Source organism: Sphingobium sp. KKT206, from assembly GCF_055640555.1.
Map to the genome: position 1 here is coordinate 3,064,771 of NZ_CM145764.1, position 225,701 is coordinate 3,290,471.

212 protein-coding genes, 2 tRNA genes, 4 pseudogenes and 1 riboswitch (2 of these 219 only partly in view) are annotated in these 225,701 nt (G+C 63.7%); of the genes and pseudogenes, 110 read left to right on the top strand and 108 right to left on the bottom strand.

Annotated features, from left to right (window positions below; genetic code table 11):
* The 4 genes in view from ACZ2HM_RS14875 to ACZ2HM_RS14890 are tightly spaced (at most 4 nt apart) and all read left to right on the top strand, a layout consistent with a single transcriptional unit that may run on beyond the window.
* Positions 1-897, top strand: partial view of an efflux RND transporter periplasmic adaptor subunit gene (locus ACZ2HM_RS14875; protein ID WP_470425565.1) — the 3' portion only. The gene continues 96 nt to the left of window position 1, outside the view; only the last 897 of its 993 coding nucleotides appear in the window; its start codon lies off the left edge, out of view; it ends in the stop codon at positions 895-897.
* Entirely contained in the window at positions 897-3,998 is a 3,102-nt protein-coding gene (locus ACZ2HM_RS14880) for an efflux RND transporter permease subunit (RefSeq protein ID WP_470425566.1), read from the top strand. Before ACZ2HM_RS14875 ends, ACZ2HM_RS14880 begins: the two co-directional genes overlap by 1 nt.
* Complete coding sequence (locus ACZ2HM_RS14885; protein WP_470425567.1) at positions 3,995-5,371, top strand: efflux transporter outer membrane subunit; 1,377 nt, start codon at positions 3,995-3,997, stop codon at positions 5,369-5,371. Before ACZ2HM_RS14880 ends, ACZ2HM_RS14885 begins: the two co-directional genes overlap by 4 nt.
* A 4-nt stretch (positions 5,372-5,375) precedes the next feature.
* On the top strand, positions 5,376-6,050 hold the full coding sequence (locus ACZ2HM_RS14890) for a response regulator transcription factor (RefSeq protein ID WP_470425568.1): 675 nt from the start codon (positions 5,376-5,378) through the stop codon (positions 6,048-6,050).
* A 44-nt stretch (positions 6,051-6,094) separates the two neighbouring features.
* Here ACZ2HM_RS14890 and ACZ2HM_RS14895 read toward each other — a convergent pair whose 3' ends face one another.
* Positions 6,095-6,430: a hypothetical protein gene (locus ACZ2HM_RS14895; RefSeq protein WP_470425569.1), complete on the bottom strand. Its 336-nt coding sequence runs from the start codon at positions 6,428-6,430 to the stop codon at positions 6,095-6,097.
* 81 nt (positions 6,431-6,511) lie between these two features.
* Between ACZ2HM_RS14895 and ACZ2HM_RS14900 the strand changes: the two genes are divergently transcribed.
* Positions 6,512-7,399 carry a sensor histidine kinase gene (locus ACZ2HM_RS14900; protein WP_470425570.1) on the top strand — a complete coding sequence of 296 codons (888 nt, stop codon included), beginning with the start codon at positions 6,512-6,514 and terminating at the stop codon, positions 7,397-7,399.
* A gap of 78 nt (positions 7,400-7,477) precedes the next feature.
* On the opposite strand, the gene ACZ2HM_RS14905 is transcribed toward ACZ2HM_RS14900, so the two are convergent.
* Entirely contained in the window at positions 7,478-8,902 is a 1,425-nt protein-coding gene (locus tag ACZ2HM_RS14905) for a competence protein CoiA family protein (RefSeq protein WP_470425571.1), read from the bottom strand.
* A gap of 41 nt (positions 8,903-8,943) precedes the next feature.
* Entirely contained in the window at positions 8,944-9,246 is a 303-nt protein-coding gene (locus tag ACZ2HM_RS14910) for a hypothetical protein (protein ID WP_470425572.1), read from the bottom strand.
* Between the two features lie 107 nt (positions 9,247-9,353).
* On the opposite strand from ACZ2HM_RS14910, the gene ACZ2HM_RS14915 reads away from it, so the two are divergent.
* The 3 genes from ACZ2HM_RS14915 to ACZ2HM_RS14925 all read left to right on the top strand — a co-directional run bounded on the left by ACZ2HM_RS14915 (position 9,354) and on the right by ACZ2HM_RS14925 (position 10,955).
* Complete coding sequence (locus tag ACZ2HM_RS14915; RefSeq protein WP_470425573.1) at positions 9,354-9,701, top strand: hypothetical protein; 348 nt, start codon at positions 9,354-9,356, stop codon at positions 9,699-9,701.
* 25 nt (positions 9,702-9,726) lie between these two features.
* Complete coding sequence (locus ACZ2HM_RS14920; protein ID WP_470425574.1) at positions 9,727-10,101, top strand: hypothetical protein; 375 nt, start codon at positions 9,727-9,729, stop codon at positions 10,099-10,101.
* A gap of 72 nt (positions 10,102-10,173) precedes the next feature.
* Positions 10,174-10,955, top strand: a protein-coding gene (locus ACZ2HM_RS14925) for an IS5 family transposase (RefSeq protein WP_470426865.1) whose coding sequence is annotated in 2 segments (ribosomal slippage) — positions 10,174-10,498 and positions 10,498-10,955 — 783 coding nt in all. Because the reading frame shifts where the segments join, the coding sequence is not laid out codon by codon here.
* A 308-nt stretch (positions 10,956-11,263) separates the two neighbouring features.
* On the opposite strand, the pseudogene ACZ2HM_RS14930 reads toward ACZ2HM_RS14925, so the two are convergent.
* Positions 11,264-11,593 (bottom strand): annotated as a pseudogene (locus tag ACZ2HM_RS14930) (ATP-binding protein); the annotation flags it as partial.
* Positions 11,578-12,360 carry a DUF4158 domain-containing protein gene (locus tag ACZ2HM_RS14935; protein ID WP_470425575.1) on the bottom strand — a complete coding sequence of 261 codons (783 nt, stop codon included), beginning with the start codon at positions 12,358-12,360 and terminating at the stop codon, positions 11,578-11,580. The gene ACZ2HM_RS14935 and the pseudogene ACZ2HM_RS14930, both read right to left, overlap by 16 nt.
* Positions 12,361-12,497: 137 nt before the next feature.
* Between ACZ2HM_RS14935 and istB (ACZ2HM_RS14940) the strand changes: the two genes are divergently transcribed.
* Both istB (ACZ2HM_RS14940) and ACZ2HM_RS14945 read left to right on the top strand, forming a co-directional pair.
* Positions 12,498-13,238 carry an IS21-like element helper ATPase IstB gene (istB, locus tag ACZ2HM_RS14940; RefSeq protein ID WP_062093922.1) on the top strand — a complete coding sequence of 247 codons (741 nt, stop codon included), beginning with the start codon at positions 12,498-12,500 and terminating at the stop codon, positions 13,236-13,238.
* 533 nt (positions 13,239-13,771) lie between these two features.
* Positions 13,772-14,087, top strand: a pseudogene (locus ACZ2HM_RS14945) (hypothetical protein); the annotation flags it as partial.
* Between the two features lie 185 nt (positions 14,088-14,272).
* On the opposite strand, the pseudogene ACZ2HM_RS14950 reads toward ACZ2HM_RS14945, so the two are convergent.
* From ACZ2HM_RS14950 to ACZ2HM_RS14965, 4 genes and pseudogenes are all read right to left on the bottom strand, one after another.
* A pseudogene (locus tag ACZ2HM_RS14950) lies at positions 14,273-14,533 on the bottom strand (transposase); the annotation flags it as partial.
* 42 nt (positions 14,534-14,575) lie between these two features.
* Positions 14,576-15,157: a UPF0149 family protein gene (locus tag ACZ2HM_RS14955; RefSeq protein WP_066282962.1), complete on the bottom strand. Its 582-nt coding sequence runs from the start codon at positions 15,155-15,157 to the stop codon at positions 14,576-14,578.
* A 528-nt stretch (positions 15,158-15,685) separates the two neighbouring features.
* Positions 15,686-16,243, bottom strand: coding sequence for a hypothetical protein (locus ACZ2HM_RS14960; protein ID WP_004213004.1), 558 nt, complete (start codon positions 16,241-16,243; stop codon positions 15,686-15,688).
* Positions 16,240-16,845, bottom strand: a complete 606-nt coding sequence (locus ACZ2HM_RS14965) for a recombinase family protein (protein ID WP_086485403.1) — start codon at positions 16,843-16,845, stop codon at positions 16,240-16,242. Before ACZ2HM_RS14965 ends, ACZ2HM_RS14960 begins: the two co-directional genes overlap by 4 nt.
* On the opposite strand from ACZ2HM_RS14965, the gene ACZ2HM_RS14970 reads away from it, so the two are divergent.
* Positions 16,844-17,959 (top strand): DDE-type integrase/transposase/recombinase, encoded by a 1,116-nt coding sequence (locus ACZ2HM_RS14970; RefSeq protein ID WP_010409293.1) that lies wholly within the window; start codon positions 16,844-16,846, stop codon positions 17,957-17,959. The two genes, ACZ2HM_RS14965 and ACZ2HM_RS14970, sit on opposite strands and share 2 nt — an antisense overlap.
* Complete coding sequence (gene istB / locus ACZ2HM_RS14975; RefSeq protein WP_006949666.1) at positions 17,956-18,801, top strand: IS21-like element helper ATPase IstB; 846 nt, start codon at positions 17,956-17,958, stop codon at positions 18,799-18,801. The genes ACZ2HM_RS14970 and istB (ACZ2HM_RS14975) overlap by 4 nt, the downstream gene beginning before the upstream one ends.
* Before the next feature lie 54 nt (positions 18,802-18,855).
* Here the strand turns inward: istB (ACZ2HM_RS14975) and ACZ2HM_RS14980 are convergent, their stop codons facing one another.
* Positions 18,856-19,350, bottom strand: a complete 495-nt coding sequence (locus tag ACZ2HM_RS14980; RefSeq protein ID WP_006949668.1) for a TetR family transcriptional regulator — start codon at positions 19,348-19,350, stop codon at positions 18,856-18,858.
* A 433-nt stretch (positions 19,351-19,783) separates the two neighbouring features.
* Here ACZ2HM_RS14980 and ACZ2HM_RS14985 point away from each other — a divergent pair, with 433 nt between their 5' ends.
* The 5 genes and pseudogenes from ACZ2HM_RS14985 to ACZ2HM_RS15005 all read left to right on the top strand — a co-directional run bounded on the left by ACZ2HM_RS14985 (position 19,784) and on the right by ACZ2HM_RS15005 (position 26,236).
* On the top strand, positions 19,784-22,015 hold the full coding sequence (locus ACZ2HM_RS14985) for a TonB-dependent receptor (protein WP_470425576.1): 2,232 nt from the start codon (positions 19,784-19,786) through the stop codon (positions 22,013-22,015).
* Between the two features lie 63 nt (positions 22,016-22,078).
* The gene (locus ACZ2HM_RS14990; RefSeq protein ID WP_470425577.1) at positions 22,079-23,422 is read left to right on the top strand and encodes a metallophosphoesterase; all 1,344 of its coding nucleotides are present in this window, start codon (positions 22,079-22,081) and stop codon (positions 23,420-23,422) included.
* 88 nt (positions 23,423-23,510) lie between these two features.
* Positions 23,511-23,993 (top strand): annotated as a pseudogene (locus tag ACZ2HM_RS14995) (hypothetical protein); the annotation flags it as partial.
* A 66-nt stretch (positions 23,994-24,059) separates the two neighbouring features.
* Entirely contained in the window at positions 24,060-24,824 is a 765-nt protein-coding gene (locus ACZ2HM_RS15000; RefSeq protein WP_006949122.1) for an IS6 family transposase, read from the top strand.
* A 131-nt stretch (positions 24,825-24,955) separates the two neighbouring features.
* A complete protein-coding gene (locus ACZ2HM_RS15005; protein WP_036527620.1) occupies positions 24,956-26,236 on the top strand; it encodes a hypothetical protein in 1,281 nt (426 codons plus the stop codon).
* Between the two features lie 53 nt (positions 26,237-26,289).
* Here the strand turns inward: ACZ2HM_RS15005 and ACZ2HM_RS15010 are convergent, their stop codons facing one another.
* On the bottom strand, positions 26,290-28,491 hold the full coding sequence (locus ACZ2HM_RS15010; RefSeq protein WP_036527622.1) for a family 1 glycosylhydrolase: 2,202 nt from the start codon (positions 28,489-28,491) through the stop codon (positions 26,290-26,292).
* 163 nt (positions 28,492-28,654) lie between these two features.
* On the opposite strand from ACZ2HM_RS15010, the gene glf reads away from it, so the two are divergent.
* The 4 genes from glf to ACZ2HM_RS15030 all read left to right on the top strand — a co-directional run bounded on the left by glf (position 28,655) and on the right by ACZ2HM_RS15030 (position 34,985).
* Positions 28,655-31,030, top strand: a complete 2,376-nt coding sequence (gene glf / locus ACZ2HM_RS15015; protein WP_228168186.1) for a UDP-galactopyranose mutase — start codon at positions 28,655-28,657, stop codon at positions 31,028-31,030.
* A gap of 72 nt (positions 31,031-31,102) precedes the next feature.
* A complete protein-coding gene (locus ACZ2HM_RS15020) occupies positions 31,103-32,716 on the top strand; it encodes an MFS transporter (protein WP_051586982.1) in 1,614 nt (537 codons plus the stop codon).
* Positions 32,717-32,777: 61 nt separating this feature from the next.
* Positions 32,778-34,082: a nicotinate phosphoribosyltransferase gene (pncB, locus tag ACZ2HM_RS15025; protein WP_036527766.1), complete on the top strand. Its 1,305-nt coding sequence runs from the start codon at positions 32,778-32,780 to the stop codon at positions 34,080-34,082.
* Positions 34,083-34,403: 321 nt separating this feature from the next.
* Positions 34,404-34,985, top strand: coding sequence for a hypothetical protein (locus tag ACZ2HM_RS15030; RefSeq protein ID WP_470425578.1), 582 nt, complete (start codon positions 34,404-34,406; stop codon positions 34,983-34,985).
* A gap of 110 nt (positions 34,986-35,095) precedes the next feature.
* On the opposite strand, the gene istB (ACZ2HM_RS15035) is transcribed toward ACZ2HM_RS15030, so the two are convergent.
* Positions 35,096-35,824 carry an IS21-like element helper ATPase IstB gene (gene istB / locus ACZ2HM_RS15035; RefSeq protein ID WP_031304487.1) on the bottom strand — a complete coding sequence of 243 codons (729 nt, stop codon included), beginning with the start codon at positions 35,822-35,824 and terminating at the stop codon, positions 35,096-35,098.
* Positions 35,811-37,325: an IS21 family transposase gene (gene istA, locus ACZ2HM_RS15040; RefSeq protein WP_021238707.1), complete on the bottom strand. Its 1,515-nt coding sequence runs from the start codon at positions 37,323-37,325 to the stop codon at positions 35,811-35,813. The genes istB (ACZ2HM_RS15035) and istA overlap by 14 nt, the downstream gene beginning before the upstream one ends.
* Positions 37,326-37,491: 166 nt before the next feature.
* On the opposite strand from istA, the gene ACZ2HM_RS15045 reads away from it, so the two are divergent.
* The 3 genes from ACZ2HM_RS15045 to ACZ2HM_RS15055 are packed head-to-tail and all read left to right on the top strand — an operon-like array spanning position 37,492 to position 43,211.
* Positions 37,492-38,247: a DUF6361 family protein gene (locus ACZ2HM_RS15045; RefSeq protein ID WP_470425579.1), complete on the top strand. Its 756-nt coding sequence runs from the start codon at positions 37,492-37,494 to the stop codon at positions 38,245-38,247.
* On the top strand, positions 38,237-40,093 hold the full coding sequence (locus tag ACZ2HM_RS15050) for a phospholipase D family protein (protein WP_470425580.1): 1,857 nt from the start codon (positions 38,237-38,239) through the stop codon (positions 40,091-40,093). The genes ACZ2HM_RS15045 and ACZ2HM_RS15050 overlap by 11 nt, the downstream gene beginning before the upstream one ends.
* Positions 40,083-43,211, top strand: a complete 3,129-nt coding sequence (locus ACZ2HM_RS15055) for a P-loop NTPase family protein (protein WP_470425581.1) — start codon at positions 40,083-40,085, stop codon at positions 43,209-43,211. Before ACZ2HM_RS15050 ends, ACZ2HM_RS15055 begins: the two co-directional genes overlap by 11 nt.
* Positions 43,212-43,222: 11 nt before the next feature.
* Here the strand turns inward: ACZ2HM_RS15055 and ACZ2HM_RS15060 are convergent, their stop codons facing one another.
* The 4 genes from ACZ2HM_RS15060 to ACZ2HM_RS15075 form a co-directional block, all read right to left on the bottom strand.
* A complete protein-coding gene (locus tag ACZ2HM_RS15060; protein WP_470425582.1) occupies positions 43,223-45,076 on the bottom strand; it encodes a type II toxin-antitoxin system HipA family toxin in 1,854 nt (617 codons plus the stop codon).
* A 305-nt stretch (positions 45,077-45,381) separates the two neighbouring features.
* On the bottom strand, positions 45,382-46,209 hold the full coding sequence (locus ACZ2HM_RS15065) for a plasmid partitioning protein RepB C-terminal domain-containing protein (protein WP_470425583.1): 828 nt from the start codon (positions 46,207-46,209) through the stop codon (positions 45,382-45,384).
* A gap of 64 nt (positions 46,210-46,273) precedes the next feature.
* Positions 46,274-47,158: a plasmid partitioning protein RepB C-terminal domain-containing protein gene (locus ACZ2HM_RS15070; RefSeq protein ID WP_470425584.1), complete on the bottom strand. Its 885-nt coding sequence runs from the start codon at positions 47,156-47,158 to the stop codon at positions 46,274-46,276.
* Positions 47,155-48,723 carry a recombinase family protein gene (locus ACZ2HM_RS15075; protein ID WP_470425585.1) on the bottom strand — a complete coding sequence of 523 codons (1,569 nt, stop codon included), beginning with the start codon at positions 48,721-48,723 and terminating at the stop codon, positions 47,155-47,157. Before ACZ2HM_RS15075 ends, ACZ2HM_RS15070 begins: the two co-directional genes overlap by 4 nt.
* A 75-nt stretch (positions 48,724-48,798) precedes the next feature.
* Here ACZ2HM_RS15075 and ACZ2HM_RS15080 point away from each other — a divergent pair, with 75 nt between their 5' ends.
* On the top strand, positions 48,799-49,179 hold the full coding sequence (locus ACZ2HM_RS15080; RefSeq protein ID WP_470425586.1) for a hypothetical protein: 381 nt from the start codon (positions 48,799-48,801) through the stop codon (positions 49,177-49,179).
* Positions 49,180-49,319: 140 nt separating this feature from the next.
* Positions 49,320-49,610 carry a helix-turn-helix transcriptional regulator gene (locus tag ACZ2HM_RS15085; protein WP_470425587.1) on the top strand — a complete coding sequence of 97 codons (291 nt, stop codon included), beginning with the start codon at positions 49,320-49,322 and terminating at the stop codon, positions 49,608-49,610.
* On the opposite strand, the gene ACZ2HM_RS15090 is transcribed toward ACZ2HM_RS15085, so the two are convergent.
* The 8 genes from ACZ2HM_RS15090 to hspQ all read right to left on the bottom strand — a co-directional run bounded on the left by ACZ2HM_RS15090 (position 49,582) and on the right by hspQ (position 59,140).
* Positions 49,582-50,838, bottom strand: coding sequence for a tyrosine-type recombinase/integrase (locus tag ACZ2HM_RS15090; RefSeq protein ID WP_470425588.1), 1,257 nt, complete (start codon positions 50,836-50,838; stop codon positions 49,582-49,584). The two genes, ACZ2HM_RS15085 and ACZ2HM_RS15090, sit on opposite strands and share 29 nt — an antisense overlap.
* A gap of 292 nt (positions 50,839-51,130) precedes the next feature.
* On the bottom strand, positions 51,131-52,690 hold the full coding sequence (gene guaA, locus ACZ2HM_RS15095; RefSeq protein WP_096063909.1) for a glutamine-hydrolyzing GMP synthase: 1,560 nt from the start codon (positions 52,688-52,690) through the stop codon (positions 51,131-51,133).
* A gap of 43 nt (positions 52,691-52,733) precedes the next feature.
* Positions 52,734-54,056: a TCR/Tet family MFS transporter gene (locus tag ACZ2HM_RS15100; protein WP_470425589.1), complete on the bottom strand. Its 1,323-nt coding sequence runs from the start codon at positions 54,054-54,056 to the stop codon at positions 52,734-52,736.
* 480 nt (positions 54,057-54,536) lie between these two features.
* The gene (locus ACZ2HM_RS15105; protein WP_470425590.1) at positions 54,537-55,190 is read right to left on the bottom strand and encodes a DUF1275 family protein; all 654 of its coding nucleotides are present in this window, start codon (positions 55,188-55,190) and stop codon (positions 54,537-54,539) included.
* A 137-nt stretch (positions 55,191-55,327) separates the two neighbouring features.
* Positions 55,328-55,918, bottom strand: coding sequence for a hypothetical protein (locus ACZ2HM_RS15110; protein WP_037478265.1), 591 nt, complete (start codon positions 55,916-55,918; stop codon positions 55,328-55,330).
* 72 nt (positions 55,919-55,990) lie between these two features.
* On the bottom strand, positions 55,991-57,928 hold the full coding sequence (locus ACZ2HM_RS15115; protein ID WP_237748942.1) for an OPT family oligopeptide transporter: 1,938 nt from the start codon (positions 57,926-57,928) through the stop codon (positions 55,991-55,993).
* A gap of 119 nt (positions 57,929-58,047) precedes the next feature.
* On the bottom strand, positions 58,048-58,812 hold the full coding sequence (locus tag ACZ2HM_RS15120) for a GDSL-type esterase/lipase family protein (RefSeq protein ID WP_470425591.1): 765 nt from the start codon (positions 58,810-58,812) through the stop codon (positions 58,048-58,050).
* Complete coding sequence (gene hspQ, locus ACZ2HM_RS15125; protein WP_037475101.1) at positions 58,769-59,140, bottom strand: heat shock protein HspQ; 372 nt, start codon at positions 59,138-59,140, stop codon at positions 58,769-58,771. The genes ACZ2HM_RS15120 and hspQ overlap by 44 nt, the downstream gene beginning before the upstream one ends.
* A 134-nt stretch (positions 59,141-59,274) precedes the next feature.
* Here hspQ and ACZ2HM_RS15130 point away from each other — a divergent pair.
* Together ACZ2HM_RS15130 and ACZ2HM_RS15135 are read left to right on the top strand one after the other, a co-directional pair.
* Positions 59,275-59,364: transfer RNA gene (locus ACZ2HM_RS15130), tRNA-Ser, on the top strand.
* A 310-nt stretch (positions 59,365-59,674) separates the two neighbouring features.
* Entirely contained in the window at positions 59,675-60,952 is a 1,278-nt protein-coding gene (locus ACZ2HM_RS15135) for a hypothetical protein (protein WP_470425592.1), read from the top strand.
* 171 nt (positions 60,953-61,123) lie between these two features.
* Here ACZ2HM_RS15135 and ACZ2HM_RS15140 read toward each other — a convergent pair whose 3' ends face one another.
* Positions 61,124-61,726, bottom strand: coding sequence for a recombinase family protein (locus ACZ2HM_RS15140; protein ID WP_470425593.1), 603 nt, complete (start codon positions 61,724-61,726; stop codon positions 61,124-61,126).
* Between the two features lie 463 nt (positions 61,727-62,189).
* On the opposite strand from ACZ2HM_RS15140, the gene ACZ2HM_RS15145 reads away from it, so the two are divergent.
* The 7 genes from ACZ2HM_RS15145 (at position 62,190) to ACZ2HM_RS15175 (ending at position 69,460) form a co-directional block, all read left to right on the top strand.
* Positions 62,190-62,519, top strand: coding sequence for a hypothetical protein (locus ACZ2HM_RS15145; protein WP_470425594.1), 330 nt, complete (start codon positions 62,190-62,192; stop codon positions 62,517-62,519).
* Between the two features lie 55 nt (positions 62,520-62,574).
* Positions 62,575-63,084, top strand: a complete 510-nt coding sequence (locus ACZ2HM_RS15150) for a hypothetical protein (protein ID WP_470425595.1) — start codon at positions 62,575-62,577, stop codon at positions 63,082-63,084.
* A 160-nt stretch (positions 63,085-63,244) separates the two neighbouring features.
* Positions 63,245-63,433: a helix-turn-helix transcriptional regulator gene (locus ACZ2HM_RS15155; protein WP_470426866.1), complete on the top strand. Its 189-nt coding sequence runs from the start codon at positions 63,245-63,247 to the stop codon at positions 63,431-63,433.
* Positions 63,434-63,908: 475 nt separating this feature from the next.
* Positions 63,909-65,429, top strand: coding sequence for an aldehyde dehydrogenase (gene adh, locus ACZ2HM_RS15160; RefSeq protein ID WP_037478263.1), 1,521 nt, complete (start codon positions 63,909-63,911; stop codon positions 65,427-65,429).
* Positions 65,430-65,504: 75 nt separating this feature from the next.
* Positions 65,505-65,897, top strand: a complete 393-nt coding sequence (locus ACZ2HM_RS15165; RefSeq protein WP_037475099.1) for a DUF779 domain-containing protein — start codon at positions 65,505-65,507, stop codon at positions 65,895-65,897.
* Between the two features lie 156 nt (positions 65,898-66,053).
* Positions 66,054-67,214: an FIST N-terminal domain-containing protein gene (locus tag ACZ2HM_RS15170; RefSeq protein ID WP_470425596.1), complete on the top strand. Its 1,161-nt coding sequence runs from the start codon at positions 66,054-66,056 to the stop codon at positions 67,212-67,214.
* Positions 67,211-69,460, top strand: coding sequence for a hybrid sensor histidine kinase/response regulator (locus ACZ2HM_RS15175; protein ID WP_470425597.1), 2,250 nt, complete (start codon positions 67,211-67,213; stop codon positions 69,458-69,460). The genes ACZ2HM_RS15170 and ACZ2HM_RS15175 overlap by 4 nt, the downstream gene beginning before the upstream one ends.
* 4 nt (positions 69,461-69,464) lie before the next feature.
* Here ACZ2HM_RS15175 and ACZ2HM_RS15180 read toward each other — a convergent pair whose 3' ends face one another.
* The 4 genes from ACZ2HM_RS15180 to pedF all read right to left on the bottom strand — a co-directional run bounded on the left by ACZ2HM_RS15180 (position 69,465) and on the right by pedF (position 73,444).
* Positions 69,465-70,241 carry a response regulator gene (locus ACZ2HM_RS15180; protein WP_470425598.1) on the bottom strand — a complete coding sequence of 259 codons (777 nt, stop codon included), beginning with the start codon at positions 70,239-70,241 and terminating at the stop codon, positions 69,465-69,467.
* 13 nt (positions 70,242-70,254) lie between these two features.
* The gene (locus ACZ2HM_RS15185) at positions 70,255-71,997 is read right to left on the bottom strand and encodes a methanol/ethanol family PQQ-dependent dehydrogenase (protein WP_470425599.1); all 1,743 of its coding nucleotides are present in this window, start codon (positions 71,995-71,997) and stop codon (positions 70,255-70,257) included.
* A gap of 142 nt (positions 71,998-72,139) precedes the next feature.
* Positions 72,140-73,009: a substrate-binding periplasmic protein gene (locus ACZ2HM_RS15190; protein WP_470425600.1), complete on the bottom strand. Its 870-nt coding sequence runs from the start codon at positions 73,007-73,009 to the stop codon at positions 72,140-72,142.
* Positions 73,010-73,015: 6 nt separating this feature from the next.
* Complete coding sequence (gene pedF, locus ACZ2HM_RS15195) at positions 73,016-73,444, bottom strand: cytochrome c-550 PedF (RefSeq protein WP_037474684.1); 429 nt, start codon at positions 73,442-73,444, stop codon at positions 73,016-73,018.
* Positions 73,445-73,620: 176 nt separating this feature from the next.
* Between pedF and ACZ2HM_RS15200 the strand changes: the two genes are divergently transcribed.
* From ACZ2HM_RS15200 to ACZ2HM_RS15220, 5 genes are all read left to right on the top strand, one after another.
* Positions 73,621-74,583, top strand: coding sequence for a PQQ-dependent catabolism-associated beta-propeller protein (locus tag ACZ2HM_RS15200; RefSeq protein ID WP_470425601.1), 963 nt, complete (start codon positions 73,621-73,623; stop codon positions 74,581-74,583).
* Between the two features lie 113 nt (positions 74,584-74,696).
* The gene (locus tag ACZ2HM_RS15205) at positions 74,697-76,100 is read left to right on the top strand and encodes a porin (protein WP_037474678.1); all 1,404 of its coding nucleotides are present in this window, start codon (positions 74,697-74,699) and stop codon (positions 76,098-76,100) included.
* 77 nt (positions 76,101-76,177) lie between these two features.
* Positions 76,178-78,202 (top strand): TonB-dependent receptor, encoded by a 2,025-nt coding sequence (locus ACZ2HM_RS15210; RefSeq protein ID WP_443019427.1) that lies wholly within the window; start codon positions 76,178-76,180, stop codon positions 78,200-78,202.
* An 11-nt stretch (positions 78,203-78,213) separates the two neighbouring features.
* Positions 78,214-80,172: an acetate--CoA ligase gene (acs, locus tag ACZ2HM_RS15215; protein WP_470425602.1), complete on the top strand. Its 1,959-nt coding sequence runs from the start codon at positions 78,214-78,216 to the stop codon at positions 80,170-80,172.
* Between the two features lie 72 nt (positions 80,173-80,244).
* Positions 80,245-82,563, top strand: coding sequence for a TonB-dependent receptor (locus ACZ2HM_RS15220; protein WP_470425603.1), 2,319 nt, complete (start codon positions 80,245-80,247; stop codon positions 82,561-82,563).
* Here ACZ2HM_RS15220 and ACZ2HM_RS15225 read toward each other — a convergent pair.
* Both ACZ2HM_RS15225 and ACZ2HM_RS15230 read right to left on the bottom strand, forming a co-directional pair.
* Positions 82,560-83,507, bottom strand: coding sequence for a quinoprotein relay system zinc metallohydrolase 1 (locus tag ACZ2HM_RS15225; RefSeq protein ID WP_470425604.1), 948 nt, complete (start codon positions 83,505-83,507; stop codon positions 82,560-82,562). The genes ACZ2HM_RS15220 and ACZ2HM_RS15225 overlap by 4 nt on opposite strands.
* Complete coding sequence (locus tag ACZ2HM_RS15230) at positions 83,504-84,322, bottom strand: quinoprotein dehydrogenase-associated SoxYZ-like carrier (protein ID WP_470425605.1); 819 nt, start codon at positions 84,320-84,322, stop codon at positions 83,504-83,506. The genes ACZ2HM_RS15225 and ACZ2HM_RS15230 overlap by 4 nt, the downstream gene beginning before the upstream one ends.
* Positions 84,323-84,434: 112 nt before the next feature.
* On the opposite strand from ACZ2HM_RS15230, the gene ACZ2HM_RS15235 reads away from it, so the two are divergent.
* Both ACZ2HM_RS15235 and ACZ2HM_RS15240 read left to right on the top strand, forming a co-directional pair.
* Positions 84,435-84,959 carry a rhodanese-like domain-containing protein gene (locus ACZ2HM_RS15235; protein ID WP_470425606.1) on the top strand — a complete coding sequence of 175 codons (525 nt, stop codon included), beginning with the start codon at positions 84,435-84,437 and terminating at the stop codon, positions 84,957-84,959.
* 86 nt (positions 84,960-85,045) lie between these two features.
* The gene (locus ACZ2HM_RS15240; protein WP_470425607.1) at positions 85,046-85,495 is read left to right on the top strand and encodes a pseudoazurin; all 450 of its coding nucleotides are present in this window, start codon (positions 85,046-85,048) and stop codon (positions 85,493-85,495) included.
* Between the two features lie 274 nt (positions 85,496-85,769).
* On the opposite strand, the gene lepB is transcribed toward ACZ2HM_RS15240, so the two are convergent.
* From lepB to pyrE, 4 genes are all read right to left on the bottom strand, one after another.
* Positions 85,770-86,594, bottom strand: coding sequence for a signal peptidase I (gene lepB, locus ACZ2HM_RS15245; RefSeq protein WP_470426867.1), 825 nt, complete (start codon positions 86,592-86,594; stop codon positions 85,770-85,772).
* Between the two features lie 62 nt (positions 86,595-86,656).
* Entirely contained in the window at positions 86,657-87,058 is a 402-nt protein-coding gene (acpS, locus tag ACZ2HM_RS15250) for a holo-ACP synthase (protein WP_069065768.1), read from the bottom strand.
* A 136-nt stretch (positions 87,059-87,194) separates the two neighbouring features.
* Positions 87,195-87,932, bottom strand: coding sequence for a pyridoxine 5'-phosphate synthase (locus tag ACZ2HM_RS15255; protein ID WP_470425608.1), 738 nt, complete (start codon positions 87,930-87,932; stop codon positions 87,195-87,197).
* 3 nt (positions 87,933-87,935) lie between these two features.
* Positions 87,936-88,517 carry an orotate phosphoribosyltransferase gene (gene pyrE / locus ACZ2HM_RS15260; protein WP_470425609.1) on the bottom strand — a complete coding sequence of 194 codons (582 nt, stop codon included), beginning with the start codon at positions 88,515-88,517 and terminating at the stop codon, positions 87,936-87,938.
* 284 nt (positions 88,518-88,801) lie between these two features.
* On the opposite strand from pyrE, the gene coxB reads away from it, so the two are divergent.
* From coxB to ACZ2HM_RS15320, 12 genes are all read left to right on the top strand, one after another.
* On the top strand, positions 88,802-89,845 hold the full coding sequence (gene coxB / locus ACZ2HM_RS15265) for a cytochrome c oxidase subunit II (protein ID WP_470425610.1): 1,044 nt from the start codon (positions 88,802-88,804) through the stop codon (positions 89,843-89,845).
* 15 nt (positions 89,846-89,860) lie between these two features.
* Complete coding sequence (ctaD, locus tag ACZ2HM_RS15270) at positions 89,861-91,555, top strand: cytochrome c oxidase subunit I (protein ID WP_069065770.1); 1,695 nt, start codon at positions 89,861-89,863, stop codon at positions 91,553-91,555.
* A gap of 90 nt (positions 91,556-91,645) precedes the next feature.
* A complete protein-coding gene (locus ACZ2HM_RS15275; RefSeq protein WP_470425611.1) occupies positions 91,646-92,554 on the top strand; it encodes a heme o synthase in 909 nt (302 codons plus the stop codon).
* Positions 92,551-92,688, top strand: coding sequence for a hypothetical protein (locus tag ACZ2HM_RS15280; protein ID WP_171899237.1), 138 nt, complete (start codon positions 92,551-92,553; stop codon positions 92,686-92,688). Before ACZ2HM_RS15275 ends, ACZ2HM_RS15280 begins: the two co-directional genes overlap by 4 nt.
* Positions 92,688-93,263, top strand: coding sequence for a cytochrome c oxidase assembly protein (locus tag ACZ2HM_RS15285; RefSeq protein WP_069066955.1), 576 nt, complete (start codon positions 92,688-92,690; stop codon positions 93,261-93,263). The genes ACZ2HM_RS15280 and ACZ2HM_RS15285 overlap by 1 nt, the downstream gene beginning before the upstream one ends.
* 37 nt (positions 93,264-93,300) lie before the next feature.
* Complete coding sequence (locus ACZ2HM_RS15290) at positions 93,301-94,128, top strand: cytochrome c oxidase subunit 3 (protein WP_096060913.1); 828 nt, start codon at positions 93,301-93,303, stop codon at positions 94,126-94,128.
* A gap of 85 nt (positions 94,129-94,213) precedes the next feature.
* Positions 94,214-94,873 carry an SURF1 family protein gene (locus ACZ2HM_RS15295; protein ID WP_470425612.1) on the top strand — a complete coding sequence of 220 codons (660 nt, stop codon included), beginning with the start codon at positions 94,214-94,216 and terminating at the stop codon, positions 94,871-94,873.
* 44 nt (positions 94,874-94,917) lie between these two features.
* Complete coding sequence (gene thrC, locus ACZ2HM_RS15300) at positions 94,918-96,318, top strand: threonine synthase (RefSeq protein WP_037475792.1); 1,401 nt, start codon at positions 94,918-94,920, stop codon at positions 96,316-96,318.
* 80 nt (positions 96,319-96,398) lie between these two features.
* Complete coding sequence (locus tag ACZ2HM_RS15305; RefSeq protein WP_470425613.1) at positions 96,399-97,268, top strand: RsmD family RNA methyltransferase; 870 nt, start codon at positions 96,399-96,401, stop codon at positions 97,266-97,268.
* Positions 97,269-97,325: 57 nt separating this feature from the next.
* Positions 97,326-97,877, top strand: coding sequence for a hypothetical protein (locus tag ACZ2HM_RS15310; RefSeq protein ID WP_470425614.1), 552 nt, complete (start codon positions 97,326-97,328; stop codon positions 97,875-97,877).
* 496 nt (positions 97,878-98,373) lie between these two features.
* Complete coding sequence (locus ACZ2HM_RS15315; RefSeq protein ID WP_470425615.1) at positions 98,374-99,207, top strand: hypothetical protein; 834 nt, start codon at positions 98,374-98,376, stop codon at positions 99,205-99,207.
* A 26-nt stretch (positions 99,208-99,233) separates the two neighbouring features.
* The gene (locus ACZ2HM_RS15320) at positions 99,234-99,905 is read left to right on the top strand and encodes a hypothetical protein (RefSeq protein ID WP_470425616.1); all 672 of its coding nucleotides are present in this window, start codon (positions 99,234-99,236) and stop codon (positions 99,903-99,905) included.
* A gap of 4 nt (positions 99,906-99,909) precedes the next feature.
* Here the strand turns inward: ACZ2HM_RS15320 and ACZ2HM_RS15325 are convergent, their stop codons facing one another.
* Both ACZ2HM_RS15325 and ACZ2HM_RS15330 read right to left on the bottom strand, forming a co-directional pair.
* On the bottom strand, positions 99,910-100,182 hold the full coding sequence (locus ACZ2HM_RS15325; protein ID WP_470425617.1) for a 3TM-type holin: 273 nt from the start codon (positions 100,180-100,182) through the stop codon (positions 99,910-99,912).
* 10 nt (positions 100,183-100,192) lie between these two features.
* Positions 100,193-100,732, bottom strand: a complete 540-nt coding sequence (locus tag ACZ2HM_RS15330; RefSeq protein ID WP_470425618.1) for a glycoside hydrolase family 108 protein — start codon at positions 100,730-100,732, stop codon at positions 100,193-100,195.
* 269 nt (positions 100,733-101,001) lie between these two features.
* On the opposite strand from ACZ2HM_RS15330, the gene ACZ2HM_RS15335 reads away from it, so the two are divergent.
* Complete coding sequence (locus ACZ2HM_RS15335) at positions 101,002-101,589, top strand: PAS domain-containing protein (RefSeq protein WP_470425619.1); 588 nt, start codon at positions 101,002-101,004, stop codon at positions 101,587-101,589.
* 51 nt (positions 101,590-101,640) lie between these two features.
* Here the strand turns inward: ACZ2HM_RS15335 and dapD are convergent, their stop codons facing one another.
* From dapD to ACZ2HM_RS15355, 4 genes are all read right to left on the bottom strand, one after another.
* Complete coding sequence (gene dapD / locus ACZ2HM_RS15340) at positions 101,641-102,477, bottom strand: 2,3,4,5-tetrahydropyridine-2,6-dicarboxylate N-succinyltransferase (RefSeq protein WP_470425620.1); 837 nt, start codon at positions 102,475-102,477, stop codon at positions 101,641-101,643.
* Positions 102,474-103,145, bottom strand: coding sequence for a pyrimidine 5'-nucleotidase (locus ACZ2HM_RS15345; RefSeq protein ID WP_470425621.1), 672 nt, complete (start codon positions 103,143-103,145; stop codon positions 102,474-102,476). The genes dapD and ACZ2HM_RS15345 overlap by 4 nt, the downstream gene beginning before the upstream one ends.
* 86 nt (positions 103,146-103,231) lie before the next feature.
* Entirely contained in the window at positions 103,232-104,107 is an 876-nt protein-coding gene (locus tag ACZ2HM_RS15350; protein ID WP_037472301.1) for an LOG family protein, read from the bottom strand.
* Positions 104,108-104,183: 76 nt separating this feature from the next.
* Positions 104,184-104,843: an extensin family protein gene (locus tag ACZ2HM_RS15355; protein WP_409593128.1), complete on the bottom strand. Its 660-nt coding sequence runs from the start codon at positions 104,841-104,843 to the stop codon at positions 104,184-104,186.
* Positions 104,844-105,022: 179 nt separating this feature from the next.
* Here ACZ2HM_RS15355 and ACZ2HM_RS15360 point away from each other — a divergent pair, with 179 nt between their 5' ends.
* The 6 genes from ACZ2HM_RS15360 (at position 105,023) to ACZ2HM_RS15385 (ending at position 111,079) form a co-directional block, all read left to right on the top strand.
* Positions 105,023-106,186, top strand: a complete 1,164-nt coding sequence (locus ACZ2HM_RS15360) for a phosphoserine transaminase (protein WP_470425622.1) — start codon at positions 105,023-105,025, stop codon at positions 106,184-106,186.
* A gap of 131 nt (positions 106,187-106,317) precedes the next feature.
* Positions 106,318-107,898, top strand: coding sequence for a phosphoglycerate dehydrogenase (serA, locus tag ACZ2HM_RS15365; RefSeq protein WP_470425623.1), 1,581 nt, complete (start codon positions 106,318-106,320; stop codon positions 107,896-107,898).
* Positions 107,899-107,955: 57 nt separating this feature from the next.
* On the top strand, positions 107,956-108,345 hold the full coding sequence (locus ACZ2HM_RS15370) for an endonuclease domain-containing protein (protein ID WP_470425624.1): 390 nt from the start codon (positions 107,956-107,958) through the stop codon (positions 108,343-108,345).
* On the top strand, positions 108,342-109,472 hold the full coding sequence (locus ACZ2HM_RS15375) for an ATP phosphoribosyltransferase regulatory subunit (protein ID WP_470425625.1): 1,131 nt from the start codon (positions 108,342-108,344) through the stop codon (positions 109,470-109,472). The genes ACZ2HM_RS15370 and ACZ2HM_RS15375 overlap by 4 nt, the downstream gene beginning before the upstream one ends.
* A gap of 132 nt (positions 109,473-109,604) precedes the next feature.
* On the top strand, positions 109,605-110,894 hold the full coding sequence (locus ACZ2HM_RS15380) for an adenylosuccinate synthase (protein WP_470425626.1): 1,290 nt from the start codon (positions 109,605-109,607) through the stop codon (positions 110,892-110,894).
* Positions 110,895-110,899: 5 nt separating this feature from the next.
* Complete coding sequence (locus tag ACZ2HM_RS15385; protein WP_037474787.1) at positions 110,900-111,079, top strand: hypothetical protein; 180 nt, start codon at positions 110,900-110,902, stop codon at positions 111,077-111,079.
* A gap of 87 nt (positions 111,080-111,166) precedes the next feature.
* Here the strand turns inward: ACZ2HM_RS15385 and ACZ2HM_RS15390 are convergent, their stop codons facing one another.
* A complete protein-coding gene (locus ACZ2HM_RS15390) occupies positions 111,167-112,417 on the bottom strand; it encodes a dicarboxylate/amino acid:cation symporter (RefSeq protein ID WP_470426868.1) in 1,251 nt (416 codons plus the stop codon).
* A 216-nt stretch (positions 112,418-112,633) separates the two neighbouring features.
* Between ACZ2HM_RS15390 and ACZ2HM_RS15395 the strand changes: the two genes are divergently transcribed.
* Positions 112,634-113,518, top strand: a complete 885-nt coding sequence (locus tag ACZ2HM_RS15395) for a bestrophin family protein (protein WP_313922794.1) — start codon at positions 112,634-112,636, stop codon at positions 113,516-113,518.
* A gap of 53 nt (positions 113,519-113,571) precedes the next feature.
* On the opposite strand, the gene ACZ2HM_RS15400 is transcribed toward ACZ2HM_RS15395, so the two are convergent.
* Positions 113,572-115,149 carry a peptide chain release factor 3 gene (locus ACZ2HM_RS15400; protein ID WP_470425627.1) on the bottom strand — a complete coding sequence of 526 codons (1,578 nt, stop codon included), beginning with the start codon at positions 115,147-115,149 and terminating at the stop codon, positions 113,572-113,574.
* A gap of 123 nt (positions 115,150-115,272) precedes the next feature.
* On the bottom strand, positions 115,273-116,157 hold the full coding sequence (locus tag ACZ2HM_RS15405) for an aldose 1-epimerase family protein (protein WP_470425628.1): 885 nt from the start codon (positions 116,155-116,157) through the stop codon (positions 115,273-115,275).
* A 121-nt stretch (positions 116,158-116,278) separates the two neighbouring features.
* Here ACZ2HM_RS15405 and ACZ2HM_RS15410 point away from each other — a divergent pair, with 121 nt between their 5' ends.
* Entirely contained in the window at positions 116,279-116,818 is a 540-nt protein-coding gene (locus ACZ2HM_RS15410; protein ID WP_470425629.1) for a hypothetical protein, read from the top strand.
* 40 nt (positions 116,819-116,858) lie between these two features.
* On the opposite strand, the gene pheT is transcribed toward ACZ2HM_RS15410, so the two are convergent.
* The 6 genes from pheT to rpmI all read right to left on the bottom strand — a co-directional run bounded on the left by pheT (position 116,859) and on the right by rpmI (position 122,241).
* Positions 116,859-119,276 (bottom strand): phenylalanine--tRNA ligase subunit beta, encoded by a 2,418-nt coding sequence (pheT, locus tag ACZ2HM_RS15415; RefSeq protein WP_470425630.1) that lies wholly within the window; start codon positions 119,274-119,276, stop codon positions 116,859-116,861.
* A complete protein-coding gene (gene pheS / locus ACZ2HM_RS15420) occupies positions 119,273-120,364 on the bottom strand; it encodes a phenylalanine--tRNA ligase subunit alpha (RefSeq protein ID WP_037474810.1) in 1,092 nt (363 codons plus the stop codon). The genes pheT and pheS overlap by 4 nt, the downstream gene beginning before the upstream one ends.
* A gap of 51 nt (positions 120,365-120,415) precedes the next feature.
* A complete protein-coding gene (locus ACZ2HM_RS15425) occupies positions 120,416-120,751 on the bottom strand; it encodes a GIY-YIG nuclease family protein (protein WP_037474808.1) in 336 nt (111 codons plus the stop codon).
* A gap of 80 nt (positions 120,752-120,831) precedes the next feature.
* Positions 120,832-121,446 carry a LysE family translocator gene (locus ACZ2HM_RS15430; RefSeq protein ID WP_470425631.1) on the bottom strand — a complete coding sequence of 205 codons (615 nt, stop codon included), beginning with the start codon at positions 121,444-121,446 and terminating at the stop codon, positions 120,832-120,834.
* Between the two features lie 215 nt (positions 121,447-121,661).
* Entirely contained in the window at positions 121,662-122,024 is a 363-nt protein-coding gene (gene rplT, locus ACZ2HM_RS15435) for a 50S ribosomal protein L20 (RefSeq protein WP_037474806.1), read from the bottom strand.
* Between the two features lie 13 nt (positions 122,025-122,037).
* The gene (gene rpmI, locus ACZ2HM_RS15440; protein ID WP_004208916.1) at positions 122,038-122,241 is read right to left on the bottom strand and encodes a 50S ribosomal protein L35; all 204 of its coding nucleotides are present in this window, start codon (positions 122,239-122,241) and stop codon (positions 122,038-122,040) included.
* A gap of 177 nt (positions 122,242-122,418) precedes the next feature.
* Between rpmI and ACZ2HM_RS15445 the strand changes: the two genes are divergently transcribed.
* A complete protein-coding gene (locus tag ACZ2HM_RS15445) occupies positions 122,419-124,581 on the top strand; it encodes an AsmA family protein (RefSeq protein ID WP_470426869.1) in 2,163 nt (720 codons plus the stop codon).
* A 255-nt stretch (positions 124,582-124,836) separates the two neighbouring features.
* Here ACZ2HM_RS15445 and hisN read toward each other — a convergent pair whose 3' ends face one another.
* Genes hisN through ACZ2HM_RS15490 form a run of 9 tightly spaced genes read right to left on the bottom strand, consistent with a single transcriptional unit; the run spans position 124,837 to position 132,241 of the window.
* Positions 124,837-125,658, bottom strand: a complete 822-nt coding sequence (gene hisN, locus ACZ2HM_RS15450; RefSeq protein ID WP_037472295.1) for a histidinol-phosphatase — start codon at positions 125,656-125,658, stop codon at positions 124,837-124,839.
* 11 nt (positions 125,659-125,669) lie between these two features.
* Positions 125,670-126,215 carry a bifunctional adenosylcobinamide kinase/adenosylcobinamide-phosphate guanylyltransferase gene (cobU, locus tag ACZ2HM_RS15455; protein ID WP_470426870.1) on the bottom strand — a complete coding sequence of 182 codons (546 nt, stop codon included), beginning with the start codon at positions 126,213-126,215 and terminating at the stop codon, positions 125,670-125,672.
* Positions 126,216-126,234: 19 nt separating this feature from the next.
* On the bottom strand, positions 126,235-127,173 hold the full coding sequence (cbiB, locus tag ACZ2HM_RS15460; protein WP_470425632.1) for an adenosylcobinamide-phosphate synthase CbiB: 939 nt from the start codon (positions 127,171-127,173) through the stop codon (positions 126,235-126,237).
* Positions 127,166-128,146, bottom strand: coding sequence for a threonine-phosphate decarboxylase (locus tag ACZ2HM_RS15465; protein WP_470425633.1), 981 nt, complete (start codon positions 128,144-128,146; stop codon positions 127,166-127,168). Before ACZ2HM_RS15465 ends, cbiB begins: the two co-directional genes overlap by 8 nt.
* Positions 128,143-128,847 (bottom strand): adenosylcobinamide-GDP ribazoletransferase, encoded by a 705-nt coding sequence (gene cobS / locus ACZ2HM_RS15470; RefSeq protein WP_470425634.1) that lies wholly within the window; start codon positions 128,845-128,847, stop codon positions 128,143-128,145. The genes ACZ2HM_RS15465 and cobS overlap by 4 nt, the downstream gene beginning before the upstream one ends.
* Positions 128,844-129,413, bottom strand: coding sequence for a histidine phosphatase family protein (locus ACZ2HM_RS15475; protein ID WP_470425635.1), 570 nt, complete (start codon positions 129,411-129,413; stop codon positions 128,844-128,846). Before ACZ2HM_RS15475 ends, cobS begins: the two co-directional genes overlap by 4 nt.
* The gene (gene cobT, locus ACZ2HM_RS15480; protein WP_470425636.1) at positions 129,410-130,435 is read right to left on the bottom strand and encodes a nicotinate-nucleotide--dimethylbenzimidazole phosphoribosyltransferase; all 1,026 of its coding nucleotides are present in this window, start codon (positions 130,433-130,435) and stop codon (positions 129,410-129,412) included. The genes ACZ2HM_RS15475 and cobT overlap by 4 nt, the downstream gene beginning before the upstream one ends.
* Before the next feature lies 1 nt (position 130,436).
* The gene (locus ACZ2HM_RS15485) at positions 130,437-131,234 is read right to left on the bottom strand and encodes an ABC transporter ATP-binding protein (protein WP_470425637.1); all 798 of its coding nucleotides are present in this window, start codon (positions 131,232-131,234) and stop codon (positions 130,437-130,439) included.
* Positions 131,228-132,241, bottom strand: coding sequence for a FecCD family ABC transporter permease (locus tag ACZ2HM_RS15490; RefSeq protein WP_470425638.1), 1,014 nt, complete (start codon positions 132,239-132,241; stop codon positions 131,228-131,230). The genes ACZ2HM_RS15485 and ACZ2HM_RS15490 overlap by 7 nt, the downstream gene beginning before the upstream one ends.
* A 53-nt stretch (positions 132,242-132,294) precedes the next feature.
* On the opposite strand from ACZ2HM_RS15490, the gene ACZ2HM_RS15495 reads away from it, so the two are divergent.
* Positions 132,295-133,122, top strand: a complete 828-nt coding sequence (locus ACZ2HM_RS15495) for an ABC transporter substrate-binding protein (protein ID WP_470425639.1) — start codon at positions 132,295-132,297, stop codon at positions 133,120-133,122.
* A 76-nt stretch (positions 133,123-133,198) separates the two neighbouring features.
* Here the strand turns inward: ACZ2HM_RS15495 and ACZ2HM_RS15500 are convergent, their stop codons facing one another.
* Entirely contained in the window at positions 133,199-135,076 is a 1,878-nt protein-coding gene (locus tag ACZ2HM_RS15500) for a TonB-dependent receptor plug domain-containing protein (protein WP_470425640.1), read from the bottom strand.
* Positions 135,077-135,281: 205 nt separating this feature from the next.
* A riboswitch (cobalamin riboswitch) is annotated at positions 135,282-135,511 on the bottom strand.
* Between the two features lie 88 nt (positions 135,512-135,599).
* Positions 135,600-136,535: a ribose-phosphate pyrophosphokinase gene (locus ACZ2HM_RS15505; RefSeq protein ID WP_096061311.1), complete on the bottom strand. Its 936-nt coding sequence runs from the start codon at positions 136,533-136,535 to the stop codon at positions 135,600-135,602.
* 134 nt (positions 136,536-136,669) lie between these two features.
* Here ACZ2HM_RS15505 and ACZ2HM_RS15510 point away from each other — a divergent pair, with 134 nt between their 5' ends.
* From ACZ2HM_RS15510 to ACZ2HM_RS15545, 8 genes are all read left to right on the top strand, one after another.
* A complete protein-coding gene (locus ACZ2HM_RS15510; RefSeq protein ID WP_470425641.1) occupies positions 136,670-138,328 on the top strand; it encodes an NAD+ synthase in 1,659 nt (552 codons plus the stop codon).
* A gap of 106 nt (positions 138,329-138,434) precedes the next feature.
* The gene (gltX, locus tag ACZ2HM_RS15515) at positions 138,435-139,763 is read left to right on the top strand and encodes a glutamate--tRNA ligase (protein WP_470425642.1); all 1,329 of its coding nucleotides are present in this window, start codon (positions 138,435-138,437) and stop codon (positions 139,761-139,763) included.
* 94 nt (positions 139,764-139,857) lie between these two features.
* Entirely contained in the window at positions 139,858-140,145 is a 288-nt protein-coding gene (locus ACZ2HM_RS15520) for a CopG family ribbon-helix-helix protein (RefSeq protein WP_069065806.1), read from the top strand.
* Positions 140,142-140,456, top strand: a complete 315-nt coding sequence (locus tag ACZ2HM_RS15525) for a type II toxin-antitoxin system RelE/ParE family toxin (protein WP_470425643.1) — start codon at positions 140,142-140,144, stop codon at positions 140,454-140,456. The genes ACZ2HM_RS15520 and ACZ2HM_RS15525 overlap by 4 nt, the downstream gene beginning before the upstream one ends.
* A gap of 85 nt (positions 140,457-140,541) precedes the next feature.
* Positions 140,542-141,276 (top strand): hypothetical protein, encoded by a 735-nt coding sequence (locus ACZ2HM_RS15530; protein WP_470425644.1) that lies wholly within the window; start codon positions 140,542-140,544, stop codon positions 141,274-141,276.
* Between the two features lie 34 nt (positions 141,277-141,310).
* A complete protein-coding gene (locus ACZ2HM_RS15535; RefSeq protein ID WP_470425645.1) occupies positions 141,311-141,439 on the top strand; it encodes a hypothetical protein in 129 nt (42 codons plus the stop codon).
* Entirely contained in the window at positions 141,439-141,825 is a 387-nt protein-coding gene (locus ACZ2HM_RS15540) for a hypothetical protein (protein ID WP_470425646.1), read from the top strand. Before ACZ2HM_RS15535 ends, ACZ2HM_RS15540 begins: the two co-directional genes overlap by 1 nt.
* Positions 141,826-142,116: 291 nt before the next feature.
* Complete coding sequence (locus ACZ2HM_RS15545) at positions 142,117-143,157, top strand: IS110 family RNA-guided transposase (RefSeq protein ID WP_470425647.1); 1,041 nt, start codon at positions 142,117-142,119, stop codon at positions 143,155-143,157.
* A 626-nt stretch (positions 143,158-143,783) separates the two neighbouring features.
* On the opposite strand, the gene ACZ2HM_RS15550 is transcribed toward ACZ2HM_RS15545, so the two are convergent.
* The 4 genes from ACZ2HM_RS15550 to hemC form a co-directional block, all read right to left on the bottom strand.
* The gene (locus ACZ2HM_RS15550; RefSeq protein WP_333976085.1) at positions 143,784-144,533 is read right to left on the bottom strand and encodes an alpha/beta hydrolase; all 750 of its coding nucleotides are present in this window, start codon (positions 144,531-144,533) and stop codon (positions 143,784-143,786) included.
* A gap of 110 nt (positions 144,534-144,643) precedes the next feature.
* The gene (locus ACZ2HM_RS15555; protein WP_470425648.1) at positions 144,644-145,513 is read right to left on the bottom strand and encodes a hypothetical protein; all 870 of its coding nucleotides are present in this window, start codon (positions 145,511-145,513) and stop codon (positions 144,644-144,646) included.
* 28 nt (positions 145,514-145,541) lie between these two features.
* Positions 145,542-146,228, bottom strand: a complete 687-nt coding sequence (locus ACZ2HM_RS15560) for a uroporphyrinogen-III synthase (protein ID WP_470425649.1) — start codon at positions 146,226-146,228, stop codon at positions 145,542-145,544.
* Positions 146,225-147,151, bottom strand: coding sequence for a hydroxymethylbilane synthase (hemC, locus tag ACZ2HM_RS15565; RefSeq protein ID WP_470425650.1), 927 nt, complete (start codon positions 147,149-147,151; stop codon positions 146,225-146,227). The genes ACZ2HM_RS15560 and hemC overlap by 4 nt, the downstream gene beginning before the upstream one ends.
* 44 nt (positions 147,152-147,195) lie before the next feature.
* Between hemC and tsaD the strand changes: the two genes are divergently transcribed.
* Genes tsaD through ACZ2HM_RS15580 form a run of 3 tightly spaced genes read left to right on the top strand, consistent with a single transcriptional unit; the run spans position 147,196 to position 150,746 of the window.
* Positions 147,196-148,230, top strand: coding sequence for a tRNA (adenosine(37)-N6)-threonylcarbamoyltransferase complex transferase subunit TsaD (gene tsaD, locus ACZ2HM_RS15570; RefSeq protein ID WP_037477861.1), 1,035 nt, complete (start codon positions 147,196-147,198; stop codon positions 148,228-148,230).
* Positions 148,227-149,198, top strand: a complete 972-nt coding sequence (locus ACZ2HM_RS15575) for an NAD(P)H-dependent glycerol-3-phosphate dehydrogenase (RefSeq protein ID WP_037473731.1) — start codon at positions 148,227-148,229, stop codon at positions 149,196-149,198. Before tsaD ends, ACZ2HM_RS15575 begins: the two co-directional genes overlap by 4 nt.
* A gap of 21 nt (positions 149,199-149,219) precedes the next feature.
* Positions 149,220-150,746, top strand: a complete 1,527-nt coding sequence (locus ACZ2HM_RS15580; RefSeq protein ID WP_470425651.1) for a lipopolysaccharide biosynthesis protein — start codon at positions 149,220-149,222, stop codon at positions 150,744-150,746.
* A gap of 39 nt (positions 150,747-150,785) precedes the next feature.
* Here the strand turns inward: ACZ2HM_RS15580 and ACZ2HM_RS15585 are convergent, their stop codons facing one another.
* On the bottom strand, positions 150,786-151,787 hold the full coding sequence (locus tag ACZ2HM_RS15585; protein ID WP_470425652.1) for an adenosine kinase: 1,002 nt from the start codon (positions 151,785-151,787) through the stop codon (positions 150,786-150,788).
* Between the two features lie 138 nt (positions 151,788-151,925).
* Here ACZ2HM_RS15585 and ACZ2HM_RS15590 point away from each other — a divergent pair, with 138 nt between their 5' ends.
* From ACZ2HM_RS15590 to ACZ2HM_RS15600, 3 genes are all read left to right on the top strand, one after another.
* A complete protein-coding gene (locus ACZ2HM_RS15590; RefSeq protein ID WP_470425653.1) occupies positions 151,926-152,591 on the top strand; it encodes an EI24 domain-containing protein in 666 nt (221 codons plus the stop codon).
* The gene (locus ACZ2HM_RS15595) at positions 152,588-152,959 is read left to right on the top strand and encodes a hypothetical protein (protein ID WP_037473737.1); all 372 of its coding nucleotides are present in this window, start codon (positions 152,588-152,590) and stop codon (positions 152,957-152,959) included. Before ACZ2HM_RS15590 ends, ACZ2HM_RS15595 begins: the two co-directional genes overlap by 4 nt.
* A 418-nt stretch (positions 152,960-153,377) precedes the next feature.
* Positions 153,378-153,761, top strand: coding sequence for a hypothetical protein (locus ACZ2HM_RS15600; protein ID WP_141249455.1), 384 nt, complete (start codon positions 153,378-153,380; stop codon positions 153,759-153,761).
* Positions 153,762-154,124: 363 nt separating this feature from the next.
* Here the strand turns inward: ACZ2HM_RS15600 and queG are convergent, their stop codons facing one another.
* A complete protein-coding gene (gene queG / locus ACZ2HM_RS15605) occupies positions 154,125-155,192 on the bottom strand; it encodes a tRNA epoxyqueuosine(34) reductase QueG (protein ID WP_052027755.1) in 1,068 nt (355 codons plus the stop codon).
* 43 nt (positions 155,193-155,235) lie between these two features.
* Between queG and ACZ2HM_RS15610 the strand changes: the two genes are divergently transcribed.
* The 3 genes from ACZ2HM_RS15610 to msrB are packed head-to-tail and all read left to right on the top strand — an operon-like array spanning position 155,236 to position 157,889.
* On the top strand, positions 155,236-156,207 hold the full coding sequence (locus tag ACZ2HM_RS15610) for an ABC transporter ATP-binding protein (RefSeq protein ID WP_037473739.1): 972 nt from the start codon (positions 155,236-155,238) through the stop codon (positions 156,205-156,207).
* A complete protein-coding gene (locus ACZ2HM_RS15615; protein WP_470425654.1) occupies positions 156,204-157,394 on the top strand; it encodes an ABC transporter permease in 1,191 nt (396 codons plus the stop codon). The genes ACZ2HM_RS15610 and ACZ2HM_RS15615 overlap by 4 nt, the downstream gene beginning before the upstream one ends.
* An 18-nt stretch (positions 157,395-157,412) precedes the next feature.
* The gene (msrB, locus tag ACZ2HM_RS15620; RefSeq protein ID WP_470425655.1) at positions 157,413-157,889 is read left to right on the top strand and encodes a peptide-methionine (R)-S-oxide reductase MsrB; all 477 of its coding nucleotides are present in this window, start codon (positions 157,413-157,415) and stop codon (positions 157,887-157,889) included.
* On the opposite strand, the gene ACZ2HM_RS15625 is transcribed toward msrB, so the two are convergent.
* The 11 genes from ACZ2HM_RS15625 to mgtE all read right to left on the bottom strand — a co-directional run bounded on the left by ACZ2HM_RS15625 (position 157,876) and on the right by mgtE (position 169,513).
* Positions 157,876-159,633: a hypothetical protein gene (locus ACZ2HM_RS15625; RefSeq protein ID WP_037473744.1), complete on the bottom strand. Its 1,758-nt coding sequence runs from the start codon at positions 159,631-159,633 to the stop codon at positions 157,876-157,878. The genes msrB and ACZ2HM_RS15625 overlap by 14 nt on opposite strands.
* Entirely contained in the window at positions 159,611-160,018 is a 408-nt protein-coding gene (locus tag ACZ2HM_RS15630; RefSeq protein ID WP_037473745.1) for a GtrA family protein, read from the bottom strand. Before ACZ2HM_RS15630 ends, ACZ2HM_RS15625 begins: the two co-directional genes overlap by 23 nt.
* A gap of 4 nt (positions 160,019-160,022) precedes the next feature.
* Positions 160,023-161,558 carry an NAD(P)/FAD-dependent oxidoreductase gene (locus ACZ2HM_RS15635; protein ID WP_470425656.1) on the bottom strand — a complete coding sequence of 512 codons (1,536 nt, stop codon included), beginning with the start codon at positions 161,556-161,558 and terminating at the stop codon, positions 160,023-160,025.
* Between the two features lie 178 nt (positions 161,559-161,736).
* On the bottom strand, positions 161,737-162,069 hold the full coding sequence (locus ACZ2HM_RS15640; protein ID WP_037473749.1) for a UrcA family protein: 333 nt from the start codon (positions 162,067-162,069) through the stop codon (positions 161,737-161,739).
* Between the two features lie 222 nt (positions 162,070-162,291).
* Positions 162,292-163,881, bottom strand: a complete 1,590-nt coding sequence (gene purH / locus ACZ2HM_RS15645) for a bifunctional phosphoribosylaminoimidazolecarboxamide formyltransferase/IMP cyclohydrolase (protein WP_470425657.1) — start codon at positions 163,879-163,881, stop codon at positions 162,292-162,294.
* Positions 163,882-163,961: 80 nt separating this feature from the next.
* Complete coding sequence (locus ACZ2HM_RS15650) at positions 163,962-165,365, bottom strand: UdgX family uracil-DNA binding protein (protein WP_470425658.1); 1,404 nt, start codon at positions 165,363-165,365, stop codon at positions 163,962-163,964.
* A gap of 10 nt (positions 165,366-165,375) precedes the next feature.
* A complete protein-coding gene (locus ACZ2HM_RS15655; protein WP_069065826.1) occupies positions 165,376-165,837 on the bottom strand; it encodes a hemerythrin domain-containing protein in 462 nt (153 codons plus the stop codon).
* Positions 165,838-165,918: 81 nt separating this feature from the next.
* Entirely contained in the window at positions 165,919-166,263 is a 345-nt protein-coding gene (locus tag ACZ2HM_RS15660) for a hypothetical protein (RefSeq protein ID WP_409593663.1), read from the bottom strand.
* Between the two features lie 83 nt (positions 166,264-166,346).
* Positions 166,347-167,591, bottom strand: coding sequence for a putative DNA modification/repair radical SAM protein (locus tag ACZ2HM_RS15665; RefSeq protein ID WP_470425659.1), 1,245 nt, complete (start codon positions 167,589-167,591; stop codon positions 166,347-166,349).
* A gap of 58 nt (positions 167,592-167,649) precedes the next feature.
* A complete protein-coding gene (locus ACZ2HM_RS15670; protein WP_470425660.1) occupies positions 167,650-168,048 on the bottom strand; it encodes a DUF1489 family protein in 399 nt (132 codons plus the stop codon).
* A 31-nt stretch (positions 168,049-168,079) separates the two neighbouring features.
* Complete coding sequence (mgtE, locus tag ACZ2HM_RS15675) at positions 168,080-169,513, bottom strand: magnesium transporter (protein WP_333974447.1); 1,434 nt, start codon at positions 169,511-169,513, stop codon at positions 168,080-168,082.
* Between the two features lie 168 nt (positions 169,514-169,681).
* Between mgtE and ACZ2HM_RS15680 the strand changes: the two genes are divergently transcribed.
* Positions 169,682-170,134: a peptidylprolyl isomerase gene (locus tag ACZ2HM_RS15680; RefSeq protein ID WP_037480090.1), complete on the top strand. Its 453-nt coding sequence runs from the start codon at positions 169,682-169,684 to the stop codon at positions 170,132-170,134.
* Positions 170,135-170,213: 79 nt separating this feature from the next.
* Here ACZ2HM_RS15680 and ACZ2HM_RS15685 read toward each other — a convergent pair whose 3' ends face one another.
* The gene (locus ACZ2HM_RS15685) at positions 170,214-170,888 is read right to left on the bottom strand and encodes a hypothetical protein (protein ID WP_470425661.1); all 675 of its coding nucleotides are present in this window, start codon (positions 170,886-170,888) and stop codon (positions 170,214-170,216) included.
* A gap of 11 nt (positions 170,889-170,899) precedes the next feature.
* Positions 170,900-171,583 (bottom strand): peptidase, encoded by a 684-nt coding sequence (locus ACZ2HM_RS15690; RefSeq protein WP_470425662.1) that lies wholly within the window; start codon positions 171,581-171,583, stop codon positions 170,900-170,902.
* A 314-nt stretch (positions 171,584-171,897) separates the two neighbouring features.
* Here ACZ2HM_RS15690 and ACZ2HM_RS15695 point away from each other — a divergent pair, with 314 nt between their 5' ends.
* Entirely contained in the window at positions 171,898-172,452 is a 555-nt protein-coding gene (locus tag ACZ2HM_RS15695; protein WP_333974451.1) for an outer membrane protein, read from the top strand.
* Between the two features lie 126 nt (positions 172,453-172,578).
* On the opposite strand, the gene ACZ2HM_RS15700 is transcribed toward ACZ2HM_RS15695, so the two are convergent.
* The 3 genes from ACZ2HM_RS15700 to ACZ2HM_RS15710 form a co-directional block, all read right to left on the bottom strand.
* Positions 172,579-173,316: a sulfite exporter TauE/SafE family protein gene (locus ACZ2HM_RS15700; protein WP_470425663.1), complete on the bottom strand. Its 738-nt coding sequence runs from the start codon at positions 173,314-173,316 to the stop codon at positions 172,579-172,581.
* A 55-nt stretch (positions 173,317-173,371) separates the two neighbouring features.
* The gene (ppc, locus tag ACZ2HM_RS15705; RefSeq protein ID WP_470425664.1) at positions 173,372-176,074 is read right to left on the bottom strand and encodes a phosphoenolpyruvate carboxylase; all 2,703 of its coding nucleotides are present in this window, start codon (positions 176,072-176,074) and stop codon (positions 173,372-173,374) included.
* A 276-nt stretch (positions 176,075-176,350) separates the two neighbouring features.
* Entirely contained in the window at positions 176,351-176,611 is a 261-nt protein-coding gene (locus tag ACZ2HM_RS15710; protein ID WP_470425665.1) for a type II toxin-antitoxin system ParD family antitoxin, read from the bottom strand.
* Between the two features lie 195 nt (positions 176,612-176,806).
* Between ACZ2HM_RS15710 and ACZ2HM_RS15715 the strand changes: the two genes are divergently transcribed.
* From ACZ2HM_RS15715 to ACZ2HM_RS15795, 17 genes are all read left to right on the top strand, one after another.
* Positions 176,807-177,727, top strand: a complete 921-nt coding sequence (locus ACZ2HM_RS15715; RefSeq protein WP_470425666.1) for a hypothetical protein — start codon at positions 176,807-176,809, stop codon at positions 177,725-177,727.
* Positions 177,718-178,188, top strand: a complete 471-nt coding sequence (locus ACZ2HM_RS15720; RefSeq protein WP_470425667.1) for a hypothetical protein — start codon at positions 177,718-177,720, stop codon at positions 178,186-178,188. The genes ACZ2HM_RS15715 and ACZ2HM_RS15720 overlap by 10 nt, the downstream gene beginning before the upstream one ends.
* 195 nt (positions 178,189-178,383) lie before the next feature.
* Positions 178,384-178,662, top strand: coding sequence for a LysR family transcriptional regulator (locus ACZ2HM_RS15725; RefSeq protein ID WP_470425668.1), 279 nt, complete (start codon positions 178,384-178,386; stop codon positions 178,660-178,662).
* 432 nt (positions 178,663-179,094) lie between these two features.
* The gene (locus ACZ2HM_RS15730) at positions 179,095-180,546 is read left to right on the top strand and encodes a helicase HerA domain-containing protein (protein ID WP_470425669.1); all 1,452 of its coding nucleotides are present in this window, start codon (positions 179,095-179,097) and stop codon (positions 180,544-180,546) included.
* Between the two features lie 44 nt (positions 180,547-180,590).
* Positions 180,591-181,715 (top strand): 8-amino-7-oxononanoate synthase, encoded by a 1,125-nt coding sequence (locus ACZ2HM_RS15735; RefSeq protein WP_470425670.1) that lies wholly within the window; start codon positions 180,591-180,593, stop codon positions 181,713-181,715.
* A complete protein-coding gene (gene bioD, locus ACZ2HM_RS15740) occupies positions 181,712-182,341 on the top strand; it encodes a dethiobiotin synthase (RefSeq protein WP_037476569.1) in 630 nt (209 codons plus the stop codon). The genes ACZ2HM_RS15735 and bioD overlap by 4 nt, the downstream gene beginning before the upstream one ends.
* Before the next feature lie 102 nt (positions 182,342-182,443).
* Entirely contained in the window at positions 182,444-184,486 is a 2,043-nt protein-coding gene (locus ACZ2HM_RS15745; protein WP_037476568.1) for a M13 family metallopeptidase, read from the top strand.
* A gap of 215 nt (positions 184,487-184,701) precedes the next feature.
* Entirely contained in the window at positions 184,702-185,085 is a 384-nt protein-coding gene (locus ACZ2HM_RS15750; RefSeq protein WP_069065841.1) for a DUF4168 domain-containing protein, read from the top strand.
* Between the two features lie 122 nt (positions 185,086-185,207).
* The gene (locus ACZ2HM_RS15755; RefSeq protein ID WP_037476565.1) at positions 185,208-187,019 is read left to right on the top strand and encodes a cation:proton antiporter; all 1,812 of its coding nucleotides are present in this window, start codon (positions 185,208-185,210) and stop codon (positions 187,017-187,019) included.
* Positions 187,016-187,621 carry an OmpA family protein gene (locus ACZ2HM_RS15760; RefSeq protein WP_037476564.1) on the top strand — a complete coding sequence of 202 codons (606 nt, stop codon included), beginning with the start codon at positions 187,016-187,018 and terminating at the stop codon, positions 187,619-187,621. The genes ACZ2HM_RS15755 and ACZ2HM_RS15760 overlap by 4 nt, the downstream gene beginning before the upstream one ends.
* A 32-nt stretch (positions 187,622-187,653) precedes the next feature.
* Positions 187,654-188,943: an adenosylmethionine--8-amino-7-oxononanoate transaminase gene (locus ACZ2HM_RS15765; RefSeq protein ID WP_470425671.1), complete on the top strand. Its 1,290-nt coding sequence runs from the start codon at positions 187,654-187,656 to the stop codon at positions 188,941-188,943.
* 57 nt (positions 188,944-189,000) lie between these two features.
* A complete protein-coding gene (gene infA / locus ACZ2HM_RS15770; RefSeq protein ID WP_003049127.1) occupies positions 189,001-189,219 on the top strand; it encodes a translation initiation factor IF-1 in 219 nt (72 codons plus the stop codon).
* A 10-nt stretch (positions 189,220-189,229) separates the two neighbouring features.
* The gene (locus ACZ2HM_RS15775) at positions 189,230-189,802 is read left to right on the top strand and encodes a Maf family protein (protein ID WP_096061346.1); all 573 of its coding nucleotides are present in this window, start codon (positions 189,230-189,232) and stop codon (positions 189,800-189,802) included.
* Positions 189,803-189,810: 8 nt separating this feature from the next.
* Positions 189,811-190,800 carry a ribonuclease gene (locus ACZ2HM_RS15780; RefSeq protein ID WP_470425672.1) on the top strand — a complete coding sequence of 330 codons (990 nt, stop codon included), beginning with the start codon at positions 189,811-189,813 and terminating at the stop codon, positions 190,798-190,800.
* On the top strand, positions 190,790-190,984 hold the full coding sequence (locus ACZ2HM_RS15785; RefSeq protein ID WP_069065847.1) for a DNA gyrase inhibitor YacG: 195 nt from the start codon (positions 190,790-190,792) through the stop codon (positions 190,982-190,984). Before ACZ2HM_RS15780 ends, ACZ2HM_RS15785 begins: the two co-directional genes overlap by 11 nt.
* Before the next feature lie 48 nt (positions 190,985-191,032).
* A tRNA-Phe gene (locus ACZ2HM_RS15790) sits at positions 191,033-191,108 on the top strand.
* A 151-nt stretch (positions 191,109-191,259) separates the two neighbouring features.
* Positions 191,260-194,067, top strand: coding sequence for a putative bifunctional diguanylate cyclase/phosphodiesterase (locus ACZ2HM_RS15795; protein WP_470425673.1), 2,808 nt, complete (start codon positions 191,260-191,262; stop codon positions 194,065-194,067).
* Here the strand turns inward: ACZ2HM_RS15795 and ACZ2HM_RS15800 are convergent, their stop codons facing one another.
* Positions 194,068-194,682: a TetR/AcrR family transcriptional regulator gene (locus ACZ2HM_RS15800; RefSeq protein WP_037472133.1), complete on the bottom strand. Its 615-nt coding sequence runs from the start codon at positions 194,680-194,682 to the stop codon at positions 194,068-194,070. It abuts the gene before it with no gap.
* A gap of 162 nt (positions 194,683-194,844) precedes the next feature.
* On the opposite strand from ACZ2HM_RS15800, the gene ACZ2HM_RS15805 reads away from it, so the two are divergent.
* From ACZ2HM_RS15805 to ACZ2HM_RS15820, 4 genes are all read left to right on the top strand, one after another.
* Entirely contained in the window at positions 194,845-197,199 is a 2,355-nt protein-coding gene (locus tag ACZ2HM_RS15805; RefSeq protein WP_470425674.1) for a TonB-dependent receptor, read from the top strand.
* A gap of 94 nt (positions 197,200-197,293) precedes the next feature.
* Positions 197,294-198,553, top strand: a complete 1,260-nt coding sequence (locus ACZ2HM_RS15810; protein ID WP_470425675.1) for a spinster family MFS transporter — start codon at positions 197,294-197,296, stop codon at positions 198,551-198,553.
* Positions 198,554-198,601: 48 nt separating this feature from the next.
* Positions 198,602-199,009: a SufE family protein gene (locus ACZ2HM_RS15815; RefSeq protein WP_470425676.1), complete on the top strand. Its 408-nt coding sequence runs from the start codon at positions 198,602-198,604 to the stop codon at positions 199,007-199,009.
* 65 nt (positions 199,010-199,074) lie between these two features.
* Positions 199,075-199,566, top strand: coding sequence for a hypothetical protein (locus tag ACZ2HM_RS15820; protein WP_037472129.1), 492 nt, complete (start codon positions 199,075-199,077; stop codon positions 199,564-199,566).
* Here the strand turns inward: ACZ2HM_RS15820 and ACZ2HM_RS15825 are convergent.
* The 5 genes from ACZ2HM_RS15825 to ACZ2HM_RS15845 all read right to left on the bottom strand — a co-directional run bounded on the left by ACZ2HM_RS15825 (position 199,535) and on the right by ACZ2HM_RS15845 (position 204,674).
* On the bottom strand, positions 199,535-200,071 hold the full coding sequence (locus ACZ2HM_RS15825) for a sterol desaturase family protein (protein ID WP_470425677.1): 537 nt from the start codon (positions 200,069-200,071) through the stop codon (positions 199,535-199,537). The two genes, ACZ2HM_RS15820 and ACZ2HM_RS15825, sit on opposite strands and share 32 nt — an antisense overlap.
* A gap of 45 nt (positions 200,072-200,116) precedes the next feature.
* Entirely contained in the window at positions 200,117-201,373 is a 1,257-nt protein-coding gene (locus ACZ2HM_RS15830) for a mechanosensitive ion channel family protein (protein ID WP_037472127.1), read from the bottom strand.
* Positions 201,370-202,617, bottom strand: a complete 1,248-nt coding sequence (gene metC / locus ACZ2HM_RS15835; RefSeq protein WP_443210054.1) for a cystathionine beta-lyase — start codon at positions 202,615-202,617, stop codon at positions 201,370-201,372. Before metC ends, ACZ2HM_RS15830 begins: the two co-directional genes overlap by 4 nt.
* Complete coding sequence (sseA, locus tag ACZ2HM_RS15840; RefSeq protein ID WP_037472121.1) at positions 202,572-203,417, bottom strand: 3-mercaptopyruvate sulfurtransferase; 846 nt, start codon at positions 203,415-203,417, stop codon at positions 202,572-202,574. The genes metC and sseA overlap by 46 nt, the downstream gene beginning before the upstream one ends.
* 69 nt (positions 203,418-203,486) lie before the next feature.
* Complete coding sequence (locus ACZ2HM_RS15845) at positions 203,487-204,674, bottom strand: hypothetical protein (RefSeq protein WP_470425678.1); 1,188 nt, start codon at positions 204,672-204,674, stop codon at positions 203,487-203,489.
* A 100-nt stretch (positions 204,675-204,774) separates the two neighbouring features.
* Here ACZ2HM_RS15845 and queF point away from each other — a divergent pair, with 100 nt between their 5' ends.
* The gene (gene queF, locus ACZ2HM_RS15850; RefSeq protein ID WP_313922664.1) at positions 204,775-205,236 is read left to right on the top strand and encodes a preQ(1) synthase; all 462 of its coding nucleotides are present in this window, start codon (positions 204,775-204,777) and stop codon (positions 205,234-205,236) included.
* Positions 205,237-205,243: 7 nt separating this feature from the next.
* Here the strand turns inward: queF and ACZ2HM_RS15855 are convergent, their stop codons facing one another.
* Positions 205,244-206,455, bottom strand: a complete 1,212-nt coding sequence (locus tag ACZ2HM_RS15855) for a UbiH/UbiF/VisC/COQ6 family ubiquinone biosynthesis hydroxylase (RefSeq protein WP_470425679.1) — start codon at positions 206,453-206,455, stop codon at positions 205,244-205,246.
* Between the two features lie 84 nt (positions 206,456-206,539).
* Positions 206,540-207,631 (bottom strand): branched-chain amino acid aminotransferase, encoded by a 1,092-nt coding sequence (locus tag ACZ2HM_RS15860; RefSeq protein WP_313922662.1) that lies wholly within the window; start codon positions 207,629-207,631, stop codon positions 206,540-206,542.
* A 138-nt stretch (positions 207,632-207,769) separates the two neighbouring features.
* Here ACZ2HM_RS15860 and ACZ2HM_RS15865 point away from each other — a divergent pair, with 138 nt between their 5' ends.
* Together ACZ2HM_RS15865 and ACZ2HM_RS15870 are read left to right on the top strand one after the other, a co-directional pair.
* Entirely contained in the window at positions 207,770-208,789 is a 1,020-nt protein-coding gene (locus tag ACZ2HM_RS15865) for a threonine aldolase family protein (RefSeq protein ID WP_470425680.1), read from the top strand.
* Positions 208,782-209,678 carry a DMT family transporter gene (locus ACZ2HM_RS15870; protein WP_470425681.1) on the top strand — a complete coding sequence of 299 codons (897 nt, stop codon included), beginning with the start codon at positions 208,782-208,784 and terminating at the stop codon, positions 209,676-209,678. The genes ACZ2HM_RS15865 and ACZ2HM_RS15870 overlap by 8 nt, the downstream gene beginning before the upstream one ends.
* On the opposite strand, the gene ACZ2HM_RS15875 is transcribed toward ACZ2HM_RS15870, so the two are convergent.
* The 13 genes from ACZ2HM_RS15875 to ACZ2HM_RS15935 all read right to left on the bottom strand — a co-directional run bounded on the left by ACZ2HM_RS15875 (position 209,675) and on the right by ACZ2HM_RS15935 (position 218,909).
* Positions 209,675-209,830 carry a hypothetical protein gene (locus tag ACZ2HM_RS15875; protein WP_470425682.1) on the bottom strand — a complete coding sequence of 52 codons (156 nt, stop codon included), beginning with the start codon at positions 209,828-209,830 and terminating at the stop codon, positions 209,675-209,677. The genes ACZ2HM_RS15870 and ACZ2HM_RS15875 overlap by 4 nt on opposite strands.
* Positions 209,831-209,878: 48 nt before the next feature.
* The gene (locus ACZ2HM_RS15880) at positions 209,879-210,721 is read right to left on the bottom strand and encodes a Rossmann-fold NAD(P)-binding domain-containing protein (RefSeq protein WP_470425683.1); all 843 of its coding nucleotides are present in this window, start codon (positions 210,719-210,721) and stop codon (positions 209,879-209,881) included.
* A 126-nt stretch (positions 210,722-210,847) separates the two neighbouring features.
* Positions 210,848-211,207: a HesB/IscA family protein gene (locus tag ACZ2HM_RS15885; RefSeq protein ID WP_333974252.1), complete on the bottom strand. Its 360-nt coding sequence runs from the start codon at positions 211,205-211,207 to the stop codon at positions 210,848-210,850.
* A complete protein-coding gene (locus ACZ2HM_RS15890) occupies positions 211,207-211,671 on the bottom strand; it encodes an SUF system Fe-S cluster assembly protein (RefSeq protein ID WP_037478006.1) in 465 nt (154 codons plus the stop codon). The genes ACZ2HM_RS15885 and ACZ2HM_RS15890 overlap by 1 nt, the downstream gene beginning before the upstream one ends.
* Positions 211,671-212,861: a cysteine desulfurase gene (locus ACZ2HM_RS15895; RefSeq protein ID WP_470425684.1), complete on the bottom strand. Its 1,191-nt coding sequence runs from the start codon at positions 212,859-212,861 to the stop codon at positions 211,671-211,673. Before ACZ2HM_RS15895 ends, ACZ2HM_RS15890 begins: the two co-directional genes overlap by 1 nt.
* Before the next feature lie 142 nt (positions 212,862-213,003).
* Positions 213,004-213,756 carry a SufD family Fe-S cluster assembly protein gene (locus ACZ2HM_RS15900; RefSeq protein WP_470425685.1) on the bottom strand — a complete coding sequence of 251 codons (753 nt, stop codon included), beginning with the start codon at positions 213,754-213,756 and terminating at the stop codon, positions 213,004-213,006.
* A gap of 130 nt (positions 213,757-213,886) precedes the next feature.
* Positions 213,887-214,633: a Fe-S cluster assembly ATPase SufC gene (gene sufC / locus ACZ2HM_RS15905; protein ID WP_096060951.1), complete on the bottom strand. Its 747-nt coding sequence runs from the start codon at positions 214,631-214,633 to the stop codon at positions 213,887-213,889.
* Positions 214,634-214,805: 172 nt separating this feature from the next.
* Complete coding sequence (locus tag ACZ2HM_RS15910; RefSeq protein ID WP_037476824.1) at positions 214,806-215,261, bottom strand: hypothetical protein; 456 nt, start codon at positions 215,259-215,261, stop codon at positions 214,806-214,808.
* Between the two features lie 3 nt (positions 215,262-215,264).
* A complete protein-coding gene (locus ACZ2HM_RS15915) occupies positions 215,265-215,519 on the bottom strand; it encodes a hypothetical protein (RefSeq protein ID WP_156106241.1) in 255 nt (84 codons plus the stop codon).
* On the bottom strand, positions 215,512-216,012 hold the full coding sequence (locus ACZ2HM_RS15920; protein WP_470425686.1) for an endonuclease domain-containing protein: 501 nt from the start codon (positions 216,010-216,012) through the stop codon (positions 215,512-215,514). Before ACZ2HM_RS15920 ends, ACZ2HM_RS15915 begins: the two co-directional genes overlap by 8 nt.
* The gene (gene sufB / locus ACZ2HM_RS15925; RefSeq protein WP_037476826.1) at positions 216,012-217,496 is read right to left on the bottom strand and encodes a Fe-S cluster assembly protein SufB; all 1,485 of its coding nucleotides are present in this window, start codon (positions 217,494-217,496) and stop codon (positions 216,012-216,014) included. Before sufB ends, ACZ2HM_RS15920 begins: the two co-directional genes overlap by 1 nt.
* On the bottom strand, positions 217,493-217,903 hold the full coding sequence (locus tag ACZ2HM_RS15930; RefSeq protein ID WP_043149212.1) for an RrF2 family transcriptional regulator: 411 nt from the start codon (positions 217,901-217,903) through the stop codon (positions 217,493-217,495). The genes sufB and ACZ2HM_RS15930 overlap by 4 nt, the downstream gene beginning before the upstream one ends.
* 82 nt (positions 217,904-217,985) lie before the next feature.
* Positions 217,986-218,909, bottom strand: coding sequence for a helix-turn-helix domain-containing protein (locus tag ACZ2HM_RS15935; protein WP_470425687.1), 924 nt, complete (start codon positions 218,907-218,909; stop codon positions 217,986-217,988).
* A 373-nt stretch (positions 218,910-219,282) separates the two neighbouring features.
* Here ACZ2HM_RS15935 and ACZ2HM_RS15940 point away from each other — a divergent pair, with 373 nt between their 5' ends.
* Complete coding sequence (locus ACZ2HM_RS15940) at positions 219,283-220,335, top strand: quinone-dependent dihydroorotate dehydrogenase (RefSeq protein WP_037476360.1); 1,053 nt, start codon at positions 219,283-219,285, stop codon at positions 220,333-220,335.
* Positions 220,336-220,393: 58 nt separating this feature from the next.
* Complete coding sequence (gene ggt / locus ACZ2HM_RS15945) at positions 220,394-222,094, top strand: gamma-glutamyltransferase (RefSeq protein WP_470425688.1); 1,701 nt, start codon at positions 220,394-220,396, stop codon at positions 222,092-222,094.
* Between the two features lie 172 nt (positions 222,095-222,266).
* On the opposite strand, the gene ACZ2HM_RS15950 is transcribed toward ggt, so the two are convergent.
* From ACZ2HM_RS15950 to acs (ACZ2HM_RS15960), 3 genes are all read right to left on the bottom strand, one after another.
* Positions 222,267-224,912, bottom strand: coding sequence for a M1 family metallopeptidase (locus ACZ2HM_RS15950; protein WP_470425689.1), 2,646 nt, complete (start codon positions 224,910-224,912; stop codon positions 222,267-222,269).
* 155 nt (positions 224,913-225,067) lie between these two features.
* Positions 225,068-225,580 carry a cytochrome b gene (locus ACZ2HM_RS15955; protein ID WP_037476366.1) on the bottom strand — a complete coding sequence of 171 codons (513 nt, stop codon included), beginning with the start codon at positions 225,578-225,580 and terminating at the stop codon, positions 225,068-225,070.
* Positions 225,581-225,605: 25 nt separating this feature from the next.
* A protein-coding gene (gene acs, locus ACZ2HM_RS15960; protein WP_470425690.1) for an acetate--CoA ligase crosses the window boundary here: on the bottom strand, positions 225,606-225,701 show its final stretch. It continues 1,848 nt past the right edge of the window; 96 of the gene's 1,944 nt are visible here — the last part of the coding sequence; its start codon lies beyond the right edge, outside the window; it ends in the stop codon at positions 225,606-225,608.

Sequence of the window (225,701 nt, forward strand, 5' to 3'; positions counted from 1 at the left end):
GCTGAAGCGGTTGCCCATGAGGCCGACCTCCTGAAGCTTACGCTAACGTCTCAAGCCCAACAGCGACTTGGCATTCGCGTCGTGCGGATCGAGGGCGGCAGCGCGGAGCGGACGCGCGAGACGAGCGGAGAAATCGTCGTGCCGCCATCCGGCGCGGGCGGCGTCCCTACGGGCTCGACCAGCAACATTGCCCAGATCGGCGCCAGCCAGGCAGCAGCCGATGGTGAGGTTGCTCGAACCCAGGCACTCGTTCGTCTCGCTCGCATCTCCCTTGCCAGAGCCGATGCGCTGGTCCGGGAAGAAGCGGGCAGCGTGCGCGCCCGCGATGAAGCAGCGGCGGGATTAGCGACGGCACGCGCCGTGGCAGATGCCGCGCAGGCGCAGCGGAGATTGCTTGGGCCTTCAGTGGGCGCAATGGGAAATCAAGCGACGCTGTGGGTCCGCGTACCCGTATTTGGGACTGACATTGGCAGCGTTGAGCAGGGTCGGGCGGCTACCGTGCGGCCCTTGGGAGACGCTGCCAGTCCACCGCGCAGCGCACGTGCCGTCCAGGCGCCACCGTCGGCGAATGCGACAGCGGGGACCGTTGACCTGTTCTTCGCTCTCGACAACCGCGACCGCACCTATCGTGTCGGACAGCGGGTAGCTGTCGCGCTACCGCTTGGCGGAACAGACGCCGGGCTATCCGTACCGACCGGGGCGATAGTCCGGGATATATATGGCGGTGAGTGGGTCTACCGGCGCACCGCGCCAAATACCTATGTCCGCCAGCGGATTGAAGTTGCGAGCGTCGCCGGCGACCGCGCCTTGCTGTCCCGCGGGCTTGAACGCGGGGTGGAGGTCGTGACCGACGGGGCCGCCGAGCTGTTCGGCACCGAGTTCGGGACGCCGCATTGATGCTTGCCTGGCTGGTTCGCGCCGCGCTGACCCAGCGCGTGCTGGTGATCGCCATGGCGGCGCTGCTCGTAGTCCTCGGCTTGCGCGCCACTGGCGACGTTCCGCTCGACGTCTTTCCGGAATTCGCGCCGCCAATGGTCGAGGTGCAGACCGAAGCGCCGGGCATGTCGACCGAAGAAGTCGAAAGTCTGGTCACCGTTCCTATCGAGGTGGCGGTCAGCGGCGTACCTGACCTTGCGACCCTGCGCTCGAAATCGGTGCTGGGGCTGTCCTCGGTCCAGATCCTGTTCAAGCGCGGCACCGATGTGATCCGCGCACGCCAATTGGTGCAGGAGCGCGTGACCCAGGCCCAGGCGCGCCTCCCCGCCGCAGCCCGGCCGCCAGTAATGCTGCCACCGCTTTCATCGACCAGTCGTGCGATGAAGATCGGCATCACCTCGACCAAGCTCGATCAGATGCAAATCTCGGAGCTGGCGCGCTGGACGATCCGGCCACGGTTGATGGCGGTGCCTGGAGTCGCCAATGTCGCGATCTGGGGCCTGCGCGACCGGCAATTGCAGATCCTCGTCGATCCTGACCGCCTGCGCGCAGCGGGGGTAACACTGGCTGAACTGCGCTCAGCCGCTGGCGATGCGGTGCTGGTCGGTGGCGGCGGGTTCGTCGATACTCCCAACCAGCGGCTCGCCGTGCAGCAGACCAGTGCGATCCAGAGCGCCGACGATCTCGCCCAGGCGATCATCAAGCAAACCGGTGACGCGTCGGTCCGGATCGGCGACGTGGCGCGCGTGGTCGACGGGTTCGCCGCTCCGATCGGCAACGCGATCATCGACGATGTCCCCGGCCTGATGCTGATCGTCGAGAAGCAGCCGACCGGAAACACATTGCAACTGACCCGCGATGTGGAAGCCGCGCTCGCCGAAATCGCACCCGGGCTGCGCGACGTGAAAGTCGATACGACCATCTTTCGCCCCGCGACCTTCATCGAACGCTCGATCGACAACCTGACTCGTGCGCTGCTGATCGGCTGCGTGCTGGTCGCGATCGTTTTGTTCGTGTTCACCCGCGACTGGCGGCAGGCGACGATCAGCCTGGTGGCGATCCCATTGTCGCTACTCAGCGCGGGACTGGTCCTGTTGTGGAGCGGGGCGACGATCAACACGATGGTGATCGCGGGCCTCGTCATCGCGCTGGGCGAAGTGGTCGATGACGCGATTATCGATGTCGAGAATATCGCGCGGCGGCTGCGGCTCAATCGTGAGTCGGGCAATCTAAGGTCGGCGTTCGATGTCGTGCTGTCGGCCTCGCTCGAAGTGCGGTCGGCCGTCGTTTTCGCGTCACTAATTGTGATGCTGGTGTTTCTGCCGATCTTCTTCCTCGGTGGCGTGGCCGGCACCTTCTTCCAGCCTCTCGCCATCGCATATGTGTTTGCGATCGCCGCGTCCCTGCTGGTCGCGCTGGTTGTCACGCCCGCGATGTGCTTGTTCCTGCTGCCCAATGCGCCACTGAAGGCCGACCGTGACACCCGGCTCGTGGCTTTGCTCAAGCGTCGGTACGCAGGTGCGCTGCCCCGCCTGGTCACGCGCCCAAGCCTCGCCATAGGGATTGTCGCGGGCGGACTGCTGGTGGCTGGCCTCGGCTATGCCAGCTTCAAAGACCAGTTCCTGCCCGATTTCCGCGAAACAGACTTCCTGATGCACTTCGTTGAAAAGCCGGGGACGTCGATTGAAGCGATGGACCGCATCACCATCCGCGCCTCGAAGGAACTGCGTGCCATTCCCGGCGTGCGTAATTTTGGCGCTCATATCGGCCGTGCCGAAGCCGCCGATGAAGTGGTCGGCCCGAACTTTACGGAACTGTGGATCAGCCTCGACGAAAACGCGCCGTATGACGAGAGCGTCGCGCAAATCAAAGCCGCGATCGACGGATATCCCGGCCTCTATCGCGACGTGCTGACCTATTTGCGCGAGCGCATCAAGGAAGTGCTGACCGGTGCTGGGGCGACCGTCGTCGTCCGCATCTTCGGTCCCGATCAGGGCGAGCTGCGCGCGGCGGCCGAGCGGGTGCGCGCCAAGGTAGCGAACATTCCCGGTGTTGCCGACCTGAAGGTCGAGCAGCAGGTGCTCGTGCCGCAGATTCAGGTGATTCCACGCCCGGCCGACCTTGCTACCTTCGGCCTGACCGCTGGCGAAGTCCGCCGACAAGCGCAAACGCTGATTGCAGGGCAGAAGCTCGGCGAAATCTACCGCGACCAGAAGGCTTTCGACGTCGCGTTGTGGGGCGAACCGGCCGTCCGTAGCGACTTGCACGCGCTGGCCGACCTGATGATCCAGGCACCGACCGGCGCGCCGGTGCGGCTGCGCGATGTTGCCGATGTACGGATCATGCCTGCACCAAATGAAGTGAAGCGCGAAAACGGCCAGCGCCGCATCGACGTGACCCTAAACATCGCAGGCGCCGATCTGGGCGGCGTCGCCCGCGCCGTCGAGGCCGCAGTGGCGCAAGTGCCATTCGCGACCGGCTATAGTCCTCGCGTGCTGGGCGAATATGCCGCGCTCCAGGAATCGCGCCAGCGACTTTGGAGCACGGGATTGCTGTGCCTCGTTGGCATCCTGCTGCTCGTCTGGCTGGAGTTCCGATCGGGACGGATCACGGCACTCGTCGCGCTCAGCCTGCCCTTCGCCCTGGTTGGTGGGGTAATTGGGGTGGCGCTGACCGGCGGTGTGCTCTCGCTGGGCTCACTGGTCGGTTTCGTCACCGTGATCGGCATATCAGCACGCAATGGCATCATGCTGCTATCGCATTACGACCATCTTCGCCGCGTCGAGGGCGAGGCGTTCGGCCCCGCGTTGATCTTGCGAGGGGCTGAGGAACGGCTCGTGCCGATCCTGATGACTGCCCTTTGCGCGGGCCTTGCACTGCTGCCGCTGATCATTGCCGGCGACAAGCCAGGGCATGAGATCGAGCATCCAATGGCGATTGTCATCCTGGGCGGGCTGGTCTCCTCGACGCTGCTCAACCTTTTCCTGATGCCGGCCCTCTATGCGCGATTTGGCCAGGAAAAGCCGGCCGCCGAAACCAAACTGGCGGAGGTTTCGGCATGAAGCGGCTCGCTCTCTTTATCGCGCTCCTCTCAAGCGGTTGCATGACGGCTCCTGCACCACCACCGACCATTGCCCCGCCGACTGCGACCGGCCCATTTGCAAGCCTGCCCATCGCCTCGATCGCGCCGGTGCCCGACGAGTGGTGGAGGCTGTATGACGATCCAGTACTAGACGGACTGGTACAGGCGAGCCTCGCCGCCAATGCAGACCTGCGCGTTGCCTACGCCAATCTCGACGGTGCGCGCGCTGCGCTGCGACAGGCACGTGCGGCGCGATTGCCATCAACGACGGTCGAGAGCGCAGGCACCATCGATGGCAGCGCCACCCAGCCCAGCGCCTCGTCGAATGTGCCGACGACCGACTATGATCTTGCCCTGACGGCGAGCTGGGACGCCGATCTGTTCGGCCGCCTACGCTCGGGCGCGCTGGCTGCTGCCGCCGACATAGAGGCGCAGGCCGCCGCGCTCGATGGTGTACGCGTCGCTGTCGCTGCCGATACCGTGCTTGCCTATGTCGAACTTTGCGGGGCAACACAGGCCTTGCACGTCGCTGGCGAACAGGTGCGCGTCCAGGAACGCTCGATCGCAACGCTACGCAGTCAGTTCCGCGCTGGTGAGGTATCACCACTGGAGGTATCGCAATCGGCAAGCCTGCTCGAAACAACTCGCGCGACCATCGCCCCCTATGAGGCGCTGCAGGCGAACGCTCTCTATCGACTGGCGACCTTGCAGGGCCGCCCACCCGCTGACGCACGCGCCAACCCGGTTGTGTGCCGCGTCACGCCCAGGCTCCGCACTAGCGCCCCTATAGGTGACGGACAGGCGCTGATCTTTCGCCGCCCAGACGTCCGTGAAGCCGAACGCCGCCTCGCCGCCGCTGCTGCCCGTGTCGGCGTGGCGCGCGCGGACTTGTATCCCCGCGTCAATCTGGGCGGTGCCGTCGGCCTGCTGACTGGCAATTTCGTCGCGACCGCCTCGCCGCTGATTAGTTGGGCTTTCCCCAATCAAGCGCCTGCTCGAGCAAGGATTGCGCAGGCGCGCGCCACCGAGCGAGCCGCATTGGCAGGGTGGGACGTCGCAGTTCTGCGGGGCCTGCGAGAAGTCGAGACCGCGCTGGCGACCTATGACGCCGAGGCCCGGCGCAACGGCACGCTCGGTGCAGCCTTGACGCAGGCGGACCTCACGGCACGCCGCGCCGCTGCACGTGTCCGCCTTGGTGACGCAGCCTTCCTGATCCAGCTCGACGCCGAGCGGACCCGCGCCCAGGCCGCACTGGCGCAGGCGCAATCCGATCTTGCGATTGCACAAGCCCAAGTCGCCTTGTTCCGCGCGCTCGGTGGTGGGTGGCAGACCGGCGGCGCGCCGCTACAGTGACGCCATGCGCATCCTGATCGTCGAGGACGACGCCGATACCAGTCGATTCGTCGCACGCGGCCTGAGCGAACTCGGGCACCATGTCGTCACCAGTCCAGACGGCCGCGACGGGCTGTTCCTGGCGACGGAGGGTGGCTTCGATGCACTGGTGATCGACAGGATGCTGCCTGGGCTCGACGGTCTGTCGCTGGTCAAGGCGTTGCGCGCAGCGGGCAGCACCGCGCCCATCCTGATGCTGACGGCGATCGGCGGCATCGCCGACAGGGTTGAGGGACTGGAAGGTGGCGCCGACGATTACTTGGTCAAGCCGTTTGCTTTCACCGAGCTCGCCGCGCGGCTTCAGGCGCTTGGCCGCCGCCCGGTCGCAGCCGTCGAGCCCGCACGACTGTCGGTCGCGGACATTGTCCTTGATCTTCACCGGCGCACGGTGATGCGCGCCGGGCAGCGCGTCACTCTGCAACCGCGCGAGTTCGCCCTGCTCGCCGAGCTGATGCGCTATCCCGGCCGGGTGATGACCCGGACGATGCTGTTGGAAAGGGTGTGGGACTTTGATTTCGATCCCAAAACAAATATCGTTGAAACCCATCTCAGCCGACTGCGCTCAAAGCTCAATGCCGGGTTTGATACCGACGCAATCGAGACGGTTCGCGGTGCCGGCTATATGATCCGCGAGACGTGATGCCGGGATTGTTGGCGAAACGCTGGTGGCGGACAACATTTGGCCTAGTCGCGCTCGTCGCGATCGGATTCGGTATTGCGACGCTCCTCGTGGGCGCGATCGCATTCGGCGTCGTCCATGAGGAGCTTGAAAAGCAGCTTGATCATCGCATCGCCGCAGAAACTGCAGCCCTGATCGACGAGGGCGACGACGGCCCCAGCGGTGTTGCCACCGCAATCGCCCGGCGCGATGCTGCCCGCAGTACCGCAAGCCTGGAATATAGGCTCGTTGATGCAGCCGGTCGCCGTGTCGCCGGAAAGCTCGATGCGTCGGTGCCAAGCGAACCGGGCTATGTCGAACTCTTGTCCTACACCCGCGATGGCGAGCGGCGGATCGCACAATCTCTAACCACGCGGTTGCCTGGCGGCCACCGCCTGCTCGTTGCGGCTGATCGCGCGGTCATCGACGAAATGGACGCGACGATGATCCGCCTGTTCGCCGGTGCCTTTGGCGCGATCTTGGCGCTTGGTATCGGCGCCGCGTGGATTGTCGGTGCGGTGACCCGGGCACGCCTCGCGCGGATCGACCGCACAGCGCTCGCGATCATCGACGGTGATCTGACCCAGCGAATGCCGATAACAGGTCAAGGAGATGAATTCGATCGGGTGGCCGAAACGCTGAATCGAATGCTCGATCGGATCGGGGTCCTCATGGACAATCTGCGCCAGGTTTCGAGTGACGTGGCGCACGATCTGCGGACACCTCTCACCCGTCTTCACAATAGATTAGACGAAGCCCTTAGCAGCGTAGATCGGAACGTCCAGTTGAGCGCGATCGAAGCAGCCCGTGTGCAATCGCGCGAACTGCTGGACATCTTTGCTGCCCTGCTCCGCATCGCTGAGGTCGAAGGCTTGGGATCTAGGGTGCCGTTTGGCGAGGTTGCGCTCAGCCATCTCGTTGAAGGGATCGTCGAAACTTATCGCCCCGATATGGAAGCGGGTGGCCACATTCTGGTTACCGACATTTCGGCTGATCTGGTCCTGACAGGTGATCGCCGCCTGCTACAACAGCTCCTCACCAATCTGCTCGACAACGCGCTGGCTCACACGCCGTCGGATACGACAGTCACGGTCTCTCTGAAGCGAATTGGCTCGAACAACATTGGCCTTGTAGTTGCTGACGATGGACCAGGCGTTCAGGGCGACGTCACTAAGCTGTTCGAACGGTTTACTCGTGGCGAAAGAAGCCGAACGACAACGGGTCATGGCCTTGGCCTCGCACTGGTCGCTGCGATTGCAGCCGCGCATCGGGGTAATGTGCATCTCTCTCCACCGCCTGGCTTTTGTGTATCGGTTGAACTGCCCGGTTGAATCGTACCGATCGACAATGCGCTATATTGCGGTCGCTACAACCAATCTGCACTATCCCCGGCTCACCCAGGACTCGGATTATCCGGAAGTTTTTGGGCCAGAGTTCGGATCCGCCCAGCGGGGCAATTGCGCCAGATCGATCAGTTCTGCGCGTACCACGCCATCGAGCGCTTCAGGAAAGAGCCGAACGACTGCTTTCCATACGGGGTGATCAATCGTGACCTGTTCATGGGCCTCGCGTGCATTGCGCACGATTCTCTGAAGCGATGTGCGTTCGCCAAGGGCAGCCGCGCCGGTCACGCTCAAAAACTGCAGGATCATATCTGCATAGGGCGCAAAGGCTGCTGAGCCGACCTTGCTATTCAGCATTGCCAGGAGAGCGCCGTCCCCGGAATGGCGGGTGATATAAACGACGTCGGAGTCCTCAGCGGCGCTATGCGCGATCGAACAGAGTATCGCGAACAGGCTCGCGAGATGCGCCTGGCCCTTATCCGCATGGGTAGCCCAATACGCATCTTTCCAAGCCGATAGGTCCGGAACGTGCGCGCGGACCGAGGCCCATGCGGGGGCAAAGCTCTCGCTATAAAACGGCGAGGCAGGCTTATCGCGTTGCGCCTGCTGGAACGCCTTCCACCAGCGATTGCGAACCTCACGGCAGTAAGTCGCCAGCCGTTCGCTGCGTCGATCTTCGAGGAAAACTGACCGACCCGAACTGGTCTGTAGATCGTCGAGACTGACGAGCCTCGGCTTTAGGTAGCTGCCCTTGCCATCTTCGAGAAGGCATTTGATGACGAGCGTACCGCGCGCGACGGATGCGGCCTGCGCGTCGTCATCGAAGATGAAGGCATTCCCGCGCTGCATCGTGATGACATCATGGAATCCTTGAGGCAACGGCTCGTCGAGGCGCCGAAAAATCCAGATCAGCCGCACGCCCTCGCGCTCATAGTGCAAATGCCGGGCTGCGATCTCGGGTGCGAACGGCTTGGAAAGCTGCACTTCGAGCGCAAAGCGACCCAAGTCGCCCATATCGAGGAAAATGTCTGGAAAGCGGCCACGAGTGTGGATGGCAGGACGCAGGTAGGTATCGATCGCTGACGCTTTGCATCGTGGATCAGCCTTCGCCACCGCTTCGATAACCTGACAGAGCTGGCGATGAAGCGCCGATTCCTGGTTGCCTTGATATTGCGCGGCACGCGCGTCGTCCGGCGTGAGGGTGCCGCCATCGTACCAAGGGCAAGTCGGAGGACTATCGGGAAAATGGGCGTAAAACGGAACATGATCCCCATCCACCGCCTGCGCACGGATGAAAACGCCGCCTTCGCAAAGTCGACACCGCGCCAATGCCGTATTCGGAGCCTCCTGACGCCGAATGTTGATCTGGGTACGCAGGTGCTCCCAGCTTTCGCGGGGCATCGCCATAAGGGTCTCGATCGGCACCGCGCCGCGCGGTAGCTCGAAATCGGCGATCCGGATGGTTCGCTGCAGGTCAGTCCCGCGACGCACGGCGCGGCGGCTCCCCAGCCTCGCCGTGGCGACGCATTGGTTTAACCGTGATCATAGCGATTGATCCGCGCCAAACTTAAAAGCCCCTGCGGATCAACCAGCAGGATCTTCATCACACCTTGCTCGGCCGCTCGCTGTTTTGCCTTATGCATCAATTCGAGGGCGGGGAGCTCGAAGCCGCTGAGCCTGCGTGGCTTCGCCATCTCGGCTGTGACCGGACCAACCAGGTTCATTTCAAGTTCGGCGACGATCGATTGCCCAGCGCCTGTGGGACGGTCCACGTAGACCGCGAAATAGGGTTCGCCGGGCGCGATTGCCTGCTCATTCAAAAGAATCTCGGCCAACAACGTCCTCCCTCGATAGCGGAACCTTTATAGAACATCTTGCTCGACGAACAACATATGGGAATAGCTGACTCAACATTTTGCCGACCTGGAGTATCGACGAGGCTATGTCCGTTAAACGCCTGCGCACCATCGTGAATCTGTCGGTTCCGACCCTCTTCCGCCAGATAGCGGGCGGTCGGGTGCAGTGTGAAAGCGAAGCGACCTTGCAACTCCACCTTGGCCGGATCATCGCCAATGCTGCCGATCTCGAAATCACCAGCGAGCGCGAGACCTTCTCCGTTGAGCTGGAAAAGCCCCTACGCGGCGCCGGCGGCAAGCGCGGCCGCATCGATGTGTGGTTCCGGCTCACTGACGATGACGGTCGACAGTGGCGATGCGCGATCGAGCTCAAATTCTTCAAGCGGAGAAACCATCGAGAACCTAGGCGGCGTGGACAAATTGGCTTGGCATAGCTGCGAGTTGGGATAGCATGTGAGGATGCGCTTCCGATCCGTTATCGCTCTGGTTCCGATCCTTGCTGGTTGCGCCACACCCCGAGCGATCGATAACACTCAGTCAGCCCCGGCACTGCCGTCCGCTGAAGAAGTGAGCGAATATGTCTCGTTGCACTGGCCCGACGTGAGCAAGACCTTCGCCCGCTTCGCGAACCGTCCTGGACAGACGGCCGAGCTGATAGGGACATCAGAGGTTTCCTGCGGTTACACCTACACGACGCCGGAATGCTCGTATCAGGTTACTGGACGTTTCGGAGACGAGCCGAATGTTCAGCACCGCCTGTTTTCGCAGTTTGAGCGGGACGGTGCAGGTAAGTTAGTCGAAGTGATCGTTATGTGGCATGAGCGGCGCCGATGATTGAAAATTCCCCGCGCTGGCGTTGACGGGACAACACAGGATTGATTCAAGCCTGCTTTTTTGGAGGCAAGCTTGAGCAGGGGAGATCTCACCGAAGCGGAATGGCGCGTTCTGAAGGGCTTGTTGCCCATCGAGCCTGAGAACCGTGGACGAGGCAGGCCGCCCGAGCAGAACCGGTCCATCATCAACGGCATCCTTTGGCGGCTCCGCTGCGGCGCTCCATGGCGCGACGTGCCGCCCAAATATGGCAGCTGGAACACTATCTATCGCCGATTCCGGCGATGGAGTGAAGCCGGGGTCTGGGAGACCGTCGCCGTGACGCTGGCCGAGATCATGGCGGACAGCGGCCATTACAGCATCGACAGTACCACCGTTCGCGCCCACGTCTCGGCAGCGGGCGGAAAAGGGGGACTCATCGACGCGCTCTTGGCCGCTCGCGGGGCGGGTTCACCAGTAAGCTTCACTGCCTGGCTGATGCCCTCGGACGACCGCTCGCCTTCCACCTGACAGTCGGCGAGGCGGCAGATTGCAAAGCCTATGACGCCCTGATCGGCCTGCCTGAGCGCGCACCTGATGCCTTGCTAGCCGACAAGGGCTACGACGCAGATGCCATCCGGGCGGACCTTGCCGAACGGAAGATCAAGGCCGTCATTCCCGGCCGATCAAACCGCCGCGTGAAGATCGAACATGACCGGATGCTCTACAAGCAGCGCAACCGCATCGAACGCATGTTCGGCCACCTAAAGATCAACCGCGCCATCGCCACCCGATACGATCAACTGGCCAACAGCTTCCTCGGCATGGTCCATCTCGCCACCGCTAGATACTGGCTCAAATTTGTCCACGCCGCCTAACAATCGCTACGAGGTCTTCAAAGACATTGCGCGCCTTGAAAGTTGCGGTGACGTCGCAGATGTCGGCTTCATGATCGTCGCGACCGACCACCTGCACTACGTTAGCAACGAGGTGTATTCCCCTGCGACCTGTCAAACGGCGTTCAAAAGGGACCCCCGATCGGCGTCGAAGAGGGACCCCCTTTTCAGATAATATGATGCTGGTTTGTTGAAGATGGCCTTGCGCTGCGTGCGGCGGAGGGCGGGCGTAGCCCGACCGGAGGCGCGCGCAGCGCAAGATAGATTTTTGAAGGCGCCGAAGGTGGCTGTCAGCTGCGGTTTTTGAAGCGCCAGCTGTCGTTGCCCGTCTCGACGATATCGCAGTGGTGGGTGACGCGGTCGAGCAGCGCCGTGGTCATCTTGGGATCGCCGAACACGGTCGGCCATTCGCCGAAGGCGAGGTTCGTGGTGATGATGACGCTGGTCCGCTCATAAAGCTTGCTGATGAGGTGGAACAGCAACTGCCCTCCCGAGCGGGCGAACGGCAGATAACCGAGCTCGTCGAGAACGATCAGGTCGAGCCGCGACAGCTGCGCCGCCAGGGTCCCGCCTTTGCCGATCCGGGTCTCCTCTTCGAGGCGTGTCACCAGCCGAGCTGTCGCGCCGGCGCATGCCGGCGCATCTCCGAGGCCTTTTCACCGGCAACGCGGCGAACAATCTGATCGACCCATGGCTTGCCCGTAGCCGTCAGGAGATCATGGGGAAGATCAAGTCTCTGGATAAAGGCGAGTTTCTCGGTCACGTCGAGAATGTTGTCGAGCGTTGCCTGTCCGGCGTCACCCTTCATCCTGTTGAATCCGGTCGAGCTGTCCGGATCGGCAAGCGAGGCTTCCAATAACGCCACCGCATCTGACGAAAGCCGATCACTGGTTCCGATCAGCCAGGTGTCCAGATAATCTTGCCGTTGTGAGCGAACGACACGTTCAAGCTCCTTGCGCGACGGCCCATAAATACGCCGGTCCCGGCACCACAGGAAAACATGCTCAAGCATGGCATTGATCGACTGGCCGCCCGGGCACAGCTCGCCAGCAATCCATTCCGTCAATTGCGCGCGATCCACCCGCTTCATGCGGTGATATCCAAGATGGATCAGGATCTCCGCACAATGCCGTCGTGCTGTCCGACTGGAAAAGTCATAACCGGCTATCTCGCCAGCCTCGACACCGAGTTGCTCGGCCAGATACGAGAGGCCATCGGTAGGGATTGAGCCGGGATCGATCGCGAAAAACCCCAGGGAAGCGAAGAATTTCAGCTGCGCGGCGAGGCCAAGGCGCGTCAGGGCCGGCTTCGAATTTACAAAATCAATATCGGCAAAGCTCAGGCTCCATCGTCCGATCAAATCCCCGCCCGGAATACTCCGATCCATCAACCCACTCCCTATGATGGAGCGAACTGTCCTCTTCTATGATTTCCATCGTCAATACCGAATGCCACGTTCCCAAAACGTTCTCCGACTTGGCCAAAATCGCAGCTTGGGGCCGACTGGGCCTGAAAGGAACGACGATGCTTCAACATCCCACTCTCGACCGGCTGAACACGATGGGACTGGCCGGTATGGCCAAGGCATATGGTGAGCTCGCCGCCAACGCCGAGGCCGACAGGCTTACGCATCCCGAATGGCTGGCGCTGCTGCTCGATCGTGAATGGAGCTTCCGCCATGACCGCAAGCTCGCCGCGCGGTTGCGGTTCGCTAAGCTGCGCCACCAGGCATCTCCCGAGGACGTCGACTATCGCAGCCCACGCGGGCTCGATCGCGCCTTGTTCATGAAGCTCGTCGCCGGCGAATGGATCGCCGCTCGCGACAATCTGGTCATCACCGGACCGACCGGCGTCGGCAAGAGCTGGCTCGCCTGCGCGCTCGGTCACAAGGCCTGTCGCGACGACCGTTCGGTCCTCTACCAGCGCGTCCCCAAGCTGTTCTCCAATCTCGCGCTGGCGCGCGGTGACGGCCGACACGAGCGCTTCCTCAGGAAGCTCGGCAGCGTCCAGCTGCTGATTCTCGACGACTGGGGCCTGGAACCGCTCGATGCGCTCGCGCGCCACGATCTGCTCGAGATCCTCGAGGAACGCTACGGCCGTCGTTCGACCATCGTCACCAGCCAGCTTCCCATAGCCAGTTGGCATCATGTGATAGCGGACCCGACTTACGCCGACGCGATCCTGGATCGCCTGGTGCACAACGCTCATCGCCTCGATCTCGACGGCGACAGTATGCGGCGATCGAAAAATACGCCGGACGCTTGACGGCAGCCGCGAACGACACAACAACGAGCATTGCCGAAAGGCCCCGCTTCCGAGGGGGCGACTTCATCTCGGAATCAGGGGGCGTAATCATCCCGGAAACGGGGGGCGACTTCATCGGAATCGGCAAGCAACCCCATTGCGGATACGGAACAATAAACAGATTTCGTGAGATAATGCACCTTCAGTCTCCCCCTCCGATGCGGGCGCGTATCGATGTCGCGCTTCCGCATTTTGCGTGCACCCGTGGCCGGGCACACCAATACTAAGTGCGTCAGTGTGACATCGCGCCTTCCCCGATATCCCCGACACCTCAGTGCGCGGCTACGTCCCAAACGCACACGATTCCAGTTTATGAACTGTATAATCAATATTGATCAGGGAAATAGGAAGGCTGCCGCTTCATCCGAGATATTCATCCGTGTCTCCATCAGCGAAGAGACGCAGATGAACCCCGGTAGGCATTGATGATGTAGCCGCCCCCCGACGGCCTTGATGTGCCAACGTGGGTCTTCAATCGATGGAGGAGAGCGGTGATGTCGGAGATTGTTACGATCGGGCTGGATCTGGCGAAGAGGGTATTCCAAGTCCACGGGGCTGACGGAACTGGTCATGCTTGTCAACGGCACAGTAATTTTCCCCGGAACGGGGCATTTTACTCTGCCATCAACACATGCTATCGTGCGCAAGAAGCTGAGCCGGGATCAGGTGCTTTCCTTCTTCAGCGCGCTTCCACCCTGCACGGTCGCCATGGAGGCCTGCGGAGGGTCACATTATTGGGGCCGGGAGATAGCCCTGCTGGGCCATGAGGTTCGCCTGATCCCGCCGGGGTATGTGAAGCCTTTCGTAAAGTTATGCTGAGGTGAGCATAACTTCACTAGCAGGCTGTTGAAGAAGTAGCCGAGAGGGCGCGGGGGCTGCGGGCTACGGCTTTCGGCGGTCCTATTCGGGCCAGCGATCTTCCTTCCACGGCCTGTCTGGGCGGTGACCCCGGGCGGGGCGAGGGAGACGGCCAGCATCGGGTGCGGGCGAGCCGCTCATGCGGTCGCTCCGAGCAGCTTGGGCAACCGGATCAGATTATAGGCGGCCGCCGCGAAGGTGAACGACCAGTCGACCTTCTGGAGGCCGCGGAGCTTGGTTCGTCGCAGGCCTGCGACGGTCTTGATCCAGCCGAACGCCTCCTCGATCCGCTTGCGGACGCGCAGGCTGGCTGCGTAGCCGGCGTGGCGAGTGGTGCGGCGATCGATCGCCGAACGTCTGCGGCTGACGTTCTGGGCGACGTGCGGTCGGACGTTCAGTGGTAACCGCTGCTTCGACCCCACGTGGGATGTGGAGAGGCTTCAGTGTACGGTCAGGGTTCTTGCAAAGGCACACTGATCATGGATGAAGGAGATGATCTGGGGGATCATCCGCCAGGTATCTGCAAGAGCCTGATTTGCGAGGGGATCCTGGAGTTGGTCGATCCATGATGTGCCGTCGATGATCGTGCTTTGGCCAAGGATCGCTACAAGCGGGAGGCCGAACTCTCGATCAGACACGAAGGGCTTCCATGCGTCCATGTCCAGATGCATTGCAGTGAAGAAGCCATTGGCGAAGTCTTCCAGCAGGACCTCGCCGTCCTCGGTCCGCATATAGATCGGCGCATAGACCTCAGGGCACTCGGCAAGCTCGATGCAGATCTGGTTGTAGCGCTTGAGGATCGTTCGGCGTGCGAGCGCCGATCGGGCGCTTTGGACGTGTTCGCGCAGGATGCTCTTGAGCCATATGTCCGGATTGATGATGGACGGGCCGGCAGCCAACGCCGCGAGGAAGCCATCGATCGAGGAGACACCGGCGACCGGCGGATCAAGCGTATCAAGCCAAATTTCGAGCTGCTCTAATGAGAAGGTTCTGCCGGATGCGGTTTGACGTTTGAAGCTCATGCTGCCAGCGCTTCTAGCCGATCAGTCGCAGGGCGCCAGTTCCATGCCAACAGGCTGTGCAGATCGTTGATCATTACCTCTTCATTCAGGGGTCGGTTCCGGCTGAGGGCGAAATGACACCCTAAGCGAAACGGCAAGAAGGGGTGGGGAGCGGACATCGCGCCCCCGCCTTGCGTCATCCTGAACTTGTTTCAGGATCCATCGGGCGATTGGTGCCGGAGCGTGGTGGCTCGTGCCGCCATCTCGGTTGGCCGATCATAAACTGGGCTTTCGGATTGATGGACCCTGAAACAAGTTCAGGGTGACGGCTGATTTGGGGTGGGGCGCGGTCATCCGTCATCCCGGCGCATGCCGGGACCGTGGGCAAGTCTTGAGGCGATAGCTATCGCCAGGGCGCCCGGACGTGAGGCTGCTTCTAAAGACAGCCCACGGTCCCGGCATGCGCCGGGATGACGACCATTGGGAACGTCTGCAACGGGGCGGATGCTGCCCTTCACCATTCCGCCGGATGGATGTCGATCAAATGGATCAAATGTCAGTGAGATCCTCAGGGTACATCCCACCGCGCTGGCAGAAGAGAGCCCATGTTTCCTTCCCCTGTGCGGTTACGATCATGCGAACCGGTAAATCGACTGCGAGCGCGATAAGGCCGAGGCGGACAAGCGGGCCAATGCTCCTATCGCTGATCACCCTGTCAGGGGTGTACCCTCCTGCCACGAGTGTCCATCCGGGCGTTCCGCGTTCGGTAATAGCCGGAGCGAGATGGCCGTCACGTGGGAGATCGGTATCGCGGCCCAGGGTGTATAGGCAGATACTCCAGAAGGCATCTCGCGGTCGTGGTGGGATCAACGCCCATTCCAGCGGGCCGGCATCATCCTGTTCGGGCGCTTGAACGGCTGCGGCCGGGTCGTCCCGGACTCCATCGCGGTACGCGCGCTCTAGCGCCTGCGCGATGGCGCCAGCAGTGTCGACGGCGATCCCGTACTTCCGATTGTAGCGATCCTTGGCGACAATGCCTCGGGCGATTTCGCGAAACCGCGCCTTGCGCCGGGGATCGGGACGCAGCCGTCCAGACGCCCCGGTCATGTCGTCACCGTGACATCAGGGCTCACGTTACCCCGTGCGCGAGCCACGATCCCGGCGACCGTGTTCTTGCTGAGTCCCAGGTCGCGAGCGATCCAGCGATAGCTCCGCCCCTCGGCGATATGCGCCAACACTTTGGGCGCGAGGCGGTCCGACTTGGGTCGCTCCCCCAGTTGCCGGCCGAGTTTGCGGCCACGTGCCCGCGCTGCAGCAAGGCCAGAGCGGACCCGCTCGCTCAGCATGTCGCGCTCGAACTGGGCTATACCTGCGAGCATCGTCGCCATCATCCGCCCATGCGGCGTATCGACCTCGAACGTCATGCCGCTCATCGCGACCACCGACACGCGCCAGCCCGACAGCCGGTTGAGTGTATCGAGCAGGTCCTGGGTCGAACGCCCCCAGCGACTGAGTTCGGTAACGAGGATCGCATCGATATGGCGTGCCTGCGCCAGCTTCATCACCTCAGCCCGCGCCGAACGGTTTGCCTTCATGCCCGACGCGGTTTCGCGGAAGACCTCGACCACTTCATAGCCGCCACGCTCGGCAAAGCCGGCCAGGTCGCGGAGCTGCCGTTCGCACGACTGGTCGGCTGTCGAAACGGGCATGTCGGATTTCTTTGACGCCCGCGATCTGAAGGTCACCATCTCCGGCAATCCGAGCCCGCACCTGATCTATCACTTCGCGCTGGTCTATTCCGGGTGGGAGCATGCCGAGGTCGTGCTGGGAGGAGAAAGCTTCACGGCGCTGGCCTGCGGCCTTCAGAATGCGCTGTGGCAGCTTGGCGGCGTGCCGCACGAGCATCGCACCGATAGCCTCTCCGCGGCGTTCGCCAACCTGGAGCAAGATGCCCAGGAAGATCTGCGGACCCGCTATGCCGCCCTGTGCGCCGATTACCAGATGGAGCCCACCCGCAACAATCGCGGGGTCGCCCATGAGAATGGGTCCATAGAAAGCCGTCATGGTCACCTTAAGGATCGGCTCGATCAGGCACTCCAGTTGCGCGGGACACGTGACTTCGCCTCCATCGAGGACTGGCGCACGTTCCTCGCCCAGATCGTGGGCCGCCACAATGCCCGGCGGCGCGATGCCTTGCGCATCGAAGCTGAGCACCTGCGCCCGTTACCTTCACGCCGCAGCTGCGATTATGATGAAGCTACGGTGCTCGTCACCTCATCGGGCGGCTTCGTGCTGCGCAAGGTCTTCTACACCGTGCCTTCCCGGCTCATCGGCCATAGCCTGCGAGCCAGGATCTTCGATGACCGGATCGACCTTTATCTGGCCGGGCAGCCCATCGAGACCCTGCCACGCGGGAGGGCGCCCGATCGCGGACGGGGCGGTCATGACCACGTAGTCAATTATCGGCACGTGATCCACAGCCTGCGTACCAAGCCCCACGCGCTGGCAAACCTTGTCTATCGCGACAAGCTCTTCCCTCGCAGCGAATATCGCCGCTGCTGGGATGCTCTGGAGGGTGCGCTTCCCAAAGCCGCCGCATGCCGCAGCATGGTGGGGCTGCTGTGGCTTGCGCATGACCAGGCCTGCGAGGCTGAGCTCGCCGCGACCCTGACCGGCATACTCGATGGCCAGGGTTTACCCGATCTGAGGGATCTGCAGGAGCGCTTCCAACGCCCCGGCAAAGAGCCGGCCGATGTGGTCGTCGATATTCCCCAGCCTGACACATACGACGATCTGCTCACCGCCAGGGAGATGGCCGCATGAGCATCACTGTCGACACCGCCCAGCTGCCCATGTTGCTTGGCACGCTGCGTCTGCCCACCATTGCCCGTCTCTGGCCGGACTTCTGTTCACGAGCGGACAAGGAGGGGTGGCCGGCTTCGCGCCTGCTGGCAGCCTTGGCCGAACTGGAACTCGCCGAACGCGAACAACGCCGGATCCAGCGCCATCTTACAGAAGCACGGCTGCCTCCCGGCAAGACCCTGGATGCCTTCGACTTCAGCCTCGTTCCCACCTTGAGCAAGGCCCAGGTCATGGCTCTGACCCAAGGAGATGCCTGGCTCAAGGCGGGCCACAATCTTCTGGCATTTGGTCCGCCCGGTGCCGGCAAGAGCCACGCCGCAGCCGCCATCGGCAACGAGCTCGTCGCGCGCGGATACCGGGTCTTCTTCACCCGAACCACCGATCTCGTCCAGCGTTTGCAGGCCGCACGTCAGTCCCTGACCTTGACCCAGGAGATCGCCAGGCTCGACCGCTTCGACCTGCTCATCCTCGATGACCTGTCCTACGTCCGCAAGGACCAGGCAGAGACCAGCGTCCTGTTCGAACTCATCTCTGCCAGATACGAAAGGCGCTCCATCATGATCACCGCCAACCAACCATTCAGCGGTTGGGATTCCATTTTTTTGGATAAGGCAATGACTGTCGCTGCCATCGACAGGCTCGTTCACCACGCCACTATCCTGGAAATGAACGTCGAGAGCTATCGCAGGCGATCCGCCCTGGCCTCAGCGACATCGCTCCGCGACAGTGCTCCTGATCCAGCGACATCGCCCAGCGACATCGAAACCATGCCAGCGACATCGCTGCGCGACAACGCCTCTTGATCCAGGCCAACCTCGTGTGACACTATCCCCAACGTCACCGCTGACACATCACCATCAATGTCGCTGACCAGTCACCGACGATGTCGCGCTACACGCATCCACGCTTTCGCCATGGCGGATTGCCAGATCGCGCCAGAACGCCGTTTCAGCGAACATTTCCTCGCGCAGCGCCTCTTCGATAGCGGTCTGACCGCTGGCGACGGCCTCGTTCTCCAGTTCCTGCAAAAGTGCCATCACCATACGGCCGGTGCTCAACCGATCCTGCAACAGCGACGTGAACACGTGATCAAGCTCGGCCCACCTCGGGGCACCCTCTTCCTGTAAAGCGGCCTGCGACTGCCGCCAGCGGCTAGATACCGCGATAGCCTTGAACGCGATCTGCGCGATGAGCCGCTCGCGATTGCCGATGTGGTAATTGATTGCCGACGGGCTCATTCCTGTCTTTCGCGCCAGACTTCGTGCGCTGAGCGCTGCCAGACCGCTCTCTTCGGCAAGGTCATACGCGGCCTCACTCATCCGCTCTGCCTGGGGCGAGGCTTCATCGGACATATATCGCAAGCGACTCAAACCTGACACCCTTCTGTACAGCCGTTCGAATTAAGCTCCGCCCGAATTCGGCTGGCTTTCCCAATCTAGATAGAGCCTCACCACACCGTTGCCAAGTTTGCTCCCTGAGCAGGACGGCATCGCGCATATCGCTTCGCCGACGGCGCATCCGCACAGGATACCCACGAGCGTTTCTCCGGCTGTCATAGAAGATTCACACGATACACCTACCTGTACAGCCGTTCGATTCGGGCAGGGGGTCCTATGAAGTATTCACACATCCATCGATGGGCGGGGTCCCGGCGTATGCCGCAACGGCCTGTCGTCTCCGACTAGGCCCCTCATTGTCCTGAGCGACGCGAGATCCACCCCCGATCCGGGCGGTGGCCGATGTCGCTCGCCCTCTTCTGACATACATGTTCCAAGGACTGATTTCATGGCCAGCTCATCGCAGCACAAGTTCCGCCGCGTTCATCTGCTATCCTCCGCCTTCGCTTCCCTGACGATCGCGGCTCCCCCGGCTTACGCCGCCGACGATCCTGTCGAGGCAGGCGGCGAGATCATCGTCACGGCCCAAAAACGTGCCCAAAGGCTCCTCGATGTTCCTTCGGCGGTGTCCGTGGTCACGCCCGCGCTGCTCCGCGACAGCGGCGCAAAGGATCTGGTGGATGTCTCGCAATTGACGCCAGGCGTGATCGTATCACCCGTCGGTGTCGGCGGTCGAACGATGCAGACATTCACGATCCGCGGCATCGGCAATGACGATTTCCGACCGAATGGAAACCCGTCCGCCGCAGTTCATGTGGACGGTGTCTATCAGAGTTCGTCCGCGCTTGTCGGAGGCCAAATCTTCGATGTGGAGCGGGTCGAAGTACTGAAGGGGCCGCAAGGAACTTTGTATGGTCGCAACACGACGGCCGGCGCAGTCAACATCATATCACGCAAGCCGGGCGATCGGTTCGAAGGTAACATCAGCGCTGAATATGGGCGATTCAAGTCCTTCCGCGTCGAAGCTGGCCTGGGTGGGCCGCTGAGTGACACTGTGGGTGTGCGAGTGTCCGGAGTCTACGACCGCTCAGATGGCTACTACACCAACCTCGGATCGGGCACTGCGGCTGGCTTCCGCCTCAACCCGGCAATTCCTGGCAATCCCGACCCAGGTGTAAACGACAAGGCCGCGCGCTCGCGCTTTTTCGCAGGCCGGGCCGTACTGGCGTACGATAGCGATCAGGGAACGGCGATCACGGCAAACCTGCATGGCTTTCGCGAGCGCGGTGGAGCAGCGCAGTTTGAGCGGATTTTCGCTATTGGAGCCTTCCCCGCCAATCGTCCGTACACGTTCGATGTCAGTTTCGACCCCTACCTTCGGAAGAGCAGCTATGGCGGCTCACTCACGCTGCAGCAGGATTTGAGTGACGACATTTTTCTGACCGGAATCGCTGGCTACGAATATATGAAGCAGAGCTTCGCTTCTCAGGGCGATGCCAGCCCTCTTCGAGGCGCAGGCGCACAGGATTTCCTCTTCCGTGACAGGCTGAACCAAAAGTCGCTCGAGGTCCGTATGCAAAATCGAAACTCGGACACCCTTGACTGGACCATCGGCGCATCGGGCTTCAGGGACAAGATCAAAATGATCAGCACTTTGGACTTCTCGGACTCGCTTCGGACTCTCGTCGGGACCGACTATCGGCAATCACGGGAAGGATGGGCAGCGTTCGCCGACGGCACTTACCATCTAGGTGACAAGTGGAAGGTCGGTGTCGGCATACGCTACACCAAGGAGTCAAGCGACTTCGATGGAACGACTGTCGATCTCAATCCGTACGGGGTAACCGCCAACGCCTTCCCCTCATTACCGCTGACGTTCGCCAAGGATTATTCGGGATCGAACGTCTCGGGCCGTGCCACCCTCAGCTATCAACCCAACAGCTCAACGAATATCTACCTGTCGTTCGGTCGGGGCTTCAAGGCCGGCGGTTTCGATGGTTCGACGTCGATCAACGATGTGGAAGCCAATCCCTTTGGGGACGAAAAGGTCTGGGCATATGAGGGGGGTGTGAAGTTCTTGCCTCGCGGCGGCATTGTGCAGGTTGAAGCATCTGCCTTCTATTATGATTATAGTGGATTACAGGCGAACTCGGTCCGCATATCGAATGGCCTCGCAAATGCTGTGCGTGTGAATGTCGGAAAGGCTCGAATATATGGTGCCGAACTGACAGCTACCGTTCGGCCAGTCGACCGGCTCGAGATGCAGCTCAGCGGCGCATTCCTTAGCAGCAAGATCACCAGGATTATCTCGGATTCACCTGCTGAAGCAGCGCGACGGCTCGGCAATAAGCTGCCTTTTGCGGCTCCGGCGACCCTGTCCGGAACGATCAGATATTCAATTCCGCTGAGCAACGATCTCGAACTCGTGCCCTATGTGTCTGGTCGCTACATCACCGACCATTACAGCGAAATAGACAACTATCTCCAGGTTCAGGGATATTTCCTTGCCAATGCGCAGCTTGAGTTGCGGCGAAAGGATTCTTGGTCAGTAGCCGCCTGGGTCCGCAATCTTACCGACCGCTCGTATACGGCCACCTATTTAATTCCCAGTTTGGCCACCGCATCGCGGCTTCGCGGCGAACCGCGCACGTACGGGGTCAGGCTTGGCTTCGAGTGGTAATCTGAGGTCCAAGGGAGCCGCGCCACGCGGGCTCCGCGCAAGAACAGATAGGAAAGGGCCGTAATGTTCTGGTCTCAAACGAACCGCCGATTTGTTCTCGGCATGCTTGGGTCGGCTGCCCTCGCGATCGCTTCCGGCGTCCAGGCGCGCGATCAGGCGAAAAAGGGCGATACTGCGTTCACGATCGCGGTCATACCCGATACGCAGAATTATCTCGATTTCACGCATCAGGCGAAAGACGGTTTTCCGTTCGATGCCGCCAAGATGTTCATGGATCAGATGCGCTACGTAGCCGACAATGTCGAAGCCAAGGGTGGCGACATCGCGTTCGTCACTGCCTTGGGCGACATATGGCAGCATCAATCCAAGCCGATCGATCCCGAGCATGAGAAGCGGGGGTTCCGGCGTGTTCCAAACCCTTTGCTCGATCATCATCTATCGCCGTCGAATCGCGTGATCAGCGAGGAAATGCCGATGGCCCGGGAAGGCTATAAGCTGCTGGCGGGGCTCGTTCCCTTCTCCGTTGTGCCGGGCAACCATGATTATGACGCCATGTGGACCGACGCTCGGCAGCCGCCTTCGGCAAATGCAACATTGAGCGATTTCAAGACGCTCGGACAACTGCATGTCGGCGGATTGGACAACTTCCGATCAGTGTTCGGAAATGACTCCGATTTTTTTAAGGGCAAGCCCTGGTACGTCGCTTCGCATGACGGCGGTGCCGACAGCGCGCAGATCTTCACGGCCGGCGGTTTGCGCTTTCTTCACATCGGGCTACAGTTTGACGCACCGGACGCCAGTCTGGAGTGGGCAGCGCAGGTGATCCGGGATCATCCTGGCCTCCCAACGATCATCGCGACCCACGATTATATGAATAATCGGGCCGAGCGCAGGCCTAATCCGGCTCTCGATGCCAACTCCCTCGATCCGGGAGACAACAGCCCCCAGGAAGTGTGGGACAAGCTGATCAGCAAGCACGACCAGATCTTTTTGGTGCTATGCGGACATCAGCACGGTCAATCCATAAGGACAGACAAGAACGATGCCGGTCACGACGTGCTCCAGCTGCTCTCGGATTATCAGGGTCGACGCCAGACATTCCTGGATGCCGGTGGCAAGACATTCCTGGATGCCGGTGGCAAGCCGGACTCTTGGAGCGGCATAGGTGATGGATGGTTTCGCCTGATGCGCTTCGACCTAGGAAAAGAAGAACCAACGATCGCGGTTCGGACCTATTCGACGCATTACAAGAAATTCAGTCGCGACGAAGGGAAATACCCCGCCTGGTATCGCGATCATGAGCAGCCTGGGATGGCCGACGACAAGTTCCACGACATGGACGACTTTGTCATCGTCCTGAAGGATTTTCGGGCGAGATTTATGGAGGGCAGGCGCTTCGCGCAATAGCACTGGACGGGGCGTCGATGAGCTCAAATTAAGGCTCGGATTGGTTCAAGAAGGTATAAAATCGTACCATCGTGAGGAAGGCGAAACGTTGGACCAACCATTCAAACCAGATCGTCGCCAACTTCTGGCAGGCGCAACATTGCTGCTGGGCGCCAGCCATTGGCCTGTCTTCGCCTCGACTGACGCAATTGAGCCGCAGCCGTACTTCGCGAGCGTGAAACGCGCGGTCGAGCAACTGGCCGCAATGGGGCAGCCGATTGCCGATGCGGATATGGCCAGGCTGGCGAGTCTGTTCTCGAGGGAAGATGCTGAGGCAGTTATTGCCGCCGAGGCGCTTCTCGAGCGCTATACACTCGCTAGGGTCACGCTCGACAAAGGCGGCATGGGCGCCGCTGCGTTAGGCGGAGCGAAGCGCCATTTGGTCGAGCAGGGATGGACCGCGTTCTTGGTGAGGGTCTCTAACCCATCATCGCTAACGCAGGCATTCGAAATTTACAGCGGCAGTGCGATGCCTGCGCGGATGTTCCCACAGGCCTCGAAGATCGCCGCTGAGCAGAAGGCCTATCTTGCCGGGCTCTGTTGCAAACTCTGACACGGTTTCCAAGATTGGGCTCATGTACTGTCAAGGTCAGTTGCGATGAACGATTTCAAAGGACGGCATTTTACCGGCGAGGTCATCCTATGGGCGGTGCGCTGGTATTGTCGATACGGCATCAGCTACCGTGATCTCGAGGAAATGCTGTCCGAGCGTGGGATCGATGTCGATCATACGACGATCTATCGCTGGGTGCAGCGCTACGCGCCGGAGATGGAGAAGCGTCTCCGCTGGTTCTGGCGGCGCGGCTTTGATCCGAGCTGGCGTCTGGATGAGACCTACGTAAAGGTGCGGGGCAAATGGACCTACCTGTACCGGGCGGTCGACAAACGGGGCGACACGATTGATTTCTATCTGTCATCGACACGCAGCGCCAAAGCGGCGAAGCGCTTTCTGGGCAAAGCTCTTCGTGGCCTGAAGGACTGGGAAAAGCCGGCCAAACTCAATACCGACAAGGCACCCAGCTACGGCGCAGCAATCGCTGAGCTGAAACGCGAAGGCAAACTGGCGGCGGAAACCGAGCACCGGCAGGTGAAATATCTGAACAACGTGCTCGAGGCCGACCACGGCAAGCTGAAGATGCTGATCAAGCCGGTACGTGGCTTCAAGTCGATGCCAACGGCCTACGCCACGATCAAGGGCTTCGAGGTCATGCGCGCCCTACGCAAAGGACAGGCCCAGGCATGGTGCCTGCAGCCAGGTATCATGGGGGAGGTGCGCCTGGTTGAAAGAGCATTCGGAATTGGACCCTCGGCCCTGACCGAAACCATGATTATGCTCAATAAGCATTTCGCCAATGCTGCCTAATCCCCCAACTGGGTGACGCCGCGCGGCCGTGCCCCATGTTTGCAACAGAGCCCATTCATCAAACACCACCTTCATCAGGAGATCTTATGGTTAAGCATAGAAACTTCCGCGCAATGGTTTCCGCTCTCGCTATGCTCGCAGGGCTGTTCACCGCCGGAGAAGCTTCCGCCGAGTTCGTGACGCAATCCGATCAGCGGCCGCCGTCGCCCGCGCGTCTGATCTTCCCCGATACGAAGGACGGACATCATATTTTCGCCGGCGACCTGCACCTGCACACCGTATTCTCGGACGGCTCGGCCTGGCCGACGCTTCGCCTCGCAGAAGCGGCGCATGACGGGCTTAAGTTCGTGTCCTTCACGGAACATGACATCATCACGCCAAAGATCCGCGACACCGGCACCAACAAGAACCGCAGCTATGAAATCGGCCGCGCGTTCATCTCTTCGGGCATGCTTGGCCTCGGCGGCATGAAACTCTCGCTCGGGTCGGAGATCACGCGCGCGATCGGGCATTTCAATTGTCACTTCCTCAAGGATGCAAATGCGCTGAACCCGGGGAAAGTCCATTACAGCACCTTCAAGCAGACGGGCGGGCAGCTCCGGGTCGACTGGAACCGGACCAGCGCGGACGAGAAAGATCTGGAAGCACGGTTCCGCGAAGCGAAGCGGCAGGGCGCCATCTGCCAGTGGAATCATCCGACCATCCCCTCCTCCTCCCCTGGTGAGGCAGTGGTGACGCCGTTCCTCGAACGGATGTTTTCAGAGGGTCTGCTGTCGGGGATTGAGGTTGCGCAAAGCGATTTCATCCACCCCAGCGCGATGGACGTGGCCCTGAAATATAACCTCTATATCGCGGCGACTACGGACGCTCATCTCGGGACCGCGTTGGAGCAGGAGGCGGCGGGGATGGATCACCGCGTCGCCACCCTGTTCCTGACGCAGGGAGAGGATGAAGCGGCCTTCAAGGATGCGCTGGAAAAGCGTCGTACGGTCGGCCTCTTCCGCGACACTTTCTTCGGCACGCGCGAGAATGTTCAAACGGTGATGAACGCGGTCCTGAAGATGTCGTTCACCAAATATTCGCCGTCAGAGTTTCTGATCGGAAACTCAGGCGAGATGGAGATCGCGAATGCTGGCCCGATCGACGTCGAGCTTGAGATCGTTCAGCCGGACTTTCGCCTGCTGAACTATCCGCGCTTCGTGAAGATACCGCATGGATCGAAAGTCACGCTGAAGGCGCTGCGCATCGACGGCCCGAACTTCAAAGGCCTGAAAGTCCGCGTGATCAATTCGCTTGTGACATCGCGTGACCAGCTGGAATTTTTCCTGGAGGCGCAGCCGTTCGATCTGAACGCCATCACCGGCAAGGGTACGCTGAGCAACATCCCCGACGATCTCGACGGCTGGATGTAAGACGGCTGAATGTTCGGCGGCCATGGGTCTTCGGATCCATGGCCGTTTGCATGTCATGCAAGCTCGCGCACCGCTTGCTGCCTCTTCTCATGCCGCGCAAACTCGCCGAGGGCATCCGCAAGAGACGGCAGGTGCGCCCCGCGCCCCGTCGCGAGCGGTACGCGGGAGGGGCGTGGCGCCATTTGGTTCAGGCGGGCGCCCGGCACGGCGCGGATCAGATGCCGGGGCAGGTTCAGGCTGTCCGCGACGGCTTCCGCGAACTCTGCCCATGATAGCTCCGTCTCATTGGTGAGGTGCCAGAGGCCCTGCTCACCGTCGATCAGGAGGTCGAGCGCGACCCTGACGAGATGCGGCACATAGGTCGGCGTGATCCGCTGGTCCGCCGCGGCCTCGAACGGCTGCCCCGCCGTCAGGGCGCGAGCGACCGCGACGGCAAAGTTGAACTCGTCATGGGGAGAGAAGAAGGCTGCGGTGCGAACGATGAGATGCGTCCCCGCCAGGGCGAGAAGTCCCTCCTCCATGCGCGCCTTGCTCTCGCCATAGACGTTGCGCGGGTCGGGCGCGTCGGTTTCGACATAGGCCCCTTCCGCCTTGCCCCCGAAGACGAGGTCGCTTGAGACATTGAGGGTGGCAAGCCCCCGCTCCTCCGCCATCCGCGCAAGGCGGACCGGGCCGTCGCTGTTCGCCGCAAAACAACGGGCGGCATGGCTTTCCGCCTCGTCGACCCGTACCCAGCCGGCGGCGTTCACCACTGCCCAGGGATCGTGCCGGTCCAGCGCAGCCCCGATGCTGGCCTCGCTGGTGATGTCGAGCGCGTGCCGCGCCGTCAGCACATGCGGTATGTTGCGGAGCGTACAGGCCCGCGCGAACGCTTGCCCCAGGGTTCCTGTCGCGCCCATGATCAGGAGGGGCCGACCCATGGGCGCACGCTCCCTGCAACTGTCCGCCCGGTGCTGCACGGCCGGGGCAGGACGGCGGACGGCGGGATATTCAAGCCGGATCGGCCGACGCCACCAGCCCGGCTGCGCTGCAAGCGGATGCCGTGCAGCGCCAGTGGCCAGAGCCGTGCCGAGCGCTGCGAGAGCGGTCGCGCGCGGCGTTCCGCTACTGACGTCGAATATGCCCGGCTCATAGATGCCGGGGGCGGTCAGCAGCGTGTTCCATCCGCTACTGCCGAGCAGCGACCAGAGCGTGATCGCTCGCACGTCCACGCCCTCATTGCGCAGATCCTCGGCGCAATCCCACGCCTCCGCCAGCCAGCGCAGCTGCTCCTCGCGCGTGCAGCCATTATGGACTTCGGTGACCGCGATCGGGGTCGCATAGCGGTCCCACGCCTCCTCTATCACGCCCCTCAGACCGGGCGGGGGCGGCTCCAGCACCCGGATCGCCTCGACATCGGCATAGCGCTGCCCGTCATTGCCGCCATGCGCATGGGCGGGATAGCGCTGCATGCGATGGTCGAGGAACCGCTCGCTGGTCAGATAATGGTTGATGCCGATGATGTCTGGCGGACAGGGATCGGCCGCAATGGCCTCCAGCCTGTGCTCCAGCCCGTGCGCGGCCATGCGCCGCCACAGCGGATGACCGCGCCGTACGCGCCCGAACAGCAGGTCCCATGTCGCCCAGCGCCGGATATTCTCGAACGCAGCCTGCTCGCGCAACTCGGCAGTGGCGAAGGTGCGGCCGAGATCCTCCGTCTGAACGAGCCGCGCGGCGGGATTGACCCTGCGAATGGCCTGCATCGCGAGCCGGGTTCCGTCGATCTGGTTGAGGAGCGCGCGCCAGAACGCGCCCTCGTCGCGGACATGCGGATACCAATGGCCATAAAGCGCCGAAAAGCGCGCCGTGGTGAGCGGCTCATTGACCGGCGTCCACTGGTTGATCCAGGAATAGCGCTCCGCAACGCGGGCCGCGAAATCAGCGAGACCCCGCGCGAAACCGTCATCGTCGAGGAGATGCGTGTAGGAGGGACCGCTGCCGTGATGGACAAGCCCGGCAATGACGTCGATGCCATGTGCGCGCAGCCGGTCGATCCGCGCATCCACGCCCTGCCAGAGATGCTGTCCGGGCCGATCAGGCGCAATGCATTCCCATAATATAGGATAACGGATCGTCGTTATGCCGATGTCGGCAAATAGATTCAGATCGTCGATCCGATCATAGTGGCCGCATCGCTCGAACTGATCCTGATATGTATCCCGAACCCTGTTGATGGTGCACTCCGGCCCACCCCATAATTCCAGATGCCTCTTCATCGTACATATCTCCCAGACCTTCGCCAGAACGACTGACATGGATCAGGTTTCCGCTCTCGACTTGATATCTTGTGTTATCTCTTTGAACTTGGGCCGGTTTGTACAGGAACCGGAGCGATGAACGGCGTGTTGCCGATGTTCATCATTCAGCAAGGTTCCAGACATGAGCGGCATTCCAAGCGACGTCGACGCCATCAACCCCGACAGCCCGACGGAGGGCGGCGGCACGCTCATCTGCTTCAGTCACCTGCGCTGGAACTTCGTCTATCAGCGGCCGCAACATCTGATGAGCCGCTTCGCCCGGGACCGGAAGGTCATCGTTTGGGAAGAGCCGATCCACGATGCGCCAAGTGCGACGTTGGACACCCATGTCTGCGACTGTTCCGGCGTCACCATCCTCACCCCGCACCTCCCCGCCGGCCTCAGCCGGCATGAGGAGACGGAAACATTGCGCGCCCTGCTCGACGGCGCGATCACCCGCGATCCGGCGCGACCGCTCATCTGCTGGTACTATACGCCGATGATGCTGCCCTTCTCCGACCATCTGGCGGCGGACTGCATCGTCTATGACTGCATGGACGAGCTGGCGAACTTCAAGGGCGCGCCGTCAGAGCTTCTCCCGCTTGAGCAGCGGCTGCTCGACAGCTGCGACCTCGTCTTCACCGGCGGGCACAGTCTCTACGAGGCAAAGGCCGCGCGCCATCCTTCGGTCCATGCCTTTCCATCCAGCGTCGACGCCACCCACTTCTCGACCGCCCGCGCCGCTGGTCCGGAGCCGGAGGATCAGGCGGAGCTCCCCTCCCCGCGCCTCGGTTTTTATGGCGTCGTGGACGAACGGATGGACCTCGCGCTGCTGGAAGGTTTGGCGGACGCGCGGCCCGAATGGTCCATCGTCATCGTGGGGCCAGTGGTGAAGATCAGCGACGCCGACCTGCCCCGCCGCCCCAACCTCCATTATCTGGGCGGCAAGGGCTATGCCGAACTGCCCGACTATCTACGCGGCTGGGACGTCGCCCTGATGCCCTTCGCCATCAACGAGGCGACACGCTTCATCAGTCCCACGAAGACACCCGAATATCTCGCCGCGGGCTGCCCCGTCGTCTCTACCCCGGTGCGTGACGTCGTGCGCGGCTATGGCGATGTCGAGGCGGTGCGCATCGCGGACGGGCGGGACGCTTTCGTCGCCGCCTGCGACGCGGCGCTTACCCTCTCCCGCACAAACGGCTGGCTGGCCGCCGTCGACGCGCGGCTCGCAGGGGAGAGCTGGGATCTCACGCAATGCGCGATGAGCAACCTCATTGACGAAGCGGTGCAACGCAGCAGCCACGTCTATCCCGTGGTGTCGCCTATTGGCGCAGACGGAGACCGCCCGCAATCCTATGACGTCATGGTCGTCGGGGCAGGCTTTGCCGGCGCGATCATGGCGGAACGGCTCGCACGCGACGCGGGCAAGCGGGTGCTGGTCGTGGACAAGCGGCCGCACGTCGCCGGCAACGCCTATGACCGACTGGACGATGCCGGCATCCTCATCCACCAATATGGCCCCCATATCTTCCACACCAATTCGGCCGACATCTTCGAGTATCTCTCGCAGTTCACCGAATGGCGTGGCTATGAGCACCGCGTGCTCGCGGCTGTCGGCGACCGCCTGGTACCGATGCCAATCAACCGCACGACGGTGAACAGCCTCTACCATCTTGATCTGCGGACGGAGGAGGAGGCCGCCGCCTTCCTGGCCTCCCGCGCAGAGCCCGTGGATATCGTCCGCACGTCGGAGGATGTCGTCATCTCGGCGGTGGGACGCGAACTCTACGAGACTTTCTTCCAGGGTTACACCCGCAAGCAATGGGGAATGGACCCGTCGGAACTGGACAAGTCGGTGACCTCACGCGTGCCGACGCGAACCAACACCGACGACCGTTATTTCACCGACACCTACCAGGCCATGCCGAGAGACGGCTTCACCCATATGTTCGAACGGATGCTCGACCATCCGAACATCGACCTGCTGCTCGGCGTCGATTTTACCGAAGTGCGGCAGGCCTATCCGCATCAGCACCTCGTCTTCACGGGACCCATCGACGAATATTTCGGCTATTGCTACGGCAAGCTTCCCTACCGCTCCCTGCACTTCCGGCACGAAACGGTGGATCAGGAACAATTTCAGCCCGTGGCCGTGGTGAACTATCCGTCAGAGGACGTTCCGCACACCCGCATTACCGAATATAAGCATTTGACCGGCCAGACCGCGCCGCGCACCAGCATCACCTATGAATATCCGAGCGGTGAGGGCGATCCCTACTATCCCATTCCACGCGCCGAGAACCAGGCGCTGTTCAAGCGCTACGAAGCGCTGGCGCTCGCCCAGCCCGATGTGAGCTTTGTCGGCCGGCTGGCGACCTATCGCTATTATAACATGGATCAGGTGGCCGGTCAGGCGCTTGCTACCTATCGCCGCCTGAAGCAGCGCTGGGATGCCGACCGCCAGCCCGCAGCCACCGGCGCGCGCGCCGGAACGACCGTCGTTGCCGACGCATGATATTGATCCGGCTCCCTTTTCCGTCTCGCGCGTTGTGAGCCGGACCTTTCACGAGCCAGATGGACGTCACGCGTGCTGGAACCGCAGGATGAGGTGTCCGAACGGGAGGTACAGCAGGGCCTGAGGGCCTTGCTGGTCGACGCCTCCTTCGCCACCGCCATAGGCGCCCTTAACAGCGGCGTGGTGCTCCTTGCGCTCGCGCTGCATGTCGGCGTGAGTACGGTCCAGATCGGCATATTGGCCGCCATCCCCCTGTTCACCCAGATCTTGCAGGCACCCGCAGTTTCGCTGGTGGAGCGGTTGCGCACGCGCCGCCGCATCTCCGTCATCAGTGTTTTTCTCGCGCGGCTCGCCCTGCCCATCTACGCCGTCGTGCCGTTCATCCCCGACCGTAATGTCGCCGCCGCATCCCTGATGGCGGCGGCCCTGTTGCACTACGGCCTCAACGCGGTGGGTGCGTGTAGCTGGAACAGCTGGATGCGCGACCTCGTGCCGGAGGAGGAGCTTGGGCGTTTCTTTGCCCGGCGGACCCTGTTCGGCACGGCGGTTAGCGCGGTCGCTACTATTGTCGGAGCCTACGCGCTCCAGCAGGCTGGGACGGACCGGGCTTTCGGCAACAGCATCTTCTGCGGCCTCTACCTTTTCGGCTTCGCTTGCGGTCTCGTCAGCACGGTCGCGCTCGCCCGCGTGCCGGAGCCACGTATGCCCCCCGGCAGTGACGATGTGCCGATCCGGCGGTTGCTGACCGGGCCGCTGCGCGACAGGAACTTCCGGCAGATGCTGCGCTATCTTGCAAGCTGGCAATTCGCCGTGAACCTCGCAACGCCGTTCTTCACCGTCTATTTCGTGCGCGAACTCGGCTTCGGCATGGGGTTCGTGCTGATCTTCAGCTTCATCAGCCAGATCGCGAACCTCGCCGTCATCCGGGGATGGGGCCGCCTGAGCGATCATTTCTCCAACAAGTCGGTGCTGAGCGTGGCCACGCCACTGTTCATCTTCTCCATCGTCGCCATGGCCTTTGCCAGCGATGTGGACGGCATGACAGCCCGGTCCGCCTATCTCGTCATGCTGCACATCATCATGGGCGCGGCGGCGGCGGGCGTGGGGCTGGCTTCCGGCAATATCGTGCTGAAGCTCAGCCCCGGCGGCGCGGCGACCGGCTATCTCGCCTCCAACGCCATTATCGGCGCAATCGCCGCCGGCATGGCGCCCATCATCGGCGGCTGGGCCAGCGACTTCTTCGCCGCGCGCAAGCTCACCCTTGCCGTGCGATGGACCAGCCCTGAGGGCGCGGCCGAACTCGGCGTCATGTTCACGCACTGGGAATTCTTCTTCCTCGTATCGGCCGTGATTGGCCTCTATGCCCTCCATCGCCTGAGCCTCGTTCAGGAAAGCGGCTTCACCGGCCGCAGGGAGGTGGTGTCCCACATCGTCTACTCTGCCCGCCGCAACCTCGGCAACATCTCCTCAGTGACGGGACTTCGCGAAGCGATGAGCTTCCCCGCCGGTGAACTCATCAAGCTGCGCGAGCGCAAGATGGCGATCATCCAGGGCCTGCAGGAGCGGCTGCGGAGCAGCCTCAGCCTCAGCACCAGGCGGCAAGTCACGGGATGGGTGCTGGAGGCGGGCTATGCGGTGCCCCCGCCTGATCCTTCGCTGGACGATCTGCTCGACAGGATTGCATGACGGAGGGAAGCTGCCCGCCGGCGCGACGTGGCCGAACCCGCATGGCACGGAGGATCGCAGCATGACCGTCACTGACATCGCGACACGCACCTACAACCATAATTTCCGGCTCGACCCTATCGTCCGCAGCCTGCTCGACACGGATTTCTACAAGCTCCTCATGCTCCAGATGATCCGGCACATTCATCCGGATGTGGAGGCGACATTCTCCGTCATCAACCGCACCCGCTCGGTCCGTCTCGCCGACATCATCGACGAGGAGGAGCTGCGCGCCCAGCTCGACCATGCGCGGGAGGTCCGCTTCGCCAAAAAGGAGCTGATATGGCTGACCGGCAACAGCTTCTATGGGCGGCAGCAGATGTTCAGCCCGGAATTCATTGCCTGGCTCGCCGATTTCCGCCTGCCCGACTATCGGCTGCGCAAGGTGGACGGTCAGTATGAACTCTGCTTCGAGGGTCCATGGACGCACACGACCATGTGGGAGATTCCCGCGCTCGCCATCCTCAACGAACTGAAATCGCGCGCGGCCATGCGCAACAAGGGCAGGTTCGCGCTCGACATCCTCTATGCGCGCGCCAAGACCAGGCTGTGGGAGAAGGTGGAGCGGCTGAAGCTGCTGCCCGATCTCGTCCTCTCGGACTTCGGCACCCGGCGGCGGCACGGCTTCCTGTGGCAGCGCTGGTGTGTCGAGGCGCTGAAGGAAGGGTTGAGCGACCGCTTCATCGGCACGTCTAACGTCCTCCTTGCCATGGACAGCGATCTGGAGGCCATCGGCACCAACGCGCATGAATTGCCCATGGTCGCCGCCGCGCTGGCCGGGGACGATGCATCGCTCGCCCGCGCGCCCTATCAGGTGCTGGAGGCGTGGCGACGGCATTATAACGGCAATCTGCTTATAGCCCTGCCCGACGCCTTCGGCACCACCGCCTTTCTGCGCGATGCGCCCGGCTGGCTTGCGGACTGGACCGGCTTCCGCCCCGACAGCGCCCCGCCCATCGAAGGCGGCGAGCAGATCATCCGCTGGTGGCAGGATCAGGGCGTCGATCCGCGCACCAGGCTGCTGATCTTCTCCGACGGCATGGATGTCGATACGATCGAGGCGACATACAGGCACTTCAACGGGCGTGTGCGGACAAGCTTCGGCTGGGGCACCAACCTCACCAATGATTTTCGCGGCTGCGATCCCGACGGTGACGAAGGGCTGGAGCCGATTTCCCTCGTCTGCAAGGTCACAAGCGCGAACGGACGTCCGGCGGTGAAGCTGTCCGACAATCCCGCCAAGGCGACCGGCGATCCCGCCGAGATCGAGCGCTATCTGCGGGTCTTCGGATCCGCTGGCCATGCCCCCTCGCCGGTCGTGGTTTAGCGGCGGATTTCCGTTCGCTGTCTGCGACCGGACGTGGCGCCATCAGGAATGAGGGAGGGCAGCCCCCTCCTTCCTTTTACCCGACGCTTTTCCGTCGGTACCGGAAGTACCAGACCTCAGAGCGAGAACCGGTATATCGACTTGAATTATAATAGGAAAATATGGAATTTTTCCCTTCAGTTTCGGGCATGGTAATCACCGGGCAATCACCATTCACATCGCGCTCGCGCACCATAGTGCGCGGTAGGATCGACTCTGCGCATAAGCTATCGGAAAATGCATCTACACGCGCATGGCGCGACCTCCAAAATCAGAGCGACCATGCCGTCTCCTACGATCGATTTTCGCACCATCCGACCACATCACGGAAGCCAGCATAGCGGTTTTGAGGAGGCGATTTGTCAACTCGCCGCGTTAGAAACCGCTCCTGACGCGCCATTCCACCGTAAGGGCGCTGGGGCTGACGCTGGCCTCGAATGCTACCGCGTCGAGGCAGATGGATCGGAGACTGGCTGGCAGGCGAAGTATTTCTTCGAGTTCGGCAGCAGCGAAGCGTCGCAGCTCACCGAATCGCTAAGCCAAGCGATCGCACGCCACCCCCAGCTTGGGCGCTTCATTGTCGGCTTACCCTTCAACCTATCGGACGGGCGAGTGGGCAATCGGATTTCCGAAAGGGATCGCTGGAACCGCTGGGTGCAAGCTCGCGCCGACGCAATCCTTCCGCGTGTCGTTACGATTGAGCTTTGGGATGAGACCCAGCTCATCGAGCGCTTCTCTCGAAATGAGCCGCAGTACGCGGGTCGACGGCACTATTGGTTCGATCTGCTGCATTTCATGTCAAACGGCGTTCAAAAGGGACCCCCGATCGGCGTCGAAGAGGGACCCCCTTTTCAGATAATATGATGCTGGTTTGTTGAAGATGGCCTTGCGCTGCGTGCGGCGGAGGGCGGGCGTAGCCCGACCGGAGGCGCGCGCAGCGCAAGATAGATTTTTGAAGGCGCCGAAGGTGGCTGTCAGCTGCGGTTTTTGAAGCGCCAGCTGTCGTTGCCCGTCTCGACGATATCGCAGTGGTGGGTGACGCGGTCGAGCAGCGCCGTGGTCATCTTGGGATCGCCGAACACGGTCGGCCATTCGCCGAAGGCGAGGTTCGTGGTGATGATGACGCTGGTCCGCTCATAAAGCTTGCTGATGAGGTGGAACAGCAACTGCCCTCCCGAGCGGGCGAACGGCAGATAACCGAGCTCGTCGAGAACGATCAGGTCGAGCCGCGACAGCTGCGCCGCCAGGGTCCCGCCTTTGCCGATCCGGGTCTCCTCTTCGAGGCGTGTCACCAGATCGACGGTGTTGAAGTAGCGGGCGCGAGCGCCCCTTCGCACGACATTGGCGGTGATCGCGATGGCGAGGTGGGTCTTGCCTGTCCCCGTGCCGCCGACCAGCACGATATTGCGGCGAGGCGGGAGGAAGGAGCCATCGTGAAGGGAGCGGATCATCTCCTCATTGATCGGTGTGCCCTCGAAGCTGAACCGCTCCAGGTCCTTCACCACGGGCAGCCTCGCAGCCGTCATCCGATAGCGGATGGAGGCTGCATCCCGGTGGGTCGCCTCAGCACGGAGCAGGTCGGTCAGTATCTCCATGGTGGTGCGCTTGCGCTGGAGGCCGGTGGTGACCGCCTCGTCGAACGCCGCCGCCATGCCCTTGAGTCCGAGGCCGCGCATCGTGTCGATCATATCATGCCGCTGCATCATAGCCTCGCAGCAGATCATAGCGGGCACAGTCGGCGAGCGGAGGATGCTGCAGCATCCGGTCTTCCGAAGTGACGATGCTGTGGGGTGTCGCCGGCTCGCGGCGCCGGGAGAGGATGTTGAGGATCAGCTCGTCGCTGGCCGTTCCGTTCGCCAACGCTTCGCGCACGGCAGCCTCTACCGGCTCCAGGCCATCGGTGAGCACCGCCGAGAGGACCCGCACGAACCTGCGATCGGCCTCGTCCCCGGTGCCGAGCCTTCGCCGTAATCGGTGCAGGGCGGGCGGCAGATCCCAGTCCTGGAACGGTGCGCCGTTACGCAGCGCGCCGGGCTTGTGCGCGAGGACCGGCAGATAATGCCAGGGATCGTATATCGTGCGGTTCCGACCGAAGTGGCGCTCATGCTCCCCGACGATCGCATCGCCGCAGCGTATGACGATGCGATCGGCATAGGAGCGCACCTGAACGGTCCGGCGTGCGGCCGTCGACATGACCGAGTAGCGGTTGCGATCGAAGCTGATGAGGCAGGTGCCGGTGACGGCATGCTCGCTCTCATGGAAGCCGTCGAACGGTGCCAGGATCGGCTGCAGGGCCGGTCGCTCCATATCCAGCGCCTCGGCGACGGTAATATCCCCGCGTTCGGGATGGGCATGATGCTCGGCCCAGCGCCGGCACTCGGCCTCCAGCCACCCGTTGAGCTCGGCCAGGCTGGCGAACCGGAGCCGCGGCTGGAAGAAGCGGCCTCGGATTGTCTGGACCTGCTGCTCGACCTGGCCCTTCTCCCATCCCGCCGCCGGCGAGCAGGCGGTCGGCTCGACCATGTAATGATCGGTCATGATCAGGAAGCGGCGGTTGAACACACGCTCCTTGCCGGTGAACACGGCCGTCACCGCCGTCTTCATATTATCGTAGATACCGCGTCGCGGCACACCGCCGAAGAACGCGAACGCCCGGGCATGGGCATCGAACAGCATCTCCTGGCCCTCGCGCGGATAGGCCCGGACATAGGGTGCGCGCGAGTCGCAGAGACGCATATGCGCCACCTTCACCCGCATCGGCTTGCCGGCGATCTCCACATCCTCGTGGCTCCAGTCGAACTGGTAGGCCTCACCCGGCTGGAAGGTCATCGGGATGAACGCCGGTGCGCCTTCGCCAGCATCCTTCCGCCGCGCAGCACGCCAGCGCGCCGCATAGCGGCGCACCGCATCATAGGATCCATCGAACCCCTCGCGCACCAGCAGGTCATGGATACGCGTCATCCGTAGCCGATCGCGGCGGCCGCGACCTTCGTTCTCCTCAAGCAGCGCATCGAGACGATCCTGATAAGGACCGATCCGCGGCAGCGGCTGGACTTTGCGCTGATAGTTGAACGCCGCCTCCGGCGACCGGATCGCTTTGCGGACGACCTTCCGCGACAAACGAAGGTCACGAGCGATCGCCTTGATCGCCTTACCCGCTGCATGCTCACGCCGAATCCGAACCACTGTCTCCACGATCAACATCCCGTTCTCGCCAACTGATCAAAACCAGTCGGCCGACTAAATCCCCGGGATGAAGGGGTCCTTTTTGCACGCCGATCACCCCACGAAGGGGGTGCCTATTGCACGCTGATCCTCAACATGGGGCATCCGTCTCTTCCCAGGCTCAACCGACAACCTCTTTTCGTCCATGCGCCATCTTCAACGCGCGCGGCCTCGTGTCCGCGAAAGCGAGGATTCCGCGTCCGAGGCCCAAGCCCTTCAGATCTGGACCCCGACGCTGCCAGCGCGTCCCACCGACCTGCTCGACCATGCGCAGTTCAAGCTCTCGCTCGACGAGGCCCAGTTCATCATCGATCGGCTCATCGCCCATCAACCGCACAGCCTCTTGGCGTTTTTGGCGCGAAGCGGGTCCAGCCAAGCTGAATGCGACAACATCTGGGAGCACCCCCATCTTGCCGATTTCCCTGACGACGCCCGTACATTGGTCGGCCATGGCGCGATATTCTCCAGCGTGATGCACGGCGCCTCGCTGCTCTACAACTTGCTGCTCAGTCGGCTCCGTGATCGGGCCGAATGGATCGAGAAATACGAGGTGCGGTTTGCGGAATGGCAATCCAGCCTGGACATGGCCGCAATTCGGGCTTGGTCACTCGATGCCTTCTGGGCGGCGATCGATCATCCCGCACACAGCATCCGGCCCGCCGCCAAACGCTTCGTCGCCGAATGGCTTGGCCTGTTGACCGCGGGCAGCGTCCTAGACGGTGCTCTGACACCGGCCGCCCGTCTTGTGCAGGATCGCGAGCGGCGACTGAAAACAAGCCAGTCCCGATTTGCCAACCGAGCCGTGCGAGACCGTTGGACAGGCGCTTCTGGTGTCGAGCCGCTGACCTTCCGATGGGCGCAAGCCAAGTCGCACCTGCGGGATCTTGCCAGTGCTGAATAGAACGACGCTCGATCCGGAAACCCGCGTTCTCTACGGCGACAGCCTTCAGCCCCCGCCGGGCTATGTCTTCGACGCTGCGATCGCGACGACTTTCTCGCTCGATTTCGAAACCGCGCTCGCCGCACCCGTCAGCCTCGCCCTGTTCGCGACTGAAAATCGCGACGACATTCTCACCCACCCGCTGGCGCTGCTCGAAGGCGCCGAGCGGATCGCTGGACGCCTCGTCATCTATGCCGATGCAGGGCATCTTCATGCTCAAAGCCGCCCTCATTCACGGCTCTGCTCTCTGCTCGAACGCATCGTCGTCGAAGTCGCCGCACCGCGCGAAGGTGCGTTCCATCCCAAGCTCTGGGCTCTCCGCTATCGGCCGACGCGCGCCGAAGATCCGACGCTCCTGCGGTTGCTGGTGCTCTCGCGCAACCTTACGCGAGATCGGTCCTGGGACATCTCGCTACGCCTCGATGGCGAGCTGACGCGCCGTCCCGATGCGAACAACCGGCCGCTCTTCGATCTTCTGAGCCGACTGCCAGACCTCGCTGTCGCCGGCATCTCCGATGATGCGCGCACACTGACCGCCGAGGTTGCCGAAGATATTCGGCGCGCCCGGTGGACCGTTCCCGACCGGTTCGACGAGGTCAGCTTCGCGGTGAACGGGTTTGGCGGGAAAATCTGGCAGCCTGCGTCCTGCGCGCGGCTGGGCGTCATCTCGCCCTTTTGCGATACCAGTGCGCTCAACCTGCTCAGCGGGCTGCCGACAGCCGAAAAGCCCGTCATCATCAGCCGCCCGGATCAATTGGCTTGCGTCGACAGCGCCACACTGGACGCTTTTGAACGCGTTTCCGTCCTCGACGAAATGGCCGCAAGCGAAGACGGCGAGGAGGTCTCCACCAGCGCGCTTCAGGGACTACACGCCAAGGCATTCATCGCCGAGACGGGCTGGGACACGATCCTGACGATTGGGTCCGGCAACGCGACGCGTCCTGCCCTTCTGTCGGGCAACAATGTCGAGCTCTTCGCTTCGCTCAGAGGCAAGCGATCTAAGGTCGGCAGCGTCGAGCAGATCATGGGGGAGAAGGGCTTTGGGCGCCTCACCCGCACCTTCGTTGCCAGCGAGCTTGAACCCATTGATCCCGCCACCATCGCCGCAGAGGCCCGGCTCGACGACGCACGCCGCGCCTTGTGCCGCGGTGGATTGCGCCTGCGCTGTGAGCGGATCGAAAGCATTGACGGCGATGCGCCACCGTGGCGCGTCTGGCTCATTCCCACGGAGCCGTTGCCGCTTGTCGGCATCGCCTCGCTGCAGGTTTGGTCCATCACCCGGGGAGATGGCCATGCCAGCGATGTGCTGGATGCCCTTCGCGCAGGAACGGCCGTCGATCTCGGTACCATGCCGATCGTCGACCTCACCCGCTTTCTGGCCTTTCGGTTGACCGCAGACGGTGCCCAGGTGTCAGCCCTGTTCAGCACCAGTCTGGTGATGGAAGGCCTTCCACCTGAACGCCATGCCGCCATTCTTCGCTGGGTGATCGACAGCCGAGATGCGTTCTTTCGCTATCTGCGGCTCCTTTTGTCAGAACTCGGCGATCCATTCGGCGCGGCCTTGGCGGCGCAGGAAGGTTCCGGCAGCATGGCTTGGGCCAGTGCCGCCGACGACGCACCGCTTCTGGAAGATATGGTTCGCGCCTTGTGTCGTGGAGGCGAAAGACTTCATGCAATCGAACGCCTGATGACGCGATTGGAGGCTGGCAACGATACCGGAGCCGATCCGATACCCAGCGATTTCCGAATCCTTTGGGATGCTTTCCGCATTGCCCTCCAAGATCAGGGCCTCAGCCATGACGGATAACCGGTTTGAAGCCGAAGCTGCCCTCGCTCCGCTGAAAGCCTTTCAGCGTCGTACAGTCGATTATGTGTTTGACCGGCTTTACGGCGATCAGGATCCCGTCAGGCAATTCCTTGTCGCGGACGAAGTGGGCCTTGGCAAAACCATGGTCGCGCGCGGCGTCATCGCCCGCACCATCGAGAAACTTTGGGACAGCACCGACCGGATCGATATCCTCTACATCTGTTCCAATCAGGCGATTGCAGCTCAGAACATCAATCGCCTCAATGTGCTTGGCCGACGCGAGCTGGCGTTACCAACCCGCATGACCCTGATACCGCTCCAGGTCCGCGGCGATCAGGGGCTCGACGCCAACAAGGTCAACTTCATCAGCCTGACACCGGGCACGACCTTTGACCTGCGTTCGACCACAGGCGTTACACAGGAACGCGCCTTGCTGCTGCGGATGCTCGAAGATTGGGTGTCGCGGCCGCGTGGCCTGCACAATCTGCTTCAGGTGTCCGCCGGTGTTGACGGCTGGAATGGCGCCGTCCGCGAGCTGTCCCTGGATGGTGTCGATCAACGGATCATCGATCGCTTCCGCCGCGACGTCGAAAAAGACGCCGAGCTGTTCACGGAACTGGAGGCGGTCTGCGACCTCTTCCCGCGTCGCCGTGAGACCTATCCTCCAGAGCTGAACCAGCGGCGCAATGCATTGGTCGGTCGTCTTCGCGGCAAACTCTCGCACGCCTGCATCGACGCCCTGAAACCCGACCTGATCATCATGGATGAGTTTCAGCGGTTCCGCGACTTGCTCCACGGCGAAACCCCGGCTGCTGACCTGGCGCGCGAGCTGTTCGACTACTCGGACGGCAAGGGTCATGCCGCGCGCACGCTTCTGCTTTCCGCCACACCCTACCGGATGCTGACATTGTCGGGTGACGAACCCGATGACGGCGAACATTACCGTGATTTTCTGGAGACCTTGTCCTTCCTCTACGGTCGGACCAACGGTCCCGACGTGGCCAAAGCGCTGGAACGCGAAATGCGCGAGTTTCGCGGCTTCCTTCATGCGCTGCCCGGCGCGCGCAACGAGGCCATCGGCGCGCGCCACGTCGTCGAGGACCGGCTGCGCAAGGTAATGGCGCGCACCGAACGCGTGGCCAGCACCATCGAGCGCGACTCAATGGTGAGCGAGCCGCCGATGGCCATCACGATCCTGCCATCTGATCTACGCCAGGCCGCAGCAGTGTCGGACGTTGCGCGCGCCCTCGATGCGCCAGAGATCACCGAATACTGGAAGTCCGCGCCCTACCTCCTCAACTTCATGCGCGACTATGCACTCAAGCGGCTATTGAAAGATCAGCTCGATAAGCCGGCACCCAATCTGTGCGCGGCCCTCGAACGCGCACGGCCTGCCATGCTCGATCGCGACCGGCTTGACGCCTACGAGCCGCTCGAACCCGCTAACGGTCGGATGCGCGGCGTCATGGATGACGTGTTCGGCGATGGTCTCGATCAACATCTGTGGATCCCACCATCCCTACCCTATTACGGTCCCGAGCGATCCGGGCCGCCACTGACCAAGGCGCTGATCTTCTCATCCTGGTCGATGGTGCCCGATGCGATAGCGTCAATCCTGTCCTACGAGGCCGAACGCCGCATGGGCGTCGGCGCTTCAGGGCAGCGATATTTCGGTCATGTTCGCCCACGCCCCATCCAGTTCCGGCAAAATCAAGGGCGGCTTGTCGCCATGCGCGCAATGCACCTGGTCTATCCGTCGCCGACCTTGGCGCGCCTTGCCGACCCTCTTGCGATCTTTGGAGCGTCAAACGAAACCCTGTCGGTCGAAGCCATGCGTAAAGCCGTCGCCGACCGCTTGCGCGAGAGCGTCGCCGCGCTCGCCGAGCGGTCAGGCGACACCCCAGATGGCCGCGATTGGGAATGGGCTGCCCCGGCCGTCATCGACGCCATGGCGAAAGCCAGCTCCGTCGCCTGGGTCAATTCGCCTTACGGCTTCGCCCTCCTCGGCAACGAAGAGGGTTTCAAGGAGCATGTCGCCGAACTGCGGACTGTGACGACCGAACGCACCTTTGGACCCGTACCGGACACGTTGATTGACCTTCTGGTCGATGTTGCTCTCGGCAGCCCCGCAGTCTGTGCGCTGCGCGCCCTGCACCGGATCGCGCCCGATCTCGCTTGGGACGATCATCGACTGCTGAAGGCAGCGAACCAAATCTCTTGGGGTTTCCGCACGCTTTTCAACCAGCACGACGCTGTTGCCCTCCTCCGCAAGGACGACGATGACCGCTATTGGCGCCAGGTGCTCACCTACGGCGTTGAGCATAACCTTCAGGCCGTTCTCGATGAGTACGTCCACTATCTGCTCGACGCCGAGGGCTTGGGCGCCAAGCCAGCCGTCGATCGTATCGCTGGGATCAGCAAGGCGATCTCGGAGGCGTTGGCCATTCGCCCCTCGCAGATCGATGTCGAGGATCCAACGGTCGACGGTAAGAAGCTGGTGATCAACAAGTTCCAGATGCGCGGGCGCTTCGCCATGCGCCTGGCCGACTACAAAGACGAGGAAGGCGGGGCCGCACGCCTCTCCAGCGTTCGCGATGCCTTCAACTCACCGTTCCGACCCTTCGCGCTGGCCACGACCTCTGTCGGACAGGAAGGCCTCGACTTTCACCCTTATTGCTATCGGCTCTATCACTGGAACTTGCCCGGAAATCCCGTCGATCTCGAGCAGCGCGAAGGGCGCGTCCACCGCTTCAAGGGTCACGCTATCCGCCTAAATCTGGCGCATCGGCAGGTCGACGTCGTGCGTGGGCGCGAGAGAGATCACGACGATCCCTGGCAAATCATGTTCGACGCGGCTCGCGCCGAGACCGAAAATGACTCTGACCTCATTCCCTACTGGATTTACGAAGGGCCGGTGAAGGTCGAACGCCGCGTGCCCATGCTCCCGTTCAGCCGCGAGGTCCGACGACTCGAGTGGCTTAAGCGAAGCCTGACCGTCTATCGCCTCGCGTTCGGGCAACCGCGTCAGGAAGACCTGCTGGAGTATCTTCACAGCCTCATGGGAACCGCCATGGCGGCAGAAGATCTCGCCGACCTGCAAATCCGGCTCCAACCGTGACGTCGCGCCGCTCAGTCGCCTTCAGCGGCAAGTGCCGTGCAGCGCTCCCTGACCAAGGCGATCACCTTGTCCTGCGCTGTTTTGGCGGCCTCAGCCTCGGCCGCGAAGGCAGGTAGCTGAAGCCCCTGCGCCCGGTCGGCCACACGCGCGGTCAGGTCCGCAATCGCAGTCTCGGCATCTCCGGCGGATACGCCGATTGTCCGCGCGAGCGCGAGGAAGTCCTGGCGCGTCAGACGGTCATCCTTGCCGTTGAGCTTGAGCGCCATGCGATCGCCCCCCAAACCCGGGAAGACGCGCGTGGTGACGGCGTCGTAGAGCGGTGCGAAGCGCACGCTCGTGAAGGCCTTGGCATCCACCTCGGCGACTTTGAGCACAGCGAGGTTCTTGAGATGCATATCGCCATCGGCGATGAGCCAGGCGAACACGCCCCGGCGGAACAGGATATCGAGATCGCTGGCCGGATCGGTCGACAGCGGTCGTAGGCCGCGCGCCATCCGCTCGATCGTTCCGTCGTACTTGGCGGATGCGGGAAGGTCCAGAATGGAGCAAAAGTCCTCCATCGCCAGACGCCGCTGATCCGCTGGCCCGCGACGAATATCGAACCGCTCGACGACCAGTGCAGGCGACATGCCGTCGGGCATCTCCAGCAGCGCGGCGTCGGGCACATCGAACCCGGCCGAGCGGCCAAGCTCCAGGCAAAGCCACTCGACGACCGGTAACGTCTCGAAGCCCGCCGTGCCGGCGGGCTTGAGGATATGTGTGAACGGCTGGTCGATGGCCGGAACGAGGGCGCCATCAGGCATCAGGCTCATCGGCGCCTTGATCTGGACGCCCGACAGGCGCGGCGTTTCCGCGCGCGCGAAGATGCGCGCCAGGTTTTGCTCAAAGGTCTCCTCGATCTCGCCCCGCGCCGGACCGGCATAGCGGCCCGTGAAGCGACCGGTGTCGATGTATCCAGCCAGTGTTGTCGTGAGAATGTCAGCAGGCAGCGCCGCCAGTTCCTCTCGACCCTCGACGATGACGATGTTCGACATATATCGCCGTCCGCGCCGGAGCGCCTCGCGTTCATCGCGTTCGTGGAGAACCTGCGCCAGCCAGCCCTCGGGCAGCAGCGATTCAATGAAGGCCGGCAGCTTGCCCGGCGTGGTTTCGCGCACGAGGGCCGGTCCCGCTCGACGCCCCGGCTTCCAGCGCCATTCAAATCCATCGTGGGTCAGCCGGCCGAGCGGCTCACCGTGCCAGGCGACGAGGAGATCGAGCGCTGCCTTGTTGACCGGCGCCTTGGCAACGCTCGGCTGAGCTAGCAGAAAGCGTTCGGCACCTTCGCCTTCGCGATACCATTCGTTCTCGCGCGCCAGCACCCAGACGGCGTCGGCTGCGGCTTGGGGCGTCCCATGTTCCTCCACCAGACGCGCCGCCATCTGCGCACGCATGTCGGCGGTAACCGCGCTCGCATGTTCGCTGCGCAGGCGGAACGCTTCGAGAAAGCGCTGGCGCGGCGATGAGGCGTCGACGCGCAATTCGCCCAGGTCGTCGCCAATGACCGCCATCGCCGTCGATGGATGCTTCGGCGCTTCGTTCTGGATGATCTCAAGCGTCCGCAACCGCGTGCGCTGGTTGCGGCGGCCGCTGATGAACAGCCGCCCGTCGGGCGTCGGGGCGAGCAGCGCCGCACTCGCCGACGACAGATAGGCGTTGGGATAGAGATAGTGTGCAATCCGGACCGCATGACCGAGGATCGTCGCCTCGATGTCACCTTGGTCATCGACGTAAACCCCGCGCACGAGCTGGATCAACTCACCGGCTTGCGCGCGCTGATGCGCGCGTTTGGCGTCAATTGTCTCACCGACTAGATGAAGAGCCATAGGATTATCTCGCATCTCAGATGCGCGTTAATCCCACCATCTGGCTCCGCGTGCAAGAATTATCGCGCATCTGAGATGCGCGATAATTCCGCCGCGTAGAGAGATTGGAGCGCGCCGACCCGGAATGATCGGCGCGCTCCAGAACAATCATGCCGCGAACGGCACGCAGCCAGCCCTATGGCGACTGGCCTAGCGGGCTCCGAGCGGGTTCGCCGCCATCCCCGCCACCGCCCTTGATCCGCCTCTCGCGGCGGCTTCTCCGACGGTCCCGGCGCTTCTGGGTCCCGGTCCCCAATCTTGACCGGTCAGGGCGTCGTCGATTGATCGAGCGAGGTGGCCTGCACGATGGCGCGGAAATTCTCCAGAAACTCGGGGTGCCGCCCCGCGAGAAATCCCTCGATCTCGGGCTTCGCCAGCAGGCGCTCGATAAAGCCGGACGCCACGACCAGGACCAGCATGTCGTCGCCATAGGAGACCTCAAGCTCCTTATAGTCCTCGCTCACGGACGCCATCTCCCGTTCGAGACGCCCCATCTGCTCGGCCGACAACCCCGTCGCCTTCTTGAGTTCGTCAGGCTTGTGCAGATCCGACGGCTTCGAGGTCGCCAGGAGCGCCTTGGCATAACTGACCGTATAATTGTTCGCCGACACCATCAGTTCGGCCACCTCAAGCTGACGGATCGGCTTCATCTTGCGCAGCTTCTGGAAGGCGTGATGCCCTACCGGCTTGTCCTTCAGCAGCTCGGCGACATCCCCGCTGATCCCTGCCAGCAGATGGCGGCGCTGGCGGATCACCTTCACGTCGACATTGAGCGCGCGCGCCAGCTTTTCCTCCGACACCCCACGATCGAGCGCGCGCACGATCATGTAGTGTTCCTGGATCGTCGCCAGCCGGTTGACCCGCTTGTTGTAGGTGAAGGACTCGTCGTCGTCGGCGACGACGCAAGGGGCCTCGGTTGCACCAAGAAACCGCAGGGCATCCAGCCGCATGTGTCCGTCGAGGAGAAGGTAGCTGCCGCCTTTCTGGCGCGCGATCGACAGTGGCTCGATCAGCCCGACTTCCGCAACAGATGCCGCGATCCGGCGATATTTGACGGACTCACGCACCCCTGCCGGCAGCGCCTTGGTCGCCAATAGGTCGGCGATTGGAAGGGCTAGGATCTTGCGCTCGAAGGAGATTTTGACCGTCTCGGACATCTTACGCCTTCGTCGGTCCAATCCGCTCGGCCAGTGCGCGCGGCAGGGTGCTCAGCCCCTCCGCTCGCAGCAGCGTCACGAAATGATCATCGGCCAGCAGTCGTCGCATGGCGTTGGCGACGAACAGCAACCGGCTGCGCGCCAAGGAGGCGCGCTTGATCAGCAGCTTCTGCCGCTCCGTCTCGCGTTGATAGGCGCGGATCAGGCTCTCCGATGTGACAGGCTTTTGGGTGCGACCAACCCGCGATCCGCGCTTGTGGAGCTGCTTGCCGCTGGTGTTGCGCTGTTCGATGATCTGCCGGATCGCGAGCACCTGATTGCCCGGGATCGACTTTTCCTCATAGGCCTGCGCCAGCGCCTGCTGAACCTCGCCTTCCTTGGCGCGGGCGATTTCCATCGCGATCGAATGCGGGATGACGCCGCGCTCGACCGCCGCGATCAGCTTCTCCTCGCCATTGTCGAGCAACAGGCAGATCGCACTGACATACTCAACTGAGAAATCGACCTTGGCGGCGATCTCCGGGTGCGAATAGCCCCGGGCGCTCAGCGCGCCGATGGCGTGAACCAGTTCCAATGGGCTATGCTGGCGCCGCGCAAGGTTCTCGACCAAGCTCATAACGTAACAATCTTCCTCGGCCGCATCGATCACGATGGCCGGGATTTCGGTCTGGCCGAGCGCGATGAAGGCCTCGAGGCGACCCTGACCGCACACCAGGTCAAACCGCGTCTTTCCGGGTCGCTGGCTGACCGTGATCGGCTTCTTCAGCCCGAGATGGGCAATGCTATTCACCAGCTCCTGGAAGATCCGCTTGTTGCGAACCCGCGGGTTGAGAATGGTGATCAGATCGACCGGCACCGAGCGGATTTCGGGGAGCGGCGCGCTCATGCGGCAACCTTCAGCGGTACGCGCCGCGTCAGATCGAAAAACGCCTCCAGCGTATCGAAGCGGTAGGCATCGAGCAGGATGCCGTTCTCTGGCGCCAATCGCAGGTTCGGCGTGGCGCCGACGTCCAGCCATGGCAGCAAGTAGTAGTCGTGAATGGCGGCATTATCTTCCTGCATCCGCGCCACGATGGTGATGCTAGGCCTCAACCCGCTGTCGAAGCGCACCTTCCAGCGCAGCCCACCGGCGGGACTGATGTGACACCGAGAAATCACCAGCGAGGCGGTGAACTCGTCGTTGATATGCAGGAGGTCGGTGATGGGGTCGCGGCGCACCGTGCCGCCGGCCGCGCCAATATCGGCGATGACCTGCGCCACGACATCGGGATGCAGTGTCCGCAGCGTTCGATTGGTCTCGATATAGCGATAGTCCCGCGACGGGGCGTACCCGACAAGCTGATAGGCGCGCACCAGGCTTCCGAAACGGTGTCGGAACGTCGAGCTGGACGGCATGTCCTCGACCTCGTCGATCACGAGGCCCGACAACCAACCCTTCTCAACGAGCAAGGCTGACAGCCGACCAAGAAGCTCCTCGTCAGTGAAGCGGCGACTGCGCTCCTGAATAATCCGCTGGGCCGCTTCGAAGAAATCACGCTCGACGATCGCCTCGAAAGCCCCATCGCCCCGGACCCACATATCGGGCGTGTTCACCACCCGCTTCGCCTTCAGCTTGAAGGACGCCCGATTGTAGACGTTGTTGCCGATGTACTTTTCGTTGGTCAGCACCTGGTGAACGGTTCCGCGCGTCCATGGCCGACCAAGATCGGTGAGGATGCCCTCATCATTGAGGGCTGCGGCGATCTCTGTTTCGGTGCGGCGCTGGACAACGAACATCCGGTATAGACGCCGGACAACCTCGATCTCTTCAGGTGGCCCCGGCCTGAGCACGACCCGGTCGGTTTGCAGGCTCTTCTGCTCTCCATGATTGAGGACCGCTTTGGGCTGGCGATGCTCATCGACGAGATAGCGGCGTAGGCCAAAGCCCGCGGCGCCGCCTTGACGGAAACCGAGGCGGATCAACCGGCACTGGCCGGTGAAAACCTTCACCGACAGCTCACGGCTATATTCGCCAGCCATCGCCCGCTTCATGCTCTTGATGATCGTCGCGCTCAGGCTGCCATCATTCTCGAACTGCTCGGCGCAGTATTGAACGGCGATCCCCGCTTCCCTGCAGATGAACTCGTAATAGGCGCTCTCATCTGCGTCCTGAAACCGGCCCCAGCGGCTCACGTCATAGACCAGGATCGCCTTAAAGTCGATCTGACCGCCTCGCACGTCGGCGATGAGCTGCTGAAGCGATAGCCGACCATCGAGCCGAAGGCCGCTCTTGCCCGAGTCCTCGTAGGTCTTCACGATCTCGAAGCCACGCCGAGCGGCGTATTGGGCGATGATTTCGGCCTGGTTCTCGGTCGAATATTTCTGATGCTCCGTCGACATACGGACATACTGCGCAGCGCGCACCGGAGGTGGCGGCGATGCTTCAGCAGTGACCGACTCCGATAAGTTCATCACACCGGCTGCTTTCGTTTAGGCTCCGAGCGGACAGGTTCGACTTCCCACCAAATCTATTGGGAGTCAGGACGAATGTCGTTCTCCGAGAAAGACCGAAAACTTCAGTCGAAAACTGGAAACTCTTTTCCGTCGCCCCCGCCAAACGAGCCGCTCGCCGCCGCGATCGCCGCAGCGCTGAAGGCGGAATTCGGCAACACCCCCTCCGCCCACAAGACCGTGGCGCAGCTCACGCGCTCAAATGAACGCGCGGTTCGGAATTGGTTCGAGGGCAAGAACAACCCCAGCGGGGAGAACCTGGTAATCCTGATGCGACACTCTGATCTCGTCCTCCGCACGATGCTCAGCCTGGCGGATCGGCAAGACTTGGTTTTGGCGATCGGTCTGGTGAGCCTGCGGCGACAGCTTGTTGACGCCGTCGCGGCGATCGACGGACTGCCCCTCGCGCCTGACTAACGGCTACCGGACGACAAGCACGACCCCGCCGATTTGCACGCCATTGCCGCCGCGAGCCCTACGCCGGAGCGTTCGCTCTTTTCATGTCGGGCCTATCGGCTCCAATCGGCATCAGACGCCAATCTCGTTGGAGTAGAGTTATGTCGACGAAATCTGGGGCCCTCAAAAAGCGGATGATCCGCCGCCATGAGCTTCGGCAGATCGTACCGCTGGCCGACACCACCATCTATGAGATGGAACAGCGCGGCGAATTCCCTCGTCGTTTTGCGCTCACCCCGCGCTGTGTGGTGTGGGATCTGGCCGAGGTCGAAGCCTGGCTGACCGAGCGCCTGGCGACAGCCCGGCGATCGCCAATCGACCGGGCGCCGCATCCCGATGTGCGCAAGCGCAAGGCGCGTCCCGTCAAAGCGCCGGATCAGGCGCAAGCATAGGCATCGATGGCGGAATCAGGATCGGCACGCGCTTCTGCCCTGCCACCCAGGCATCGATAACATCAGACCATTCCTGCATCATATGCCGCCGCTGATGCTCGTACTCCGCCTTGTTGTAGACGCCGCGCGAGGACCGCCCATCTTCATGGGCCAGGCACTTTTCTATCCAGTCACTGTTGAACCCCAGTTCGTTGAGCAGGGTCGATCCGGTCCGGCGCAAGTCATGTACCGTGAACGGCTCGAGCGGTAAGCCTTCCTTCTGCGCGCGCTCCACGACGGCATAGGTGACGCGATTGAAGGTCGCCCGGGACATCGGCGCATCCGCATCATACCGAGACGGTAGAAGGTAGCGCGAGTTGCCCGCGCAGGTCTTCAACGCGATCATGATGTCGAGGCACTGCTGCGAGAGATAGACGTTATGCGCCTTGGATCGCTTCATGCGCTCCTTGGGGATCGTCCACACGGCGTTCTCGAAGTCGACCTCGTCCCAGACCGCATCCTGCAGCTCGCTTTTGCGCACCATTGTCAGCAGGAAGAGGCGCATTCCGAGTCGGATCGTTGGCAGCGTCGCCACATGGTCGAGCTGCTTGAGCATCACGCGAATTTCCGTCGGCGAAAGCGACCGATCCTTTGGAACGAACGTCGCGATGGAGGCGGGGCCGACATCGTCGGCCGGATTGGCGACCTTCTCGCCGTGCAAGATCGCAAACCCGTAGATCTGCTTGAGGATGTCGCGGACATGGATCGCAGTCGCCGGAGCGCCGCGATCGACGATCTTACCGCAGTGGGCACGCAGGTCATCCGGCGTGATTTCTGTCAGCAGCCGATTCTTCCAGACTGGCAGAAGCTCTCGTTCGAAAATCGAACGCCGCATCGCGCGGGTGCTGTCCGCCATCGGCGCCTTCACCAACCAGCGCTCACCAAACTCACCGAAGCTCTTGGCCTCCTTGATCCGGCGTTTGTCGCGTTGCTTTTCCTGGGCCGGGGACCTGCCTTCAAAGACTGCACGCTTGGCGTCGATCGTCGCTTCACGGGCTCGCGCGAGCGACAAGCCGGAGGGACCGTACTTCCCGAGCGTGAGCGTCTCGCGCCGCCCATGCAGCCGGTAGTCCAGCCGAAACGTCAGCGTCCCGGAGGTTGAGACCTGAACATAAAGGCCGTCACGGTCCGTGACCTTGTAGGCTTTTTCGCGTGGTTTCAGGTTCTTAAGGGCAACATCGGTGAGCATACCGACCTCCTCTACGCAAAATACCGTCAGGCGATTTTTGGCCATTTTCGCCAACTTTATCGCTTGATTTACAATGGCTTAGTGCGGAAAAAATACCGTCACTGGCTTCAATACCTCTGACGGTATCGCTGGATTGGGCCAAGTGCAAGTTTGCCGGATACCGTCACGCATGACGCCAGAACCAACCGCTGCTCCGCAATTGATCCCGATAGATAACGTGAGATAATCTTTTTATTTCAAGGTGTTGATCGGGCAATGCCGATTGATCGCGATAGCCAAAAATGGCCCCGAATCATTCCCACTCGATCGTGCCGGGCGGCTTGCTGGTATAGTCGTAGACGACGCGGTTGATGCCCTTGACCTCGTTGATGATGCGGGTGGCGACGCGGCTGAGGAAGGCGGCGTCGAAGGGATAGATGTCGGCGGTCATGCCGTCGGTCGAGGTGACGGCGCGCAGCGCGCAGACGCTGTCATAGGTGCGCAGGTCGCCCATCACGCCCACGGTGCGGACGGGGAGCAACACGGCAAAAGCCTGCCAGATCGCATCATAGAGGCCCGCATTGCGGATTTCCTCCAGATAGACCGCGTCGGCCTTGCGCAATATGTCGCAGCGTTCCTTGGTCACTTCGCCGGGAATGCGGATGGCGAGGCCAGGTCCGGGGAAGGGATGGCGGCCGACGAAAATGTCGGGGAGGCCCAGTTCCTTGCCGAGAACGCGCACTTCGTCCTTGAACAATTCGCGCAGCGGTTCGACCAGCTTCATGTTCATGCGGTCGGGCAGGCCACCGACATTATGATGCGACTTGATCGTGACCGACGGTCCGCCGGTGAAGCTGACGCTTTCGATGACGTCGGGATAGAGCGTCCCTTGCGCCAGAAAGTCCGCGCCGCCGATCTTGGCGGCTTCCTCTTCGAACACGGCGATGAATTCGCCACCGATGAATTTGCGCTTCTTTTCGGGGTCGGTGAGGCCAGCCAGGCCGCCGAGGAAGCGGGCTTCGGCCTCCACATGGACCAATTTGATGCCATAATGTTCGCGGAACAGGCTGACCACCTGTTCGGCTTCGCCCAGCCGCATCAGGCCGTGGTCGACAAAGACGCAGGTCAGCTGGTCGCCGATCGCTTCGTGGATCAGCACCGCCGCCACCGCGCTGTCGACGCCGCCGGACAGGCCGCAAATGACCCGGCCTTCGCCGACCTGTGCGCGGATGTCGGCGATCTTGGTCGCGCGAAATTCCGCCATCGTCCAGTCGCCCGCCAGGCCGCAGACATGGCGCACGAAATTGGCGAGCAGCTTGCCGCCGTCCGGGGTGTGGACGACTTCGGGATGGAATTGGGTGGCATAGAAGCGCTTGGCCTCGTTCGCGGTCACGGCGAAGGGCGCGCCTTCGCTGGTCGCCACGACCTCGAAACCGGGGGCGAGCTGCGTCACCTTGTCGCCATGGCTCATCCACACCTGATGGCGCTCGCCCTCGTTCCACAAGCCGTCGAACAGCGCGCAGCTCTTCTTGACCTCGATGAAGGCGCGGCCGAATTCGCCGCTCTCGCCGCCTTCGACATTGCCGCCCAATTGCTGCATCATCGTCTGCTGGCCATAGCAGATGCCCAGCACTGGCACGCCCGCGTCGAAGATGGCCTGCGGTGCGCGGGGACTGTCTTCCCACATGACCGACGATGGCCCACCCGACAGGATCACGCCCTTGGGCTGCATCCGGGCAAAGGCCTCGGCCGCGCTGTTGAAGGGGGCGATTTCGGAATAGACGCCGGCTTCGCGCACGCGCCGGGCGATGAGCTGGGTCACCTGGCTGCCGAAGTCCACGATAAGGATGGAATCCTGAAGGGGCAGCGTCATAGAATCGCCTTTGTCAGTCCGAGGGATAGGGATTCGCGTCCGGTTACTGTCCTGTCGCGTCCTTGTCCAGCACAGGTGCGCGCGCGCCGCGCCCGGCGGTCCATCCCAAAAGCGCGCCGCTGGCCAGAACGGCGGCGGCGATCAGGAAGGCGCTGCCGATGAAGGGCAGGATCGGCGCGGTGCCGACCGAAGCGGAATAGACCGCGCCGAAGAAGAGCGGCGAGGCGATGCCCGCGATGCTGGCGACGCTGTTGTTCGCGCCCTGCAACTGGCCCTGTTCGCTTTCCGACACGCGCCGGGTCATGAGCGACTGGATGGTCGGCATGGCAAGGCCCCAGAGCGCATTGGGCAGCATGGCCGCGACGAACAGCCACCCCGTCGGCGCAAGGCCCATCGCCGCAATGCCGACCGCGCCGAACGATAGGCCTATGACCATGGTGGTCCGATCGCCCAGACGCTTGACGACTGGCCCGACGAGCAACCCCTGTACCCCCATGTCCATCAGGCCGACGAGCGCCAGCAGGGTGCCGACCTGCCACGCGCCCCAGCCATAGCGGTCGCCCGCATAGAGGACGAACACCGCCGAAAACAGGTGATGGGCGAAATAGAGGAGGAAATTGACGGTCGCGAGGCTGGACAGTTCGGGGTGCGAGCGCAGCAGCCGGAGCGCGCCGAACGGATTGGCGCGCCGCCAGCTGAACGCCATGCGCTTGTCGCGCGGCAGCGATTCGGGCAGCACGATCAGGCCGTAGAGAAAGGCCAGGCCCGACAGGCCCGCCGCCGCCCAGAAAGGCGCGCGCAGCGATATTTCGCCCAGCACGCCGCCGATCAGCGGCCCGGCGACGAAACCGCCGCTGAACGCTGCGCCGATCAGGCCATAGCCCCTGGCGCGATCTTCAGGCGCGGTGATGTCGGCCATATAGGCGAAGACCGAGGTGAAGCTGGACGAGGTGATCCCGGCGAGGATGCGCCCCACCGCCAGCCACCATAGGCTGGGCGCGAGCGCCATCAGCACATAGTCGAGCGCCAGCCCGCAGACCGACACCAGAATGACGGGCCGCCGCCCGAACCGGTCGGACAGCGATCCGATCACCGGCGAGCAGAGAAATTGCATCCCCGCCCACAGCGCCACGAACAGCCCGTTCCACAAGCCCGCCGCGCTGGTCGTGCCGGAAAGCTGCTCGATCAACTGCGGCAGCACCGGAATGACGATGCCCATCGACATGACGTCGAGCCATGCCGTCACCAGGATGAAGAAGATCGCAGCGGTGCGTGCGGGGGCGGGCGGGGTGGACATGCTGGTCCCGCTATAGCGATGGCTGACGAATGCCAAGCGGGTGGCGAGGGGCGCGGTGGGTAAGGTCACAGGGCCGAAGTTCACAGTGTCGCAGGCCGATTTTGGCCAATCGTGCCGGTAAAGCCCTGGGAAGGCCCCTGTGGAGGCGCGGCGACGCGACAGGGGCGCGACGACGACGCGACCGTCGCGCGACAGTCACGCGACGATTGCGCGCCGCATATGGGGCGATCCGGGGCGGTGCCAGCGTGGGGGAGGGTGGTAGGCGCAGTTTCATCTGGAAGGATAGACCAGAGAAAATCCTAATAGGAAAGGGGTGGGGTGGTTTTGGTTTGCCCTCTCCCGTCTTCGCGGGAGAGGGAGGGGCTCGCGCCGAAGGCGTGGGAGGGTGAGGGTCTGTCTACCACTCCAAGAAAGACCCTCACCGACATCGACTAGGCAGCAAGCTGCCAAGTCTCCGTAGCCTCTCCCGTGAAGACGGGAGAGGTGTAGATGTTGCCGTCATGCCGGGCTTGATCTGATAGTCACGACGCCCCCAACTGGTGGCGTCTGCTATCGCGCGGTCACCGTCCCACCAAGCGGGCCGAGATAGAGGCTGAAACCCCATAAGGCGGCGCACCAGCCGCATGCCACCCATAGGGCGGACAGGTCGAGCTGCGCGAACAGGGCGGCGCCGATGATCGCGCCCAGCACCAGGCTGAGCCACAGCAGCAGATGGGGCAGCCAGCCAAAGCGCGGGCCGCCGGTCAGGGCGAGCGCGAAGGATTGGCCGAGTTTCACCAGCGCGCCGGTCATGTAGGTGACGCCGATGCTGACCTCACCGTCACGCTGGAACACGTTATTCACGGCCCCCATCGCGGCGGCCATCAGGAAGGTGATGGCGTCGCCCCGGCGGCCAACGGCCAGGGCGGCGAGGATCAACATGCCCAGCACTGCCGCCAACACCGCCTGTTTGCGCCAGCGGCCCGCCAGCTTGCCGATCAACGCCCCGCCGAACACGCCGCCGACAAAGGCGCCGATCAGGCCGATGGCCAGGCCGGCGATGGCCGTGCCCCCGGCGATGCCCACCGCCATCCGCGTCGAATTGCCGCTCATGAAGGACACAAACAGGCCGCCCAGCTTGAGCAGGCCCAACGCATCGACCATCCCGGCCAACGCGGCCAGTCCAAAGGCCAGCGCATAGCGCGGCAGTGTGTGGTCGGTCATGGGTCAGGCGATCCGTGGAAGGACGATGATCGCGTTCTGCGCTGGAAATAAGGTCATCAATAGCCACTCTCTTGGTTCAGCAAAAATGCTAGACCAGCGATGGGCGGGAGGACAGGATAAAGCGAAGGCGCGCGGCCCTATCGCGCGGCTACGTCGCGGCTGAGATAGACCTCTGCGACGCGGCCGTCCTGCATGGCGCAGGTGAAGCGGCGGGTGGTGCCGGTGGTGGCGCGATAGCTGGCGCGGGTTTCGATTTCGCCGTCGATATTATAGCCGCCCTGGGTGGGACGCGGCTCGTCCATGGCGCGGATTTCGGCATAGCCGCCCTCGCGGTTTTGCGCTTCGTCGCGGGCGGCGAGGGCGCAGGCGTCTGCCATAGCGTCGGGGTTGCCGACGACGTCGGAAAAATCCTCCTCGCCGGGGGCTGCGCCTTGGCGGTCCAATCCATAGTCGGTGCCGGTGGCCGGGGGTGGAGCATCATCATCGGCATAGGGCGCGTTGCCGCGGGCGGCCTGCTTGTCCTTGGACAGGGAGGAGGCGACGATCGCGACCGCGCCGATCAGCGCGGCGACGCCCACCGCATCGCCAAAGCCGAAGCCATTGCCCCGGTCGCGATGATGATGGCCCCAGCCGCGATCATAGCGAGGGCGCGCTTCGGCGGCGCTGACGCTGCCGAGCATCAGGCCAAGGGCCACCAGCGATCCCGTCATCCAGCGCGTCTTGCCCATCATCCCGATCCTCTTATCCTCCTGCGATGAACCGATTTGTATCCGCGTCCGGCTGTCGCGCGGCTGAACGGATCAGGTCAGCGGCGCGCTCGCCCAGTGGCGCAGCCGGGCATAGAGGCCGGCGATGACGCCCGCGAAGATCAGGATGGCAAGCGGCACGGCCCAATGGCTTTCGCCTACCAGCGCGAGCGGCGTGTCGCTGTCGGTCGCGGCCACGATGCCGGCGAAGGCGACGCCAAACAGGCTTTCGCCGACGATGAAGCCGGTCGCCATCAATACGCCCATGCGCTCGGCAAATTCGGGATTGGACTGGCGCAGCGCCCAGCGATTGTAGAGATGGCCGATCAGCGCGCCGACCGGGATCAGCAGCGTCAGCGCCATCGGCAGATAGATGCCCATGCCGACCGCAAGCGGCGGCAGGCGCAGCTTGCCCGCCTTGCCCAGCAATTCGTCGGCCAGTACCACGACCGCGCCTATGCCCGCGCCGATGCCGATCAGGCCCCAGTCGAGATCGCCGCCCAATACGCCCTTGGCGAGGGCAGAGATGAGCGCTGCCTGCGGGGCGGGCAGGGCGTTCGGCCCGGCACCGGGTGCCCCGGCAAAGCCGAAGGCGCTGTTCAACAGGTCCAGCACCGGCGGGATGACGAGCGAGCCGAAGAGGACGCCGAGGATCAGCGCGATCTGCTGCTTCCATGGCGTCGCGCCGACGAGCTGGCCGGTCTTGAGATCCTGAAGATTATCGTTGGAAATGGTGGCGATGCCGAACACGATCGCGGTGGTGAAGAGGGCGTAGGCGACCAAAGCCTGGCTGCGATCCGGGTCGCCGCCCGATCCGTAAATGGCGGCGAGCATCAGCGATGCGCCCAGCACGGCGAGGATGCCGACGCCCGAAATCGGGCTGTTCGACGCGCCGATAAGCCCGGCCATATAGCCGCAGACCGACGCGATGACGATGCCCGCCACCAGCACATAGGCCAGCGTCAGCGCGATGACCGGCACCGGGTTGGCCGCGATCGGTCCGCCCTGCGCGAAGATCCAGAGCAGCACGCCGATCGGCAGCATCGACGCGACGATGGTGCCGAAGACGATGCCGATGGGGAGGTCGCGTTCGGTCAGTTCCAGCAGTCCGGCATTGCCCGCCTTGCGCGTTGCATTGGCGACGAGGGCGGAGCGGATACCGCCGATGATGGGGCCGAGAATCTTGAGCAGGGTCCAGATCGCCGCGACGCCGATGGTGCCCGCGCCGATGAAGCGCGCCTTGGTGCGGAAGGTGTCGCCGACGATGGTGGCGAGATCAGCGCCTGCGGGTACGGGCGCGGTGAGGAAGGGGACGATGCCGAACCAGCTGATCACCAGCCCCACGAACATGGCGACGCCGACTGACAGGCCGACCAGATGGCCGACGCCGATCAGCGCCATCGAAAAGCTGGTCGACATCGATGTCGCGCCGGTGCCGAAGCGGAAGAAGGTGGCGGCTTCCTCGGCGATCAGCCGGGTCTTGGCGATGATGGTGAAGGAAGCGGCGGCGACGGCGCTGAGCAGAATGGCGGACAGGCCGCGCTTATTTTCTTCCGCGCCCGCGCGCGATCCTGCGCCGACCTTGAGCACTTCGGCCGCCGCGACGCCTTCGGGATAGGGGAGGTCGGAGCCGGTGACGAGCGCGCGGCGCAAGGGCACGGAATACATGACGCCCAATATGCCGCCCAAGGCGATGGTGCAGGCTGACAGCCAATAGGGAAAGCCCTGCCACCAGCCGATCATCACCAGGCCCGGCAGCACGAAGATGATCGCCGAGAGCGTCCCCGCCGCCGAGGCGATGGTCTGGACAATGTTGTTTTCGAGGATGGTGCCAGTGGCGAACAGGCGCAGGATCGCCATCGAGATGACCGCCGCGGGGATGGACGTCGCGAAGGTAAGCCCGATCTTGAGGCCGAGATAGACGTTCGCTGCGGTGAAGATGAGGGTGATGAGCGCGCCCAGGATGACGCCGCGCAGCGTCAGTTCGGCCATCCCGCTAGCCTGTGGCTTGTCCGTTGTCACCCTATATCCCCTTGGCTTCATGCTTGTTGCTTGGGCTTGGTAATAATGTTGCTTGGTCGTGGATCAATCGGAAAGTGCTATTGCGGCCGTCAGGAGGCCTTTTCCGCCGCAGCGGTGGCTGGCGCGACACGATCGAGCCAATTGTCCACCAGCCGCGTCCAGCGTTGATAGCCTTCGGGCTTCATGTGCAATCCATCGGCGCGAAAGAGCGAGGCGTCGGGCAAGCCGTCGCGCGCGAGCAGCAGGCGGCCGACGTCGAGATAGGTGAAGCGGACGGACGTTGCCCGCGCGGCCACGGCCTGGTTGATCGCCGCCATTTTGGGCCAGAGCGTCCAGCGGATCGGGCTGGGCTTGAGCGAAAGGAAGGCGATGGGCGCGCGGGGATAATCGTTGCGCAGCCGCTTGAGCAGGGTCAGGATGTCGGCGGCGACCTTGTCAGGGCTGGCACCGGCCGCCAGATCATTTTCGCCGACATAGACGATGATCGTGCTGGGCTTGGTCGGCGGTAGCAAGCGGCGATAATAGCGCGGCACGTCAGGCGTGCTGGCTCCGCCGAAACCGCGATTGACGGTCGGGATGTCGGTGAAGCTGCCCGCTATGTCCCACAGGCGGATGCTGGAACTGCCCAGGAACAGGGTCGCGCCCTCGACCGGCGGGCTGGCGGCATTGGCCTTGGCGAACGCCTCGATCTCGCGCGCGAAGGGGAAGCTGGGATCGGCATTGGGCGGCCGATCCTGCGCCTGCCCGCCTTCCGCCTGCCCGTGCGCGATGCCGGGCAGCGCGAGCGCCAGCAGCAGCGCGGCGACGCCCTTAATGGCGATGGAGCGGGCGCAGGCGATATTTACCGTCCGCATAGGCACCGAACATGCCGGTGATGGCGGGGTGGTCGACCGGCTCGTCGCTGTCGTCGGTGACCAGATTCTGCTGGCTGACATAGGCGACATAGCTGGATTCGCCATTTTCGGCGAGCAGGTGATAGAAAGGCTGCTGCTTGTCGGGCCGGGCATGTTCGGGGATGGCCTCATACCATTCCTCGCTATTGGCGAAGACCGGGTCGATATCGAACACGACGCCGCGAAAGCCGAACATGCGGTGCCGGACCACGTCGCCGATGCTGAAGCGGGAATGGACGATCGGCGGGGCCGTGACGCCAGCGCCGAAAATCTGAATCGTGTTTCTCATGCCCTCAATTTAGGGTGGTTCAACGCCGACACAAGAAAAAACCCGGAAACCCCGCTTGGCAAGCGCGATTTCATTCGCTAATGGCCGCCGCTCGACCAGGAACGCAGCGGCCCTCGGCCCGGCGGACCTTCTGCGGAGAGGTGGCAGAGTGGTCGAATGCACCGCACTCGAAATGCGGCGTGCCCGAGAGGGTACCCAGGGTTCGAATCCCTGCCTCTCCGCCAACATTCTGACTAAGCAATTGAAGACGCTAGGTTTTTAGCCGATTGCGGCGGACAGGCCAACAGTCCGCCCAACATAAAGATTTTCATTTCGCAATGTTGTCCCTTCGTCTTTCTTAGGCCGAACTGGTAAATAAACTTGGCTGCAAGGCCATCCGAGATGGCGAAAGTGGCGGCGACGATGACGCGCAGGCGTGCGCGCGGCCAAATACTGCTTTCTACCAGCCGAAAATGATTTAAGCACTAACTTATAGATACCTTTGTGTTTTTTTGACATCCTAATGCTTACTAATCGTCGGAGGGGGCGCTGACCGTGGCTGAAAATGCAGAGAAGTTAACAACAATTGCCGATGCCCTTGAGTCTCTCGCTGATCAAATAATCGCGGGCACAACCGATGATAGAACAATGACCGAAATTTGGGGATGGAATTGCCCACCCTTAACTCGGCACGAGCTATCAAGGGTTTTTGCGTCACGCGCAGCGAAAGTTAAGGGCATCAAGCCCTCCGAATTGAATGCCAAATTTAGCGAAGTTTCGCTCATCAAACGGATCGAAATCGCTAAATCTACAATCGTTCCTTACGTGTTCAATGGGAACGGCTCTACCGCCGTTCCAGCATTATTGGCCTTAGCGGACTATATCGATCAACTATTCCGTAGCCTGTTTGAGCCGGTAACCGACTGGGAAGAAATTGAAAAAGCAGGAGGGGTTCCTAAAAAGCTCGCTGCGAGGGTTCGGTCATTAACCGCTAGCATCAATACGATATCCGCCAAAACCGGAAAGCTCGCTGACCAGATTTCTGTAATAAACGATGCCCATGCAGCAGCAGAAGCTTTACCTACAGATATGGAGTCGCTGGAGGAAGCACGCCAGCGCATTGCTTTATTGGAATCTGAGTCTTTGAAGATATCAGGAGTAATAGAAAGTCAACGAGCTGAAATAGAGATTGCCTTATCAAAAATTAAACAATCGGAGTCAGAGGCTGCTCAACTGGTCGTTAATTGTGGAGATGCTTACAGTGCTGCCACTACAAAGGGCCTTGGTGAATCCTTCCAAAATCGTGCTGATAGTTTGAGTAGGTCAATGTGGATTTGGGTTGCCGGTTTGGTATTGTCTTTAGGACTGGGCGCTTGGCTTGGAACAAGGCGGGTTGAATTAATTCAGGAGTTGGTCGAGAAGCAGCAAGATACGGGCAACATCGGAGTCTACGTCGCTCTTGCTTTCTTTTCAATAGCAGCCCCCGTTTGGTTTGCGTGGATAGCGACGAAGCAGATCGGACAGCGATTCAAGCTAGCCGAAGATTACGGCTTTAAGGCTTCTGTCGCTAAAGCTTACGAAGGTTACCGGCGCGAGGCCGCGAAACTCGATGAGAGTTTTGCTTCACGGTTGTTCGGGACCGCGCTGGATAGGATCGATGAAGCTCCGCTAAGATTCGTGGAAGCCGAAAGTCATGGCAGCCCATTGCACGAACTACTAAGCAGACGCCTTGGAAAGTCGCGAGCAGAAAATCAGGAAAAAGAGCGAAAATCTGCTTCGCCATTTATAAATCCGGAATATGACGACGGCAAACTTGAGGCGGAAAATAAATAGTTAGATATTGGTCTATTATTATCTAATATAATATCAAATTATTGATTTTGGCGGATTAATTTATTTTGATATCCTATGTTAATTACTCGGCTTTGCAAGATATTTAATTTTAATATTATTAGAAACAGTCGAAGAGAGCGCTGAATTATTGTAAGATTATAAAGCGCTTGGTTAAATGCGATGAGCCAGACGGGAAATGGATAAAGCGCAGTATCGCTTAACAGTCGCGTCAGACAGACCGAACTGCGCCGCCGTCCTGCTAATGCTAGCCGCATTGTCCTTACGCCATTTGGCGACCGTGGAAGCATCAGCAGCCTTGGGCCTGCCCATGCTAACCTTGCCCTTATGAGTGCGCCCTGTGGCCTCAAGGGACGCCCTAGCGGCGCTTCTACCAGCATCGCAACGCTCTTTGATCCTGCCGCGCTCCATATCCGCGATCTGGGCTAAGACCGCTACAATCAATTCCCCCACACCTCTACCGATGGGGCCAAGGCCAAGGACATCGACCGTCACCCCCCGTTCAATAAGCTTGCGCACGGTAGATTGGACATCCAGCGCGTCACGCCCAAGACGATCTATTGCTGCTATATGGAGGGTATCACCTTCACGCACATAATTGAGCAGGGAGGCGAAGCCGGGTCTATCCGCTGCCATGGTCGCACCTGACACACCTTCATCCGCAAACTCCTTATCGAAAGGGCCGGTAAGGGTCTGGCGCTGGGCTTCAATGCTCTGCCCGCCTGTAGAAACCCGGTAATATGCAATGCGGCTCATAACTGCCCCTCGACTCGCTCATAAGTTATGTAATTAATTATGAGCTAGATCAAATATGAGTCAACATATGTTTTGATCCATTCCGGCTGGCGTTTAGTCGGGTGGGCCTAAAGCTACAACTTCTGATCTAGCGCTTGCGCCGTTGGACCTGTTTGGAGGTAGCGGCTCATCTAAGTGCATGGATATGATCGAAGTCCTAGAGATTCGCGGTAAGACCGATACGGGTCCGTGCAGTCACAAGCCTATGAAAATAAGTCAGGCTCACACATTTAGAATCGTCAATCTCATACGGCAGATACCCGCCCATCGACCCCCGTGGTCGCGGAGGCAGGTGCAACGGTAAGCTGCCTCTCCGCTAACGACCAAAGGCGGAAATTCAAAAGGCGATTGATGATCTCCGATAGCTGACGACTGCAAATGGGTTTATCTTCGAGCCATGTATAGCACCGAAATAGAACAGCGTATGGCGACCATCCAGTCTGAGCCGGGCTTTGACGTTCCGAAATTATGGTTGACGTTCTACCTCACCGCACAATCGACCCCGCTTGTAGCGTTTGCAGAGAAACTCGCGGAATTACAGGCAGTAAATCTCATCGATGCGGAAGGTGGTTTCTTATACCCGAAACTGCCAGTTTCGAATTCAGCTTCCCAAATATCAAGTCTTATTGAACAGGTCAGAAGTCTGGCAGCTCAGCACAACATTGAGGTGCTTGCAGTCGATGCGGATACGACCACCGATCCGTCAACTTCCCGGTTTGCCGAAATCATTCGCTATGAACGGACTGTCGGCTAAGTTTCCCCGCACCCGCCGTAGCCGACAGTCCGCTACCCACCCGTAGCTGCACAATATGAGCGTCGCCCTGTTGAAGGAACTGGGGCTTTATGGTGTCCAGACCGCCGGGCTCAAACAAGTAGCGCAACTGCTCTGGAGCGTTCTGACATTCTGTTCCCAGCATCCTGATATCACTGAGGAGGTTCGGTTCCAGGCTGCATCCCTGCGCAGGGCGCGAGCCAGATATCCGGTCCGGGCATCAGTATCACCCGGTACAGAGGATCCCGATGCCGCATTTAGCTGTTTCGAGGATTGGCTGGAAAGTCACGGTAAAATCGATCCGAAGGCTTTCGAGATCGAACCCTGGTTCGACGAAGAGGCCGATCTGGCTTTTGCCCTTTACCTCGATTTGTTCACCCCGGCCATTTTCGACGACTTCGACACCCGATGGCTCTTCACCCATGCCGGCGACGGACTGATCGCGATCCCTGAAAATCTGAATCTGGCATCCTTTCGACCGGAGCATCTGCGGAGCCACATCATGATCAATCTGCCGCGCGTCATCAGGCCGATCTGGATGCGTTAGCAGATACCATAAACTAAGCGGGTCGGGGGATGCGCCAACATCGTCCCGACCCTCACCACGATAGATCCTGGAGGAGCATATGGCTAACACCCCCCATATCATACAAGCAGATGAACAACAGCCCACACGCGAGATGTACGTTTTCGGCGGGCGTGCCCCGATGGCGATCCTTCGACTGCCTGCGGTCAAGGCGAGGACGGGGCTGAGCCGAGCGACCATATACCGCAAGATTCAGAGTTCTGATTTCCCCCGGCCGCATCAGTTGAGCCAGCGGGCCGTTGGATGGCTAGAGTCCGACGTCGAAACGTGGATTATTAATTGCATCGCGGGAGGTGCCAATGACCGCTGAGATTGGGGGCATCCTTGGGGGCATCAACTGTCCAGCATGCACAAAATATCATGATATCTCAAATAATTATGCATATTTTGGTGTATCCCTGCCTCTCCGCCAGTTATTTTCAAAAACCTTTGATTTTTAGAGGTTTTCCGGGTGTCGGTTCGTAGCAACCAACATTTGGGTTGATAGCATGTGAGATTGTCTTTTTGCGATAATAGCCCAATGCTGGTCCATTATCCCGACGCTATCGGGCGACTGTAGAGGGGTTAGCAGCCTTGGTTGTCCCCATGCTGGCTTTCCGCCTAGGAGCGCGCCCTCCGTCTCAAGGCGGAGCAGAGCAATGTGCCGGATCATTTGATCCCTAACATCGACGACGCGATCATCGTGGTCTCTCGCAATTGACCAAAGGTCTAATTGCGCGCTTCCCCGACTTTGCCATCCTGACATCCTGAATTTCAATGCGAAAATTGACCCAGGAGATATGATGATGCTGCACCAGGCGCTGGAGAAATTATCCGGCCACACCCTCATCCGCGATTGCTATGACAATTATATCGGTGGGGCATGGACGGCGCCTGTGAAGGGCGCCTATTTCGACAATGTTTCGCCCGTCAACGGACAGGTGGTGTGCCAGGTGGCGCGCGGCACAGCCGAGGATATCGAGCTGGCCCTGGATGCCGCACACGCCGCCAAGGCGGCGTGGGGCCGGATGTCATCGACCGAACGGTCCAACATCTTGCTGAAGATCGCCGACCGGATGGAAGCCAATCTGGATCTGATCGCGATGGCTGAGACGATCGACAACGGTAAGCCGATCCGCGAGACGACCCATGCCGATATTCCTTTGGCGATCGACCATTTCCGCTATTTCGCCGGTTGCGCCCGTGCCCAGGAAGGCTCGATCAGCGAGATTGACCATGACACCATCGCCTATCATTTCCACGAACCGCTGGGCGTGGTGGGTCAGATCATTCCGTGGAACTTCCCCATCCTGATGGCGGTGTGGAAACTGGCGCCTGCCCTTGCGGCTGGCAATTGCATCGTGCTCAAGCCTGCCGAACAGACGCCGATGTCGATCCTGGTGCTAGCGGAGATTATCGGCGACCTGTTGCCGCCCGGCGTGCTCAACATCGTTAACGGCTTTGGCGTCGAAGCGGGCAAGCCGCTCGCCAGCAGCAAGCGGATCAGCAAGATCGCCTTTACCGGCGAAACCACGACCGGCCGCCTGATCATGCAATATGCGTCGGAAAACCTGATCCCGGTGACGTTGGAACTGGGCGGCAAGTCGCCCAACATCTTCTTTGCCGACGTGATGGACGCCGACGACGATTATTTCGACAAATGCCTGGAAGGCTTTGCCATGTTCGCGCTCAACCAGGGCGAAGTCTGTACCTGCCCCAGCCGCGCGCTCATTCAGGAATCGATCTACGATCGTTTCATCGAGCGCGCCATCGCACGGGTGAAGGCGATCAAGCAGGGCAGCCCGCTCGATCCATCGACGATGATCGGCGCGCAGGCGTCCAACGACCAACTGGAAAAGATCCTGTCCTACATCGCCATCGGTCGCGAAGAAGGCGCGCAGGTGCTGACCGGCGGCGAACGCGCCAGCCATGAGGGCGATCTGAGCCAGGGCTATTATGTAACGCCCACCGTCCTCAAGGGCCATAACAAGATGCGGATTTTCCAAGAGGAAATCTTCGGGCCGGTACTGGCAGTGACCACCTTCAAGGATGAGGCCGACGCGCTGGCGATCGCCAATGACACGCTCTACGGTCTGGGCGCAGGCGTATGGACCCGCGACGGGACGCGCGCCTATCGCATGGGCCGTGGCATCCAGGCTGGTCGGGTGTGGACCAATTGCTACCATGCCTATCCCGCCCATGCGGCCTTTGGCGGCTATAAACAGTCGGGCATCGGGCGCGAAAATCACAAGATGATGCTGGACCATTATCAGCAGACGAAGAATCTGCTGGTCAGCTACAGCCCGAAGGCCCTGGGTTTCTTCTAAAGGAATGGATTTCTTCTGAAGGTCGGCGGTGGGCATCATGGGATGCCTGCCGCTTCATTTTGGCGGAGACAGACGATGGTATCGCTTCCGGCACGCATCCTGTCCACCCCGCAGGCGGACGCCCTGATCACTCGTCTGACGGCGCTGCATGGGCCGCTCATGTTTCATCAATCGGGCGGGTGTTGCGACGGGTCCGCCCCGATGTGTTTCCTGCGCGGTGAATTTCGAGTCGGGGCGCAGGATGTGTTGCTGGGGCGGATTGCAGGCGATGTGCCGGTATGGATCGGCGCCGCGCAATTCGACTATTGGCGCCATACGCAGGTGATCATCGATGTCGTGCCGGGCCGGGGGGCGGGCATGTCGCTGGAAAGCCCCGAAGGCCTGCGGTTCCTGGTCCGCTCGCGCCTGTTTAGCGAAAGCGAGTCGGCGCTGCTGGAGGCCGCCGGAGAACCGGCGCGCGGCGGCTGATTGCGCGACGCGGACCAGCCGTTCCGGCAAGCGATGATACGCTTGCCCCTTTCTGCACGACATATCCGGTCCAAAGCGCGAAAAGCGTCGGGTTTCGGGTGACAATATCGATCATCCCTGCGCATGATATTGCCATAAAGACGACAAGGCAGCGGGATGAGGGGCAAGGCGACGACAGACATCCTGAAGGCGGGGATAGGGTTTGCCTCCTCCCATGCCGATGATCCGTTCGAGGCCATGGCAGAACTGGGCGAGACGCTGGGCGCACAGCCGCTGGCCGGTGCGATGATCTTCTGTTCGCACCGCTATGATCGCGACCGGCTGGCGCGGGCGATCAACCGGCATAGCGAGGGTATGACGGTGATCGGCTGCACCAGTTCGGGGGAATTGACCGGCAATGGTTATGACAGCGACAGCCTGACCATCATCGGCTTTCCCGCCGACAGCTTCCGCATGACGTCCCATTGTTTCGACGACATCGATAATTTCGATCCCCAAGCCGCGCGCGAACAGGTGCGCGCGCTTGCGGCACGGGCGGAACGCGACAGCCGGGCGCTGGGCGAGAGCGTCAATCATGTCGCCCTGTTCCTGGTGGACGGCCTGTCGCATCGCGAAGAATTGCTGACCATGACGATCCAGGACGCCTTGGGCGACATTCCGCTGATCGGCGGCTCTTCGGGCGACGACCTGGCCTTTCGCCAGACGGCGATATTCGATGGGGGGCGCTTTCACGCCCGCGCGGCGGTCATTGCCATCCTGTCCACGAGCCGGGCGATACATGTGTTCAAGGCGCAGCATTATCGGCCGGGCGACCGGAAGATGGTAATTACCGGCGCGAACTCGCCTGAACGGATCGTGACGGAGATCAATGCCGAACCGGCCGCAGCCGAATATCTGCGGTTGGCGGGTCATGCCGGCGAAGCGCTGGGGACGGCGTTCTTCGCCGCCCATCCGCCGATGGTCCGCGCGGGCGGGGAATATCATGTCCGATCGATCCAGAGCGCCAACCCTGACGGGAGCCTGACCTTTTACTGCGCCATCGACGAGGGCATCGTACTGACGATCGGCGAGCCCGTAGACCGCATCGCCGGCATGGAAGCCCTGTTCCAGGACATCGATGTCCATGTCGGGGAAGTGGATCGGATCATCGCCTTCGATTGCGTGCTGAACCGGATCGATGCGGAACAACGGCAGATCAGCCGGGACGTGTCCGCCCTTTATGCGCGGCATCGAGTCGTCGGTTTCAACACCTATGGCGAACAATATCATGCGCTCCATGTGAACCAGACGTTCAGCGGGCTTGCGATCGGAAAATGACGCAGGATGGCACCCGGTCGGACGCGGATAGCGAAGTCGCGCGTCTGCGCGAGGAGAACCGCAAACTGCGCAAGATCAACAGCGCGCTGATGGACCGCGTGGAACGGTCGACCGACATGTCGGCCAACGCCTTTTCGATGTTCGAAACCGCCATCTCACTGGAGGCGAAGGTCCGCGATCGCACCATCCAGTTGGAAGATGCGCTTGGGCGACTGGCAAAGGCCAATGCGGACCTGAGCGATGCCCATGCCCGCGCCGATGCCGCCCGCATGCGCCTGCGCGATGCGATCGAATCGATCAACGAGGGTTTTGTGCTGTTCGATGCGGAGGATCGGCTGGTCCTTCATAACGAAGCCTATCTCGGCTTCTGGCCTCAGGTGGCGGACCATCTGGACGAAGGCGTGACCTTCCACGACATTGCGCGGATCGTGGCACATAGCCAAAGCCCGGCTGGGGCACAGGTCGCGCCGGACCGTTGGGTGTCCGATCGGCTGGCCAAACATGGCATTGCCGATGGCGCACAGGTGCAGCGGCTCGCCGATGGCCGCTGGATCCAGATCAACGAATTGCGCACCAGCGAAGGCGGCATTGTCGGCATCTATACCGATATTACCGAGGCCAAGGCGGAGGATGCCCGCGCCCGCGCCCGTGAACTGGCCGAACGCAATGTCGTGCTTCAGGCGACGCTCGACAATCTGTCGGAGGGGGTGTGCCTGTTCGACAATAGTCGGCAACTGGCGGCCTGGAACGAAGCACTGCGCCGCCTGCTTGCCCTGCCGGATCATCTCGCGGGCGCACTGGCCAGCCATGGCGATCTGGTCCGCTGGTGTCGCGACACGCTGGGGCTGGACGATGGCGGCTGTCTCGATTGGCGCGGGGGGCATGCCGACAATCAAACGATTGTGCGCCGGTGCGCGGCGGGCCAGCGGCATTTCGAGATCCGGGCGAAAACCATGGCGGGCGGGGGCCAGGTGTTCGGTTTCATCGATGTCACCGACATGCTGCGCGCGCAGGCGAGCTTGCAGGAAACGGCCGAAACGCTGGAGCGCCGCGTGTCGGAACGCACGGGCGAACTGGTCGAACTCAACCGCAAGCTGGAAGGCGAAGTGGCCGAGCGGCGGGCGGTGCAAGCCGCATTGACGCAGGCCAAGATCGCGGCGGAAAAGGCGAACCTGTCGAAAACCAGCTTTCTCGCAGCCGCCAGCCATGACCTATTGCAACCGCTCAATGCCGCGCGGCTGTTCGTCGCGGCGCTGGGGGACCGGCGACTGGCGCTGCCGACGCGCGCGCTGGTCAACCAGACGTCGACGGCGCTGGATTCGGTCGAAGATCTGCTGGAGGCGTTACTGGAAATCTCCCGGCTCGACGCGGGCGCGATCCAGCCGGAAATCGGGCATATCCGTATCGACCGGCTGTTGCAGACGCTGAATGTGGAATTCGCGCCGATGGCCCGTGCGGCGCACCTTGCCTTCCAGATCATAGCCGAGCCGCTCTGGGTCGAAACCGATGTCCGGCTGCTGCGCCGCATCCTTCAGAACTTCATTTCCAACGCCATTCGCTACACCCCCAGCGGATCGGTGCGGGTCTGCTGCGCGGCGACGGATCAGGGGGTGGAAATCAGCGTCACCGATACCGGCCCCGGCATCGCGGCGGACAAGCAGGCGCTGATCTTCGAGGAGTTTCTGCGGCTGGACACACGCTGCCAGGGTAAGGGGCTGGGCCTCGCCATCGTCAAACGGGCCAGCGACATGCTGGGTCATCCCATCACATTGCGGTCGGCACCGGGCGAAGGCGCCACATTCGCGATCACCCTGCCGATCGGGCAGGAACAGCGCGACGACGATCCCGACCGCGCGCCGCCGTCCCGCGATCGGCCGATGCGCAATCTTTCCGTGCTGGTGATCGACAATGAACGCCAGATCCAGTCCGGCATGCGGACGCTGCTGACCGGCTGGGGCTGCGCGGTGGCAACGGCTGACGGGTTCGATCAGGCCGCCTTGCTCTTCGCCGATGGCGCGCGGCCCGACATCATCCTGGTGGACTATCATCTGAAAGATGGCGAAACGGGCGATACCGTGATCCACCGCCTGCATGATCATTTCGGCGTCAAAGTGCCCGCCGTGATGATATCCGCCGACCGCGGCGAGGCGCTGAAAACCCAATTGGCGGCCACCGCGACGCCGTTGCTGAACAAGCCGGTGAAGCCAGCGCAGCTGCGCGCGTTGCTCCGAACAATTCTGGACTGATCGCCTAATTATCGCCGTCGAAACGCACCCGGTTGGCCAGGATCACGGCCTGGGTCCGGCTGAATACATGCAACTTTTGGAGGATGGCGGAGACATGCGCTTTCACTGTGGTCATCGATACGCTCAGGTCATGGGCAATCTGCTTGTTCAAGCGGCCATGGACCAGATGCGTCAGCACAACCCGCTGCTGCGGCGTCAGGCTACCGATGCGGTTGAGGATATCGGCCTCCTCCGGGCTTTCCTGCGGACCATCCTCGATCGCGTCGGGCATGTAGATTTCGCCGGACACCACGCGATGCAGCGCATCGACGATCGCGCTGCGCTTCATCGACTTGGGGATGAACCCCGCCGCCCCGGCGGTCAGCGCCTCGCGCACGATCGCGCGGTCGAACGCGCCCGATATCATGACCACGGGCAGGATCGGAAAACGGCTGCGCAACAGGCGCAGTCCGTCCAGCCGCTTGACGTCGGGAATGTGGAGGTCGAGCAGGATCAGATCGAAATTTGACTGTTTGTCCAGCGTCGTCAGCGCCTCCTCCATGCTCGCCGCCTCGAAGATCGCACAGCCGTCGAAGGTGATGGCGATGACGCTGCGCAGCCCGTCGCGGACCAGCGGATGATCGTCGATGATCAGCACTCGCTCCATCATGACCTCGTCCGCCATCAGGTCGCCATCATCCCCCTGCATCCGTCCCCCCTGCCCATGACGATCGACCATGATCGGGGGCACGGCAAGACGGCCTGACTGGCCTGCATAATTCCCGCGCCCCATGACGATCATAGCAGCTATTCCCTTATTTCGGCAGCTTGAACACCCAGAGCGATCCGCCCTGGTTGATATCCTTGAAGGACTTGGCGACCTCGCCACCCCATAGCGGCACCGCGCCGCCCCAGCCGGACATGACGGCGACATATTGCTCGCCATCCTGTTCCCAGGTGACAGGCGATCCAACCACGCCCGACCCGGTCTGGAACTTCCACAATTCCTGGCCGGTCTTGGCATCGAACGCCTTGAGATAGCCCTCCGGCGTGCCGGTGAAGACCAGGTTGCCTGCGGTCGTCAGCACTCCGCCCCACAGGGGCGCCTTATTCTTATATTCCCACACGATCTTGCCGGTCTTGGGATCCATCGCCCGCAGCGCGCCGATATGATCGTCGGCGATCGGCTTGATCGTGAAGCCCGCCCCCAGATAGGCCGCCCCCTTCTTATAGGCGATCGGCTCGTTCCAGATGTCCATGCCCCAGTCGTTCGACGGGATGTAGAACAGCCCTGTATCCTTGCTATAGGCCATCGGCATCCAATTCTTGCCGCCCAGGAAGGACGGGGAAGAAAAGACGCTCTTGCCCTTTTCCGTGCCGTCGGGCGCGCCGGGCCGACCCGCCGGGATCACCTTGGGCTTGCCATTCTTGTCATAGCCATCGGCCCAGGTCGTCTGCATCACGAATTTATTGGCGCTGATGAATTTGCCATTGGTGCGGTCCAGCACGAAGAAATAGCCGTTGCGGTCGGCCTTTCCGCCCAATTTCATCGGCTTGCCGTTGATCGTGGCATCGAAGGGGATGAATTCGTTGACGCCATCGAAATCCCAGCCGTCATGCGGCGTGGTCTGATAATGCCATTTGATCACGCCCGTTTCAGGATCGATCGCCAGCGTCGAGGCGCTGTAGAGATTGTCGCCGGGGCGCAAATGGCTGTTCCAGGGGGCCGGGTTGCCAGTGCCGAAATAGAGAAGGTTGGTTTCCGGGTCATAAGTGCCGCCGAGCCAGGTCGCGCCGCCGCCGGTCTTCCACATGTCGCCCTGCCAACTGGCGTTGAGCTTGCCGGTAATGCCATTATCCTTGCCGCGCAGGGTGCCCATATTCCCTTCGATCACCGGCCGGTGCCAGATCAACTCGCCCGTATCGACATCGCGCGCCTCCACTGCGCCGACCACGCCGAACTCGCCGCCCGAATTGCCGGTGATGACCATGCCCTTGACGATCAGCGGCGCGGCGGTGGCGCTATAGCCCGCCTTGTAATCGGCAATCTGCTTGTTCCAGATGACCTTGCCGGTCAGGCGGTTGAGGGCGACGAGCCGCGCGTCGAGCGTCGCGAAGATGATCTTGTCGCCATGGATGGCCGCACCGCGATTGACGACATCGCAACAGGGCATGATGCCGTCCGGCAGGCGGGCATTATATTCCCATTTTTCCTCGCCGGTGCGCGCGTCGAAGGCATAGAGGCGCGAATAGGAGCCGGTGACGTAGATGGTGCCGTCATAGACCAGAGGCTGCGATTCCTGCCCTCGCTGCTTTTCGCCACCCAAGGATGCGGCAAAGGCGGGCACCAGCCGCGATATGGTCTGGGTATTGAGCGCGGTGAGTGGGCTGAAACGCTGCGCCTGTGGCCCCATGCCATAGGTCAGCACATCGCCGGTCGATGTCGCATCGGCCATCAAATCCGCATCGGTCGGCCCCTGAGCGACCAACGGTGCCGCGGCCGTCAACAGCGCCAAAGTGACGGCGCCGGTTAGCGAACGTGTGAAACGCCCTTTCATGATCATCCTCCCTGTTATGGGCGCGCTCGGCGCCTTCGACGTGCAGATTATGGGATGAGGCTGGCGGAGCAATTGGACCTTGGGTCGCGCCTTCATTCTATGCGGCCATCCCCTCGTTCGGATTTGGGCAAGAGCAGGCCGCTCAACCCGCCGCGAGCGCAGGCCTGTAACGCACGCCATGCGCCGTGAAGATCGTTTCCAGTTCGCCCGATGCGCGCATCGTTGCCAGGATCGCTTCCACTGCGTCGCCCAGATTGCGGCTATTTTCCTTCACCGCCATGCCGATGTCCCACCCGGCCGATGCGAAGGCGGGCAGCGGCATGGTCCGGGTGGCGACTGTCGTGGTGCCGCTATCGTGCAGCACCGCCTCGATCTGCGCCCGGCTTGCCAGCACGGCGTCCGCGCGCCCGTCGGTCACGGCGAGCACCGCATCGGCACCATTGGGGAAATGGATGACATTCTTGGCCAATATCCCGCCCGCCGTACCGATCAGGTAGAAGTCGGGGATCGAGTCCAGTTCGACCGCCAGCCGCTTGCCACGATAGTCGGCCGGAGGGGCGTTGACATCGATCTCGCTCTTCACCCCGGCGAATTGAAAGCTCTCGCGGAAATAGGGCGCGACGATCGCGACCTGATCATTGCGTGCGGCAAAAGCGCGGTCGAACGGCACATGCAGCATGATATCGGCGGGCGGGAAGCCGAGCAGGCCGCCCCGCCACACGCCATTGCGCAAATCATCGTCGGCACTTTCGTCGGCGACCAGTTCGGCAATATCGGCGCGCACGCCCAGCCCCTTGGCAAGCGCCTGCGCCAGATCGACGTCGATGCCGACCAGTCGGCCATCCTTGCGCCAGGACCAGGGGCGATTGTCCCGATATACGGCGACCCGAAGCACGCCCAGTTCCTTGACCCTGCCCAGCGGCGCGGCCTTGGCAGATTCCTCCAAGGGAAAGCCCGACATGGCGAGCATCGCGGCCATTGCTGCATGGTGGAGGAAGACGCGACGATCCATGGCGGCTTACTCCTGATGCTTGGTTTCAAGCCAGGCGCGGATCGCCCACCCGGCTTTCTGGCCCAGCACTTCGCCCATGGGCGGCATATAGACTTTGCCATCATGGCTGGACCCGTGCTGGAAGCGCTGGATATACCATTCATCTCCGCTGTCGCCGACTTCCAGATAGCGCAGGTCGGGCGCAATGCCGCCGGATTCACCGTCCAGCCCGTGGCAGCGGGCGCAATTCTGGCCGTAAGCCGACTCGCCGATCTTCACCGCGTCGGCATTGCCGCGATAGGGATTATGCTGAAGCCACTCCTCGCCAATGTCGGGCAACGCCGCCGTTTCGACCGCCTGGGGCGTGACATTGCCATGCGCCAGCAAGGATGAGGTGATTGACGCGCCAAGCAGGCAGGTGGCGCCGATCAATGCGATACGTCCCTTATTCCTCATCATCCATCCTCGTCTCTGTCTGTCGGCCCATATCGGCCGCTCTCGCTTGTGGAGACGGGTTGTAGGGAAGCGGAGGCACGCACCCCATTGGCCATTGGTACAATCCCGCCGCACCGATAAGCCCGATAGGCCGGGCGGGCGCCGCAATGATGCGCCGAGGGAGGAGAGGATTAGCCATGATGAAGGCCGCTCTGGCGGGGCTGGCGATGGTTGCGGGCATGCCTGCGCTCCATGCCGAAACGCTCTATGTCTCCAATGAACGGGGCAACAGCATCAGCGTGATCGACGCGGCCACTATGACGCCGCTCGCAACCTGGCCGGTGGGGGGGCGCCCGCGCGGGATCACGCTTAGCCTGGACGGCAAATATATCCTGCTCTGCGCCAGCAGTGATCATGCCGTGCAACTGATCGACCGCGCCACGGGCAAGATCATCGCGGACCTGCCATCGGGCCAGGACCCTGAGCAGTTTTTCCTGTCGCGCGACGGACGGACGCTGTTCGTCGCCAATGAAGATGACGCGGCACTGACGGCCATCGACCTGGAAAGCCGCACGGTCTCCTTTCAGGTGGATGTCGGCAAGGAACCGGAGGGGGTCGCCCAAAGTCCCGATGGCCGATGGGTGGTCGTGACGTCGGAGGAGGATAATGTCGTCAATTGGATCGACCTGACGACCCGAACTATGGTGGCCGCCACCGAGACGGACCAGCGCCCCCGCCATGTCGAGTTCACCGCCGATGGAACGCAGCTATGGATCGCAGCCGAGATTGGCGGCACCGTCCAGATCGCCGACCCACACACGCGCAAGATCACGGCGGCGATCCGCTTTGCCATTGCGGGGGTGCAGGACCATCTGATCCTGCCCTGCGGCATCCGCTTCACGCCGGATGGCAAGACGGCGATCGTGGCGCTGGGCCGCGCCAACCATATCGCGCTGGTCGATGTGGCGACGCGCACCGTGCGCGCCTATGTGCCCGTGGGCAAGCGGGTGTGGCACGTCGCCATCAGCGCGGATGGCACGCGCGCTTATGCAGCCAATGGCTTGTCCGATAGCGTGTCGATCGTGGACCTCGCCAGTGCGAAGGTCGTCGGCACGGTGCCGGTGGGCGCTGGCCCCTGGGGGATCGCCGTCGCGCCCTGACCTCCCTGCGCCTCTGACCCAAGGAACGAGAACCAAAGTCCAATTTGCACCCCGCCGCACTCGACGCACTCTTTCGCCCGTCGGCACGACCGGCGCATAATGGGAGGGATGAGATGTCTAGGGGGAAATGGCTGGGCGGGGCTGCGATGGCGATGCTGTTCGCGCTGACCGCAACACCGGCGGCGGCGGGAACGACGGCGGAGCTGCTGAAAAGGCTCCACGAAAAGGGGATTCTGACCGACGAGGAATATCAGCAACTGGCGCAGCAGGACGAGGCGCAGGCCGCAACCGCACCCACTGCTTTGCCACCGGCTCAGGTCGCGGCCGCGTCGCTGGACGACAAGCGGCTGGTGCGGATGAGCGATAGCGGCGTCGGCATGGAAGTCGGCGGCGTTTCAGTCAAGATTTCCGGGTCGGTCAATGGCTTCTACACCCATGAAAACGGACAGGCCCCCGGCCCGAACACAACCGTAGTCGGCGGCGTGGTGCCAGTCGGTGGCAAGAGCGCGTCGGTCCGCAACGGCCTGCTGCCCGGCTATCTGAAATTCGACATCACGACCAACCAGGGCGGCTGGGATGTGGGCGCACATTTCGGCATGTATCCGGGCATCAACAGCGCGACCTATGCCGCGGGCGGGGGTGCCAATAGCGGCGGACGCAATACGGCCTTGCAGACGGCCGGTATCGATTTTCGCCAGACCTATATGACCATCGGCCGTGCGGGACTGGGCGAATTCAAGCTGGGCCGCGATATCGGACTGTTCGGATCCGAAGGCATATTGAACGATATCACCCTGTTGTCGGTGGGATCGAGCGGCGGCAATGTCGCGCCGTCCAACACGTCGCTGGGGCGGATCGGCATCGGCTATATCTACACCGACTTTCAGCCGCAGATCACCTATTCCTCGCCAAAGCTGGGCGGCTTCCAGATTTCCGCCGGTATCTTCCAACCGCTCGAATCGCTCACCGGGCCGGGCGAGAACAGCAAGTCGCCGGGCTTTCAGGGCAAGATCGTTTATGACGGAAAATTCGGCGATCTGTCCGCGCGCGCCTGGTTGTCGGGCATCACGCAAAAACATCATCGCATCGATGGCGTGACCTATACGGGCAGCGGCTTCGATACGGGGGCGAAGATCGGCTATGGGCCGATCATGCTGACGGGCTATTATTATAATGGCTCAGGGCTGGGCACGACCGCGCTCAACCTGTTCGATACCGATGCGACCGGGGCGAAGCGCGACAGCGACGGCTTCTACCTGCAGGGGCTGGCCACGTTCGGCAAATTTTCGGTCGGCGGCAGCTATGGCGAAAGCAACCTCCATTACGCCAACGCCGCCGATGCCCTGGCCAATCCTACGCTGCTCGACAAGAGCAGCAGCTGGGTCGGTCAGGCACGCTATGGCCTGACCAGCTGGGTCACGCTGATCGGCGAATATATCCGCACCAAATCGCAGGCCCATAACGGCAATGCAGCGGAAGCCGACACGGTCGCAGCGGGCGCCATCCTGTTCTTCTGAACAGAGGGCATGGCGCGGCGGCCTCCGATCAAAGGAGGTCGCCGCGCCCAGGGGCGACAAAGGGGGAAGACGGCACAATGCGTTGCAACAGCCTGATCGCACGGGGCGCATTAATGCTGTCCTGTGCGGCCCATGTCCTGCCGGTGCCGAATGCCAGGGCACAGGAAGGCGACGCCATCGTCGTTCTGGGTCAAAGCCTACCTCTCCCGCCGGGCAGTTCGGCTTATGGATCGGTCATGATCGACCGGGATCGCCTGACCGGCAATGCCGCCAACCGCATCGAGACGATCCTGGCCGATGTTGCGGGGTTTCAGCAGTTTCGCCGTTCCGACAGCCGGTCGGCCAACCCCTCGGCGCAGGGTGCGACTCTGCGGGCATTGGGCGGCAATGCGTCCAGCCGGACGTTGGTGTTGCTGGATGGCGTGCCGATGGCAGACCCGTTTTTCGGCTATATCCCTTTTAGCGCGCTGGTGCCCGATCGCCTGTCTGCCGTGCGGGTTACGCGCGGCGGCGGATCGGGTGCTTTTGGTGCAGGCGCGGTGGCGGGCACGATCGAGCTGGCCAGTGCGGCGCGGGACGACCTGGCGGACCTATCCGCCAGCGCCTTTTACGGCAGCCGTCATGCCAGCGAAGTATCCGGTGCCCTGACGCAGGATTTAGGAAGCGGTTTCGTGTCGCTGTCTGGCCGGTGGGACCGGGGCGACGGCTTCCATACGACACCGAAATCCCAGCGCGTCGCCGCGACCACGCCAGCGGCCTATGCTGGCTGGTCGGTCAACCTGCGCGCGGTCGCACCACTGTCATCCGACATGGAAGTGCAGTTTCGCAGCCTGTTCTTCCGCGATGACCGGACGCTGCGCTTTGCCGGGGCGGACAGCCACAGCGAGGGACAGGATGCCAGCATCCGGCTGATGGTCAGGGGCCGTTGGCAAGTGGATGCGCTGGCCTATGTGCAGGCACGCAATTTCTCCAATATCGTCATCAGCGCATCGACCTATCGCAAGTCGCTCGATCAGCGGAACACGCCGTCGACCGGCCTTGGCGGCAAGATCGAGTTGCGACCGCCGGTCGGACGCGCGCATGTGCTGCGGCTCGGCATCGATACGCGGCTGGCGGACGGCATGATGGCGGAGGAAGCCTATAATGCCAATCTGGCCGCCAATCCGGTAACCGCGCGTCGCCGCGCTGGCGGGCAGCAGATCACCACCGGTCTGTTCCTGGAAGATGACTGGACGCTGGGAGCGCTGGTCCTGACGGGAGGCATTCGCGCCGATCGCTGGACGATCCGCCGGAGCTTTTTCGATAGCAGGACCGCGGCGGGCGTCGTGACGAGCAACAGCGATTTCGCCAGGCGCAGCGACTGGCAGGTCAGCGGACGTGCAGGCGCGCTGTTCCGCGTCGATCAGGACGTCGCCCTGCGCGCCGCGGCCTATACCGGCTTCCGCCTGCCCACGCTCAACGAACTCTACCGTCCGTTCGTCGTCTTCCCGATCACCACACAAGCCAATGCGGCACTCCTGCCGGAACGGCTGAAGGGGGTGGAAGTCGGGCTGGACATCAATCCTGCTGCCGATGCCACGCTTGGCCTGACGCTTTTCTACAATCGGCTGAACGATGCCATCGCCAATGTCACCATCGCCCCTAATCTGCGCCAGCGGCGCAATGTGTCGGCGGTGATCGCGAAGGGCGTCGAACTCACCGGACGCGCGCGGCTGCGCGACGCCCTGCTCCTGTCCGGCTCTTATGCCTATAGCCATAGCATCGTCCGTGCGCCGGGATTGGCGTTCGACGGCTTTGCCCCCGCCCAAAGCCCCCGCCACGCCGCCAGCGCTACCCTTGGCTGGCAACCGACAACGGGGCCTTCGGCGTTCGCGACGCTGCGCTATGTCGCCAAACAATATGAGGACGATCTCCAGGGGGATGTCCTTCCCGACGCCCTGACGGTCGATGCCTTTGCCGACCTGCCGATCGGACATGGTCTGTCGCTGGTGGCACGGGCCGAAAACCTGTTCGACGCCACTATGGTCACCCGCAATGTTGCAGGATCGATGGACTTGGGCACGCCCCGGACCCTGTGGATCGGCCTGCGTTTCATCCACTGAAGGAAGATATGATGTCGCAAGAGCTTTTCCCCGTTCCCGCCGAATGGGCGACGCGCGCCCGCATGAACGAGGACCGCCGTATGGCCGATCATAAGCGGTCGCTTGAGGATGCGGAAAGCTACTGGCTCGAACAGGCTGCGCGGCTTGACTGGATGTTACCGCCCTCCAAAGCGAGCGAAAGCAGCTTTGACGAAGCGGATTTCGGCATCAGCTGGTTTGCCGACGGCACATTGAACGTCTCCGTCAACTGCCTGGACCGCCATCTGGCCGACCATGGCGACAGCGTCGCGATCATCTGGGAGCCTGACGATCCAGCCGAAGCGCCGCGCCGCCTGACCTACCGGCAACTGCATCATGCCGTGTGCTGCTTCGCGAATGTCCTGAAAGACGCGGGCGCGCGCAAGGGCGATCCCGTCACCCTGTATCTGCCGATGATCCCGGAGGCGGCGATCGCCCTGCTGGCCTGCGCCCGGATCGGCGCGATCCATTCGGTGGTGTTTGGCGGCTTTTCCCCCGAAGCGCTGGCGGGTCGGATTACCGATTGCGATTCCACCATCCTGGTCACAGCCGACGAGGGGCGTCGTGGTGGAAAGCGCGTACCGCTCAAGGCCAATGTCGATGCCGCGCTCGCCATGGACCATTGCACCAGCATCCGTCGCGTCATCGTGGTGCAGGCAACCGGCGGCGCTATCGATATGCTGCCGGGCCGGGACATCTGGTATCATGATGCCATGGCAGGCGTCGTGTCGGACTGTCCGCCCGAACCCATGAACGCCTGCGATCCGCTGTTCCTGCTCTACACATCGGGTTCCACCGGCAAGCCCAAGGGCGTCGTGCATGGCAGCGGCGGCTATCTGCTCTGGGCCTCTCTGACGCATGAACTCTGCTTCGACTATCGGCCAGGCGACGTCTATTGGTGCGCGGCCGATATCGGCTGGGTCACGGGGCATAGCTATATCGTCTATGGCCCCCTCGCCAATGGCGCGACCACATTGATGTATGAAGGACTGCCCAGTTGGCCGACGCCCAGCCGCATCTGGCAAGTAGTCGACCGGCATCAGGTCCACACACTGTTCACCGCCCCCACCGTGCTGCGCGCGCTGATGAAGGAGGGCGACGATTTCGTCACCGCGACCGACCGATCCTCGCTCCGCCTGCTGGGCAGCGTGGGTGAACCGATCAACCCGGAAGCCTGGCGCTGGTATCATGCCATTGCTGGTGAAGGGCGCTGCCCGATCATCGATACCTGGTGGCAGACCGAAACGGGCGCGGCGATGATCGCGCCGATGCCGGGCGCAACCGCGCTCAAACCGGGCAGTGCGACCTTCCCCTTGCCAGGTGTCGAACCGCAGATCGTCGATGGCGAAGGCGTGGTGCAGCAAGGTCCGTGCGAAGGCAATCTGGTCATCGCCCGATCCTGGCCGGGGCAGATGCAGACGGTTTGGAACGACCATGATCGCTTCTTCCAGACCTATTTCTCGACCTTTCCCGGCGCTTATACTACGGGCGACGGTGCCCGGCGGGATGCGGACGGCTATTATTGGATCACCGGGCGCGTTGACGACGTCATCAACGTATCGGGCCATCGCATGGGCACCGCCGAGGTCGAGAGCGCGCTCGTCCTACATGCCAAGGTCGCCGAGGCGGCGGTGGTCGGCTTTCCCCATGATATCAAGGGGCAGGGCATCTATGCCTATGTGACGCTGAACATGGGCGAAGAGCCGAGCGAGAGCCTGCGCCGGACGCTCGTGCAATGGGTCCGCGCTGAAATCGGGCCGATCGCGACTCCCGACGTCATCCAGTTCGCGCCTGGCCTGCCCAAGACCCGGTCGGGCAAGATCATGCGCCGCATCCTGCGCAAGATTGCGGAGGGCGATGTATCCGCCCAGGCGCTGGGCGATATCAGCACGCTTGCCGACCCGACGGTGGTCGAGGAGCTGGTGCGAACCCGCGCGATCGTTCCCGCCTGACCCAAGGTATAATGGAGCGCCCATCCCGCCTTCCCTAGCCTTTTGGGCATAACAGGCAATGGGAGAGACGGGATGCACGGATGGGGCCGACTATCGACGGGAATCGCGGTCATGGCGCTGAGCCCGGCGCTTGCATCGGCGCAAACGCCCGATGCAAGCAGGTCGAAAACCATCATCGTGACCGCGCCGGGTGGCGGGATCGACAGCGATGATGGGCTGGCCCTTGGCGCGGCCGATATAACAAGAGCGGGGATGCCCGACCTGCTCTCCGCCCTCACTCGGACCATGGCGGGCGTCACCTTGCAGGACGCGCAGAACAACCCATGGCAGCCCAATCTGGTCTATCGCGGCTTCATCGCTTCCCCGCTCCAAGGGCAATCGCAGGGGCTGGCCGTCTATATGGACGGGGCGCGCTTCAACCAGCCTTTCGGCGACACGGTCCAGTTCGACCTGATCCCCGAAGCCGCCATTGCCAAACTGAGCCTGCTGGATGCCAGCCCGGTCTATGGCCTCAATGCGCTGGGCGGCGCGATCCTGCTGGAAACCAAGACCGGGCGTAGCCATCCGGGATTGGAGGCCAGTGCCACCGGCGGGCGGTTCGGCTATGCCGAAGCCAGCATTGCGGGCGGCGTGGCGCGCGGGGATGTCAGCGCCTTTGGCGCGTTCCAATATAGTCGCGACGATGGCTGGCGCGATTTCAGCCCGTCGCGCCTGTATAATGGCTATGCCGATATGGGCTTCGATACCGCAGGCGGCGGGCTGCACCTCAAAATCATAGGCGCAAACACGGATTTGACCGGCAATGGCGTGTCGCCGATCGAATTGCTGGCGGCCGACCGCCGGGCCGTCTTCACCTGGCCCGACAATGGCCGCAGCCGCTATGGTCGGGCAAGCCTGCACCCCTGGGTCGCGCTATCGCCAACGACCCGGATCGAAGGCACGCTCTATGCCCAACAACTCACATTGCGGACGATGAACGGCGATGCGGCCGACATCGAAGGGTGCGAGGCGGACGATGCGGCGAGCCTACTGTGCCTGGAAACAATAGGCGCCGACGAGGATGGCGAAGAGGTGCAGGCGATCCTGACCGACGCCAACGGCGATCCCATAGCCGATACGCTTGGGGGCGACGGCTATGGCGTGCTTAATCGCGGACGCACCAAGACCAAGGCGATGGGCGCTCTGGTCCAGATCATCGACGATCGTGCCTTGCTGGGCGGTATCAACCATTTCGCGATCGGCGTCAGCTACGACACCAGCCGCACGCGCTTCGACACGTCGACCGAACTGGGGGCGCTGACCGACGATCGCAGCGTCGAGGGGCTGGGCAGCCGCATCGTCCAGCAGGATAATGCGATCGCGCCGGTCGGCCTGGTCGCCTATACCGACTATTGGGGCGTGTTCGTGCAGGATCGAGTACCGATCGCGCCCGGCTTGTCGGCCGAAATCAGCCTCCGCTGGAACCATGCAAGGATTCAACTCGTCGATCAGATCGGCACAGCGCTTAACGGAACGCATCGGTTCAGGCGGCTCAATCCCGGTGTCGAATTGGACTATAAAATGTCCGAAGGCCTGTCGCTGCGCGCGGGTTATGCGCAGAGCAACCGCGCCCCGACTCCGGCGGAACTCTCCTGCGCGGACGAAAATGCGCCGTGCAGCCTCACCAATTTCTTCATCGCCGATCCGCCGCTTAAACAGGTGGTCGCCAAAAGCTGGGAAGCGGGCGCGTCGGGTGCGTTCGGTCTTGGCGGATGGCGGGCGACTTGGCTCCTGTCGGCCTATCGCACCACCAATCAGGACGATATCCAATATATCGCCTCCCAAATTCGCGGTCGCGCTTATTTCCAGAATATCGGCAGCACCCGGCGGCAGGGCGTCGAAGCATCGCTGAAGGCCGAGCATGGCGGGCTGGTCGCGGGCCTCAGCTATGCCTTCACCGATGCGACCTATCGCAGCGCCATGGAACTAAGCAGTCCGTCCAACCCGATGGCGGAGGACGAAGGCACGATCAACGTAAATCGCGGTGATCGGTTGCCGGGCATCCCTCGGCACAGCGCAACGCTGACGTTGGACTATGCGGGCAAAGGTTGGTCGGTGGGTGGCGACCTGATCGCGCGGTCGGGGCAATATCTGGTCGGCGATGAGGCCAACCTGACGCCCCGGCTGCCTGGCTATGCGATCGCGAACGTGCGCGCTGGTATCAATATCGTGCCGGGCGTCACTATGTTCGGCGAAGTGCGCAATATATTCGGCCGCAGCTATGAGACATTCGGAACCTTCAGCGAAGTGGATGAGATCGACCTCGTCGAAGTCCCCGGTGCCAGCAATCCGCGCGCTTATGGGCCGGGAGCCCCGCGACGCTGGTATGTCGGGGTAAGGGCGCGCTTCTAACTCTCCGGCATATCGACCCGTGGCAGCCATTTGGCTTCCAGCCCTGGATAGAAATGCGACACGCTGCGCTGCAATTCGTAGCGGGCCGCCGCCAAACCGGCGAAGCGGGCAGGGATCGGCACATTGCCCGCCTCCACCATGTCGAGGCCGGATCGGACGGCGGCGGTTAAGGCTTCCTCTAGCCAGTCGATCCAGTCGCGCGTCTGGGCAATGGCTTCCTGCCCCGACGGATCGAAGGGACCATGGCCCGGCAAGGCCGCCCGGTGCGGCAGCTTTGCGAGGCTGTCGAGGCTTGTGCGCCAACGCGGCAGGTCTGCGGTCGGTGTCGCGGGCGCGCGATCATGGAACAGCAGGTCGCCGCCGATCAGTAGGCCGGTCTGTTCGTCCAACAGCGCCAGATCACCCGCACTATGCCCCGCCAGCGCCATCAGGCGCAGGCGTCGTCCGCCGAAATCCTCAGACGCCTCCGTGATTTTCCGCCCCGGCAACACCAAGTCAGTGCCGCGCATCCAGTCCCCCAGCAGGCGATACAGCGCATCGGAAAAGCCGCGCCCGTCCCGCGCCATGTCCGTAATGGTTTGCGGCAGCGCGGCAATGATCGCCGGATCGAAGGCCGCAATGCCCATGCCATGATCAGGATGCAGATGCGTTACATAGACGCGGATGACCGGCTTGCCCGTCAGCCCTTCTGCCACTGCCTTGAGCGCCCGGCCATAGCGGAGCGAAGGGCCGCTATCGACCAGCACCGTGCCGACCGGCGTGTCGATGATCGCGATATTGGCGATGGCTCCGCCGTTGGAAGACTGGATGGGCGCATCGTCGCCATGGATCATCCATATGCCGTCCGCCACCGCTACGGGATGGATAGGATAAGTGGCATTAGCCATGCCAGCCGTCGCCGGCAGCGCCAATCCAGCGAGCATGGCCCGGCGCGTCAACGTCATGGCTGCGCCGCCAGGACCGAGGCGGATTGTCGCGCCACCGGCACTTTGGCAGCGTAGGTCCGTCCGTTTGTATCAAGCGCCAAGATCGACAGGATGGCACCAGGCGCGGCGCGGGGCATGAGGGTTATTGCCGGATCTTCCGAAACCGACGCAAAGAGCGCCATCTGGCCCAGCATGGTTCCACTCTCCGACCGCACGCTCATCTCTTCGATCGCATAGGTGGGGATATTGGCCACCAGCCCCGTATCCATCGGATGTCGGAAGGTGATGCGCAGACGGCTGCTGCCCTGCGTCCCCATGGGCCAGGCTTCCCCCCGCATCTCGCCCAGATGAGCCGCCCAATCGCCTGTGATGCGCCCGACCGGCGGCGCCGAGCAGCCGCCGCCCGCCGCATCGACCCATCCGCCCGCCACCAGCCACTGCCCGCTGGCCAATTGCACCGCCCCCCTTATCGGGGTCCGCTGATCCAGCTTGATCCGGGTCGCGATATAGGGTTCCGCCAGATCCGGGCGATAGTCGATGGCGATCGGTATCGGGTTGAGATCAGCGAAGATCATCATGCGCGTCACTGGCCCCACGCCCCGCGCATCCAATGCCACGGGAAAGCTACGCTGGTTTTCCGCCACCTGCGGATAAAGCAACCGGATGCGGGGATCGAACCGCACCGGGTCATCGCCGAAGATCAGCCGCGCATGTGCGGTCCACATCGGCGATTGCAACGGATCGTCGGGGTAGGGAGGCTGAGCAAGCACGGGCATTGCCATCGCCATTGGCAGCATGGCCACCAGAAGCTGAAAAAGCCTACGCCGCGCCATGACCTTCTCCCAAAGTCCAAGCCTAAGGCGAAGCGAAAGGCGCTACCATTGCACCTTTGGTCACGCAGCGGGGGAGGGACATATGGGCGCGAGGGGCAAAGCGATAGCTGCGATGCTTGCGCTGGTTGCGACCGGCGCACAGGCCCAGCCAGAGAATGACACGCTGTTCGGCGCGGATGGCTATCGCGTCGCGCATTATCGTGCGCCCGTTCCCCGGCCCCCCGACGGTGTCGGGCGGATCGCCCCCGTCGCGGTCGCCCTGCTGCGGCCGGATATCGACGCGATCCTGATCGACGTCCTACCCGCCGAGGGCGGTCATCGCGAAGCCGATGGACGCTGGCGCCTGGCCCGCGAACGACCGAGCATCCCCGGCGCGCACTGGTTTCCCGAAGCGGGACGCGGCGACCTCTCGCCCGCGATCGATCGATGGTTTCAAGAGGGCCTCGTCCGCCTGACCGGCGGTGCCAGGGACCGCATGATCATAACCTTTTGCCTTGCCGATTGCTGGATGGGCTGGAACGCAGCGCGCCGCCTGCGGGCGCTCGGCTATACCAATATCTGGTGGCTGGCGGAGGGGACCGACGGCTGGCGCGACCTGGGTCGTCCGCTGATCAACGCCCGACCGGAGGAGGGATAGGACCAAGGTGCAATTGCACGCTTCAGCCATTGCGCCATTGATCTGGCGGACCGCGCTTTTGCGCCCATAATATCAGGAGAGATGCCATGTTTCATCGTTCGACGCTGCGCGTGGCGCTGGTCGGCCTCATGCTGGGCGGCACCGTTTTTCCAGCTTCGGCCAAGGACATCATTGTCCACATGAAAAATAGGGGCGCAGAGGGCGCGATGGTGTTCGAACCGGCCTTTGTGAAGGCCGCGCCAGGCGACGTGATCCGCTTCCAGCCCACCGACCCCAGCCACAACGCCGAAACCATGGCCACGATGCTGCCAGCGGGCGCGACACCGATGAAGGGGGGCATGAACAAGGAAGCGGTGCTGACCGTAACCAAGCCCGGCCTCTATGGCATCAAATGCATGCCGCATTATTCGATGGGTATGGTCGCGCTGATCCAGGTCGGCAAACCCACCGCCGCCGACGTAGCGGCGGCAAAAGCGGTCAAACTCCCGCCCTTCGCCGCCAAAAGAATGACCGCGATGCTGATCAAAGTTCGGTAATCCACGACCGTTTCAACTTTGGGCGCGGGCGCAACATAGTGAGATGCGGGCGAACGGCAGTTTCTGGATCACCGCAAGTTGATTTGGACATCAACATTGCGGTGCAGTTCCGATTTGCCAATACCGAATGGCCGATCCGAGCATAAGCTGGCTTTCCGACATCAATATCGGAATGGCGTGAGTTGGACGCCTGCTGTCAGAATAGTGAACCGTTGGAACTCCGGCCTGGTAAGCGCTTGACATGGGGCGCTGCCAACGCGCCGAGCTACGTCTGCTATTCTACCTCCGTCACGCTCTGCGGCCGCAGGCTGTTGCCTGCCCGCCCGCTGCGGAAAGCACCGAACCAGGTCAGCGGGTTCCAGCTTGAATCGCCGTCCAGGCTGAAGGTGATGAACTCGGCGCGGCCGCCGATCGCTTCCCAGGGTACGGGACCGCCCAGGCCGTTTTCCTCCAGCGGCGCGCGGCTGTCGGCGCTGTTGTCGCGATTGTCGCCCATCAGGAAGACGTGGTTTTCCGGCACGCGCACCGGGCCATACCAATCGAGCGCACTCGGTCCCATGTCGATGGTGAGATAGGTTTTGCCATTGGGCAGGATTTCCTGCCGCACCGGCAATTCGCAATAATCCTTGCCGTCCGCGCCCTGCATCCGCGCGCCGGGGAATTGCAGCGGCGGGCAGGGGGCATTGCTATCGACGAGCAGGGGCAGCGGCTTCAAGATGCGCTGCTTCACCGCCACGCCGTTAAGCAGCACCTGCCCACCGCGCACTTCGATGATGTCGCCGGGCAGGCCGATGACCCGCTTGATATAATCCTCGCGCCTATTTTGGGGCGACACGATGACGATGTCGCCGCGTGCCGGTAACCGCCCCAAAATCCGGCCCTTCAGAAAAGGCAAGGGATGGAAGCTGGGCGAGACATAGGACCAGCCATAGGGGAATTTGCTCACCACCAGCCGGTCGCCGGTCAGCAGCACCGGCATCATCGATTCGGACGGGATATAGAAGGGCTTGGCGACGAAGCTGTGGAAGGCCAGCACCGCCAGGATCAGCAGCGTGATGCTCTTGATCTCCTGCCACCAATTGACGTCCGATTTGGGCATCACGTCCTCGGAAGGGCTATGCGCGTCGGCGGTCGTGTCGTGCAGGCTGGTGGGATCGGTCGTCACAGGGGAAGCGCCTCGATAATGACAAAGGCCTGCGCCCAGGGATGATCGTCGGTCAGGGTCAGGTGGATGACGGGTCTATGCCCCGCCGGCACAAGCGCGTCGAGCCGGGCTAGCGCGCCACCGGTGAGGGCCAGCGTCGGCGCGCCCGAAGGGGCATTGACCACGCCGATATCCTTCATGAACACGCCCGATTTGAATCCAGTGCCGACCGCCTTGGAAAAGGCCTCCTTGGCGGCGAAGCGCTTGGCCAGCGTCCCCGCCTTGGTGAAGGGGCGGCGATTAGCCTTGGCCTGTTCGACATCGGTGAACACGCGGCTCTCGAAGCGCGCACCGAAGCGGTCGAGCGAATTCTGGATGCGCTCGATATTGCAGAGGTCGGAGCCGAGGCCGATGATCACTTTGAAAGCCCCTCCCCTTCAGGGGAGGGGTTGGGGTGGGGGCGTGCCACAGACGCGACGTCAAGACGATAGCCCCCACCCCCGGCCCCTCCCCTGAAGGGGAGGGGTGAAGAACGGTCGCGATCCACCCATTGTCTCACCGCGCCAAATCCATCTGCCGCCGCATTTCGCGGATGCTGCCTTCCAGGCCACCGAAGATCGCTTCGCCGATCAGGAAATGGCCGATATTGAGTTCGGCGACCTGCGGGATGGCGGCGATCGGCCCGACATTGTCGAAGGTCAGGCCATGGCCCGCATGGGGCTCGATGCCGTTCTTCGCGGCCAGCGCCGCCGCGTCGGCGATACGGCGCAGTTCGGCGGCGCGCGGTTCGCCGGTCAGATGGGCATAGGCGCCGGTATGCAGTTCCACGACGGGTACGTTCAGCCGGATCGCCGCGTCGATTTGGGCAGCGTCGGCTTCAATGAACAGGCTGACGCGGATGCCCGCATCTTTGAGCGCCGCGACGATTGGCCGTAGCGTTTCGAACTGCCCGGCCGCATCCAGTCCGCCCTCGGTCGTGCGTTCTTCGCGCTTTTCCGGCACGATGCAGGCGGCGTGCGGCTTGTAGCGCAGCGCGATATCCAGCATCTCCGCCGTCGCCGCCATCTCCAGGTTGAGCGGCACGCTGAGCGCCGCCATCAACGTGGCCACATCTTCGTCGCGGATATGCCGCCGGTCCTCGCGCAGATGCGCCGTGATGCCGTCTGCCCCCGCCTTCACCGCCAGCAGCGCCGCCTTGACCGGATCGGGATGATCCCCGCCACGTGCGTTGCGGATGGTCGCCACATGGTCGATATTGACGCCCAGGCGCAGCGGAGCGGGGGAGTGGGGCATCGGCTAGACCTTCCGGCTGCCCGGCTTGATCGCCGGGATCGCCGCCAGTTCGGGCGGCAGGGCATCAGCGTCATAGACCGGGAAATTGATCGACACGAGTGGATAGAAGGGCACGCCCAGATCCACTTCGCCCGCCGAGCGATCGACAAGGGCCGCTTCGGCGATGACGATGCCACCTTCGGCTGCGACCGCTTCGATCGCCTGGCGCGAGGACAGGCCAGTGGTGACGACATCTTCGACCATCAGGATTTTCTGCCCCGGCGATATGGCAAAGCCCCGGCGCAGTTCGAACGTCCCTTCGGGGCGTTCGAGGAACACCGCGTCCTTGCCCAGCGCCCGGCCGACTTCATGACCGATGATGAGGCCGCCCATGGCTGGCGAAACCACCAGGTCGATCTCCTGCCGCAATTCGCGCGACAATTTCTGCACCACGGCCAGCGCGAGCCTGCCCGCGCGCTCCGCGCTCATCAGGACGCGGGCGCATTGCAGATAATTGGCGCTGCGGCGGCCCGAAGACAGGATGAAATGTCCTTCGAGCAGCGCCCCTGCTGCCCGGAATTCCGCCAAAACTTCTTCGTCGGTCATGCCGTTTATCTATCCTGTCGCGCGGTCCGGCCCCTATATGGCACGGCCCGCTTCCCTATCGGCACGGCACGCACCGGCGCGCCATGAACGCGCCCCTGTGCGCGCAGCAGCGAAATAGGGGCCGGAAGGGAACGTTGCAACAGCGAAGAAAATCTGCTCCTGCTAGCTTGAGGCATCAAAAAACCATGCCTATAAGCCGCGGCAGAACCGACCGGGCGGGGACGATGTGCATGCGCGCGTCTTCGTTGCAGCGGCGCCAAGGGGTTACGGGGTAAGAAGACGCTATGATACAGGTGAAATCGCTCGTTCTCGCAGGATTGTTGGCCTTTGCGCCAGCAATGGCGATGAACGGTCCGGCCTTCGCGCAGGACAATGCAACCGCTGCCGCTCCGGCGGCGGCCACTGTCGCCGCGCCTGCTGATTCGGCAGCGAACGCCGCTGCGCCCGCCGCCGACGCTGCGCCAGCCGCCAAGGTCGCCGCGCCGCCGCGCATGAAGCCGACCGAAGGCATCGGCATGCCCAAACCGGGCGAGATCACCCTGCAGGAGCAGTTCACCTCGACCGGGCACAGTGCGCGCTGGTTGCATGACGTGATGCTGCTGCCGCTCATCACGCTCATCTCCGTGCTGGTGCTGGCGCTGATGCTCTATGTGATGGTCCGCTATCGCCGCAGCGCCAACCCGGTGCCGTCCAAGACGTCGCACAACACCTTCATCGAAGTGATCTGGACGGTCGTTCCGGTCATCATCCTGCTGGTGATCGCGGTGCCGTCGATCGGGCTGCTCGCCGACCAGTATAAGCCCGCGCCCAAGGATGCGCTGACCGTCAAGGTCACCGGCTATCAATGGTATTGGGGCTATGAATATCCCGACGCGGGCATCCCCGAATATGTGTCGAACATGCTGACCAAGGAACAGGCGAAGGCCGGTGGCGAACCGTTTCAGTTGGCCGTCGACAACCGCCTGATCCTGCCCGCCGGTCGTCCGGTGAAGCTCATCATCACCGCCGCAGACGTGATCCACAGCTTCGCCGTGCCTTCGCTCTGGGTGAAGATGGATGCGGTTCCCGGTCGTCTGAACGAAAAGAGCTTCACCATCGAAAAGCCCGGCGTCTATTATGGGCAATGTTCGGAACTGTGCGGCGCGCGCCATGGCTTCATGCCGATCGCGATCGAAGCGCTGCCGCCTGAGCAGTTCGACCAGTGGGTGCTGTCGCAGAGTGGGTCGCTCAAGAACGGCACCGCCGCGCCAGACGCACCGATGGGCCCGCAACAGGGCAGTGTGCTGCCCGCCCCGCCGTCCGACGACGTCGGCAACAACGCGCTTTAAGAGGGCAGATACGCCATGACCACCATCACCGCAGATCAATACGGCGATCATGCTCATGATCATCATGACGCCGATCACAAGCCGGCCTTCTTCCAGCGCTGGTTCATGTCCACCAACCACAAGGACATCGGCACCCTCTATCTGATCTTCGCGATCTTCGCCGGCGTCGTCGGCGGCGCGATTTCGGGTCTGATGCGCGTCGAACTGGCAGAGCCGGGCATCCAATATCTGCAGGGCTGGGCCAATATCCAGCATGCGATGCTGGGTGCGGAGCCTGCCTCGCTCGACCAGGCCTATCACCTCTGGAACGCGCTGATCACCGCGCACGGCCTCATCATGGTCTTCTTCATGGTGATGCCCGCGATCATCGGCGGCTTTGGCAACTGGTTCGTGCCGATCATGATCGGTGCGCCGGACATGGCCTTCCCGCGGATGAACAATATCAGCTTCTGGCTGCTCATCCCCGCCTTCGCGCTGCTGCTCGGCTCGGCCTTCGTACCCGGCGGCACCGGCTATGGCGCGGGCACTGGCTGGACGGTCTATGCGCCGCTGTCGACCAGCGGTTCGGCTGGCCCCGCCGTCGATATGGCGATCCTGTCGCTGCATATCGCAGGCGCTGGCTCGATCCTGGGGGCGGTCAACTTCATCACCACCATCCTCAATATGCGCGCGCCGGGCATGACCCTGCACAAGATGCCGCTGTTCGTTTGGTCGGTGCTGGTCACCGCCTTCCTGCTGCTGCTGGCTCTGCCGGTCCTCGCTGCTGCCATCACCATGCTGCTGACCGACCGCAACTTCGGCACCACCTTCTATGACGCTGCCGGTGGCGGCGACCCTGAACTCTACCAGCATCTGTTCTGGTTCTTCGGTCACCCCGAAGTTTATATCATGATCCTGCCCGGCTTCGGTATCGTCAGCCAGATCATCTCGACCTTCAGCCGCAAGCCGGTGTTCGGCTATCTCGGCATGGCCTATGCCATGGTCGCGATCGGCGTCGTCGGTTTCGTCGTGTGGGCGCACCACATGTTCACGACCGGCATGTCGGTCAATGTGAAGATGTATTTCACCGCCGCCACCATGGTCATCGCGGTGCCCACCGGCATCAAGATCTTCTCGTGGATCGCGACCATCTGGGGTGGGTCTATCAGCTTCAAGACCCCGATGGTCTGGGCGCTGGGCTTCATCTTCCTCTTCACCGTGGGCGGCGTGACGGGCGTCGTGCTGGCCAATGGCGGCGTTGATGACGTGCTGCACGACACCTATTATGTCGTGGCGCACTTCCACTATGTCCTTTCGCTGGGTGCCGTGTTCGGCCTGTTCGCGGGCTTCTATTACTGGTTCCCGAAGATGTCGGGCCGCATGTATAACGAGTTCCTCGGCCACCTGCATTTCTGGGTGTTCTTCGTGGGCGTGAACCTGCTGTTCTTCCCGATGCACTTCCTGGGTCTGTCGGGCATGCCGCGTCGCTACCCCGACTATCCCGAAGCCTTTGCCTACTGGAACAAGATCGCCAGCCATGGCTATGAAATCATGGCCGTCGGCGTGCTGATCTTCTTCATCAACATCTTCTGGTCGCTCGCGGCCGGCAAGAAGGCCGCAGGCAATCCCTGGGGTGAAGGCGCAACGACGCTGGAATGGACCTTGTCCAGCCCGCCGCCCTTCCACCAGTTCGAAACCCTGCCCGTGATCGATGATGCCGCGCATCACTGATCGCTGGACGGACTGACATGATCGGGGGCGGGTGACAGTCGCCCGCCCCCCTTATGCTATATGCCCCCAAATGGTGGGGCCGGAACAAATATGACGACCGCGACGATGACATCGACCCCGATCACGGCCCATTGGCGCGACTTCCTCGCGCTGACCAAGCCGCGCGTCATGACATTGGTCGTGTTCACGGGCCTGTGCGGCCTGCTGGCGGCACCCGGCACCATTCATCCGGTCCTCGCTTTCACGGCGATCCTCTGCATCGCGCTCGGCGCAGGAGCCGCTGCCAGCCTCAACCAATGGTATGAGGCGGATATCGACGCCAAGATGAAGCGCACCGCCAATCGGCCGCTGCCCGCCGGGCGTATGGATCGCCAATCGGCACTGCATTTCGGCGTTGGCCTGTCCTTCTTCTCGGTCATCCTGATGGGCATGGCGACCAATTGGCTCGCCGCTGCCGTGCTGGCTGTCTCGATCCTTTTCTACGTCTTCATCTACACCATCTGGCTCAAGCCCCGCACGGCGCAGAATATCGTCATCGGCGGCGCAGCGGGCGCATTCCCGCCAGTCATCGGCTGGGCGGCCGTCACTGGCGATATCACCGCGCTGCCGATCGCGCTGTTCATGCTGATCTTCTTTTGGACGCCGCCCCATTTCTGGGCGCTCGCGCTGTTCGTGAAGACCGATTATGCCGCTGCCGGTATTCCGATGCTGCCTGTGGTGTCGGGCGAGGTCGTCACCCGCCGCCAAATCTGGTTCTACACCGCGATCATGGCGGTCGCGGCCATGGCGCCGGTGCTGCTGCGCCTGACCGGGCCGATTTACGGCACCGTTGCGCTGCTCGGCACAGCCTTGTTCGCGGTCTTCGCCTTCCAGGTCTATCGCCGCCGTGAAAGCGATCAGACGCGGATGCAACCGGAGCGGCGTCTGTTCAAATATTCGATCCTCTATCTTTTTCTTCTCTTTGGAGCAGTGGTCGCCGACCGCTGGGTAATGGCATGACCCCCGAAGAAGAAGATATCATCCGCGCTAGGCAGAAGTCGCGCTCGCTCGTCACGGGCCTGCTGCTCGGCTTTTTCGTCATCCTCTTCTTCGCCATCACCCTGGCGAAGATCGGCACGAGCGACACGCTATGATGGCCACGCTACCGCCGTCCCCCTTCGACCGCGACCGGCGCAACCGCCGGACCATGCTGACCATGGCGGGCGTCGGGCTGTCGATGCTGGCGCTGGGCTTCGCGTCGGTTCCGCTCTATCGCATCTTTTGTGAACAGACCGGGTTCGGCGGCACCACCATGCGCGCGGACGCCAATGTGCAGGTCAGCGAAGCGGCTGGCCACACCATGTCGATCCGCTTCGATTCGAACGTCCAGCCCGGCATGCCCTGGCAATTCTACCCCGAACATCGTACGGATACCGTCACCGTCGGACGGAAGGACATGGCGATCTTCATCGCGAAGAACATGTCCGACAAGCCCGTGACCGGCACCGCCAGTTTCAACGTCACGCCGACCCAGGCGGGCGCCTATTTCACCAAGATCCAGTGTTTCTGCTTCACAGAGCAGACCTTGCAGCCGGGCCAGGAGGTGCGGATGCCCGTCCTCTATTTCGTCGATCCCAAAATTCTCGACGATCCCGACAACAAGGACACGCAACAGATTACGCTGAGCTACACATTCTACCCGGTTGAGCCGGGCAAGAAGGCAAGCTAAGGCAAGCAACGATAACGCGAACAGGGAAGAGCACGTCATGGCAGGCGCCAAGAATCACGATTATCATATTCTCCCGCCCAGCATCTGGCCGTTGTTCGGTTCGATGTCGGTGCTCGTCATGGCGATGGGCGCGATCATGTGGATGCATCCCGATGCGCTGCCCGCTGGCGGCGGCTGGGTGTTCATGCTCGGTTTCGCCGGCGTCCTCTTCACCTTCTACAGCTGGTGGGCGCATGTCGTCGCCGAAGCGCATGCCGGCGATCATACACCCGTGGTGCAGTTGCATCTGCGCTATGGCATGATCCTGTTCATCGCGTCGGAAGTCATGTTCTTCGTCGGCTGGTTCTGGGCGTTCTTCGACTTCGCCCTCTTCCCCAGCGCCCTTCCCCCGATCGACGGCCTGTTCCCGTCGAAGGGCGTGGAAGTGATGAATGCGTTTGAACTGCCCTTGCTCAACACGCTGATCTTGCTCTGTTCGGGCACGACCATCACCTGGTCGCACCATGCGCTGATCCACGGCGATCGCGATGGCATGATCAAGGGTCTGTGGTGCACCATCATCCTGGGCGCGGTCTTCTCCTGCGTGCAGGCCTATGAATATGCCCACGCCCCGTTCGACTTCGGCGGCAATCCTTACAGCTCGGCCTTCTATATGGCGACCGGCTTCCATGGCTTCCACGTTCTGGTCGGCACGATCTTCCTGATCGTCAACTTGGCGCGTGCCTATAAGGGCCACTTCACCCCGCGCCAGCATTTCGGCTTCGAAGCGGCTGCCTGGTATTGGCACTTCGTCGACGTGGTGTGGCTGTTCCTCTTCGTCGCCATCTATGTCTGGGGTGGCTGGGGCGCGCCGGTTCACGGCTAAGCACCATCCCCTAAAATGAGACGCACGGCCGGGGCATCGCTCCGGCCGTTTTCTTTTGTGCTGCGGGGCGCTATGCATCCAGCCCATGGACCCCTTGCCCGATCCCGCCCCGCCCACCACGCGCATCCCCCTGATCCCGACCATCATCGTCGCGCTCGCCGTCCTGGTGATGATCGGCCTCGGCATCTGGCAGATTGATCGCCGCGCGGAAAAGGCAGCGGCGCTGAACCGCGCCGCCAGCAATCCCGGTAAGCCGCCCGTCGCCTTTCCGGCGATGCCCCCGGTCGGACCCGACCTGCTCTTTCGCCCCTCGTCGCTCCACTGCCTGCGCGTGGTCGGCTGGCAGGTGGAGGCCGGTCGCGCCGCTGACGGCAGCACCGGTTATCGCCATATCGCCCAGTGCGCGACCGGCGCGGAAGGACCGGGCGCTCTCGTGGCGGTCGGCGTGACGCAGCGGCCCGATGCCAAGCCTGATTGGACCGGTGGTCAGATCGCAGGATGGATCAGCGAAGAGCCGGACCATCGCGCCCTCATTTCGCGCATAGGCGGCAAGGCGACGCCGCTGCGGCCCATGCTCATCGCGCGCACCGCGCCAACGGGCATGAAGGCCAGCGCACCGCCCAGCGCCGCCGACGTTCCCAACAATCATCTCGCCTATGCGGTGCAGTGGTTCTTCTTCGCCGTGATCGCCATCATCATCTATATTCTCGCACTGCGCCGCCGGAACGCGGCCAAAGCCCCGTAAATACTTGCCCAGCGGCGCAGGGGTCGCTACCGCGCTTTCCCATCATGCAATATCAAAGCACCAGGGGGAGCGCGCCGTCGCTCGGTTTCGAGGATGTGACGCTGGCGGGGCTTGCGTCCGATGGCGGGCTGTATCTGCCGACAAGCTGGCCCAGTTTCTCGGCGGATGACATTCGCGCCCTTGGCGGTCTGTCCTATGTCGAAACCGCGGTACGGGTCATGACCCCCTTCGTCGCCGGTTCGCTGACCGAAGACGAACTGCGCGAACTATGCACCACCGCCTATAGCCGGTTCAGCCATCAGGCGGTCGTGCCGCTGGTGCAGCTCGATCATCAGCATTGGCTGCTCGAACTGTTCCACGGCCCGACCCTGGCGTTCAAGGATGTCGCGCTGCAGCTGCTGGGGCAATTGTTCGAACGCTTCCTGTCGCGCCGCGATGATCATCTGACCATCGTTGGCGCAACGTCGGGCGATACCGGATCGGCGGCGATCGATGCCGTGGCGGGTCGCGAGAAGATCGACATTTTCATGCTCCATCCCGATGGCCGGGTGTCCGACGTGCAGCGACGGCAGATGACCACGGTGCGCGCGCCCAACGTCTACAACATCGCGATAGACGGCAGTTTCGACGATGCGCAGGCGCTGGTGAAGCGCATGTTCAACGACGCGGATTTCTCGCGCCGGTTCAACCTATCGGCCGTCAACTCGATCAACTGGGCGCGGTTGATGGCGCAGGTCGTCTATTATTTCTACGCCGCCGTGCGCCTGGGTGCGCCTGAACGGCCGGTCGCCTTCTCGGTCCCTACCGGCAATTTCGGCGACGTGTTTGCGGGCTATGTCGCGGCGAAGATGGGGCTGCCCGTCGCCAAGCTGATCGTTGCGACCAACGTCAACGACATCTTGCATCGCGCCTTGTCCGACGGCGACTATAGCCAAGGCCAGGTCGTGCCGACCGCGACACCCAGCATGGACATCCAGGTCAGCTCCAATTTCGAGCGGCTGCTGTTCGACGCGGGTGGGCGCAACGGCCAGGCGCTTGCCGAGCAGATGCGCGGGTTCGAGGGCAGCAAGGCGATGCGCCTGACCAACGCCCAGCGCGACGGGGCGGCAGCGCTCTTCGCTTCGGCACGCATCGATGCCGACAGCATGACCATGGCGATGCGCTGGGCCTATGACGGGTCTGGGCAGATCATCGATCCGCACAGCGCCATCGGCCTAGCCGCTGCGCGCGAAGCAGGTGTCGATGCGTCGATCCCGGTCGTCACACTGGCGACCGCGCACCCGGCCAAGTTCCGCGACGCCGTCGAGCGCGCCACCGGCACCCGCCCGCCGCTGCCCGCCCGTGTCGGCGACCTGTTCGCGCGTGAGGAAAGCTATGTGAAGCTGCCCGGCACGTTCGAAGCGGTAACCGCCTATGTCGCCGAGCGCGCGACGCCCAGGGCATAACCAACTCCGTTCGGTTCGAGCTTGTCGAGAACCGGATGCGCGAGGGTTCTCGACAGGCTCGAACCGAACGGGAAACTGCTATGGAACTCAAAACCCTCATCGGCGAACCCTGGGCCGACTATGGCCTCATCGATTCGGGCAACGGCCGCAAGCTGGAGCGCTATGGCCGCTACCGCTTCATTCGCCCCGAACCACAGGCGATGTGGGCACCCGCGACCGAAGATTGGAAGGCAGACGCTGAATTTGTCCCCGGATCGGACGAGGATGGCGGCGGTCGCTGGTATTATGATCAGCCAGTCCCCGCAGATGGCTGGCCGCTGCGCTGGCAGGACGTGACCTTCCAGTCGAGTTGTACTCCCTTCCGCCATCTCGGTTTCTTCCCGGACATGGCCCCCGTGTGGGACTGGATGCGGGAACGGACCGCCGACAAGGCGGAGGCCGAAGTCATGAACCTGTTCGGCTATACCGGCGTCGGCACGCTCGCCATGTCGGCCAGCGGCGCGCGTATGGTCCATGTCGATGCGTCGAAGAAGTCGGTGGCGCAGGCGCGGGCCAATGCGGATATGTCCGGCATGGCGGACAAGCCGATTCGCTGGATCGTCGAGGATGCGGCCAAATTCGTCGCCCGCGAAGTCCGGCGCGGCCGCCGCTATGACGGCATCTTGCTCGACCCGCCCAAATATGGCCGCGGCCCTGACGGCGAAGTCTGGCGATTGGAGGAGGATTTGCCTGCCCTCATCGCCAATTGCCGCCAGTTGCTTGATGCGGACAGCCGTTTCCTGTTCCTGACCGTCTATGCCGTCCGCATGTCAGCACTGGCGATCGGCGAATTGCTGCGGCAAGCGTTTGCCGACCTGCCCGGCACGGTCGAGGTCGGGGAATTGGCGGTGCGCGAGGAGGCACGCGGCCTGCTGTTGCCCACCGCCATCTGGGCACGCTGGCGGCGCTAAGCGTCACTTCGGCCTTTTCGCCTTGAGCCGCCCGTCCGGCTCCGGCATGGGTTGGTGATGCGCCTCATCCCTTCATTTGCCGCCCTGTCCCCCCTGCTGGTCCTGCTCGGCTCCTGTGTCGGCCCCGCGCAGCGGGCACCCGCTCCAGCGCCGACGCCAGCGCCGCGCCCGGCTCCGGCGCCACCGCCGATCGCGCCTGCCACCCCCGCGCCGGTGGCCACGGAATGGCATAATCGTCCGACGACGCCCGGCAACTGGACCTACCGGACGGAACCGACCGGATCGGTCGCGTCCTTCGGCCCCGGCGCGACCGCCCCGCACCTCGCCGTCCGCTGCGACCGGGCGACGAGCCGGATCGCCGTAGTGCGCATGGGAACAGGGCAGGGGGCGATGACGCTGCGCACCAGCTATGGTGCCGTCCTGTGGCCGACCACGAGCATTGCCACGCCGCAACCGCAGGTCCAGGCCGTCCGCGCCGCTTCCGACGTCACGCTGGACCAGATTGCCTATAGCCGGGGTAAGTTTGCGGTGGAGGTGCAGGGGCTTGCCCCGCTGATCCTGCCTGCCTGGGCGGAAGTCGCACGGGTGATCGAAGATTGCCGGGGCTAGGGGATTTCGACGCAGTTGGGAAAAGCGCGGACGAAGAAGTATGATTCGAAAAAAGAATTTTACAAGGCTTGATCATCCTCCCCACCTGATTCACATTCGCGGTGTGGACAGGCCAAGGGCAGACGCCTGAAGCGGGCCACGCGGGCTTCAACATAGCGAAAGGAGGTGATCCGATGTCTCATGGTTCAGCAATGGGGTCGGTCAAGTCCATTCGGGAAATGCGCCGCTGAGCGACGCTGTGCCGTCGATCCTCCCTGCAAACGGGATTTCAAGCGCCAACAGACAGGCCATCCCCGTGCAGGCAGGATAGCGCGACAATCATTTCCCTTGGGCGGCACTTTCGGCCGCTGACCATGTCAATGATGGGCCGTCGAACCTTTGGGTTCGGCGGCCCCTCTCATTTTCAGCGCGCTGCTTCTTTTTGCTGTTTTCCCGACGCTTGAAGTCGCTATGCTCCGTCGCGGGCAGGCGGGCGGACGAAACAGGGAGTATCTCCATGCCCGTAATGCGTGCGTCCCATATCCTTCTTCCTTTTGGCCTGCTGATTTCGGCTCCAGCCCTCGCCCAAGCGCCCGCCGACGTTGCCGATCTGGTCGGTGCCAAGGGGGCAGGCGGCGAGACTCAGCTCAAAGCGCGCGGCTACCGCTTCGTGCGGATCGAAACCGGCGATGACCGCAAATGGACCTTTTGGTGGAACGGCGATCGGCGGCAATGCCTCAGCGTCGTCACTTATGACGGCCGCTATCAGGCGATCACTGAATCCCCCGCACCCGATTGCGGCGAATCCGCCCGTGCACCTAGCGGCCATGGTGGCGCGCCCCATCGACCCGATATCGGCTATGCGCGGCCCCGGCCCGACCGTGTCGCGCCCAGCTATGCTGCCGATGACAGCGCCCAAATGAACGACAGGGTCCAACTCGGCCTGGTCTGTTTCGGTGATGGACAGCGGCCTGGCGTGGCCAACAGCTATGGCTGGACCTGGGATTCCGACAAAAAACGCTATCGCTATGGCAATCGCGTCGAAATGACGGCGGAGCAGTTCGATGCTTCGGTCATGATCCAGTTCTGGGAAGGCGGTGGCCATATCAAGCTGCCCAAGAAGCTCATCCCGCCGCTGCATTCGCGCGGTACCGAGGATGGTTGGTGGGACATTTATAACGTCTCGATGCAGCCCGACCGGATTACCGGCGAATATCGGCTGAATGGCCTTAACAAGCCCCGGATCGACATTAATCGCACCAGTGGACAGATCAGCATAAAGGGTCTGGCCGACTACGCCTTTCGCGGCACCTGCGATACCGTGGATGCCGCAGCGCATCGGCGCTTCTGACGATCGCACAAGGAAAGGGACGGGGATTGGATTTTCTCAAGCTCATCCGTTCGTTCGAAGATCTGCTTTTCGAACTGATGTGCTGGCTGATCTATTATCCCCGCACCCTCTGGCTGGTGGTGCGGCACCCGCTGCGCATGATCGATTATTCCAATCACGAACAGACCGATGCCGACGAGGATCAATATACCGATACGCTCAGTCCACCCCTGCTGCTGCTGATCACGCTGGCTTTGCTCCATGCGTTGGAATTGGGCCTCAACACGCAGCATATCCAGGCGCATAATGCGGTGGGCGCGATGGTGGTCGGTTCGGATCAAAATCTCATCCTCTGGCGCTCCTTCGTCTATGGCCTGCTCCCGCTGTTCGCCGCCTTGCATGTTGTGCGGCGCAAGGGGCAGCCGCTCGAACGCAAATATCTGCGGCCGCCTTTTTTCGGCCAATGCTATCTGGTGTCGGCCTATGCCTTGATGGTTGCGATTGCCACGATGACGGCCCAGCATATCGGTGCATGGAAATGGGCGCTGGGCCTGAGCGGCGCCGGATTCGCGACGCTCTGGTATCTGTGGGTGCAATCCATGCTGTTCCGCACGATGTTGGCCATGCGCCCATTGCGGGCATGGGGTGGTGCGATCCTGGTGTTCGTCGCCGCCTTTCTGACCGCTATTCTGGTTTCGCTGCTCACGATCGGGCGCTAAGCGCTTATCGGTCCGCGCCCTTCGCCTTCCCCCAGGCGCGCGCGGCGGTGTAGCCCAGATAGCCGGTGCCAAAGAGCGCATAGAGCGGTTCGGGCAGGGCGTTGAAATAGGCGCGCATACCGTTGATGATCGCGCCTGCCACCGCTGGTCGCCAGCCTGCGATCAGGCCCATCGGCACCGACCAGAGCAGCAGGGCATAGATGACATAGAGGAAGGTCGGCCGCGCCCGCCGTGTCCAGGTATCGGCGGCGGGCGTTGCGGGATGTGTCTGCGTCATGTATTCCTCCCTAACCGATCCGGTTGGCCAGCCAGCCATAGAGGAAGGCCTCATTGGCGGGGCGGCTTTCGGCGAGCGCGATATAACGTTCGCCCTGCATCGCCTCGATCGCCTTGAGCAGCACGCGGTCGCCCGCCGGACCACGCAAGGCTCGAAAGGCCCGCAGCGCGCCCAACGTCCGCGCGCTGATCACCCGGTCGAGCTTGAGATCGGGATAATCCTGTTGGTTGCGATTGAGCGCGTTGAGCGCCCGCTGCAAAAAGCCGGTCGCGGTCGCAACGCCCATATTGACGGCGGTATCGAACAGTTCTGCGGCAATGCCGGGCGCGAGTTCGGCGATGAAGCCATAGCCCGGCTGGTCCCAGTAAAGCCGTCGATAGATCGCCACCGCCTGCGCGCGGGGTAGCGCCTGCATCGGGCCGACATAGCCATTCGCCCGCGCCACGGCCTGGGTGATCCCCCAATGGGTCGGCCCGCCGCGATCGGCCGGATGATTGCTATAGCCACCCTCCCGCGCAATGACTTCGTCGATCAGATCCGCAACGTCCATATCCGCCTCCCAGCTATTGAAGAGGGGAATCATTTATCCCATATGGTTATATGTAGGACAGAGGAAAAACGGGATAGGACAAGAATAGGATGCGCGATCAAGCGGCGGCGAATGCAATCGACAGCGGTGAAGCCCAGGGGCAAGCACGGGGAAATTGTGCCATCGCTGTGGTCATACCCTTGCAGGAAGCACTATATATGGGGCAATATGGACCAAAGGGTGCGGTTTCGTGTCTGTTGCCCGCTCCCCCCATGTGAGTGCGTTTGTCCATGCCTCTTTCCGATATGATCGCCAACAGCGCGATCCCCGCCGTCATCAGCGATCCGCGCCTGCCCGACAATCCGATCGTCGATTGCAATGACGCCTTCATGACGCTCACCGGCTATGGCCGCGACGAGATTATCGGGCATAATTGCCGCTTCCTCAAAGGCGCAGCGACCGAAGCGGAGCGAACCGACGAACTGCGTCAGGCCGTTCGCGAAAGACGCCCAGCGATCGTGGAATTGTGGAATTATCGCAAGGACGGCACGCCGTTCCGCAATGCCGTGATGGTCGCGCCGATCTTCGGTGACACGGGCGAGGTCGAATATTTCCTGGGATCGCAGATGGCTGTCGGCGAGCCGGACGGACAGGCGACCCAGCGCTCCGCCGAAGCGCGGCTGCGGATCGACGCGCTGACCGCGCGCCAACGCGATGTGCTGGTGGCGATGACGGCGGGCAAGCTCAACAAACAGATCGCCTGGGACATGGGCCTGACCGAACGCACGGTGAAGATGCACCGCGCCGCCATGCTCAAGGCGCTCGGCGTGCGCACTGGGGCTGAAGCGATCCGCTTGGCGATCGAGGCGGGCTACTAAGCGGCATCCGGCGGCCGGTCGGCACCGCAAAGGGCACCGACCGGCTTTGCATCAGTCGCGCAGCAGTTCGTTGATACCGGTCTTGGAGCGGGTCTGCGCGTCCACCCGCTTGACGATCACGGCGCAATAGAGGCTGGGGCCAGGCGTGCCGTCGGGCAGGGGCTTGCCGGGCAGGCTGCCGGGGACGATCACCGAATAGGGCGGCACTTCGCCCATGAAGATTTCGCCAGTGGTGCGGTCGATGATCTTGGTCGACTGGCCGATGAACACGCCCATCGACAGGACTGACCCCTTGCCGATGCGAACGCCCTCGACCACTTCGGACCGCGCGCCGATGAAGCAGTCGTCTTCGATGATGACCGGATCGGCCTGGAGCGGTTCCAGCACGCCGCCAATGCCGACGCCGCCCGACAGATGGACATTCTTGCCGATCTGCGCGCAACTGCCCACCGTCACCCAGGCGTCGACCATCGTGCCTTCATCGACAAATGCGCCGATATTGACGAAGCTCGGCATCAAAATCGCATTTTTCGCGATATGCGCGCCTGCCCGTGCGAATGCGCCGGGGACGGCGCGGAACCCTGCGGCGCGGAACTCCGCCTCGCCCCATCCGGCGAATTTGCTGGGCACCTTGTCCCACCAATATCCGCCGCCGGGGCCGTTCTCGATCAGCGCATTGTCATTCAGGCGGAACGACAGCAGCACGGCCTTCTTGAGCCACTGGTTGACCTGCCAGCCGTCCGCAGTCGGTTCGGCCACGCGCCCCTCGCCGCTGTCCAGCATGGCCAGCGCTTGCGTAACGGCGTCGCGCACCGCGCCCTGCGTCGAAAGGCTGACATTGGCCCGGTCTTCCCAGGCGGCGTCGATCGTGGCGATAAGGTCGGTCATGCGGTTTCCCCAAGGATGCTGGCCAGAAAAGGCCTCAGATGGTCGGTTTCGAAATCGATGAAATCGGGATGATGATCGTGATTGCCCGCTTCCGATCCGTTGTTGACCCAGATGGTCGCCATGCCGATCGCCTTCGCCGGGCGGAGGTTGCGCGCCATATCCTCGAAAAAGGCGGCGCGGGTCGGATCGATGGCATGGACCCGGCACAATTCGGCGTAACCCGACGGATCGGGCTTGGGCACATATTGGCAGGCGTGAATGTCGTGGATCAGCTCGAATGCGTCGCCTAGGCCGAGCTTGTCGAGCACCCGCCCCGCATAGGCTGCATCGCCATTGGTGAAGATCAGCCGACGACCCGGTAGCGCCGCGATATGCGCATTGAGATCGGCATCGACCTCCAGTCGATCCATCGAAATATCATGGACATAGTCGAGGAAATCATGCGGCGCGATACCATGATGATGCATCAGGCCCGACAGCGTCGTGCCATGCTCCATGAAATAGCGCTTCTGCGTTTCGCGGGCGATGACGGGATCGCATCCCAGCAAGCCTTGGATAAATTCGCCCATCTTCACGTCGATCAGCGCGAACAGGTCCGTCTTCGCCGGATAGAGCGTATTATCCAGATCGAAGATCCAGGTGTCGATATGGTCCAGCGCGCCAAGCATGGCCGCGCCCTAATCTCGTGCGCAGGGAAGGGCAAGGCTTCTCGCCCTTCCTCACTCCCTCAAAGACAGGTCGCTATTCTACCCACTCAACATCCCAGCGGCTCACTGTCATGATAAAAAGCCTGCACCGCCTGCCAGGCGTCCTCCGCCGTCTCGACCCAGGTCAACAGGTCAAGGTCAGCATGCGAAATCACGCCTTCATCGGCCAGCGCCTCGAAATCCACCACCCGGTTCCAGAAATCCTTGCCGAACAGCAGGATGGGGATGGGCTTCATCTTGCCGGTCTGGATCAGCGTCAACAGCTCGAACATCTCGTCGAACGTGCCAAACCCGCCGGGGAAGACAGCGAGCGCGCGGGCGCGGAGCAGGAAATGCATCTTGCGCAGCGCGAAATAATGGAACTGGAAACTCAGCTCCGGGGTGACGAACCGATTGGGCGCCTGTTCGTGCGGCAGGACGATGTTCATGCCGATCGTCGTCTGGCCAACATCTTGCGCGCCGCGATTGGCCGCTTCCATGATCGAAGGGCCACCGCCCGAACACACCACGAAATGGCGGCATCCTGCTTCGTTCACCGGATATTGCGCCGCGATCCGCGCCAGCGCACGGGCTTCCTCATAATAGCGCGCCTTGGCCGCCAGATTCTCCGCAATTTTCCGCTGCTGCGGCGTGGTTGCCGCGTCGATCCGTGCCTGCGCCTGGTCGGGTTCGGGAATCCGCGCCGACCCGTAGAAGACGAAGGTCGATTCGATCCGCGCCTCGTCCATCAGCAATTGCGGCTTCAGCAATTCCAGCTGGAATCGCACCGGGCGCAAATCTTCGCGCAACAGGAATTCGGTGTCCTGAAAGGCAAGGCGATAGGCCGCGCTTTGCGTCTGGGGGGTGCCGGCCTGCTTGGCCGCATCGTCGGCCTCTTCACGGGCCGGGCGGAATTTACGTTCTTCAATCTCTTTCTTAGTCATCCCCACGATTTAAGGAGTGGAGATGACATTGCCAAGTCGGATTACCGACAGAAGTCGCCGCATGCCGTTTTTACGCTCAGCGGCAAAAGCCGCCGCGCCCGCCCATGTCGAAATGAAAATGATCGTGATGCGCCGCATTATAATCGGGGCTCAGCACCGTGTTGAACCGCTTGCACGCGCTGGCATGCACGGTCTTGAGGAACTGCCGCGTGTCCCGATCACCTTGCCATCCCTGCTGCACCGAAATCTTGCGGCCATCGGCCAGCACGAAGGCGGCAATGTCGATCGCATTGCTATGCGCATGTTCGGACAATTTACCGCTGCCTGCGATCGGGCGGCAATTATAGGTGCCGAACGTCTCGATCCGCACGATTTCCGCCCCCAATATGCTGCGCGCGGCGGGTTGCACGCCATAGCGCGCCCAGGCGGCGAAATTGGCCGCCAGATTACACGTCATCGCCCCCAAATTGGTGGCGGGCACGCCGATGTCGAGCAGCTTGACACTATTCAACGCGCTGCATCCGCCGCCGAAGGTGCGGTCGGGCAGGGGGGTGAAGGCCACATCCTGCGATTGCAGCTTCGCAAAACATTGGCGCGCTTCCATGGTCGGCACCACGGCGGCGCGCACGGGTTTCGATGCGCGTTCCACCCGTCCGCGCGGCACCAGATCGCCGCCGCACGCACTCAGCATCATCGCCATGGTCACGGCCAGGGCCGCGCCGCGCAATAGGGTCATATCGCTCGCCTGCTTTTCCATGAGTCGCCACTGTAGCAGCCCGAATCTTTACGATAGTTAACGCCGCGATCAGCTCGTCCCGTTTTCGCAACATCCTTGACAGGCCCGCCGAAATCTCTAGGGCGATCGACGGGCCACGCGGTCCCAACGCCGCGCTGCTCTCTGTAAGGAGACGCTACATGACTGATTTGACTGCCGTTGACGCCACCCTTGCGCGTGCGCAAAAGCCCGCCACCCGTCCGGCCCGCCCCTTCTTTTCTTCCGGTCCCTGCGCCAAGCCGCCCGGCTGGAGCGCCGACAATCTGGCAACCGACTCGCTCGGCCGCTCGCACCGCGCCAAGATCGGCAAGACCCGCTTGGCCTATTGCATCGACCTGATGCGCGAATTGCTCGGCCTGCCCGACACCCACCGCATCGGCATCGTACCCGGCTCCGACACCGGCGCGTTCGAAATGGCGATGTGGACGATGCTCGGCGCACGCCCCGTCACCACGCTCGCGTGGGAAAGCTTCGGCGAAGGTTGGGTAACGGACGCAGCGAAACAGTTGAAGCTCGACCCCACCATCATCCGCGCCGACTATGGGCAACTGCCCGACTTGGATGGTGTGAACTTTGCGCACGACGTCCTGTTTACCTGGAACGGCACCACGTCCGGCGTGCGCGTGCCCAATGCCGACTGGATTCCCGCCGACCGCGAGGGCCTGACCTTCGCCGACGCGACCAGCGCGGTATTCGCTTATGACATCGACTGGGCCAAGATCGACGTCGCCACCTTCTCGTGGCAGAAGGTGCTGGGCGGTGAGGGCGGCCATGGCGTGCTGATCCTTGGCCCCCGCGCGGTCGAACGGCTCGAAACCCACACGCCCGCCTGGCCGTTGCCCAAGGTGTTCCGCCTGATGGCCAAGGGCAAGCTCGCCGAAGGCATTTTCAAGGGCGAGACGATCAACACCCCCTCCATGCTGGCGGTCGAAGATGCGATTTTCGCGCTGGAATGGGGCAAGTCGTTGGGCGGGCTTCAGGGCCTCATCGCCCGCTCGGACGCCAATGCCGCTGCGCTCGGCAAGATCGTAGCGGAGCGCGACTGGCTCGGCCATCTCGCGCTCGATGAAGCGACGCGCTCGAAAACCAGCGTCTGCCTGACCGTCGCGGGTGCCGACGAAGCCTTCATCAAGGCCTTCGCCGCTCTCCTCGAAAAGGAAGGCGCAGCCTATGACATTGCAGGCTATCGCGATGCCCCGGCAGGCCTGCGCATCTGGTGCGGCGCGACCGTGGAAACGGCGGATATCGAAGCGCTGGGTCCGTGGCTCGACTGGGCCTATGCGACCGTAAAGGCTGCCGCTTAACTTCTATTTTTACTGTCATTCCCGCGAAGGCGGGAACCCATCTCCCACCCTATCGACAGGTGCAACGTCGGGAGATGGATCCCCGCCTTCGCGGGGATGACGGACGTGATTTTTCCAAAAGGATCAAATCCATGCCCAAAGTCCTTATTTCCGACAAAATGGACCCCCGCGCCGCCGCAATCTTCCGTGAACGCGGCGTGGAAGTCGATGAAATCACCGGCAAGACGCCCGAAGAACTGATCGCCATCATCGGCGACTATGACGGCCTCGCCATCCGCAGCTCGACCAAGGTGACCAAGGCGATCCTAGACGCCGCCACCAACCTGAAGGTCATCGGCCGCGCCGGCATCGGCGTCGACAATGTCGACATCCCCTATGCCTCGGCCAAGGGCGTGATCGTCATGAACACCCCGTTCGGCAATTCGATCACCACCGCCGAACATGCCATCGCGCTGATGTTCGCGCTGGCGCGCCAGCTGCCCGAAGCCAATGCCCAGACCCAGCAAGGCCTGTGGCCGAAGAATGGCTTCATGGGCGTGGAAGTCACCGGCAAGACGCTGGGCCTGATCGGTGCGGGCAATATCGGCTCGATCGTCGCCAGCCGCGCGCTGGGCCTCAAGATGAAGGTCGTCGCCTTCGATCCGTTCCTGACGCCCGAACGCGCCATTGAAATGGGCGTGGAAAAGGCGGACCTCGATACATTGCTCGCCAAGGCCGACTTCATCACGCTGCACACGCCGCTGACCGACCAGACTCGCAATATCCTGAGCCGCGAAAATCTGGCCAAGACCAAGAAGGGCGTGCGCATCATCAACTGCGCGCGCGGTGGCCTGATCGACGAAGCCGCGCTGAAGGATGCGCTCGATTCGGGCCAGGTCGCGGGCGCCGCGCTCGACGTGTTCCAGACCGAACCGGCCAAGGACTCGCCGCTGTTCGGCACGCCCAACTTCATCTGCACCCCGCATCTGGGCGCATCGACCGACGAAGCGCAGGTCAATGTCGCGTTGCAGGTCGCCGACCAGCTGTCCGACTATCTGCTCGACGGCGGCATCACCAATGCGCTCAACGTGCCGTCGCTGTCGGCCGAGGAAGCCCCCAAGCTCAAGCCCTATATGGCGATCGCCGAAAAGCTCGGCAGCCTGGTCGGCCAGCTTGAAGGCGATGCCATCACCGGCGTTGCCGTCGAAGTCGAAGGCCATGCCGCCGAATTGAACCAGAAGCCCATCACCGCCGCCGTTCTCGCTGGTCTGATGCGCGTCTATTCGGACACGGTGAACATGGTCAACGCGCCCTTCCTCGCCAAGGAACGCGGCCTCGACGTGCGCGAAGTGCGCCATGATCGCGAAGGTGCCTATCAGACGCTGATCCGCGTCACCGTGACCACCGAAAATGGCGACAAGTCGGTGGCCGGCACGCTGTTCGGCCCCACCAGCCCCCGCCTCGTCGAACTGTTCGGCATCAAGGTGGAGGCCGATCTCGACGGCACCATGCTCTATATCGTCAATCAGGACGCGTCCGGCTTCATCGGTCGTCTGGGGTCGACGCTGGGCGAGGCGGGCGTCAATGTCGGCACCTTCCACCTCGGCCGTCGCAACCAGGGCGGCGAAGCCGTGCTGCTGCTCTCGGTCGACGGCACGGTCACCGAACCGCTGCGCTGGGAAATCTGCAACCTGACCGGCGTGAAGCAAGTCAAGCTGCTGCGCTTTGCGTAAGCAAGCCTGAAAAGCCCTCTCCCCTTTGGGGAGAGGGTTGGGAGAGGGGGAGCAACGGTGCGGCTAGATCCCACACTGAAGCAGCGTGCCAAACATATGCGCGCCAACCCCACCCCCGCCGAACAAAAGCTATGGCTCGCCCTGCGTGCCAACCGCTTCGAAAATCAGCAATTCACGCGCCAGACGATTATTGCCCCCTATATCGTTGATTTCGCCTCAAAGGCCGCGCGCCTCATCATCGAAGTTGATGGGGATACACATTCCGCCAAAGATCGCTATGACGCCCGACGAACCGAGTTTCTGGAATCGCTGGGCTATACTGTGATCCGTTTTGCCAATTCCGATGTCATGCACAATATCGAGAGCGTGTTGGGCGTGATTGCGCAGGCGTTGCATACTCCCCCTCTCCCCAACCCTCCCCCCAAGGGGGAGGGAGCTAAGGTATGACCATGATCCCGCCCGGCCTTCTTCCCGAAGGATTATCCGACCGCCTGCCGCCCCAGGCCGAAGCCTCCGCGCGCCTGGCGCGCCGCGTGCTCGATACGGTGGCGACGCATGGCTATGAGCGGGTCATGCCGCCACTCGCAGAATTTGAAGATACGCTCACCCAGCGCCTCAAATCCATGCGCGCGCAGGATCTGGTCCGCGCCGTTGATCCCGTGTCGCAGCGCAGTCTGGCGCTCCGCCCGGACATGACGGCGCAGGTCGGCCGTATCGCCGCCACGCGCCTCGCCGCCGCACCGCGTCCCTTGCGCCTCTCTTATGCTGGGCCGGTCATTCGTCTCAAGGCGAACCAGTTGCGCCCGGAGCGCGAGAAATTGCAGGTCGGCGCGGAACTGATCGGCACCGACAGCGTCGCCGCTGCCGTGGAGATCGTCAATGTCGCGATCGAAGCGTTGCAGGCGGCAGGCGTCACCGGCCTCACCATCGACTTCACCCTGCCCGACCTGATCGACATGCTGGCCGCCGGGCCGCTGCCGCTGGCGGCGGGCGAACTGGAAGCGGTGCGTACCGAACTCGACGCCAAGGATGCGGGCGCGCTGGTGGCGCTTGGCCCGCAAGCCGCCGCCTATCTGCCCCTCATCGAAGCGACCGGCCCGTTCCACGCCGCGATGGAGCGTCTGGAAGCCTTCAACGCAAGCCTCGGCGGCGCGATCGACAGCCGCATCGCGGGCCTGCGCGCCATCGCCAAGCCGATCGGCTGGGACATCACCCTGACGCTCGACCCGACCGAACGCCACGGCTTTGAATATCAGAACTGGTTCGGCTTTTCGATCTTCGCCGAAGGTTTCATCGGCGAAATCGGCCGGGGCGGCAGCTATGCCATCTGCCATGCCAATGGGCAGGACGAACCGGCCATGGGCTTCTCGCTCTATCCCGATCCGCTGATCGACGCGGGCTTTGGCGGCGAAACACCCAAGCGCCTGTTCCTGCCGCTGGGTGCCGATGCGACCCGCGGCGCTGAACTGCGCGCCGAAGGCTGGAACACCGTCGCGGCGCTGGTCGGGGACGAGGATGGCGCGAAGCTGCGCTGTTCGCACTGGCTCGACGGCACGGAGCTTCGCCCCTTCTGACTTGACTTGGGGGCCGCGGCAGGGCTAACCGCCGCGCGAACAGGGCGGCTTTGCGCCCAATCGATCCTACCGGCATGCCGAGTCCCGTCGAAGGGCATGGCCGGTCCGCGCGGCGGGCGGAGATCTGTATCCATGGCAAATGTAACCGTGATCGGCGCCCAATGGGGTGACGAGGGCAAGGGCAAGATCGTCGATTGGCTCTCGGAGCGCGCCGATGTCGTCGCTCGTTTCCAGGGCGGTCATAATGCGGGCCACACGCTCGTCGTCGGCGAGAAGGTCTATAAGCTCTCGCTGCTGCCGTCGGGCATCGTGCGCGGCACGCTCAGCGTCATCGGCAATGGCGTGGTGCTGGACCCCTGGCATTTCCGCGATGAAGTCGCGAAATTGTCGGCGCAGGGCGTGGCCATCACGCCCGACAATCTTCAGATCGCCGAAACCTGCCCGCTGATCCTGCCCTTCCACCGCGATCTCGACGGCCTGCGTGAAGATGCGAGCGGCGCGGGCAAGATCGGCACCACCCGGCGCGGCATTGGTCCTGCCTATGAAGACAAGGTCGGCCGCCGCGCCATCCGCGTGTGCGACCTCGCGCATCTGGACGATCTTGGCCCACAGCTCGATCGCCTGACCGCCCATCATGACGCGCTGCGCACCGGCTTTGGCGAACCGCCAATCGACCGCGCCGCGCTGATGGCGGAATTGACCGAAATCGCCGACTTCATCCTGCCCTTCGTCAAGCCGGTTTGGCTGACGCTCAACCGCGCCAAGGCGGCGGGCAAGCGCATCCTGTTCGAAGGCGCACAGGGCACGTTGCTCGACATCGACCATGGCACTTATCCCTTCGTCACCTCGTCCAATACGGTCGCGGGCACGGCTGCGAGCGGCACCGGCCTTGGCCCCAATGCGGCTGGCTTCGTGCTGGGCATCGTCAAGGCCTATACCACCCGCGTCGGCTCCGGCCCGTTCCCGACCGAACTGGAGGACGCCACCGGCCAGCGGCTGGGCGAGCGCGGCCATGAATTTGGCACCGTCACCGGGCGCAAGCGCCGCTGCGGCTGGTTCGACGCCGTACTGGTCCGCCAGTCGGTCGCGGTATCGGGCGTTACCGGCATCGCGCTCACCAAGCTCGACGTGCTGGACGGGTTCGACACGCTGCAAATCTGCGTCGGCTACAAGATTGGCGAGCAGACGTTCGACTATCTGCCCGCCCATGCGCAGGATCAGGCCAAGGCCCAGCCGATCTACGAAAGCATCGAAGGCTGGCATGACACCACGGCTGGCGCGCGCAGCTGGGCCGAATTGCCCGCGCAGGCGATCAAATATATCCGCCGGATCGAAGAGCTCATCGGCTGCCCGGTAACGCTCGTCTCCACCAGCCCAGAGCGCGAGGATACCATCCTCGTGCGCGATCCCTTCGCGGATTAAGGGCAATGGCGGAGAAGTTCGAACGGCACCGGCAGCCCTGGACGCAGGACGAAATCCAGAAGCTGCACACGCTGGCCAAGAAGGGCATGGGGCTGAAGGCGATCGCCAAGGCGCTGACCCGGACCGAGGAATCGACCAAGGCCCGCGCCAAGGAAGACGGGTTGAACATCGCTAAATTGCGGTGAATCCGTTGTTCCCCGGCGAAGGCCGGGGTCCAGTCCCACGGTCATAATTGGGCTCCGGCCTTCGCCAGGGAACCGCCTCCCGCAAGGCTACGAGGCAACGGGGGGCGTTTCCTCCTCACCTGCCGCGATCACCGTCGCCGCGACCAGATCGCCGGTGACGTTGAGCGCGGTGCGGCACATGTCGAGCAATCGGTCGACGCCCAGCACCAGCCCGATGCCTTCGGGCGGTATGCCGACCATCCCCAGGATCATCGCCACGACCGGCAGTGATCCGGCCGGCACGCCCGCCGTGCCGACGCCGCCCAATATGCACATCATCATCACCATGACCTGCTGCGGGATGCTTAGTTCAATGCTGAAAAACTGGGCGAGGAAGATCACGGTGATCCCCTCGAACATCGCCGTGCCATTCTGGTTGGCGGTCGCGCCGATGGTGAGGACGAAGCGCGCGATGCGGCGCGGCAGGCGCAGATTATCCTCGGCCACGCGGAGCGCCGTCGGCAAGGTCGCATTGGAGGAGGCGGTGGCGAAGGCCATGACCGTCGCCTCCTGCACATCGGCGAAGAAGCGCAGCGGCGAGCGTTTGGCGATGAACGCAATCAGCAACGAATAGACCCCGAACATCTGAATCGCGAGCGCGAGCAGCACCACACCGACATAGGCCGATAGCCGGATCAGCAAGTCCCAGCCAAATTGCGACGCCAGGTTGAACATGAAGCAGGCAATGGCGATCGGCGCGAGGCGGATGACCAGCCCCATCAACCGCATCGTCACCGCCAGCACGCCCTCCATCGCGGTCAGCAGCATCTGCGTCTGCGGCGTCCGCACCAGCACCAGCCCGATGCCGAAGAAGAGCGAAAAGACCATCACCGCCAATATGTCATTGCCCGCCATGGCCGCGATGATGTTGTCGGGCACGATCGCGATGAAGGCATTGATCCCCTGCGGTGCGTCGCTACCCCGGCTCAATATCGCCTGCGCCCCCGGTCCCGCATCGCTCAGCATAGCGCGCGCAGCGACAGGATCGATGCCCGCGCCTGGCCGCAACAGGTCGACCACCAACAGACTGACCGCCACCGCGATGGCCGACACGATGAAGGTATAGACAAGCGTGCGAAGCCCGACGCGCCGCAACGCCCGGATCTCGCCCATTTCCGCAATCCCGACGATCAGCGCGGATACCAGCAGCGGAATGACCAGCATGAACAGCAGCCGCAGGAAAATCTGGCCGATCGGCCCAGTGACATAGGTGGTTAAGCCTATGATCCAAGGGGCATCGGGTGCCGCCATATAGACGCCAAGGCCCGATAGCAGGCCGATGCCGAAGCCCGCGAGCATTTGCCATTGCAGCGATAGCGCTGCGCTTTTGCGGCCGGTTTCGGCGCCTGTCGCTGGTTTCGTGCCGGTCAATGGTTCATCCTTTTGGGCTACCGCTCCGGGTCAACCACTCGGTCGGGGTACCGGTTGCACGACGGTCCAGTCATTGCGCTATGGTATCGAGGGAGCTTTTACGCGCCTCTCGCGTTGGCGCGGTCCATTCTCTCGGAGACCCGCATGATTGTCGATCCCGTTCCTTCCATGCGGCGCATGGCCTCCGAAGTCTGGAAACCGCTGACGATATTGTTCGTCTGGGACTGCGTCGTCACTCTCACTTACTATGTCCTGCCCTTCAAGGCACCCTCGCTGCCGCTGACCATCTTCGGTTCGGCGCTGGCGCTGTTCCTTGGCTTTCGCTCCAATTCCGCCTATCAACGCTGGTGGGAAGGGCGGGTGCTGTGGGGCGCGATGATCAACGCCTCGCGCAGCCTCGCGCGCGCGACCCGCAACTTCCTGCCCGACCCAGACGGCCGCGATATGAAGCGCGAGATCGTCAAGCGGCAGATCGCCTATGTGAACGCGCTGCGCTGCCAGTTACGGCGGCAACCTCTCGATGAGGATGTGACGCGCTTTCTGGAGGAAAAGGACAAGGGGCTGGCGCTGGCCCGGACCAACGCCGCCAACGGCCTGCTCGACAGCACCGGCCGCCGTATCGACATGGCCCGACGCGCAGGCTGGATCGACACGATCCAGCAGACCCAGATGGAGGCCGTGCTTGTCGATATCGCCAATGCCCAGGGCGGGATGGAACGGCTCAAAAACACGCCACTGCCGGTCCAATATCGCTATCTACCCACGATATTCACCCATCTTTTCTGCATCTTCCTGCCGATCGGCCTGGTCGAAACGCTGGGCCTCGCAACGCCGCTCGGCTCGACCGTCGCAGGCCTCATGTTCCTCGCGGTCCTGCGCATCGGCGACGATCTGGTCGATCCCTTCGCCAACACCGTCCACGACGTATCGATGAGCGCCATGTGCCGCACGATCGAAATCGACCTGCTTCAATCCATCGGCGACCCCGCCCCGGAGCCGCTCAAACCGGTCCGCGGCTGTCTATGGTGATGGCGGTCGGCAACGGCGCCAGCTTGCAGTCACGCGGGTAACCGCAAGCCGCCTTACCGCTCGCGCGTGGCGCTGAAGGTGACTTTGGGGTGGCGTTCCTGTTGGTAGCCGATGTCCCAGGCGCTTCGGGCCATGAAGACGAGATTGTCGTCGCGGTCCTTGGCCATATTGGCATTGTTGTAGGACACCATCTCCTTGATCGCCGCTTCGTCGCCGCCGATCCAGCGGGCGGTGTCGAAGGGTGAGGCTTCCAGCACGGCGGCAACCTTATATTCGGCATCAAGCCGCGAGATCAGCACTTCGAGCTGGAGCTGGCCGACGACGCCGACGATCCACTGGCTGCCGATTTCGGGATAGAAGACCTGGATCACCCCCTCTTCGGACAGATCGTCCAGCGCCTTGCGCAACTGCTTGGTCTTGGTCGGGTCTTTCAACTGAACGCGGCGCAGGATTTCTGGCGCGAAATTGGGCAGGCCGGTGAAGCGCAGGCCCGGCTTTTCGCTTAGCGTATCGCCGACGCGCAGCGCGCCATGATTGGGGATGCCGATAATGTCGCCGGGGAAAGCCTCGTCCGCCAGCTCGCGATCCTGCGCGAAGAAGAGGATCGGCGAATGGACGGCGAGCGGCTTGCCGGAGCCTGAGGGCGTCAGCTTCATGCCGCGTTTGAACTTGCCTGAGACGAGGCGCATGAAGGCGATGCGGTCGCGATGCTGCGGGTCCATATTGGCCTGCACCTTGAAGATGAAGCCGGTGACTTCGCTGGCGTCGGGTTCGACCGCGGCGGGCTCGGCCGGCTGCGCGCGCGGCGGCGGCGCATGGGCGGCGAGCGCGTCGATCAGTTCGGTGACGCCGAACAATTTGAGCGCCGATCCGAAATAGACCGGGGTCAGGTCGCCCTGCCGATAGCGGTCGAGGTCGAAGCTGGCATAGCCGCCCTGCGACAATTCCGCTTCCTCGCGCAGCCGTTCGAGCGCGCGGGGGGAGAGGGATTCGGCGAGTTTGGGGTCGTCCAGGCCCGTGAACTGATGGCGGGTGCCGTCAAATTCCTTGGACGGGCCGGTCGGCTGCATCAGACGGTTGGTGGCGAAGTCGTAAATGCCTTCGAACTCGCCGCCCATGCCGACGGGCCAGCTCATCGGGCAGACGTCGAGCTGCAACTGGTCGGCAACCTCATCGAGCAGGCCGAAGGTTTCGCGGCCTTCGCGATCGACCTTGTTGACGAAGGTGATGATGGGCAGGTTGCGCAGGCGGCAAACCTCGAACAATTTGCGGGTCTGCGGCTCGATGCCCTTGGCCGCGTCGATCACCATGACGGCGCTGTCGACGGCGGTCAGGGTGCGATAGGTATCTTCGGAGAAATCCTCATGCCCCGGCGTGTCGAGCAGGTTGAAGGTGATCGTCTCGCCATCGCGCGTCCGCTCGAACGTCATGACCGAGGAGGTGACGGAAATGCCGCGCTGCTGCTCGATCTTCATCCAGTCCGACCGGGCGCGGCGATTGGCCCCGCGCGCCTTGACCTCACCCGCCAGATGGATCGCGCCGCCTTCCAGCAGCAGCTTTTCCGTCAGCGTGGTCTTGCCGGCGTCAGGGTGAGAAATGATCGCGAAGGTGCGGCGGGATGGGATGGTCATGTCTTGCGGCTCTTGAAAACATCCGTTCGCCCTGAGCTTGTCGAAGGGCTGCACTTCTCTTTGCGAAGAAAAGACAGGGCTTCGACAGGCTCAGCCCGAACGGAATTCTTTGAAGGCCGCCCGTTACACGTCCACAAGGCTGACGTCCATGCGGAAGCTGCGGGCGTCGCCGGGGGGGAGCGCCATGATGCCTTGCTTGGCCCAGACGTCGCCGTCGAACCCGACAAGGTCCGCCATACCGGCCCAGGGTTCGACGCACAGATAGTGGGCGCCAGGCTTTTGCCACAGGCCGAGCCAGGGCGTGTCGGGGAAGTCGATCCGCAGCCGGAGTTGGCCAGGGACGCCCCAGAGGAGCGATCGGCTGGCGAGGTCATCCCAGATCAGCGCGTCGCCCGCGAACATGGCATGGGTGGGGGCGAGGCTGTCGCCCGCGACCGGGGAGGGCGCGTGCTCGCGGGCGATGAGGCCGGGTTCGTCGCCGACTTTGCGGATCGGCGCGGGCTCGGGGCGTTCGAAGACGATGCGATGGTCCTCGATGCTGCCGCCATAGGGGAGCGGCCAGGCGAAGGCGGGGTGATAGCCAAAGGCGAAGGGCATGACTGCCTCGCCCCGATTGGAGACGGTGGCGGTCATGCGCAGCGTCGCGTCGGTCAGCGCGAACGCCATGTCGAGGCGGAAGTCGAAGGGGTAGATGGCGCGGCTGGCATCGTCCGCCTCCAGCCGGAACAGCGCGCTGTCATCGCTCTGGTCCACGACCGCGAAGGCGCTGCGGCGGGCGAAGCCATGTTGCGGCATGGGATAGTCCTGCCCGTCCAGCCGATAGACGTCGCCGCGCGAGCGGCCGACGAAGGGGAAGAGCAGGGGCGCATGGCCAGTCCACCAGCGCGGATCGGCATTAGTCATCAGGTCGCGGCCTTGCGTGTCCCGAAGCGACCAGAGTTCGGCCCCCAGCGGGTTGATGGTGGCGGACAGGGTGGGCGAGGCGATGGAGATGAAGGCGTCGGACAAGAGCGGCTCCTGGGCTGTCCCGCCCCCCATAGCGGTGCGGCATGAGCCTGTCTGCCCCGGCAATCGTTTCGTCTGGGAACTGAAACCCCTGGTCGCTGGTTTGGCGATCGGGAGAAATATCATGAAATCATTTATCGCTGCTGCCACCCTGTCCCTGCTGTTGTCGGGGACCGCGCTGGCGCAGGACAAGGACAAGCCAAGGGACGATACGCTGGACCGGGCGGGCGAGATTGCCAGCCAGCCGGTGCGCGACATTGGCCTCGAAAAGGATGAAATTCCGCCGGTACTGCTCAAGGCGGTAGAGAATCCCTATGCGACGCCGCCGTCGCGCACTTGCGCCGGGTTGAACCGGGGGCTGGGCGAGTTGAACGCCGTGCTGGGCGATGACTTCGTTGCGGGCAAGGAAGCCAATGAGAATCGCACGGGCAAGATCGCATCGGCGGTCGGCAAGACCGTGGTCAATTCGCTGATCCCGTTCCGCGGGCTGGTGCGCGAGATTAGCGGCGCGGCTCCGGCCGAGCGACGCTTGCAGGCAGCGGTGACGGCGGGAATCGCGCGGCGCGGCTATCTGCGCGGGCTCGCGTCTGCCAAGGGCTGCAAGATCGCCCCGATCGCGCCGCCGGTGGTGGCGAAGCCGAAGAAGGACGACGATAAGAAATAAGCCGCGTTCCCCGGCCTATGCCGGGGAACGGTCTGGCTATTTAACCCCGCAGGACGCCGCCCAGCTTCTGGGCGGCTTTCACGATAGCGGCGCTGATGGCGTCGAGATCATCCTGGGTGAAGCTCTTGTCGCCGGGCTGCAGCGTGACTTCGATGGCGAGGCTCTTATGCCCCTCCTCGACGCCCGGCCCGGTGAAGACGTCGAACAGGCGCGCGTCGACGATCGCCTTTTTGTCCGCGCCCTTGATCGCGCGGACCAGCGCGTCGGCTTCCTGCTGCTCCGGCACGACGAAGGCGAAGTCGCGCTTCACCGCCTGGAGCGCAGGCGGCGCATAAGGCGCGCGCATGAAGCCCGATTTGCGCTTGCCCGGAATGGCATCCAGGAAGATTTCGCCCGCAACCACTATGCCGCTAAGCCCGAACTGCTTGGCGAGGGCCGGGTGCAGCACGCCATATTCGGCGAGAACTACCTTGGGGCCAAGGCGCAGCGTGCCTGACTGGCCGGGATGATAGGCGCCCGAAGCCTCCCCGAAATTCTGCAGATTGGCGACCGGCGCGCCCGCCGCCGCGAGCAGGGCGACGACTTCGCCCTTCGCGTCGTAGGCCGAGAAAGCCTGCGCCTTGCCGGTCTGCCAGCCGCGCGGGGACTGATCGCCCGCCAGCACGAAGCCAACGGTCGCGCGCTCGCCCTGCTTGAAATAGCGTCGGCCAAGCTCGAACAAGCGCACCGAAGAGGCGCCGCGATCCATGTTGCGGCGGGTCGCGGACAATAGGCCCGGCAGCAGCGAGGGGCGCATGACCTTGAGGTCTTCGGAGATCGGGTTGGCCAGCACCCAGTCGCCACCGCCGACCGATGCGGCTTCCTTTTCGGAGAGGAAGGACCAGTTGATCGCTTCGGACAGGCCGCGCGCAGCCGCCGTGCGGCGCACGCGCCGTTCGACCAGTTGTTCGGGCGTGGCGGTGGGGCGGGCGACGCCCGGCACACGCGGCAATGGGGTGGAGGGCACATGGTCCAGCCCGACGATCCGCACCACTTCCTCGACCAGGTCCGGCCAGCCATCGACGTCGCGCCGCCAGCTGGGCACGGTGACGGCCCAATAGCCGGGCAGGCTGACGGGCATACCGTCCTGATAGTCGAAGCTGGCCGCTTCGCCGGTGACGGTGAAGCCGAGATTGGTCAGGATGCGCTTCTGTTCGTCGGCGGGGACATCGACACCGGCCAGCGCCAGGCACTGGTCGGGATCATAGTCGATGACCTTGGGGGTGAGCGGGGGGCTGCCCGCGCGGGTCGGTTCGCTGGGCGTGCCGCCGCAAAGATGGATGACCAAGCTGGTGGCGATCGACAGGCCGTCGTCGAGGAAGGCGGGGTCGACCCCGCGTTCGAAGCGGCCGCGCGCGTCGGAGGTGAGGCTCAGCTTCTGCCCCGTCATCGCGATCCGTTCGGGCGTGAAATAGGCGCATTCGATCAGCACGTCGGTCGTGCCATCCTGCGCACCCGAATGTTCGCCGCCCATGATGCCGCCAATGTCGTGGACGGCGGTATCGTCGGCGATCACGGTCATCGTGTCATCGACGGTGTAGGTCTTGCCGTTGAGCGCCAATATCTGCTCGCCGGGCTTGCCCTTGCGCGCGACCAGGCCGCCCTTGAGGCTCGCCATGTCGTAGACGTGCAGCGGGCGGCCAAGGTCGATCATGATATAGTTGGTGATGTCGACCAACGTGCTGATCGGCTTCTGGCCGATGGCCTTGAGCCGCCGCGCCATCCATTCGGGCGACGCGCCATTGGTCACGCCGCGCACGGTGCGCGCGTAGAAAGCGGGGCAGCCTTCGGCATCGTCGGTGCGCACGTCCGGGCCGGGGCCGACGCCGGCGATCGGCGGCACGATCAGCGCGTTGAGCGTGCCAAGACCAGCAGCGGCGAGATCGCGCGCGATGCCGCGCACGCCCATGCAATCCTGGCGATTGGGGGTGATCGACACGTCGATGACCGGGTCGTTGAGGCCCGCCCAATCGGCATAGACCTGCCCCACCGGTGCGTCGCCGGGCAGTTCGATGATGCCGTCATGATCGTCGCCCAGTTCCAGCTCGCGCGAGGAACACATCATGCCGTTGGAATCGACGCCGCGAATCGCGGTCTTTTTCAGCACCATGCCATTGGACGGCACGACCGCGCCTTCCGTCCCGAACACGCCGATCAGCCCTGCGCGCGCATTGGGCGCGCCGCAGACGACCTGCAGCGGGGTGCCGTCGCCCTGATTGACCGTCAGCACTTGCAGCTTGTCCGCCTGCGGATGGGGATCGGCGGTCAGCACGCGCGCGATTTTGAACGCGGCGAGCTTTTCGGCGGGGTTTTCGACGCCCTCGACCTCCAGGCCGATGGCGTTGAGCTTCTTGAGGATCGTCGCCAGGTCGGCATCGGTGGCGAGATGCGTTTTGAGCCAACTGAGCGTGAACTTCATGCGCCTACTCCTCCGCTGAGCGTGGGCACGTCGAGCGCGGAGAAGCCATAATGTTTGAGCCAGCGCAGGTCGCCGTCGAAGAAGGCACGCAAGTCGTTCATCCCATATTTGAGCATGGCAAGCCGGTCGACCCCGGTACCAAAGGCAAAGCCCTGCCACTCGTCGGGGTCGAGGCCACAGCTTTCGATCACGCGGCGATTGACCATGCCGCTGCCCAGCACTTCGAGCCAGCCGCCATCGGGCGCATCGCCGTCGCCGCCGATGACGCGCTGGCCGTTGGTCAGCGTATAGCCGACATCGACCTCGACCGAGGGTTCAGTGAAGGGGAAGTAGCTGGGGCGCAGGCGCAGGACGATATCCTCGCGTTCGAAAAAGGCCTTCAAAAAGGTTTCCAGCGTCCATTTGAGATGGCCGAGCGTGATGCCCTTGTCGATGACGAGGCCTTCGATCTGGTGGAACATCGGTGTATGGGTCGCGTCGCTATCGCTGCGATAGACGCGGCCGGGCGCGATGATGCGGATCGGCGGGGGCGTCGTCATCATCGTGCGGATCTGAACCGGCGAGGTGTGGGTGCGCAGCAGCATCCGCTTCTGCCCCTCCTCGTCGGGGAAGTAAAAGGTGTCGTGCATCGCGCGCGCGGGATGGGTTTCGGGGATGTTGAGCGCGGTGAAATTATGCCAGTCGTCCTCAATCTCCGGCCCGGTCGCGACGGAGAAGCCCAGATCGGCGAAGATTTCGGCCAGTTCATCCATGACCTGACTGACCGGGTGGACGCTGCCTTGCGGCCCCAGATCGGCGGGCAGGGTCATGTCGATCTTTTCCGACGCCAGGCGCGCGTCGAGCGCGGCGCTTTCGAGCGCGGCCTTGCGCGCGGCAATGGCGGCGGTGACGGATTCGCGCAGATCCTGGATCGGCGGGCCTTGTTCCAGCCGTTCTTGCGGCGACATCGGCCCCAGCGTCTTGAGCAGGCCAGTGATGACCCCATTCTTGCCCAAGGCCCCCACCCGCAACGCCTCCACCGCGTCCGGCGTGTCGGCGGCGTCGATGTCGGCGATCAGCCCGGCTTTCAATGCGCTAATGTCTGTCATCTACTGTCATTCCCGCGAAGGCGGGAATCCATCTCCCCGCCTGTCCAAATGTCATGGCGCTCCATTGATGCGCCGACTTTCCAAGGGATCAAATCCCAGATCGACCGCCAAATCTCTCCAGTCGGGATTGGCTTGTTCGATCAGGTTGATTTTCCATGGCCTGTTCCACTTCTTGATCTGCTTTTCACGTCGGATCGCCTCTTCCATCGATCCACCGCTTTGAAACCAGACCAGTCGCTGGATGCCGTAGTCTTTTGCGAAGCCATCGATCAAGCCCGAACGATGCTGATAGAGGCGTTGGAGCAGGTTTGAGGTGACGCCGACGTACAAAGTGCCGTTTTTGTGGCTTGCCAATATGTAGACGGTGGGATCGAAGTCGCGCTGCATCGGCTAGGCCCGGAGATGGATTCCCGCCTTCGCGGGAATGACAAAGTGAGAGGCGGGGATGACGGACTGAGAAGTTTAACCTACGCCCGCGCGCCCAGCAACGCGCCGCCGAAGCCGATGAACATGACGCCGGTTGCGCGATTGAAGAGTCGCTGGCGGCTGGCGGGCGCGAGCCAGCGGGCGAGGCGCACGCCGCCGAGTGCATAGACGCTGTACCAGAAACTCTCGATCACCACGAAGGTCAGCACCAGGATGGTGAGCTGAACGCCGAAGGGGCGGTCGGTGTCGATGAACTGGGGGAAGAGCGCGGCGGCGAAGATGATGAGCTTGGGATTGGAGAGGCCGGTGAGCAGTCCCGTGGCGAAGAGGGCGTGGTGCGAACGGGCGGGTGCAGCGACGGCAGCTGCGCCGACCGGGGCGCGCCAGGCCTTGATCCCCAACCAGACGAGATAGGCGACGCCTGCATAGCGCAGTATGTCGAACAGGCGCGGCGAGGTTTTGAGCAGCGCGCCAAGGCCGAGCGCCGAAGCCGCGAGGCACAGCAGCACCGCGCTCATCAGGCCCGCCATCGTCGCCATCGCCTTGCGCGGGCCGTGCTGGATGCTCTGCGTCATCACATGCAGCATGTTCGGCCCCGGCGTGGCGGAGATGAGGAAGACGGCGGTGACATAGAGCCACCAGAGATGCAGCGACATGGGGTGGTCCTCAGAGCGACTCCCTCTTCCGTTCGCTTCGAGCGAAGTCGAGAAGCCGATAGCATAGGGCAGGTATGACTTTGCCGAGGTCGGTTCTACCCGTTTCTCGACTTCGCTCGAAACGAACGGATGTACTGCCGTCCGCCAGCCAAACAAAAAGGGCGCCGGAAGCATCTGCCCCGGCGCCCTTTTGACGATCTTGCGACCGATCGGCCTTAGGCTGCGGGCAGCGCGGCCTTGGCCTGGGCGATGATGGCGCTGAACGCCTCGCCTTCGTGCATCGCGATGTCGGCCAGAACCTTGCGGTCCAGCTGCACACCGGCGAGCTTCAAGCCATGCATGAACTGCGAATAGGTCAGGCCTTCAGCGCGGACGCCCGCGTTGATGCGCTGAATCCACAGACCACGGAAGCTGCGCTTCTTGACCTTGCGATCGCGGTAAGCGTACTGGCCGGCCTTTTCGACGGCCTGACGGGCGATACGGATGGTATTTTTGCGACGGCCATAATAGCCCTTCGCCTGTACCAGAAGCCGCTTATGCTTGGCGCGGGTGGTTACACCCCGTTTTACGCGTGCCATATGTCCCTAATCCTTACTTGAGGCCGTAGGGCGCCCAGAGGCGGACGTGAGCCACGTCGGCATCGGAAAGCACGGAAGTACCACGGTTCTGGCGAATATATTTGGCGTTATGGCTGATCAGACGGTGACGCTTGCCAGCGACGCCGTGCTTGACCTTGCCGGAAGCGGTGAACTTGAAGCGCTTCTTCACACCGCTCTTGGTCTTGAGCTTGGGCATTTTCGTCTCCTTTGCGTAGCGCGACGATTACAGACAGCCCCGGCAGCCCTAGTTAGCCGGGCGGTCCCACTGAATATCGCGAAGGGCGCGCCATAAGGGGCGGCCAGGAAAAAGGCAAGCGATTCGCGTTTTGGGGGGCGCGGGAGCCATTTGACGGGCTGGGGCGTTGAGCGCGCGATGGTCGATGGTGAGTCCGAAATGACAGAGCGGCCGACGGCCGGACGTGGCGCGGCCGTGCGTCATTATGCGACCCGCGCGCGCGAACGGTGGCGCAAATTGCCGCTGCCGGTGAAGATCCTGCTTGGTATCCTTGGCTTCCTCTTTGCGATATGGCTGATCCTGTTCATCACCAAGGGGCGCTTCCTTAAACGGCCGTTCGAGCAGATCATCAGCAGCCAGTTGGAGCGCGACGTGCGCGTGGGCGGCGATTTCCAGCTCTATTTCGCGCCCTTCTCCATCAAGCTGCTCGCCGAAAAGGCGCGCATCGCCAACCTGCCCTGGGCGAGCCAGCCCGACCTGTTCCGCGCCGACCTGATCGACGCGCGGATCGCGCCGTTCAGCCTGATCTTCGGCGACCGGGCGCGACTGTCCTGGCTGGAACTGCGCAACGGCGCGGTGGATCTGGAATGGTCGCGCGATCACAAGCAGAATACATGGACGCTGGGCGACCCGAATTCGGATGGCGAGCCGATGACATGGCCGTTGATCCGGCAGGCGCGGCTGGCGGGCACGACACTGCGCTATCGCGATCCGCAGATGCAGTTGAATGCCGATATCGGGTTCGAAACGGTGCGGGCGAAGGACACCCGCTTTGCCAGCGACGTGCGGCTGTCGGGCACGGGCAGCATGCGCGGCAAGCCGTTCGACCTCAAGGGCAGCCTCTTGTCCCCCAACGCCACGGTATCGGGCGGCAAGAACAGCCTGGTGCTGCGCGCGGAAGCGGGCGCGACGGTGGTCGATGTCACCGGCACGCTGCGCGGCGCGACCGAATTGGAGGGCAGCGACCTACAACTGGTGACGCGCGGGCCGAACCTCAGCTTGCTCTTCGATTTCCTGGGCGCGGCGATCCCCGACACGCGCCGCTATCGCTTTACCTCGGCCTTGACCAAGGTGGGCGACGAATGGCGCTTCACCCGGTTGAAGGGGCGGTTCGGCGATAGCGACCTGACCGGCCGCTTTACCGCGTCGCTGCCCAATGGGCGCTTGCTGCTGACGGCGGACCTGGCGACCCAGACGCTCGACATCATCGATGTCGCGCCCTTCTTTGGCTATGATCCGGCCAAGATCGAGCAGCAGGGCGCGGCCGGCGCGATCGAGACGGTGCAGGGCACGCCGCGCGTCCTCCCCGATACGCCGTTGCGGGTCGAAGCGATCCGCAATTTCGATGCGAAGGTGCAATATAAGGTCAAGCGGGTGCGGGCGGACTATGTCCCCATTTCCGACATTGACCTGTCACTGAAATTGGATCGCAGCGTGTTGACGCTGTCGCCGCTGACATTCGCCATGTCGGGCGGACAGGTCGCGTCGGATATCGAGATCAACGCGCGCGGCGCGCCGGTGCGGACGACTTACGATATTCGGCTGGCCCCGACACCGATGGGCACGCTGCTGGCGCGCTGGGGCGTGGAGCAATCAGGCACCACCGGCACGATCAAGGGCCGGATACAGATGACGGGCCTGGGCGATACGCTGCATGATTCGCTGGCGACATCGAACGGGCGGATCGCGGTGATATTGCCCGCGGGCACGATGTGGGCGCGCAATGTGCAATTGTCGGAACTCGACATCGGCACCTTCGCGACCAAGATGTTCGCGGGCAAGCTCAAGGAGCCGGTGCAGATCAATTGCGGGCTGATCGCTTTCACCGTGCGCAATGGCGTAGCGGCGGCGGACCCAATCCTCATCGATACGAAGAAGAATGTCATGATCGGGCGCGGCGGCTTTTCCTTCCGCAACGAGCGGCTCGACATCGCCTTCCGTGCCGACAGCAAGAAGATCAGCCTGTTTTCCGGCCAGTCGCCGATCGGCATTAATGGCTATTTCGCCAGGCCCGGTATGGCGGTCGTGAGCCCCGAACTGATGGCGCGGGGCGGGGCGGCTTTGGGATTGGCCGTGGTGGGCACGCCGCTGGCGGCGGTGCTGGCCTTTGCCGATGTGGGCGATGCCAAGGGCGCGGCCTGCGGCCCGATCCTGTCGGGGGCCAATGCGGTGGCGCAGCGCACCAAGCGCGGCAATCCGCGCGACGATGTCGGCCAGGGTACGACCGCGAAGGACGAAAAGGGCGAAGGCAGCAAGAGCGAGCAGAAGAGCCAGAAGAAGAAGTTTCTGGGGATTTTTTGAGGGGGCTGGGAGGGGCTTTGTGCCAAGTCCCTATCATACCGTTCGTCCTGAGTAGCCATTGAGCGAAGTCGAAATGGCGTATCGAAGGATTAGGCGCTGCGCATGATGCTTCGATACGGGTCTTCGACTTCGCTCATCCCCTACTCAGCACGAACGGAGTGGTTATGCGGGCATGGTCAGTGGGCTGGGCAACTGCCCCAGCGCGGACGCTCGGCTGCACCTCGCTCCCCCTCCCCACCGGGGAAGGAGGCAAATTTAATGGTCGTGATCGTGACCATGATCATGCGCGGCGCTGGCGAGTGCTTCCAGCACATCTTCCAGTCGGGCGGGGTCGCCCAAGGCCAGGACATGACCGTCGCTGTCCGCCGTCAGCGGTTCGCCATTCCAGTCGCACATCAGGCCGCCTGCACCTTCGACCACCGGCACCAGAGCCGCGAAATCATAGCTTTGCAGGCCTGATTCGATGACGATGTCGAGGAAGCCGGACGCGAGCAGGCCGTAATTATAGCAATCGCCGCCATAGACCGGCCCCTGACGCGGGGCACCGCCGGAGACGGCCGCGACCAGCGCCATATAATGGGGCACGTCGCCATCGGCGAAGAGGTGCGGGCTGGTGGTGGCGATGCCTGCCCCCTCCAGCGCGCGGCAGGCGCGGGTGCGGATCGGCTGGCCGTTGAAGGTCGTGGGCTGGCCCGACATGCCCGCCCAGCGTTCGCGCGCGATCGGCTGGTCGATGAGGCCGACGGTCGGCCAGCCACCCTGCGTCAGCGCGATCAGCGTGCCGAAGATCGGCCGCCCGGCGATGAAGCTGCGGGTGCCGTCGATCGGGTCGAGAATCCAGACCCGCTCGGCATCCTCGCGCACCGATCCATATTCCTCGCCGATGATGCCATCGCCGGGCCGTTCCTTTTCCAAGATCGCGCGGATCGCGGCTTCGGCGGCGCGGTCGGCCTCGGTCACGGGCGACTTGTCGGCCTTCAGCTCCATATCGTAGCGGGCGCGAAAGAAGGGGCGGATGGCTTCGCCCGCCGCATCGGCAAGGCGGTTGGCCAGGGTCAGGTCGTCACGGGTTGTCATGGCATGATCGCCTAGCCGGTTGCGCTCGGTTGCGCCAGAGGGGCAGCCCCCTTGAGCGCCAGCGGCAACCCTGCGGCGAGGAACTGGACTTCGCGCACGGTGGCGGCGACGCGTTGGTTGAGCAGCCCGGCCGCATCGCGGAACCGGCGGGCGAGCGCATTGTCAGGAACGATGCCGAGGCCCACTTCATTGGCGACGAGGATGATCGGGCCGGGCGCGGCGGCGATGGCGGCGACCAGATCATCGGTCGCGGCGTCGATGTCTTGGTCGGCGAGCAGCAGGTTGGAGGTCCAGAGCGTGAGGCAATCGATGAGCAGCACGCGGCGGGGTGCTGCGTGGGTGCAGATCGATTCCGCCAATGCCATCGGCGCTTCGACCGTGTGCCACAGCGCGTCGCGATCCTGCTGGTGGCGGGCGATGCGGTCGTGCATTTCGTCGTCAAAGGCTTGGGCCGTGGCGATGAAGCAGCGGTCGAGGCCGGTCGCTTCGGCGCGCGCCTGCGCATAGCGGCTCTTGCCCGATCGCGCGCCGCCCAGCACCAGCAGGCTGTGATCCATGGTCATGCTCCTCTTCCCTTCATGCCAGCCAGGCCCATAGCCCCGCGATCAACCACAGCAGCAGGCAGGCGCGGATAGTGATGCGCAGCGCCCGGTGAATGTCCCCCGCATCGGCCTGCGCCCTGCCATCGCCGATCCAGGGCTTGGGACAGGCGACGCCATCATAGGCGATCGGCCCGGCGAGGCGCAGGCCCAACGCGCCCGCCATCGCCGCTTCGGTCCAGCCCGCATTGGGGGAGGCGTGGGCGCGCGCGTCGCGTCGCATGATGCGCCATCCGCCGCCGCCGGCCATACAGATCAATGCGCCGCCGATCCGCGCGGGCAGCAGGTTGAGCAGATCGTCGCTCCGCGCCGCCGCCCAGCCGAACGCCCGCCAGCGCGGTTCGCGATGGCCGATCAGGCTGTCGGCGGTGTTGATCGCCTTATAGGCCCAGACGCCGGGCAGGCCGAGCAGCAGCAGCCAGAAGAGCGGCGCGGCGATGCCGTCGCAGAAACTTTCGGCCAGGCTTTCGATCGCGGCGCGGGCGACGCCGCTGGCATCGAGCGCATCGGTATCGCGGCCGACGATGCGGGCGACCTGCTGGCGGGCGCGGGGGAGGTCGCCCGCGGCAAGCGCCTGCGCCACGGCGCGGACATGGTCGAACAGGCTGCGCTGGGCGAGCGCGGGGAAGGCGAGCAGGGCAAGGAGCGGCCAGCCATAGGGGCCGCACACGCGCAGGATAGCGGCCTGCACGATCCAGCCGCCACCCGCCGCGACGATCAGCAGCAGCAGGACCGTGGCGATGCCGAGTGTGCGGCGGGTGGCGTCAGGCCATTGGTGGCGGTTCCAGCGCGCCTCGCAAGTGTCGATGAGGCGCGCGAAAAAGCCGACCGGATGGCCGATCCGCGCATAGAGCCAGGCGGGCCAGCCGATCGCGGCGTCGAGCATCAGCGCGACGAGCGCGACCGGCTCAGCCATGGCGCAGCGCCGCTTCCAGCCGGTCGCAGGCCGCGGCATCGGCGGGCAGGCCGATGCGCAGCCAGCGGGGTTGCTCGGTGAAGGGGCGGGTCAGGATGGCGCGGCGCGCGAGACGCTCGAACAATGCGGGGGCGTCGTCGGTGTCGATCAGGCGGAACAGGGGGCAGGTGCCGATCGGGCGGTAGCCGCAGCGGATCAGCAGCGAGTCGAGCGTGGCGGCCTGTTGCTCAAGCCGCTGGCGGGTGGCGGCGATCCAGGGTTGATCGCGATAGGCGGCGGTGCCGATGGCGATGGCTGGGGCAGAGAGTGGCCAGGCTCCGAGCTTGCGGCGGACGGCGGCGAGGATCGCGGGCGGGCCGATCAAAAAGCCGAGCCGCACGCCCGCTAGCCCGAAAAATTTGCCGAAGGAGCGGAAGATCAGCAGGCGGCGGTCGTCGCCGACCTGATCGGCAAAGCTGATCGCCGGGTGGGTGTCGGCAAAGGCTTCGTCGAGGATCAGCCAGCCGTCCTTGCCGCGCCGCGCGAGCAGGTCGTGCAGGGCGGGGCGGTCGAAGCGATAGCCGTCGGGATTGTTGGGGTTGGCGAGGATCAGCGTCTGGTCGTCCGCCTCGGCGAGATCGGCGCGGCTGAGCGGAATGCTGCCGTCGATCATCTCGCCATGGGTGCGATAGGCGGGGGCTATGTGGCAGGCGGGGCCGGGCAGCAGGGTGCCGATCAGGCGCAGGCCGATCTCGGTGCCCGGCAAGGCGCAGACCGTGGCGGGATCGACGCCGAAATGCGCCGCGGCGGCGGCTTCGAGCGCGCGCAGGGCCGCGTCATCGGGCAGGCGCGCCCAGTCGATCGCCAGCGGCGGGACGGGCCAGGGCTGCGGGTTGATGCCGGTCGACAGGTCGATCCAGGGCGCATCGCCCTCGCCGAAATAAGCGCGCGCTGCAGAAAGCCCGCCGCCATGCCAGTGCCAGCGGTCGATCATAGCAGCACCGCCAGCAGCAGGCCGCTTTCGACAAGTTCGATGCCCGCGCCATGGCCGTCGCCCGAAATGCCGCCAATCCGTTGTCGCAGCCAAACGCTCCAGCCAAGCATCAGCATGGGCGCGGCGAGCAGGCCAGGCACCCACCAGCAGGCGAGCAGCCAAACGGCAGCCCAGAGCGCCAGATCGACCGGGCGGATCGCGCCGCGAAAGGCGGTGCCGAGGCCTTCGTGCAGCGGCGGGAGCAGGCGGGTCCACCACAGCGGCGCGATTCGCGCGGCAAAGGGGATGAGGACAAGCGCGGGGAGCAGGGTGCGATCGACCAGCGTGTGGAGCAGGATCAGCTTGGCGATGAGCTGGAGCGCGATCGCGACGACGCCGAAGCTGCCGACATGGGGGTCGGACAGGACGGCGCGCAGGCGGTCCCTGTCCTTATGCGCGGCGCCAGCCGCATCGGCCATGTCGCCCAGGCCATCGAGATGCAGCGCGCCGGTCAGCCCGACCCAGGCGATGAGGCCGAGCAATGCGCCGACCCAGGGGTCGATCCGCGCCCCCGCCCCGCAGGCGGCGGCGATCAGCGCGCCGAGGATCAGGCCGACGACGGGGAAGCAACGCATCGACCGGGCGAAATCCTGCGCCGTGGCGGTGACGCGCGGCATCGGCAGGCGGGTCAGGAATTGCAGCGCGATGACCAGCCCCTTCATGGGTAGAGACCGATGATCTGTGCGGCAGGCTGCGGGCCGGGCCACAGGCGCAACGACAGCAAAGACGCATAAGGCAGGTCGAACGCCCAGCTTTGCGCAGGCGTCAGGCCGCAATGATGGGCGATCGCCGCGCGCATCGCGCCGCCATGGGTGAGGATGAGGGTGGAGTCGGCGGTCAGCGCGGCGGTGGCGGCGGCGACACGATCGACCAGCATCGACCAGCGCTCACCGCCCGGTGGCGGGCTGGCGTCGGGATCGGCATGGAAGCGGGCGAAAGCCTGCGCCGGGACGGCGGACGGGGCAAGGCCATCCCAGGCGCCGAAATCCAACTCGCGCCAGCGCGGGTCGAGCAGGACGGGCAGGCCATGGTCGCGGCCGATCGCGTCGGCGGCGGCGCTGGCGCGGGTCAGGTCGGAGCTGATGATGGCGGTCACGGCGAGGCCATTGGCGCGGGCGCGGCAGGCGTCGATCCCGGCCTGGGTCGGGGTGCCATCGGTGCGGCCCATCAGCAGGCCTGGCGTCTCTGGCGCGCCATGGCGCAATAAATGGAGCAGCCGGGGCGTCATGCCGCGCCCGACACGCCGGCCTGGGCGAAGGTCGCCATCTGGGCATGGGCGGCGAGCGCGGACCGCACGATATTGGCCGCCACAGCCGCGCCGCTGCCTTCGCCGAGCCGCATGCCAAGGCGCAGCAACGGATCAAGGCCAAGCTGGCGGAGCAGCCGGTCATGGCCAGGTTCGGCCGAACAATGGCCCGCGAGGCAATGGTCGGTGATGGTGGGATGGGCGGCGGCGAGGGGGGCGATGGCCGCGCCGCTGATGAACCCATCCAGCATCACCGGGATGCGCAATTGCCGGGCGCGCAGCGCTGCGCCCGCCATCGCTGCAATCTCCCGCCCGCCGACGCGCCGCAGCGTTTCGAACGGGGTCAGCGGCGCGTCGGCATGGAAGGCGAGCGCCCGGTCGATGACCGCGATCTTGCGGGCGATGCCGTCGGCATCGACGCCGGTGCCTGGCCCGACCCAATCGGCCGCGCTGCCCCCCAGGCTGCGCGCGGCAAGCGCGGCGGCGGCGGTCGAATTGCCGATGCCCATTTCGCCGAGCAGAACGAGGTCGAGGCCCGGCTCCACCGCCGCCGCGCCGATCGCCAGCGCCGCGAGGCAGTCCGCGTCGCTCATGGCCGCGCCTTGCGTGAAATCGTCCGTCGGGCGGTCAAGGTCGATCGGCACGACGCGCAGGTCGAGGCCCGCAGCACCGGCCAGCGCGTTGATCGCCGCGCCGCCAGCATTGAAATTGGCGACCATCTGCGCGGTGACGGCGGCGGGAAAGGCGCTGACGCCATGGACGGTGACGCCATGATTGCCCGCGAAAATCAGCACCCGGCCCTGGTCGAGCGCCGGGATCGCGCGCCCCTGCCACCCGGCAAAGAACAGCGCGATTTGCTCCAGCCGGGCGAGTGATCCGGCGGGCTTGGTCAATTGCGCCTGCCGCGCGGCGGCGGCGGCGATGGCGTCGGTGTCGGGACCGGGCAGCGCGCGCAGCGCCGCGTCGAAGTCGGCGGGGCTGGACCAGAAGGGGGCGGGCGGCATCTTATTCTCCATGATCAGGCGCGGCGGTCCAGCGGTCGAGCGGGGCGACCAGCGGCGGCGTGGCGGCAAGGTCGATGCGGCTGGTGATGCCATAGACGGCGCGCAACCGGTCCTGCGTTAGCACCGTGTCCGGCGGGCCATCGGCGACCAGCCTGCCGCGATCGAGCAGCAGCAGCCGGTCGCAATAGCGCGCCGCCATGGACAGGTCGTGCAGCACGGCGATGACCAGCCCACCCGCCCGCGCTTCGCGCGCGAGCAATTGCATGACGTCGATCTGATGACCGGGGTCGAGCGCGGCGAGGGGTTCGTCCACCGCAAGGCCGGGCGCGCCGACCGCCAGCGCGCGGGCGAGCATGACGCGGGCGCGCTCGCCGCCCGACAATTCGGTGGCGATCCGGTCGGCGAGATGGGCGACGTCGGTGCGGGCCATCGCCGCCCTTATGGCGTCATGGTCCGCCGCGCCGATGCGCGACATGGGGCCAAGATGGGGCAGGCGGCCAAGCGCGACCAGCCGCTCGACGCTGAGCGGCCAGTGCAGCGTCTGCCCCTGCGGCAGATAGGCGATGGCGCGGGCACGGTCGCGCGGCGGCAGGGCGGCGATGGCGCGCCCGTCGATCGTCACGCTGCCGCGCGTCGTGGCGATCAGGCCAAGCATGGCCCGCACCAGCGTCGATTTGCCCGCGCCATTGGGGCCGATAATGCCGATCAGCGCGCCGGGGGCGAGCGTCGCATCGATGTCATGCAGCACGGCGCGGCGGCCAAGCCGGGCGCACAGCCCTTCGACCCGGATCGTCACCATGTCCGCCGCTCCCGCAACAGATGGAGCAGGAAGATGGGGACGCCGAGGAAGGCGGTGACGACGCCGAGCTTCAACTCGCTGGTGGTGGGGATCAGCCGAACGAGGATGTCGGCCGCGACCAGCAGGATCGCGCCGCCCAGCAGCGACGGGAGCAGGATGGCGGACGGGCTGCGATCGGTCAGCGGGCGGACGAGATGGGGCACGATGAGGCCGATGAAGCCGATCGAACCGGACACCGACACCGCCCCGCCCACGCCGATCGCGACGCCCAGCAGCAGGCGGGTGCGGGTACGGCGCAGATCGACGCCGAGCGACCGCGCGCCATCCTCGCCCAGCGTCAGCGCGTCGAGCGCGCGCCGGTCGATCAGCAGCAGCGCGCCGCCGACGATCACGCAGGGCAGGACGATCCAGACATGATCAATCGACCGGTTTTCGATCGACCCCATCAGCCAGGTCATGATCTCCATCGCGGCGAAGGGATTGGGCGAGAGGTTGAGCGCAAGGCTGATCCCCGCCCCGGCGAGCGTCGATACGGCGATGCCCGCCAGGATCAGCGTCAACGCGATTTCCGCGCGTCCGGCCAGGGTGAAGAGCAGCAGCAGCGCGATCAGCCCGGTGGCGATCGAGAGCAAAGGCAGCATCGCGGGATGCCAGCCCGCCACGCCGAAATAAATGGCGGCGACCGCGCCCAATGCGGCGGCATTGGACGCGCCCAGCACCGAGGGTTCGGCGAGCGGATTGCGCAAATAGCCCTGCAACACCGCCCCCGCCAGCCCCAGCATCGCCCCGACCAACAGGCCGATGAGCGTGCGCGGCAGGCGCAGGTCGAGCAATATGGTGGTCGCGACCGGATCGCCATGACCCATGACGACGGCCAACAGCCGGTCGAGCGAAAGCGTGACCGGGCCAAGCCGCAGCGAGGCGACCGCGACGATCACCACCCCGGCGATCAGCAGCGGCATCAACGCACGATGGCGCGGCGCAGGCGGTTCATGGGTCAGGCGCATGGGGTCCGATCGGGCTTGCTTGTGTCACGGCACCGGGGCGTTATGGAAGCGCGATGATGATCTTGCGCTCGCTCGCCCTCGCCACCTGCCTGTTGTGCGTCGCCTTGCCCGTTGTGGCGGCGGAACGGGTTGGTGGTGTTCCCAAGCGTATCGTGTCGCTGAACCTCTGTTCCGATCAACTGGTGTTGGCGCTGGCCGACCGGGGGCAGATTGCCGGGTTGACCAGCAATGTGCGTGATCCCGATATGTCGGCGGCGGCAGAGGCGGCGCGCGGCCTGCCGATGCTGCGCGGCACGTCGGAGGAAGTGCTGGCGGCGCGGCCTGATCTGGTGATCGGCCTGCCCGCGCGCGGGCATCCGGCGCTCGCCCCTTTCAAGACCCTGCCCTTCCGCACGCTCGACCTGCAATCGGCGGAAAATTACGCCAGCATCTTGGCCTCGATCCGGCAGGTGGCGCAGGCGGTGGGGCATCCGGCGCGCGGCGAGGCGCTGATCGCGCGGATGGAGGCGGATCTGGCGCGGCTGCCCCGTCCCGCGCGCGCGCCGGTCGCGGCCTATTATCAGCGGCGCGGCTATCTGACCGGATCGGGCACGTTGATCGATGATCTGCTGGTGCGCACGGGCGTTACCAATCTCGCGACTCGCTTGGGCAAGCCCGCTCTGTCGCAGATGAGCCTGGAGGAAATGGTGGCGTCGCGGCCCGATTATCTGATCATCGAAAGCGCGACGCAGAAAGTGACCGATCAGGGCACGGAAATGCTGCACCATCCCGCGCTGCGCAGCATCCCGCGCATCGCCATTCCGCAGGCGTGGACGGTGTGCGGCGGCCCCGCCTATGTGCAGGCGGCGCAGGCGATCGCCCGCGCGGTCAAGCCGCGCTGACCCTTCCCCGCCAACGACCCGGTCTTGGCCAAGCGCAGCCTGCCTAACGGGGTCTGATGGCGGGGACGGGATCATATCAGAAGCTCAGGCGCACGCCGCCATAGGCCGACAGGCCGAGCGTCTGGGTGCCGTAGCTGACCTGATACCATTTATCGAACAGGTTGATGACGCGGCCATACAGCTCGACCCGGTCGGTGATGCCATAGGAGGCGAGCAGGTCGACCACCGTATAGGCCTTAGTCGCGCCGCCAAAGCCCGACGAGTCGCCATCATGATAGCGCACCCGCGCGGTCATCGACGCGCGTTCGGCCGGGGTCAGGATGACCGATGTGGTGCCGGTATAGCGCGGGCGGCCGCTGTTTACATAGGTGCCGTCCATGTCGCGATCGATTTCATGGTCGGTATAGCCATAGGTCTGGCTGACACCGAGCCAGGGCAGCGGCTGGGCGGTGACGCCAACCTCTATCCCCTCCGCGCGGGTGCGGCCGAACTGGCCATAGCCGCCAAAGGGCGGACGGCTGCCGTCGAAATTAATCTCGTTCGTCTTGCGGGTGAAGAAATAGCTGACCTGCGCGGTCAGCCCTTCGGCCAGCGCCAGGTCGAAGCCGACATCGCCGCCCCGGCTGGTTTCGACTTCAAGGTCTGGATTGCCATAGGTGGGGTCGAACAATTGATAGAGGCCCGGTGCCTTGGCCCCGGTGCCATAGCTGGCGCGCAGCTTGAGCGCGCCCAGCGCATAAGCCAGCGTGCCGCGATAGGTATCGAACGTGCCGAAGCGGCTGTTGTCGTCGACCCGCGCCGCGCCGGTGAGGGTAAGCCCCGCGACCGGCCGCAGCGCGATTTCGGCATAGGCCGACCGCGTGTTGACGCGGGCGGGGAAAGCGCCGGAAAAGCTGGTGATCTGGGTCGTCTTCTCCCGCTCATAATTGCCGCCCGCGGCCAGGCTGACGGGGCCGGTGCCGCCATAGGCGAGGGCCAGCGTCAGCTCGTCCTTGGTGCCACGGAACAGGTCGCCCTCGGCCCGGTTCCAGATGCCGAAATAGCGGCGGCGCGCGGCATAGCGGCTGGCGGTCAGGTCGGCGGTGAACTGGCCGTCCAGGCTTTTGTAGCTGGCCTGGCCCGCGGCGGCATAGTCGCGCGTTTTGGCGGTATCGTCGCTGTCGGACGTCGTATTGTCGAGATCGCTGAAGGCATCGAACCAATAGCCGATCGCTTGCAGCGAGAGGGTTTCGGTCGCCTGATAGCCGACCCGGCCGCTAAAGCCGTAACGGCGATATTCGTCCTTTTCGGTTGCCGACCCTGCGGGGCTGGCGGTGCGGGGATCGGCGAGCGAGGGGCCGTCATGGCGATAGCCGGTCGCGCTCAGGCGGAAATCGAGCGCGCCGCTCTTGCCCAGCAAGGATGCGCCGCCGCTGCGCATGCCATAGGAACCGGCTTCGGCCTCGGCATTGACCTGCAGTCCCTCGTCGGTCGCGCGCTGGGTGATGATATTGATGACGCCGCCGACCGCATCGGAGCCATAAAGCGAGCTTTGGTTGCCGCGCAGGATTTCGACCCGGTCGATGTCGCGGCTGGTCAGGTGATCGGCCTGGAACTGGGTGCTGATCGCGCTGGGATCGCCCAACTCGATACCGTCGATCAGCCAGAGAATCTCATTATTGTTCGATCCCCGGATGCGCACGCTGGTCAATTGGCCTGGCCGGTCGGCCGTCGTCTGCACGCCGGGCGCGTCCTGCAATATGTCCTTCAGGAAGAGGATCTGGTTGCGCTGAATATCGGCGCGGGTGATGATCGACACCGCGCTGCCGATCTCGCGCGCTTCGCTGGTCACGCGCGAGGCGGTGACGATGATCGGGGTGCTGTTGCCGCTCAGGTCCGAAATCTGTTCGGGGGCCTGGGCGAAAACGGGGCTGGCAGCAACGAGCGCCAGCAGGGATATGCCGTATTTAACCATATATAGTCTCCTCCGCGCCGAGCGATATCGGGCGGTGGAGCATGTCGATGATAGGCGCATGGCCTCGCGCATCGACGGCCGACGCAGGGCGACGAACCGGCGCATATATAGCCCAGCGTCCCACGACGGTTGCGGCCCCGGCCGCCTTCCTGTCGTCGCTCAGACGGAGAGTTACCGTGCCGCGGCCATCCCCTGGACCAAGGCAAGAGCGACCAGAACGCCGGCAGGTCTCCTGGCTCACGGGTCATGGCGTCATGTACGACCTTCCCAGACGTTTGACGGTCCAGTGGCTGCTTCCTTCGAAGAGGAAGCCGTGTACATCACGCTCACCGCTTACAGTTGCAGGGACAGCTGCGGCTTTGGATGGTGTGAGCCATCCGCACCGCCTTCCCTTTTAAGCCTCGATCAAGAGGCACCGGCGCGATCTTGCCCGTTGCGCTCAAGCGAGCGCTACGGACGGCAGCCCGATAGCGGGCGGCAGGCCATCACGCAAGGCGGCAATTGCCGCCCCGGCTTCATGCTGTCAGTCGAACAGGCTGGATACCGAGCTTTCGTCGGCAATGCGCTTGATCGCTTCGCCCAGCAGCGGGGCGATGGGCAGGTGGCGGACCTTCTTGGCGGTGTTGACCGCCTCGGTCCCCTGGATCGTGTCGGTAATGACCAGTTCCAGCAGGTCGGACGCATCCACGCGCGCAACCGCGCCGCCCGACAGCACGCCATGGCTGACATAGGCGACGACATCCTCGGCCCCGGCGGCCTTGAGCGCGGAGGCCGCGTTGCACAGCGTTCCCGCCGAATCGACGATATCGTCGATCAGGACGCAGAAACGCCCCGCGACGTCGCCGATGATGTTCATCACTTCCGATTCGCCCGCGCGCTCACGCCGCTTGTCGACGATGGCGAGCGGGGCGTTGTCGAGCCGCTTGGCGAGCGCGCGGGCGCGCACCACGCCGCCGACGTCGGGCGACACGACCATCAGGTTGCGATCACCAAAGCGCGCCTGGATATCCGCCGACATCACTGGCGCACCGAACAGATTGTCGGTCGGAATATCGAAGAAGCCCTGGATCTGACCCGCATGCAGATCGACCGACAGGACGCGGTCGGCGCCCGCCTTGGTGATCAAATTGGCGACCAGCTTGGCGCTGATCGGGGTGCGGGGGCCGGGCTTCCGGTCCTGCCGGGCATAGCCGAAATAGGGGACGACGGCGGTGATTCGCTTGGCCGATGCGCGCTTGAGCGCATCGATCATGATCAGCAATTCCATCAGATTGTCGTTGGTGGGATAACTGGTCGATTGCAGCACGAACACATCTTCGCCCCGGACATTTTCGTGGATTTCCACGAACACTTCCTCATCGGCGAAGCGGCGGACGCTGGCGTCGGTCAGGGGAATTTCGATATAGTCGGCGATGGCGGCCGCGAGCGGCTTGTTCGAATTGCCGGTCATGAGCTTCATGGCCAAAACCCCCTGAAATGAAAAGGCGTGACGAATTGATGACGCTGGGTGAAACGCCGCCCCTGTAGCGGCGCGGGGTCGCGGTGGAAAGGCGCTTTTGCGCCAGCCGGAAAAATGCATTAGGGGCCGCGTCCATGACCGACAAACTCGTGATCGCCCTTGCCCAGATGACCCAGTCGGTGGGCGACCTTGCCGCCAATGCCGACGCGATGCTGGAATGGCGGGCTCGGGCGATGGATGCGGACCTGATCGTCTATCCCGAATTGCAGCTGATCGGCTATCCGCCCGAAGATCTGGTGCTGAAACCCGCGCTGGTCGAGCGCGCCAATCAGGAACTCGATCGGCTGGCGCAGGCGACCGGCGATGGCGGCCCGGCGATGCTGGTCGGCACCGTGGTCGCGGCGCAGGGCGTGTTGTTCAACGTCGTCGCGCTGCTGGAAGACGGCGCGGTCACCGCCATCCGCCAGAAGCGCGAGCTGCCCAATTACGGCACGTTCGATGAAAAGCGCCTGTTCGCGCCCGGCCCGCTGCCCGCGCCCATCGACTTCAAGGGCGTCAAGATCGGCGTGCCGATCTGCGAGGATATCTGGTTCCCCTTCGTCACCGCGCATCTGAAGGCGCAGGGCGCGGACATATTGATCAGCCCCAATGGCAGCCCGTTCGAGGTCGACAAGGATGACCGCCGCACCAATGGCGTCGCGGGGACGCGGGTGCGCGAGACCAATCTGCCGCTCGCCTATCTCAACCGCGTCGGCGGGCAGGATGAGCTGGTGTTCGACGGCGCCTCCTTCGTGATGAACGCCGACCTGTCGATCGCGCACCAACTGCCCGACTGGGACGAGGCGCTGGTGCTGACGACGTGGGAGAAGCAGGCCGGACAATGGGTCTGCCTGCCCGGCGATCGCCATGTCCTGGATGACCGGCCCGCCGACATTTACAATGCGATGGTGCTGGGCCTGCGCGACTATGTGAACCGCAACCGCTTCCCCGGCGTCGTGCTGGGCCTGTCGGGCGGGATCGACAGCGCGCTGTCCGCCGCCGTCGCGGTCGATGCGCTGGGGCCGGACCGGGTATGGTGCGTGATGATGCCCTCGCGCTTCACCAGCCAGGACAGCCTCGACGATGCGGTCGCCTGCGCGTGGCTGCTGGGCGTGCGTTACGACAGCATCCCCATCGAACCGGCGGTCGGCGCGTTTGACACGATGCTGGGCGATGTATTCGCCGAGCGGCAGCGCGACCTGACCGAAGAGAATATCCAGTCGCGCATCCGGGGCGTGACGCTGATGGCGCTCAGCAACAAGTTCGGCCACATGCTGCTGACCACCGGCAACAAGAGCGAGATGTCGGTCGGCTATGCGACCATCTATGGCGATATGGCGGGCGGCTATTCGGTGTTGAAGGACGCCTATAAGACGACCGTGTTCGACCTGTGCCATTGGCGCAACGCGAACGTCCCGACGCTGGGCGAAGGCTTTGGCCCCACCGGCCCGGTGATGCCGGAGCGGGTGATCAGCAAGCCGCCCAGCGCCGAATTGCGCGCCGACCAGCGCGACGATGACAGCCTGCCGCCCTATGAAGTGCTGGACCCCATCCTCTACGGCCTGGTCGAGGAGGAATTGTCGGTCGAGCAATTGGTCGCGCGCGGCTTCGAGCGCGAGACCGTCGCCCGGATCGAACGGCTGCTCTATGTCGCCGAATATAAGCGCCGCCAGTCGCCCCCCGGCGTGAAGCTCGGCACCCGCAACTTCGGCCGCGACCGGCGCTATCCGATCACTAATGCGTTTAGAACATGACACCCCAAACTCCGTTCGGGCTGAGCTTGTCGAAGCCTCGTCCTTCTTCTGAAGAAGAACAGCCCTTCGACAGGCTCAGGGCGAACGGGATCAGGACCAGATATCCATGACCGTCATCACCCGTTTCGCGCCGTCCCCGACCGGCCATCTCCATGTCGGCAATATCCGCGCCGCGCTGCATAACTGGCTGTTCGCACAGAAGAGCGGCGGGCAATTCCTGCTGCGGCTGGACGATACCGACCTCGAACGCTCGCGCCCCGAATATGCCGATGCGATCCGCGCCGACCTGCACTGGCTGGGCCTGACCTGGGACGCGGAGGCCAAACAGTCCGAGCGGTTCGCGCTGTATGAAAGCCGGTTCGCGGCGTTGCGCGCGGCGGGCCAGGTCTATCCCGCCTATGAGACGCAACAGGAACTGGAATTGCGGCGCAAGGTGCTGCTGGGCCGGGGATTGCCGCCAGTCTATGATCGCGGCGCGCTGAGCCTGACGCCGGACCAGATCGCCACCTATGAAGCCGAAGGCCGCCGCCCGCATTGGCGCTTCAAGCTGGACCATGACCAGCCGATCGTCTGGACCGACCTCATTCGCGGCGAACAGCGCTTTGACCCCAAATTGCTGTCCGATCCGGTGATCCGCCGCGCCGATGGCAGTTGGCTCTATATGCTGCCGTCGGTGATCGATGACATCGACATGGGCGTCACCCATGTGCTGCGCGGCGAGGATCATGTGTCCAACACCGCGACCCAGATCCAGATGTTTACAGCGCTCGGCGCGCCGCTCCCCGCCTTCGCGCATGAGGCGCTGCTGACCGGGGCGGAGGGCAAGCTGTCCAAGCGACTGGGGTCGCTCGGCGTCGCCCATTTCCGCGAACTGGGGCTGGAGCCCATGGCGATCGCGTCGCTGCTGGCGCGGCTCGGCAGCAGCCAGTCGGTTGAGCCGTTCGCCGACATGCAGCCGCTGATCGCCAGCTTCGATTTCGCCCATTTCGGCCGCGCGCCCGCGCGCTTCGATGAGGCGGAACTGGCGGGGCTGAACCAGAAAATCGTGCATCTCCTGCCCTATGATACGGTGGCCGCGCGGCTGCCCGACGGCATGGACGCCCCGGCATGGGATGCGATCCGCCCCAATCTGGAGACGGTGGCGGGTGCAGCCGACTGGTGGCGCATCGTCACCGGCCCCATCGACGCCCCCGCGCGGGACGCCGAAGACCAGGACTTCCTGATCGCCGCGCACCGCCTGCTAACCGACCTACCCTTCGACGCGGCCATCTGGCGCGCGCTGACAGAGGTGCTCAAGGGTGAAACCGGCCGCAAGGGCAAGCCCCTCTTCCTCCCCCTGCGCCGCGCCCTGACGGGCCTCGATCACGGCCCGGACATGAGCCTGCTGCTGCCGCTGATCGGCCAGGACGAAGCGCTGCGCCGCCTCCAGTCCTGAGGGGCATTGGGGTGCGGACACAGGCATAAAATCCTCCCCTACAACGGGAGTTGTGTTACCATGTACTAACCTTGTAACACATGGAGATGGCGGCATGGGCGAGTCCACCTTTACCTTCCGGGTCGATGATACCCTTAAAAGCGCCTTTGCCGACGCGGCGAAGGCGCATGATCGCACCGGAGCACAACTCATCCGCGATTTCATGCGCGACTATGTGGCGGGCGAACGCCGAGCGGCTGACCATGACGCATGGTTCCGGGAGCAGGTGCAGGTCGGGCTGGATTCGGCCAATGCCGGACGTCTGGTCTCTGACGACGACGTCGAACAGGAAGCGGAGGCATGGCGGAACGAGACGCGGGCTAGGATGGCTGGCAGGGCGTGAAGCTCGCCTGGACGCTTGAGGCAGGCCAAGACCGGCGGCACATACGCACCTACATCGCCAAGGAAAATCCAGCGGCCGCCCTGACGCTGGATGCATTGTTCACGAAGAAAGCGCGCAATCTGGTCAACCATCCCGCAATCGCACGCCCAGGCCGTGTGACAGGGACATACGAGCTAGTGGTGCATCGCAACTATATCCTGGTTTACGATGTCGCCGACGATCTGGTGCGCATCCTGCGCTTGCTCCATGCGCGCCGCCAGTGGCCGCCGATCGCTGGCATCGCGGATCAAGCGGAAACCCCGAATGAATGAACGGATTTCACCTGTTTTTCGCACAACAGCCCCGTTTCTTAACAAAGTCCCGCTAATGACCAATCGAGTTGGCAGGTGAAACTGGATGAAAGATCGGGACCGCAACATCTTGGCGAAACGGACAATGCTTGGCCTGTTCGCCGGTGGAGCGGCCTCGCTGCTCGTCGGCTGTGGCGACGTTGATACTGACAATTTGGCGTTCTTCTACACGCCCTATCACTATGCGCTGAAGGCGGAGATCGAGACGCCCCAAGGGGACCGATCCGGCTCAAGCGTAATCGAGGTCAAACAATCTTATCGCAGTTTCAAGGTGATGGGCGAAGCGGTCGCCATAGACCTGCCTAACGAGCAAACCCTTTTCGTGCTGCTGCACTCGCCATCCAGCGAAGATTGGGCCTCTCGTGCCGACGAATCGATGAATTTCAAGCCCGACACAACGACCCCAGAAGCCTATTGGCAGCGCATAGCGAACGATCGCGGCACCTATCCGGTGAAGCGGCGTCGCGTGACGGCGATAGAAGATAGCGATAATTACCCTTACATGGTGCGCTTCCGCGACATTCGCGATCCTGCCAGCGTCGAATTAGTCGATCCCGATAACTTGGCCGCGACATTCGGTGCCGGATACAGGCTCAAAAGCCTGACCGTGCAGTTCACCGATGCTCCCGTAAGCCTGGGCATTAGAAAGCGATTGCCGTGGTTGGAAGATGTGGGTCGAAAGCGAGGGTCTTTGATTCCTAATCCCCCTAGAGTTGCGACGGATTCAAATCGAGTGAGGCTTATTTCACCGGGCGATTTTAGCACTGAATTATACAAGTGATTTCAGTTGGACCAACAAAGACGGCGGCAATCACATGACGGGCGGCGGCAAAAGCCTGTTTCCCGACATTTCGCTCGCTTTTAAGAAAGTGCCACTACCCCATGCCGAGTTGACAGCGAGTGGCAATTTTGAAGATGCGCGTGATGCGCTGGGGATGGCGTGATGGTATTGGCCTTCGATTTTGAACGGAAAGTAACCGTAGATACCGAAACAGGTAATTACATGGTTTATACGCCAACTCATTGGCAGGATCCGTATCTTCACTTCACCATCCGTTCGTCAGATGATCGACCGATATTCGGTGCTGATGTAGAGAGGGATGTAATTGACGAGATCGGTCAAGGCGGAGCAACTCTTGAGCGGTTCATCGTGCGACGTGTTTGGTTTCCTTCGGGACGGCCGGAGAAGCCGACCTATTTCTGGGGTGAAACAGAATTCATCGGCAAGCTGGAAGCCTTCATCACATTCTGGGCGAAGGGAACAAAGCCCGTAAGCCCTCAGCCGCGAATTGAATTTTTTGATGGCCGGAGCGTGCAAGGAAAATCTTGATGAGTGTGGGCGGCGGCAATCACATGATAGGCGTCAGGAAGCGATGAAAATTCCCGTTAATTGCGCCAATCTCCAGATTGCGCGGCCCTTCATCCTACTCACTTGTCCGAGAAACACTGCCGGATGGTAAAAATGCCCCGGAAACCCGAAAGCATGGTTTTCCGTCACCATAGCATCTCCACTATCGGCCTATGCCTGTTCGAAACCGGATGCGGTGGATGGCTCCCGCTCACGGCATCTAAGTGCCAAGATGGGTTTGCTGTCATGCAACCCGAGAAGGAGCCACCCGCCATGGAGATTAGCACGATCGGCCTCGATTTGGCCAAGAACGTTTTTCAGGTTCACGGTATCAGCGCGACCGGTGAGGTCGTCATTCGCAAGGCGCTGCGACGATCGCAGATGCTACCGTTCTTCGAGAAGCTGCCGCCGTGCCTGGTAGGCGCCGAGGCCTGCGGGACATCGCATCACTGGGCGCGCGAACTGACCAAGCTGGGTCATGAGGTTCGGCTGATGCCGGCGGCTTACGTGAAGCCTTACGTAAAGCGCGGAAAGAACGACGCCGCCGATGCTGAGGCAATCTGCGAAGCGGTTACACGTCAGACGATGCGGTTCGTGCCCATCAAGTCGCGCGAGCAGCAGGCGGCGTTGTCGCTGCACCGCGTGCGCCAGCTGTTGATCAAACAGCGCACGCAGCTGGTGAACATGATGCGCAGCGTGCTCGCAGAACTGGGCGTCGCCATCCCGGTCGGGATCGTGAAGGCAATGCAGATGGCGCGGGAAATCGTCGACGGCGAGTCAAAGATCGATCTGCCGACCGAGGCGACCAACGTCGTTGCCATGCTGGCAGGGCAACTGCTCCAGCTTCACGCCCAGTTACGCAAGCTCGACCTGCGTCTCGCCGCTCTGCAGCGGAGCGACGAGCGGGCCCGGCGTCTGGCGACGATCCCTGGTATCGGGCCGATCGGCGCGACCGCACTCGCCGCGTCGGTGACCGATCCAAGCCAGTTCTCGTCAGGGCGCCAATTCGCCGCCTGGCTAGGGCTGACCCCGCGACAGAGTTCGAGTGGCGGCAAGGAACGCTTGGGGCGCATTACCAAGATGGGCGACCGATATCTGCGGCAGCTCCTGGTTGTCGGCGCAACCGCGCTCGTCCGATACGCCAAGCAGAAACCCAGCACGGTCGATCCGCGCTTCGTCGCATTGCTCGCCAGAAAGCCCGCGCGTGTCGCCTCGGTCGCCATCGCCAACAAGATGGCGCGGATCGCATGGGCGGTCATGGCGCGCGGCGGCGTCTTCGAACGCGGGCATGCGCCGATGCTGGCGGCAGCATAGATCAAGAGTTTAGCTGAGGAGATCAGCTTCACGAGGTTGTGAGAGCGAAGGATGTGATGGCAAAACCGGTCGGACCGGGAACAAGGACAACCCAAGGAATGTCATAGGCGTAATAGCCTGCAAACCCGATCGGACCTTGTTCGCGGACCCCATCAGGGCCAGCAGTCTGCACCGACTGCATCAACAGGCCGGACAGACGACTGCACCCGACGGAACGTCAGATCATCACTTTATGCTTGCAACGCGGGAGCCATCCACAGACGATATTCCGCAAACGACCCATTTAATGCGAAACCTATCTGATCCGACACCCCCCAAATCCTATTCCCCTTCCAATGTAGGATTTCCTCTGGTCTATCCTTGTCGATGGACCAGCACACCCTTCGCGCCCGCGCGCCCCAGCGGGCAATCGCCAACCCCTCACATCCTTGTGACCCACCTGTCGCGTCCCTGTCGCGGGGGTGGCGCGTCACAGTGACTTTACAGGCGCGTCGGAGGAGCGTTGCGAGTGCTTCGGCCGCACTTGCCCGCCACTATTCCCGCAAAAAGAGCCGGAAAATCGCTGCCTGCAACGGTGTGAACTTGCGCCCTGTGACCCTGCCGTCGCGCCGCGACGTCTGGACGCCTTATGCGCGCATCGACTCCAACGCCTTGGCGACGCCCAATATGCCTTCGGGCGCGGCGGCGAAGCCCATATGGGTGCAATCGACCTCGATCGCCTTGTCGCGTTCGCCGCTGCGGCCCTTGGCGCATTCGGGCAGGATCACGCCGTCGCGCTGCGACCACAATGCGACCGTGGGCACCGGCGGCTTGACTTCGCGGGTGCATGGGAAGGGCGGTTTATCGACCGGGAAGCCCGATACGAGTTGATAGAGCCGCCAGGCATGATTGGCGCGCGGATCGCCGGAAAAGGGCGTGCCCAGCGTCACCACACCGCCGACCTTGTGCGTCGCATATTTGGCATATTCGCGCGCATACAGGCCGCCGAGGCTCCAGCCGACGAGCGTCACCGGCCCGCCGCCTGCACGCCGGATGGCATCGACGCGGCGGTCGATCTGGTCGAGGCTGTCGGGTTTCGGCCCATAATTGCGGCCCATCGCCCAGTCATGCGCGGCATAGCCCGCTGCGGTCAAAATCTGCCGCATGGCGTCCATCCGCCGTTCGGACGCGAGCAAGCCGGGGATCAACAATATGGAACGACCATCACCCTTGATCTGCTGCGCCAGCGCGTCCGCCTGCGCCTGCGTGCGGGCGAGGTCACGGGGAAGCGACAGGTTGCCAAGCAGATGCGACAAGGACGGCCGCACCGGCGCGGCTGGCCCCGATGCGAAACGATCTTTCCAAAAACTGCTGACGGTTTGAGCGTAAGGTGGCACGAGAACAAGAATCCCAGGCCCATTCGGGCAAAGATGACGTTATCGTGACAAACACTGCGCGCGTCTATTGGTTTCGTCTTATGAGACGAACGGTTCGTCGCTGTTATGGTTCAGGGCGTTGGAGTGACCGGGGTGACGGGCGCGGGATCAACGGCCTGCAAAGGGCGCGGTTCCAGGATCGCGGCGGTTTCGATGAGGTCCAGCGCGCGCCGCGCTTCGAGATAGCGGCGCGCAAATTGCAGCCAGCGATCGGCGGCGGCGCGGCCGGGCATCCGCTCCACTTCGGCCAGCGCCGCGCTCACCCGCCCGCCGTCGAGATAGCGCACGGCCCGCTCCAGCGCGGCCTGGGGCCGGGGGGAGGGAGTCGAAGCCTTGCGAATCGTCACCAATTCGCGCGCTTCATGGGCGATGGCATCCCACCAGTCGCTTTCCACCGGCGGCGTGGTCAATCGATCGCTCAGGTCAGTGAGGCCGACACGCAAATCGGCCAGCGTCACCGGTTCGCGCGCGGCATTGATGATGGTGGCGACGGCGCGGGGTTGGGCCTGGCCGAAACGAGAGCGCAACTGCGCCTCGATATAGCCGAGCGGCCCGCCATTATCGAGCGCGCGGCGCGCGGCAAAGGCGATCAGCAGCCCTTCGGCACGGGCGGCATTGCCCGAAGCGGCCTGCGCCTCGACCGTGATGCGGGTCAGTCGTTCGTCGAGCGCGGCGACGCGGGCGTCGAGCATCTGCGCGCTGCTGGCGGTCAGCGCGCCGGGCGTAATGGCGGCAGAAGGCGCGCCCGTCCGCGGCACGGCGGCGACCGGCTGGGCCGGTTGCGGGTTCCAGCGCTTTTGAATCTGTGGCCAGGCCCAGGCGGTCAGCGCGACGCCGATCAGGAAGGCGAGCAGCATCAACGTCACCAGCGGCAGGGTGCTGCGCCGACGGGCAGGGGGCGGGGTTACGGGGATACTCCTATCGCCGTCCGCGTCGTGCATGCTGACCCTTTCGCCTGTCATTGTCCCGTCATTCGCACAAAGAAAGGGCGAGGGCCAGCATGTCGTCATCGACCGGCTTGTGCGGCGCGGAAAGGCTGGCCCAGCCGCTGCCGCAAGCGGCCAGCGCGGCGTGGCTGATCGCCACGATATGCAGCGCGCTCCGCTGATCGAGCGGGATGCGTTCGGCCAGTCGCTCGCCCGCGCGCGGCGAATGGACGAGCAGGATGGCGCCGGGGATAGCATCGTGCAGCAGCGCCGGGTCGGGCGGCAGGCTGGCCATGCTATAGACGGCGATCCGGGTGAGGCGCAGCGGCCCGGCGTCCATCGGCGCGACCGTGGTGCCCGCCAGATGGAGGACGGCGCGATGACCATCCGCCTCAATCCGGGCGGCAATGGCGCTGGCGTCGCGCTCGCCACAGGTCACGGCGACAAAGCCTGCTTCCTGCAACGCCGCCGCCGTCGCCGCGCCGACCGCATAGGTCGGGAGCGCGCGATACGCGGCCAGTCGCGCTCCGGCCAGCCGCACCGTATTGGCACTGGTCAGCAGCAGCGCGTCGAATCCGTCGGCCGGGGGCGCGGCCCAATCAAGCGGCAACGGCGCGAACAGCGGATGGCACAGCACGTCGAAGCCCAGGCGCGCGGCTTTGTCCGCCGTCCTGCCCGCCGCCGGTTCGGGGCGCAGGATGATGAGCCGTCTCGCCCCTCGAACCCTCACCCTTCGAACAAGGCCCGCAGCGCCGGGCTGGCCTGCTCCAGCAGCGCGCGGCCGATTGCCTGCGCCACCACATCGTCGCCGCGCGCCAGCCATGTTTCCTGGGCCACCGTTTCCTGCCCGTCGGGGCTGATGATCTCGGCGCGCAGATATAGCCCATCGCCATCCACCACCGCCAGCGCGGCGATCGGCGAATGGCAGGTGCCACCCAGCGCCTTCAACACCGCACGCTCGGCGGCCACGGCATCGGTCGTGTCGACATCGCTGATAACGGCCAGCACTTCGAGCAGTGGCGCATTGTCGGCCAGCGCTTCGATCCCCACCGCGCCCTGCGACGGGGCGGGCAGCATCGTGTCGATCGGGATGGTCACGCCGACATCACTCTGGTCGAGCCGGTCGAGGCCCGCCGCCGCCAGCAGCGTGGCATGGACTTCCCCCGCCGCCAACTTGGCGAGGCGGGTGGCGACATTGCCGCGAAACAAGGTGATGGTAGCGTCGGGGCGCAGCCGCATGACCTGCGCGGCGCGGCGCGGCGAACTGGTGCCGACGACCGGATTGGCGGGCAGCGCGTCGAAACTGTCCACCCCCACCAGCTTGTCGCGCACATCGGCGCGCGGCAGCATCGCGGCGATCTGGAAGATGGCGGGGCGGATCGTTTCGACATCCTTCATGCTGTGGACGGCGAAGTCGATCTCCTGCGCGACCAGCGCGCGCTCCAACTCCTTGGTCCACAGCGCCTTGCCGCCAATATCGGCAAGCGCCCGGTCCTGGATCCGGTCGCCGCTGGTCTGGACGGTGACGATCTCGATCGCATCCGGTGCCCAGCCATGGGCGGTGATGAGGGCATGGGCGGTCATGTGCGCCTGGGCCAGCGCAAGCGGGGAGCCTCTGGTGCCAAGGCGCAACGGTCGATCGGACAAATACATATGCGGCTTGCTCTAATGACCACGGGCTTTAGATGGAAGCGGCAATGACAATCATCCTTGGCCTGGAATCGAGCTGCGATGAAACCGCAGCGGCGCTGGTGACGGCCGACGGGCGGATATTGGCCCATCGTCTGGCCACGCAGGAGGAGGCGCATCGCCCCTATGGCGGCGTCGTGCCCGAAATCGCGGCGCGCGCGCATGTCGAGGCGTTGACGCCCCTGATCGCGGCGGCGCTGGCGGATGCGGAAATGACCTTGGCCGATGTCGATGTGATCGCCGCGACCGCCGGGCCGGGGCTGATCGGTGGCGTGATGGTGGGCCTCGTCACCGGCAAGGCGCTGGCCCATGCGGCGGGCAAGCCCCTGATCGCGGTCAATCATCTGGAAGGCCATGCGCTGTCGCCGCGCCTCGCCGACCGGACGCTGCAATTTCCTTACATGCTGCTGCTGGTGTCGGGCGGCCATTGCCAGATATTGCTCGTGCGCGGGCCGGGCGAATATGCGCGGCTGGCGACGACGATCGACGATGCGGCGGGCGAGGCGTTCGACAAGACCGCCAAGCTGCTGGGGCTGGGCTATCCTGGCGGGCCGCTGGTCGAAAAGGCGGCGGCGCAGGGCAATGCCAAGGCGGTGCCGCTGCCCCGCCCGCTGGTCGGCACGGCCGAACCGCATTTTTCCTTCGCGGGTCTTAAAAGCGCGGTGATGCGCGCGGTCCAGTCTGGACATTATTCGACGCAGGATATCGCCGCGAGCTTTCAGCAGGCGGTGATAGACTGCCTGATCGACCGCACCCGCCGCGCGCTGGGCTCGGACGAGCCCGTGACGGCGCTGGTCGTCGCCGGGGGTGTCGCCGCCAATCAGGCGATTCGCGGCGCGCTCGAAGCGCTGGCGGCGGAGCATGACCTGCCCTTCGTCGCGCCGCCGCTTTGGCTTTGTACCGACAATGCGGCGATGATCGCCTGGGCGGGGGCAGAGCGCTATGCCGTGGGGCTGGTCGATGATCTGACCTTCCCCGCCCGACCGCGCTGGCCGCTCGACCCGGCGGCGGAAAAGGCGCGCGGAGCGGGAGTGAAAGCATGAAGGCGGGGGTCATAGGAGCGGGTGCCTGGGGCACGGCGCTGGCGCAATTGCTGGCCGCCGATGGACAGGCGGTGCGGCTATGGGCGCTGGAGGCCGAGGTGGTCGATGCGGTCAACGGGTCGCAGGAAAATCCGCTCTATCTGCCGGGCATCCCGCTCTCGCCCTCGATCGCCGCGACCGGCGCGATGGCGGATATGGCCGATTGCGACCTGTTGCTGGTGGTCAGTCCCGCCCAGTATCTGCGTAGCGTCGTGGCGCAGGCACCCGCCGGCGTGCCGCTGCTACTCTGTTCCAAGGGGATTGAGGCGGGCACCAGCCTGCTGATGTCGGAGGTTGCGCAACAGGCGCAGCCCCGATCGCCGATCGCCGTCCTGTCCGGCCCGACCTTTGCGCATGAAGTGGCGCGCGGCTTGCCGACCGCGATCACGCTGGCCTGCGAGGACCGGGCGCTGGGCGAACGGCTGGCGGCGCGGATCGCCCGACCGGCCTTCCGCCCCTATCTGTCCGACGATGTGATCGGCGCGGAGATTGGCGGTGCGGTCAAGAATGTGCTGGCGATCGCCTGTGGCGTGGCCGAGGGCGCGGGCCTGGGCCTTAATGCGCGGGCGGCTCTGATCAGTCGCGGTTTTGCCGAAATGACGCGCTTTGGCCTGGCGCGCGGCGCGCGGGCGGAGACGCTGGGCGGGCTGTCGGGACTGGGCGATCTCGTCCTCACCTGCTCGTCCACCAATTCGCGTAACTTCTCGCTGGGCAAGGGGCTGGGGGAGGGTCAGTCAGCCGCCGATCTGCTGGCCAACCGCCGCACCGTGGCCGAGGGCGCGTTCACCGCGCCGGTGCTGCGCGCTGCGGCGCTGGCGGCAGGGGTCGAAATGCCGGTGGTGGACGCGGTGTGCGCGCTGCTGGCCGACGCCGTGCCGCTCGCCCAGGTCATCGACGCGCTGCTCGCGCGTCCGTTGCGTCCCGAATAGCCGCCGCGCCGCAGCATCCACTTGTCTACAGATAACCTCACGGGTCCGTCCCTATCGGCCGCCGCCGTCGCGCAGAGCGATCAGGATGATATCGCCGCCTTGGCCAAGGGCGGCCGGACCAATATCTTCGGCTTCCTGCTGCGGCTCGCGGCGCGGCTGCCCTTCCTGTTCATCGCCGGGCGCGTCTATGGTGCCGAAGCGCTGGGCCGCTTCGCCTATGCGGTGCTGGTGGTGGAATTCGTCGCGCAGCTTGCCACGCTGGGGCTGAAGCGCGGGCTGGCAGGCGCGCTCAGCCAGACCGAACGGCCGCATAATCATGTCGTGACCGATGCGATGGTGCTGACGCTGACCGCGTCGCTGCTAGGGGCGGCGCTATTGCTCGTCTTTCCGCAGGCGATGTTTCCCAATAGCGGCATAAACGGCCTCGACCGGCTGCTGGCGCTGATCGTCATCGCGGTTGCCGGGTCCGACGTGGCGCTGGCGGCCTGCGCCTATCGGTTCGATGTCGGCGCGACGGTGCGGGCGCGGGCGATCATCGAACCCTGGACGATCAGCATCGCGGTCTTCGCCTTTTCCTTCTACTCCCGGCGGGACGGCCTGATTATGGCCTATGCCATGGCGATGACTGCGGCATTGATCGCCTCACTGATCCCGATGGTGCGCCATTATGGCATACCGACGGGCTGGCGACCCAATTTTCCGCGACTGTGGCGGATGGCCCGGCGCAACCTGCCGCTGGCGGCCGCCGATGGCGTCGAATGGGGGTCGCGGCGACTGGACATGGCAATATTGGGCCTGTTCGTCAGCCCGGCGGTGATCGGCGTCTATTATGTCGCGCAGCAGGTCGCGTCGCTGCCGCAAAAGCTCAAGACCAGTTTCGACCCGATCCTTGGGCCGGTCATCACCCGCAACCTGGCCGAAAACAACCTGGTCGGCATTGCGCGGCAGGTGAGCCAAGTGGGTTTCTGGATCATCGCGGCGCAGGCGGGGATTGCGCTCGCGCTCGCCATTCCGGGCGAGGCGGTGATGGGTTTGGTCGGTCCCAATTTCGTCGCGGGCACCGGAGCGCTGGGCTTCCTGCTGCTGGCAGAGGTCATTGCGGCGACGGCGGTCGTCAGCGAATCGGCGCTGGTCTATATTGCGCGGCATCGCAATTTGATGATCTCTCTCGGCATGATCGGGTGCCAGGCGGCGTTCAGTTTCGCGCTGATCCTGGGTGCGCGTGCGATAGAATTGCCGCCAATGTGGCTGGCGGCGGCACCGGCGCTGGCGCTGTGCCTGTCGCTGGGGATCGGGGCGTTCGTCAAGGCGCGGTTGCTGTCGCGCTTGCTGGGTGCGCCGATCAATGCCTGGCGCTGGTCGCTGCTGAGCGCGGCGGCGGTCGCCAGCTTGGTGGGGGCCGCGGTCACTGCCCTGCCGCCACGGCTAGAATGGGTCGAGCTGGCGGTCGGCATCTGGGTGATTTTGGGGGCCTATGGCTTCGTCATCTGGCGCTGGGGCTTTGGCTCCGAAGACCGGGCGCTGTTTCGGAAGAAAAAGGTGGATTGAACGGACGGAGGGGCAATACCCCTCCGTTTTTCTGTTCGGTCAGGCGAAGAGTTTGTCGCGGATGATGCCGAGATCGGCTTCGGGGCGAGCGCCCCAGTGGGAGATGACTTCGGCCGCGGCGGCAGCACCCAGCGCCAGGCAGTCTTCGACCCCGCGCCCGTCGATATGGGCGGCGAGGAAGCCGGCGGCGAACAGGTCGCCCGCGCCGGTCGTGTCGATGATATCGGTGACCGGCGCAGCGGGCGCTTCGTAGCGGACGCCATCGACGATCGCGACTGCGCCCTTTTCACTGCGCGTCGACACCAGCACCGGCACCTTGTCGGCGAACAGGGCCAGCGCCTTGTCAAAGCCATCCACGGCGGCGAGCGACTGGATTTCGCCCTCGTTCGAGAAGAGGATGTCGATCTGGCCATTGTCGATCAGGTCGAGGAAATCGGCGCGATGGCGGTCGATCACGAAATTGTCGGACAGGGTGAAGGCGACCTTGCGCCCCGCGCCGCGTGCGGCATCGATCGCGGCGCGCATCGCGGCGCGCGGCTGTTCGGGATCCCAGAGATAACCTTCGAGATAGAGGATGCCGGCCGAGCGGATGAGGTCGAGGTCGAGCGCGGCTTCGGGCAGGAATTGCGAGGCGCCCAGAAAGGTGTTCATCGTCCGCTGCGCATCGGGCGTCACCAGGATCAGGCAGCGCGCGGTCGGAATGTCGCCGGTGGCGGCGGGCGTGTCGAAACGGATGCCGAGCGCGCGAACGTCATGCGCAAACACGTCGCCCAACTGGTCGTCATTGACCTGACCGATGAAGCCGCAGCTTTTGCCCAGCGCGGCAAGGCCCGCCAAGGTGTTAGCGGCCGATCCACCACTGATTTCCTTGGCCTGACCCATGTCGGCATAAAGGCTTTCTGCCATGTCGGCGTCGATCAGCTGCATGCCGCCCTTGGTCAGCGCATGTTCGGCGAGGAAGGCGTCATCGCTGCGCGCCAGAACGTCGACGATGGCGTTGCCGATGGCGACGACATCCAATGTGGGGGCGGGAGAGGTCACGCAAATTCCTTGGGTCAGAGAAGAATAAAAATCCCGCCGTCTCTATAGGCGCGGCCCGTGCGGTGCAACCGGGGCTGATGGAGGCGGTGATGAGAGGGGGCGATTGACGGCGATGGCTGGGGCGGGGATAGTCGCCCCATGTTCCTGACCGCTGCGCTGCGCGCTTTCCCCTCCCTCTTCCATGGCGCGGCGTTGTGGCTGTTGTTCAAGACGCTGACGCTGACGCTGCTGATCTTCGCGGCGCTGGGTGGCGGCATATGGGCGGGCTTTCATGCGCTGCGGCTCCATTATGGCTGGGGTGGAGGGGGTTTGGCCGAAGCGACGGCGACCGCTTTGGCGGTGGTGGCGCTTGGCTGGCTGTTGTTCCGGGCGACGGCGATGGCGGTGATGGGCCTGTTCGCCGACGACATCGTCGAAGCGGTCGAGCGCCAATCCTATCCTGCTGCTGCCGCCATGGCGCGGCCAGTGGGCTGGGGGCGCAGCGGACGCTATGCGCTGGCCTCGGTGCGCCGGACGCTGGGGTGGAACCTGCTGGCGCTGCCCGCCTATTTGCTGCTGCTGGTGACCGGGGTGGGGACGATCGGGCTGTTCCTGGCGCTCAACGCCTATCTGCTGGGGCGCGACATGGCCGATATGGTCGAGCCGCGTCATCCCGCGCTGCCGCCGATCGGACGGGGCAGCCGTTGGCTGATGGGGCTATTGTCGGCGATCGCCTTCCTGGTGCCGCTGGTCAACCTGCTTGCACCGATCTGGAGCGCGGCTATGGCGGTGCATATGCTGCATGGCCAAAGGAAATCCGCATGACATCCCTGCGTCCCGCGCTGGCGGCGCTGCTGTCGCTGCCGCTTGCCGCCTGTGGCGCGGGCACGGTGGTCCCGCGCATCGGCACGCCCGCCCCCGCCGGTCCCCCGGCCAGCGCCTTTGCCAAGCAAGGCCCGCTGATGGGGTCGGATGCCGGCGCGCTGACCCGGATGTTCGGCACGCCCCGGCTCGACATTCGCGAAACCACGGTGCGCAAACTGCAATTCGCCAATGGCCGCTGCGTGCTCGACGCCTATCTCTATTCGCCCGCGCGGGGAAAAGAGCCGGTGGTGACGCATGTGGACGCCCGGACGCCGACCGGATCGGATGTCGATCCGGCTGCCTGCGCGACAGCGCTGCGCGCGAAATAATCGGCCATCAGGGTCACAGGGTTGAAGTTCACGCCGTTGCAGGCGTGGGTTTTTCTGGGGTTGTGGACGGAATAGCCGTGGTGACGTACCGCCGACGCGACAGCGAAGCCGCTGCAAGGTCACAGCCACGCGCCGCCTACGCGACGGGGACGCGACAGGTGGGGCACAGGCGCGCGACGGTTTTGGGGGCATTGGCAGGGGGTGGCTAGGGCGGAGGGCGTGCGGGTCCATCCGACACGATAAATCAGAGGAAATCCTACATTGGAAGGGGAATAGGATTTGGGGGGCACCCGTTCGGATAGGCTTTGCTCTGGAAGGACGGGAAGGGGTGGTTAGCGGAACGTCGGCTTCCAGTTCATTGGACTGATATAACGGACATTGATAACGTCTGATCGACGCCCACTAAAGCCGAGCATCTATGAAAGAGATTTTCTTTATCGCTGCTTATGCAGGAACCCTATCGGCCTGTTCGCTCCATACCTCAGAAGAAAGCGGTTATCTTGTTCAGGTATCCGGGACCGGACTTTTTTCGAAAGATGAAACCTTCTCAGGCGCGCAAATTATGAAGGGTGGTCCACAATCTTATCGTAATTTTTCTGAGCGAAGTTGGAAATCGGCATCTCAAGGACAAGAATGCCAAGGCGCTTCAATGTGGCATATTCGAGGGACGGTCAGGTCGGCGACTTCCGACGAAATCGAATTTGAGAAGATAGCCTCTTTCCGCGCCATGGCTGCTCCAGAAGCCAATCGCATCGCTCGTAAATCAAAGCATCCCACGCTCATAAACATCACATTTTGCTGAGGTAGAAAGTCTCCTTTTTAGGAGCTTCCTTTGGCTGTTAAGGGGCAAAGAATGCTCGCTTTTGGTCATCCTCCCCTGGCAGGGGAGGTGGCAGGGCGTAGCTCTGACGGAGGGGTGTTACCCTATCGAGGGGGCGACACCCCTCCACCACTTCGTGGTCCCCCTCCCCTTCCAGGGGAGGATTTTAGGCTTAAGGCGGGGTGGCGCTTTGTCTGCTTTTAGCCCTCTCCCGTCTTCACGGGTTCAAACGAGTCACGTGCCTCGTTTGAAGGTTGGGGGAGGGTCTTGCTTCCGGTCCGGTGCGTCCTCAGAAAGATAGAAAGACCCTCACCGACTGCGACTAGGCAGCACGCTGCCAAGTCTTCATAGCCTCTCCCGCGAAGGCGGGAGAGGGCTAAGGGGGGCGGCGCTCGACAGTTTTTCGATTGCCCAGGCCGCCGCTTCGGCCACCACGGGATCATCATCCGCGACCAGCGCTTCCAGCCGCCCCCGCAGTCGCGCGTCGCCGCTATTGCCCGCTGCGATCGCGGCGTTGCGGACCAGGCGGTTGCGGCCGATGCGTTTGATGGGGGAGCCGGAGAAGAGTTCGCGAAAGTCGGCATCGCCTAGCGCCAGCAGATCGGCGAGTTCAGGCGCAGCGAGTTCGGCGCGGCCGAGGAAGGCGCGGTTGGCGGCGGCGGCGTCGGCAAATTTGTTCCAGGGGCAGACCGCCAGGCAATCGTCGCAGCCATAGATGCGGTTGCCCATGCCGACACGCAATTCGTGCGGAATCGGCCCTTTATGTTCGATCGTCAGATAGGAGATGCAGCGGCGCGCATCGACGACATAGGGCGAGGGGAAGGCGTCGGTGGGGCAGGCGGTCAGGCAGGCGGTGCAACTGCCGCAATGGTCGCTTTCCGCGCCGTCGGGGGCGAGCGTCAGTTCCGTGTAGATGGCCCCCAGGAACAGCCAACTGCCATGGTCGCGGCTGACGAGGTTGCTATGCTTGCCCTGCCAGCCGAGCCCCGCGCCCTGCGCCAGCGGCTTTTCCATCACCGGGGCTGTATCGACAAACACTTTGAGCGCGCCGGGCTGTTGATCGACCAGCCAGCGGGCCAGGGCTTTCAAAGCCTTTTTGACGACGTCGTGATAATCCTTGCCCTGCGCATAGACCGAGATGCGCGCGCGGTCGGGCACATCGGCGAGCACCAGCGGATCGCGCCCCGGCGCATAGCTCATGCCCAGCATGATGACGCTGCGGACGTCCGGCCACAGCCCCTGGGGCGATCCGCGCTGTTCGGCACGCTCCTCCATCCACAGCATGTCGCCATGATGGCCCGCGTCGAGCCACTGGCGCAGCCGCTCGGCACTTTGCGGGGCGGCATCGGCGGGCGCGATGCGGCAAATGGCAAAGCCCAGTTGCGCGGCCTGCATCTTTAGCCGTTCTTCCAAGGTTTCGGTTTGCACGGCCACGGGTCCAGACTATCACAAGGGCATGAACGGCGACACTCCGGGCCTTGCTCCCGCTCCAGCCTATGCCCTGGAAGGCCATGGCCTTGTCAAGACTTTCGGCAGCTTCCGCGCGGTCGACGGGGTCGACATCGCCGTGCCTGCGGGCACCATCTATGGCGTGCTTGGCCCCAATGGCGCGGGCAAGACGACTCTGTTGCGCACCTTGCTCGGCATTATCGATCCCGACGAAGGGCATCGCACCCTGCTGGGCGCGGAGCAGCCGCTGCGGATGGCGCGGCAGGTCGGCTATCTTCCCGAAGAACGCGGGCTCTATCCCTCGATGAAGGCCTATGAGGCGATCGCCTTCATGGGGGCGCTGCGCGGGCTGCCGCTGCGGCAGGGGCGGGTGCGGGCGCGCGAAATGCTGGAGGGCCATGGCATGGGCGCGGCGATCAACAAGCCGATCCGGCAATTGTCCAAGGGGATGGCGCAGACGGTGCAATTGTTCGGCACCATCATCCACGAACCGCGGCTGATCGTGCTGGATGAGCCCTTTTCGGGGCTGGATGCGATCAACCAGGAGAAGTTGGAGCGGCTGATCCGCGAACAGGCGCAGCGGGGCGTCACCGTGCTGTTTTCCACCCATGTCATCGCCCATGCCGAACGATTGTGCGAGCGGGTCGCGATCGTGGCGGGCGGGCGCATCCGGTTCGAGGGTACGGTTGACGATGCGCGCGCGCAGTTGCGGTCGCAGGTGCGGTTGCGCACGCGGGCGCGCGATGGGGCGTGGCGGGCGGCACTGCCGGGCGATGCCAGCCAAGAAGAGGGCGCATGGCATTTCGCGCTCCCCGATGGCGGGATCGAGCCGTTGCTCCGCGCCTTGCTGGATGGCGATGCGGGGATTGAGAGCCTGTCGATCGAGCGGCCGGGCCTGCATGATGCGTTCGTCGCGATTGCCGGCGCGGCGGCGGCGCAGCAGATGCGCGATGATGCCGAGCGGGAGGCGGTAGCATGAGGGAGATGTGGCGCGCCGCCCTGGTGATCGCGCGGCGGGATTTCACTGCCGTCGTGCTGTCTCGCACCTTCATCCTGTTCCTGCTCGGACCGTTGCTGCCGATCCTGATCGGGATGGTCTTTGCCGGGTTCACTGACAAGATTTCCAGTACGGACCTGCGCCCCGTGGTCGGCATTGCCATGCCCGCGAGCGAGGCGGTGCGGCTGGAGCAGGCCCATGGGCGGCTGACCGAGCGGATGGGGGATCAGGCGCTCGTGCGGTTGCGGCGGGTGCCGGTGACCCCTGCGCCGCGCGTGCAACTGGCGCGGGCGGATTCGGCGGTGGTGGCGATCCTGTCGGGCACGGTCGCGCGGCCGGTGTTGACCGGCAAGGCGGAGGATCTGGACCGGCTGCAGGGTGACCTCAGCCTGATCGCCAGTGCGGCGCAGGCGGCAAATACGCTGCGCATGGTGCAGGTGCAGCGCGAGGAGGTGGCCACCAGCAACGGGGCGCAGGCGCAGGGGCGGTTGCAGATCGGCCGGGTGGCGCAGATCGTGATGTTTTTCCTCACCATCCTGCTGGCGGGCATGATCCTGTCCAATCTGGTCGAGGAAAAGACCAACAAGATCATCGAGATATTGGCAGCGGCGGTGCCGATCGACGCGATTTTCTTAGGGAAACTGATGGCGATGCTGGCGATGAGCTTTGTCGGTATCGCCTTCTGGGGCGGGACGGCCTTTGCGATCTTCCTGGCGCTGGGCGGCAATGGCGCGGCGGTGCCGGTGCCAGCGGTCGGCTGGCCGGTGTTCCTGGCTCTGGCGGTCATCTATTTTGCGATGGCCTATACGTTGCTCGGCTCGCTATTCTTAGGCATCGGCGCGCAGGCGGCGACGGTGCGCGAGGTGCAGACGCTCAACATGCCCGTCACCATGGGGCAGATGATGATCTTCTTCTTCGCCAGCTACGCCATCGACCATATGGGCAAGGCACCGGAGATTGCCGCGGCGATCTTCCCGTTCAGCTCGCCCTTCACCATGATCGCGCGCGCGGCGCAGGATGATGCGCTGTGGCCGCATCTGCTGGCGATCGTCTGGCAGGCGCTGTTCGTGGGGCTGATCATCCGCGTCGGCGTGCTGCTGTTCCGCCGTCATGTGATGCAGTCGGGCGGCCGCTGGTGGAAACAATTGTTCAGACCTTCGACAGGCTAGGGCGGATAGGATCGTGCGATGAACAGACGACATCTTATAGCGGGCATGGCGACCGGCGCGGTGGCTTTGGGTTTCTGGCGATTGGGCGTCGGCGAGGCGGAGGCGGCCTATCCCTTTGCCCTGACCGATGCGCAATGGCGCCAGCGCTTGTCGCCGCTTGCCTATAATGTGCTGCGCAAACAGGCGACGGAGCATCCCTTCACCAGTCCGCTGGACAAGGAAAAGCGCGCGGGCGTCTTTGCCTGTGCGGGGTGCGACCAGAAATTATTCAGCTCAAAAACCAAGTTTGACAGCCGCACGGGTTGGCCGAGCTTCTACGCGCCCCTGCCGAAGGCGGTCGGCACGAGTCGCGACTTCGACCTCGGCTATCCGCGCACCGAAGTTCATTGCGCGCGCTGCGGCGGGCATCTGGGCCATGTGTTCGATGATGGGCCAAGGCCGACGGGCAAGCGCTATTGCATGAACGGCGTGGCGATGCGCTTCATTGCGGCCTGATGCGATAGAGGCGCAGCGGTCCCTTGGCGGGGAGCTGTTCGAGCCAGGCGGGCGGGGTTCCCCGCGCTAACAGGGCGGCGAGGCCAACGGGGTTGGTTTTGGCGTAGAGCCGCAGTTCGTTGAGGCCGTCGCAGGTGACGACATAGGTTGCGTGCGTCCTTGTGATGATGGCGCGAGCTTTGTCCGGCGAGTCTACGAAAGCCTGGATAACGGTGGTAATTCCAGCGGTATTACGATGATGACCCGTGCCAATAATGGCATGGGAAGTACGTATGAGAATGGGAGGACCGATATCCAGCGGCGCAAACAGGGTTGAGCTGGGCAGCGTCCTAAGTGGTGCCAAAATTTGGCTAGCGCCGCAATTTATGCCAGCCTCTTCATTCGGGTCGGCAGGCGCAGTGATAATTACCCATATAATCGACATTGCTACCGGGGTCAGCAGCGCCAGCGCGGCTGATCCTGCTACACGTATAAATGCGTGGCTTGAAGCCCGGAGTCGCCGAAAGAGGTCCGTCAGTAGCCAGGCGATGCCCGGCAAGGCGAAGAGATGAGCAACCGACAATGCCCGCATTACCAAGATGGCAACGCCCGTCGCGCCCAGTAATAGCGATGCGATCATCAGCCAGAGCATCCGCGCCTCGCCCTGCGTTGCGCGTGCCGCAGATAGTGATGCCGCCAAACCAAGCAGGGCTGGCATTAGGATCAAGCCGCGAATAGTCAGAAGCTGCTCCCAGATCGGGCGTCCTTCCATGACCCGAAGATACCAAAGCTTATGGGCCAGTGGCCCGATCGTCGCGAACGGATCGCCCGACAGACAAGAGCCGCCCGTCAGCGCAAAAGTCGCCAGCGCCGCACCGCCGCCGATCAGGGCGATAGCGAGGCGGCTATTTGCGGTGGATGCATCGATCAGCCGGGTAGCCGCAAGTGTGGCGATCGCGAGCGCGACCAGCGGCCAGACATAGACATAGGATAGCGCGTCGCAATGGCTGGCCATAGCGGCATTCGGCCCGCGCAACAGCACCAGCAAAGGGAGGGCGACGCCGCCCAGGGTGAGCGCGAAAGCGATGAAGCGTGGCGCTTGATCGCGGGCGATCCAGTGGCGCAGCGCGAAGGCCGCGCCAAACAGCGCGACATAGGGCAGGCTTTCGCTCGAAATCTGAAGCCAGAGCGCCAGCGCCAAAGCCGCGACGATGCCGCCGCGCGCCGGCCTGTCGTCGGTCGCGCCGCACAAAGCGATCGCGGCCAGCAGAATCTGCCAGCCATGATGGTCGATACGCAAAGGGGTGAATTGCACCAATATGCTGGGTGTCGTCAGCAACAGGGCGACGCTCAGCAAGGCAACGATAGGCCCGGCGATCCGGCGCGCGGCGATAAATGCGGCGGCCGTCAGGCCGCCTAGCAACAGCAGTGGCACGATCGCACAGGCCAGCATTTCGGCGCAAGCGGCACCAAGCAACGGCTTGAACAACAGAATCAGCGCGATGATCGGCATGTCGACGATGCGCGACCAGTGCATCGGGCCACCGAGCGGCGGGTTCACCCGATGCTGGGATACGTCCCAAAAGGTCTGTCCGCCGACCCAGTCACGAATCTGCGCCAACCGCATAGCATCGTCAGCATCGCGGAAGGCCAGCGTCGGGATATCGGCGCGGAACAACCATAGCATCACCGCGCTACACAGCATCCAGCCCAGCAGCGCGAAGAGCGCCGCTCGGTTACGATCAGGCGCGGGCGAAGATAGCATAAGTGCGGATCGCATAGACGGTGAGGAAACTCACCGGGATGGAAACGAGCTTGGCAAGCGCCGGGGCGAGGCCGAGCGCGCTGAGGCCACCGACGAGGAGCAGGGTCAGGCCCATGCCGAGCAGGGCGCTCGCGACGAAGCCCGCGCGCTGCGCATGGGTTGGTCCCGTGCCGGTATCGAAGACGAAGCGGATGCTGATCCTCCAATGGACCAGTAGCCCCCCGGCATAGCCGCCAAAGGCCGCGAGCAAAGGCGGCGCGCCTAATTGGTCGAGCGCCAGGAACAGCGCCATATCGCTCGCCAGCGCGCAGATACTGGCGAGCAGATAGCGGGCAAAGGTCGCGCGCGCGACCAGCATGGCAACGCCGCGCAGCCGGTCGATCATGGGATCAGGCAGCCTTCAGCCGCGATGGCACGGCGCGGGTGCTGGCGAGCGCCGCCTGCGTATCGGCATCCATCCCATCAATCTGGCCCTCATCGCCTGCCTCATGATATTCGGCGTCTTCATTGACCGACCAGACGTCATGGACGCGCGCGCCCGCAACGATGTTGCGGACGGTCAGCATCGCCGTCATCATCGCATGATCCTGATTATTATAGCGGTGCATGCCGTTGCGGCCGACCATGTGCAGCGTGGGATAGCGCGCTTCGAGTTCGCTGCGCATCGCCAGCACATTGGCGGCATAGGCATCGTCATAGACGGGATAGGCCTTTTCCTGCCGCACCACCGCGCCGCCCACGACATCGTCGGGGTTGCAGAGGCCCAGAAGCGCCATTTCCCGCGTCGCCAGTGCAATCAGATCGGTATCGGTCGACGACCAGAGGCCGTCGCCTTCGAAACAGAAATATTCAAGGCCAACGCAGGCCAGCGTCGGGTCGGGCACCATTTCAGGCGACCAGCTGCGGAAATTCTGGATGCGGCCGACCTGCACCTTGCTGTCGTGGATGTAGATCCAGTTGTCGGGGAAGATATCCTCCCCCTTCACCATCAGCGCGACGGTCAGGAAGTCGCGATATTTAAGGTCCATCGCTTCCGGCAGCGTCGCAGGCAGCGGGTGGACGCGGGCGGCCAGTTCGCGCATCGGCGCGGAGGAAATGACATGGGCGGCATTGATCACGACATCGCCCTGCGGCCCTTCGGCCACCAGTCGCCAGCCGTCGCTGCCCGGTTCCTGTTCCAGCCGCTTGAAGCTGTGCGCCATCAGCACCTGATTGCCGCCTTCGACCACGCGGTCGCGCGCGGCTTCCCACATCATGCCGGGGCCAAGGCGCGGATAGCGGAAGGTTTCGAGCAGCGTCTTGGTCGCCATGCCGTCATTGGGCTTCTTGTTGAAGCCAAGCGAGCGCTTGAGGCCATCCACCACCGCGCCCCACAGCGACAGACCCTTGATCCGCTGCGCCGCCCAGTCGGCCGACATTTCGTCGCACGGCATGCCCCACACCTTTTCAGTGTAGGTCTTGAAGAAGATGGAGAAGAGCTTGTGGCCAAAGGCGTTGACGGTCCAGTCCTGAAAGGAGCGGACGTTGCGGTTGGGGAAGAGCCGCGCCTTGGCGAAGCTCGCCATGCACAGCGTCGAACGCCAGACGCCCAGGTTCCACAGCGCTTCGAACGCGCGCAGCGGATAGCTGTAGAATTTGCCCTCATAATAGATGCGGCTCATCCGGGGACGCTGGATGAAATCGTCGGGCAATATCTCGTTCCACAGGTCGACCACCTGCTGCGATTTGGAGAAGAAGCGATGCCCGCCAATGTCGAAGCGGAAGCCGTCCAGTTCGACCGTACGGCTGATGCCACCGACATAGACGGGGTCTTTTTCGATCACCGTCACGCTATAGCCCTGCTTGGTCAGCAGATAGGCAGCGGTCAATCCGGCCGGGCCAGCGCCGATGATGGCGACGTCCACATGTTGGTCGGTACGCAGCATGGCAGGCTATTCCCCCGATGGTCTTTCGTCGCTTCGGGAGTGAAGGAAATCTTCTAAGGACTGGTTAATGGCGCGTAAGCAAAGCGCCCATGCGCTGCTGCCCATGACAAAGGGCCGCCCCGCTGATGCGGAACGGCCCCCTGCAGTCCCCTTCGTGGGGGAGGGCGACAAGCGGCAATCAGATCTGGCGCTGGGCCATATTGCTGAGGTCGCTGCGCGCACCGTCCATGGCCTGGCCAAAGCAGGTGCGATAATCGTCGGTCACGGGCAGGATCGAGCCGTTGACGAAACCGCACACCTGCTTGGCCGCACGGGTCACGCGCGAATCGGCGCGACGCATGTCGCGGCTCTTGGCAAGGTTGAGGTCCGCCACGGATACGGCGATCGAGCGGGTTTCGGTGCCCGCATGGCCGTCCACGATCACATCCATGTCATTGCTGCCGGCGCTCGCCATAGTGGGCAGCGCAAGGGCCATAGTGGCGGCGAATGCCACCAGCATCTTCTTGTTCATCCTATTCTCCTGTCGAACATTTTGTTTTTTTTCAGCCCCACATCTGCGTGGAAATAGGGTCACGCTGTAAATAAGCCTCGCCGGTGCCTTTGAAAAGGGGCCAGTTGACAAAAAATGGCGGAAAACCGTTATTTTGCGGGTGCGAAGGGAATGTCTTCGCACCCGTGTCATAGCTTTGCGAACAGGCTTGGCCCGTTCGTGCCGCACCGGCCTCTTTAACAATTAATGCCGGAAGTGGCGCATGCCGGTGAAGACCATGGCGAGGCCTGCTTCATCAGCGGCGGCAATCACTTCGTCGTCGCGGATCGATCCCCCCGGCTGGATGACGGCGGTCGCCCCCGCTTCGACCGCGGCCAGCAGGCCATCGGCGAAGGGGAAGAAGGCGTCGGAGGCTACGGCCGAGCCGATCGTGCGGGGCTCGCTCCAGCCCGCCTTTTCGGCCGCGTCCTTCGCCTTCCACGCGGCGATGCGCGCGGATTCGAGGCGGTTCATCTGGCCCGCGCCGACGCCCGCGGTGCTGCCGCCCTTTGCATAGACGATGGCGTTGGACTTCACATGCTTGGCCACGGTCCAGGCGAAGAGGCAGTCGGCCAGTTCCTGTTCCGTGGGTTCGCGCTTGGTCACGACCTTGAGCGCGTCGCGCGTCACCTGGCCATTGTCGCGGCTCTGCACTAGCAGGCCGCCCGCTATGCTCTTGATTTGCAAGCCGGTCCGCGCCGGATCGGGCAGGTCGCCGGTCAGCAGCAGGCGGAGGTTCTTCTTCTTGGCGAAGATCGCGCGCGCGGCATCATCGGCATCGGGTGCGGCGACGACTTCGGTGAAAATGCCGCTGATCGCTTCGGCGGTGGGACCATCGAGCGGGCGGTTGACGGCGATGATGCCGCCAAAGGCCGACACGCTGTCGCAGGCCAGCGCCGCTTCATAGGCTTCGATCAGGGTCGCGCCGGTGGCGACCCCGCACGGGTTGGCATGCTTGACGATCACCACGGTCGGCGGGCCGTTGCGAAATTCGCTGACCAGCTCAAGCGCGGCGTCGGCGTCGTTATAATTATTATAGGACAGTTCCTTGCCCTGGATCTGGGTCGCCTGGGCAATGCCGTTCGCCGATGGGCTGGTGGGCAGATAGAGGGCAGCCGACTGGTGCGGGTTTTCACCATAGCGCAGCGCGGTGCCGAGCGTGCTGGCCACGGCGAGCGTTTCGGGGAAGGTGACGCCCTGGTCGGCGAAGGCGAACCAGCTGGCGATCATCGAGTCATAGGCAGCGGTTGCAGCATAGGCCTTGGCCGCGAGCATCCGGCGGAAATCATAGCTGGTCGCGCCGCCCTTCGTGTCCATTTCGGCGATCAGGCGGGCATAATCGGCCGGATCAGTGACGATCGCGACGCTTTCATGATTCTTCGCGGCGGAGCGGACCATCGAGGGGCCGCCAATGTCGATATTCTCGATAATCTCGTCGCGCTCCGCGCCCTTGGCCACGGTCGCGGCGAAGGGGTAGAGGTTGACGACGACCAGGTCGATCGCGCCGATCTGATGCTCGTCCATCGACGCGACATGCGCCGGGTTGTTGCGCACGGCGAGCAGGCCGCCATGCACCTTGGGGTGCAGCGTCTTGACGCGGCCGTCCATCATTTCAGGAAAGCCGGTCAGGTCGGAAATATCCATGACGGTCAGGCCCGCGTCGCGCAGCGCCTTGGCCGTGCCGCCGGTCGAGACCAGTTCGACGCCATGCTTGCCCAGCGCCTGTCCCAATTCGATGAGCCCCGCTTTGTCCGACACGGACAGGAGGGCGCGCTTGATGGGATAGTCGGTCATGGCGGGGCTTTCTAGGTTGCGGGTCGGACGGAAGCGTTCGCGCAAGGCCTTTAGGCGTGCGGCCCACAAAAATACAGGGTTTAGTCGGCGGTCAAGACGCGCAGCCGATCGCCGATCATCGCCAGGTCCGCGACGAAGCGCGCTTGCTCTTCCGCCCGCCGGTCTTCGTCGGGCAGGCGCAACAAATAGCTGGGATGGACGGTGACCCAGCCTTCCGCGCCGTCTTCCAGCGGGATGGCGGCACCGCGCGTCCCGCTGATCGTCACGGCCTTGCCCAGCATCGCGCGCGCGGCGGTCGCGCCCAGCGCGACGATGATGCGCGGCCGCAGGATCGCGCGCTCCTGGTCCAGCCACCAGCGGCAGGCCTGCACCTCGCCCGCCACCGGGGTCTGGTGGATGCGCCGCTTGCCGCGCTGTTCATATTTGAAATGTTTGACGGCGTTGGTGACATAGGTCTGGGCACGATCGACGCCCGCCTGCGCCAGCGCCGCGTCGAACAATTGCCCGGCTGGGCCGACGAAGGGGCGACCGGCCAGATCCTCCTGATCACCCGGCTGTTCCCCGATGAACATCAGCGGCGCGCTCAGCGGGCCTTCACCGAACACCGTCTGGGTCGCATGTTGATGCAGCGGGCAGCGGGTGCAGGTCATGGCTTCGGCGCGCAGGGCATCCCAGGCGGTCGCGCTGTTGCTCGCGCGTCTGGGCGGGGTCGGGGCGGTAGCGATCATCGCGGCCTCGCGCTGCTGCGCCCCGGCGATCAGGTCGGGAATGAGCGCGGCTTCGGGCAGGTTGCGCCAATATTTCTTCGGCATTTCCGACAGCATAGCGCCGGTCTTGAGCCGGGCCGGGTTGAAGATGGCGGCATAATAGCCCTTCCACAGCGCCTCGACCGGGTCGCCCTGCGGCGCGTCGGCGCGGCTGGCGCCGGGGCCTTCGCGCAGCGTCGTGCCATCCCAATGGATGCTGATATCGGGCGTCAGGATCGACCAATGCATGGTGGCGAAGCGGCGCATGAAGAAACCGGCATTGGCGCGCACGATATGATGATCCGGCTCGAACCAGGCGACGAAGCGGGGGCCGTCGCCATCCGCCATCTCGCGGAAGCGGACGAAGGCGCGCATCTTGTGGATGTCGCGCCTGACCGATTTGGCCAGCGCCTGCACCCGGCCCAGCATCGGGTCGGCGCTGTCCTCCATCGTGCCCGGCCGCGCGCGCACGCGGCACAGCAGGGCGTAGAGAAAGGCGAAGCGGCTGGGATCGCTGTGCAGGATTGCGCTTTCCGCCAGCGTTACGAAACTGCGCGGCACCGAGAAAGCGCTGCTTTTGGTGTCGGGCGGGAGCGGGGCGTCGCCGAACAGGTCGCCCGGCGCATCGCCGACCTGCCACACGACATCGGCCGGATCGACGCCCGCCATCGCCAGCCGCCGCGCCGCCGACCGCCAACCGTCCATATCATCGGGCGCGGTCAGGGCGACGCGGTGCATGGTGTCTCGCTTAATCCTCTGCCTGGGCGCGTTCCAGTTCGGCGGGCTTGCGCTTAGCGAACAAGGCGCCGAGCTTCTTCTCTTCGTCCGCCGTCAGATCCTTGGCAGCGGTCGGGAACATCTCTTCCTCTTCCTCCTCGATATGATGGAGGTAGCGCTTCTTCATCTCGGCGAATTTCTTGCGCCAGGCTTCGCCGTTGAATTTCAGTCCGTCCAGCTCTTCGAGATAGTCGTCGATTTCCTTATGTTCGGACACGCTATGCTGCGCATCTTCGCGCAGGTCCGGGCGCGACAACATGGTGGCGTAGAGGGTTTCCTCTTCGGCGGCGGCGTGGGCGGTCACTTCGACGGCAAATTGCGCGAACAATTTTTCGAGCTGATCGTCGCTTTCCGCCTTGGCCATCTTCTCGAAAAGCTGGCGATGCGCGTCATGATCCTGCTTCAGACGATCGAAAATAGTGATGTCGGCCATGCTGGTTCCTCCCTGGTTCGAAGGATCACAACGACGCGAACGGCAATTGGCTCCCGCCGATCCGCGTTCAGCCGAACGTCGTCAGCCGAACAGGGCGCGGAAGATGATGGCGACCGGAATCCAGAGCGCCGCGCCGATCAGGCTAGCGGCCCAGAGTTGCACGACGTCGCGGCGGAAGCGGAGCGCCAGGCCGCTGCGCGACAGGCTGCTGTGGTCCAGCATCTGCCAGCGCCGTTCCAGCCCGCGCGCGGCGATGGCATAGCCGCCGATCGCGACGATGACGCCCAGGTGCAGGACGAGCGATCCGCCCATCTTCGCGACGATGAATATCTGCAACAGACAGAATACCACCAGCGCCGCCGCCAGATGGCTGCTGATCCGCTTCGCAAAGCCGCCGCTGCGGCCCATTGCCTGATTGTCGAACATCGTCGCCAAGACCCGACCCCCTGAATGACGGAAAGCCAAAGAATTCCACGATCGCGACTCGGAAGCAACCGGAAAAGTCGTGGTCAGGCAAAGAGTTCGAGCTGGCTGGCGGGCGGCGTCATGCGCGCGCGCAGATCGGCGCGGTCGATGAGCGCCACCGGGCGCCAATCCGCCGCCACCAGAAAGGGCCGCAGCTTCTTGATGGAGGTCGTCATCCGCGCGACATCATCGAGCCGCAGACGGCGATGGCGGCGGCTGGCGAGGATGCGATCGACCGCCTTGACGCCCAGGCCGGGCACCCGCAGCAGCGCCTCGCGCGGCGCGCGATTGACATCGACGGGAAAGATGGCGCGATGGTTGAGCGCCCAGGCGAGCTTGGGATCAATGTCGAGCGGCAGGTGGCCGGTTTCCGCGTCAGTCGCCGCCGCCACTTCGCTTGCGTCATAGCCATAGAAGCGCATCATCCAGTCGGACTGGTAGAGCCGATGTTCGCGCATCAGCGGCGGGCGCTTGAGCGGCAGCACGGCGCTGGGCGACGGGATAGGCGAAAAAGCGCTGTAATAGACCCGGCGCAACCGGTGGCGATCATACAGGCTGCTGGCCCGCGTGATGATCGCCCGGTCGTCGGCGGCGTCCGCGCCGACGATCATCTGGGTGGACTGGCCCGCCGGGGCAAAGCGCGGCGCGTGGCGATATTTGCGCCGCGCGTCGCCGCTATCCTCCATCTCGGTCCGCATCTGGCCCATCGCCCCTTCGATCCGGGCGCCGTCTTTTTCCGGCGCAAGCCGCTTGAGGCCGCTTTCGGTCGGCAGTTCGACATTGATCGACAGCCGGTCGGCATGCAGCCCCGCCTGGCGCATCAGGCCGGGATCGGCATCGGGGATGGTCTTCAAATGGATATAGCCGCGAAAATCATGATCCTCGCGCAGCGACCGGGCCACCTCGACCATCTGCTCCATCGTATAGTCGGACGAGCGGATGATGCCGGAGGAGAGGAACAGCCCCTCGATATAATTGCGGCGGTAGAAGCTGAGCGTCAGGTCCACCACTTCCTTGGCGGTGAAGCGGGCGCGGCGCACGTCGCTCGATTTGCGGTTGATGCAATAATGGCAGTCGAAGATGCAACTGTTGGTCAGCAATATCTTGAGCAGCGAGATGCAGCGGCCATCGGGCGCATAAGCATGGCAAATGCCCATCCCTTCGGTCGAGCCGATGCCCTTGCCGCCACGCGAATCCCGTTTCGACGTGCCCGACGAAGCGCAGGAGGCATCATATTTGGCGGCATCGGCCAAGATTTCGAGCTTCTGACGGGTGGACATCTGAACCATAGCGTTCGTGCTATGTTCTTTCTAGCAACAAGTCCAGCGTTTCAAATGCTTATGCCCTTTAGACCAGACCGAGCTTCGCCAGTTCGTGCAGCATGGCAGGGGGCATGGCGTCGCGCGCATCGACTTCGCCATCGGCAAGGTCCGGCGGCGCGTCCTTGTCCTCCAGATAGCGCCAGCCCTGATGCGCGCGCTTGGGCGCGGCGTGGACAGGGATCAGGCGCGGTTCGAGCCGGACCCAATGGCGGCCTTGCCCCGTTTCCTCGAACCCCAGGATCGGGCTGCGGCCGACGATCATATGCGCGTGAATCCAGTAAAGCGATCCGCCCGCCATTTCCTCGACCCGCTTGGGCAGATAGCGGGTGGTGATCCGCGCTTCGCCGGGCTGGCTTTCCAGCCAGGCGCGCAGGGTTGCGGGGCTTTCGCTGCGAAAAGCGATCTTGGTGATGTGCAGCGGCATGGGCGCGATTTGGGGACGGACCAGCGCGGCTTCAACGCAGGAAGAGCGTGGCCAGCCCCAGGAAGGTGAAAAAGCCGAGCGAATCCGTCATCATCGTCACGAACACGGCGGAGGACACTGCCGGATCGACATTATTGCGTTCCAGCGTGACCGGCACCAAAACCCCGGCCAGCCCCGCAACCATATTGTTGGTCAGGATCGCCGCGCCGAACACCAGCGACAGGTCGAGCCGCCCATAGATGACATAGGAGCCGATCGCGATCAGCGTGCCCAGCGTCGCGCCATTGGTGGCGGCGATGCGGAATTCGCGGCCGATCATCCGCGCGGTGTTGGAACTGGTGAGCTGGTTGGTGGCGAGCGCGCGCACGACCACGGCCAGCGTCTGCGTCCCCGCATTGCCGCCCATGCCCGACACGATGCCCATCAACGCGGCGAGCATCGCAAACCGCTCGATCGTCCCTTCGAACAGGCCGACGACCGACGCGGCGAGCATCGCCGTGCCAAGGTTCACGACCAGCCAGATCAGGCGCGCGCGCACCGTCATCAGGATCGGTTCGTTGATGTCGCCTTCGCCCGCGCCCGACAGGCGTAATATGTCCTCGCCCGCTTCCTCGGCAATGATGTGGACGACGTCATCGACCGTGACCATGCCGACCAGCCGCCCGCTTGAATCGACGACGGCGGCGGAAATGAGCGCATATTTCTGGAAGCGTAGCGCCACTTCCTCCTGGTCCATATCGACCGGGATCAGCGTCTGTTCGCGCTTCATCAGGTCGGCCATCGCGACCGAACGGGGGCAGGTGAGAATCCAGCTTAGCTGGCAATAGCCGACCGGCCGGTGCATCGCATCGACGACGTATATTTCCCAGAAATCGGCGGTCAGGTCGCCATGGTCGCGCAGATAGTCGATCACCTGGCCGACCGTCATATGTTCGGGCACCGCGACCAGATCGCGCTGCATCAGGCGTCCGGCGGATTCCTCCGGGTAGGACAGCGCGCTTTCGATCGCCGCGCGATCTTCGGGGTCGAGAGCGTCGAGGACGGCCTGCTGGTCGGCATCGTCCATATCCTCGATCATCGCGACGGCATCGTCGGTGTCGAGTTCGGCCGCGAATCCCGCCACCTGTTCCGGCGCAAGGTCGCCGATCAGGTCGTCGCGGACATAGTCGTTGAGTTCGGACAGCACTTCCGCGCCGACCAGATCGCCGAGCGCCGCCGCCACCGCGCCACGCCGGTCGGCGGGCGTGAGTTCGAGCAGATCGGCAATGTCGGCGGGGTGCAGTGGCGACACGAGATCGCGCGCCCGCTCGGCATCGCCATCCTCCACCGCGTCCAGCACGGCCGTCACATATTCGGGTCTCAGCCGGTCATCCTCGTCATGACGGGATTCGGCCTGATCGATCGCGGTCGCGTCGATCAGTTCTTCATCGGGCCGGGCATTGGCCTTGTCGCCGCGATCGCTCATGGCGCGCGCTACTGTCCGGTTCCTGTAACATGGGGGTGCTTTCGCCTATGCTCGGCCTAATTGCAATGGGGCGACGGCAATGAACGCCTTATCCACAACAATCTTCCATCCCCTTTGATAGCCTCTATATGGGGGCCACTACCCCTTCCCCGGCAAGAGAGGATCATCATGGCCGAAGAAACACTTACCCTCGCCCTCGACAGTGGCGGCGACGTCGTCATCAAGCTGCGTCCTGACCTGGCTCCCGGCCATGTCGAGCGCATCACCACGCTCGCCAAGGACGGCTTTTACGACGGCGTCGTGTTCCACCGCGTCATCGCCGGTTTCATGGCGCAGGGCGGCGATCCGACCGGCACCGGCATGGGCGGGTCCAAGCTGCCCGACATCAAGGCCGAGTTCAGCCGTCAGCCGCACGTCCGCGGCGTCTGCTCGATGGCGCGTTCGTCCAACCCGAACAGCGCCAACAGCCAGTTCTTCATCTGCTTCGACGATGCGACCTTCCTCGACGGCCAATATACCGTCTGGGGCGAAGTGACGTCGGGCATGGAACATGTCGACGCGCTGCCCAAGGGCGAGCCGCCGCGCACGCCGGGCAAGATCGTCAAGGCGACCGTCGCCTGATCTGACCATCGCCGTCCGCTTCGGGAAGCCGAACCGCCTGCCTTGCGGCGGCGTTCGTCCTTCTCGAAGCGGACGGCGCTTATTTCTTGCTTTTGCCCGCCATGCCGTCGGTCATGGAGATGGCTTCCATCGCATTGCTGGCATCGGCCGCCTGGATGGGCGGGGCATAGGCACCGATCCGTTCGATATGCCAGCGCCGCTGTTCGGCGGTCGATCCCGGCACGTCGTTGACGCGGTGCAAGGTCACCTGGCGCAAGGCGTAGAAGGGTTTGCCGTTCGCGGCGATCCGGCCATAAAGCTGGACCGGCACTATGACATAGAGCGACCCGGCCGCGCCTTCCGGCTCGGATGGCGCGCCGACATTGGCGTGGATTTCACTGAAACCCCGGAAACGCGCCGCGAAATGCGCGTCATCCTGCGTCCCGATTTGGCCGCGCGGATTCCACAGCGCCTGCGCATCTTCGAACCGCTTTTCCTCCAGCAGGCCATAATAGCCCTGCACGACCTGCGCCGCGCCCTGTGCGCTGTCGGGATCGATCGATCCTTCGGCCAGCGGGGCTGGGTCGATCGGCAGGCCGCCCGGCGTGCCGGGCGCTGGCGGATCGAGCGGTTCCATCACCGCCATCGCCTCGGCCCGAAAGCTGTTTTCCACCTGGGCCACATTCGCGCCATTGGCGAGATTGTCGATTGCGCTTTCCTCCCGCCCGTCGCAGGCGGCGACGAGCAGGAGGGGTGTCAGTAAGAGTGGCTTCATCTGTCTCCGCATCAGTCTGGGCGTGTCCGCATGGCTGGGCCACGGCTGTTGGTGGGCGCCGGTCGATCGGCGCGGATACTAGGGGCGGGGCGATTGCCAACGCTGCGCTGCGGCCGGGGCTGGCTCGCCTGCGGGCGATCCGGCCGGGCCTGCGGCGTCGGGCGCACAGCATTGTTATTCTGCCAGCGGCCCCGGCCCCGGTCGCCCTCTACGCCGGGCTGCGGCCGAGGACGGGTGTAGCGACCATCGCCTGGCCGACCATCATTGCCGCGTCCGCGCCATTCGCCCCGTCCATCGCCGCGCCCGTCATTATCGCGCCCACGCCAATCGGGCCGCCGGTCGGGTCGTCCATCGCGATCCCGGTCACGCCAGCGATTGTCGCCGCGCTCGGCGCGGCGGCCTTCCCAATAGCGGCGCTGGCCATCGTTCCAGCGGTGACGGCGTCCACCCCGGTCGTAGACATAATAGCCGTTACCGGGATAATAATAATTATTGTACCAGCCGCCGAATGCGCCGGGCTGATAATAGCCTGCGGGACCATAATAGCCGTCGCCATAATAGCCACCACCGCCATAATAGCCCGTGCCGACGTTTACGCCGCCATAGCCATAGCCGTCATCATAGGCGCAGCCCCCCAATGCCAGCGCGCCAATCAGGCCCATCGTAGCCAGTAACCGATGTCGGATGCCCGTCATCGCCTTTCTCCTCATCTTTATCTGTCACTGACGTAACGCGGGCCGGTTGAATTGGTTGTGAATGAAAATGGGGTGCGCCGTCCAGCGTTTATCTGCCGTTCAGATAAGGGGTGTTTCGTTCATCTGGGCGACAGAAACCGTGTTTTTTCCGTCACATAAATGTCATTCGTCCGGTTTTTATCGTTCGTTCAGGAAACCTTCGGGCGGGTCCGGTCATTTTGTGTCGTGTCTGGTGCAGCAGCTTGGAGCGCTCGCGCCGACCCGGCGGGTCCACACCGCTGCTTATCCTCAACAATAGAAAAAGGGTTACCCCCATGAAGACACTGCTTTTCACAGCGGCTGCCGCTGCGTCCTTCATTCCCGCCGTCGCGATGGCGCAGGACGATGGCAGTTCTACCCGTCGCCTCGAACCCTATGTCGGCGTGATGGGCGGCGTGCATAATTTCGATAGCGAAACCGGCAAGGAAGGCATTCCGCCCGTCGGCTATAAGGGCCGCATGGTCGAAGGCGTCGCTGGCGTGAACTATAATGTCGCAGGGCCGATCGTTCTCGGCGTTGAAGGCGGCGCGTCCAAGGGCGTGTCGGGCGACATCGACTGGGAATATAATGCCGCGGGCCGTGTCGGCGTCAAGGCCGGCAAGGACAGCATGATCTTCGGCAAGGTCGGTTACAAGTGGGTCAATTTCGACGCGCTCGGCCCCGATAGCCAGGATTTCCATGGCACCACCTATGGCGCTGGCGTGGAACTCTCGCCCGCCGACATGGGCAGCTCGGCCATGAGCAGCAACATCCGTTTCCGGGTGCAGGCCGACACGATGGGCAATTTCCGTTCGATCCGCCCGATGGCTGGCGTTGTCGCGAAGTTCTGATCTAATTCCAAGCTTAAAAGTTCGGGCGGGCCGTAACGGCTCGCCCCCACCAGCCAATCCTTGCCGCGGCAAGGACTGGGGGTCCGGGGCGGTGCATTGGACTGCCGCCGTCCCGGATTCTCCCGTTCAATAGACGCCGATCATCTTGGCCCCCGCCACGATCAGGACCAGCGCCAGGGCGCGCACGATCATGGTCGATGGCAGGCGAATGCCCAATGTCGTGCCCACGAGCGCACCCGCGAGCGCGGCCCCGGCAAAGAGCGGCAGCGTCTCTGGCAGCTGTTGCAGCGACGCCAGATTGCCGAGCAGCCCGGAAATCGAATTGACGAGGATGAACACCGCCGCGATTCCCGATGCAGCGCGCGGCGTTGCCCAGCCTAGGAACAGCAGCAGCGGCGACAGGAAAATGCCGCCGCCCGTGCCCGTCAGGCCCGACAACAGGCCGATGCCCGCCCCAGCCGCGATCGCCGCCATAATGGGCGGATCTTTGACATCTTCCGCCGTGCCGAGCGGCTTTGGCCACAGCAAGCGCGCAGCCGACAGCCATAAGACCACACCCACCAGCGGACGATAGAAATGCGTGGGCAGGATGATGCCCCCGCCGATGAACGCCATGGGGACGGCCCCGATCAAAAAGGGCCAGAGCGTGCGCCAGCGGAACAGCCCAGCATGAACGAAGCGGGCGGAGGTGAAGGTCGCCACAATGACGTTAAGAACCAGTGCCGTGGGACGCATCACCTGCGCAGGCAAGCCGAACAACGCCATCAACGCGATATAGGCCGACGCCCCGGCATGGCCGACGCTGGAGTAGAGCGCTGCACCGAAGAAGATGCAGGCGGCAAGGGCATAGGTGGCGTCAATCATGACAGGGGCGCTCGCACTCCGGTCCTGCCCCTGTCAATCCCGCCCACCGGCAAACTCAACCACTGTTGCGCAACGCCGTCGCGATCGCGTTGATCGACAATTCGATGCCTTCCTTGATGCGCGGATCATCCTCGCCCGCGCGGTGGCGCTTCAACAGTTCGACCTGCAGCAGGTTGAGCGGCTCGATATAGGGCAGGCGCAGCCGGATCGAGGTTTCCAGCGCCGCATTCTTTTCCAGCAGCCGCGATTGCCCCGTCGCCGCCAGCAGTCCGTCATGCGTCTGGTTCCAGCCCTCGCGTATCCGCCCGAACAATGTTTCGGCCATCCCCTGATCCTCGACCAGCGGCAGATATTGGGCGGCGATGCCCAGGTCCGACTTGGCCAAGACCATCTCCAGATTGGCGAGCGCGGATTTGAGGAAGGACCAATGCTGCGCCATGTCGGCGAGCAGCGCCTTGTCCTCGAACCCGGCGAGCGCCTGACCCACGCCATACCAGCCCGGCAGCATCACCCGCGCCTGTGCCCAACTGAACACCCAGGGAATGGCGCGCAGATCCTCGATAGCATTGCTCTTGGTGCGGCTCGCCGGACGCGATCCGATCTTGAGGCCGGAAATTTCCTGGATCGGGGTCAATTGCCGGAAAAACTCCTTGAACCCCTCCGTCCCGTACACAAGGTCGCGATAGGCGGCGAAGGCGTTTTTCGACAATTCGTCCATCGCGGCGGTAAAGCGTGCCGCGTCGCGCTCCGAAATCCCCTCCGGCTCCAGGCTGGCGAGCAGGGTCGCGCTGGTCATCGCCTCCAAATTGGTCATGGCGACATCGCGCGACCCGAATTTGGCGGCGATCATCTCGCCCTGTTCGGTGATGCGGATGCGCCCCTGCACCGTCCCGCGCGGCTGCGCCTGGATCGCGGCGAAGGCGGACCCGCCGCCACGCCCGACCGCACCACCGCGCCCATGGAACAGCTGCATCGCCGCGCCCGCATCGGCAAAGACGGGCGCCAGCGCCTGGCTCGCCTTGTACAGGCTCCAGGTCGATGTGATGTAGCCGCCATCCTTGTTGCTGTCCGAATAGCCGATCATCACTTCCTGATGCCCGCGCGCCTGCACCACGCCCGCAATTTCGGGCAGGCCGAAATAGGCCGACATGATCGCGGGCGCAGCCTCCAGATCGCCGATCGTCTCGAACAGCGGGATCGCCATGATCGCGGCCTGCGGCGGCGCGCCATACACGCCCGCCTGCCACAGCCCGGCTTCCTTCAGCAGGATATTGACCTCCAGCATGTCGGACACGCTTTCGGCCTTGGAAATGATATAATGGGTGATGCATTGCGGGCCATAGACGCGATGCGCCTCCGCCGCGGCATGGACGATCGCCAGTTCCGACGCGGTTTCCTCGCCATAAGCCGAAAAGCGCGACCCCAGCGGCCGGTTGCTCGCCAACTCCTTGCGCAGCAACGCGATGCGCGCATATTCGTCGAGCGCGGCATAGTCCGGCTCGACCCCGGCGACCTTGAGCAATTCACCCACCACCCGCTCATGCACGTCGCTATTCTGGCGCATGTCGAGCGTGGCGAGGTGGAAGCCGAACGTCTCGACCGCGCGGATCAGGCGACCCAGCGCCCCGCCGCTCGACAGCGCGCCATTGCCCTCGCTCGCCAGCCCCTGCGCCACCGTCACCAGATCGCGGCGGAAATCCTGCGGCATGGCATAGGCCTCGCCCTTGAGCGCCGACGGCCGGGCGGGCTGCGTGCCGGTCAGCGCGGTGCAGGTCGCGGCAAGCCGGGCATAGATGCCGGATATGGCCCGGCGATAGGGCTCGTCCCCCCGGCTGGGCGACGCATCGCCGCTGGCCTCGGCCAGATCCAGCACCGCCTGCGGCACATGCGCCAATTCGGTCGATAGCGAGAGTTCCGCCCCCAGCGCGTGCAACGCATCCAAATAATAAGCGATCGCCGCCTGACAGCCACGCTGCAGCGCATGGCGCAATTGCGGCGCCTGAACGAAGGGATTGCCGTCGCGGTCGCCGCCGATCCAGCTCCCCACCCGCAGGAAACTTTGCGGCCGCGCGCCCAGCACCCGCTCCCACCGCGCATAGAGCGCGGGCAGCACCGGCAGGAAGGTATCGCGGAAATAGGCCAGCACATTGTCGATCTCGTCGGCAACGAACAATTTTTCGCGGCGCAGCGGGCGGGTCTGCCACAACAGGGCGATCTGGCGGAAAATTGCCTCGTCCAGATTTTCGCCATCCTCCGTCTCGTCGCGGCCCGCATCCTTGAGCAGCATCAGGTCGGCGATGCGGTTCTTGTGATCGATCATGCTCTTGCGCCGCACCTCGGTCGGGTGGGCGGTCAGTACCGGCACGATCAGGCTGTGCGACAGCAAGTCCAGCACCGCGTCGCGGCCAATGCCATGCGACTCCAGCCGCGCCAGCACCGACGCGACATCCGCGCCCGGCTCGGCGGCGATGCCCTGCCGATCCTCGGCCAGGTTGGCGAGCATCGAAAACAGCATGAACCCACGCACGAAATTGAGCGTGTCATCCAGCGTCAGCGCATCCAGCCCGGTATCGGTCAGGTCCGCCCCCTGCACCCCACGCGCCCGATCGACCGACGCCGACCGGATATATTCGGTCTGTTTGTACAGGCTCTCCCCCCCATAAGCCCGGATCACGTCGCCCAGCAGGCGCCCCAGAAAGCGGATGTCGGGATTCTGCGTGATCGCAGGGGCGGAGGGGGAGGGGGAAAGAGTCGCCATGGGACGCGATGCTGCATTGCAACAGGGAATGGGTCAAGCGGAGGATGTAGGGGCGGGGGCAATTGGCAAAGCGAATGTCGCGCCTTGCCCTCTCCCGCCTTCGCGGGAGAGGCTACGGAGACTTGGCAGCCTGCTGCCTAGTCGCAGTCGGTGAGGGTCTTTCTCGCCGACTTCCAGGGGCGTCAGAACAGGCGATCGGCGGCACCGCCATTGTCGAGCGCAATGGTGCGCCATAGTCGTTCAAAATCATCATCCGCCTGCTGCGAGACGATGATGTCAGCCATTGTCGGATGCAGCCGCCTTCTTGCCCTTCGCGCGCGTGATGATGGCTTCCATGTCGAGCGGGCCAGCGACACCGCTGGCCTTGCCACGATCCCACGCCTCCCGCAGCGCCAGCAATTCCTCCTGGCGAAATTCGCGCCGCTCGCTCCACAACCGCATCGCATCGCGCACGACCTCGCTGGCCGAAGCATATTCGCCAGCCTCGACGGCCGCATGGATTTTCGCGGCCATCTGATCGGGTACCACGACGGTCATGCGTTCATAAGCGCCCATAGGTCGGCCTCTCGTGTCGGTATGATCTTTTCATACTATCTCACAACACGCGGCTGTTCAATCGGGAGCGCCCCGCCACGGATTGATGGGAAGATCGGCGGCTAGTCGAAGCTCATTTGGCTTGTGCTATGGCCAGTACAAGATAACCTAGACGGTACGGTGATACGGGGGCGACGAATGGCAAATAATGGCGACCTTACTGTCACGAGGCGCATTCATTTTTTCCGTGTTTCACACGCCGAGGAGTTTCTTCCGCTTTTGCCGGCCTCCTTGGCTGCGATTGAGAACCTTCCTTGGGAGGAGCAAGGCCGTTACCAGCCCGACGCAACGGACAATTCGCTCCTCAGCGTTATGCCGCATTCTCTAGAATATCCGCTACGGCTTGAATTCGGTCGTACGCGACGAGATAATCTTCCTGAGATAGAGCGCAAGGGCATCAAGAAGACGCTTTCTATCGCGGAAGACGCAGGTCTGATCGACGTTTGCCACATCGTCGTGTTTTCCGATGGCTTTGTTGCTGCGGAATTCAACCGAGATGCGCCACGTATACGTAAGCTGGGCGAATATCTCATGTTCAAGGGGCGCAACCTTCCATCGACGCCACGGTTTCAAAGATTGTTCGAACGTGATCTGGCTGATGTGATCAGGGATATGGACAATGTGAAATATCTCGAACTCGAGATTCCTCCAGATAACATCGCGCTTGTGCGGCAAGCTGACCGGAGCCTTGCGGATGCATTCGAGGCCCAGCGACAAGTCAACCAATCCAAAACACTCGGGCTCTACTTCAACGCGCGTGACCCTTCTGATGGCCGCCTAAAGAATTTAGGCCTCGCTCTCGTTCGAGCCATGCGAGACGTCGATAGTGACGACGCATATGAGACGCTCCAGATCCGCGGCACCGATCCTCACACGCGCCGACCGCGAACTCTGAACCTATTGGAAGACTTTCTTGTCGCCGAGGTCAACTTCGTTCGGTCTTCTAAGAAGGCCCGCAGTGTTGACAGCGAGGCGGCTTTCATTGCGATTGAGGATGCGTATATGCAGCGCCGGGACGCACTCCAGAAGTCACTCCGGGCCGTACTGCCATGGGATTGAGCAAGGCGTATTGGCGAGCACGTAAGATCTATAACACTGGCGGTGCCCTTAGCGTGGCAGCGATCATGTCGCTTGGCCCAGCGTGGGGCTTGCCTTTGATCTTCCGGGGCGATCACGTGGCGTTCACGAAGGGGGCAGAGTTGATGCTGTCGGTTGGGTCGTCACTGCTGGGCTTCATCATCGCTGCCGTCACCTTGATCTACGCCCTGACAGCGGACCAGCGCTTTGCCCTTCTGCGCGGCTCAAGCTCGTTCTCGGAACTTGCGGCTGCTTCTAAAGCCGCAATGTTCTGGCTGCTAATTGCTTCAATCCTAGGGGCTACTCTGCTTCTGGTGGAACCCGGCGTATTCGCCCTTGCGCCAAGAGGATTGATTTTCGCAGCTGTCTTCGTGGCCGGGGACGTTGCCATATCGACTGCCGCACTCACGTGGGTCATAAGCCGCCTGATAAGTCTGGCGTAACATATTCTCTTGAGCGGTTCAGAATAAGAGTGCCCTGCGCGGCGCGCCGGGCGTGTTCGTGAAAGACCGCTATCCTCTAACCATCTCGAAAGGTGTCAGTTTCAAACGGCGCGTTCCGTTAATAGCCGACCAAAGCCATGACCCCGCCACAAAACCCCCTTTCCTATTCGCACATCCTCTGATTTATCCTTTCCGATGGACCAGCACCCCACCCCGCCGCCGCCACCCCCGGCCAGCCGCACCCATTGGACGCCCGACAAGCAGCGGCGCTTCCTCGTTGCCCTGCTCGAAACCGGCACCGTCGCCACCGCCGCGCGCAGCGTCGGCATGTCGCCCACCAGCGCGCATCGCCTGCGTCGGCGGCTGGCGGGGACGATGTTCGACCAGAGCTGGGACTGGGCGCTGGCCCATTATGCGCAGTGCATGGCCGATCCCTTCGCGCCGGACACGCCGCCGGTCGCGCCGCTGAGGTGATGATGGGGTTTGCGAACCGGGTAACAAAATCCTCCCCTGGAAGGGGAGGGGGACCGTTCGCGAAGCGAATGGTGGAGGGGTGTCCCGCTATCGAGACGGCAACACCCCTCCGTCAGGGCTTCGCCCTGCCACCTCCCCTGCCAGGGGAGGATTGGTGTTGCTCGACACGCCAGGACCAGATTTACAAACCGCATGGTCGCCGGACGACAAGGCCCGCCCCCGCCATCCCCCTGTCGCGCCACCGTGACCCAGGCGTGACTTCACCGTGATCCAACACGAACCTCACCGGGTCTTCACAGCGCCCTCGCCTTTACTATTGGCCCGATTTTGCCGACGACGGTGTGAACTTCGCCCGATCCTCGACCGGCGCGCCACTGTCGCCGCCGCGCACCCCTCTTGCGCTCCCCCGCCCCCATGGGCCATGGGGTGGGCGTGACCGCCAGCATCAGCATAGGAACCGACAGCCACGGCAAGCCCGTGCTGGTCGACGTGGAGGAATTGCTCGCCACCCGGCTGCTCGTTCAGGGCAATTCGGGGTCGGGCAAGTCGCATCTCCTGCGCCGCCTGCTGGAGGAAAGCGCGCCGATGGTGCAGCAGGTGGTGATCGACCCGGAGGGGGATTTCGTCACGCTGGCCGACCGCTACGGCCATGTGGTGATCGACGCCGGCGACTATAATGAGCGCGAGATCGTCACGATGGCGACGCGGATTCGCGAACATCGCGCCTCGGTGGTGCTGAGCCTGGAGGCGCTGGAGATCGACGCGCAGATGAAATGCGCCGCCTCCTTCCTCAACGCCCTGTTCGATGCGCCCCGCGACCATTGGTATCCTGCTTTGGTGGTGGTGGATGAGGCGCAGATGTTCGCCCCCGCCGCCGCTGGCGACGTGTCCGACGAAGCGCGGCGGGTGTCGCTGGCGGCGATGACCAATTTGATGTGCCGGGGGCGCAAGCGCGGGTTGGCGGGCGTGATCGCGACGCAGCGGCTGGCGAAGCTCGCCAAGAATGTCGCCGCCGAAGCCTCCAACTTCCTGATGGGCCGCACCTTCCTCGACATCGACATGGCGCGCGCCGCCGACCTGCTGGGCATGGAACGGCGGCAGGCGGAGCAGATCCGCGACCTGGAGCGCGGGCGCTTCCTGGCGCTGGGTCCGGCCATCTGCCGCCGTCCGGTGTCGGTGAAGATCGGCGCGGTCCACACCAGCACGCGCGGCGGCACCCACAAGCTGATGGCACCGCCGGTGACGAGCGGCGAGGATTTTCAGGAATTGCTGTTCGCCCCCGAACCGCAGGACGCAGCGCCCATCGCTTCGCCGCGCGCCGATCCGCCGCCCCGCCCCGCCGAAGAGATCATCCGCGCGCTGGCCGATTCGCCCTCGGCCAAGCCCGCCGCGCCCGAACTGGATTTCGGCCAGAATGAGCCGGTGGTGATGGCGGTGCTGGAAGAAATCGTCGCTGATCTGGGCGATGCGGCCCCCAGCGTGTCGACTTTGTACCAGGATTTCGGCGTGCGCTGCCGGATGAAGGGGCTGCGCACCCCGCCGCTGGACCTGCCCGCCTTCCGCAAGCGCTTTGCCATGGCGCAGGCGGGGATGATGGACGCGGCCGACCCGCGCTGGGAACCGGCGATGCGCGCCGCCGACACGCTGCCCGAAGACATGCTCGCCCCCTTCCTGCTGATCGCGCGCGCCGCGATGCAGGGGCATCAATGCCCCGACGATGCCGCCCTGGCCCGCGCCTATGGCACCAGTTCGCCGGGGCGCGTTCGCCGCCTGATCGACTATATGGAAAAACTGGGCGTCATCGTCGCCCGCACCGATTTTTCGGGTAAACGCTCGATCGGCGTGCCGGGACTGGGGCTGTCGACGGCGGTGGCGGAGGGCTGAGCGGCGGCTTGCTCCCCTTTCGGGAGCGGCCTATAGCCCCGCCCATGACCGCCGAACCCTTCGCCAGACAGCTTGCCGCTTTGGACGCGCGCGGGCGGTTGCGTCGCCTGATGCCCCGGTCGGGCCATGATTTCGCGTCGAACGATTATCTCGGCCTCGCCGCCGATCCGATCATCGCCGGGGCGGTGGCGGATGCGATTGCAAGGGGCGTGCCGGTGGGGTCGGGCGGATCGCGGCTGCTGCGCGGCAATGCGCCCGAACATGAAGGGCTGGAGGCCAAGGCGGCGGATTTCTTCCGCACCCAGGCGTCGCTGTTCGTCGCCAATGGCTATGTCGGCAATCTCGCTCTGTTCGGCACGCTGCCGCAGCGCGGCGACCTGATCGTTGCGGACGAGTTGATACACGCGAGCGCGCATGACGGCATCCGCATGAGCAAGGCCGCCGCCGTCTTCGCCCGCCATAATGATGTGCAAAGCTTTGCCGACCTGATCACCGCCTTCCGCGCCGAAGGGGGCAAGGGCCGCATCTGGATCGCGGTCGAAACGCTCTATTCGATGGATGGCGACCTGGCCCCGCTCGCCGATCTCGCCAAGCTGGCGGCCAAACATCATGGCATGCTGCTGCTCGACGAAGCCCATGGCACCGGGGTCTTCGGGCCGGGTGGACGCGGGCTTTCGGCCGGGCTGGACGGGCTGCACAATGTCGTCACGCTTCACACCTGCGGCAAGGCGATGGGGGTGGAAGGCGCGCTGATCTGCGGGCCGCGCCTGCATATCGACTATCTCATCAACCGCGCCCGCGCCTTCATCTTCTCCACCGCGCCCTCGCCACTGATGGCGGTTGCGGTGTCCGCCGCGCTCGACCGGATCGAGGAAGCGAGCGACCTGCGCGATCGGTTGAAGACGTTGCGGCAGGATGCCGCCGAAGCCATCTGCGCGCCGCTCGGCCTGCCCACACCGCGCAGCCAGATCGTGCCGGTCATCCTGGGCACGGATGCGCGCACCATGGCGGCGGCGGCGGCCTTGCAGGACGCTGGGTTCGACGTGCGCGGCATCCGCCCGCCAACCGTGCCGCCGGGCACCAGCCGCCTGCGCCTATCGCTGACTCTCAATGTCGGCCGCGCCGACATCGCCGCGCTCGGCCGTGAATTGCAAAGGATCGTGGGATGAGCGTCCTTATCGTCACCGGCACTGATACGGGCATCGGCAAGACGGTCTTTGCCGCTGGCCTCGCCGCTGCGTTGGGCGCGCATTATTGGAAGCCGATCCAGGCCGGGGTCGACCCCGATGGCGACAAGGAAGAGGTCGCCCGCCTGTCCGGCCTGCCCGCCACGCATATTCTGCCTGAAGCCTATCGGCTGGCGACGCCCGCCTCGCCGCATCTTGCCGCGCGGATCGACGGGGTGACGATCGCGTTGGACCGGCTGGCGCTGCCGCAGGTCGATGGGCCGCTGGTGGTCGAGGGCGCGGGCGGCGTACTCGTGCCGATCAGCGAGACATTGCTGATGGCCGACCTGTTCGCCCATTGGGGCCAGCCCGTCATCCTGTGCGCGCGCACCGCGCTCGGCACGATCAACCATAGCCTGCTCAGCGTCGAGGCGCTGCGGGCGCGCGGCGTGCCGATCGCGGGCATCGCCTTCATCGGTGAGGCGCATGCGGAAAATGAGCGGATCATCCCGCTGCTGGCGGGTGTGCCCAGCCTTGGCCGCCTGCCGCTGCTTGATCCGCTGAGCCCGGCTGCGCTGGCGCAAGCGTTCGCGGCGCACATACGGCTTTCCGATCCTTTCAACGGCTGATAATATTCGACCAACGACATGGACAGGCTTGTTGGACAGGCGTTCAAGTCCCCGTCATGCCGGGCGCGTCCGATGCGCCCACTTCAAGCAAGGGATGCTTTGATGAAACACCTCTTTCTGGGCGCTGCCGCCTCCGCACTGGCCCTGACCGCTGGTATCGCCCATGCGCAACAGCCCGCCACAACCGCTCCGGCTTCGGCCCCGGCCAAGCCCACTTATGGCAGCTATGGCTTCGACGCGGCCGGCATGGACCTGTCGGTGAAGCCCGGCGATGATTTCTACGACTATGCGAACGGCACTTGGGCGAAAAACACGCCGATCCCGGCCGACAAGTCCAACTATGGCGCGTTCAATACGCTCGACGAATTGTCGCGCACCCGCACCCGCGCGATCCTGGACGCGGCGAAGGATGATCCGGCGAGCAAGATCGGTGCGGCCTATGCCAGCTATCTCGACACCGCTGCGGTCGAAGCCAAGGGGCTGGCCCCGATCAAGCCTTGGATGGCCGAAATCAAGGGCGTGAAGGACAAGGCGGGCTATGCGACGCTCGCCGCCAAGGCTGCCCGCGCCGGGATCAGCGGCCCGTTCCGATTCTATGTCGGGCAGGACGATAAAGACCCCGAAACCTATATTCTGTCGATGAGCCAGGGTGGGCTGGGCCTGCCCGATCGCGACTATTATCTGGATGAAAAGCCGGAAATGGCAAAGATCCGCGCCGCCTATGTCGCGCATCTGGAGACGATGCTGACGCTGGCGGGTGAAACAGACGCCAAGGCGCGCGCCGCCGCCTTGATGGCGTTCGAGACGGAAGTGGCCAAGGTCCACTGGACCCAGATCGACAGCCGCGACGCGGACAAGACCTATAATAAGCTGACGCTGGCCGCCCTGCAAAAGGCCGCGCCAGGCTTCGACTTCGCCGCCTATTTCAAGGCGAATGGCCTGACGCCGACCGACCTGCTCGTCGCCCAACCCTCCGCCATCACCGGCGAGGCGGCGCTGATCGCCAAGACGCCGATCGCCGTGCTGAAGGACGCGCTGTTGCTGCGCAGCCTGCATGCTTATGCCGACAAACTGCCCGACAACATCGCCAATGCCGACTTCGCCTTTTACGGCACCACCCTGTCAGGTACGCCAGAGCGTGAGGCGCGGTGGAAGCGGGGCGTCGATTTCCTCAAGGATTCACTCGGCGAAGAGGTCGGCAAAGTCTATGTCGCGCAATATTTCCCGCCCGAAACCAAGGCGGCGATGGATGTGCTGGTCAAGAATGTGATCGCCGCCATGGGACGTCGCATCGACGGCCTGCCGTGGATGAGCGACACCGCCAAGGCGCGTGCGCACAAGAAGCTGGCGGCCTTCACCCCCAAGATCGGCTATCCCGACAAATGGCGCGACTATGATGGCCTCGCCATCCAGCGCGACGATCTGCTGGGCAATGCGATGCGCGCCAATCAGTTCGATTTCGACTATAATATCGGGAAGCTGGGCAAGCCCATCTATCGTTGGGAATGGGGCATGACGCCGATGGAGATCAACGCCTATGCCAATTTCGGCATGGTCGAGATCGTGTTCCCCGCCGCGATCCTGCAACCGCCCTTCTTTGATCCCAACGCCGACCCGGCGGTCAATTATGGCGGTATCGGCGCGGTGATCGGCCATGAACTGAGCCATCATTTCGACGATCAGGGCGCGAAATATGACGAGACCGGCAAGCTCAACCAATGGTGGACCGACGCCGATGTCGCCAATTTCAAGGCGCTGACCGACAAGCTGGTCACCCAATATGACGCCTATGAGCCGTTCCCCGGCGCGCATGTGAAGGGGGCGTTCACGCTGGGCGAGAATATCGGCGATCTGGGTGGTCTGGCGGTCGCGCTCGATGCCTATCATGCCTCGTTGGGCGGCAAGCCCGCGCCGGTGATCGACGGCATGACCGGCGACCAGCGCTTCTTCCTGGGCTGGGCGCAGGTGTGGCGGCGCAATTATCGCGAGGCCAATCTGCGCCAGCGGCTGGTCACCGATCCGCACGCGCCGTCGCAATATCGCGCCGATATCGTGCGCAATTTCGATAGCTGGTATGAGGCGTTCAAGCCTGCGCCGGGTGGCAAGCTCTATCTGGAGCCCATGGAGCGCGTCAAAATCTGGTGATGACGAGCGTGCGCCGACCCCGGTTTTCGGAGTCGGCGCAAACTTGTTGCAAGGTCGCAACGATAGTGGCGGCTGACGGCCCGTTGTTCAAAAAGGACGAACTGTCGGGAACCCGAACGTCGTCCGCCTTATGCCACGGCTCGACGGAACGGGCCTTCCCATGCCGATGCGTTGTCCACAGTTTCTGACGGGTTATCAGTTCAAGGAGACGCATTGTGAAGAGCCTCACCCTTTCCCACGCCCTCAAGGCTGGCCTCGCATCGGCCGCTCTTTTCGCGGTTGCCCCGCTCGCGGCGCAGACCACGCAGCCTGCCCCTGCGGCACCAGCTTCCCCGGCAGCACCCGCCGCCGGAGCCAGCAATTTTAGCGACAGCGACATCCAGCAATTTGCCGCTGCTGCCACCGAAGTGACGAAGATCCAGGCGGATGCGTCGATCCCGGCCGCCGAGAAGCAGCCCAAGATGCTCGCCGCGTTGCAGGCGTCGGGCCTGCCGCCTGAAAAGTTCAACCAGATCGGTCAAGCTGCCGCCACCGACCCCGCGCTTCAGCAGCGCATTCAGGCCGCCGCGCCGGCTGCCCCGGCGCAGCCGCAGCCCTGATGAAAGACGGATGGGCCGGTCCTCGATCGGCCCATTTTTCGTCCCGCCGCCCGGTGGTTCCCCGACCGGTTAAAAATATCAGGGGGTGACGGCGGCCGCGCTGTCTGTCTATCGTGCCCGCCATGCAGCAACTGGCCCTTTCCATCGCGCTGATCGGCATATTGGGGATCGGCGCGCAGTGGATCGCATGGCGCACCGGCTGGCCCGCCATTGCGCTGATGCTGGCGGCGGGCGTCATCGGCGGCCCCGTTCTCCACATCATCAACCCCGAACATGTGTTCGGCGAGCTGCTCGAACCCATGGTGTCGATCGCGGTCGCGCTGATCCTGTTCGAAGGTGGCCTCAGCCTCAACTTCCGCGAATTGCGCAAGACCGACGGCGCGGTGATCCGCCTCGTCCTGCTCGGCGCGCCGATCGGCTGGGTATTGGGCGCTATCGCCTGCTATTACGTCGCGGGGCTGGTCTGGCCGGTCGCGATCCTGTTTGCGGGGATATTGGTGGTGACGGGGCCGACCGTGGTGCTGCCTTTGCTGCGTCAGTCCAACGTCGCGGCGCGGCCGCGCGCCATCCTGAAATGGGAAGCGATCGTCAATGATCCGGTCGGGGCGCTGCTTGGCGTCGTGACCTATGAATATCTGCGTCGGGCGGGCGAGGGCGGGACGCTGGCGTCGGTCATCTTGTCGCTGCTGGGTGCTGCGGTCATCGCAGGCCTGATCGGCTGGCTTGCCGCCCGTGCGATCGGCTGGGCCTTTCCGCGCGGTCATGTGCCCGAATATCTCAAGGCACCGATATTGCTGGTCGCGGTAATCGGTGTCTTTGTCGGATCGAACATGATCCAGCAGGAAACCGGATTGCTGGCGGTCACCGTCATGGGTGTGGCGCTTGCCAATATGCGTTTCGATTCGCTGCGCGACATTCAGCCATTCAAGGAGAATGTCACCGTCCTGCTGATCTCAGGCGTGTTCGTGATCCTCTCCGCCTCGCTCAACCTTGAAGTTTTGCGCCAGTTCGAATGGCGCTTCATCGGTTTCCTGCTGGCGCTGCTGTTCCTGGTACGGCCAGCCACGGTCCTTCTCAGCCTTGCCTTCTCCCCCGTTCCCTGGAACGAGCGGCTGCTGGTCGCGTGGATCGCGCCGCGCGGCATCGTCGCCGTGGCCATTTCCGGCCTGTTCGCGCTGCGGCTCGACCGGCTCGGCTATGGCGACGGTTCGATCCTGGTCACCCTGTCCTTTGCCGTCGTCATTGCGACGATCCTTTTCCACGGTTTTTCGATCAAGGCGGTCGCGCGGCTGCTCAAGGTGACCGGCGCATCGGAACAGGGGCTATTGATCGTCGGTGCGACGCCTTTCAGTCTGGGGTTGGCCGATCAGTTGCGCCAGATCGACATACCCGTGACGATCGCCGACAATAGCTGGCAGCGGCTGGCCCCGGCCCGGCACAAGGGCATTCCCACCTATCATGGCGAAATCTTGTCCGAAGCCACCGAGGAACGGCTGGACCTCACCCAGTTTCAGGTGCTGGCCGCCGCGACTGGCAACGAGGCCTATAACGCGCTCGTCTGCAACGAATTCGCGCCGGAGATCGGGCGCGATAATGTCTATCAGCTGGGCGACGCCAGCGATGATGACGACCCACGCACCTTGCCCGAATCGCTGCGCGGCCGGACGCTCTTCACGTCGGGCCATGGCGTGGAGGATATTGTGGAACGCGAGGAGCAAGGCTGGACCTTCCGCAAGACGAAGATCAGCGAACATTTCGATTATGAAGCGGCCCGCGCCGCCTTGCCGCCGGAGGGCGACATGCTCTTGCTGGTGCGCCGGACCGGGGCGCTGCGTTTCTTCTCCCATGCGTCGCGTCCCACGCCCCAGCCCGGCGACACCATCCTGTCCTATGTGCCGCCCGCCCCGATCCGATCGAAAGGAAAGGAAGAATGACCAAATTGGCCCCAACCGCGCTGCTCCTGTGCGCGAGCCTGGCTGCGTGTCAGCCGCCCGCTGGGCAGGAGGCTGCCAATAACGTGATCGCCGACAATGGCGTGGCGGACAATGGCGCGGACAATATGGTCGAGCCGCAACGCTCCATCCTGCGCCCCGAAGTCGTGCCCACGGTGGAAGAACCCAAGATCGAGCCGGAAGAATTGCTGATCGGCTTCGGTGCCCTGTCGCTCCAGTTGGACGATGGGGCGAAGGCCGCTCTGGACGCGCTGATGACGACCCCAGCAATGCAGGCGGGCGGGACTGTCGCGCTGCGTGGGCATAGCGATTCGCTGGGCACCGATGGCGATAATCGTGTTGCTTCCCGCCGTCGCGCCGAGCGGGTGCGCGATTATCTGCTCGAAAAGGGCGTGGTGGCCGAGCGCATCACGCTGGTCGCTCTGGGGGAAACCCGGCCGATCGCGCCCAATGCCAAGGAGGATGGTAGCGACGATCCCGAAGGCCGGGCGAAGAATCGCCGGGTCGAGGTGCGCGTCACGCCGCCGCCGGTTGTCATCCCGCCCGCCGTGCCGGTGGATGCGCCGGACGCGGAGAAGCCATAGCCTTGCAGGCGGCTCTCGCCTAAAGACATGCGATGACTTCTCCTGTCTGGCACCCCTTCACCCAGCATGGCCTGAACGAGCCGATCCCCCAGGTCGTGCGCGCCGAGGGTGCGCTGTTGCATCTGGCCGATGGCAGCATGTTGATCGACGCGATTTCGAGCTGGTGGGTGACGACCCATGGCCATTGCCACCCGCGCATTGCCGCCGCCATTGCGGCGCAGGCGGGGCAGCTCGATCAGCTTATCTTCGCGGGCTACACCCATGCGCCCGCCGAGGAAGTAGCGCGTGGCCTGATCGATCTGGCGCCGCACGCGCCCGATCAGCCCCGTCTCGCGCATGTCTTCTATTCCGACAGCGGCTCCACCGCGGTCGAGGTGGCGCTGAAAATGGCGCTCGGCTATTGGCACAACCGGGCGCTGAACGGACTGGGCGAGGCGCGCAGCCGTATATTGGTGCTGGACCACAGCTATCATGGCGATACGATCGGCACGATGTCGATCGGCGAGCGGGGCGTCTATAATGCTGCCTGGACGCCGTTGCTGTTCGATGTCGGGACGATTCCGTTCCCGGCACCGGGCCAGGAGCAGGTCTGCCTCGATGCGCTTGATGCCGCTTGCCGCGAAAAGCCCGCCGCCTTCATCGTCGAGCCGTTGATCCTGGGCGCAGGCGGTATGCTGGTCTACCCGCCCTCGATCCTGCGCGAGATGGCGGCGATCTGCCGCCGCCACGATGTATTGTTCATCGCCGATGAAGTGATGACTGGCTGGGGCCGCACCGGCACGCTGTTCGCTTGCGAACAGGCAGGGGTCGTGCCCGACATCATGGCGGTGGCGAAGGGCATTACCGGCGGCGCGATCCCGCTGGCGGCGACGCTGGCGACCGCGCCGATCTTCGAGGCGCATCGCTCGACCGACAGGGCGCGGCTTTTCTACCATTCGTCCAGCTATACCGCGAACGCCATCGCCTGCGCGGCGGCGGTCGCCAATCTCGCCGTCTGGCGCGAGGAGGATGTGCTGAGCCGGATCGCCGCGCTGGCTGATGGCATCGCGACGCGGCTGGCAGAACTGGCGCAGCATTCCGCCTTCGCCAATCCGCGGCAACTGGGGGCAATCGCGGCGATCGATCTGATCGCGCCGGATGCGGGCTATCTGTCGGACCTCGCACCCCGGCTCCGGGCCTTCTTCCTAGAGCGGGGCATATTGCTGCGGCCCTTGGGCAACAGCATCTACCTCATGCCGCCCTATTGCCTGGATGAAACCCAGCTCGATCACATCTTCGCAGCGCTCATCGCGGCAGGGGATCGGTTCGGCGTGAAAGCGTGACTTCCATTTTGCGCAGTTTGGCGCTATGGCGGCGCGATTTTGCGAATTTGGGATATTATGGCGAAAGAAGAACTGCTTGAAATGCGCGGACAGGTTGTGGAGCTTCTCCCCAACGCCATGTTCCGTGTCCGGCTTGAAAATGACCACGAAATTCTCGGCCACACCGCTGGCAAGATGCGCAAGAATCGCATCCGCGTGCTGGTGGGTGACGAAGTGCTTGTCGAGCTGACCCCTTACGACCTGACCAAGGGTCGGATCACGTACCGTTTCAAATAAGTCGTATCTGATGCGACTCATATTGGCTTCGGCATCCCCCCGGCGGCTCGCGCTGCTGGGGCAAATCGGCGTTGTCCCGGACGCGGTCGATCCCGCCGACTTGGACGAAACGCCCCGCAAAGCCGAACTGCCCGCGCTCTATGCCGCGCGGATCGCTGCTGAAAAGGCGGTGGTGGTGGCGGCACGCCATGACGGCGCGCTGGTTCTGTCGGGCGATACGGTGGTGGCTGCTGGACGGCGCATCTTGCCCAAGGCGGAAAGCGAGGCGGAGGCGCGCGCTTGCCTGACGCTGCTGTCGGGCCGTCGCCATCGCGTGCTGAGCGCCATCACGCTGATCGACGGCGCGGGCGTCGCACGGCATCGGCTGTCGACCAATATCGTGACGTTCAAGCGGCTGGAGGCGGCGGAGATCGACCGCTATATTGCCAGCGACGAATGGCGCGGCAAGGCGGGTGGCTATGCCATCCAAGGCAAAGCCGCCGGGCTGATCCGCGCGATTCAGGGCAGCCATAGCGCAATCATGGGTCTGCCGCTTTACGAAACCCGCACGCTGCTCAAGGCAGCGGGCCATCCCCTCGATTAGGAACCGACATGGCCGAGTGGCTTTATGAAGAAGGCATTGGCGAGGCCCGTGCCGCGCTGATCGAAAAGGGCAAGCTGGTCGAGGCGCTGATCGAGCGCGAGGGCGATGCCGCGCGCGCCGGTGCGGTGATGCAGGGCAAACTCATCACCACGGTCATTCCCAAGAAGCGCGGCATTGTCCGCCTGATCAGCGGCGAGGAAGTGCTGATCGAACCGATCCCGCCCCGGCTGGCGGAAGGCGCGAACCTGCTGGTCGAAATCCTGCGCGAAGCCATCCCCGAAGAAGGCCGCCCCAAGCGCGCCAAGGGCCGCAGCACCCAGCCGGGTATGAAGGCGCAGGCTGGCCCCACCTTGCTCCAGCGCATCCGCGCCACCGGCGTCCCTGTTGTCCCCTGCCCCGCGCATGAGGAAGACCGGCTGGAAGCCCATGGCTGGAGCGAGCTGATGGAAGAAGCGATCAGCGGCGAAGTCGGCACCGAAGCCGCGGCGCTGCGCCTCTATCTAACGCCTGCCATGTTGTTGATCGACATTGACGGGTCGCTGCCGCCGGCGCAGCTGGGGCCAAAGGGCGCGAAGCTGGCGGCGCAAACAGTGCGGCGCATGGGCCTGAGCGGATCGATCGGCATCGACCTGCCGACGATGAACAACAAGGACGAGCGGATCATCGCCGCCGCCCAGATCGACAAATATCTGCCGCTCCCCTTCGAGCGCACGGCGGTCAACGGCTTCGGCTTCGTTCAGATCATCCGCCGCCGCGAGCGCGCGAACCTGATGGAGCTGTTGCGCGAAGATCCGGTGGCGACCGCTGCACTGGCGCTGCTGCGCCGCGCCGAACGGCATGGCCAGGGTGGTCCCGCGACGCTGGTCGCCGCGCCCGCCATCATCGACTATCTGCACAAGCGGCCCAACTGGATCGAACAGCTTGCCAAGCGTCGCGGCGGTGCGATCAGCATGCAGGCCGATGCCACCCTCGCGATCGCGGGTGGCCATGTCGCCTAAAGCCGCCGCCTGTCCGGTCTGCAAAAAGCCCGCCAGCGCGGACACGCGCCCCTTTTGCAGCGCCGCCTGTCGCGACCGCGACCTGCTGCAATGGCTTGGCGAAGGTTATCGCGTCGCCGGGCCACCCGCCGAGGATGACACGCAAAAAATCGGCGATTATGGGCTAGACAGCGAACAGGATTGACGCCTATAGGCACGCCTCCATCGGGCGGAACACTCCGCAGTTGGCTGTGCCTGGATAGCTCAGTTGGTAGAGCAAGCGATTGAAAATCGCTGTGTCGGCGGTTCGAATCCGTCTCCGGGCACCATTTTTACGCTCCCCCCAATAAATATGATCAGATAGCGGGACGCTCACGCGCATCGACCATGCGTCCTGCATGAACGTTCGATATTGCTGGCTCTATGCGTTTGTTAACAGGTTGCTCCTATATATAACGAGGGAGAGCTTGGTGCGCATATATGGTATTTGCTCGGTTCAGACGGATTGCCGAAAAATCGCAGGTGGCGTTGCACGAGCAGTATAAGGCGCTGACGGGGCAGATTCCCCTGATGTACGCCTTGATGTTCATCAACGTCTTTTGCCTGGCGATGGTGACCTATGGCGATGTGCCGGTCTGGCTGAGCCTCAGCGTTCCGGCCACCCTGTCCGTCATTATCGTCGTCCGGGGTTTCCTGTGGATGGCGCGCAAGAGGAGCGTGCCCTCCCCAAGCAAGATGCGGCGGCATCTTGCCGGGACCATCGTCATGTCGGCGGTCCTGAGCGCCGCGTTCGGGGCGTGGGGGTTGTTCCTGCTCAATGAAGTGGCGACCGACCGGATCACATCGGTTGCGCTCTATGTGTTCGTTGGCTCGATCAGCTGTTGTTATTGCTTGCAATCCTTGCCCGTGGCCGGCCGATTTGTCCTGCTGTTCGGTGCGGCGCCGGTCACTTTGTGCCTGCTGACATCGTCCGACGTCTACCTTATTGGGATCGGTGTCACTTTCCTCATCATCGCCGCCGTTATCGTGCGCACCCTCGCGACCAGCCAGTCGGCGTTCAGCAAGCTTTTGATCTCGCGGTCCGAAATGAGCGCGCTGGTCGCCGCGCTTCGGCAGAGTGAAGACCATTATCGCTATTCGGTCGACCTCAATCCGCAAATGCCGTGGATCAGCGACGCTGCCGGCGCCATCCTCGAACTCAGTCCCAAATGGGAGGCGGTGACCGGCATGCCGACGGCGGATGCCTTGGGCAGCGGGTGGACGGGCGCTGTCCATCCCGCCGATCTTCCCCCGGTTCTCGACCTGTGGCACCGAACGACGAGCGCACCCGATGCCTCGGCGGTGGATGTGCGCTATCGTTTGCGCGACCGCAGTGGCGTGTATCGCTGGCATCGCGCCCGCGCGCAGCCGCGTCGCGGTGAAGATGGCACCATCCTGAAATGGTATGGCACGCTGGAGGATATCGATGATCAGGTCAAAGCGGAAAATGCGCTGAGAGAAAGCGAAGAGCGGTATCGCCTCGCGTCGCGGGCGACCAACGACATCATCTGGGACTGCTCACTTGAACAGGATCGGATCGATTGGAGCGAGGCCGCTTTCGATGTTCTGGGCTATGCCGAAACCCGCACGGGCACGTCCCGGTCATGGTGGGTCGACCATATCCATGCAGACGATCAAAAGCGCGTGGTCGATAATCTCGCCAGCCTGGAGGACGTGCATTTCAACCAATGGGTCGAACAATTCCGATTTCGCGCAGCCGATGGGCGCTATCTCAACCTCGTCGCGCGGGGCTATGTCGTGCGCAACAAGGATGGCAAGCCGATCCGTCTGCTGGGCTCTCTGCATGATGTCACCGCGCAGTTGCAATATGAGGCCAAGCTCAAATGGTCGGCGTCGCATGATGCCCTGACCGGACTGCCCAATCGCGCGATGTTCGCCGAGCGCTTGGACGAGGCGCTGGACGACGCGCGCCGACAGGGGCAATGCGTCGGCCTGATCGTGCTGGATGTCGACCGGTTCAAGACCATCAACGACACGCTGGGCCATCATGCGGGTGATGCGGTGCTGCATGACGTGGCGGCCAAACTGAGCAAGCGTTTACCGGTCGGCGCGACTTTGGCGCGTCTGGGTGGGGACGAGTTCGCGATTATCCTGCCGGGACTGACCCCGGAACAGGCACGACAGGAAACCGTCGACACTATCATGGGCAGCCTGACCGGTTCCCTGTTGCATGATGGACGCCATATCGATGTCAGCCTGAGCGCGGGTGGCGCGCTGGCGTTTCGGGATGGGTTGGACGCCGAAGAACTGCATAAATGCGCGGACCTGGCCCTCTATGCCGCCAAGAGCGAGGGACCAGGTCAGATACGGGGCTTCACGCCCGCCATGCGCGAAGCGGTGGACATGGAAAAGGCGATGTTGACCAAGGCGCGGGCGGCCCTGACCAACGACCATATCATCCCCTTTTACCAGCCGAAGGTGAACCTGCGTACCGGGGCGCTGGAGGGTTTCGAAGCCTTGCTGCGCATTCATGATCAACAGCAGGGGCTTCAGCCGCCCGGCGCAATCCGCGCGGCGTTCGAAGACGCGGATCTGGCCGTCCGGCTGACCGATCGGATGCTCGATTGCATCATGGCGGATATGGTCGCCTGGCGCGACCAGGGCCTCGCCTTTGGGCGGATCGCGTTCAACGGCGCACCGGGCGACTTCCGCCGGGGTGATTTCGTCGATCGCATCCTGGGGCGGATGCACAAGCTGGGGCTGCCCGCCAGCCTGCTGGAACTGGAGGTCACGGAAACCGTGTTCGTGGGGCAATTGTCCGATCGGGTCCATAATTGCCTGGAGACATTGGCCGCGGCGGGCGTGACGATTGCCCTGGATGATTTCGGTACGGGCTATGCGTCGCTGACGCACCTGCAACAATTTCCGGTTCACACGATCAAGATCGACCGGTCTTTCGTGTCGCGCCTCAATGCCGCGGAAACGGGTGATGCCGCTATTGTCGGGGCGGTCATCGACCTGGCGAAAAATCTGGGCATAACGACGGTCGCCGAAGGCATAGAGACGGCTGCACAAGCGGCGCATCTGATGGTCAAGGGGTGCGATGTCGGTCAGGGCTTCCTGTTCGGGCGCCCCATGGCACGATCGCAAATCGCGCCTATCCTGGCGAAGTGGGATGCGCCCGGCATGATCGGTCTGTGCGCCGGGTCGGACTGGGCGGACATGCTGCGGTCCAGCATGGGGATGCATAATAGCGGGCCGCTCTCCTTCTCGGAATCGGGGCGATGATCAGGCTTTCGTGCCGATGCCGCGTTCCACCAATGCATTGGCGATGGCGGCGACCTCCTCAGCCGGGCGGCTGTCGTCCCAAACGCCAAAGCGCAGGCCCAGAAACACGTTCATGCCCATGATCGCCCAGGCATGGACTTCCTCAACATCGGCGCGGATATCGCCGCGCGCCGCCGCCTTGGTGAGGCGGGTCGTCATGCGGGATGCGGTATTTTCATAATGGGCGCGGTAGGCGGACTGGTCGACGAACTCCGCTTCGTCGATGATGCGATAGATTTCCTTATGTTCGCGCGCAAACTCCAGGAAGCTGAGTAGGCCTATCCGCTCGGCGTCGATCCCGTCGCGGGCGTCGGCGATGCGCGGGGACACATAATCGCGCACCTGGCCCGACATGTCGGCGACGAGCGCGCGGAAGATATCATCCTTGCTATCGAAATAGGTGTAGAAACTGCCCAGCGCACAGCCCGCGCGGCGGGTGATGCCGCTAATCGAGCCGTCGTGAAAGCCCTTTTCGCCAAATTCAGCCGCCGCCGCCGCCAGCAATGCGCGGCGAGTTCGCTCACCCCTGGCGGTGCGCGGCGTTTTGTCGTCCTTGGCAGCGGCGTCTTCGGCCATGTCCACTCCTTGCGAAAATCTGTGCTCTTTTTGCCGCACTGAACCGGCCTTGTCTCCGCCTCTCTATTTCAAGTTGAAAGATGGTTCAACTTTCATTATCGAATCGGACAACGCAAAGTGATCCGGCAGACCGGGCACCGCATTTTCAGGAGAGGACCGACCATGAAGGCCCATTTCAGCATCCGCGCCATAGCCCTTGCCTCCGCCGCCTGGAGCGGCGCGCTGGCTTTGCCTGCCCTTGCGCAGGACGCCGCCGTCCCGTCCGTCGAGGAGGAGGGCGCGATCGTCGTCACCGCCCGTCGCCGCGAGGAAACGCTGGTCAGTGTGCCGATCGCGGTCAGTGCCTTTTCGGGCGAAGCGCTGGAACGGGGCGGGGCGATCGATATTACCGACCTTGCCAACATGACCCCCAACACCACGCTGGAAGCCTCGCGCGGCACCAATTCGACGCTGACCGCCTTCATTCGCGGCGTGGGCCAGCAAGACCCGGTGTCGGGCTTCGAACAGGGCGTGGGCATCTATCTCGACGATGTCTATCTCAACCGGCCGCAGGGCGCGATCCTCGACATTTACGATGTCGAGCGGATCGAGGTACTGCGCGGGCCGCAGGGCACGCTCTATGGGCGCAACACCATTGGTGGTGCGGTCAAATATGTGACGAAGATGCTGCCGCAGGAATTTTCGCTCAAGCTCAAGGGCACCTATGGCAGCTACGACCAGGCCGATGGTATCATCAGCGTGTCGGCACCGTTGAGCGACCTGATCCGTGTCGGCGGGGCCTTTGCCCGGCTGTCGCGCGGCGGCTTTGGCGACAATCTCACCACCGGCGATGAAAATTACAATAAAGATATCTGGGCGGGCCGCGCCACCTTTGAAATGGGTGGCTATGGCCAGCCCGTGCTGATGCGCATCACCGGCGATTATACCAAGGATAATAGCAGCGCGCGGGGTGGCCATCGACTGATCCCCGGCCAAGTGTCGGGCGCGCCGGTGCTGGACGACGTGTTCGACACGCGCGGCGGCTTGGTTGATCCCAAGCAATATGTGAAGTCCTATGGACTTTCCATGAACATCACGGCGGAACTGAGCGACGCGGTCACGCTGCGGTCGATCAGCGCCTGGCGCAAGGATGACAGCGCCTCGCCCATTGATTTCGATGCGCTGCCTGCGGTCGATGTCGACGTGCCCGCCTTCTACTTCAACGAGCAGCTGAGCCAGGAATTCCAGCTGCTCTACGATCAGGGGCCGCTGCACGGCATGGTCGGCTTCTATTATCTTGATGCCAAGGCCGACACCGCGTTCGACGTGCGCTTGTTCACGACGGTTGCGGGGCTGACCGCCTATACGCAGGCCGATGTGGACACCGAAACCTATGCCGTGTTCGGTGACTTTACCTTCGACATTACGGAACAGCTCAGCCTGTCGGCCGGTGGCCGCTACACCTGGGACAAGCGCCGGGCCGACATATTGCGGCAAAATTATCTGGGTGGCGGGTCGCCATTGTTCGGCGGCGCGGGCGTGGCGTTCGGTGCGCCCAGCACCAATTTCAACGGCGAGCGCGAATATAAGAAATTCACCCCGCGCGTCTCGATCAGCTACAAGCCGACGCCCGATCATAACATCTACGCCAGCTTCTCGCAGGGCTTCAAGGGCGGCGGCTTCGATCCGCGCGGCGTCGGCACCAATGCGCCTGACCTTAATGGCGACGGCATCCGGCAGGACGATGAAATCGCGTCTTTCCTGAGCTTCGCGCCCGAACAGGTCGATAGCTATGAAGTCGGCTATAAGGGCAATTTCCTCGACGGCGCGCTCTATGTCGCGGTCGCGGGCTTCTATGCCGATTATAAGGATGTGCAGATTCCGGGATCGGTTGCCTGCACCGTCAGCGTCGGCGGCGTCGCCACGCCCTCCTTCTGCGGCGTGGTGTCCAATGCGGGCAAGGCCCGGTTCAAGGGGCTGGAGTTTGAAAGCACCGCGCGGCTGGGCCGCGACCTGATGACGCCGGGCGATCGGCTGAACCTGGCGACCGCGGTCGGCTATATCGACGCGGAATATCGCGAATATATCACCAACATCGGCGGCGTGCCGACCGATGTGGCGGCCAATCGCGAAGTGCAGAATACGCCCAAATGGACCGCCAGCGGCACGATGAGCTATTCGACCCCGGTGGGCGCTGGCAGCCTCTATCTGGCCAGCAGCGTGTCGTGGCGCAGCAAGACCTATCAGTTCGAGATTCCCAACCCCTATATCGACCAGAAGGGTTTTGCGCTGTGGGACGCCAGCATCGTCTATACCGCGCCTGACGATCGCTGGACGCTGGGCCTGCATGGCAAGAATCTGATGGACAAGGAATATAAGACGTCAGGCTATACCTTCGTCGCGGCCAACGCAGTGACAGGCGCCATCATCAACAATGCCGCTGGTTTCCCCACCCCTTCGCTCGGCCGTGAAGGCACGCTGACCGCCTTTTATGGCAATCCCCGGCAGGTGTTTTTGACGGGGACGGTGAAGTTCTGATCTCCACCCGATCTCCGTTCGGTTCGCGCCTGTCGAGAACCCTTGCGCAACGGTTCTCGACAAGCTCGAACTGAACGGAGATGGGTAAAGCCCTATGACCGACCGATCCGCCCCCCCTGCTTCCCCCGCCTATCGCGGCGTCGTGCTGGCGATGCTGTTGCTGGTCTATACCTTCAACTTCCTCGACCGGCAGATCCTCGGCATCCTCGCCGGGCCGATCAAGGCGGAGCTGGGGCTAAGCGATACGCAATTGGGGGCGCTAGGCGGTATCGCCTTTGCGCTGCTCTATTCGACGCTGGCGATCCCGCTGGCGCTGCTGGCCGATCGCACCAGCCGCACCTGGGTCATCACCGTCAGTCTCGCGGTATGGAGCGGATTTACGGCGCTATGCGGGCTGGCGGGCAATTTCATGCAATTATTCCTGTGCCGCATCGGCGTGGGCGTGGGCGAAGCGGGCGGGGTCGCGCCATCCTATGCGGTGATCTCCGACTATTTCCCGGCGCATCAGCGGGCGCGGGCGCTGTCCATTTACTCGCTCGGCATTCCGCTGGGCTCGGCGGGCGGCGTGCTGCTCGGCGGCTATATCGCCCAGACCGTGGAGTGGCGCACAGCCTTCATCGTCGTCGGCCTGCTTGGCCTTTTGATCGCGCCTGTCTTTCGCCTGGTGGTGAGGGAACCCGTGCGGCCAGTGCAAGCCAGCGACGCTGCCCCGGTTTCGGCGGTGTTCGGCATATTGGCGGCCAAACGCAGCTTCTGGTTCCTCGCGGTGGGTGCGGCGTGCAGTTCGATGTGCGGCTATGGCGTCGCTTTCTGGTTGCCCAGCCTGCTGATGCGCAGCTTCGGCCTCGATCTGATGGGCGCGGGCCAGTTTCTGGGCGGGCTGCTGCTCATCGGCGGGGTCGCGGGCGTGCTGCTGGGCGGTTGGCTGGGTGACGCGATGGGTGGCAAGGACAAGGCCTATTATGCCTGGGTTCCCGCGATCAGCTATGTGGTTGGTATGCCGCTGTTCGTCATCGGGGTGCTCTCCGATAGCGTCGGCGTCGCTTTCGCGCTGTTCTTGGTGCCGCAGGCGTTGGTCTATGTCTGGCTCGGCCCGGTGCTGACCGCCGTGCAGCATCTGGTCCCCGCCCATATGCGCGCCAGTGCGGCGGCGAGTTTCCTGCTGATCAACAATCTGGTGGGGCTGGGGCTTGGAAGCTGGTTCGTCGGCGCTTTGTCCGACGCGCTGACCCCGGCTTATGGGATCGAGGCGCTGCGTTACGCCATCGTCGCGGCACTTGGCTTCTATCTGCTCGCCGGGCTGTTCATGGCGCTGGGCGGGCGGGCGCTGCGCAAGGATTGGGTGGCGGCCTGACCAAGAGGGGGGCTTACCTGCCGTCCTTTTCCCCCTATAGGGGCGGGCATGACTAAACTTGCCGATATCCAAGAAGAATATCAGTTTCTCGATGCGGATGACCGTTATCGCTTGCTGATCGACCTTGGCCGCACGCTTGAGCCGATGCCGGACGCGCTCAAGACCGATGCGACGCTGGTGCGCGGCTGTTCGGCCGCGGTCTGGGTCTATCCGACTGTGCTGGACGATGGACGGCTGCATTTCCTGGCGGACAGCAATGCCGCGATCACCAAGGGGATCATCGCTCTGGTGCTGCAAACGGTGCAGGACCAGCCGCCAGCCGCGATCGCCGCGGCGGATATCGAAGACGCGCTGGCCCCCTTTGATCTGCGCAATCAGCTCAGTTCCAACCGGACGCAGGGTATTCCCAACATGATTGCGCTTATCCGGCAAACGGCTGGTCGCTACACCGGCTGAACGCTGCAACCCGCATGGGGCGTTGACCATTGTCCTTCCGTAACCAGATGGAAGGACAAGAGCCTATGCGCATCCCATTGATGATGACGGCCATGGCATTGCTGGCCGCCTGCTCGCAGGAACCCGAAGAACCAAGCCAGCGCGAGCAGATCGGCCAGGCATGGAAATATGAAGGCGGGACCGGCGAGGCTGCGAAGGTCGCCTATATCGGCAGCGCCAATACGGTCGCGACCATGACGGCGCCCGACACTTTCGCCGTGTTGCTGGTGCAGCCGATGAGCAATGGCGAAAAGACCGTGACCGTGAAATTGGTCGGCGCGCCCTTTCAGTGCGACCTGTCGGCCTGCACGGTCAGCGCGACGGGCGATGATGGCAAGACGCATAGCTGGCAAGGACGGATGACCGATGCCAAGGACGGCATCGAAATCATGCCGTCGCAAAATGCCTATGACGTCATCGAGAAGGCCAAGACGATGAAGGTCGATCTGGTGGTCGGCCCGCAGAACAACACCGCGCCTTTCTCGTTCAACGTGGCGGGGCTTGACCTGCCGGGGTGACCGGATCGGCAGCGGAAGGCGCGCGCACGCCCGCCCGGCTGCGGCGGGCGAGTTCGCGTTTCAGCTCCTCCGGGCGGGGGGCGACGAGAAAGCCGAAGCTGACCGTGCCTTCCTTGGTTTCGACCACATGATGCAGGCGGTGGGCCTGGACAATCCGCTTCATATAGGGTGAGCGCGCGACATAGCGGTTTTTGACACGCTGATGCACGATGATGTCGTGGAAGCCGAGATAGATGGCACCATAGGCGGCGATCCCGGCGCCCATAGCCGTCGCCCAGCCGCCCCAGCCCCATTGCACGCCGCCCAGCAGCAGCAGGATGGAAGGCAGAGCAAAGATCACGAAATAGAGGTCATTGGCTTCCCATCGGCCAAGGCGCGGGCGATGGTGGCTGGCATGCAGGAACCAGCCGGGGCCGTGCATGATCCAGCGGTGCATGACATAGGCGAAGCCCTCCATAGCGACAACGGTGGCGAGGAAGATCAGCAGGAGCAGGACGAGGTTCATGGAGTTGATATAGGCGCGCGCGACGATGGAAGCGACCCCGCAAAGTTACGGCTTTTGGGGTAGTTCGGCGGCACCATGGATGACCCGCTGCGGATAGGGAATGGTGATGCCATTGTCGCGGAAGAGTTGCCAGACGCGGCCCAACACGTCGGACTTCACATTGCCGACGCCGCCCTCCGGGTCGCTGATCCACACCAATATGTCATGTTCGACGCGGCTTTCGCCAAAGCCGGTCAGCCAGACATTGGGCTTGGGATTGCGCAGCACGCGCGGGCTTTCTGCTGCGGCTTGCAGCATCAGCGCCTGGGCGAGCTTGAGGTCGCTGTCATAGCCGATGCCGACGGGAATGCGGACGCGGACATTGCGGTCGGAATAGGACCAGTTCTCCACCTCCTGCGTCATCAGATTCTCGTTCGGGATCAGATGTTCCTTGCCGTCGCGGGTGATGACGCTGACGGCGCGCACGCCGATCTTGTTCACCCAGCCGAAACTCTCCCCCACGACGATGACATCGCCCGGCTTGATCGATCGGTCCATCAGCAGGATGATGCCCGCGATAAGATTGCCGAACGTCTTTTGCAGACCAAAGCCGACCGCGAGGCCCAGCGCGCCGGAAAAGACGGCAAAGGCGGTGAGGTCGATGCCGAGCATGTCGACGCCAATGAAGAAGGCGGCGATGATGATGGCGATGGCGGCGAGTTTCTGCGCCAGCAGCTTCTGGGTGGGGTCGAAGCCATCCGCCTGGCTAATCGATCGGCCGATCAGCTTGTTGGCTAGGCGGACGAGCGCGAACAGCGCGACGCAAGTGGCGGCGATCGACAGCAGGCTGAGCAGCGTGACCCGGCGTTTGCCAAGGCTGATCCCGACCGTGTCGAGCGTTGCGCCGACGGGCGCGAGACCGCCATTGGTGCCGGAGACGATCGTCAGGAACAGCAAGAGCGCCAGCGGCAGCGTGGCCCAGCGCGGGATGGAGAGGGTGCGTAGCGCATAGCCAGCCAGCAAAGCGACCGAGAGGCCAAGGCCGATGCCGAGCACCAGATGGCCGACCGAATCGGCGGGCCAGAAGGCGGTGGCGACTCCGATCAACAGCGCTGAGAAAGCGTAGCGCAAGATCGCCCGCAGCCGGGTGGCGAAGGATTCGCCCAAGGCTTCCATGGGGCCGCGCAGCCGCGGTTCGACTCGGCGCGAGAGGCCCGCTGCGGCGAGATGCAGCAGGAGCGCGACGCCCAGCGCGATCAGCGGATGGATCAAGCCACCGCTATCGGGCACGCGGTTGAGCAGCCAGGCGATGCTGAGCGTCATCGCGCCGCCCGGTAGCGGGCAAGCCCTGCGTCGAGATCGGCGATCAGATCGTCGGGGTCTTCCAGGCCGATGTGCAGGCGCACCATTGGCCCTTCTGCTTCCCAGCGGGTTGCGGTGCGGTGGCGGGCGGGATCGACGGGAAGGGCAAGGCTTTCGAAGCCGCCCCAGCTATAGCCGATGCCGAAATGGGCGAGGCCGTCGATCAGGGCGGCGCGGGCGGCTTCATCGCCACCGTCGAGGATGAAACTGAACAGCCCGGTCGAGCCGGAGAAGTCGCGCTGCCATAGCGCATGGCCGGGGCAGTCGGGCAAAGCGGGGTGCAGCACGCGCGCGATACCGGGCTGGTCGTTGAGCCAATGGGCGACGGCGAGCGCACCATCCTGATGTTGGCGCAATCGCACGCCCAGCGTGCGGAGGCCGCGCGCGGCGAGCCAGGCGTCATCGGGGCTGGTCATCTGGCCGAACAGATAGGCGGTCTGGCGGACCTTGCCGAACCATTGGGCATTCGCCGTGACGCTGCCCATCATCACGTCGCTATGGCCGACGATATATTTGGTGCAGGCCAGGATCGTGATGTCCACGCCATGAGACAGCGCCGGGAAAAAGAGCGGCGTCGCCCAAGTATTGTCGAGCAGGGTGACGATGCCCCGTTCCCGCGCGATGGCGGTGATGGCGGGTATGTCCTGCACTTCGAATGTCAGGCTGCCGGGGCTTTCGAGGAAGATGGCGCGCACCTTTTCATCGGCAAGACGGACAGCGACCCGGACAGCATCGCACGGATCATAATAGATCGTTTCGATACCGTAACTATTGAGCATGTGATCGCAGAAGCTGCGCGTCGGATCATAGGTGCTGTCGGGCATGAGCAGTCGGTCGCCGGGTTTCAGCACCGCCATCAGTGCGCAGGCGATCGCGGCGACGCCCGACGGGAAGAGCATCGTGCCCTCCGCGCCCGGTTCCATTTCGGTCAGCGCGTCGGCAAGCGACCAGGCGGTCGGCGTGCCCTTGCGCCCGTAGAAGAGCCGCTCATGCGTGCTGCTGCCTGCGGCCTTTCGCAGATGGGCAACATCATCATAGAGGATGGTCGAGGCGCGCCAGACAGGCGGGCTGACGATGCCGCCGGGCTGGCCAGGCATGCCGGTCCATTCGGGCTTGCGCCCGGCCTGCACCAGCTTCGTCAATGGCTTGCGGTCGTCGCTCATGCCGGGCCGGTCGCCTTGGGCGTGGCGGGATCGAAGCCCCATTCGGACCAGCTGCCATCATAAAGGGTCACGTCGTCCTTGCCGAGCGACTCCAGTCCGGCGAGCAGGATGGCGGCGGTGACGCCACTGCCGCAACTGGTGATGACCGGACGGTCGAAATCGACTCCGGCATCGGCGTAAAGAGCGCGCAATTCGTCGCCTGACTTCATGCTGTTGTCGGGATTGAACAGAGACGGCGAGGGCAGGTTGCGCGATCCGGGGATATGGCCCGATGCCATGCCGGGGCGGGGTTCGGCTTCGGCACCGGTGAAGCGGCCAGCGCCGCGCGCGTCGAGTATTTGCTCCGCGCCGGTGGCGAGATTGGCGATCAGCTCCGCCTTGGTCCGTACCTGTCCGGCCGCGCGGCGGGCGATGGCGGTGCCGGGGGGTGGCGTGACGATGCCCGCTTCCGTCCGGCGACCTTCCGCCACCCATTTGGGCAGGCCACCATCGAGAATCGCGACTGACGCGCCTAGGCCATAGAGGCGCATCATCCACCAGCCACGTGCCGCACTGTGCAGCGGGCTATTGTCATAGACGATGATCCGGCTGTCGGGGTTGATCCCCAGCACCTGGCAGCGCTGCGTCATCAATGCGTCGGGGGGTAACATGCCCGGCGTCGCGTCATCAGGGTCGTTGAGCGTCGCCAGGTCCATAAACACGGCACCGGGGATGTGCGCGGCCGCATATTCGGCGAGCGGATCGCGCGGGGTACCGGGCAGGAACAGGCTGGCGTCGAGGATGCAGAGGTCCGGCGCGCCCAGATGCGTGGCGAGCCAGTCGGTGGATACGAAAATGGTCATGCGGTCCCCTATGGCCTGCGTCTTGCCGCCCCTTCTAGGCCCAGGGGCGGGGGCTGGAAAGGGCCACGCTTAGCGCGGTGGCAGTTCGGCGGCGGCGCGGGCGGCGGGGCGGCGATATTGACGCGGCCCCTGGTCGAAGCGCAGCGGCGCGAGGCGCTCGGCGGGCGGCTCCTGCTCCTGCCCGACGATGAAGGCGCGGGCGGTGCGGCCCTTGTCGTCCGCCGCGTCATTGACTTGATAGGTCACGTCGAAGGCCGCGATCGGGATCAGCAGGCTGCGATCGCCCATGGGCACTGGCACGATCTGGTCGGGTGCAAGGCGCAGTTCGCCGTCCAGCCGCAGCGTTTCGCCCGGTGCCAGCGCCACGGCGGCATGGAGCGGCAAGCCGGTTTCGCCGATGAAGAAGCCGTCGAGCAGCGCCTGCTGGTTCGCGCCGCCATTGCCGATGATGCCACGCACCAGCACATCCTGCGCCGGGCGCACCCCCCGATTGTGCAGCAACAGCCCATAGGCGATGGTGACGCCCATCAGCGAATAGCGCGCCTGCGTCACGATAAGCTGCATGTCGATCCAGGCCCTGTCGGTGTCGACAGGGGCAGGCGGCGGCGGGGGTGGTGCGAAAGGCGCGGGGGGCGGTGCCGGCGTCGGCGGAGGGGCGGCGAGGGGCTGATCGACGGGTTCTGCTTCGACCGTCTCGGCTTCGACGGGCGAGCGACGGCGGCGCAACAACAGTGCGACGGCGATGGCTGCGAGGGCAAGCAGGCCAGCGATGATCCAGCCCCAAGGCGTCGTATCGGCGCTGGCCGTTGGCGCGGGCGTTGCCGCTGGGGGCGGTGTGACGGTGACGGCGGGGGCGGTCTCATTGACCACAGGCTGGGGCAGGGGCGCTTCTGGCGTCGGCGCGCTGTCATTGGCCGGTTCCGGTTCCGGCTCGGCGCGTGGGGCGGGTGTTGGCGCAGGGCGGGTTTCGGTTGGTCGAGTAGGCTGCCGCGTGGCTGGCTGTGCTGGATTGGGGACCGGCACGGCAACGGGCGGCGGCGTCACGGTCGGCGCGACGATGGGGGGCTGTGCGACCGGGGTGTCGGGCGCGCGGAAAACATCCAGTTCCGGCCCCTGTCGACGGGTATCGACGGGCGGCGCTGTTCGCGACGGCGGCAGGCTGAAACCGCCCGGTGCAGGCTCGTCAGCCTGCTGGGCATGGACGGGCGCGGCCAGCAAAAGCGGCGCGGCGAGCATAAGTGAACGAACAGACCCCATAAGGTGGCCAAGGCACAAGCCGCGCTGAATGGCAAGTGAACAACGTCGCCTGCCCCGTTGGACCGATGACAGCGGGCGGGCAATCGCGTAAGGGGCGCGCATGACCGACCTTAGCCAAACCCCGCTCCATCTGGGCCAGACCAGCGCGCTTCCCGCCACCCCGGAAGCCGCCATCCTCGATTATGTGCCCAATCCGCGTCCGGGCAAACCCTATCTGGTGCGCTTTACCGCGCCCGAATTCACCTCGCTCTGCCCGGTGACTGGCCAGCCCGACTTCGCCCATCTGGTGATCGACTATGCGCCCGCCGCGACGATCGTTGAATCCAAGTCGCTCAAACTATTCCTGGGGGCGTTCCGCAACCATGCGGCCTTCCATGAGGATTGCACGGTGGGGATTGGCGAGCGGCTGTTCGCCGAAATGAACCCCATTTGGCTACGAATCGGCGGCTATTGGTATCCGCGCGGCGGCATCCCGATCGACGTGTTCTGGCAATCGGGCGAACCGCCTGCGGGGCTGTGGCTGCCCGCGCAGGATGTCCCCGGCTATCGCGGCCGGGGCTGAGCGCCGATCAGACCAACTCGCCGGTCAGTAGCCGGGGCAGCGCCCCGGACTGGCCGCGCGCTTCTGCCATGAAGCGCCCCTTGAGCAACGATGTGCGCTGCACCGCTGCAAGGCCCGCGCGCCGCGCCAGCTTGGGCAAGCGACCGGGAATGTCGAACAGGCGCACCAGGCCGTCCATCGCGACGCTGGTCATGATCGCGTCCAGCCCGCGCCAGCGCTGATAGCGCGCGAGCAATTGCGCATCGCCCGGATCAAGGCCGAGGCGCATGCCGTCGACCAACACTTCGACCAAAGCGGCGACGTCTCGCAGGCCAAGGTTCAGCCCCTGGCCCGCTATCGGGTGGATCGCATGGGCGCTGTCGCCGACCAGCGCCAGCCGCGTGTCGGTGATGCGGGCGGCATGATGGAAGCCCAGCGGATAGGAGGAGCGGGGGCCAGCCATGCGGATTTCGCCCAGGAAACCGCCGATGCGCTTCTGCGCTTCGGCAAGCCAGGCGCGTTCGGACAGTTTGAGCATGGCGGGCGCTTGTTCGCTCGGCACGGTCCACACGATTGCGGAGCGGGTGCCCGGCAGCATCGGCAGCAGCGCGAAGGGGCCGCCGACATAGAAAATCTCATAAGCGGTGTTGCCGTGCGGCACGTCATGGTCGATCGCGCTGACCATGGCGGTGTGGCTATATTGCCAGCGGGTGGTGCGAATGCCAGCCGCCTCGCGGGTCGGGCTGTTGCGCCCCTCCGCCGCGACCAGCAGCGCGCTGCGGATCGTCGCGCCGCTGGCCAGCGTCAGCACGACGCCATCCTCGTTGCGATCGACATGGGTCGCGCGGTCGGGCTGGTAACGGGTGAGGTTGGTCGCTCGCTGGGCGGTCTGTTCCAGCGCGACGCGCAGGTCGCGATTGGGGAACATGGTGCCCATCACGCCGTCATCGTCGGCGTCCGGCACGAAATCGAGCGCGCCGGGTTCTAGCCCGTCACTGACCCAGATGCGGTCGATCGGGCAGCCCTTGCCATCGAGGAAGGGCATGACCCCGATCGCCGAGAGCATGGCGCAACTGGTCGAGGAGATGGCCGAGACGCGGCCGTCGAAACCGCTGGCGGTGGTATCCACCGGATCGGCGGGATCGACGATGGCGGTGCGTACGCCATGGCCGGAAAGAGCTATGCCAAGGGTCAGGCCGACAAGGCCACCGCCCAATATCACGACGTCGAAGCGTTCCATGGCCCCTGTCTAGGCGGTCGGGACCGACTTGAAAAGCGATGGCTGGCCCGCTCGCCCAAAAGGGCAGGGGCCAGCCTGATCACCTCAGACGATATGCACCCAACCGGCCGGATCAGCGACGGTCCCGCGCTGAATACCGGTCAGTTCGCCGCGTAGGCTTTCGGTGACGAGGCCGCCATCGCCATTGCCGATGGTGAAGTCGCCATCCTTGCTCCTGACTGTGCCGATCGCGGTGACCACCGCCGCTGTGCCGCAGGCAAAGGCTTCGCGCAGGGTGCCGCTGGCGGCATCGGCGCGCCATTGGGCGAAGCTGTAGGGTTCTTCGCGCACATCATGGCCCTTGGCGCGGGCAAGCGTGATGATGCTGTTGCGGGTGATGCCGGGCAGGATCGTGCCGGTCAGTGGCGGGGTGACGATCGAGCCATCCTCCATCACGAAGAAGACGTTCATGCCGCCCAATTCCTCGACCCACTTATTTTCGGCGGCATCCAGGAAAACGACCTGATCGCAGCCCTGCTCGGTCGCTTCCTTCTGCGCGACTAGGCTGGCGGCATAGTTGCCGCCGCATTTGGCCGCACCCGTGCCGCCGCGCGCGGCGCGGGTATAATGTTCGGACACCCACAGGGTCACGGCCTTCTTGCCGCCCTTGAAATAGGCCCCGGCCGGCGAAGCGATGACGCAGAAAATATATTCCTTCGACGGGCGCACGCCGAGGAAGGCCTCGCTCGCGAACAGGAAGGGGCGCAGATAAAGGCTGCCTTCGCCGCTCGGAATCCAGTCCGCGTCGATCTTCACCAGCTCCGCGACTGCTTCGAGGAACAGGTCTTCGGGGATTTCGGGCATCGCCAACCGCTCGGCCGATTGCGCGAAGCGGCGGGCATTTTCCTCCGGCCGGAACATGGCGATACTACCGTCGGCAAGGCGGTAGGCCTTCATGCCTTCGAAGATTTCCTGGGCATAATGCAGCACGGCGCAGGCCGGGTCGATCTGGAACGGTTCGCGCGGACCGACGCTGTGGCTGTGCCAGCCCTCGCCCTCGGTATAGCGGATCGTCACCATATGGTCGGTGAAGAGGCGGCCGAAACCGGGATCCTCCAGCAGGGTGGCGCGCTCGTTCGCCGCCACAGTCTTGCTGCTGCGGGTAACGGTGAAACGCGAACTATGCTGGCCGTCCATAATCTGTCTCCTTGGGTTGGACGGGCTGCCTATGTCACAAAGCGGGGCGGGAAACAACGTCACCTATGCTGACCCATCGGGCCGCTTGGCTCAAGCTGGCCTCTTGGCGCTGGGCCATAGCCTCGCTAACGCTGGCCCATGCATTTTTTCTCCGACAACGCCACCCCGCTTTGCCCGCCCGTCATAGCTGCGATCGCCGCCGCCGACCGGGAGGACCATGGCTATGATGGCGACCAGTGGAGCGCGCGGCTCGACGCGGCCTTTGGCGATCTGTTCGAAACGCCGGTCAGCGCGTTGTGGGTGGCGACCGGTACGGCGGCGAACAGCATCGCGCTGGCCTGTCTGTGCCCGCCCTATGGCGGCATCCTCTGCCATGACGAGGCGCATATCGTCGTCGACGAATGTGGTGCGCCGGGGTTCTTTACCCATGGCGCGAGCCTGATGCCGCTGCCGGGCGAGGGCGCGAAATTGACGCCGGACGTGGTGGCGGCGCGGTTGGCGGCGATTCGCCCGGATGTGCATCAGGTGCCCGCGCGCGCGATCAGCATCACCAATGCCACCGAATATGGTCGCGTCTATACCCCCGACGAGGTGGCGGCGCTGGGGTCCATTGCGCGCGCGCATGGGTTGGGCTTTCACATGGATGGGGCGCGGTTCGCCAATGCGGTGGCTTTCCTGGGCTGCGCGCCCGCCGACGTCACCTGGCGCGCTGGCGTCGATGCGCTGAGTTTCGGCTGCGTCAAAAATGGCGGGATGGTGGGCGAAGCGCTGCTCTTCTTTGGGGCGGAGCGAGAGCGCCGGGCCGCAGAAGCGATGCGCTGGCGCAAGCGGTCGGGCCACTTATTTTCCAAGGGCCGCTACCTCGCCGCGCAGATATTGGCGATGGTAGAGGATGGGCTGTGGCTGGCCAATGCCAGCGCCGCCAATGCGGCCGCGCAGGCGCTGGCCGGGGCGGCGACGGGGCGGTTGCTGCATCCGGTCGAGGCGAACGAATTGTTCCTGCGCCTTTCCGCACCGGAAGCCGCCAGCCTGCGCGCGCAGGGGTTCGATTTCTATGATTGGGGTGCGGGCGCGGCGCGGATCGTGACGAACTGGTCGCAGGACGCGGACAGTGTTGCGCCGCTCGCGGATGCGCTGCGCAGGCTCGACCATGGCTGACGACGATCGGGGCGGCATCGTCCTGCCCTTCATCCTCGTCACGCTGATCTGGAGTTCGACCTGGATCGTCATCCGCGATCAACTGGGCAGCGTGCCCGCCAGCTGGTCGGTCTGCTATCGCTTCGCGCTGGCCGGGGTCGCGATGATGGCCTTTGCCCGGATGCGCGGCGTGTCGCTGCGGATTGGTGGGGCGGGGATGCTGTTTGCGGCCCTGCTGGGGACGGCGCAGTTCGTGCTGAACTTCAACTTTGTCTATCGCGCCGAAGAACATCTGACATCCGGCGTCGTCGCGGTTTTCTACGCGATGCTGCTGATCCCCAATTCGATTCTGGCGTGGATCGTGTTTCGTCAGCCGGTCAGCCGCACCTTCATCGCCGGGTCGGCGGTGGCCATGACCGGGATCGCGATGATGTTGGTGCATGAATATCGCGCCGCCAGCGTCGATCCGGACAAGGTTCTTTTGGGCATCGGCTTTTCGGTCATCGGACTGTTCAGCGCTTCGGCCGCCAATGTGATGCAGGGCATGGATATCGCACGGCGGCTGCCGATGGTGGCGATGCTGGCCTGGGCGATGCTGATCGGGGCGGGGATCAACGCGCTGTTCGCCTGGGTGACGGCCGGGCCGCCGGTGGTCGAACTGCGCCTGACCTACTTGCTGGGTATAGGCTGGCTGGCTTTGGCGGGATCGGTGGTCACCTTCCCGCTCTATTTCCGGCTGATCCAGCGATTGGGGGCAGGGCGGGCGGCCTATACGGCGGTGCTGATCCCGGTGATCGCGATGCTGATTTCGACGCTGGTGGAGGGCTATCGCTGGACGGCCTTGGCCGCCTGTGGCGCGATGTTGGCGGTCGTCGGCATGGTAATCGCGTTGCGCGCCAAAAAGGCCTAGCGGCGCAGGCCAGGCTGATACTGTTGCTTGGCGGCGTTGACGCGCTCGATCAGGCTGGACAGCGGCGGCTGGATGTTCGCAATCGGCGTGGGCGCGGACAGGCGGGTCATGCGATGGCTGAGCGCGGTGAAGGCGGTTTCGATACTGTCCATGGGGGCGTCCTGCTCTGTTGCGGCAAGGCCCTCTTCGCGTCGATATGGTTAAGAAGGGGTAAGCATAATCCGTCCTTGCGGCGAACCGAGTTCCGCCTTCAGACATGCCGCCAGCCCCTGTGCATAAGTGGGATAGCGCAGTTGCCATCCCAGTACCCGCTTGGCGCGACCATTGGCGACGCGGCGATTTTCGGCATAAAAGCCCCGCGCCATGGGCGATAATCGCGCCTGATCCATTGTCAGCAGCGGCGGATGGGACACGGCCAGCACATCGCAGGCGGCCTCGATCACCCGATTTTGGGCGCAGGGCAGGTCATCCGACAGATTATAGATTCCGGGTGGGCCGTCGAAGGAGGCGATAATGCCCGCCACAATGTCATCGACATGGACCCGGCTGAAAACCTGCTCCGGCAGGTCGATGCGATGCGCGCGCCCCTCCCGCACCCGGTCCAGCGCCGATCGGCCTGGACCATAGATGCCCGGCAGGCGAAAGCGCCGCATATCGGGGCGCAGTGCCCCCCAATCATTATCGGCATCGGCGCGGGCGGTGCGGCGGCCTGCGCCGATCGGACTGGTTTCGTCCACCCATGCGCCGCCGGTGTCGCCATAGACCCCGGTCGAGGAGAGATAGCCGATCCAGCAGGCGGGCGCGGCGGCGATGGCGGGGCCGTAGCGAGCGAGGACGGGATCGGCGTCGCCTTCGGGCGGGACCGAGGAGAGGATATGCGTGGCGCTGGCGATGGCGGCGCGGATGGCGGGTTCGTCATCGAAGGCGAGCGTGTCGGCCGCGGCACTGCGGCGGGTGCCGGTGACATGCCAACCTTCGGTTCGCAGCCGGGTGGCAAGGCGAGACGCGGTATAGCCCAGCCCGAAGATCAGCATATGAGGCAAAAACCATATCTCCGTTCGTTTCGAGCCCTTCGACTGCCTGCCAAGGCAGGCGTTCAGAACCGGCCAAGGTCGAGAAATGCCGCACCCATGTTTCTCGACTTCGCTCGAAACGAACGGCTGTAGAGATTAAACCGTGAAGCTCTCACCGCAGCCGCAGCTGCCTTTGGCATTGGGGTTGGCGAAGGTGAAACCGGCGGTGAAATCATCCTCCACCCAGTCCATAGTCGAACCGATCAGATAGAGGACCGACCCGCCATCAATATAGAAGACGCCGCCCGGCGTTTCGATCTTTTCGTCGAACTTGGCTTCCTCAGTCACATAATCGACCGAATAGGCAAGGCCCGAACAGCCACGCTTGGGGGTCGAGAGCTTGACGCCGATCGTGCCTTCGGGCGCCTGCGCCATCAGGTCAGCGATACGCTGCTCGGCGCTCTTCGTCAGGATGACGGCGGCCGGGCGGGCGCGGGTCTTGGTCTCGACGGTCATTACAGCATTCCCAGTTCGAGCTTGGCTTCGTCGCTCATCTTCTGCGGATCCCAGGGCGGATCCCAGATAAGGTTGACCTGCGCGTCGCCGACGCCAGGTACGGCACCGACGCGCAGTTCGACTTCGCCGGGCATGGATTCGGCGACCGGACAATGCGGCGTGGTCAGCGTCATGGTGACGACGACATGCGCCTCGTCGGTGACATCTACGCCGTAGATCAGGCCAAGATCATAGATATTGACCGGGATTTCGGGGTCGTAAATCTCCTTGAGCGCATCGACCACCGCGTCATAGAGATTGCCCCCTGGCTCACCCGCAGCGATCGGCGTCGGTTTGGCGGCGAGGAAGCCGTCGAGATAGTCGCGCTGGCGTTCGCCGGACGCGGGCGGGTTATCGACGCGCACCTTGGGTGGCGCTTCGACCGTTTCGACTTCTTCCACCATGATCTTGCGCTCTTCGCTCATCATCCAAAAATCTTTCTTACCCGCTCCAGGCCGCGCACCAGCGCGTCCACGTCGCTTTCGTCACTGTAAATGCCAAAGCTCGCCCGCGCGGTCGCTTCGACGCCCAGATGCCGCATCAGGGGCTGGGCGCAATGATGCCCGGCCCGGATCGCAACGCCGGTTTCGTCCAATATGGTGCCGACATCATGCGGATGCACCCCCTCGACCGCGAAGGAGAGGATGCCGGCCGAGTCTTCGGGGCCGAAGACGCGGATGCTGTTGAGATTTTCCAGGGCCGCGCGGGCCTTGGCCACCAGCGCACATTCATGCGCGTGGATCGCGTCCAGCCCGATCGCCTCGACATAGTCGATTGCCGCCGACAGGCCGACGACGCCGGTGATGTGCGGCGTGCCCGCCTCGAAGCGGGTAGGGGCGGGGGCGTAGGTCGTTTTCTCGAAAGTCACCTTGTCGATCATCGAGCCGCCGCCCTGATAGGGGGGCATGGAGTCGAGCAGTTCCCCGCGACCCCACAGCACGCCGATACCGGTCGGGCCATAGAGTTTGTGCGCAGAAAAGACGTAGAAATCGCAATCGAGCGCCTGCACATCCACGGCGATGCGAGGGACTGCCTGGCAGCCGTCGATCAGGATCTTGGCCCCCACCATATGGGCGATGTCGGCAGCGCGGCGGCAATCCAGCACGCTGCCCAGCACATTCGACACATGGGACAGCGCGACCATCCGGTGACGCGGGGTGATCATCGCGCGCATCGTGTCGAGATCGATCTGGCCATCGGCGGTCAGGGGAAGGACGTCGATCTGCGCGCCGACTTTCTCCGCCACCATCTGCCACGGCACGATATTGCTATGATGTTCGAGGGTGGAGAGCAGAATGCGGTCGCCTGCTTTCAGCTGTTCGCCTGCCCAGCATTGGGCGACGAGATTGATCCCCTCGGTCGCGCCGCGAACATAGACTATCTCGCTGTCCGAGGCTGCGCCGATGAAGCGGGCGACCTTGTGGCGCGCGGCTTCATAGGCGAGCGTCATATTGGCCGAGCGCTCGTAGACGCCGCGATGGACGGTCGCATAGTCCGGGCCATAGGCTTGGGCGATGGCGTCGATGACGGCCTGCGGCTTCTGCGCGGTGGCGGCGCTGTCGAGATAGTGCCAGTCGAGGACGCCGGGGAAGTCGTGGCGGAGGGAGAGGCTCATGCCAGTTCCTCCCCGGCACGGGGAGGGGGACCGCCGCAGGCGGTGGAGGGGGCTATCGGTGCGGCGCAGCGTTGGGGGATGGCCCCCTCCGTCTGGCCTGCGGCCAGCCACCTCCCCGTACCGGGGAGGATTTGCTCGTTGATCATACCAGCGACTCCAGCTTGGCGATCGCGGCCGTTTCGAAATGTTCGCGCAGGGCTTCGTCGGGCATGCCGTCGAACACGCCTGCGACGAAGGAGCGCAGCAGCAGCGTCTTGGCGGTTGCCGGGTCCATGCCGCGCGAGGCCATGTAGAAGAGCGCGGCCTTGTCCAATTCGCCCACGGTCGCGCCGTGGGCGCATTTGACGTCGTCGGCGTAGATTTCCAATTCGGGCTTCGCATTGGCGGTCGCGGTACGATCGAGCAGCATGGCCTTCACGGACTGGAAGGCGTCGGTGCGCTGGGCGTCGCGGGCGACGTTGATGCTGCCGAGATAACTGCCGGTGGCGCGGCCGCCCAGGACCGACCGGACGGTCTGGCCACTGGTCGCGTCGGGCTGCGCATGGGTGACCGAGGTGATGATCTCCAGCGTCTGGTCAACACCGCCGATGATCGCGCCATGCAGCCCGAAATGCGCGCGCGCGCCCAACGTGACGGCAAAGGTCACGCGGCCGAGCTTGCCACCGATGTTGAGCAGGTGGAAATCGCAGCGCGCATCGTCGGCGACGTTGATGACATAGTCATGCACCGCTGCACTGCCATCGGCGGCATCCTGCAGCAGATGGTGGTTGGCGGTGTCGCCTGTGGCCACATCGATGCGGGCCGGTGCGGGCAAGGGCCACAGCGAAGCGACAGCCTCCAGATCGCTATAGCGCCAGTCTTCCTGGCGGCGAGTGGGCAGAACAACGGATGCCATCATATAGCTCCGTCATCCCGGACCTGATCCGGGTTCCATGCGCGCACGCGTCGCGCGATCATGCTGGGTAGAGCCAATAGATCCCGGATCAAGTCCGGGATGACGGCAGGAAAAGAGGCAAGGCTGTGCGTCATGCGGCAACCACTTCAGCATAGCCTTCGCGTTCCAGTTCCAGCGCCAATTCGGGACCGCCCGATTTGACGATGCGGCCATCGGCCAGCACATGCACAAAGTCGGGCTTCACATAGTCGAGCAGCCGCTGATAATGGGTGATGAGCAGCACGGCCTTGTCGGGCTTGCGCATGATCGCGTTGATGCCGGCGCCGACGATCTTGAGCGCGTCGATGTCGAGGCCGGAGTCGGTCTCGTCCAGGATCGCGAGCTTGGGATCGAGTATGCCCATCTGCACCATTTCGGCGCGCTTCTTTTCGCCGCCCGAAAAGCCGACATTTACCGGCCGCTTGAGCATGTCCATGTCGAGGCCGAGCAGCGCGGCCTTTTCCTTGGCGAGGCGGATGAATTCGCCGCCGTTCAGTTCCTTCTCGCCGCGCGCGCGCTTCTGGCTGTTGAGGCTTTCGCGCAGGAATTGCAGGTTGGAGACGCCGGGGATCTCGACCGGATATTGAAAGCCCAGGAAAAGCCCGGCCGCGGCGCGCTCGTGCGGCTCCAATGTGAACAAGTTCACACCGTCGTAGAGCGCCTCGCCGCCGGTCACGTCATAGCCTGGCCGTCCGCCCAGCGTATAGGCCAGCGTCGACTTGCCCGCGCCGTTCGGCCCCATGATCGCGTGGATTTCGCCCGCGTTGATGGTGAGCGACAGACCTTTCAGGATCGTCTTGCCGTCGATGGTGTTGGTCAGGTTGTCGATATTAAGCATGGATCATTCCCGGCGGTGCAATATTTGAAATCCTCCCCTGTAAGGGGAGGGGGACCATCGCATCGCGATGGTGGAGGGGTGTCACCCTATCGATGGCGGGACACCCCTCCGTCAGGGCTGCGCCCTGCCACCTCCCCTGCCAGGGGAGGATGAAGGATGCTCCGCACATCTCTTAGCCTTCGTGCGCGCGCTGGAGGGTGCGGGCGGTCCAGAAGGCCATGTCGCGCACGTCGCCCGGCGCGGGGAAGAGCGTGTCGATGTAGCGCTTGACCGGCATATAGGGCCACCAGTCGGCCTCGCCCTCTGGCGGCCCCTTTTCCAGCAGCGCGACGACGAATTCGCTGACCGGCCCCATGCGAGCGAGGTTGGGCGCCTTCGCCTTGTGGAAAGCCTTGTCCTTGCGCAGCTTCTCCGTCATCGCCGCGTCCGCCTTTTGCAGGGCATCGCGGCTGGCGGCCTCGAACGCGTCGAGATCGCCGAAATCAGCGCGGGCGCGGGGCTCCAACTCGCCTTCTTCCAGCTCATAATCCTCGGTCAGGATACGGATCGCGGCGGTCCATGACTGGCCATTACCGACATCCTCCGCGAAATCCGCGAGGGCATCCTGAATATCGTCTTCGTCGCTCAATTTTCAGTCCTTTAGATCAAGCAGAAACGAGATCGCGCTCTGCGCGTCTCGGTCGATAAAACCTTCGCCTGGAGGATCATGCGGTGTCCCATCCGACGAAAAATAGTCCAGCGCCCGATCTGCTTCTCCAGCAACACGGACACTATGGGGCATCAGACCGTCGAACCAAAAGACCGACACTTTTGTCCAATCACCCGTTTCGGGTTCGAGGCCAGTCGTTTGAGTCAAAGCGACCAGCTTCAAGACCGACTCACTCATGACTCACTCCTTCAAGCCCCTCCCCTTCAGGGGAGGGGTTGGGGTGGGGCGTTCGCCGATCGGGGAGGCTTTCGAGGCAATCGAGCAGCGCTCGTCCCACACCTTCCAGATTGCGCATCACGTCATCATTCGTGACCCGAAAGACATGATAGCCATGCACTTCCAATTGATCGGTACGCCGCGCGTCAGCCGTCTGATCGCCATGCGTGTGCCCGTCAATTTCCACCACCAGCGCTTTACGAGGGCACAGAAAATCAGCGATGGCGTTGCCGATCACGGCCTGTCGACGGAATTTATAACCTCCAAGCTGCGAACGCGCGAGAATACTCCACAGCCGCTTTTCCGGCTCGGTTGGTTTGCGGCGATTGGCGCGGGCATATGTCGCCATCGAATCGAGCTGCCCGGCTGAGACGCCCCACCCCCGGCCCCTCCCCTGAAGGGGAGGGGAGTCGATCTGGATCGCCCAGTCGTTAAGATCGGTCTGCTTGCCCACTAGCCGACTGACCCCTCAAGCGAAATACCTAGCAATTTCTGCGCTTCCACCGCGAACTCCATCGGCAATTGCTGCAGAACCTCCCGCGCAAAACCATTCACGATCAGGCTGACCGCGCTCTCCGCGTCCAGGCCGCGTTGCATGGCGTAGAACAACTGGTCGTCGCTGATCTTGCTGGTCGTCGCTTCATGTTCGATCTGGGCGCTGGGGTTGCGGACCTCGATATAGGGGACGGTATGTGCGCCGCACTGGTCACCCAGCAGCAGGCTGTCGCATTGGGTGAAGTTGCGCACGCCCTCCGCGCCCGGTGCAACCCGCACAAGCCCGCGATAGGTGTTGTTCGATCGGCCCGCGCTGATCCCCTTCGACACGATGGTCGAGCGGGTGTTCTTCCCGTTGTGGATCATCTTGGTGCCGGTGTCGGCCTGCTGTCTGTTGTTCGTGAGCGCGACCGAGTAGAATTCGCCGACGCTGTTGTCGCCGTTCAGGACGCAGGACGGGTATTTCCAGGTGATCGCCGACCCGGTTTCCACCTGAGTCCAGCTGACCTTGCTGTTCTTGCCCTGGCACAAGGCGCGCTTGGTGACGAAATTATAGATGCCGCCCTTCCCGTCCGCGTCGCCGGGATACCAGTTCTGGACGGTCGAATATTTGATTTCGGCATCGTCCAGCGCGACCAGTTCAACAACGGCAGCGTGCAACTGATTTTCGTCGCGCATCGGCGCGGTGCAGCCTTCCAGATAGGAGACATAGCTGCCTTCGTCGGCCACGATCAGCGTGCGTTCGAACTGGCCGGTATTTTCCGCGTTGATGCGGAAATAGGTGGACAGCTCCATCGGGCAGCGGACGCCCTTCGGGATATATACGAAGGTGCCGTCAGAAAAGACGGCGCAGTTGAGCGTCGCGAAATAATTGTCGTGCATCGGCACGATCTTGCCCATCCACTTCTTCACCAGATCGGGATATTCGCGCACCGCCTCGCTGATCGAGCGGAAGATGACGCCGGCCTCCTCCAGCTCCTTGCGAAAAGTGGTGGCGACGGACACCGAATCGAACACGGCATCGACCGCGACGCGGCGCGAGCCCTTCACTCCGGCCAGCACTTCCTGCTCGGCAATGGGGATGCCCAATTTCTTGTAGGTGGCCAGGATTTCGGGATCGACCTCATCAAGCGAATCCAGCTCTACCTTTTTCTTCGGTTCGGCATAATAATAGGCGTCCTGATAGTCGATCGGGGGGACGTTGAGCTTCGCCCAGTCGGGCGGCGTCATCGTCTTCCACATCGCGAACGCCTTCAGTCGCCAGTCGAGCAGCCATTGCGGCTCCTTCTTCTTGGCGGAGATGAAGCGAACCGTGTCCTCGTTCAGCCCCTTGGGCGCGAAATCCTGTTCGATGGCGGACGACCAGCCATGTTCGTAGGTCGAGGCGCGATCGGCCGCGTCCTGCGCTTCCTGGTTACGGACAGTCGTGATTTGCTCGGTCATGCCATTTCTCGTGTAAGGCTGGCGATGGTCACGCCAGCCAGGGCAGCGCGGATCGCTTCATTGGCGACGTTCATATGCGGGCGAATGCGGCAATCCTGCTCCAGCGTGCAGTCATGCGTGCCCGTGTCGGCGCAGGCGGTCATGGCGATCGGCCCTTCGACCGCTTCCACCACATCGGCGAGCGTGATGGTGGCGGGCGGACGCGACAGGCGGACGCCGCCGCCGGTGCCGCGGCTCGATTCGAGCAGGCCCGCCGATGACAGGCGCCCCACCAGCTTTTGCGCGGTGGGGAGCGGGATGCCGGTTTCGGCGGCCAGGGTGGTCGCGTTCATCTTGGCCGCCCCGCAATGGCGCGCAGCGGCGGACATCAGCACGACCGCATAATCAGCGAAGCTTGATAATCTCATGCCAGTTGCGAACCATTCTTAAATCGGATCAATATCGTCCGATTGGCATTTGGTCCTCTCAGGCTTCGGAATCAAGGGCTAATTAGGATAGGCGGTTGAGCATCGCCACGTCGCTGCCCAGCGAACGGCGCAGCAGGGTGAGCTGGGCGACGGCGGAGGGCTCGTTCTGCAACTGGTGCGGGGTCAGGCCGATGAAGTGCTTGATTTCGCGGATACAATGGGACTGGTCGTAGAAGCCCGCCTCCTCGCATAATTGCTGCCAGCTTTCGCCATCCAGGGCGATTCGCGCGGAACAGCGCAGCGCGCGATATTTGCGCGCCAGCAGCTTGGGCGGCGCACCATAATATTTGTTGGTGAGGCGCGCGAGCTGGCGGGGAGAGAGTTCGGTGGCTTCGGCCAGCGCCTCGATTCGCGGCGATCCTTCGCCCATCAACCAGCCATCGACCGCATCGAGTAAGGCCCAGGTGGTGCCGCGCAGCGGTTTGACCAGGCGGCCAAGCGCGGCCCAGCACCGCGCCGCGATCTCGTCGGCCTCCGTCTCGTCGATCGCCCGCAATTCCGCGAGCAGATCGGCATGGTGCGCACCGCCGACCGCCGCCAGATCGCACAAGCGGTCGGCCAACAGACTGGCGTCGCCGCCATGGAGCGATTGCCACCCGGCGGGCAGGAGGGAGATGCCGACGACCCGGCTGGGCCGGTTTAATTCGAAGCGGGTCGCACCCATGGTTGGGCCGAGCAGACAGACTTCGGGCGTCGGCATCACGACGTCGTCCTGAAAATGATAGTTGCCGCCGCCCGACAGCATGAAACGCAGCTGTGGCACGTCAGCACGGGTGGCGTCGCCATAATGATCGGCGTCCACGGTGAACAGATAAAGCGAACCGAAATAGGCACGCAATTGTTCAGGCGGCGCGAAATAGCGCAGCCGCACCGGTCCCTGCGCGGCGGCCACTGTATAGGACAGCGGACCCCCTTCGTCCGGCAGGGCGACTGCGCCCCCGGCCATTCCGAATTTGTGCAACCCCATTTTTTTCACCCCAAGGGGTTTACTATGCGCCAACTGCACCCGCGCGCAAGTAACATGGTGAAAGAACTGTTACTTTTCTGCCTCGCTACTGCACTGCACATAAAAATGACCCGGCGATTTTCATCGCCGGGTCAGGAAAAGGTCTCATCGGCTGGAAGCCGTCGAGCCTTCGGGTCGCAGGGGTGCTTTACGCCGGAATCGCCGTAATATTATTGGATGAATCAGACATTCCACTGCCCTAAACCGTCTCATTCATGACGTTTCCTGTCATGATATGTCACTAACAGGCGGTTGTGGCGCTTTGGCCACAGCGACTCGACGTGTCGGCGCGACGCTGGCATAGGCACGTCCCATGTCCTATCGTCTGATCCGCCCGCTGCTGTTTGCGCTCGATGCCGAGCGTGCCCATCATCTCTCCCTTGCTGCGCTGCGGATGATGCCGACACGCGCGCCGCTGGCACCCGATCCGATGCTGGCGACCATGGTGGCGGGCATCCGCTTTCCCAATCCGGTCGGATTGGCGGCGGGTTATGACAAGGATGGGCGGATCGCGCACAAGATGCACGGCCTGGGCTTTGGCTTTGCCGAACTGGGAACGCTGACGCCGCTGGCCCAGCCGGGCAATCCGCAGCCGCGCCTGTTCCGGCTGGTCGAGGACAAGGCGGTGATCAACCGGTTCGGTTTCAACAATGGCGGGCAGGGGGCGGCGGCGGATCGTATCGCGCGCTATCGCCGGCCGGTCGGCGACGGCCCCGTGATCGGCATTAATATCGGCGCGAACAAGGATGCGGCCGCCGCCGGGCGGGGCATTGCCGACTATGTCACGGGCGTCACCTGCATGGCGCCGCTCGCCGATTATCTGACGGTCAACATCTCGTCCCCCAATACGCCGGGCCTGCGCGCGCTGCAGGATCGCAGCGCGCTCGACGCCTTGCTGAGTGCCGTAATGGCCGCGCGCGCGCAGGGAGGCCCGCCCATTTTCCTGAAGGTCGCGCCCGACCTGGAACCGGCCGATGTCGAGGATATCGCCGCGGCCTGTATCGACCATCGGGTCGATGCGCTGATCGTGTCCAACACCACCATCACCCGGCCCGCGCTGCGATCGGCCCATGCCGGCGAAGCGGGCGGGCTGTCGGGTGCGCCGCTGACCGACCTGTCGCTGGCGCGGCTGCGCGATTTCCGTCGCTTGCTGGGCGATCGGTTGCCGCTGATCGGGGTGGGGGGCATCGCGACCGGCGCGCAGGCCTATGCCCGCATCCGGGCGGGGGCGTCACTGATCCAGCTTTACAGCGCGCTGGTCTATGAAGGGCCGTATCTGGCGCGGCGGATCAACCGGGAATTGAAGGCGTTGATGGCGCGTGACGGCGTGGCGACGATCGCTGATCTGGTGGGTATCGACGGCTGATCCGTCCAAGGGGCTGGAAAGGGTTGCGATCGGCAACTCCCGCTATAGGGTAAGCCCCATGACATGTCGTTTCACTGGCCTGCTGGCCCCTTTCGCCCTACTTGCTCTGGCTCCGCTGCCCACCGTCGCGCGTGAGCCGGTATCGACCAATGCCACTGTTTCGGCCGCCAATCCGCGCGCGGCGCAGGCGGGGCAGGAGATATTGCGCAAGGGCGGCAGCGCCACCGACGCCGCCATCGCCATGATGCTGACGCTGAACGTGGTCGAGCCGCATAATAGCGGCATCGGCGGCGGCGGTTTCCTGATGCATCATGACGGGGAGACCGGGCTGCTGGAATCGATCGACGGGCGCGAGACGGCACCGGCCGCCGCCCGGCCAGACCGGTTCATGGGGGCCGATGGCCAACCGCTATCCTTCCGCAACGCCTGGCCGGGCGGCTATTCGGTCGGGGTGCCGGGCAATGTGCGGCTGGCGTGGGACGCGCATCGCAAATGGGGCAAGCTGCCCTGGGCCGACCTGTTCCAGCCCGCCATTCGCGCGGCGGAAGAGGGCTATGAAGTGCGCCAGCGGCTCGACACCGCGATGAAGGCGGTCGCGGGGGTGTGGGCCGACTTCCCTGAAATCCAGAAATATTTCTGGATCGAGGGCAAGCCCGCGCCGATGGGCACGATGCTCAAAAACCCGCCGCTCGCCGCGCTGTTCAAGCGGATCGCGGCAGAAGGACCAGACGCTTTCTACAAGGGCGAAAATGCCCGCATCCTGGCGCAAACCGTCACCAATGCGCCCAAGAACCCGGTGCCGATGACGGAAGCGGACATTGCGGGCTATCAGACCAAGTTGCGCAAGCCCGTCTGCGGCAAATATCGCGTCTATACCGTGTGTGGCATGGGGCCGGCTTCGTCGGGCGGCGTCACCGTGCTGGAAATATTGGGCATGGTCGAGCGTTTTCCGCTCGGCACTTGGGGCAAGGATGATCCCCGGTCCTGGCATGTCATCGGCGAGGCGATGCAACTCGCCTATGCCGATCGCGGCACATGGCTGGGCGACCCGGATTTCGTGTCGGTGCCGCTGACGGGGATGATCGATCCCGCCTATCTCAAGCAGCGGTCGGCGCGCATCCGTTTGAACAAGGCGCTCAACGACTATCAGCCCGGCACGCCGCCTGGCGCGCAGCCGCGCACCGCTTCGCGGCCGCAGCCCGAAAGCGGGACAAGCCATTTCGTCGCGGTGGACCGGGATGGGGACATCGCCGCCTGGACATCGACGGTCGAGAGTTTCTTTGGCAGCCAGTTGATCGCGAATGGCGTGATCCTGAACAATGAACTGACCGATTTCAGCTTCACCGCGGAAAAGGACGGCGCGCCGGTCGCCAACCGGGTCGAGCCGGGCAAGCGGCCGCTATCGTCCATGTCGCCGACCATCGTCTATGATGAGGCGGGCACGCCCGTCTTCACCGTCGGCGCGGCGGGGGGCAAGACCATCATCATGCAGGTGGCCAAGGCGCTGATCGCCCATTTCGACTGGGGCCTGTCGGCGCAGGAGTCGATCGCGCATGGGCTGATCTACTTCAACGGCGAAGGGCTGGTGCTGGAACAGGGCACGTCGCTGGAGGCGATGAAGGCACCGCTCGAAAAGCTCGGCCATCGCGTGTCGCTGTCGCGCATGGGGCTTAAGGCCAATGCGGCCGAGCGCCTGCCCGATGGCCGCTGGCAGGGCGCGGCCGATCCGCGCAGTCCGGGCGTATCGTTGCAGGAGTGAGGGCCTTCCTCCCCTGGCAGGGGATGTGGCTGCGCGTAGCCCTGACGGAGGGGTGTCACGCTCTCGATAGGGTGACACCCCTCCACCACTTCGTGGTCCCCCTCCCCTTACAGGGGAGGATTTAAGGGATTTGGCAAAAAAAGAGGGCGGCTCACAGGCCGCCCTTTTCCGTTTACTTTTTGGCGAACCAGGCCGTCAGCGCGGGCTTCAGGCGGGTGCGGGTTTCGATGCGGGTGTTGATCGCGGCGATGGCGCGATCGACCACCTTGCGCGATTCCGGCGTCAGAAATTGGGTGGCATAGGCGTCCAGCTTGGTCGCCATCGCCGGGTCGGCCGATCCGCCGCCCAGCCGCGCGAGCGCCTGGCTGCGGGCCGAAACGTCGATCAGCCCCTCATATTGCGCGCGGTGCGCCAGCACATAGTCGACCGCCAGCATCGGATGCTCATAGCCCACTTGCGAAATGATCGCGGCGCTGGTGGTCTTGCCCGGTTCGTCAGTCAGCGCCAGGTCGAGCGCCTGGCGGGCGAGCTTCTCGTCCTTGGCCCCGCCGAGCAGCGCGTAGAGCGTACTTTTTTCCAGGTCGGTCTTTGCGCCCTTGGCCAGCGCGCGCAGCCTGTCCCAGGTCGCCTGATCGGCATTTTTGGCGATGATCGCCATCCAGACGTTGCGCAGCGGGCCGTCGAGGGCGGCGGGATCGCTCGCCAGTGCGGCGAAGCGGCGATTGGCTTCGGCGACCACGGCCTTGTCACCCATCTCGCCCAGCGTTCCCACCAGCGCCGAGCGCAGGACGGGCACCTGCGGATTTTCACCCGGCTTGGCATCATAGCCGATGCCGGTCAGCACCGGTGTCAGCTTGGCCGACGTGTAGGCTGCGACCTTCGCCTGTCCGGCCTGATCGCCCTCCAGCATCGCATAGGCGCTGTCCAGATAGCCGGGCACCTGCGCCAGCACGGCAGGGGTGGCGGTGGCGGGCACGGCGTCGATCAGGTCGAGCGCCAGGCCCATCGGCTGATACCCGCCAAGGCCCAGCTGGAAATTATCGGCCAGCAAGCCGGTCTGGTCGATTGCGGGCAGCCTGGTGAAACCGGCGGCCAGCGCCTCGACATTGGCGGCGGGGTAGAGCGAGCGATAATAGCCCGTCTGCCCGGCATTGACGACATAGGCGCTGCAGCCCGGCAGCGTCATCTGCCCCTTGCCCTGCAGGATCAGCCGCTGTGGCGCGCCGCCGATGGTCTGCGCCATGACGGGCACGTTCCAGCTCAAGGGGGTCTTGTCCTTCTTGTCGCGGCTGAACTCGCCTTGGCTCAGCGTCAGCAGCGTGTTGCCGCCCTGGCATTGCGCGCTATCGACCTTCACCAGCGGGATGCCGGGCTTCGACGTGAAGTCATGCGCGATCGACACCAACCCCTTGGCGCCTGCGCCCTCTACCGCCTTCCACAGGTCGTCGGTGACGGTGTTGCCATAGGCATGGGCCTTCATATAGCTGCGGATGCCGGTCTTCCACACATCCTCGCCGGCATAGCCTTCCAGCATGGTGATGACGGCTTCACCCTTCTGATAGGTGATGGCGTCGAACGCCTGGTTCACCTGATCAACGGTGGTGATCTTCTGAACGACGGGGTGGGTGGTGGCGAGCGAGTCGAGGCTCATTGCCGCCTCGCGACCATCGACGCGGGTCAGCAGCATTTGCCAGTCGGGCTGCAACTTGTCGGTGACCTTGGTCGCCATCCAGCTCGCAAAGCCTTCGTTCAGCCATAGATCGTCCCACCACGCCATGGTGACGAGGTCGCCAAACCATTGATGCGCCATTTCATGCGCGACGGTTTCATAGATGCGGCGCTTGGTCGCCTCCGACGTAAAGCGCGGATCGACGAGCAGGGCGCGCTCGAAGGTGAAGATCGCGCCCCAATTTTCCATCGCGCTGAAAAACTGGCTCTGGCCGGGGCCAGCGACATTGTCGAGCTTGGGCAGCGGATAGGGGACGCCGAAATAATCGTTGAAATAGGGCAGGATCGACACCGATGCGTCGAGCGCCAGTTGCGCCTTGCCCGTATTGCCCTTGCCGGTAATCACGCCGATTTCGGTCGCGCCGGACATCTTGGTCGCGCGTTCCAGTTCGCCGAGGCCGAAGAAGAGCAGGTAGGACGACATTTTGGGGCTGGTGCCGAACGTCACCTGCGTCTTGCCGCCGCCCAGATCCTTGGTCGATGTGACCGGCATGTTGCCGACGGCCAGTTCGCCGGTGGGGATGATGGCAGACAGGTCAAAAGTCGCCTTGTAGCTTGGCTCGTCCCAGCTCGGCACGAAGCGGCGCGCGTCGGGCGCTTCGAACTGGGTGAAGAGCGCGCGCTTCGCTGCGCCGTCATTGTCGGTATAGTCGAGCGCGAACAGGCCGTTCGCCTGGGTGTTGATGACGCCGGCATAGGTGATGGCGAGCTTATAATTGCCGGGTGCCAGCGGCTTGCCGAAGTCGAGCGTCACCGTCTGTGCATCGGCATCGACCTTGGCCATGCCCTTGATTGCCTTGCCCTTGGCAGGCGTCAGCATGACATCGCCAAAGGTCAGGTCGGCGGCGTTCAGCACCAGCGTCGGCATGGCCGTGCTGACGGCGACGTCGATCGTCACCTTGCCGGTGAACTTCAGATTGGCGGCGTCGGGGGTGACGGTGATCGCATAATGGCTGGGCACGGCGCCGCGCGGCAATTGGGTGGTGATCCCGGCAGCGGGGCCGGCAGGAGCCGTCTGCGCCAGCGCGGGCGTGGCAAGGGCGATGGGGGCGGCGGCCAGCAGCAGCGGCAGGATTTTGGCGAGGGACATAGGCTTTTGAGACTCCGACACGTCTTGACGGCGCGGCCACATGGCTCTGCGCCCTGATGCAACGCGGGATCAACCGTTTCGCTGCGTCGGTCAAGCGATGTAATGCTATTACAACGTCGTTGGTCGAACCCGAACGCCCGTTGGTCGGCGGGTGCCTACAGCATCCGCCGCATCACATTGTCCTTGAGCAGATAATGATGCCGCAGCGCCGCGCCGATATGGAGTAGGATCAACGCCGCCCAGATGAAGCCCATAATCTCATGCCCTTCGCCCGCCAGATCGACGATCAGGTCGCCCTTGGTCACTGGAAATTTGGGGACGTCGAACAGGAAGAACCAGTTCAAGGGTCGCGTGCCCGCCGACGTCATGATCCAGCCCGACAGGGGCAGCACGATCATGAAGATATAGAAGAGCGCGTGGGTGGCGTGCGCCGCGCCTTTTTCCCAACTGGGCATGGCGACGGTCAAGCGCGGCGCGGGATTGGCCAGCCGCCAGACGATCCGCACCAAAGTCAGCGCCAGGACGGTCAGCCCGATCGACTTGTGGATCGGGATCACTGCCCAATCCTTGGGCAGCGCATCATGGCCAATGCCAAGCACCAGGGCGAGGATGATGAGCAAGGCCATGGCCCAATGCAGGGCGCGGGCGACTCCATTATAGCGGTCCATGGCAGCGCTTCCTTCTGTTCGTTTCCTAACCGTGACGATTGGCGACCAGATTGTCCACCACCGAAGGATCGGCCAGGGTGCTGGTATCGCCTAGCGCTTGCGCGGAGACTTCGCCTTCCGC

Bases quoted from the DNA above. Each gene is read 5' to 3' on its own strand.
- ppc (WP_470425664.1), bottom strand. From the start codon at position 176,074: ATGGCGACTCTTTCCCCCTCCCCCTCCGCCCCTGCGATCACGCAGAAT.
- ACZ2HM_RS15865 (WP_470425680.1), top strand. From the start codon at position 207,770: ATGCATTTTTTCTCCGACAACGCCACCCCGCTTTGCCCGCCCGTCATA.
- queF (WP_313922664.1), top strand. From the start codon at position 204,775: ATGACCGACCTTAGCCAAACCCCGCTCCATCTGGGCCAGACCAGCGCG.
- coxB (WP_470425610.1), top strand. From the start codon at position 88,802: ATGATACAGGTGAAATCGCTCGTTCTCGCAGGATTGTTGGCCTTTGCG.
- adh (WP_037478263.1), top strand. From the start codon at position 63,909: ATGCTGCACCAGGCGCTGGAGAAATTATCCGGCCACACCCTCATCCGC.
- ACZ2HM_RS15495 (WP_470425639.1), top strand. From the start codon at position 132,295: ATGATGATCTTGCGCTCGCTCGCCCTCGCCACCTGCCTGTTGTGCGTC.
- ACZ2HM_RS15235 (WP_470425606.1), top strand. From the start codon at position 84,435: ATGCTTGCGCTGGTTGCGACCGGCGCACAGGCCCAGCCAGAGAATGAC.
- ACZ2HM_RS15690 (WP_470425662.1), bottom strand. From the start codon at position 171,583: ATGACGGGCATCCGACATCGGTTACTGGCTACGATGGGCCTGATTGGC.
- guaA (WP_096063909.1), bottom strand. From the start codon at position 52,690: ATGACGCTGCCCCTTCAGGATTCCATCCTTATCGTGGACTTCGGCAGC.
- ctaD (WP_069065770.1), top strand. From the start codon at position 89,861: ATGACCACCATCACCGCAGATCAATACGGCGATCATGCTCATGATCAT.
- ACZ2HM_RS15630 (WP_037473745.1), bottom strand. From the start codon at position 160,018: ATGATCGACCGGCTGCGCGGCGTTGCCATGCTGGTCGCGCGCGCGACC.
- pncB (WP_036527766.1), top strand. From the start codon at position 32,778: ATGACCGTCACTGACATCGCGACACGCACCTACAACCATAATTTCCGG.
- ACZ2HM_RS15890 (WP_037478006.1), bottom strand. From the start codon at position 211,671: ATGAGCGAAGAGCGCAAGATCATGGTGGAAGAAGTCGAAACGGTCGAA.
- ACZ2HM_RS15575 (WP_037473731.1), top strand. From the start codon at position 148,227: ATGAAGGCGGGGGTCATAGGAGCGGGTGCCTGGGGCACGGCGCTGGCG.
- rpmI (WP_004208916.1), bottom strand. From the start codon at position 122,241: ATGCCCAAGCTCAAGACCAAGAGCGGTGTGAAGAAGCGCTTCAAGTTC.
- ACZ2HM_RS14890 (WP_470425568.1), top strand. From the start codon at position 5,376: ATGCGCATCCTGATCGTCGAGGACGACGCCGATACCAGTCGATTCGTC.
- ACZ2HM_RS15315 (WP_470425615.1), top strand. From the start codon at position 98,374: ATGCCCGTAATGCGTGCGTCCCATATCCTTCTTCCTTTTGGCCTGCTG.
- ACZ2HM_RS15490 (WP_470425638.1), bottom strand. From the start codon at position 132,241: ATGCGCCTGACCCATGAACCGCCTGCGCCGCGCCATCGTGCGTTGATG.
- ACZ2HM_RS14885 (WP_470425567.1), top strand. From the start codon at position 3,995: ATGAAGCGGCTCGCTCTCTTTATCGCGCTCCTCTCAAGCGGTTGCATG.
- ACZ2HM_RS15185 (WP_470425599.1), bottom strand. From the start codon at position 71,997: ATGAAAGGGCGTTTCACACGTTCGCTAACCGGCGCCGTCACTTTGGCG.
- ACZ2HM_RS15500 (WP_470425640.1), bottom strand. From the start codon at position 135,076: ATGGTTAAATACGGCATATCCCTGCTGGCGCTCGTTGCTGCCAGCCCC.
- ACZ2HM_RS15810 (WP_470425675.1), top strand. From the start codon at position 197,294: ATGACCGACCGATCCGCCCCCCCTGCTTCCCCCGCCTATCGCGGCGTC.
- ACZ2HM_RS15860 (WP_313922662.1), bottom strand. From the start codon at position 207,631: ATGGACGGCCAGCATAGTTCGCGTTTCACCGTTACCCGCAGCAGCAAG.
- ACZ2HM_RS14985 (WP_470425576.1), top strand. From the start codon at position 19,784: ATGGCCAGCTCATCGCAGCACAAGTTCCGCCGCGTTCATCTGCTATCC.
- cobS (WP_470425634.1), bottom strand. From the start codon at position 128,847: ATGAAGGGGCTGGTCATCGCGCTGCAATTCCTGACCCGCCTGCCGATG.
- ACZ2HM_RS15180 (WP_470425598.1), bottom strand. From the start codon at position 70,241: ATGATCGTCATGGGGCGCGGGAATTATGCAGGCCAGTCAGGCCGTCTT.
- ACZ2HM_RS15445 (WP_470426869.1), top strand. From the start codon at position 122,419: ATGGTCGATGGTGAGTCCGAAATGACAGAGCGGCCGACGGCCGGACGT.
- ACZ2HM_RS15200 (WP_470425601.1), top strand. From the start codon at position 73,621: ATGATGAAGGCCGCTCTGGCGGGGCTGGCGATGGTTGCGGGCATGCCT.
- ACZ2HM_RS14970 (WP_010409293.1), top strand. From the start codon at position 16,844: ATGTCGGATTTCTTTGACGCCCGCGATCTGAAGGTCACCATCTCCGGC.
- acs (WP_470425602.1), top strand. From the start codon at position 78,214: ATGTCGCAAGAGCTTTTCCCCGTTCCCGCCGAATGGGCGACGCGCGCC.
- ACZ2HM_RS15325 (WP_470425617.1), bottom strand. From the start codon at position 100,182: ATGACGCAGACACATCCCGCAACGCCCGCCGCCGATACCTGGACACGG.
- ACZ2HM_RS15475 (WP_470425635.1), bottom strand. From the start codon at position 129,413: ATGACGCCCCGGCTGCTCCATTTATTGCGCCATGGCGCGCCAGAGACG.
- ACZ2HM_RS15555 (WP_470425648.1), bottom strand. From the start codon at position 145,513: ATGCACGACGCGGACGGCGATAGGAGTATCCCCGTAACCCCGCCCCCT.
- ACZ2HM_RS15295 (WP_470425612.1), top strand. From the start codon at position 94,214: ATGGACCCCTTGCCCGATCCCGCCCCGCCCACCACGCGCATCCCCCTG.
- ACZ2HM_RS15900 (WP_470425685.1), bottom strand. From the start codon at position 213,756: ATGGCATCCGTTGTTCTGCCCACTCGCCGCCAGGAAGACTGGCGCTAT.
- ACZ2HM_RS15540 (WP_470425646.1), top strand. From the start codon at position 141,439: ATGGTATTGGCCTTCGATTTTGAACGGAAAGTAACCGTAGATACCGAA.
- gltX (WP_470425642.1), top strand. From the start codon at position 138,435: ATGACCGTCATCACCCGTTTCGCGCCGTCCCCGACCGGCCATCTCCAT.
- ACZ2HM_RS15820 (WP_037472129.1), top strand. From the start codon at position 199,075: ATGCGCATCCCATTGATGATGACGGCCATGGCATTGCTGGCCGCCTGC.
- ACZ2HM_RS15055 (WP_470425581.1), top strand. From the start codon at position 40,083: ATGACGGATAACCGGTTTGAAGCCGAAGCTGCCCTCGCTCCGCTGAAA.
- glf (WP_228168186.1), top strand. From the start codon at position 28,655: ATGAGCGGCATTCCAAGCGACGTCGACGCCATCAACCCCGACAGCCCG.
- ACZ2HM_RS15010 (WP_036527622.1), bottom strand. From the start codon at position 28,491: ATGAAGAGGCATCTGGAATTATGGGGTGGGCCGGAGTGCACCATCAAC.
- ACZ2HM_RS15855 (WP_470425679.1), bottom strand. From the start codon at position 206,455: ATGGAACGCTTCGACGTCGTGATATTGGGCGGTGGCCTTGTCGGCCTG.
- ACZ2HM_RS15665 (WP_470425659.1), bottom strand. From the start codon at position 167,591: ATGGTTCAGATGTCCACCCGTCAGAAGCTCGAAATCTTGGCCGATGCC.
- ACZ2HM_RS15375 (WP_470425625.1), top strand. From the start codon at position 108,342: ATGACCATGATCCCGCCCGGCCTTCTTCCCGAAGGATTATCCGACCGC.
- ACZ2HM_RS15145 (WP_470425594.1), top strand. From the start codon at position 62,190: ATGGCGACCATCCAGTCTGAGCCGGGCTTTGACGTTCCGAAATTATGG.
- thrC (WP_037475792.1), top strand. From the start codon at position 94,918: ATGCAATATCAAAGCACCAGGGGGAGCGCGCCGTCGCTCGGTTTCGAG.
- ACZ2HM_RS15425 (WP_037474808.1), bottom strand. From the start codon at position 120,751: ATGCAGCGCGACTTCGATCCCACCGTCTACATATTGGCAAGCCACAAA.
- ACZ2HM_RS15190 (WP_470425600.1), bottom strand. From the start codon at position 73,009: ATGGATCGTCGCGTCTTCCTCCACCATGCAGCAATGGCCGCGATGCTC.
- ACZ2HM_RS15000 (WP_006949122.1), top strand. From the start codon at position 24,060: ATGAACGATTTCAAAGGACGGCATTTTACCGGCGAGGTCATCCTATGG.
- ACZ2HM_RS15660 (WP_409593663.1), bottom strand. From the start codon at position 166,263: ATGTTCGACAATCAGGCAATGGGCCGCAGCGGCGGCTTTGCGAAGCGG.
- ACZ2HM_RS15030 (WP_470425578.1), top strand. From the start codon at position 34,404: ATGCCGTCTCCTACGATCGATTTTCGCACCATCCGACCACATCACGGA.
- ACZ2HM_RS15255 (WP_470425608.1), bottom strand. From the start codon at position 87,932: ATGCCCCACTCCCCCGCTCCGCTGCGCCTGGGCGTCAATATCGACCAT.
- ACZ2HM_RS15380 (WP_470425626.1), top strand. From the start codon at position 109,605: ATGGCAAATGTAACCGTGATCGGCGCCCAATGGGGTGACGAGGGCAAG.
- ACZ2HM_RS15150 (WP_470425595.1), top strand. From the start codon at position 62,575: ATGAGCGTCGCCCTGTTGAAGGAACTGGGGCTTTATGGTGTCCAGACC.
- ACZ2HM_RS15290 (WP_096060913.1), top strand. From the start codon at position 93,301: ATGGCAGGCGCCAAGAATCACGATTATCATATTCTCCCGCCCAGCATC.
- purH (WP_470425657.1), bottom strand. From the start codon at position 163,881: ATGACCGACTATCCCATCAAGCGCGCCCTCCTGTCCGTGTCGGACAAA.
- ACZ2HM_RS15815 (WP_470425676.1), top strand. From the start codon at position 198,602: ATGACTAAACTTGCCGATATCCAAGAAGAATATCAGTTTCTCGATGCG.
- pheT (WP_470425630.1), bottom strand. From the start codon at position 119,276: ATGAAGTTCACGCTCAGTTGGCTCAAAACGCATCTCGCCACCGATGCC.
- ACZ2HM_RS15510 (WP_470425641.1), top strand. From the start codon at position 136,670: ATGACCGACAAACTCGTGATCGCCCTTGCCCAGATGACCCAGTCGGTG.
- ACZ2HM_RS15060 (WP_470425582.1), bottom strand. From the start codon at position 45,076: ATGGCTCTTCATCTAGTCGGTGAGACAATTGACGCCAAACGCGCGCAT.
- ACZ2HM_RS15600 (WP_141249455.1), top strand. From the start codon at position 153,378: ATGAAAGAGATTTTCTTTATCGCTGCTTATGCAGGAACCCTATCGGCC.
- ACZ2HM_RS15115 (WP_237748942.1), bottom strand. From the start codon at position 57,928: ATGGCCGAACTGACGCTGCGCGGCGTCATCCTGGGCGCGCTCATCACC.
- ACZ2HM_RS15400 (WP_470425627.1), bottom strand. From the start codon at position 115,149: ATGACCATCCCATCCCGCCGCACCTTCGCGATCATTTCTCACCCTGAC.
- rplT (WP_037474806.1), bottom strand. From the start codon at position 122,024: ATGGCACGCGTAAAACGGGGTGTAACCACCCGCGCCAAGCATAAGCGG.
- ACZ2HM_RS15635 (WP_470425656.1), bottom strand. From the start codon at position 161,558: ATGCTGCGTACCGACCAACATGTGGACGTCGCCATCATCGGCGCTGGC.
- metC (WP_443210054.1), bottom strand. From the start codon at position 202,617: ATGGGGCTTCGATCCCGCCACGCCCAAGGCGACCGGCCCGGCATGAGC.
- ACZ2HM_RS15685 (WP_470425661.1), bottom strand. From the start codon at position 170,888: ATGAAGCCACTCTTACTGACACCCCTCCTGCTCGTCGCCGCCTGCGAC.
- ACZ2HM_RS15650 (WP_470425658.1), bottom strand. From the start codon at position 165,365: ATGCACCGCGTCGCCCTGACCGCGCCCGATGATATGGACGGTTGGCGG.
- ACZ2HM_RS15390 (WP_470426868.1), bottom strand. From the start codon at position 112,417: ATGCTCGCGGGCTTCGGCATCGGCCTGCTATCGGGCCTTGGCGTCTAT.
- ACZ2HM_RS14990 (WP_470425577.1), top strand. From the start codon at position 22,079: ATGTTCTGGTCTCAAACGAACCGCCGATTTGTTCTCGGCATGCTTGGG.
- sseA (WP_037472121.1), bottom strand. From the start codon at position 203,417: ATGACCATTTTCGTATCCACCGACTGGCTCGCCACGCATCTGGGCGCG.
- ACZ2HM_RS15625 (WP_037473744.1), bottom strand. From the start codon at position 159,633: ATGCTATCTTCGCCCGCGCCTGATCGTAACCGAGCGGCGCTCTTCGCG.
- ACZ2HM_RS15640 (WP_037473749.1), bottom strand. From the start codon at position 162,069: ATGAACAAGAAGATGCTGGTGGCATTCGCCGCCACTATGGCCCTTGCG.
- ACZ2HM_RS15225 (WP_470425604.1), bottom strand. From the start codon at position 83,507: ATGACGTTGACGCGCCGGGCCATGCTCGCTGGATTGGCGCTGCCGGCG.
- ACZ2HM_RS15775 (WP_096061346.1), top strand. From the start codon at position 189,230: ATGCGACTCATATTGGCTTCGGCATCCCCCCGGCGGCTCGCGCTGCTG.
- ACZ2HM_RS15335 (WP_470425619.1), top strand. From the start codon at position 101,002: ATGCCTCTTTCCGATATGATCGCCAACAGCGCGATCCCCGCCGTCATC.
- ACZ2HM_RS14960 (WP_004213004.1), bottom strand. From the start codon at position 16,243: ATGACCGGGGCGTCTGGACGGCTGCGTCCCGATCCCCGGCGCAAGGCG.
- ACZ2HM_RS15655 (WP_069065826.1), bottom strand. From the start codon at position 165,837: ATGGCCGACATCACTATTTTCGATCGTCTGAAGCAGGATCATGACGCG.
- bioD (WP_037476569.1), top strand. From the start codon at position 181,712: ATGAGCGTCCTTATCGTCACCGGCACTGATACGGGCATCGGCAAGACG.
- ACZ2HM_RS15935 (WP_470425687.1), bottom strand. From the start codon at position 218,909: ATGGCCGGGGGCGCAGTCGCCCTGCCGGACGAAGGGGGTCCGCTGTCC.
- ACZ2HM_RS15070 (WP_470425584.1), bottom strand. From the start codon at position 47,158: ATGAGCGCGCCGCTCCCCGAAATCCGCTCGGTGCCGGTCGATCTGATC.
- ACZ2HM_RS15305 (WP_470425613.1), top strand. From the start codon at position 96,399: ATGGAACTCAAAACCCTCATCGGCGAACCCTGGGCCGACTATGGCCTC.
- ACZ2HM_RS15915 (WP_156106241.1), bottom strand. From the start codon at position 215,519: ATGAGTGAGTCGGTCTTGAAGCTGGTCGCTTTGACTCAAACGACTGGC.
- ACZ2HM_RS15240 (WP_470425607.1), top strand. From the start codon at position 85,046: ATGTTTCATCGTTCGACGCTGCGCGTGGCGCTGGTCGGCCTCATGCTG.
- ACZ2HM_RS15885 (WP_333974252.1), bottom strand. From the start codon at position 211,207: ATGACCGTCGAGACCAAGACCCGCGCCCGCCCGGCCGCCGTCATCCTG.
- ACZ2HM_RS15080 (WP_470425586.1), top strand. From the start codon at position 48,799: ATGTCGTTCTCCGAGAAAGACCGAAAACTTCAGTCGAAAACTGGAAAC.
- lepB (WP_470426867.1), bottom strand. From the start codon at position 86,594: ATGCCCAAATCGGACGTCAATTGGTGGCAGGAGATCAAGAGCATCACG.
- istA (WP_021238707.1), bottom strand. From the start codon at position 37,325: ATGTTGATCGTGGAGACAGTGGTTCGGATTCGGCGTGAGCATGCAGCG.
- ACZ2HM_RS15780 (WP_470425672.1), top strand. From the start codon at position 189,811: ATGGCCGAGTGGCTTTATGAAGAAGGCATTGGCGAGGCCCGTGCCGCG.
- hemC (WP_470425650.1), bottom strand. From the start codon at position 147,151: ATGTATTTGTCCGATCGACCGTTGCGCCTTGGCACCAGAGGCTCCCCG.
- ACZ2HM_RS15745 (WP_037476568.1), top strand. From the start codon at position 182,444: ATGAAACACCTCTTTCTGGGCGCTGCCGCCTCCGCACTGGCCCTGACC.
- ACZ2HM_RS14915 (WP_470425573.1), top strand. From the start codon at position 9,354: ATGTCCGTTAAACGCCTGCGCACCATCGTGAATCTGTCGGTTCCGACC.
- serA (WP_470425623.1), top strand. From the start codon at position 106,318: ATGCCCAAAGTCCTTATTTCCGACAAAATGGACCCCCGCGCCGCCGCA.
- ACZ2HM_RS15875 (WP_470425682.1), bottom strand. From the start codon at position 209,830: ATGGACAGTATCGAAACCGCCTTCACCGCGCTCAGCCATCGCATGACC.
- ACZ2HM_RS15045 (WP_470425579.1), top strand. From the start codon at position 37,492: ATGCGCCATCTTCAACGCGCGCGGCCTCGTGTCCGCGAAAGCGAGGAT.
- ACZ2HM_RS15590 (WP_470425653.1), top strand. From the start codon at position 151,926: ATGTTCCTGACCGCTGCGCTGCGCGCTTTCCCCTCCCTCTTCCATGGC.
- ACZ2HM_RS15725 (WP_470425668.1), top strand. From the start codon at position 178,384: ATGGACCAGCACCCCACCCCGCCGCCGCCACCCCCGGCCAGCCGCACC.
- ACZ2HM_RS15175 (WP_470425597.1), top strand. From the start codon at position 67,211: ATGACGCAGGATGGCACCCGGTCGGACGCGGATAGCGAAGTCGCGCGT.
- ACZ2HM_RS15105 (WP_470425590.1), bottom strand. From the start codon at position 55,190: ATGACCGACCACACACTGCCGCGCTATGCGCTGGCCTTTGGACTGGCC.
- tsaD (WP_037477861.1), top strand. From the start codon at position 147,196: ATGACAATCATCCTTGGCCTGGAATCGAGCTGCGATGAAACCGCAGCG.
- ACZ2HM_RS15700 (WP_470425663.1), bottom strand. From the start codon at position 173,316: ATGATTGACGCCACCTATGCCCTTGCCGCCTGCATCTTCTTCGGTGCA.
- ACZ2HM_RS15805 (WP_470425674.1), top strand. From the start codon at position 194,845: ATGAAGGCCCATTTCAGCATCCGCGCCATAGCCCTTGCCTCCGCCGCC.
- pyrE (WP_470425609.1), bottom strand. From the start codon at position 88,517: ATGACCGACGAAGAAGTTTTGGCGGAATTCCGGGCAGCAGGGGCGCTG.
- istB (WP_062093922.1), top strand. From the start codon at position 12,498: ATGCTTCAACATCCCACTCTCGACCGGCTGAACACGATGGGACTGGCC.
- ACZ2HM_RS14880 (WP_470425566.1), top strand. From the start codon at position 897: ATGCTTGCCTGGCTGGTTCGCGCCGCGCTGACCCAGCGCGTGCTGGTG.
- pheS (WP_037474810.1), bottom strand. From the start codon at position 120,364: ATGACAGACATTAGCGCATTGAAAGCCGGGCTGATCGCCGACATCGAC.
- ACZ2HM_RS15520 (WP_069065806.1), top strand. From the start codon at position 139,858: ATGGGCGAGTCCACCTTTACCTTCCGGGTCGATGATACCCTTAAAAGC.
- ACZ2HM_RS15735 (WP_470425670.1), top strand. From the start codon at position 180,591: ATGACCGCCGAACCCTTCGCCAGACAGCTTGCCGCTTTGGACGCGCGC.
- ACZ2HM_RS15275 (WP_470425611.1), top strand. From the start codon at position 91,646: ATGACGACCGCGACGATGACATCGACCCCGATCACGGCCCATTGGCGC.
- ACZ2HM_RS14980 (WP_006949668.1), bottom strand. From the start codon at position 19,350: ATGTCCGATGAAGCCTCGCCCCAGGCAGAGCGGATGAGTGAGGCCGCG.
- mgtE (WP_333974447.1), bottom strand. From the start codon at position 169,513: ATGAGCGATCGCGGCGACAAGGCCAATGCCCGGCCCGATGAAGAACTG.
- ACZ2HM_RS15110 (WP_037478265.1), bottom strand. From the start codon at position 55,918: ATGGGCAAGACGCGCTGGATGACGGGATCGCTGGTGGCCCTTGGCCTG.
- ACZ2HM_RS15330 (WP_470425618.1), bottom strand. From the start codon at position 100,732: ATGGACGTTGCGGATCTGATCGACGAAGTCATTGCGCGGGAGGGTGGC.
- sufB (WP_037476826.1), bottom strand. From the start codon at position 217,496: ATGACCGAGCAAATCACGACTGTCCGTAACCAGGAAGCGCAGGACGCG.
- ACZ2HM_RS15075 (WP_470425585.1), bottom strand. From the start codon at position 48,723: ATGAACTTATCGGAGTCGGTCACTGCTGAAGCATCGCCGCCACCTCCG.
- pedF (WP_037474684.1), bottom strand. From the start codon at position 73,444: ATGAGGAATAAGGGACGTATCGCATTGATCGGCGCCACCTGCCTGCTT.
- ggt (WP_470425688.1), top strand. From the start codon at position 220,394: ATGACATGTCGTTTCACTGGCCTGCTGGCCCCTTTCGCCCTACTTGCT.
- ACZ2HM_RS15090 (WP_470425588.1), bottom strand. From the start codon at position 50,838: ATGCTCACCGATGTTGCCCTTAAGAACCTGAAACCACGCGAAAAAGCC.
- infA (WP_003049127.1), top strand. From the start codon at position 189,001: ATGGCGAAAGAAGAACTGCTTGAAATGCGCGGACAGGTTGTGGAGCTT.
- ACZ2HM_RS15955 (WP_037476366.1), bottom strand. From the start codon at position 225,580: ATGGACCGCTATAATGGAGTCGCCCGCGCCCTGCATTGGGCCATGGCC.
- ACZ2HM_RS15310 (WP_470425614.1), top strand. From the start codon at position 97,326: ATGCGCCTCATCCCTTCATTTGCCGCCCTGTCCCCCCTGCTGGTCCTG.
- ACZ2HM_RS14935 (WP_470425575.1), bottom strand. From the start codon at position 12,360: ATGGATCGGAGTATTCCGGGCGGGGATTTGATCGGACGATGGAGCCTG.
- ACZ2HM_RS15800 (WP_037472133.1), bottom strand. From the start codon at position 194,682: ATGGCCGAAGACGCCGCTGCCAAGGACGACAAAACGCCGCGCACCGCC.
- ACZ2HM_RS15940 (WP_037476360.1), top strand. From the start codon at position 219,283: ATGTCCTATCGTCTGATCCGCCCGCTGCTGTTTGCGCTCGATGCCGAG.
- ACZ2HM_RS15355 (WP_409593128.1), bottom strand. From the start codon at position 104,843: ATGACCCTATTGCGCGGCGCGGCCCTGGCCGTGACCATGGCGATGATG.
- ACZ2HM_RS15710 (WP_470425665.1), bottom strand. From the start codon at position 176,611: ATGACCGTCGTGGTACCCGATCAGATGGCCGCGAAAATCCATGCGGCC.
- ACZ2HM_RS15785 (WP_069065847.1), top strand. From the start codon at position 190,790: ATGTCGCCTAAAGCCGCCGCCTGTCCGGTCTGCAAAAAGCCCGCCAGC.
- ACZ2HM_RS15795 (WP_470425673.1), top strand. From the start codon at position 191,260: ATGGTATTTGCTCGGTTCAGACGGATTGCCGAAAAATCGCAGGTGGCG.
- ACZ2HM_RS15870 (WP_470425681.1), top strand. From the start codon at position 208,782: ATGGCTGACGACGATCGGGGCGGCATCGTCCTGCCCTTCATCCTCGTC.
- ACZ2HM_RS15845 (WP_470425678.1), bottom strand. From the start codon at position 204,674: ATGGGGTCTGTTCGTTCACTTATGCTCGCCGCGCCGCTTTTGCTGGCC.
- ACZ2HM_RS15670 (WP_470425660.1), bottom strand. From the start codon at position 168,048: ATGCCGCTGCACATCACCAAGATCGCTTTTCGCAGCGAAAGCCCCGCA.
- ACZ2HM_RS15610 (WP_037473739.1), top strand. From the start codon at position 155,236: ATGAACGGCGACACTCCGGGCCTTGCTCCCGCTCCAGCCTATGCCCTG.
- istB (WP_031304487.1), bottom strand. From the start codon at position 35,824: ATGCAGCGGCATGATATGATCGACACGATGCGCGGCCTCGGACTCAAG.
- ACZ2HM_RS15345 (WP_470425621.1), bottom strand. From the start codon at position 103,145: ATGCTTGGCGCGCTGGACCATATCGACACCTGGATCTTCGATCTGGAT.
- ACZ2HM_RS15430 (WP_470425631.1), bottom strand. From the start codon at position 121,446: ATGTCGCTGCATCTCTGGTGGCTCTATGTCACCGCCGTCTTCCTCATC.
- ACZ2HM_RS15765 (WP_470425671.1), top strand. From the start codon at position 187,654: ATGACTTCTCCTGTCTGGCACCCCTTCACCCAGCATGGCCTGAACGAG.
- ACZ2HM_RS15280 (WP_171899237.1), top strand. From the start codon at position 92,551: ATGACCCCCGAAGAAGAAGATATCATCCGCGCTAGGCAGAAGTCGCGC.
- ACZ2HM_RS15210 (WP_443019427.1), top strand. From the start codon at position 76,178: ATGCGTTGCAACAGCCTGATCGCACGGGGCGCATTAATGCTGTCCTGT.
- ACZ2HM_RS15120 (WP_470425591.1), bottom strand. From the start codon at position 58,812: ATGCGGACGGTAAATATCGCCTGCGCCCGCTCCATCGCCATTAAGGGC.
- ACZ2HM_RS15140 (WP_470425593.1), bottom strand. From the start codon at position 61,726: ATGAGCCGCATTGCATATTACCGGGTTTCTACAGGCGGGCAGAGCATT.
- ACZ2HM_RS14900 (WP_470425570.1), top strand. From the start codon at position 6,512: ATGATCCGCCTGTTCGCCGGTGCCTTTGGCGCGATCTTGGCGCTTGGT.
- ACZ2HM_RS15895 (WP_470425684.1), bottom strand. From the start codon at position 212,861: ATGAGCCTCTCCCTCCGCCACGACTTCCCCGGCGTCCTCGACTGGCAC.
- ACZ2HM_RS15350 (WP_037472301.1), bottom strand. From the start codon at position 104,107: ATGACTAAGAAAGAGATTGAAGAACGTAAATTCCGCCCGGCCCGTGAA.
- ACZ2HM_RS15485 (WP_470425637.1), bottom strand. From the start codon at position 131,234: ATGGTGACGATCCGGGTCGAAGGGCTGTGCGCCCGGCTTGGCCGCCGC.
- ACZ2HM_RS15465 (WP_470425633.1), bottom strand. From the start codon at position 128,146: ATGATCGACCGCTGGCACTGGCATGGCGGCGGGCTTTCTGCAGCGCGC.
- ACZ2HM_RS15285 (WP_069066955.1), top strand. From the start codon at position 92,688: ATGGCCACGCTACCGCCGTCCCCCTTCGACCGCGACCGGCGCAACCGC.
- ACZ2HM_RS15545 (WP_470425647.1), top strand. From the start codon at position 142,117: ATGGAGATTAGCACGATCGGCCTCGATTTGGCCAAGAACGTTTTTCAG.
- sufC (WP_096060951.1), bottom strand. From the start codon at position 214,633: ATGCTTAATATCGACAACCTGACCAACACCATCGACGGCAAGACGATC.
- ACZ2HM_RS15170 (WP_470425596.1), top strand. From the start codon at position 66,054: ATGAGGGGCAAGGCGACGACAGACATCCTGAAGGCGGGGATAGGGTTT.
- cobT (WP_470425636.1), bottom strand. From the start codon at position 130,435: ATGCCGCCCGCCCCCTTCTGGTCCAGCCCCGCCGACTTCGACGCGGCG.
- ACZ2HM_RS15085 (WP_470425587.1), top strand. From the start codon at position 49,320: ATGTCGACGAAATCTGGGGCCCTCAAAAAGCGGATGATCCGCCGCCAT.
- ACZ2HM_RS15385 (WP_037474787.1), top strand. From the start codon at position 110,900: ATGGCGGAGAAGTTCGAACGGCACCGGCAGCCCTGGACGCAGGACGAA.
- ACZ2HM_RS15165 (WP_037475099.1), top strand. From the start codon at position 65,505: ATGGTATCGCTTCCGGCACGCATCCTGTCCACCCCGCAGGCGGACGCC.
- ACZ2HM_RS15505 (WP_096061311.1), bottom strand. From the start codon at position 136,535: ATGAAGCTCATGACCGGCAATTCGAACAAGCCGCTCGCGGCCGCCATC.
- ACZ2HM_RS15755 (WP_037476565.1), top strand. From the start codon at position 185,208: ATGCAGCAACTGGCCCTTTCCATCGCGCTGATCGGCATATTGGGGATC.
- ACZ2HM_RS15005 (WP_036527620.1), top strand. From the start codon at position 24,956: ATGCTCGCAGGGCTGTTCACCGCCGGAGAAGCTTCCGCCGAGTTCGTG.
- ACZ2HM_RS15615 (WP_470425654.1), top strand. From the start codon at position 156,204: ATGAGGGAGATGTGGCGCGCCGCCCTGGTGATCGCGCGGCGGGATTTC.
- ACZ2HM_RS14920 (WP_470425574.1), top strand. From the start codon at position 9,727: ATGCGCTTCCGATCCGTTATCGCTCTGGTTCCGATCCTTGCTGGTTGC.
- hisN (WP_037472295.1), bottom strand. From the start codon at position 125,658: ATGACAACCCGTGACGACCTGACCCTGGCCAACCGCCTTGCCGATGCG.
- ACZ2HM_RS15535 (WP_470425645.1), top strand. From the start codon at position 141,311: ATGACGGGCGGCGGCAAAAGCCTGTTTCCCGACATTTCGCTCGCTTTT.
- ACZ2HM_RS14965 (WP_086485403.1), bottom strand. From the start codon at position 16,845: ATGCCCGTTTCGACAGCCGACCAGTCGTGCGAACGGCAGCTCCGCGAC.
- ACZ2HM_RS15720 (WP_470425667.1), top strand. From the start codon at position 177,718: ATGGGATTGAGCAAGGCGTATTGGCGAGCACGTAAGATCTATAACACT.
- ACZ2HM_RS15360 (WP_470425622.1), top strand. From the start codon at position 105,023: ATGACTGATTTGACTGCCGTTGACGCCACCCTTGCGCGTGCGCAAAAG.
- ACZ2HM_RS14955 (WP_066282962.1), bottom strand. From the start codon at position 15,157: ATGAGCTTCAAACGTCAAACCGCATCCGGCAGAACCTTCTCATTAGAG.
- ACZ2HM_RS15950 (WP_470425689.1), bottom strand. From the start codon at position 224,912: ATGTCCCTCGCCAAAATCCTGCCGCTGCTGCTGGCCGCCGCCCCCATC.
- ACZ2HM_RS15220 (WP_470425603.1), top strand. From the start codon at position 80,245: ATGCACGGATGGGGCCGACTATCGACGGGAATCGCGGTCATGGCGCTG.
- ACZ2HM_RS15410 (WP_470425629.1), top strand. From the start codon at position 116,279: ATGAAATCATTTATCGCTGCTGCCACCCTGTCCCTGCTGTTGTCGGGG.
- cobU (WP_470426870.1), bottom strand. From the start codon at position 126,215: ATGGATCACAGCCTGCTGGTGCTGGGCGGCGCGCGATCGGGCAAGAGC.
- ACZ2HM_RS15760 (WP_037476564.1), top strand. From the start codon at position 187,016: ATGACCAAATTGGCCCCAACCGCGCTGCTCCTGTGCGCGAGCCTGGCT.
- istB (WP_006949666.1), top strand. From the start codon at position 17,956: ATGAGCATCACTGTCGACACCGCCCAGCTGCCCATGTTGCTTGGCACG.
- ACZ2HM_RS15595 (WP_037473737.1), top strand. From the start codon at position 152,588: ATGACATCCCTGCGTCCCGCGCTGGCGGCGCTGCTGTCGCTGCCGCTT.
- ACZ2HM_RS15230 (WP_470425605.1), bottom strand. From the start codon at position 84,322: ATGGCGCGGCGTAGGCTTTTTCAGCTTCTGGTGGCCATGCTGCCAATG.
- ACZ2HM_RS15930 (WP_043149212.1), bottom strand. From the start codon at position 217,903: ATGAGATTATCAAGCTTCGCTGATTATGCGGTCGTGCTGATGTCCGCC.
- ACZ2HM_RS15825 (WP_470425677.1), bottom strand. From the start codon at position 200,071: ATGAACCTCGTCCTGCTCCTGCTGATCTTCCTCGCCACCGTTGTCGCT.
- dapD (WP_470425620.1), bottom strand. From the start codon at position 102,477: ATGACCGACCTTATCGCCACGATCGACGCCGCCTGGGAAGACCGGGCC.
- cbiB (WP_470425632.1), bottom strand. From the start codon at position 127,173: ATGGCTGAGCCGGTCGCGCTCGTCGCGCTGATGCTCGACGCCGCGATC.
- ACZ2HM_RS15695 (WP_333974451.1), top strand. From the start codon at position 171,898: ATGAAGACACTGCTTTTCACAGCGGCTGCCGCTGCGTCCTTCATTCCC.
- hspQ (WP_037475101.1), bottom strand. From the start codon at position 59,140: ATGAGAAACACGATTCAGATTTTCGGCGCTGGCGTCACGGCCCCGCCG.
- ACZ2HM_RS15205 (WP_037474678.1), top strand. From the start codon at position 74,697: ATGTCTAGGGGGAAATGGCTGGGCGGGGCTGCGATGGCGATGCTGTTC.
- ACZ2HM_RS15715 (WP_470425666.1), top strand. From the start codon at position 176,807: ATGGCAAATAATGGCGACCTTACTGTCACGAGGCGCATTCATTTTTTC.
- ACZ2HM_RS15830 (WP_037472127.1), bottom strand. From the start codon at position 201,373: ATGACGCTCAGCATCGCCTGGCTGCTCAACCGCGTGCCCGATAGCGGT.
- ACZ2HM_RS15155 (WP_470426866.1), top strand. From the start codon at position 63,245: ATGGCGATCCTTCGACTGCCTGCGGTCAAGGCGAGGACGGGGCTGAGC.
- msrB (WP_470425655.1), top strand. From the start codon at position 157,413: ATGAACAGACGACATCTTATAGCGGGCATGGCGACCGGCGCGGTGGCT.
- ACZ2HM_RS15395 (WP_313922794.1), top strand. From the start codon at position 112,634: ATGATTGTCGATCCCGTTCCTTCCATGCGGCGCATGGCCTCCGAAGTC.
- ACZ2HM_RS15530 (WP_470425644.1), top strand. From the start codon at position 140,542: ATGAAAGATCGGGACCGCAACATCTTGGCGAAACGGACAATGCTTGGC.
- ACZ2HM_RS15680 (WP_037480090.1), top strand. From the start codon at position 169,682: ATGGCCGAAGAAACACTTACCCTCGCCCTCGACAGTGGCGGCGACGTC.